Here is a 226,357-nt window from a genome sequence, read left to right on the forward strand (position 1 = left end):
CTCCCACGGTCTGTACTGCGGCTAACAGTCAGAATCGGCTTTGTCGTCCCACCACCCCTTCGAGTATCACCATACAAGCCGGCTTGCCGGCGATAGGGCCAACACCGTCTTACCCTTGAGCCAACGCATCGAAGCGCCCCGCCAACCCCCGCTCGGCAAACTGCTCCACCACAAAATCGATGAACGCCCGGGTCTTGCCCGGCAACAGCTTGTGCCCGGCGTAGTACAGGCTGATATGCCCATCGTCCACATACCAATCCGGCAACACCCGCTGCAGCGCCCCGGCGTCCAGGTAAGGCACGGCAAACGGCAGGCTCACCAAGGCTATCCCCAACCCCTGCACGGCCACCGCGCAAGCGGCATCGGAATCACTCATGGTCATCGCCTGGCGCAGCAGCAAAGGCTGCTGCTCCTGCGCGCGGCTGGTCAGCGGCCAACTGCGCACACGCCCGGTTTGCGGTGAGCGGATCAATATCCCAGCATGCCGCTGCAGCACTTCGGGGTGTTCGATCGGCGCATGCTGTTGCAGGTAGCCAGGTGACGCCACCAACACCCGATGCGCCACCGTCAGCTTGCGCGCCACCACCCCGGGCGGCAGTTCGAAGCCACCGCCAATGGCAGCATCGAAACCCTGGCCGATCAGGTCGACCTGGCGGTTGTCGAAATGCCAGTCCGGGGTGATCGCCGGGTAGCGCCGCAAGAATTCGCCCAGCAGCGGCAACACATAGAGCCGGCCGAACACCGTGCCCATGCTCACCCGCAACAGCCCCGCCGGCTGGCCTTCGGCGCTTGCCAGGTTGGCCACGGCGTACTGGATGGTACGAAAGCTGTCGCTCACCTCACCGAGAAATCGCTGCCCCGCTTCGGTCAGGGTCAGCTTGCGCGTACTACGCTGGAACAGCCGCACGCCAAGGCGCGCTTCCAGCTGGGCGACGTGCTTGCCCACTGCCGCCGGGGTCAGGCTCAGGCGCCTGGCTGCCTCGGCGAAACTGCCGACCTCGGCGCTGCGGATGAAACATTCGAGGGCGCTAAAGGATTCCGTGGCCATGATTGCCAACCAAAGGTTCACTCTGCTGATAGTGATTGCCATCTTATCAGTAGGTAATCCACGGTCGATACTGCGCCCATCCAAGGCATTCGGCCTTGCTTCCAGCAGGAGATCAGCATGTCCAAGCAATTTAACCTCGAAGGCAAAGTGGCCCTGGTCCAGGGCGGTTCGCGCGGCATCGGCGCCGCCATCGTGCGCCGCCTGGCCCGCGAAGGTGCCCAGGTGGCCTTCACCTATGTCAGCTCCGAAGGCCCGGCCCAGGCCCTGGTAGAAGAAGTGCAGGCCGCCGGCGGCCAGGCCCTGGCCCTGCGCGCCGACAGCGCCGACGCCGCTGCCGTGCAACTGGCGGTGGACGACACCGTGAAAGCCTTCGGCCGCCTCGACATCCTGGTCAACAACGCCGGCGTGCTGGCGGTTGCGCCACTGGCCGACTTCGACCTGGCGGACTTCGACCGCACCCTGGCGATCAACGTGCGCAGCGTGTTCGTCGCAAGCCAAGCCGCCGCCCGCTACATGGGCCAGGGCGGGCGCATCATCAACATCGGCAGCACCAACGCCGAGCGCATGCCGTTTGCCGGCGGGGCAGCGTATGCCATGAGCAAGTCGGCGCTGGTGGGCCTGACCAAAGGCATGGCGCGTGACCTGGGGCCGCAGGGCATCACCGTGAACAACGTGCAACCGGGGCCGGTGGACACCGACATGAACCCGGCCAGCGGCGAGTTCGCCGAAAGCCTGATCCCGTTGATGGCGATCGGGCGTTACGGCCAGGCCGACGAGATCGCCAGCTTCGTCGCCTACCTGGCGGGGCCGGAAGCCGGCTACATCACCGGGGCCAGCCTGACCGCCGACGGCGGCTTCGCCGCCTGAGCGAACGGTTGCCGGTGCCCGTGCGCACCGGCAACCGCTTTCAGCCCGGCATCAGATGTTGCTCGAGCATGCCCAGAAACGCCCGCGCTGCAGGCGTGGGGCTGTTCGACCACACCGCATACAAATGCCGCACAGGCGCATCGGCCAGCCGCGCGACCGCCACGCCCGGGATACCTTGGGCACTGCGCTCGGGCACCAGCCCGACCGCCATGCCCCGCTGCACGAATTTCTCCACCAGACGAATATGGCCGATCTCGAACTGCACCCGCCGCACCAGCCCCGCCGCCTGGAAGGCTTCATCGGTCTGGCGCCGCGCGCCGGTACCTTCAGGGAAATCCACCAGCACCTCGCCAGCCAGATCGGCGAGCGTCAGTTGGGGGCGGCCCGCCAGGCGATGGCCCGGTGGCAACAAGGCCACCAGTTCCTCACGCGCCAGCAGACGATGCTGGACACCCTGCACCACTTCGCCCTGCCACAGGCCGATGAACCCTACATCCAGGCGCCGCTCGCACACATCCGCTATCAGCCACTCGCTCTTGGCCGTGAGCCAGCGCACGTCCACATCCGGGTAGCGGCCATGAAATTGCGCCAGCAGTTCAACCAGGTCCAGCGCGGTCAGCGAACTGATCTCGCCAATCGACAGCCGCCCACGCACCTGGCCACAGGCTGCGGCCACGTCATCGGCGATCCGCCCGGCGGCCTCCACGGCCGGGCGGGCGCTGAGCACGAAGGCTTCGCCCGCAGGGGTCAGGCGCACCCGCCGCGAACTACGCTCGAACAGGCTGACGCCCAGTTGCGCCTCCAGGCGCGCCACCTGATGGCTGAGCGCCGACTGCACCACATGGCAGCGCTCGGCGGCGCGGGTGAAGCTGCCGGTGTCGGCCACGGCCAAGGCATATTCAAGCTGCTTGAGGTTCATCGATCTATCTGCTTTCGAGATGGATAAGCTGATAACTATACATTGGCGTCATGCCAGACAACTCCAGATACTAATTGCCACTCACCCCTGCCCGCACCGAGATTGCCATGAACGCCCCCACCTTGAGCCGTGCCCTGATCCTGCTGATGGCCACCGCCACCGGCCTGGCCGTGGCCAGCAACTACTACGCCCAACCGCTGTTGCACAGCATCGCCGAGCAGTTCGGCCTGAGCACCGCCAGCGCCGGCAGCATCGTCATCGCCGCCCAGCTCAGCTATGGCGCCGGGCTGTTGCTGCTGGCGCCGCTGGGTGACCTGTTCGAGCAGCGCCGGCTGATCGTGGTGATGACCGCGATCGCCACCCTGGGCCTGGTCATCAGCGCCTGCGCCCCGAGCCTGCCCTGGTTGCTGCTGGGTACCGTGCTCACGGGCCTGTTCTCGGTGGTGGCGCAAATTCTCGTGCCACTGGGCGCAACCTTGAGCGCACCCGAGCAGCGCGGCCGGGTGGTGGGCACGCTGATGAGCGGCCTGCTGCTGGGCATCCTGCTGGCGCGCACGGCGGCAGGCTTCATGGCCGAACTGGGGGGCTGGCGCAGCATCTATGTGCTGGCCGCCGTGCTCATGGCCATCACCGCCGTCGCCCTGTACCGCAGCCTGCCGCAGCACGACAGCCATGCGGGGCTGAAATACCCGGCCTTGATCGGCTCGGTGTTCCGCCTGTTCGTCGAGGAGCCGGTGCTGCGCCTGCGTTCGCTGCTGGGCCTGCTGGCGTTCAGCCTGTTCGCTTTGTTCTGGACGCCCCTGGCGTTTCTGCTGGCCAACGAGCCCTACCATTATTCCGACGCGGTGATCGGCCTGTTCGGCCTGGCCGGTGCGGCGGGTGCGCTGTCGGCCAACTGGGCCGGGCGCCTGGCAGACCGTGGCAAGGGCTCGCTGGGCACCACTGTGGGCCTGGTCGCTTTGCTGCTGGCATGGGTGCCGTTGGGCTTCGCCCAGCACTCGCTGGCCGCGTTGCTAGCAGGCGTGCTGGTGCTGGACCTGGCCGTGCAGCTGGTGCACGTGAGCAACCAGAATGCGGTGATCGCCCTGCGCCCTGAGGCACGCACACGTCTCAATGCCGGCTACATCACCTGTTATTTCATCGGCGGCGCGCTAGGCTCGTTGCTGGGCACGCAATTGTTCCAGCATCAGGGCTGGATGGGCATCGTGGTCGCCGGGTTGGCCATCGGGACGTTGGCACTGCTGGTCTGGGTTGGCGCCGAACGCAAGCGCCAGCGGGCCATGCAGGCTCCCGCGACATAGCGCCGCTACCCTCTGTCGCCTGATCGTTGACTTGCCTGGCGCCGCGGCGCTCATTAAAGCCCAGGTCAAAAGCCCTTCCACTGACAGGACGACACAATGACAAGACTCACGGTGCAATCCGGCGATTTCTTGCAAGGTGAAGGCGAGTTTCGCAATGGATCGCTCACTCTCAAGACCCCGCGCAGCCCTTCGCCTGGCGAGCGGATTTCCCTGGCACGCATCAGCGACCTGCGCCTTGCCAGCCTCGAATCCAACCGCAGCCTCGGTACCGCCATCGGCTGGGGCGTGGCCGGCGCCCTGGTGGCAGGCCCGGTGGGCTTGCTGGCCGGGCTCTGGCTCGGCGGCAAGGAGCAGGAAGCCACCTTCCTGGCCACCTTCAAGGATGGCCGCAAGCTGATGGCGGTCACCGACGGCAAGACCTGGTCGAAGATCGACGACAGCTGGCGCCAGCACCGGCGGCCCGCCAACGCAGACTGAGGGTCTTCGGGTAACATGGCGGCTTTTTGACCGCACCGCGCCTGCACCCGGGCGCCGTGCGGTCTACGCCAGCTAAGGACTCCGGTAATGCCTCTGCCTCACCCCCGCCTGCCCCTGAGCCTGCTCAGCCTGGGCCTGGCCTTGCACTGCCCGCATGCCACGGCCGAAGACAGCGTCGTACTGGCCCCGGTGCAGGTTTCCGACACCTACGGCGACGACGGCTACCAGGCGCGGGAAGCCTCGGTGGGCGGGTTCCAGGCCGCGCCGTTGCTCGACACCCCGGCGGCGGTCAGCGTGTTCAATCAGCAGCTGATCGAAGACCGCCAGGTGCGCCTGCTCAGCCAGGTGCTGCAGAGCGATGCCTCGGTCGGCGAAAGCTACGCGCCGATCGGCTATTACGAAAACTTCAACGTGCGCGGATTCGAGCTCAACGCGGCCAGCAGCTACCGCATCAATGGCCAGACCATTGCCGGCGAGCAGAACGTGGCGCTGGAGAACAAGCAGCAGGTCGAATTGCTCAAGGGCTTGTCGGGGTTGCAAAGCGGCGTGTCGGAGCCCGGCGGGCTGATCAACTACGTGACCAAGCGCGCCGCGGACGTGCGCAGCGTGACGGTCTCGACCAACGAGCAGGGCGAGCGCTACCTGGCCACTGACCTTGGCGGCTGGTTCGGCAGCGAGCGCCAGTTCGGCCTGCGCGCCAACCTTGCCCACGAGGACATCCGCTCCTACGTCGACCATGCCGACGGCAAGCGCGATTTCGCCTCGCTGGCCTTCGACTGGCAGATCAACCCGGATGCCACGCTGCAACTCGATGCCGAGTACCAGCACCGCGAGCAGCGCTCGGTGCCCGGCTACCAACTGCTTGGCGGCAGCGCCCTGCCCCACGGCATCGACCCGGATGACCGCCTGGCCTACCAGCACTGGGCCAAACCCGTGCAAAACGATGCGCTGAACCTGGGCGGGCGCTTCGAATACCGTTTCAACGAGGCCTGGAGCGGCACCTTGAGCGCCTCGCGCAGCAAGGTGGTGATCGATGACTACAGCGCCTTTGCCTGGGGCAGCGGCGGCGGCATGCAGTCGCATTTCAGCCCCGAAGGCGACTACGACATCTATGACTTTCGCAGCCCCGACGACACCCGCCGCATCGATGAAGCCCAGGCCCTGCTCAACGGCCGCTTCGATGCATTGGGTGTCGGCCACGAGCTGACCCTGGGCAGCAGCGCGCAACGCCGCACCCTCGACCAGCGCCCCTACTACAACGACCTGGTCGGCAGCGGCAACATCTATACCGGCGCGCCTGCGGTGCCGCCGTCGGACAGACCGACAGGCGCCAGCGAGCGGCGCCTGGACAGCCGCCAGTACGGGGTGTTCATCAGTGACCGCATCACCTTCGACCAACACTGGCAGACCGTGCTCGGCGCCCGCGAAGTGCGCCTGGACGAAAAGACCTGGGACGAAAATGGCGCAGCCGGGCGCCATACCCAGCAATACCAGCTGCTGCCCAATGCCGCGCTGATCTACAAGCCGCGCCCCGATACCACGCTGTATGCCAGCTACGCCAAGGGTTTGTCGGCCGGCGGCACGGCGCCCTGGTTTGCCAGCAACGCCGCAGAAATTCTCGCCCCTACCCTCTCCCATCAGCTGGAGCTCGGCATCAAGCGCGATTGGCAGGGCATGAGCTTGAGCGCCGCGCTGTTCCAGATTCGCCAGGCGTACCAGTACGCACGGCCGGAAGGTGATGGCAGCTTCACCTATGTGCAGCAGGGCCAGCAGAAGAACATCGGCCTGGAGCTGGGCGCCAGCGGCTGGGTGACCTCCAACCTGCAGCTGCAGGCCAGCGCCGCGGCGATTCGCGCGCGGGTGAAGAACAGCGACACCGATGCCTACGAAGGCCACCAGGCGATCAACGTGCCGAACCTGCGCGCGGCCTTGCACGCCGAGTACAGCCTGCCGCTGCCGGGCCTGGCGTTGCTCGGCGGGGCGCGCTACAGCGCCAGCAAGTATGCGAGCCAGGCGGGGAATGTGGCGGTTGGCGGGTATACCGTGTTCGATGTCGGGAGCCGGTATCGCACGCGCATCGGGGGGTATGACACGGTGCTGCGGTTGACCGTGGATAACCTGTTCGACAAGCGCTACTGGCGGGACGTGGGCGATTACCTGGGCGACAACTACCTGTTCCAGGGGGCGCCGCGCACGGCGCGCTTGTCGGCTTCGGTCAGCTTCTGACCTTCTACTGTGGGAGTGGGGCAAGCCTCCTCCCACAGAGCACTGCCCCCAGGACAATCTGGGTGACCCAGAATGCAAAAAGCCCCCGAACTTTTCAGCTCGGGGGCTCTTCGCAGAATGTGGCGGTGAAGAAGGGATTTGAACCCTTGATACGATTTCTCGTATACACACTTTCCAGGCGTGCTCCTTCGACCACTCGGACACTTCACCGTTTCTCTTCAAGGCTTTCACCCTGTCGAGGCGCGCTAATTTAGTGGAAGAGCTTTTCTTTGGCAAGTATTTTTTTCAAATTTTTCATGCATTTAAGCCAACCCACCGAAAAACCGAGGGCGCCAGGGCAATGCTGCCAATCTCGCCTGCGCTTTTACGGCCTGGCAACGCTCTACCCCGCCGCACCAAGGCGTGGCGCCCGCCCACTGACTGGCCGGTCAGCCTTGCTGCTTTACCTGGCTCGCGCCGCTGGGTAACGTCGTCGCCACGCCACCTAAAGGACTCTGTCATGAGCGAGCTGATTACCTACCACGCCGAAGACGGCATCGCCACCCTGACCCTGAACAACGGCAAGGTCAACGCGATCTCCCCGGATGTCATCACGGCCTTCAATGCCGCCCTCGACCGCGCCACCCAGGAGCGCGCCGTGGTGATCATCACCGGCCAGCCGGGCATTCTCTCGGGTGGTTATGACCTCAAGGTGATGACCTCCGGCCCGCAGCAGGCGGTCAGCCTGGTCACCGCCGGCTCCACCCTGGCCCGGCGCCTGCTGTCGCACCCCTTCCCGGTGATCGTGGCCTGCCCGGGCCATGCCGTGGCCAAGGGCGCCTTCCTGCTGCTGTCGGGCGACTATCGCATCGGCGTCGAAGGCCCGTACAAGATCGGCCTGAACGAAGTGCAGATCGGCATGACCATGCACCACGCCGGCATCGAACTGGCCCGCGACCGCCTGCGCCGCTCGGCCTTCCACCGCTCGGTGATCAATGCCGAGATGTTCGACCCCAAGGACGCGCTGGATGCAGGCTTCCTGGACAAGGTCGTGCCGGCCGAGCAGTTGCAGGAAACCGCGCTGGCAGCGGCCCGTGAGCTGAAGAAGCTGAACATGCTGGCGCACAAGAACACCAAGCTGAAGGTGCGCAAGGGGCTGCTGGATCTGCTGGATGAAGCGATCCTGCTGGATCAGGGCCATATGGGCTGACCTTCAGGGCCCTGTCGCCGGCAAGCCGGCTCCCACCGGTTGGCGGCGACAGGGCCACACAGGACACACACCAAGGTTTGCCCCAGCCAGTGCACAGCCGTACACTGCGCCGCGACTGTCTGGTGTGAGTCGTACAATGCTCTACTCCCTTCGCATGCTCCTGTTGGCGTTGCACTTTCTGCTGGTGGGTTGCATCGGTCTGCTGATCGGCCTGCTGCGCCCCTTCAACCGCGACAACAGCCGCGTGTTCGCCCGCCTCTACAGCATCCCGGCGACCTGGCTGATGCGCATCCAGGTCAAGGCCGAGGTCGGCCCGTTGTGGGACCAGCCGCCCGGCTGCGTGATCGTGGCCAATCACCAATCGAACTTCGACCTGTTCATCCTCGGCCACGTGGTGCCGCAGCGCACCGTCGCCATCGGCAAGAAGAGCCTGGGCTGGATTCCGCTGTTCGGCCAACTGTTCTGGCTTGGCGGCAACGTGCTGATCGATCGCAGCAACGCCTACCAGGCGCGCAAGGCCATGCAGGTGACCACGCGCATCCTGCGTGACGACACCTCGATCTGGATCTTCCCGGAAGGCACGCGCAACCCCCAAGAGCAGCTGCTGGCATTCAAGAAAGGCGCCTTCCACATGGCCATCGAGGCCGGCGTGCCGATCGTGCCGGTGTGCGTCAGCCGCTACACCCGGCGCCTGAGCCTCAATAGCTGGCGCAAGCGCACGGTGATCGTGCGCTCGCTGCCGCCGATCGCCACCGCCGGGCTCAGCCAGCAGGACCTGCCGGCGCTGATCGCCCAGTGCCGCACGCAGATGCAGCAGTGCATCGACCGCATGGAAGGTGAACTGAGCAACCCCTAGGTTGCTCTTGAGGCCGCTAACGACCAAGCTGTAACCCGTGTGCAACCGAACAAGTGGATCACCATGGGTCGAGTCGTGGCATCGGCGGTGTACGCCGCCGGCAGGAAGGTCACCAACATCAATATCGACGAAGGCAGCGAATGGGCGCGCAAGCCTGGGCATTTCGTCTGGATCGGGCTGGAAGAGCCCAACGCCGAGGAACTGGCCAATCTGCAGCGCCAGTTCAACCTGCACGAGCTGTCCATCGAGGACGCGCTGGAAAAACACAGCCGGCCCAAGCTGGAAACCTTCGGCGATGCGCTGTTCATCGTCACTTATTCGCCCGTGCGCCATGAAGGCAAGCTGGAGTTCATCGAAACCCACATCTTTGCCGGCAATGGCTACATCATCACCTGCCGCAACGGCCACTCCAAATCCTACGCCCTGGTGCGCCAGCGCTGCGAAGCGCGGCCTTTGCTGCTGGAGCATGGCGAAGATTTCGTGCTGTATGCCCTGCTCGACTTCGTCACCGAGAACTACCAGCCGGTCAGCGAGGCGATCCATGGCGAGATCGAGGAGCTGGAGCAAAGCGTGCTCGGTGGCTCGCTGCAGGAAGAAGACATACGCCGCCTGCACAGCCTGCGCCGCGACATCCTCAGGCTGCGCCGCTACGTGGCACCGATGGTGGAGGTGAGCGAGGAGCTGCAGCGGCTGAGCTTCCCGTTCATCGACAAGAACATGCGCCCGTATTTTCGCGACGTGCAGATTCACGTCACGCGGCAGATGGAGGATTTGGCCGGGATCCGCGACATCGCCAGCCAGACCATCGAGATCGGCATGCTGCTGGAGTCGTCACGGCAAAGCATCGTGCAGCGCAAGTTCGCAGCCTGGGCGGCGATCCTGGCCTTCCCGACGGCGATTGCCGGGATCTACGGGATGAACTTCCAGAACATGCCCGAGCTGAACTGGCAATACGGGTATTTTGCGGTGCTGGGGGTGATCGGGTTGGGTTGTGCCGGGCTATATGCCAGCTTCAAGAAATCCGGCTGGCTGTGAGGGCCTCATCGCTGGCAAGCCAGCTCCCACAGGCTGTCGAGTAGCCTGTGAGGGCTGGCTTGTCGATCAGGCAGCGCTATCGCCTGCCTTGCCCGACTGCTGGACGAAACGCATCATCCACTCCCCCACCAGGTCGCCCTGGTGTTCGGTGGCCAGGCTCGCCACCGCCTTGTGGTACACCTCATCGCCCAGGTAATCCTGGCGCGCATCGAGCAGCGCCCGCGAGTAGTCGTGGACGAACTCCGGGTGCCCCTGGAAGCACAGCACCTGGTCGCGGATGTGATACGCCGCATTCGGGCAGAAATCGCTCGAGGCAATCACCGTGGCGCCCTCCGGCAGCTCGGTCACCTGGTCCTGGTGGCTGATCAGCAGGCTCAGCTCGGACACTTGCGGGTCCATCCACGGCGCGTGCGCAGCCAGTGAATAACGGTGCACGCCCACCCCCCAACCCTTGTCGGCGCGCTCGGCCTTGCCACCCAGGGTCAGCGCCAGCAGTTGATGGCCGAAACACACGCCCAGCAACTTCTCGCCACGCTCGTACAGCTTCAACAGGTAGGCCTTGAGCGTCTGGATCCAGGGATCGTTGCCGAACGAGTCAGCCTTGCTGCCGGTCACCAGGTAGGCGTCGAAGCGTTCGCCATCGGGGGGATAGTCGCCGTTCATCACGTTGTACACACAAAACTCGGCTGCGATCGGCTGCCGCGAGAAGAGCTGCTCGAACATCCTTCCGTAGCCCTGGTACTGCGCGGTCAACTCCGGTCGCAGGACATCGGTTTCAAGGATGCAGATGCGTAACGACATAGGGATAGTCCTGAACGACATGGGTGGGAATCTGTTGTAAAGACTGACGCGAAAGGCACGTACAAGCAAGTAGGCTGCACTGACGAACGGTCACATTTTGCCGGACTGGCGATGGCAGATTCGCGGCCGTCTAGTCAGGACATGCCAGCGAAATGGCCTTTGGCCTCATAGCACATCGCGATTTCGAATTGCGCCAATAGAACAAAGGGTTCTGAAACAGGGATGACGCAGCCCCTACTGTTGGTTGTATATCGATTTCAAAGAGGCAAGCAGTACCGGCGTGCTCCACGCCACTGTGATCGACCCGACGCGCGACAAGGAAGCCAACGGGTATTCAGGAATAACAACAAGAAGGCGGTCCGCCATGTTCAGACAATCGAAACTTCGCCAAGCTGGGCTCATTCTGTTCGCCACCACGCTGCTGCTGATCCTGCCGAACCTCACGCGCTTGTTCGGCTGATGGTGGCTGTGGCGTTCACCGGTCATGCACAGGTAACCTGCCGGCCTTGATGGTCGGAGAATGCCCATGCGCCGTTGCTTTGCCCTGCTCGCCCTGCTTTGCAGCCTGCCGCTGTCGGCGGCGCAACTGCACCTGGAACTGGGCGGCACGCCGCGCCAGCTGGACAGCGCCGACCTGCTGAGCCTGCCCCAGGCCCGCGATATCAGCATCGAACAAGACGTTTCCTACAAGCGGCCCATGCGCTATCGCGCGGTGCCGCTGGCCACGCTGTTGCCAGGCATCGCTGCCGATGACCATCTGCAGGCTGTGGCGCTCGATGGTTTCGCCGCCGAAATGCCCGCTGCCCCGCTGTTGCAGGATGGCCCGGCTCGCGCCTGGCTGGCGGTCGAAGACCCGGGCAAGCCCTGGCCTGCCTTGAGCAAAGGCAAGCCGAGTGCCGGGCCGTTCTACCTGGTGTGGACGAACCCACAGGCAAGCGGCATACGCCCGGAGCAATGGCCGTTCCAGATCGCCACGATCCGCCGCCTGGCGCCTGTCGAGCAACGCTTCCCGGCGCTGCTGCCAGACCCGAAACTGCCGGCCGATGATCCGGTGCGCAAGGGCTTTGCCCTGTTTCAGCAGAACTGCCTGGCCTGCCATCGGCTCAACGGCGCCGGTGATGCGCAGTTCGGGCCGGACCTGAACGTGCCGCACAACCCGACCGAGTATTTCCAGCCGGGGTTTTTGCGCCAGTACATTCGCGACCCGCAAAGCTTGCGGCAGTGGCCCCAGGCACGGATGCCGGGGTTTGCCGAAAGTGTGCTGAGTGAACAGGAACTGGATGCCTTGCTGGCTTACCTGGGGCATATGGCCAAGCGCAAGCCTTGAGGGCCCAATCGCCGGCAAGCCGGCTCCCACAGGAATCTCACTGTCTTCGAGTGCTTCGAAATGCCTGTGGGCAGCCCCGGGGTTTCAGGCTATTGGCCGCTCATGCTTGACGCCCCAGCCTTCGACCTCGCCGCCGTAGGGTGAAACGACCTGCTCGAAGCGCTCCTCGAAGTCACCGATGCCGCCATAGGTGGCATACATGACCTTGCTCAGTTCCAGGTGCCACGCGCCGTCGTCACGCTCATGCACCTGGGCATTGAGCGACTCGCCACGAAACTGCCCAGCCGCCCGGCGCGCGTTGGCCTCGTCGGGAAATACCGCGTAGAACTCGATGGGATGGATGCGGGTGAAATCGAAACCGCCAGCTTTCATCTGGCGCAGGACATTGCTGCTGATATCGTCGTTCTGGCTGCTGCTCATGAATCGTCCTCCCGAATAAAGCGATGGATAGACTTTCCGTGCACTACGCACCTGCCGAAACGGCCGGCAGATCGAGCTGATGCAAGACGCGAACTGAATAGGTGTGGCCCCGCAGAAAAGGCCTACACCTCCCACCAGCGTAGTGCCTGGCACGGCACCACGCCAACCTGCGGGTCAGGATGCTGCTTTGATACTGGTGATGATCACGCCGTTCTGCTCCTTGAGCCAGCGTGCCGTGGGGGATGGGGCGCGGTCCTGGAAGTCGTTGAGGTCCAGCTCATCCATGACCGGAAACAGATGCGAACGAATGGCGCGGGCCGCCTCTTCCTCGCTGGGGCACAGTTCCCCGTGCATCACCAACGTGGTCGGCTCGCCTTTCTGGTCGGCAAAGATGACTTCCCACTCTTTCATCGAATAGCCCTCAAGCAGAGAACATCGGAGTTGATGCCTGTAATTGCTTGACCGTGGGCCGAGGGGATTTGTTCAGTCCACTCGGCCCTGGCACAGATGAAATCGCTGTTACTTTGGCGTGCCGTGAACGACACCGGCGGTGTTGTCCAGCAAGCTCTTGGTCGCGGTCTGGATGTACGCTTCGAGCTTCTTGAGCATTTCCGGCTGGTCCGGGCTCTCGATCAGTTCGGCCTTGAACTCGCGGCCCAGCTGGTAGCGGTACATGCGCGGGCTCATGTCCTTGGACTCGATGAGGATGCGGTCACCCTGCACCAGCCCGACGATCTGCTCGCTGCCCGACGGCTTGATCATGCCCACGCCCTGGTCGCCCTCAGGCAGGTTGAGCAGGTCGCGGCCCCAGCACTGGTGGCGCGTCTCGCCACCGAGGCGGCCCATGATGGTCGGCACGATGTCGACCTGGGTACCGACGGTGTGGTTGACCGCGCCGAACTTCTCCTGAATGCCCGGAGCGATCAGCAACAGCGGCACGTTGAAACGGCCCAGGTCCAGCTCGGTGACCTGCTGCTGGTTGCCGAAACCGTGGTCGCCGACGATGACGAACAGGGTGTCCTTGAAGTACGGCTCCTTGCGTGCCTTCTCGAAGAACTGGCCCAGCGCCCAGTCGGAGTAGCGCATGGCGGTCAGGTGCTCGTCCAGGCGGCCCTGGCCGGTCACCGGCTCCACCGGCAGGTCTTTTGGCAGCGCATACGGGGTGTGGTTGGACAGCGTCTGCAGCAGCGCGTAGATCGGCTTTTTACCGTCGTGCTTGGCCAGCTCCTCGTTGCCGCGGTCGAACATGTCCTGGTCGGACACGCCCCAGGTCGGGTCGGAGAACACCGGGTTGACGAAGTCGTTACGGCCGATGAAGGTGGTCATGCCCTGGTTGCCGAAGAAACCGGACTGGTTGTCCCAGGCGAAGTCGCCGTTGTAGACGTACACATCGTCGTAGTCACGGGCGCTGAGCAGGGCTGGCAGGCCAGACAGCTTGTGGCCACCCTCCGGGGTCTGCATCAGGTATTCGAAGCCTGGCAGGTTGGGGAAGCAGGCCATGGTGGCGAACATACCCTGGTGGGTATGGGTGCCGTTGGAGAAGAAGCGGTCGAACAGCAGACCCTCCTTGGCCAGCTTGTCGAAGTACGGGGTGATGTTGTTCGGGCTGCCCAGGGCACCGACCGAATGGCCGGCGAAGCTTTCCATGAGGATCACCACGACGTTCTTGATCGGCAGGGTGCGCTCGGCCGGCGGCACGAAGTCACGGCGCACTGCTGCCTCGTCGGCATCGACCAGGGTGTCGTAAGGGGTCAGCAAGTGCTCGCGCACGGTCTGGGTGGCCAGTTTCTGCTCCAGCACCGGCTTCCAGATGTTGGCGCGGTCTTCGCCGAAGCGGCTCTTGGCGGCGTCGATCAGGGTCAGGGTGCCGTTCAGGCCCAGCTGGTTGACGAAGTTGGAGTCGGTGGTGAAGGCATCACCCCAGCGCATGGGCGGGCCCTGGCGCAGGGTGCCACGGGCGGCGACCACGGCCACCAGCAAAATCACCATGAACACCGCCAGGCGGTTGTACCAGGGCGCCACGCGCTGCTGGCCGTTGCCCCGGGTCAGGCGGTCGATGCCCTTGAACAGCAGGCTCAGCAGCCAGGTGCCGAACAGCCAGGCAAGGATGTAGCGAACCACCGGGAAGCCGTACCAGAGCATGCTCAGCACGGTTTTCGGGTCTTCCTTGATGTACTGGAAGACCAGGCCGTTGAGGCGCTGGTGGAACTCGCGGTAGAAGTCCATCTCCATCAGGCCGAGGAACATCACCACGCTCGAGGAGAGCGTCAGCCAGAAGCGGAACAGGCCACGCTGGGCCATCGCCCAGGGGCTGAGCATCGCCAGCAACAGCGGGATGCTCAGGTACACCACCACGCGCAGGTCGAAGCGCAGGCCGTTGAAGAAGCCTTCGGCGACTGTCGCGTAAGGGGTGTCGCCAATCATGTCGCTGTTGTAGACCAGCAGCGCCAGGCGTACCAGGCTGAGCATCACCATGATTACCAGGCCGCTGAGCAGCGTGTAGGCCAGGTGCGATTTCAAGGTCGGCGTGAATGATCGCGCGCCCTGTTGCTTCAAGGCATCCGTGTTAGCCATGAATGTGGAAGTCCTAGGATTGCGGGTTGCGGAGATGGCGTTGGCTATACCAACGCAGCATTGTGCGGGTGCGGATTCTGTTTAAACCAATGTGAAAATTTTGTCACGGCTCTGTTGCTGTTTTTGTCTGCGGCGGCCCTGCCACGGGCACGCCGCTGTGCTCAGATGCGCACATCGCCCCTGGGCCCGGCAATCGCCCAGATCACCAGCCCGATCACCGGCAGCAGGGCGATCAGCAGAATCCACAGCACCTTGACGCCTATCTCGCGGTTACTCTTGATCACATTGAGAATCGCCCAGATATCCAGGGCCAGGATGATCAGGCCAACCAGGCCATTGAATGTCGAACCCATGTCGGTCACTCCCGTTGAACGTTCACGAGGCTGAGCATAGTCAGCTATCAGGGCGATAGAAGGGAATCCTTGGCCGCCTGCGCCGGTCACTGGATAGACTGCTTGTATCCATCAGTTCGAGGTGCCCATGCCCCCTGCCCACACCCAAAGCGCCGCCCCTGCCTCATTGTTCAGTGCCTGGCGGCAACAGGTGATCAACACCCCCTGGCTCAGCGCTGGCCTGGGCGTGAGCCTGCTGGCGGTGATCGTGCTGCTGGCGGCCAGCTTCTGGAATGCAATCAATGGCGACCATGCCGACAACCTGCACCTGGCGCTGCTGGGGGGCCTTTCCGGGTTCGGCGCCACGGCGCTGGGCGCGGTGCTGGCGGTGGTGCTGCGCGACGTCAGCACCCGCAGCCAGGACGTGATGCTCGGCTTTGCCGCCGGCATGATGCTGGCAGCCAGCTCTTTCTCGTTGATTCTGCCGGGCCTGGATGCTGCCCGCGAAATCACCGGCAACGGCCCGGCGGCTGCCTTTACCGTGGTGCTGGGCATGGGCCTTGGCGTGCTGCTGATGCTCGGCCTCGACCGCTTCACCCCCCATGAACACGAGAGCACCGGCCCCTGCGGCCCCGAGGCGGAGCGCATCAGCCGGGTGTGGCTGTTCGTGCTGGCGATCACCTTGCACAACCTGCCCGAGGGCATGGCGATTGGCGTGAGCTTCGCCAATGGCGACATGAACATCGGCCTGCCGTTGACCAGCGCCATCGCCATCCAGGACATCCCCGAAGGCCTGGCCGTGGCCCTGGCTTTGCGCGCCACGGGGCTGTCGAACTTCAAGGCGGCGCTGGTGGCGATCGGCTCGGGCCTGATGGAGCCGCTGGGGGCGGTGATCGGCCTGGGCATCTCCACCGGCTTTGCCCTGGCCTACCCGATCAGCATGGGGCTGGCGGCGGGGGCGATGATCTTCGTGGTGTCCCACGAGGTGATTCCCGAAACCCATCGCAATGGGCACCAGACCTCGGCGACCCTGGGGTTGATGGGCGGGTTTGCGGTGATGATGTTCCTGGATACCGCGCTGGGTTGAGGTTCTGGGTTGGGCATTGCGGCCCTATCGCCGGCAAGCCGGCTCCCACAGGAAACAGCTGTGCAGTACCTGTGGGAGCCGGCTTGCCGGCGATAGGGCCAGTACAATCACCCCATCCACTCAAACGTGAACGGCAACCTTCAATGCCTCCAAGGCCGGCTCCACCTTGATCCCCACCGCAGCGCCCAACTCCTGCACCCGCGCCAGGTCGTGCTGACCCACCATCACCATCTGCAGCTCGTCGTCGAGCAACTGGCTGAAGTTGAGCAGCACATAGCCGCCCGCTTCCTTGTTCAGCGCCCCCATCTGCACCTGGATGCGGTTGAGCGCGGTCAGCGGCTCGGTACGCGCCAGCTGCTTGGGCTTGAGGGTGAACGGCACGCTCTTGTCGAACGAGTCGCTGATGTGCTGGAACAGCTCCTGGAAGCTGTCGGCCTGGAACACCACGGTATCCGGCAGGCTGCCGAGCACCACCCATTCGCCCAGTGGGATCGGGAAGCTGTCGTCGTAATTGATGTCAGGGTTGGCAGCCAGGAAGGCCGCCGGGTCGGCGTAGGCCTGGGCGGCCTCGTCGGCGATGCGCTCGATGTCTTCATCGCGCATGCAGCCGGCAGCGATGAGTTGGATGAATTCGAGCAACTGGTTTTTCATGAACGGGGGCCTGCGACGGGTGAAAAGTCGCCAAGGATAGCCGCAAACGCCCCCGAACGGTTAGCCGGCCAGCGCTTGCAAGCGCGCCGCAGCCTCCACCGCGCCCATGGTCTGCGCCGCCATCAGCGCGGTGACGCCACGGGCATCCTGGTGCGCCGGGTCGGCGCCCTGGGCCAGCAGGTACTCGAGGATGTCGCCGCGGTTGAACATGGCCGCCAGCATCAGTGCCGTGCGCCCGTCCTGGGCGGCGGCGTCCACCGGCACGCCGTGCTCGAGCAACACGCGGATCATCGCCAGGTCACCCTTGAACGCAGCGCCGGCAATCGGCAGCTGGCCATTGTCGTTGGCGATCAACGGATCGGCGCCATGGGCCAGCAATACCTGCACCGCGTCATGATGGCCGTGGTAGCTGGCCAGCATCAGCAGCGTGTCACCCTTGTGGTTGCGCAGGTTGGCTGGCAGGCCGCTGGCCAACAGCCGCTCGAGCATCGCGGCATCGCCCTGGCGGGCGCGTTCGAACACCTGCTCGGCAAAGGCTGCGGTTTCGTCATCGGTCATGATGGCGGGGGCGAGTTGATCGGACATCTGGAACCTCCTGGCAGAAAAGATTGCCCAAGTGTTTGTCAGGCAAGGCCAAGGGGTCAAAGGTTCAGAATCTATGGGGCCGATAGGGATGGCCGGGCTCGTGCAAAATGCACTGTGCAAAATGCACGACCATGCAGCCTGCACGATGGCACTCTAAAAAAAATTACTTAAGCCACTGAATTTACAGGAATTTTTCAAGGAGACTTTTCTGGCACGGTCACTGCAACAGTCAACTCACGTCTGCCCATCTAACAGTCAGGAGTTGATATGGACCTCATCCAGGAAAAGTTCGTCTCGGTGTTCTCGGCTTACCAGGTCGCCACCCAGCCTCGCCCCGATGGTGGCATCCTGCTGACACTTCGCGCCGCTGACGGCAAAGTGACCCGCCGTGTGCTGACCTACGCGCAAATGCACAGTGCCGAGCAGCTGTCCTGGGCTATCAGCGCCATTCGCCGCGACCTGGCGGAACAGGCCAGCGAACTGCCCGTCATTTCGATGCTGCAGAGTCAGCAGCGGTTTGCCCTGCCGACCTATCGATAAGGTTTGTCTGTACCGGCCTCTCGCGGCTGAACCCGCGCCTACACACGGTTGCTGCATTGCCCATAGGGATGGCGGGGCACCGTTGTTGCAGGCGCGGATTGATCCGCGATGAGGCCCGGTCAGACACTACAGCTCATCGATCCCAAGAAACGCCCGCGCCGTTTCGTCCCCGGTAAACCGCGGCTCCCCACCCTGCTCGCTGGCAAACAGCCGCAGCGCCACGCAGAACGGGTTATCCCCCAGCTCCACCCAGCGCCGGGTCTTGGCCGGCACCACCAGCTGGTCGCCCTTCTCGCACAGCACCGCATACACGTTGTCACCCAGGCGCATGCCGACCTGGGCACGGCCGCTCACCACCGCGAACACCTCCTCGGCGTCATGCACATGTTCATCACGAAGGTCGGCCTGCGCCGGCTGCGCGCCATCGCGATCCAGCACGCGGTAGGCCATGCTGCCGTGCGCGGTCATCAGCTGGTCGAGCAACTCGCGGCACTCGCCCAGCACCGCCTGCTCACCGGCGCCCGGGCGCACGCGCAGCGCCAGTGGCTGGTGGGCAAAACGCACGCCCTGTTCGGCCAGCGTCGCGGCGATATCGTCGTGGTGGGTCAGCACCTTGTTCGGCAAGTCCGGGCTGGAGGGGTGGAATACACAGAGGATGCTCATCAGCGGCGTGTCCTGGTCGAGTTCAAACGAGTGGCAATGATAACGGCTGCCGCCAATGCTGCGGCGCTGGCCATACCAAAGGTGAAGGTCGGCCCCAGCCATTTCCAGCTATAGCCCGAATACAGCGCGCCCAACGCACCGCCGGTGCCCGACAGCGCGGCGTACAGGGCCTGGCCCTGGCCTTGCTGGCGCGGGCCGAAACTGGCCTGCACGAAAGCGATCGAGGCCGCGTGGAAGCAGCCGAAGGTCGCCGCATGCAATACCTGGGCAAAAATCAGCACTGCAGGCTCGGCCGCCAGGTTGCCCAACAGCAGCCAGCGCAGCGCCGCCAGCAGGAAGCTCACCAGCAACACCTGCTGGATGCTGAAGCGCGCGAAAATCCGGCTCATGGCCATGAACATCAGCACTTCGGCCACCACCCCCAGCGCCCACAGCAGGCCGATGGCGCCGCGGCTGTAGCCCAGGTGTTCCAGGTGCAGGGTGAGGAAGGTGTAGTAAGGCCCGTGACTGAGCTGCATCAGCGCCACGCAGGCATAGAAGGCGACCACCCCGGGCGCCATCAGCTGGGCCAGGAAGCCGCCCGCCCCCGGGCGCTCGCCCTGCTCCACTGGCCGGGCGTTGGGCACCCAGAGGCTGGCGGCGACGATGCCGGCCATGATCGTCACCAGGGCGACCGGGTAGATGTCCAGGCTCAGCCATTCGAACAACCGCCCCAGGCCCACCACGGTGAGGATGAAACCGATCGAGCCCCACAGCCGCACCTGGCTGTAGCGCGAGGTCTGGCCATGCAGGTGGGCCAGGGTGATGACTTCGAACTGCGGCAGCACCGCGTGCCAGAAGAACGCATGCAGGGCCATCACCAGCGCCAGCCAGGCGTAGCTCTTGCCGAAGAAGATCAGCGAGAAGGTGGCCAGGGTCGACAACGCGCCCAGGCGCACGATCAGCAGGCGCTGGCCCGTGCGATCGCCCAGCCAGCCCCAGAGGTTGGGGGCGATGCAGCGCATCAGCATGGGGATCGCCACCAGCTCGCCGATGCGTGCCGGGGAGAAGCCTAAGTGGTCGAAGTACAGGGCCAGGAATGGGGCCGTCGAGCCCAGCAGGGCGAAGTAGAAAAGGTAGAAGCTGGACAGGCGCCAGTAGGGGATTGGAGTCATCGGAACTCAGTGTGAAGGGTTGTTGCCTGTACCGGCCCTAGCGCCGGCGAGCCGGCTCCCACAGGGTAGCCCATGGATTTCAGGGGATGCTGTGGGAGCCGGCTTGCCGGCGATAGGGCCGGCAAAAGCGAATCAGAGCTGGCCCAATACCGGAGTAGCGACCTTCACCTCGGCATTCTGCCCGCGGTGACGCAGCAGGTGATCCATCAGCACGATGGCCATCATCGCCTCGGCGATCGGCGTGGCGCGGATGCCCACGCACGGGTCATGGCGGCCTTTGGTGATCACCTCGACCGGGTTGCCGTCGACATCGATGGAGCGCCCCGGCACGGTGATGCTGGAAGTCGGCTTCAGCGCCAGGTGGGCGACGATCGGCTGGCCCGAGCTGATCCCGCCGAGAATGCCGCCGGCGTTGTTGCTGAGAAAGCCCTGCGGGGTCATCTCGTCACGGTGCTCGGTGCCGCGCTGGGCAACGCTGGCGAAGCCGGCGCCGATTTCCACGCCCTTGACCGCGTTGATGCTCATCAGCGCATGGGCAAGCTCGGCGTCGAGGCGATCGAAGATCGGCTCGCCCAGGCCCGGCATCACGCCTTCGGCGACCACGGTGATCTTCGCCCCGACCGAGTCCTGGTCACGGCGCAGCTGGTCCATGTAGGCCTCCAGCTCCGGCACCTTGTCCGGGTCGGGGCAGAAGAAGGCGTTGTTTTCCACCGATTCCCAGCCCTTGAACGGGATTTCGATCGGGCCCAGCTGGCTCATGTAGCCGCGCACCTGGATGCCCTGGGTGGCCAGGTACTTCTTGGCGATGGCGCCGGCAGCCACGCGCATGGCGGTTTCACGCGCCGAACTGCGGCCACCGCCGCGGTAGTCGCGGGTGCCGTACTTGTGGTGGTAGGTGTAGTCGGCGTGGGCCGGGCGGAACAGGTCCTTGATCGCCGAGTAGTCCTTGGACTTCTGGTCGGTGTTGCGAATCAGCAGGCCGATCGAGCAGCCGGTGGTGCGGCCTTCGAAGACCCCGGACAGGATCTCCACTTCGTCGGCTTCCTGGCGCTGGGTGGTGTGCCGGCTGGTGCCGGGCTTGCGCCGGTCGAGGTCGTGTTGCAGGTCGGCGAGAGAAATCTCCAGGCCCGGGGGGCAGCCATCGACAATGGCGACCAACGCCGGGCCATGGCTTTCGCCTGCGGTGGTGACAGTGAACAGCTTGCCGTAGGTATTGCCGGACATGGACGCTCCGCGAATCTGCCTGAAGGTGAACGAGAGCGGCAGTATACAGATGGATGGGCCGTCCGTGGCATCCCGGCGGGCGAACCTTCCCGCAAAGACGGGGTCAAACTGCCATCTCCTCATGTAGTACCCCATGATGTCGCGCCTCGTTGCCCTGTTCTTCGTGTTCTGCGCAAGCCTTGCCCAGGCCGCCTCCCCCACCGTGCTGCAACGGCCGATCGACCTGGACACCGGCCAGGGCGTGCTGCACGGCAGCCTGCTGCTGCCGCAACAGGCCACGCCGCCGCCGGTGGTGCTGATCATCGCCGGCTCCGGCCCCACCGACCGCGATGGCAACAACCCGGCCTCGGGGCGCATCGACAACCTCAAGCGCCTGGCCCTGCTGCTGGCCAACGAGCACATCGCCAGCGTGCGCTTCGACAAGCGCGGCGTGGCCGCCAGCCAGCCGGCCACACCCGACGAGCGCGACCTCAGCGTCGAGCGCTACGTCGCCGATGTGGTCGCCTGGAGCCACAAGCTCAAGGCCGACCCACGCTTCGGCCAGCTGATCCTGCTGGGCCACAGCGAAGGTGCGCTGATTGCGAGCCTGGCCGCCGAACAGGCCGGCGCCAGCGCGGTGATCACCCTGGCCGGCAGCGGCCGGCCGATGGCCGATGTGGTACGCGAGCAGCTGGCCCGGCGCCTGCCGCCGGCGCAACTGGCCCGCAGCAGCGCCCTGCTCGACCGCCTGCAGGCCGGGCAGACCAGCCTGGACGTGCCCGCGCCGCTGCGCCAGGTGTTCCGCCCCAGCGTGCAGCCCTACCTGATCACCCTGTTCCGCCAGGACCCGGCGCAAGCCTTCGCTCGCCTGCCCATGCCCGCCCTGATCGTGCAGGGCCGCAACGATGTGCAGGTGGACGTGCTCGACGCCGAACGCCTCAAGGCGGCCAAGCCGGACGCCCAGCTGGTGCTGATCGACGGCATGAACCACATGCTGCGCATCAGCCCCAAGGAAATGCGCCTGCAGCGCGACAGCTACCTCAACCCGGAGCTGCCCCTGGCGCGCGAGCTCGGTGAGCGCGTGGTGACGTTCATTCATCAGCTGCCATCGGCCTGAGGAGATCGCCGCACAATGGCCTCAGGTCCTGGGCGATACGGCCGATAAGCTCGGTATTGGCCTGTATCCGAGAACACCCTGATGACCGATGCCCCCGCTGCCGTAGAGCCGGCCGAAGAGCCGCAAGCCCCGGAAAGCGCCCCGCTGCCCTGGGCCGACCTTGCCGTCGAACACTTCCAGCTGCTGCGCCTGGCGCCGCTGCCCACCGACCGCAACAGCGGCGCGCGGCCGCTGCGTTTCGTCGAGTTCGGCCACGCCGAGCGCCACGACAAGGCCCACAGCCTGCTGCGCATGGAGATCCGCCTGCCCGGGCAGAAGGTGCGCAAGGAGCAGAACCAGCTGGATGTGCGCGTCGACCATGCCGAGCGGCTGGTGCGCATTGGCAGCGACAGCGGCCTGCAACTGGAGCCGCTGAACCGAGGCCTTGGGCGTTTCATGATGGGCCAGGCCGTGCAGTGGCTGCAGCGCAGGTGGCCGAACTACCACGTCGAAGGGATGGCGCTGCCGAACAAGGATGCGCTGAACGAAGACACGCGCCTGCGCCGCGACCGCTTCCTCGGCGCCACCGGTATCGAGGTGGAGTACGCCGACCCGCAGCACCTCAAGGGCCGCACGCTGGAGGCTACCGTCAGCCAGTTGAAGAATGGCTTCAATACCGAGAAGGTGCAGCGGGTGGACATGCTGGAAGCCGCCGGGATGCTGCAGCAGGCCGAGCAGCAGTTGCTGGAGAAGGAAGCCCAGCTGCGCGAGCGCGATGAGCGGGTGGCCAAGTACCGGCGCGAGGACAGTGGGCTGCGCTTTACCATCACTTGCCTGGTGGCGTTCGCGGTGTTTCAGGCGGGGTTGTTGATCTGGATTGCTACGCGTTAGGACTTGGGGGCCGCTCTGCGGCCCTTTCGCGACACAAGGCCGCTCCTACACATGAACGCCGTCCCTGTAGGAGCGGCCTTGTGTCGCGAAAGGGCTGCAAAGCAGCCCCAACCGCTCAGACCCGAGCCTTGAACAGCTCCTGATGCTGGCGGCACTGCTCGGCAGTCAGCATGAACACCCCATGCCCGCCCCGCTCGAATTCCAGCCAGGCAAAGTCCACTTCGGGGTACAGCGCCTCGACATGCACCTGGCTGTTGCCCACCTCGACGATCAGCAAGCCCTTCTCGCTCAGGTGCTCGGCGGCCTCGGCGAGCATCCGCCGCACCAGGTCCAGGCCGTCGTTGCCGCAGGCCAGGCCCATCTCCGGCTCGTGGTGATACTCCGCCGGCATGTCGCCGAAGTCTTCGGCATCCACGTAGGGCGGGTTCGACAGGATCAGGTCGAAACGCTGCCCCGGCAGGCCGTCGAAGCCATCGCCCTGCACGGTGTACACGCGCGCTTCCAGGCCATGGCGCTCGATGTTCTGGTTGGCCACTTCGAGCGCTTCGAAGGACAGGTCGGCCAGCACCACTTCAGCCTCGGGGAACACTTCTGCAGCGACGATACCGATGCAGCCGGAGCCGGTGCACAGGTCGAGGATGCGCGCAGGCTCGGCGGCCAGCCACGGCTCGAAGCGCTTCTCGATCAGCTCGCCGATCGGCGAACGGGGCACCAGCACGCGCTCGTCGACGATGAACGACATACCGCAGAACCACGCCTCACCCAGCAGGTAGGCAGTGGGCACGCGCTCTTCGATGCGGCGCTTGAGCAGGTGCTGCAGGCGTACCCGCTCATCGTCCTCGAGCTGGCAATCGAGGTAGGCGTCGGCCACCTCCCACGGCAGGTGCACGGCACCGAGCACCAGCAAGCGCGCTTCGTCCCAGGCATTGTCGGCACCGTGGCCGAAAAACAGCTCGTGCTCATGGAAGCGGCTGACCGCCCAGCGGATATGGTCGCGCAACGTGCGCAGACGAGATGTGATCACGGGGTACTCCTATTCAGACCGGACAAAAGTCTAACAGCCCTACCCGCACATTTGTTGCCGCGGATCGCCCCGCAGCTAGCCACAGGCCAGTAACCACGCCGCTTGCGATGTCAACCATTCCCATTGACGCCAAGGCAAGGGAGAATAGGTACACAAAAGCCCTACCCAAGGAGCCCTTGATGTCCGTTCCAACCACGATGTTCCGCCTCACTGGCCGCGACTACCCGCCGGCCAAGCTGAGCCAAGCCAGCCTGATCATCATCGATGCGCAAAAAGAGTACCTCAGTGGCCCTCTCGCGCTGTCGGGCATGGACGAGGCCGTGGCCAACATCGCCAGGTTGCTCGACGCCGCCCGCAAGGCTGGCCGCCCGATCATCCATGTACGCCACCTCGGTACCGTAGGCGGGCGTTTCGACCCGCAAGGCCCGGCCGGCGAATTCATCCCGGGCCTCGAGCCGCGCGAGGGTGAAATCGTCATCGAAAAACGCATGCCCAACGCTTTCAAGAACACCAAGCTGCACGAGACCCTGCAGGCCTTGGGGCACCTGGACCTGATCGTCTGCGGTTTCATGAGCCATTCTAGCGTCAGCACCACCGTACGCCGAGCCAAGGACTATGGTTATCGTTGCACCCTGGTGGAAGACGCCTCGGCCACCCGCGACCTGGCGCTCAAGGACCGCGTGATTCCCGCAGCGCAGATCCACGAATGTGAAATGGCCGTGATGGCCGACAACTTTGCCTGTGTCGCGCCTACCGCCAGCCTGATCTGACCGCCCGGCAGCCAGGCGGAACCCGAACGCAGGCGACCGGTCCAATTCCGGATGTCCACAGAGGAAATCGGAATGAAGCTAAAAGGCAGTTTCGACGCCAAGCGCCTGCGCCCACGGCAACCGCGTAACTGGGGTGCGCGCCTGGCGGCTGGCTTGTCGGCCCTGCTTGCCACGCTCGGCGTGCTGCTGGCCATGGCCGGCTTCGCCGGGCTGCTCGGCAACTACTCGGCGCTGGCCGAACTCAATGCCAACCGGCCGCTGGCCGCGGTGATCACCGTGGCCGGGTTGCTGTTGCTGTATCTCGGCGTGCGGTTCTGGCGGCGCAGCCGTATTCGCTTGCGTCGGGGGCGGGAGTTGAACCTGTCGCCGCACTTGATGAAAAAGCACGACTGAACAGTTTCTCTGGCCCCATCGCCGGCAAGCCGGCTCCCACAGGCTTGGCCACACACCTGTGGGAGCCGGCTTGCCGGCGATAGGGCCGGTACTGACGCCACCAGGCTGATGGCGTAAACTACGCCGCCCACGTGGAGGCAGCATGCAAGACGACGATTTTTCCCTGTTCAGCGCCGAGGTGCGCGGCGTCAAGCCGATCAAGCACGACCGCGCCGATATCGGCAAACCCAAGGCCGACCGCAAGCAGCTGGCTGGCCTGCGCCAGGCCGCGACCGTGCGCAGTGACCAGCCGCTGGTGATCGACGGGCTGTCCGACCAGTTCGTCATCGACGTCGGCGCCGAAGACGAGCTGATGTGGCGCCGCGACGGCGTGCAGGAAACCCAGATCCGCAAGCTCAAGCTGGGCCAGATCGCCTTCGAAGGCAGCCTCGACCTGCACGGCATGAGCGTGGAAAAAGCCCGCGAAACCCTGTGGGACTTCATCGCCGAAGCCACCAAGCTGGAGGTGCGCTGCGTGCGCGTGACCCACGGCAAGGCGGCGCGCCTGGACGGCAAGCGGCCAATGATCAAGAGCCACGTCAACACCTGGCTGCGCCAGCACCCGCAAGTGCTCGGCTTCACCTCCTGCCAGGCCCGCCACGGCGGCACCGGGGCGGTGTATGTAATGCTCAAGCGAACCATGATGGAAGGCCGCGACGAGTAACGCCACGCTTGCAGCGTAGGCTTTGCCGCCGTAACCTTCGTTTTTGCGATTTTTTCCCACAGGTAGATCCATGTCCCTGGAACAGAACTATACCGAGATCCTCAGCCAAATCGGCGAGGACGTCTCCCGTGAGGGCCTGCTCGACACGCCCAAGCGGGCTGCAAAGGCCATGAAGTACCTTTGCCGCGGTTATGAGCAGACGCTGGAAGAAGTCACCAACGGCGCCCTGTTCACCTCCGACAACAGCGAGATGGTGCTGGTCCGGGACATCGAGCTGTACTCGATGTGCGAACACCACATGCTGCCCTTCATCGGCAAGGCCCACGTGGCCTACCTGCCCAAGGGCAAGGTGCTGGGCCTGTCCAAGGTTGCGCGGATCGTCGACATGTACGCCCGCCGCCTGCAGATCCAGGAAAACCTCAGCCGCCAGATCGCCGAGGCGGTGCAGCAGGTCACCGGCGCCGCCGGCGTAGCCGTGGTCATCGAAGCCAAGCACATGTGCATGATGATGCGCGGTGTCGAGAAGCAGAATTCGACCATGCTCACCTCGGTGATGCTCGGCGAGTTCCGCGAAAATGCCGCCACCCGCAGCGAGTTCCTCAGCCTGATCAAGTGATCGGCGCGTGACCCGAGCCGGCCCTGTGGGGTCGGCTTTTTCATTTCAGGAGTTGCTACATGATCGTCAAAGCCTTGCGGGTCGGCCTCGGCCAGCTCATCGTGTTCGGCGACTGGATCAGCCGCCCGGCCAAGCGCAAGCGCGATGCCGCGGCCCAGGCGCAGGTCGAGCAGCAGGCCAAAAGCCTTGCGCTGTACCAGTTCCACGCCTGCCCGTTCTGCGTCAAGACCCGCCGCACGCTGCACCGGCTGAACGTGCCGGTGGCGCTGCGCGATGCGAAGAACGATGAAGTGCACCGCCAGGCGCTGCTCGAAGGCGGCGGCCGGGTGAAAGTGCCGTGCCTGCGCATCGAAGAGGCAGGCCAGGTGACCTGGATGTATGAGTCCAAGGCCATCATTGCCTACCTGGACAAGCGCTTTGCTTGATCGATAAATCGCGCTGGCCCTATCGCCGGCAAGCCGGCTCCCACAGGCAGCCCACAAAGTTCGAGCATTGTGGGCTACCGGTGGGAGCCGGCTTGCCGGCGATAGGGCCAGTAAAGCCTCAGTCGACCATCGGCACATGCCGAGGATGCGCGGCCACCCGCTCCAGCCAGGCCCGCACCGCCGGGTAATCGGCCAGCTCGAAGCCACCCTGGTGGGCCACATGGGTGTACGCATACAGCGCCACGTCGGCAATCGAATACTGGTCACCGACCAGGTACGGCGTCATCTGCAACTGCCGTTCCATCACCCGCAGCGCCTTGTAGCCACCCTTGTGCAGCTTGCGGTATTCCTCCACACGCTCGTCCGGCAGGCCCAGGTAGAACTGGATGAACCGCGCCACGGCAATGTACGGCTCATGGCTGTATTGTTCGAAGAACTGCCACTGCAGCACCTGGGTGCGCAAGCGCGGCTCGCTGGGCAGGAACTCGCTGCCGTCGGCCAGGAAGTTGAGAATCGCGTTGGACTCCCACAGGCACGTGCCATCCTCAAGCTGCAGCACCGGCACCTTGCCGTTGGGGTTCATGGCCAGGAATTCGGGCGTTTCGGTCTCGCCCTTGAGTATATCCACCGGGTGCCACTGATACGGCCGATCGAGCAGGCTGAGCATCAGCTTGACCTTGTAGCAGTTGCCCGACTGGTAGTCGCCATAGACCTTGTACATCGCCCCTCCCCTCCCATGCAGTTGCGCGTCAGGGCCCAATAGTTCGCGACTGTACGGCTAAAAGCAATGCCCGCTGTATGACAAGGGTCAAGCAGGCCCGCGTTAGTCTGAAAAAACTGCTTACACATGGACAAGGACCTCTCCCATGACCGATGCCACCTCCGCACGCCTGCGGCCCCTGGCAGACAGCTCCCCGTCGGCGGTGGTCGCCGGCTTCATCGCCATGCTCACAGGCTACACCAGCTCGCTGGTGCTGATGTTCCAGGCCGGCCAGGCGGCGGGCCTGACCAGCGCGCAAATCTCCTCCTGGATCTGGGCCCTGTCGATCGGCATGGCGGTGTGCAGCATCGGCCTGTCGCTGCGCTACCGCACGCCCATCACCATCGCCTGGTCGACACCGGGCGCGGCGCTGCTGATCACCAGCCTGGGCGGGGTCAGCTACCCCGAAGCGATCGGCGCCTACATCACCTGTGCGGTGCTGGTGCTCATCTGCGGCCTGACCGGCAGCTTCGAGCGCCTGGTCAAACGCATCCCCGCCTCGCTGGCGTCAGCCTTGCTGGCCGGCATCCTGTTCAAGATCGGCAGCGAGATCTTCGTCGCCGCGCAACACCGCACGCTGCTGGTGCTGGGCATGTTCTTCAGCTACCTGCTGGTCAAGCGCCTGTCGCCCCGTTACTGCGTGCTGGCCGCATTGCTGGTCGGCACTGCGTTGTCCGGTGCCCTGGGCCTGCTGGACTTCAGCGGTTTCAAGCTGGAGGTGGCCACCCCGGTGTGGACCACGCCGAGCTTCTCGCTGGCCGCCACCATCAGCATCGGCATCCCGCTGTTCGTGGTGGCCATGACCTCGCAGAACATGCCCGGCGTGGCCGTGCTGCGCGCCGATGGCTACCAGGTGCCGGCCTCGCCACTGATTTCGGCCACCGGCTTTGCCTCGCTGCTGCTGGCACCATTCGGCTCGCACGGGGTCAACCTGGCGGCGATCAGTGCGGCCATCTGCACCGGGCCACATGCCCATGAAGACCCGAGCAAGCGCTACACCGCGGCGGTGTGGTGCGGGATCTTCTACGGCATTGCCGGGGTGTTCGGCGCCACGCTGGCGGCGTTGTTCGCGGCGCTGCCCAAGGAGCTGGTGCTGTCGATCGCGGCGCTGGCGTTGTTCGGCTCGATCATGAACGGGCTGACCGTGGCTATGGGCGAGGCACGCGAGCGTGAGGCGGCGCTGATTACCTTCATGGTGACAGCGTCGGGGTTCACCTTGTTCTCGATCGGCTCGGCGTTCTGGGGGATCGTTGCCGGGGTGCTGACCTTGCTGATCCTGAGCCCGCGCAAGGGTTGAATGTTTGTACCGCCTGTACCGGCCCTATCGCCGGCAAGCCGGCTCCCACATTGAGCATTGCGCGTTACCTGTGGGAGCCGGCTTGCCGGCGATAGGGCCAGGCATTCACAAACGGAAATGCCCCACCATCCCCTTCAAGTCACTGCCCAGCTGCGCCAACTCGACACTGGACTGGGCATTGCCCTGCATCGCCAGCGCCGCCTGATCGGCACTCTCGCGAATCTGCGTGACGCTGCGGCTGATCTCCTCGGCCACCGAACTCTGCTGCTCGGCCGCCGCCGCAATTTGCTGGTTCATCTGCTGGATCAACGACACCGCCCCGGCGATGCTGCCCAACGCACTTTCCGTATGCAGCGCATCGGCCACGGCCAGGCGCACCAGCTCGGTACTGCCGCGGATCTGCGCCACCGACTGCTGGGCGTTGCCGCGCAGGCTGGCGACCAGGCGCTCGATCTCCTCGGTCGATTGCCGGGTACGCCGGGCCAAGGCGCGCACCTCATCGGCCACCACCGCGAAGCCGCGCCCCTGCTCGCCCGCCCGCGCCGCCTCGATCGCTGCATTGAGCGCCAGCAGGTTGGTCTGCTCGGCCACGCTCTTGATCACCGCCAGCACATCGCCAATGGTATGGATCTCGGCGCTCAGGCTGTCGATGCCGGCACTGGCGGTTTCCGCCGCCGCTGCCAGCTGCTCGATGCGCTGCATGCTCTGGCGCACCACCTGCTGCCCGGAATCGACCTTGGCATCGGCAGCCTGGGCGGCCAGCGCCGCCTCCTCGGCATTGCGCGCCACATCGTGCACGGTGGCGGTCATCTGCTGCATGGCGGTGGCCACCTGCTCGGTTTCTTCCTTCTGGCTGCCCACTTCGCGGTTGGTCTGTTCGGTGACGGCCGAAAGCGCCTGGGCGCTGCCGGCCAATTGCTCGATGCCCTGCTGCAAGCCACTGACAATGCCCGACAACCCAGCGGCCATATGCTGCATGGCTTGCAGCAGCTGGCCGACTTCATCGTTGCGCGGCGCTTCAGGCTCCAGGCCCAACTCACCGGCGGCAATGCGCTGGGCGCGGGCGATCACCCGCTTGAGCGGGCCGACCACCGCGCGGGTGATCAACCAGGCGGCCAGCACGCCCACCAGCAGCGCCAGGCCGGTGGCTGCCGCAATGGCCACGGCATTGCGCGCCAGCTCACCCTGCATCGCCTGTTCTTCGCCCACATAGGCCTGCTCGACCCGCCCGGTCACCTGCTCGGCGCTGGCCTGCAACTGCACCTTCAGGCCCTGCTCCTTGCCCAGCAGGTCGGTGTACTCGTTGAGCTTGTCGGAGAAGCTGGCAATGTGGCCGGCCACTTCGCCCAGCACGCCCTGGTAACCGGCATCGGCCACCGCCGCCTTGAGCTGCTCGACCAACGCCGCCGCCTCGAGCGTCTGGGCGATACGCCCTTGGCTGGCGTCCGCATCGCCCTTGCGGCTCTGCTCCAGGCGCACCCGGGCCTGGTCCATGGCCTGCAGCATCAGCCGTGACACCTGCGACACCTGGGCCGATTGCTCGAGGAATTCACTGCCTTGCTGGCCCTGGGACTGCTTGAGGGTGTAGGCGCCATCATCGGCCAACCCCGCCTGCATCACATCGAGGTTGTTGGCCACGCTGGACACCGACCAGCTGGCCATGTCCAGCGCCAGCTCCTTGGCCTGCACCACCTCGACGAAGGCGTCGAACGCCTGGCCATAGGCCGCAAGGTCCGCTTCGGCCGCCGCCAGCGCCGGCAAACCGCGGGCGCGTTCACTCAGGTTGCGCAAGCCGCTGCGCAAGGCCTCGGCCTGCTCGCTGTCGGAGCGCAGGGCAAAGGCCTGCTCGTGCTGGCGCAGGCGCAGCAGGTCGGTGTTGAACTGGCCCAGCTCGCGCAGGCTGTCGAAGCGCTGGCCGACACTGTGCAAGGCCGCGATGCCGATACCCGCCACCGCCAGGGTCAGCAGCAACACCAGGGCAAAGCCCAGGCCCATCTTGCGGGCCATACCCAGGTTGGCCAGAACACCGTGCCTGCTCGCCGCCATCGCCGATCCCCTTCACTTTGTCAGGTTTTCCCGAGGGCCAAGCGTGGCAACCTTGCCAGCCCACGCACAAGCGCTTGAGGTCACAATAGTGTCAAATGGCTATGTGCGTGTCGTTTTCAGCGTGCTGGAGGTCGCCCTGCGTGCTGAAGGAAGGCTTGGGCGCGCGAGTCCTGCCCATAGGCGACATTGATCCGCAGCCAGTCGCTGGGCTGGCCGTGGTAATCGAAGGCGCTGCCGGGGGTGAGCAGCACTGACTGTTCGCCCGCCAGCCGCTCCAGGCTGGCGAAATCGCGCCCAGGCACCCGCGCCCAGACGAACATGCCGCCCAATGGCTCGCAGAACACCTCCCAGCCGTATTGCTCCAGTTGCCCCAGCAGCTTGGCCATGTGCTGCCCCAGGCGCAGGCGCAGGCGCTGCACGCTCTTGCGGTAGCTGCCCGTGGCCAGCATCTGCCCCACCACCTGCTCGGCGAAGCGCGAAGTGCCGATGCCGGTGACCATCTTCAGCTCGGCCAGGCGCGCCAGCAACGGCGGGTCGGCCACCAGGTAGCCGACCCGCAGCGAACTGCTCAGGGTTTTGGAAAAACTGCCCATGTAGATCACCCGCTGTTCACTGTCCAAGGTGGCCAGGCGAGTGGCCGGGCCTTCCTGGAAGTCGGCATAGATATCGTCCTCGACGATGCGCAGGTCGTGCTCGCGCGCCAGCTCCAGCAGCCGGTAGGCCACCTTGGGCGTAAGGCTGGTGCCGGTCGGGTTCTGGTACAGGCTGTTGATGAACAGGCAGCGCGGGCGGTGTTCGGCCAGCAGCCGTTCGAGCACTGCCAGGTCCGGGCCGACCGCCGTGCGCGGCACCGGCAGCATGTGCACCTGGTGCTGGCGCAACAGGTTGTAGAGGTTGTAGTAGCCGGGGTTTTCCACCAGCACCGTGTCGCCGGGGCGCAGCAGGGTGCGCACCAGCAGGTCCAGGGCATGGCTTGCGCCTTGGGTGGTGAGGATGCGTTCTGGCCCTGCGTTGATGTCCACGCGCGCCAGGCGCTTGTGCAGTTGCAGGCGCAGGTTGGCCAGGCCCAGCGGCGGGCAATAGTCGAACAGCTCCTGGGCGTTGCCGCGGCTTACCTGGCGGATCGCCTGGGCCAGCTCGGCGTCCGCGCGCCAGGCGGTGGGCAGCCAGCCGCAGCCGAGCTTGAGCAGTTGCTCGTGGCCCTCACGGAACTGGCGCCAGCTGCCGTCCCCGGCTTCACCCCAGACCGGCAGGTCCTCCAGGGCCTGCCCCAGCTTGCGCTCGGCGACGAAAAAACCCGTGCCGTGGCGCGCCTCCAGCCAGCCGCTGGCGACCAGGCGGTCGTAGGCCTCGATCACGCAGGAGGCGCTCACAGCCTGGGTGCGGGCCAAGGTGCGAATCGACGGCAGGCGGGTGCCGGGGCGCAAGCGCTGCTGCTCGATCCAGGTTTGCAGATGGTCAGTGAGTTGCTGCACTAGGGGGGTTTGGCTTTGGCGGTCGAGGGGCAAGTGCATGGCTTGAGTGTTCGGCTATTTTGAGCGAACAGTTAAGCATAAATGGGGGATGTGTGTGCCTTGCTGAGGGATTGGCCGGATAGCAAGGTGTCAGTACCGGCCCTTTCGCGGGGCAAGCCCGCTCCCACAGGTATTGCACAGCTCTTCAATCCTGTGGTGTACCTGTGGGAGCGGGCTTGCCCCGCGAAAGGGCCGGCAAAGACAACCCAAAACCAGGATCAGCCCCATGCCCTCCAACCCCGCCCTGCTGGCCTTCGCCCTCTGCCTGATCACCCTGGCAGTGAACCTGCAGGCCCCGCTCTACATCACCTACGCCGACCTCTCTGGCCAAGGCGCCGCCGCCACCGCCGTGGCCTTCTCCGGCTATGTGCTGGGCGTGCTGCCCGTGCTGCTGGCCCTGGGTGGCCTGGCCGACCGGGTCGGGCGCCGGCCACTGGTGCTGGCGGCCCTGCTGCTGTCGATGCTCGCCACCCTGCTCATGCTGCTCGCCCCCAGCCTGCAGACCCTGGGCCTGGCGCGCCTGTGCCTGGGGCTCGGTACTGGCCTGGCCTCGGCCACCGCCACCGCCTACATGGGCGAGCTGATGGGTGCCGATAGCAGCGCCCGCGCTGCCAACTGGGTCACCGCCAGCACCTCGCTGGGCTTTGGCCTTGGCGCGGCGCTGACCAGCCTGTTTCTGCTGCGCGGCCCGAGCCTCACGCCCGGCAGCTTCCACCTGCAAATCATGCTCGCGGCCATTGCCCTGGTGCTGGTCTGGCGCCTGCCCGATCCCAGCCCCAAGCAACGCAGCGCCATGCTGCGCCTGCCCCTCTACCCGGCCGGCAGCCTCGTGTATGGCCTGGCCATTCTGCTGGCCTGGGCGTGCGTGGGCCTGGTCATCGCCCTGCTCCCGGGCATCCTGCGCCAGCACGGCCTGAGTGACTGGTCGGGCTTTTCGACCTTCTGCGTGATCAGCTGCGGCCTGCTGTTCCAGCCGCTGGCGCGGCGCCTGGCCAATGCCAAGGCCACCCTGCTGGGCCTGGCCATCCTGCCGTGCAGCTACGCGCTGCTGGCCTGGGGCGCAGACCGTGGGCAATTGAGCGCCGTGCTGTTGGGCGCGGTGGCAGCGAGCAGCGCGTGCTACGGGTTCATCTACCTGGGCGGGCTGGCAGCGGTGAACCAGCTGGCCGGCCGCGAGAAGACCCGGGCCAGTGCCGGCTTCTTCCTGCTGGCCTACCTGGGGTTCAGCTTGCCGGTGATCTTCACCGGGGTGCTGAGTGACCGGCTGGGGTCGCGGGTGGCCCTGCTGGTGTTTGGCGCGGTGCTGGTGCTGGGGTGCGCCGCTGTTGCTGTCGCCTTGCGGTTGGCTGCCCGCGACAGCGCCCGCGCCGAGCCACTCAGATTGCAGTAGCGCCGCCGTCCACGGTCAGGCTATGGCCGGTGGTGAACGCCGCCCCATCGCTGCACAGGTACAGCACCGCGCTGGCAATTTCCTCGACCTTGCCGATGCGCCCGACCGGGTGCATGGCGGCGGCGAACTCGGCCTTGCGCGGGTCGGCCTCGTAGGCGCGGCGGAACATGTCGGTATCGATCACCGCCGGGCACACGGCATTCACCCGGATGCCCTTCTTGGCATACTCGATGGCCGCCGACTTGGTCAGGCCGATCACGGCATGCTTGGAGGCGCTGTAGATGCTCATCTTCGGCGCCGCACCCAGCCCGGCCACCGAGGCGGTGTTGACGATCGCGCCACCGCCTTGGGCCAGCAGCAGCGGCAGCTGGTACTTCATGCACAGCCACACGCCCTTGACGTTGACCCCCATGATGGCGTCGAACTCGGCTTCGCTGCCCTCGGCCAGGCGGCTCTGCTCGATCTCGATGCCGGCGTTGTTGTAGGCGTAGTCCAGGCGGCCGTAGGCCTGAATGGCCTGCTCATGCAAGTGGCGCACTTCGGCGTCCTTGGTCACATCACAGGCCACGAACAACGCCTGGCCGCCGGCCTCGCGAATCTGCGCCACCGTGGCCTCACCGCCCACCGGGTCCAGGTCGGCCACCACCACCTTCAGCCCCTCGCGGGCAAAGGCCAGTGCCGTGGCGCGGCCGATACCTGCCGCGCCGCCGGTGACCAGGGCTACCTGGCCGGAAAAGGTCATGCTCATGGGTTGCTCCTGATCGTGAAATATCGGCCATGAGTCTAGTCAGCCCACCGCCTGGCTGGGCAGCATCATCAGGGCAACAGTTGGGCTACCATGCTTACCAGTGATTTTGCAGACCAACGAGCATCACCCGGTTAAATTGCCTTCTTCTACCCCTGCCCACAAGGACCCCGCCATGAGCCAGAGCAACCGCCGCTTCCTGCTAGCCAAACGCCCGGTCGGCGCCGTGCGTCGCGACGACTTCACCTTCGAGACGGTGCCCGCCCAGGCGCCGGGCGCGGGGCAGATCCAGGTGCGCAACCTGTACCTGTCGCTGGACCCGGCCATGCGCGGCTGGATGAACGAAGGCAAGTCGTACATCCCACCCGTGGCCCTCGGTGAGGTGATGCGCGCCCTCGGCGTGGGAGAAGTGGTGGCCTCCAACCACCCCGACTACAAACCCGGTGACCACGTCAGCGGCGCCCTCGGCGTGCAGGACTACTTCACCGGCCAACCCCAGGGCCTGTACAAGATCGACCCCCGGCTTGCCCCGCTGCCGCGCTACCTCTCGGCCCTGGGCATGACCGGCATGACCGCCTACTTCGCCCTGCTCGAAGTTGGCCAGCCCAAGGCCGGCGATACCATGGTCATCTCCGGTGCAGCCGGCGCGGTGGGCAGCATCGTCGGCCAGATCGCCAAGCTCAAGGGCTGCCACGTGGTCGGCATCGCCGGTGGCGCGCAGAAGTGCCAGTACCTCAAGGATGAGCTGGGCTTCGACGGCGTCATCGACTACAAGGCCGAGGACGTGCTCGCCGGCCTCAAGCGCGAATGCCCCAAGGGCGTGGACGTGTATTTCGACAACGTCGGTGGCGAAATCCTCGATGCAGTGCTCACCCGCATCAACTTCAAGGCCCGCATCGTCATCTGCGGGGCGATCAGCCAGTACAACAACAAGGAAGCGGTCAAAGGCCCGGCCAACTACCTGGCGCTGCTGGTGAACCGCGCGCGCATGGAAGGCTTTGTGGTCACGGACCATGCCAAGGAGTACGGCAAGGCGGCGCAGGAGATGGCCGGGTGGCTGGCCGCGGGCAAGGTCAAGAGCAAGGAAGATGTGGTGGAGGGGCTGGAGACGTTCCCCGAGACGCTGCTCAAGCTGTTCAGCGGGGAGAATTTTGGCAAGCTGGTTCTTAAAGTTTGAATCTGCCCAGGCCAAGGCAAATAGGGTGACGCTGGGATTATGCTTAGGTATAAAGTGGCAAAACCGAAGCACCCTGACCCTGAGCACTCATGACAGCGCAACATAGCAGCCCCAAAAACCTCGATATAGAGGTGCTCCGAGCCTATGCAATATCGATCACGCTTGTCGCTCACTTGGGTGTCTTGCATCCAGACTGGTACAGCTGGACCAGTTATTTCTGGCTGGGTGGTGGAGTAGATCTGTTCTTTGCAATCTCCGGTTTTCTCATAACAGCAACATTGCTGAAGGCATTTTCCACCGGCCAATCCTTCAGGATCATCGCGGGGACTTTTTGGGTACGCCGGCTGTTCAGGTTATGGCCAGCCGCGCTGACCTGGTCAACGTTGACACTGCTTTTGACGCTAGGCTTCGATGTCTCCAGAACCTTCGGCCCTGAACAGGCGATGTTCGAGTCCTGGCTCTATGGAGCACTCAACCTGCAAAACCTCCATATCTGGTCAGTCGGCAACTCCGGGGGAGTTGCTACGCCACTGTGGCACTATTGGAGCCTGTCATTGGAGGAGCAATTCTATTTATTGCTGCCCATGGTGCTCGCACTGGTTACCAATAGAAAAACCCTGATTATTCCAGTGATCATGATTGCCCTGTATCAGTCGATACAGATTCGGCCCTGGGGGACACTTCTGTGGTTCATTCGCAGCGACGCCCTGCTGCTAGGTGTAGCCAGCGCCCTGGCCTGGCACTATTACGCTGACCGCCTCTCGTCCTGGTTCACGGCCTTGGGGAAAAAGACCGTGACGGTCATTTTCGTCCTGAGCCTACCCCTGCCCGTTGTCCTTGCCAACGCGAGCTGGTCCTCGTTCTACATGGGCTTGGTCGCTATCAGCGCCGGTGCAGTCGTGTTCATTGCATCAGCCAATTCGAACCTCAGCGAGCCTGCAGGAAGGGTGCAGGAACTGATGATTTACCTCGGTTCACGCTCCTACTCCATCTATCTCATCCACAACCCCATGTTTGCATTGACCAGAGAGCTGTGCCTGCATTCGGGGCTCACCGACCTGACATCGACGGCAGCCAGGCTGGGCGCTTTGGCATTAGCACTTGCGATGACACTGCTGCTTGCCGAATGCTCATTGCGCATCATCGAGAACCCACTCAGGCAATTCGGGGCAACGCTTTCAAAGCGACTCACTGATAAAGCCGGCGTAGCAGTCACCAGTTGATATCAAGCCCTGAGGGGTTGACCATGCTCTGGCTTATTTACCGAGCAGAAGTGGTGAAACTGTCTCAGTGGCTCGTGCATCGCGATGGTGCGATGGAAAACACCGTCGCATCGGGGGATTCGCCTTGCGGCGCATGCGGGTTGCCCCTGTGCTGCCTGGATCTTGTAAGATTGGCCATCGCCACTGAACCCAGTGACTGGATTTACAGAGATGACCATGATCAAGATCACCCCCACCATCGAGTGCTCCAACACCGCCCCGTTCGTCCTCTTCGGCGGCATCAACGTGCTGGAATCCGAGGACTTGGCCCTGACCGCCTGCGCCGAATACGTTCGGGTTACCGAGAAACTGGGCATCCCTTACGTGTTCAAGGCCAGCTTCGACAAGGCCAACCGGTCCTCGATCCACTCTTTCCGTGGCCCGGGCCTGGAAGAAGGCCTGCGCATCTTTGAGAAGGTCAAAGCTGAGTTCGGCGTCCCGATCATTACTGACGTGCACGAGATCTATCAGTGCGCGCCAGTAGCCGAAGTGGTCGATGTGCTGCAGCTGCCTGCGTTCCTCGCTCGCCAGACTGACCTGGTGGTGGCGCTGGCCAAGACCGGCAAACCGGTCAACATCAAGAAACCGCAGTTCCTCAGCCCGTCGCAGATGCAAAACATCGTGCACAAGTTCAAGGAAGCCGGTAACGACCAGCTGATCCTGTGCGACCGTGGCACCTGCATGGGCTACGACAACCTGGTTGTCGACATGCTGGGCTTTGGCGTGATGAAGCGCACCTGTGACGACTTGCCGATCATCTTCGACGTAACCCACGCCCTGCAAAACCGCGACCCGTCCGGTGCGGCCTCCGGTGGCCGCCGCGAACAGGTCGTCGACCTGGCCCGTGCCGGCATGGCGGTTGGCCTGGCTGGGCTGTTCCTGGAGGCTCATCCGAACCCGGACCAGGCCAAGTGCGACGGCCCGAGCGCCCTGCCACTGGACAAGCTGGAGCCGTTCCTGGCGCAGATCAAGGCGCTGGACGACCTAATCAAAGGCTTCCAGCCGCTGGTTATTGCCTGATTCGAGGGCAATGAAAAGGGCCGACATGCGCACTGCATGTCGGCCCTTTTTTTCAGCCTTGGGCTAAGCCCGTTAGATCAGCTGCGGATCTCAGCGACAACGGCTGCCAGCGCTTGGGCCGGGTCTGCCGCCTGGCTGATCGGGCGGCCGATCACCAGGTAGTCGGAGCCTGCATCCAGCGCCTGGCGCGGGGTCAGGATACGGCGTTGGTCATCCTGGGCGCTGCCCGCAGGGCGAATGCCAGGCGTGACCAGCTGCAGCGCCGGGTGCGCGGCCTTCAGCGCTGGCGCTTCCAGCGCCGAGCACACCAGGCCGTCCATGCCGGCCTTTTCGGCCAGCGCGGCCAGGCGCAGCACTTGTTCCTGCGGGTCCACATCCAGGCCGATACCGGCCAAGTCCTCACGCTCCATGCTGGTCAGAACCGTCACGCCGATCAGTAGCGGCTGCGGGCCGCTGCGCTTGGCCAGCACTTCGCGGCAGGCGGCCATCATGCGCAGGCCACCAGAGCTATGCACGTTGACCATCCACACGCCCATTTCGGCAGCGGCCTTGACCGCCATGGCCGTGGTGTTGGGGATGTCGTGGAACTTGAGGTCGAGGAACACCTCGAAGCCCTTCGCGCACAGGGTTTCGACAATGCCCGAAGCGCTGCTGGTGAACAGCTCCTTGCCAACCTTAACCCGGCACAGGGCGGGGTCGAGCTGGTCAGCCAGCTTCAGGGCGGCGTCACGGGTGGGGAAATCCAGGGCGACGATCAGGGGCGTCTGGCAGGCGGACATGGTCGGGTTCTCTTGGCAAGTCGTAAACGGCGCGCATTGTAAACGAAGTGGCACAGGCTTTGGGGGCCGCGGGTCAACGGAATTGGCCCGCCAGTGCACGATGCCTATAATTGAACCAACAGCACCGGCAATTGTTCAATATTTGTACAAGAACTGCCCAATGACGCTGAAGGAGAACACACAATGCCTTGGTATGCCTGGCTGATACTCATCATAGCCCTTGGCTCGATCGTGGGCGGGTTGATGATGTTACGCGATACCGCGAAGAAACTGCCGCTCACTGATGAACAGCTACGCAAGGTGCATGAACGCAATGCAGAGGCGGATGCCAAGGATGCGCAGGATCGATAGTTTGCAGGCGATGACGCCGGGGCAGACAGTCGCCAGCCCCGGCCGGTTACCCTACTCCACTACCAGTTTGCCCCGATTGCGCTCCAGCAACGCGTTGCCTATTCCTTTGATCTCCAGCAGCTCGTCAACCGAAGCGAACGGCCCATTGGCGTCCCGATAAGCCACGATGGCTTCGGCCTTCGCCTTGCCAATGCCATTGAGCTCCTTTTGCAAGGTCGGCGCATCTGTAGTGTTCAGGTTCAACATGTCAGATGGTGCTTGCACCTGACTTACCATAGGCACCGGCTCCTTCGGCGCGACGGCGGTTTCTGGAGCAGCGCTCAGTGAGAAGGACAAGCCGGCGAACAGCGGCAACAGCAGGTATTTGAGGAAGGTACTACGCATGAAGGTCACTCCTGTGAGTTGAGTTTTGAGGCAGCAAGATCCTAAGCTGCCCCCACCCACGCTAGCGGCTCACAGGCCATTCTCCCAGCATTTGGCGCTAGGGAATGGTTACCAGATTAGACGTCACAGCATGTTGCACGCCCACCTGGCGAAACATCCCATGGCAGGCGAGCTCAGTTCCTACATGTTCAGAAGATCGTATCGCGCAGCACCCGTTGCAGATACTGCCCATAGCCGTTCTTCATCAGCGGCGCGGCCAGCTTTTCCAACTGCTCCGCACCGATCCAGCCCTGGCGGTACGCAACCTCTTCCGGACAGGCAACTTTCAAGCCCTGCCGGCGCTCGATGGTGGCGATATAGCCACTGGCTTCGAGCAGCGAATCATGGGTACCGGTATCCAGCCACGCATAGCCGCGTCCCATCACCTCGACAGACAGTTGTTCACGCTCGAGGTAAAGGCGGTTGAGGTCGGTGATTTCCAGCTCGCCGCGAGGTGAAGGCTTGAGGCTCTTGGCCATCTCGATCACGTCTTGATCGTAGAAGTACAGGCCTGTGACCGCGTAGTTGGACTTGGGTTTTGCGGGTTTCTCTTCCAGGCTGATGGCCTTGCCACGGCTGTCAAACTCGACCACGCCATAACGCTCCGGGTCGGTAACATGGTAGGCGAACACACTCGCTCCCTGGTCACGGCCCATCGCATCGAGCAGCAATGACTGGAAGTCATGGCCGTAGTAGATATTGTCACCCAGCACCAGTGCAGACAGGTCGTTGCCAATGAAGTCCTCACCAATGATGAAAGCCTGCGCGAGGCCATCCGGCGAAGGTTGCACGGCATAGCTGATATAGATGCCCCACTTGTCGCCATTGCCGAGCAGTTGCTCGAACCGGGGCGTGTCCTGCGGCGTGGAGATGATCAGGATGTCACGAATGCCCGCCAGCATGAGCGTGGTCAGCGGATAGTAGATCATCGGTTTGTCGTAGACCGGCAAAAGCTGTTTTGAAATCGCCAGCGTGGCCGGATGCAAGCGGGTACCAGAGCCGCCCGCCAGAATGATGCCTTTACGGTTACTTGTGCTCATATCATGTAATCTCTGTCAGGCGTGCGGTCAGTCAGCTGCATTGTTTTGCCGCTATCGGATAGGCATACGGATGGGCACTGTCATACGGAGCGTTCCGCGTAGTTTTTCTCAACCCACTCGCGATAACTACCCGACAGCACACCCTGGACCCATTGCTGGTTGTCCAGATACCACTGGACGGTTTTACGGATACCGGTTTCAAAAGTTTCCGCAGGCTTCCAGCCCAATTCACGCTCTAGCTTGCGCGCGTCGATGGCGTAGCGGCGATCATGGCCAGGACGATCGGTAACGAAGCTGAGCTGACTGGAATAAGGCTCCCCATCTGAACGAGGGCGAAGCTCGTCGAGCAACGTGCAAACGTGATGGACTATTTGCAGGTTGGGCATCTCGTTCCAGCCTCCGACGTTGTACACCTCGCCTACCCGACCCGCTTCGAGCACGCGGCGGATGGCACTGCAATGATCCTTGACGTAGAGCCAGTCACGGATTTGCTGGCCGTCGCCATAGACTGGCAGCGCCTTGCCGGCAAGCGCATTCACTATCATCAATGGGATCAGCTTCTCGGGAAAATGATAGGGGCCGTAATTGTTCGAGCAGTTGGTGGTCAGCACCGGCAGGCCGTAGGTGTGGTGGTAGGAGCGAACCAGGTGATCGCTGGCCGCCTTACTTGCCGAGTAAGGGCTGTTGGGCTGGTACTGATGTGTTTCGGTGAACGCCGGTTCGCAAGCCTTGAGCGAACCGTAGACCTCGTCTGTGGAGACATGCAGGAAGCGGAAACCCGCATACCTCTCGGCCTCTAGCTCTTGCCAATACGCGCGTACCGCTTCGAGCAACTGGAACGTTCCGACCACGTTTGTCTCGACGAATGCTCGCGGGCCATGAATGGAGCGGTCGACGTGAGATTCGGCAGCGAAGTTGAGCACGGCGCGCGGCTGGTGTTCCGCTAGAAGGCGCTGCAGCAACGGCCCATCGCCGATGTCACCCTGCACGAACACGTGTTGCGGGTTGCCCTCGAGGCTCGCAAGACTTTGCAGGTTGCCGGCGTAGGTCAGCTTGTCGAGGTTGATGATCGTCTCGTCTGATTGGTTTGCCCAATCGAGGACGAAATTCGCTCCGATGAAGCCGGCACCGCCGGTAACCAGGATAGTCATAGGCTCAGATCATTCTCGCTTGTGTTCAATGATGGCACGTCTGCATGCGTGGTCGCTCCAGACGCTATCGGCAAACAATCCTGTAGGAGCATAGCTGGGCATGCAAGATTTGAGAAAGAGCATGCAAAGCCCACAGGGGGCCGCCTGAAGGCTAACGTGGTAAACGGGGGGGAGGTAAAGCCGTGGGACTCGGGAAGCAATGCGGCGCCAGAGAAACGCCGCACTGGCGGAACCGATCAGTTGATTTCTTGCAGTTTCTTTTGGGCAGCTTCGACACCCGCATTTGCAGACTCGACCAGCAGTGCCTTACCCGTAGCAGGGTCACGCTTGGGATTGTCTTCTGCCAGCAGAACTTCTGCCAGGTAGAACTTGGCCACCGACGCCTTCTTCAGTGCAGGGCTGCCGAGAATGCTTGCAGCCTTGTCATAATCCTTGGTCACAAAACGCCCAGTCTTGTATTCAAGACCGGCACGGTTTGCCAAAATCGGATCATTTTTTACAAGGTAACCTTGCTCGGCAATAAACACAGCCAGCTTGTTATCCTGCTTGTCGCGGGTTTTGTAAATGAGCTCATCGGTCAGTTGCTTAATGAACGGAAGGTCCCGCGTATTCACCAAGGCACTGGCCAGCTTGTTCAGTTCGTCTTCGTTGAACGTTTTGGCTTCTTGGTGAAGATAGAGCGCAGCCTCAGTTGCGGTGGACGGTGCCGACTCGGACACCTTGTCCCAGGCGCTTTTGTTATCACACGCAGTCAACAAGGCTGTCGCCCCCACTACCGCACTCATTACCAAAGCGTTGAGGTAGTTACTCTTTTTCACAATCAATTTCCTTATGGGGACGCTGTTGAACCTCTGGACCCTGCCCAGATTCAAGGGACCGCAATATTACCACTGTGCCATCGCCGATGGAGAAAAAAATGCTCTGCTCAGCTAACGATTGGTTGACCAGATGTAAACAAACTGTCACGCACAGTCGTACAGCGGCACTAACGAAAAACAACAAAAGGCACACATCGAAGCAGTGCCCGCTTTCGCAATGTTAAGAAGGACACGATTTAAAAAGGGGCAGTGCTTAGTTCACAGCCCCTGATCATTGAATCGCCAGATCACAACCGACTCTGAACAAACGGTATGTTCGGTTCTTCAACGCCCGCCCACTGTCACTCCGCCTGCTCCAACCGTTGCCGATAGGCCCAGTCCACGATCCCCCCTTCAGGGCGATAACCGCTGACCACTTCACGCAGAATCTGGCGCAGCGCTTTGTGGTCTTTTTCCTCCACTGCCCGGGCAATTTCTGCCAGGCGACCCTTAAGTTCGCTCCAGTTCAGGCAGTCTTCATTAGCCCTCATGATCATTGGGTGCTGGGTAGAAGACACATTGTCACCAATCAGCAGTTCCTCATAAAGCTTTTCACCTGGGCGCAACCCGCTGAACTCGACTGCGATATCACCATGAGGGTTGGTGTCGGAGCGCACACTTAGGCCTGACAGATGAATCATCTTTTCAGCCAGCGCCACGATTTTCACAGGTTCGCCCATATCGAGCACGAATACATCACCGCCTTGCCCCATGGAGCCGGCCTGGATCACCAATTGTGCGGCTTCGGGAATCGTCATGAAATACCGGGTGATGCTTGGATGGGTAACCGTCAGCGGCCCCCCCGCTTTTATCTGCTTGTGGAACAGGGGAATGACGGAGCCCGATGAACCCAGCACATTGCCGAATCGCACCATGGTGAAGCGCGTTTTGCGCACGTGCGCGATGTTGGCCCGCTCGCCATAAAGTACTGGGGCCTGCTCGCCACTCAGGGCCTGAAGCAGCATCTCTGCCAGGCGCTTGGTGCTACCCATGACGTTGGTCGGACGCACAGCCTTGTCAGTCGAGATCAAGACGAAGTTGGGTACATTGGCTTCCAATGCCGCCTGAGCAGTATTCAATGTGCCGAATACATTGTTGAGTACGCCTTCTGCCATGTTGTGCTCGACCATTGGCACATGCTTGTAAGCTGCCGCATGGTAGACCGTGTCCACCCGCCACTGAATGAGCGTATCAACCAGTAACTGGGGGTTGCGGATCGACCCCAGCAGAGGCACCAGCCGAACAGGCAGCGACTCCACTTGGATGCGATGCTCCAGTTCGGCGTGAATACTGTAAAGGTTGAATTCACTGTGTTCGAACAACAATAGCGCCCTGGGCTTGAGCATCAGGATCTGCCGGCAAAGTTCCGAGCCGATGGACCCCCCGGCGCCGGTAACCATCACCACCTTGCCCTCGATGCAGTGCGCCAGCAGGTCTGCCTGGGCGGGCACGGCGTCTCGCCCCAGCAGGTCAGCAATATCGACCTCCTGGATATCTTCGACCTTCACCCGACCGCTCGCCAGATCAAGGAAGCTGGGCACACTGCGAACATGCAGCGGGAACTGTTCGAGCGCACTTAGCACTTCCCGGCGACGAGCCCTGCTGGCAGACGGTATGGCCAACAGCACCTGCTCAGCACCCGTAACATTTATCATGCGCTGGATATCGCTGCCACTGAACACTTGCAAGCCGGAAATCGCCCGGTCGGTGATTGATTCTTCATCATCGATGAATGCCACCGGGTGCATGGTGCGGCTCATGCGCAACCCCGCCAGCAACTGATTGCCTGCTGCGCCGGCGCCATAGATGGCTACCTTCGGCAAACCGTTGTCACGGCTGGCGAACGGCACATGCTGCCGGGCAGCATACCAGTCCCCCAAAAAGTATTGCCGCATGATCAGGCGCATGCCGCCTACCATCAGAAGGCTCAGCCACCAGTAATTGAAAATGATCGACCTCGGCACCACAGCACCGTGGCCACTGCTCCAATATACGACCACCGACAGGATCAGCGCCGACAGGCTGACTGCCTTGAAGATGGTGATCAGCGCATCATTGCCAAAATAACGCATCACCGCCCGATAAAGGCCGAAACGAATGAAAATCGGAATCGCAAGTAGCGGCGCGGTCAAGAACAACCACAGATGCCCCTGCAGCGGATTGTTCAACTCATCCAGGCCCAAGCGGACGACAAACGCCATCCATAATGCCAGCCAGACTAGCCCAATGTCGGTGACCACCTGCAACGCACGCTTGTAGTGACGTGGCAGCGCAAGCATGCGCTTTCTCAATCTGTCCATTTTTCCTCTACGAATTCCATGGTTTCACCCCACTGCCCCGCTACTCAGCAACATTCGGGTAGCAGCCTCGCTGGCCCGGCGCTCAGCGTACTTCGGCCTGACCTGCCTTGAACTTGACCGCCAGCAGGATAAGCGGGGCATAGGCCAGCAACAGGCCCACCCAACCATCCAGCACATCCAAGGCAACGGCACAGGCCAAGGGCAGAAGCCACACCAGGTTGATCAAGAGTACAGCCAGCGTCACCGGCAAATGCCGGCCGTAGTGGCGCGTGGCAAATTGATAAGCGTGACTGCGGTGCGCTTCGTACACTTTCTCACCCCGCAACAGCCTATGGATAAGTGTCACGGTCGCATCGACGATGAATACTCCCAGCAGGATCAACCACCCCGGCAGCAATTTCGGCTCGACCCAAGCGGCTTGAAGGGAAAGAACCCCCAGCGCGATACCGAGGAAACCACTGCCTGCATCGCCCATGAAAATCCGTGCTGGCGGAAAGTTCCAGATCAGGAACCCCAACACCGCACAAGCCAGCATCAAGGGGCCCCACACCGCCCCATACGCGCCCACCAGCCAATAGAGCACGGCCCCACCCACACAGGCGCAAATCGCTTCGACACTGGCCAGCCCGTCGATACCATCCATGAAGTTGTAGAGGTTGAGCAGCCAGACCAGATAGAACAGCGCCAGCACGTTGCCGACCAGCCCCATGTCGAAGATGTAACCGAACACACTCAATGCCGGCAGGCCGCCTAGCCAGAACAACACCCAAGCAGCGCCGGCGAAGTGGCCCAGCAGACGCCATCGCGCTGCGATATGGCCATGATCGTCGAGGAATCCAAGCACGGCGATACCGGCCCCGGCGCCTACCAACGCGCAAGCAGGGCCGCTATCGAGCACGCCACTCCAAGCCATCACCGGAACGGCCAGCAGAAAACCGATGACGATGGCTACCCCACCGCCACGCGGAGTCGGCACGGTATGGGAGCTTCTGGCATTGGGCACATCGATGATGCTGCGCGCCAGTGCGTAGCGCCGCAGTACGCCGGTCATGCACCAGGTCAGCAGCACCAGCACAGGTAGAATGGACCAGTAGATCATGCGCTCAAACTCTTCAGATATTCATGGGCGGTGAGTTGCAAGGCCTGATCGACACTGAGCGGAGGATTCCAGTCGAGCAGGTTGCGGGTCTTGGTAATGTCGACCTGCAACGAACCACACAGCCTCGCTGCCACGCCTGGCCGCCCCAACGCTGCGGCGGCAGCCTTGAGCATGAAGGCCGGGACGGGTAGCAGGAAGGCTTTGGTACCTAGCGCCTTGGCGGTGCGTTTCAACAGATCGGGCGTTGCCAGGTCTTCACCATCACTGACCAGGAACACCTGGTTGGCCGCGCGTGCATGGTGCAGGCACACCACGATGAGGCTGACCAGATTGTCCAGGGCAACCATGCTCCGCCGGTTGCGGATAGCCCCCAGCGGCAGTGGCAGCTTTTTGTGCAGGCATTTCATCATTGACTGGAAATTGGCTTTGACCCCTGGCCCATAGACCAGCACCGGTCGGATGATCACGACCTGCATGCCGGTTTCGGCTGCCAGCGCGAGCAGTGCCTGTTCCGCCTCGAGCTTGGATATGCCGTATGGGTCCGCAGGTGACGGCTGCTCATCAGCCGAATAAGGTTGGCGATCGTCAGTACCTTCTCCGTTCACCTTGATCGAACTGATGAACACGAAGCGCTGCACACCTGCTTCGACGGCGCGCCTTGCAAGGTCCAGCGTCCCTTTGACGTTGGTTTGCCGAAATTCGGCAAGGGGGTCCTGCGCATCATCATTCATGATGTGGACACGCGCCGCGCAGTGGATAACGGCATGGATGCCATCAAGAGACGGCAACTCACGGCGGCCGTCCAGTTCACCGGTCAAGAAGGCCTGAGCTCCTGCTGGAAGTGCCTTGCCGACTACTCGCAAGCCACCGAGCACTTCGATCTCGGGGTTGCGCAGCAGATGCTCCACCACCCGCGAGCCGACGAAGCCTGTTGCACCTGTAACCAGTACTCGCTGTCTCACTCGTTGCTCTCCAGTGTCCGGTAAACCGCCATATGCTGGGCGACAATACTTTCGATGGCAAAGGCACGCTCGGCCAATGCCCGGCCAGCATTACCCATGTGCCGGCGCAGCCCTTCATCCTCAAGCAGACGCTGAATCGCGTCCGCCAATGCGTGTGCATCGCGTACCGGAACCAGCAACCCGGTTACATCAGCCTCGATCGCGTCGCGGCAACCCGGCACATCAGTGGTGACCACCGCTCGCCCGCAGGCAGCCGCCTCAACCAGCACCTTGGGCAACCCCTCCCGGTACGACGGCAATGTCACGATATGCGATTGCCTGAGCACCTCTGCGACATCGGCCCGGTACCCCATACAGTTGACAATACCCTCTGCCGCCCACCGCTCCAGGTCATCGGCGTCGATGCTGCTGGGGTTACCCGGGTCTGGGTCGCCAACCAATTGGAATGATGCCCGAACACCACGCCCGTCGAGAATGCGCGCGGCCTCGACAAACTCGCGAACGCCCTTGTCGCGTAATAGGCGGGCGACCAGGCTGACCACGGGGGTACCGGGTGCTTCAGGGCATGGCTGATACTGCTGCAAGTCCACACCGGAACCACGGATCAGCACGCTCTTGTCATCCGTAATGGCCCCAATGGCAGCCAAGGCTTGTTGATCATCCGGGTTCTGAAACACCGCGCGCAGGTTACGCTTACCCAGCGCAACCCGATAGAGTAGCGTGATGATGCGACGCAGGATTGCCGCCCTCCGACCTCGGGCCATGAACACGAAACCCAGGCCGGAAATTGCCGCTAGTACACCTTTGACCGGTGAAAGACGCGCAACGATGCCACCGTACAGAACCGGCTTGATGGTGACGATGTGGAGCACGTCAGGCCGCAACCGCCAGCACAGCAGCCACAGTGAAAACAGCGCCTTCAACTCGCTGAACGGGTTTTTGCCACTGCGTGTCAGCGAAAGTTCATGGTGCTTGAAACCGCGACGAATGATTTGCTCAACTGCCGCGCCATTTCGAGTGGCGACATGAACCTGATACCCCTGCTCCCTTGCCGACTCTGCGACAGGCAGCCGGTGAGAAAGAAAGAATGCCGGATCATTGATCACCATCAGTAAAACCGCTTTCATGCCACCCCTAACGCCCTTGAATGATTGTCCCGGATCATTCTTGCATCGCACGGATGCCTTGAATGACCCTGACGTATATGGGCCGTGTGGTAACGCTGGCCCTTTGTTCTCATGCACGCTTGTGCACAGGTCTATTCCTTCCGTCAGGCCGGCCTGCGGAACAGCAAACTAAGGGCGGAACGACATGTCATTAAGGCGCCCATGTTGAGCAGGGCGCCCGGCGTTGACCTGTAGTGCACCGTCCATGGCCGCAATTGTCGTGCGTCACCTGCAAGTGTTGAAACAGCGAAGCGCTCCACGACCCGGTCCTTTGCCAGCGCGAGCATATTACCACCAAGTCTGGGGGCGCCTTGTGCAAACTGCTGCGTCAACCCACTGGGCGCCCGCGCCGACAACCCAGTTCCACAGGCTCAGGTGTCGAGCGCCGACCTGACAAATTCGAGTTTCAACAGCAAGGCCTTGATCCCTTCGACATCGAGACGTTCGGTATTGTGAGACGTGTAATCATCACCGCTCGAAATATCCGGCTCGCCTTCGACAAAGTATTTTTTGTAGTTAAGGTCACGGTTGTCTGCAGGAACCCGATAGTAACGCCCCATGTCTTCGGACTTGGCCATTTCTTCGCGGGACAACAGCGATTCGTACAGTTTTTCACCGTGTCGCGTGCCGATCACCTTGACCTCGGTCCGCCGCTTGAACAACTGCTGCAGCGCTTCTGCCAGTTCGCCCACGGTCGAAGCTGGGGCCTTCTGGATGAAGATATCACCCTGCTCGGCATGCTCGAAGGCGTGCAGCACCAAGTCTACAGAGTCTTCAAGCGACATCAGGAAGCGTGTCATTGACGGGTCGGTCACCGTGAGGTGCTCGCCCCGCTTAAGTTGTTCGATGAACAAAGGGATCACCGAACCTCGAGACGCCATAACATTGCCATAGCGGGTCGCGCATACTACCGGCCCACCGACCGGGATTGCCCGGGACTTGGCGACCATTATTTTTTCCGCCATAGCCTTGGAAATGCCCATGGCATTGATGGGATAAACGGCTTTATCGGTGCTGAGCACCACCACGCGTTTCACACCGTTCGCCACCGCCGCGCTCAAAACATTTTCGGTGCCGATGACATTGGTCTTGACCGACTCCATCGGATAGAACTCGCATGAAGGCACCTGCTTCAACGCCGCCGCATGGAAGACGAAATCGACGCCGACCATTGCCTGCGTCAGGCTTTGGTAATCGCGTACGTCACCGATGTGGAACTTGACCTTGTCATTGCCCAAGGCAATGCGCATGTCTTCCTGTTTCTTCTCATCGCGGCTGAAGATGCGAATTTCGCGAACACCTGTGTTCAGAAAACGCTTCAGCACGGTATTACCAAAAGAACCGGTACCGCCGGTGATCATCAAAACCTTGTTATCAAACATGTGCTTCCCATCATGAATAAAGAAAGGAGCCTCGCCACCAAACAGCTCGAGACTCTCTGTCCACCGGTATATCCAACAGCCCTCACTGCGTGCATGCGAGGGCCCCGCAACAGCAACTTCTACCGCCCGAGCTTACGCCGCGCCCAGCCGATCAACAGTTTGGTTTCACGTACTCTGCACGCGTACAACGCTGCGAAGTAACACCCCGCGAACGGTATGCACAGCACCAGCCACAGGCTCGACAGGTAGGCATCCATCACGCGCAACAGGGCAAACGCGAACGCCAGGCATGCGAGGGCGATGCACAAACTTCGGAGGTTCGGGCGCAACAACGCAATGCCTGCCTCGCGCTTTACGAAATAAGCACCCAGCATGAAGCTTAGGACAGTTGCAAACACCACCGCCCATGCCAGCCCCTGCAAACCGAACGTTCGGTAGGCGAGCAGGCTGATCGCCAAGTTCAGGAGCAGCGACGCAAGCGAGATGATGAACGGCCTCGAGGTATTGCCACAGGAAAAGAAGACGCGATTGAGCAGATCCCGGACTAAGGCGAAAGGAACGGCCAACAGGATCACCGACAAAACGGCTGCGACACGGGCAACGTCCGCCTCGGAAAACTTGCCTCGCATGAACAGGAGTTCGACGATCGGGTGGGCATAGAAGATCATGAACAGCACGACGGGCAGCGCACAGAGGAAGATGATGCGCAGGCAGAGATTCAAGTAGTCGTCCAGGCCATCACCGTCATCCCTGGCGACCAGCGCGGCGATTTTTGGAAACAACGTGGCCGTGAGAAACACCAGAAAAATAGACAGGAAGATCAGGTTCAGCTTGCCTGCATACCCCAACACCGAGATGGCCCCGGCCCCGAGTTGAGAGGCGAAATACACGCCCACGTAACTGTTGACTTGCTCGACATAGAAGGACAAGGCTGCCGGCACAAACAGCATCAGCAGGCCTGGCCCCTTCAACGGCTCAGCGAAGGCGGCAAAGTTGAGGGTAAAGTAGCGACGGCTAGTCCAGGCATTTGCCACCATCAGCAGCAACCAAGCCGCCACGCCCAGGTACAGTATGTGCGTCAACCCGGACGACGCACTAAACAGTACCAGCCCCAGGCAGAACATCATATTGTTGACCAGCGGCACAATATAACTGGGTAACGGCCGCTTGTGTACGGTCTGCAGTGCATTGAGAAAAGCCACCACGGTAGACAAGGCAAAGGTCAACGCCACAATTCCCAGATAGTCGCCCGCCAGCGCCTTCACTTCGCGGCTCGCCGCGCCTGCAAATAATTCCACAAGTGGCTGCGCACCCACCGTCACGCCGGCGCCCAACACCACAGAGATGGCCAGGAAAAATGCCAGGACACGCGTCAGGTTGGCATCTGTCTGGGCACGATCATTAGCCGACAGCAAGCGGGAGTACAGCGGCACGACCAAGACTGGAATGGATGAGTACACAGCAATGTACAACAGGGACGCAATTGAGTTAGCCAGGAAATAACCGTCAGTGACAGCCGATACACCGTAGTAATAGGTGAAAAGCATGTCCTTGAAGAACCCGCTCAGTTTACCGAGCAGGATCAGCAGAAAAGCCAACAACGCATAACTGAAGAGCCGCACTTTCATTGCCCTGTCGCCTCACCCTGGCGCAACGGGGTGCGCAAGGCAACTGCCCGATTGCGCGAGAGCAGCCAGCCCAGCAGCAGCACCACCAACACCATCACGCCTGACAGGCTGTGCATGAGCTGATTGTTGGAGTAACTGAAAACCAGCCCCATCGAAAGGTAGATGAACAGTGGCCCGGAAAAAGGATTGGAGGCGGCCACAGCCTGCAGCCATACGCGCGCATAGACATAGGCGAAAACCGGCGTGAGCAACACGACGCCTGGGAATGTAAAGTCCGAGGCCATCCAGGCAAACAACGAGTGCCACTTGTCGAATTCCCAACCATAGACTTCGCCGACACGATAGGGGTAGGTGTGTTCCAGTACCGCACCGCTGGCCCCCGTGAAAATTTCGACGATACGCCCGAGCGAATAGGAGTTACCGACCAGATAAGACCATTCGAAGGGAAGTGTCAGACTCAGGTAGAGCCCATTGAGGCCGTTGGTGAAGTAACCAAGAAAAATACCCAGGGCCAGCGCATAATCTTCGCCGACCACACCAATCACCCAGGACTCGTAGTTCCAATAAACCAGGGGGTGAACCTTTTCGTAGATGTTGTCGATGCTGATGCCAGCCGCCTGATAGCGCTGCCGGAGAATTTCAACGAACAGGAAGAACACCACACAACCAAACACCCCACCCACCACCGCAGACCACAGTTTTACCCGCAGGCGGCGCGCGGCAGCGTTGATGGCAAACAGGAAGAAGCTGAAGATCACCAGATCGCCGAGATACTTTTGTTTGCCTACGCCCAGCACGTTTACCAGCAAATAGGTCATCACGATGAATAAGAAGGTGGTTTTGCCAAGCCGTCCCATCACCGAGTAGTAGTAGAAGCCGAATAGCAACGCCAGGGTAATGAATACCTGGAGGAAGATATTGAGAATATAGGCGGCGTCGACGGTCGCCTGGCCGCGCTCATAACCTTCATAGCCCGCCACATAGCTTTCACCAATGCCATCAAGGGACAAACCACCGCCGGATGAAATGAACCCGTACCACTGCACCACCGAGGCGACTGCGGCAAACAGCAACAACAGCTTGACGAGGCGGTTGACCCGGAACAGCGCGTTGAGCCGCCCGGCCTGGGTATCCACCAGTAGATTGTAATCACCGCGGGCGCCCATCAAGAAACCGACAGCGAATAGCACCAACATGGGCAACAGGAAAGTCATCAACAGCACGCTATCCATACCTTTGTATTCGATCGGCCCCAGGAAGAAACTGGCGAGGACGAAGACCGAATAGCCGATGTATATATTGACGGGCAGATAACGGTAACTGAACCATTTCATGGCTTGTTGAAGATCCTTTTATAGGCGTCTACTTTCGCCTGGCCATGCAAATGACCGATCTTCAGAGACTTGGCTTGCGCGCGCTGCAAGAAATCGTCTGTTTGCCCTACGACCCTCGCCGGGTTGCCCGCAACAATGGTGCCGTCCGCGACTGAGCGGGTAACCACTGCATTGGCGCCGACAATGCAATTATTACCGATGTTGACGTTGGGCAGAATCAGTGCCCCCATGCCGATGAAGACGTTATTACCCACAGTAATTTCACCGGCCAACTCCAGGTCTGGTATTTCAGCCCTGAACGGCAAGGTGGACCCATCATGGCAGACGAAATGCGCGTTGATACTGATGAAGACATTGTCGCCCAAGGTCACCAGATAAGGCTCGGAGCTAAACATGGCGTAGCTCGAACCATAGATGGTGACGCGCCCTTTCATGTTCACCCCTATGCGTCGGGCATAGGCACTAGGATCGTAGGCTGCATAGAACCTCCGAAACGGTACGGTGAATACCTTGGAAAGTCTGCCAAGCCCCATCTCAAGCTCCTACTTCTTGCATAAATTCAGCCACGTGCGGCCGATAGTTGTCATAGTGGAACGTCTTCGATTCAAACGCCTGCTGCTTCATGGTGTCGATCTCGGCGCGCGTCATCGCTAGCAGTGCCTCCACCACCCTGAGCTCGTCACCAGGCTTGGCGAGCACCACGCCGGCGCTGGCGGCAAAAGACTCCAGGCTGGGCATCTGGTTGGAAACGACCGGCGTCCCGGCACTGATCGACTCGGCCAGCTTGGACGGGAACCCGGCAAGCGTGACGCGGGTACGGTCACGGAAAAAGATGCTGAAATCACTGCTGGCTATGCAGTTCAACACCTGCTGGTTGGGTTTTCGCCCGTGAAACGCCACGCACGCCAGCATGTCACTCAACATCTGTTCGTGTTCCGGGAACACCCTTAGGTAGTCGGCTTGGGTAATACCGTACACATCGAACCTGAACGCGCTGCCTTTACGGAACAAGGCATGGAACAGTTGGATGCAGGTATCCAGCCGCTCTTTCAGGTTCGTACGGGAGCGGTTGACCTTGCCTGCATCAAATGGCGAACCCACGTAGATGAAATGCACAGCACGCTCGTCAACCACCAATGGCGGCGCCTTGAAGCGGTCGCCATCGAACAGCGTGGGTAATTCGACGGTCGCCTTGCCCCGACGCTGGTAAAAATCCGTCAGGTAACGACTGGTGGTAATGACCCCTTGGGTACGCGGGTGCACGACATGCATACGCAAGGTGGTGTCGACATACTTGATCAGCCGATAGGAAAGGCTGCCACCCGTCGCGTCGTACCATTCTGTCGCATCAGCCAAGGCTTTGATATCCAGGCGGCGGCACGCCTGCTGGATTCGCAGACTGGCCACTGCCGGATAGTTGTAGCAAATCGCTGCCACCGGTTTTACATCGCGCTCTGCGTTGAGCACATCCAGCACTGCGGGCAAGCCGACTAGATATTTCAACCATGCCAGGGTCCCGCGCGGGTAAGGTACTGCCCAGCATTCGAACCCGGAATGATCGGAGCGCATAGCGGCGGAGCCGACCGGCAATGCGGTGTCGATGCCAATGAAGACCACCTCGTAGCCAAGGTTGCGCAGGATCTTGCCATTGGCCAGTACCCTCAGCGCCGCAGCATTCTTGTCTGGCAGTTCAAACCCGCCGATGTAGAAAACGGTACCCTTGCTCATATCTTCCCAAGCTTCCAATCAGTCCGGCAGTGCCGTTACCCGCACGCCTGCAGCGCTATGCCCTGCAGGCGGCGACTTCACATCAACAAGTTGATGTACCAAGGCATCGCCTTCTGAATCCCTTCCTTGATAGTGAACTCAGGCCGATAGCCCAGGAGGGTGCTGGCCTTGCTGATATCAGCCTGGGAATGGCGCACATCCCCCTCGCGGAACGCTCGGTACAGGGGCGCCTTGGTATAAGGAGCACCGTTCTCGCCCAGTGCCTGCGCCAGATAGGCGAACAGATCGTTGAGCGTCGTCCGGTCTCCCACGGCGACGTTGAACACCTGATTCTGCGCAGCCTGCTGGCTGGTGGCGGCCAGCAGGTTCATCTGCACAACGTTTTCGATGAAACAGAAGTCACGACTGGTTTCACCATCACCATTGATGTGCACATCGGCCTGCTCCAACATTGCGGACGTCCACTTGGGAATTACCGCTGCGTAGGCGCCGTTTGGATCCTGCCGCTTGCCGAAAACGTTGAAGTAGCGCAAGCCAATGGTCTGGAAACCATAGGTACGGGCAAACACTTCAGCGTATAGCTCGTTCACGTATTTGGTCACCGCATAGGGTGACAATGGCTTGCCAATACGGTCTTCGACCTTCGGCAACCCTGGATGGTCACCGTAGGTAGAACTGCTCGCGGCGTAGGTGAAGCTTTTAACCTGCGCATCCCGAGCAGCGACGAGCATGTTCAGAAAGCCGTCGATGTTGGTGGCATTGGTGGTGATAGGGTCATTGATCGATCGCGGCACCGAACCCAGCGCGGCTTGGTGCAACACATAATCGACACCTTCGCAAGCCGCCTGGCAGTCCTGCAAGTTGCGGATATCACCTTCGATGAACTCGAAGGCTGCCCACTGTTCGGCGCTGACGTGCTGCTTCACTTCATCCAGGTTGTGCTGATGACCGGTGGCAAAGTTGTCCAACCCTCGTACCCGCTGCCCCAGAAGGAGCAAGGTTTCCAGCAGATTGGAACCGATGAAGCCGGCGACGCCAGTGATCAGCCAGGTCCGTGGCGACAATGGCAATTCAGAGACGAGCGTCTGGTAAGCACTCATGTAGGCACCTTTAATTGATATCAATCGAGCAACTGGAAACGACGAGCGCGCGCCAACTCACAGACGCAGGTCACTGGCGGCTGCTGGCAGCAGGTATTTGAGGTCGTACAGCACATGCTCTGGTTTGCCCAGGACGCGAATGGCATGCTCGCCCATTTCACTGAACTGCTCATGTGCGACCGCCAGGATCACGGCATCGTAAGTGGAATGGTCTGGCATCTGTACCGGCGTGATGCCGTACTCCTGCTCAGCCTCTTGGGCGCTGACCCATGGATCGAAGACATCCACCTGGACGTTGTACTCCTGCAACTCCCGGTAGATGTCGACCACCTTGGTGTTACGCAAGTCGGGGCAGTTTTCCTTGAACGTCAAGCCCATGATGAGCACGCGAGCGCCATCGACGTGAATCTTGCGTTTGAGCATTGCCTTCACCAACTGCGAAACCACATAGGCGCCCATGTTGTCATTCAGCCGACGCCCGGCCAGAATAATTTCTGGGTGATAGCCGAGGCTTTGAGCCTTGTGGGTCAGGTAGTATGGGTCGACACCAATGCAATGCCCGCCCACCAGGCCCGGACGGAAAGGCAGGAAGTTCCACTTTGTACCTGCCGCCTGCAAAACGGCCTCGGTATCGATCCCCATCTTGTTGAAAATCACCGCAAGCTCATTGATCAGTGCGATGTTCAGGTCGCGCTGGGTGTTCTCGATGACCTTGGCGGCCTCGGCCACTTTGATGCTGCTGGCCTTGTGCGTACCGGCAACGATGATTTCCCGATACAGCTTATCTACCGCTTCAGCAACTTTGGGGGTTGAACCGGATGTTACCTTCTTGATGTTGACCAGACGGTGCTGCTTGTCACCCGGGTTGATGCGCTCTGGGCTGTAACCCGCATAGAAGTCCCGATTGAACACCAGGCCCGATACCCGCTCGAGCACCGGCACGCAATCTTCCTCGGTGGCGCCGGGGTAGACGGTGGATTCGTAAATGACGATATCGCCCGCCTTCAGAACTTTGCCGATGGTTTCGGACGCCTTGATCAGTGGCGTCAAGTCGGGCTGGTTAAATTCGTCGATGGGTGTCGGCACGGTGACAATGAATACATTGCAATCACGCAGCTCATTGATGTCAGCGCTGAAGCTCAGCTTCGTGGCCTCTGCCAGTTCGCGATCGCTGACTTCCAGCGTCGAATCGTGACCTTTGCGCAAGGCGTCGATCCGCGCTTGATTGATATCGAAACCCACTACCTCGCGTGTTTTTCCAAATTCCACGGCCAGGGGCAGGCCAACATAACCAAGGCCAAGAACCGCGAGCCGTACGCTATCCATTGAGTGCATGTTCATTCCAAGATGTTTTACGAATCCAAGCAGGACGGTAGCCAGGCAAGCCAGGTCACGTCCGACAACAACTCCCATCACATCGAATTTGTAACGATGTGTAATTGGAGAGTTGCAACTCCAGTGGTTAATCCACCCGCCACTGCGCAAGCGGAAGCTCGTTTACTAATAGGCAGGCCATTGATGCATCAGATTGCAGCAGGATTTAACGGCAGCCGGCATTAACGGGTAATACCGGCTCCAGGCGCCCTATTTAAGCTTTGGCGGAAGGCAGCGCTTCTGCTGGCAAGATTTGCGCCACGGGCAAAATTTCCCCGCGCAATGCCTCGTTCTCGCGCGTACGCATGCGCATGGTATGGCGAATGAGCACGAAGACCACGCCGATCAGCACGCCGATCGCCAGCCCCATGGCAATGACCAGCGACTTCTTGGGGAACACCGCGCGAAGCGGTTCAACCGCAGCTCTGTCGACGACCACCAGGCGCAGATCACTCATGTCAGTGTCGATGCTCAGCAAGCGGGCACGCTCCGCGCGCAAGCCCTCGATATTCTTGAGGAACAGTTCGTCGTTCTTGCGCTGTTCAAGGGCTTGAATCTTCCGGTTCTGCTCCAGCATCAGCAGCTCCTTGCGGATTTCCGAAACGCGCGGAGAAACGAAGTCATCAGACGAACGATTGCGCAGCGCCTGCTTTTCCGCCTCAAGCGCATCGGTACCCATGAAGTAGAGGGGGATCTGCTGGTTGTTGATTTCGGTACGAATCACGTTCGCACCACTGTCAGCCTCGCTCATTCCCATGGAGGATGGCGTACTCGGCTTTTTCAGACCCAGCGTGCGGGCAATCGATATCGCTTCGTTCAACAACGCAATCCGATCATCACGACGCTGCTTCAGCTGAACCCTGAGGGCGCGCAGCTCATCATTGAGTTGGGCACGCTTGAGCACATCGTCTTCGCGCAGCACGGCAATTCGGCTCTGTTTGTTGGCTTCATAATCGACCCGAACAACGGCCAACTGACCATCCAGTTCCTTGACCCGGTTGTCGATAATGACCTTGAGATCCTGGGAGATCTGCTCGCGCTCCCGCTGTACCGCATACTGCACCAAGCCGTTGAGTACAGCCTTGCCGTCGACACCGGCAGGATAGCGCATGTCCACACCGATGAACTTCGCCAGCAAATTGGTCTTCTTCGGGTCAGGCTGTACGACTTTCAGCGCATTGCGGTTGAAATCCTCAAATGCCTGTTCCTGGGTCCGACCTGATTCGAGGTAGGCTGCCTGCAGCTCCTCGTTGGTGCGGAAATACCCCAGCCGCGTATCGTAGCTGTCGAGCGAAGCTCCCAGCCGGTTGAGCGCTTGCTCCGGCGGCAGCTTGTAGATCTTGGTGCGGTTCAACGCATCCAGATCATTGATGGCGGCTGTGCGCAACAGCGTGCTGACTTCATATTCTGGCGTGACGAGGAATGCGTAAGCCGCAGCCACCAACCCCGAAGCCACGGCAACGGTGGCGATCTGGGCCTTTTTACGCCAGATCACCTGCAAGAGTGCAAGAAGGTCAACTTCGTCACGAACTGAAACGGAGGGAATCGAAGAAATGCTAGTCACGCTTAAGCCTGCCAGTGAGTGAGTCTCCCCACGGGATAAGGCAAGACAACGCCGGCAATAGACAGGCGGAACCCTCCTTGGCCCGAATGGATGGAAGCCGGCATTATGCCATTTCTAGCATTTACTGACCATCGAAACGTGACAGTCAGGTGTCAGTCACGTCGCCATGACACGCCCCCGTCGCCACCGACCTGCTCGAATGTCACGCATGACGGCAACAATCCCGCCCAGCACGACACCCAACAACACAGACATGGTGACTACCAGAACCCTGTTGGGACGCACGGGCCGGTCAGGAGACTCGATCGCCCCATCCTGGCGATATACAGCGATGACTTCAGGGTCGACACGCAACGAGCGATAGAAACTGATGGACTCCTGGCGCTGACGCAAATCGTTGATGAACGGGTCATCCGACTGACGTGCGCGCAGGTTTTCAATTTCTGCCTCCAGCGCCTTGGCACCACGCATATAGACCAATGATCCGTCCATACCAGCGGATACTTCGCTGGAGAGGCTATTGGAAATGATCGGCGGCTTCTCAAGCCCCACCGACTCGGCGACTTTCAATGCCTCGTTGAGCTGAACCAGTTCATCCTCACGCTGCTTGCGTGCGCTCTCTCGGGCGGCAGTGATCTGCTGCTCCAGATTATCCGCCCTGACAAGGGCATCGGCCCGAGCATCCTTGATCACTTCACGCTTTGCCCGTTCACCTGCCATTTCCAGATAACGGACGACCCATTGCGCAGCGCTTTGGGAGTCGGGGTTATTGGCTATCACCACAAAGCGATCGGGCGCTTGCTTGCTGGCCGGCCCGACCGTCAGTGTTTCCTTGAACTTGTTGTACAGCGCATCCTGCGAGTCATGACGTTTCTTTTCGGACAGGCTCGGCAGGTAATACGTGCGGAAAAACTCTCGACGCAAGGACTCTGACTGCAGATGGCGAAGATAGACACCGTAGACATCCTTGACCGAGAACGAACTCAAACCACTCCCCCCTCCCCGGCCATACTTCAGCTGAGCAATATCGTTCTGCGAAGGTGGTTGCACGAATACCTTGGCCTCATAGACCGGAGTTGCCAGCAGAACGTAGGCACAGGCCCCTGCCGTTACCAACGCTGCAATGAGGAAGACCAACAGCTTTTGCCGCCAAATACCTTCCACCAGCTCGAACAGATCGATTTCATCACTCTCGACCAGGCGTGCTTGATCACTCTGCATGTGTTCCGATTTTCCTTACTCTGGACGCTTTACCGCGCAGCAACATCGGGGGAACCGAGCGCCGCCTGCAAGCCCTGGCAACCCACAGGCCGCGTACGGGCATAGGTTGCGCCAGGTGGGTAGTAGAGGAGATCAGTGCAGAGAAGTTCCCCGTCAATTGGCGACGGGGCGTTCAAGCGCCCCATATACAGGGCCACGGCAACTTCGAGGACCACGCTTGTTAGCAGGGGTATCCGCCTTGCGTGCCCACGCCCGAGATCACGGGTCAAGGCGCCGCTGCTGATAGATCCAGTCGACGATCTCACCATCTGGTGAATACCCGCTAACTGTCTCACGCAAAATCTGACGCACCCGGGCGAAGTCTTCGCCAGCCACAGCTGCCAGCAATTCAGCCAAACGCTCCTTGAGCACATCCCAGGGCAGGAAATCCTCACTGGCACTCATGATCATCGGGTGCCGCGTGGCCAGGACATTGTCGCCAATGAGCAACTCCTCATACAGCTTTTCGCCAGGCCGCAACCCGGTGAACTCGATGGCGATATCGCCCGACGGGTTACGCTCGGATCGAATACTAAAACCGGAAAGGTGAATCATCTTTTCCGCCAGCTCGACGATCCTGACCGGCCCTCCCATATCCAGCACGAACACGTCGCCGCCCTGCCCCATGGAGCCCGCCTGGATGACCAACTGAGCCGCTTCGGGAATCGTCATGAAATATCGCGTGATCTTCGGATGGGTAACAGTGAGGGGCCCGCCCGCCTTGATCTGCTTGTGGAACAGCGGGATTACCGAACCGGATGAACCCAGCACATTACCGAAGCGCACCATGGTGAAGCGTGTCTTGTTCACCTGCGAAACATTGCCCCCATCACCGAACAGCACAGGTGCAACTTCACGGCTGAGCGCCTGCAAGGTCATTTCCGCCAGCCGCTTGGTACTCCCCATCACGTTTGTCGGGCGTACGGCCTTGTCGGTGGAGATCAACACGAAGTTCGAGACCCCTGCCTGCACTGCCGCCTGGGCAGTGTGCAGTGTGCCAATGACATTGTTCAGTACGCCTTCGGCGATGTTGTGCTCAACCATCGGCACATGCTTGTAAGCCGCTGCGTGATACACGGTATCGACGTGCCAGGCCTTCATGATGTCGAGCAACTGCCGTTGATTGCGCACCGATCCCAATATTGGAATGAGCTGCGTCGCCAGCGACTCCCGGGCAATACGCTGCTCAAGCTCGGAAAGTATGCTGTACAGATTGAACTCGCTGTGCTCGAACAGCAGCAGCGTGCGAGGTGCCTGCCCAAGAATCTGCCGGCACAATTCCGAGCCGATCGACCCACCCGCCCCCGTCACCAAGACCGTCTGCTCGACGATGCAATGCTCCAGCAGATCATGCTGTGCCGGCACGGCATCGCGACCCAGCAGATCGGCAATATCGACCTCCTGAATATCATCGACCTTTACCCTGCCGCTCGCCAGGTCCATGAAGCCGGGGATACTGCGCACATGCAGCGGAAAACCTTCGAGAAAATTGAGGATTTCACGACGCCGGGTGCGACTGGCCGAGGGGATGGCCAAGAGAATCTCCTCAGCCCCGGTAGCGTCGATCATCTGCTGCAACCGTTCCGGCTGATAGACCTGCAGGCCGGAAATCACCCGATCACTGATGCTATGGTCATCGTCAATGAATGCCACCGGGCGCATCGCCCTGTCCATCCGCAGGGCCGTGGCCAGTTGATTGCCCGCAGCACCCGCACCATAGATGGCCACCTTGGGTAGGCCGTTGTCGCGACTTGCGAAAGGCACATGCTTGGCAGCAGCGGCGAACCAGTCGCCCAGAAAGTATTGACGCATGGCCAGGCGCAGGCCACCGATCATGATGAGGCTAAGCCACCAGTAGTTGAACGTGATCGAGCGCGGCACCACGTTCTGATGATTGCTGGCCCAATAGATGACGAAACCGAGGATCAGCGCCGACAAAGTGACGGCCTTGATAATGGCAATCAATGCATCGTTGCCGAAATAGCGCATCACCGCCCGATACAAGCCGAATCGAATGAATAGCGGAATAGCCACCACAGGCGCGCAGATGAATAACCACGTGTGATCGATAATCGGATTGGCCAGATCATCGATGCCGAGCCGTACGACAAATGCCAACCACAAGGCCGCCCAGATCAATACGGTATCGGCCACCACCTGCAGCAAACGCTTGTGCCGACGAGGTAGCCCCAGTAATTTTGCGCGCACCTTCCATCCTCCCTCGGAACCCGTTCCTGAATGCTCTGAATCACACGACCCTTGTCACTTTAGTGCGATTTTCCACTTACCACTGCAGCACATCACCTCCTCTCATTGATGAGAGAAAGCGCAAAAGCTAATAGATCTCATTAACGTCAACCTTTTATTGTTCGGGTGTGTACAGGCGATAACAATGGGCGTAGCTGGACAATTACCTGTTACCGTTGGATTTTTCTACAGGTATCGATGCTGAGCGAACAATCAATAAGCCCCAGCGGGCCACTATAAAGGCAGAAAGGCCGAAGCACTTCAAGCCACAACGTCAGTACAGGCAAAAAAACGGAGACGCCTCCGGCCTAATGATGGCTCATAGCCATCACCCTCAATCGATCGTGGACACGATCAGCAAAACCAAACAGAATCCGCCAATTCAATCAGGTAGCAACAAGCGTCATGTCGATAGGGAAAGTGAACAACGCGCTGTCATCACCTGTGGCTGCGAGCATCGCTGCAGTATTCGGACGTTTCCTGTTACTAGGTTCAGGCGCCCTGACAGGCATCATCATTCCGATGACCATGCCGCAGACGTCAGTCGGCCTGTTCTTCCTCGCTCAATCCATCATCGCCGCCCTTGCCACGCTAGGCCAACTCGGTTTGAGCATCACCGCGCCTGCCTGCATTTCCATTGCTCAGGGCCAACGTGACAGCGGCAAGGTCAAGCAGGTCATACGGCGCACCCTGCTCATTGCCCTGGTGTCCACAGTCACTCTAGCTATCGGCTTCAACGTCTTCATGCGTGTGCTCTCACGCTATGAGGGCGCCGAATTGCTGCAGTTGCTGCAGCACTTGGCGCCTCTGGTATCGATCAGCATGCTGCTCGCTGCCATGACCACGATCCTTTCGGAACAGCACCGCGCCCTTGGGCATTTTGTCCAGGCCAGCTTCCTGATCACCGGCGCAAGCCTCGCCAGCGCGGCAACTGTCATCCTTGCCTGGCGCGGCGAATTTCATCTCGATCTGGACATTCTCCTGCTTGCGGGGCTCGCCGGCGCTGGCTGCACCACTTTGCTGGGCGCCTACAGCCTGAGGCGCTGGTACCGCGCACAGTCTGGCAACAGCCCCATCACGCCAACCAGCTACCGCACGCTCCTGCACGATACACGTCCCAACGTCACCACCACCGTGGTGCTCTTTGTCATGTCACAAGCGGACTTGTGGATCATCGCATGGTTTGGAGACACCGCAGGCCTGGCCATATATGGCTTGGCATCGCGCCTGGCGGCACTCGTGCTCATACCACTGGCGGTGATCAATACCGTGGTGGCGCCATCGATCGGAAGAATCTGGGTTCGCGGCAAGAAACGCTACCTGCAACGAGTCCTGGGGGTTGGCGCCGGGGCAGCAACGATCCTTGGCCTCGCCGGGTATCTCTTGTTCATGGTCAGCGGCAAGTTTGTGCTATCGCATGTGTGGTCCAGCGAGTATGCCCAGGCCTACTACATATTCGCCATACTCGGGGTATCGCAACTCACACAGACGTATGCAGGCACTGCGGGGTTCGTACTGATGATGCTGCAGAAGCAGCACGTCGCCATGCGAATTTCGGTTGTGAGTGGAATCTGCATGATAGCCGCTGGCCTGGTGGCGATGTGGCTGTATGGAATCATCGGTTTGGCCGTGGTATACAGCCTCGGTGGCGCATGCCAGTCAGTGGCGCAAATTCGTTGCGTCAAGCGGATATTCAATTTGAGCACTACCGCGGATTACATCTCTCTGCGCCGGTTCGTGCGCTTCTATTACCGTAAAAAGGTCTCTCATGGACGTTAGCAGCAGCGCAAAGCCCAAGGTTTCGATCATTATCCCTACCTACAATACCGGGCGTTATGTGCTTGATGCTATCGACAGTGTCCTGCAGCAGACCTATGACGATATCGAACTGATCGTCGTCGACGACGGCTCTACCGATGAAACACCGCAACTGCTTGCACAGCATACGGGCCACTTCACACGCTATCGCCAGACCAACGCGGGCCAGAGCGCGGCGATGAACTTCGGATGGCAACAGAGCAGCGGGCAGTTGCTGGGTTATCTGAGTGCCGACGATCGGCTTCACCCTGAGGCCGTCGAAACCATTGTCGCGGCGATGCAGCAGCACCCCGAAGCCGTACTGGCCTATCCAGATTTCTGTGTGATCGATGAACATTCGACGCTGGTCCGCACCGTTCAGGCGCCCGACTATGAAGAGCGCCTGCTGATAGCCAATTTTCAATGTCTGCCAGGGCCTGGCGCGCTGTTTCGTCGAAAAGTTTGGGAGCAGGTGGGCGGCTGGAACACAACATTGCGCAATATCCCGGACATGGAATTTTTTCTGCGACTTTGCCAGCACGGGCCATTCATACGCGTCGCCAGCGCGCTCGCAGATTTTCGCATCCACTCCGGTTCGACCACTTATAACCCGTGCAGCGCCGAGCGCTCTGATGAACCGGTACGTGTGATAAGTAGCTTTTACGAGGCTCACAACCTCTCGCCCTCCATCCTTGCCTGGAAGCGCAAGGCTGTAGCCAACGCACTGATGTTATCCGGCTTCATGCACGGCTTCTCGGGGCGCTACTCGCTGTTTTGGGCACGCATGGGGAAAGCCGCACTGCTTCATCCGTCGTCACTGCTGTCACGCAAAATGGTCAGCTATGTGTTGGCCATTGTCCGGCCCAAATCCAAGGCTTGAAACAGCAGTATTCAGCTACCTCGAACACGCGAACGCACCCTTTGGGTTCATGCGGTATCCGGAGCACTTCCATGAATCAACACATGCACTCGCACCTGTTAGGCAGCCGCCCCGTGCAGTTCATTGCAATTGTCGTGGTCGTGGTGGCAACGCTTGCCGCTGCAGTCAATTACCCTGGCGCGCTCGGCCCGCTGCTTCTCAACGGCGTACTGACCACACTGCTTGTGCGAACCGTACTGACCAATCGCAGCAGCTTTTTTTCCTTTTTCCTACTGGCGTTCTTGATACTGGGTTGCTGGGCCAAACTGGTCCTGCACTTTATTCTCGGCACCCAATTCATTGAACCGATTGGCGCCTTTGACGACTCGCCGAGTGCCTGGGACACCTGCCTGGCCGCATTGAACATAGCCTTCGCCACGCTCCTGACCTGCCAGTACATTGCGTCCCGAACGTTGCCTGGGGCGAACCATGAGCGCGCTATCAATATAGACTCACCGCTGCTGCGCCCGGCCATGTGGCTCTGCATTGTGGTTACCTGCGCGGCCCTTGCCTTCAATTTCAAATACGCCATTTTGAAGGTGGGCACCGAACCCGGTCTGAGACTGAACAGCTATCTCTATGTGCTGGCGTCATTCATGATTGCCTGGGGCAACCTGATCCTCCTTGCGTCGGTTGGCTACTGGATGGTCAGGGCGCGCAAGCTTGGCTTGGAAAGCCTTTTCTACATCCTCATCCTGGAAGGCGCGGTCACGGCCGTGTCCATGGGCAGCCGGGCACAGATGATCCTCCACGTGGCCGCTCCATTTGTGGTCTACCTTACCCATGGCCGCGAACTGGTGAGCACCCTGCGCCCTCTTCAGTGGCTGCGCATACTGCTGGTGACGGCACTGCTGTTCGTCGCATCCATACTGCTGGTGTCCGCCGATCGGCTTCATTCGTTTGCCCAGGCACGGCCGGTCAACAGTGCAAGCATCGCCCAGAATGTATTGCTTGCCCCTCCTTTGAACCAAGCGGCGCATCTTGACCTATGGGTGGCCGCTACGAGAGACGTAAATCTCGCAACCACAGCCTGGCTCGCGCCGGGCCTTCCCGTGCTGCGCATGGCTACGGTAACAGCACAGGAGCAGCAAAGCGCCGCACCGCAGGCGGCAGAGGTAACGACAGCACGCTGGAAGGCCATGCTCATGGAGCTGAGCAAGCTGATAGTAGACAGATGGGTAGGTGTCGAGGGCGTGATGGCGGTAACCAGCCATGAACATACTGGGTGGCCGTTATTTGTCAGTAGCCTGGGTGAACGGCCGGAGAGCGGTACTCAAGCAATCTACCAGCGGATGTCCGATGCTCAGTATGCTACCTACGAAAACTTTACGTTCATGACCATTCCCGGCCCCATTGCAATCTTGTTATACAGCGCAAACTACACCGTGCTGATAGCAGGCCTTGCATTGCTGTTCCTGGCAGGAATGCTGGCAGAATGCCTGACCAAGAAACTGGTAGGCAATATCTTTACACAGGCGGCCGTTGGCGTGGCCCTCGCCTACCTCGTGGTGCAGATGAACTTCCCGCGGGTTCAGTTCTTCTTCCTGTTGGAGTTGCTCGGTTTCATCGCAGGGCTTTACCTTGCACGCCTTACCCTCAACATACGGGCCCCAAGTGTGGCAATAGCGGGAAAAGCCTGTAACCCATAGGGGTGATAGCAGTTCCACTTGTGTTACTTGCATCACGTATTAGCGATCAGGTCAAAATAATAGTGCACGTTAGCATCAGCCGGCTGTCATAGACGAATTACTCAATTTTCCAAGCCAGCCGCACGTATCGCTATCTGGCAAAACGTGCTCGGCGTGATCAGGCAGATCCACACACAATGAAAATCGCTCTCAGCCATCATCGTTTAAGCGCTCCGCTCGATACGGCCCTCTCGCCGCTGTTCGCATTGTGTGCCTGGATAACGCTAAACCCCTATTTTCTCTGGCACTCATTGCGCCATATGGTAGTTGCCGGCGTACTATCAGGCTGCCTGGCAATCCTTGCCCTGATGCAGGGTGATCGCCCACGCCGAAGCGAGCTGCCCGGTTTCATCTTGATCTGCCTGTTCGTGCTGTACATCAGCATGCTACCCAAAGTCGATGGAAGTACCACACGGTGGTATTTCGTCATGCCAACGATTCTGGCCCTTTCAGTCTTCTCGGACGAGCGTCGAGCCAAGGTTCTGCAGTGGTTTGGATGGATATTCGCGGCCAGCCTGGTGCCCGGCATCCTTGTTTCCATAGCGGCCATCCTTGGCGTTGCACCGCACATGGAACCGATGCCACTGCTCAACCCGGAAATGGCTGCACAAGGCGGGGCGTACCTACATGCGCCCGGAGCTCTGCTGCTCTCGGGCAATAACCTCTCGATGCCTTGGGGGGGTGAGCTATATCGGCTCTGCGCTGTGTATGACGAGCCTGGCATGGTTGGCACGATCGCGGCCTTTCTCCTGGCGGGCAATCGGTTTCGCCTCAAACCTCTGCCATGCCTGGTGATATTCCTCGGGGGCCTGCTCTCCTGCTCCCTGGCGTTCATCATCATGGCATTCATCGGCTTTGCGTTTCGCTTGCTGTATTCCAGGTCGCTCCTGACGTTACTACCGCTGGCACTGCTGGGCCTGTTCGGGCTTCTGATTCTAGGCATCATCAAACCCAGCGCTGCGCCACCTATCAGCGAGGTGCATGTCGAAGTACCCGCCAAGCAGAAACAGGAATCTCCTGCGATTGCAGATGAGCGCACGGTCAGCAGCGCCCCTGTCACTTCCCCCGAACTTGCCTCTGCGCGCAAAGATGAGCAGCACCTGCGCCAGGTTCAGTACATCAATAACCGCTCCCTGCCGGAAATGGACAAGCTGCTCGAACGCTATCGCAACGCAGACATCAAAGGCCTGCTTTTTGGTTTGGGTGCCGACTCCAGCGTTGTCTATGGTGGCGTGTCTCAAGTTGTCACGCGCTTGTTGACCGACTACGGCCTGATCGGCACGTTCTTGTTCGCCGTGAGCATGATCAGCCTGACCTTCGCCATCATCCGCAACGCCAAGCGCAAGTTATGGGTTCTGCTCTTCTTCGCGTTGTTTGCCCTGAGCATCTATCAACGGCCTGTCGTCTGGATGCCCTATGCACTGACGATGTTCATTTGCAGTGCCACCTTGGCGGGAAGGCGCAGGTCCGAACCTGCTGCGGTACATGTAGCAAGCTGACGCAGGTAACGTGTATCGGCCCGAGCAGCGGGCCGATACCAACCTTACACTTCACTTCATCATCGAGCCTGTGCGCAGCAAGCGGGCGAATTGCTGCAGCATCATTTGTACCGTGGCAGTCCAGGTGTAGTTGTGCAGTACATACGCTTTGAGACGTTCACCACGCCGGGGCAGTTCATCAGGCTGAGCCAGCATGCTCTGCAAGCCTGAAGCGATACCTTCGGCACTGGCCGGTACGACCATGCCACCCTGTACCGCTGCGACCTGGTCGAACCCGCACGTATCGGTGAGCAGTACAGGCAACCCAACTACACCGGCCTCAAGTGCCACCAACGACATCGCCTCAGACCGGGACGGAATGACCAGCATCATCGCCTTTCGGTAAGCAGCCGTCCTCTGCGCCTCATCAAGAAAACCGATGAAGAAAATCTGACGCTCTAGCCCAGCCGCGTCGACCAGAGCCTTGAGCTCCTGCTGCATGCCAAAGTCCGGCCCAGCCATGACCAGCGGGTAACGGTGGGCTGCTGGTGTATCGATATATGCCTGAATCAGTAGATCAGGCCCTTTGACGGGTGCCAGCCTGCCCATGAACAGAATGAACGGCTCATCCGGAACTGGGATGCTCACCACCGATGACTGTTCAGGCTCCACGACTGCATTGCACACAACGGGAATGTCGGCTTCATCAACACTTGCCACCTTGGCGATCAACTCACGCTCCAAGGCAGTGATGGCGATGAAACCTGAGGCGGCCTTTATCAGCCACCGCCCCAGGCAAAAATGGAAAGCCTTCTTGATCCGCTGCGGCGAACCGATCGAACTGAACTCACCAGCCGGACACAGGATGAAAGGCCGTCTGCAAGCCAGCGCCATGAACCCCATGGCGACGCTCAGCAGGTTCCAATAGCCCATGATGTGTATCACGTCAGCCTTACGTATCGAACGCCAAGCTCGCACGGGGTTCAACAACGGCAGCGGAAACCTGCGGCCGATGCAACCTGTGATGTAATACATCACGCCTTGCGCCTGGAACTCTTGCTGCCACGAGTTGCCAGACATGGCCCAAACTTCGCAGGCGCTCCCTGCTTTTGCCATGTGCACAGCCAGATGTCGCGTGCGCTCGGCAGTACCGCCACCCAACTTTGCGTCAAGCGAGATATTGACCAGCAAGACTCTCATGCAGATGCCCTCAGCACGGCCACATAACGCTGTAGCTGCAGGTTGAAATCTGCTGCCTCAGGCTGGCCCCATTCGGCCAGCCGAGTTTCACGAAAGCGACGCATGGGGTTGGCATTGCTGATCTTGCGCATACGTAGCAGCACCGCCAGCGCTGCGGGCGGCAAATGCGGCAAGCGGCCTAGCGATGGCCGAGCAAACGCCTGCAGCAATGCATCCTGTAAAAAACCGAAGTTGTTGTCAGTGCACGCATCATCGGTAACCAACACCACTTCGCCCTGACGAATAAGGGGAACCTGCGATACGAACAGCAAGGTTTGCACCACCCGCTCGACACTGACCAGGTGCATCCTTCTTTGCCCGTAAAGCAACCTGCGCAACGCAAGCTTCCAGAGCGGAGCGTGAGCAACCTCATCGACGAACGACGTGATGTTCAGCCCCCCAACTCCAAAAACCGCGCCTAACCGCAACACCAGCGCCTCAAAGCATTGCGCCGGTACATTGCGAACCCGGGCTTCAGCGGCTGCGTGTTCCCGTTCATAGGGCGTGCGCGGATCAATAGGCGTAGAAGCATCAACGACTGCATCCGGTGCCGAGCCGAATACATCAATGCTCGAGACGTGCACGTAACGCTTGATCCTTGCGCCCTTGCAGGCGTCGAGAATATTGGCAATCGCCCCATCGAACCAGCCACTGCCATCGGGCCTGAGTAAATTGATGACGGTACAACCCGGGGACAAAATCGATTCCAAGGAGTGGGTTTCATTGACGTCGAAACGCTCCACCTGGACCGAAGATGCAATCAGCCAGTCCGGCTCACTGCGGTGAACTGCGTAAATCATCTCAACGCCCGCAAGGCTGCCTTTACAGGCAAGCAAGTGGCGCCCGACAAATCCGCTTCCTCCAATTACCACCAGCTTTTTCATGTGCCGTGAGTTCTCCATTCCGGTGGCCTGGGCAAAACCGCGAACATGGCAACCCTGCGCAGTTCAACGTCACCACGTGGGTTATCGACAGGTAATGGCACAGACAGATCGGCATGCGCAAGCAAGCTGCCTGCGCAATTCACCCGCACGTACTTCAACCCAGGCCGCCGCCGTAAACCCTGCGGGCAGCCTTGGCTTGGAGACGCTACTTGGACCAGACAGTCCGGTTGATGTAGTCGGTGTAGCTGTAAACGATACGCACCACTTGCTTGGAAACCGGGCCGCCCAAGTAATCGTCGACTACCGGGATCACGCGTCGATTGCGATCATGCTGGCTGACCACCACGCGCACAGCATCCAGCACACGCTGAGGGGTCAGGCCGCACATGATCAACGTGCCTTCATCCATGCCCTCTGGACGCTCATGGGCGTTGCGGATAGTGACCGCAGGGAGGTTCAGCAGTGATGCCTCCTCGGTGATGGTACCGCTGTCGGAGAGCACGCAACGTGCGCCCATCTGCAGCTTGATGTAATCGAGCAAGCCGAATGGCTTGACGAAGCGGATCAGCGGATGATCAATCGATTCACCCAGGTCCTCGAGACGCTTGCGCGTACGCGGGTGAGTGGACACCACGATCGGGTGGCCATAGGCGTCTGCCAAGGCGCGCAACGACGCCAGCAGATCTCGCAGATTTTGTGGTGTATCGACGTTTTCTTCACGGTGCGTGCTGACGACGAAGTACTGTCCTTCAACAAGACCTTCCCGCTCCAGTACCGTCGACGCATCGATACGCGGACGATAGTAGTTGAGCACTTCGTCCATATGCGAGCCGGTCTTGATGATGGTCTCAGGGCGGATCCCCTCGGCCAACAAGTAACGCCGTGCATGTTCCGTGAGCACCATGTTTATATCGCTAAGATGATCAAGCACCTTGCGATTGAGCTCCTCGGGTACACGCTGATCAAAACAGCGATTACCGGCCTCCATGTGGAACACCGGTATCTTGCGACGCTTGGCTGCAATCACTGCCAAGCACGTGTTGGTGTCGCCGTAAAGCAGCAAAGCATCTGGTTTTTCCAGCTCGAAAATCTCATCGGACTTGGCGATCACTTCGGCAATCGTGCCCGCAGCAGTTGCACCGACCGCCCCCAGGAAGTGGTCAGGTTTGCGAATGCCCAGGTCGTCGAAGAAAACCTGATTGAGTTCGAAGTCGTAGTTTTGACCAGAGTGCACCAGTACGTGATGAGTCTGCTCATCCAGCTCGGCGATGACACGGCTCATCTTGATCAGTTCGGGACGAGTACCGACCAGCGTCATGACCTTAAGCATTGAGTTCTTCCTGAATGTAGTCGAGTTTCAGCAGCAGCGCCTTGATGCCATCGATATCGAGGCGCTCGGTATTGTGGGAGGTATAGTCATCCAGATCGGATATATGTTGCTCGCCCTCAACGAAATACTTCTTGTAGTTAAGGTCACGATTGTCTGCTGGAATCCTGTAGTAACGGCCCATGTCGTCAGCCTTGGCCATCTCCTCGCGGGAGATCAGCGACTCGTATAGCTTTTCACCATGGCGAGTACCGATAACCTTGACCGTGTTGTCACGCCCGAACAGCTGCTTCAGCGCTTCGGCAAGCGCTTCAACAGTGGACGCTGGCGCCTTCTGTACAAAGATATCGCCCTGTTCGGCATGCTCGAAGGCATGCAGAACCAGATCCACGGAATCTTCCAGAGACATGAGGAAACGCGTCATGTTCGGATCGGTAACGGTCAACTCACTACCCGACTTCAACTGCTCCACGAACAACGGAATCACCGAGCCGCGCGAGGCCATCACGTTGCCGTAGCGGGTAGCGCAGATGACCGGACCGCGGGCGGGGATCATGCGCGACTTTGCAACCATCAGCTTTTCAGCCATGGCCTTGGAAATACCCATGGCATTGATCGGGTAGACGGCCTTGTCGGTACTCAACACCACAACCCGTTGCACGCCGCTGGCAATCGCTGCGTTGAGCACATTTTCGGTACCGATGACGTTGGTCTTGACAGCTTCCATCGGGTAGAACTCGCAGGACGGTACCTGCTTCAGTGCAGCCGCATGAAAAATGTAGTCGACGCCAATCATCGCCTCGGCCACGCTTTGGTAATCACGCACATCACCGATGTAAAACTTGACCTTGTCGTTGGACAAGGCAATGCGCATGTCTTCCTGTTTCTTCTCGTCGCGGCTGAAAACGCGAATTTCTTTCACGTTCGTGTTGAGGAAACGTTTGAGCACGGTATTACCGAATGAGCCAGTGCCACCGGTAATCATCAGAATCTTGTTGTCGAACACGGGTCCTCTCCTTGAAATGATTTATTGACGCTGTGCGTGCATGAACTCAATGAGTGCACGCCAGGAGGGCGGCGCGTAACCTGTAGCCGCTCGGAACCGCGAGGAATCGAGCGAACGGTCGATCACCAGTCTGTCATCGGGCACGATCTCGATGGCCTTCCCATAGACGTCTGCGACCGTTTTGAGCAGTTCATATTTGTTGATCGGCTCGGCAGACACATGGTAAAGCCCTTTCAATGAAGCATCAGGGATAACATGCTCCAGAATCACTCTGGCCAGTTCGGCAGTGGGCAGCCCCGAGAAAATAGCCTTGTTGAACCCCTTGACGCTGCCTTGCTGAGCAAGGAACCAGTCGATCAGCGACGCACTGCTCTGCAATTCATGGCCGATGATGGATGTTCGCAGGGTCACCGCGTTATCACAGTCATGCAACTCGCCGATGTACTTCGACTTACCGTACAGGTCAGTGCAGTCTGACTCATCCTCCTCCCGATACATGCCTTTATCCCCAGCAAACACGCAATCGGTGCTGACATGAATCAGGCGGGCACCGGAGACCCGGCACAAAGTTGCCAGGCGATGCGGGAGCATGGCATTCAAGGGCAATGCTGTCAGAGGGTCTTTGGCATCGGCAAGCTGCTTGATCAAGCCTACGCAGTTGATCACAACATCCGGTCGAACCTTGACGAATGCGGCCATCAGAGCATCGGAATCAAGAACATCCACACCTGGCAGCAGAAAGTCGGCCTGCTGCCGGGGAAAGAACTTGCGTCCGGAATCTGAGCGCAAGGTGCCATAAACCTGATGGGTGGAGTTGGCTGAGATATACCGGATTACGGCATTGCCCAGCATGCCCGTTGCGCCCAATACCAATATCTTCATTACTGTGCTTTGTCCTGTTGAATCCGTTGTTCGAACTTCTGTACCAGCGCCTCGCATTGGGCGCGCAGTTCAAAATGTTTCAAAAAGTAGCTTCTTCCGTGGTCACCCATCTGCTCACGCTGGGCGGCAGGCAGGCCTTGAATTGACTCTATGCATGCGGCCAGCCCAGCGCCGTCTTCAGCTGCACAGGTCACGCCAGCGCCTGAATCGTTGATCACCCGAGCACCCTCCCCATCCAGCGAACCGATAATCGGCCGTCCAGCAGCCAGGTATGCCTGTACCTTGCTGGGGATCGTACAACCAAAAATCTCGTCTCGCTTCAGTGTCACCAGCAACGCGGCACTGCGATCGAATAGTTCGGCCATTGCAGAGCGAGGAAAAGCACCTGTGATCACCAGGTTATCCAGGCCCAACCTGTGTTTTTCCTCCGACAACCATTGCGCTCTGCTGCCCGTGCCGACCATTACAATCCTCACAGGCGAACTTGCCGCTTTCAGCAACCGTGCCGCTTCGACGACGGTACCTAAACCCTGGGCATTCCCCAAGTTACCGGCAAACACCACACAAAAATGATCCTGCAACAGGCTCGTGAGCGTACCAGGCAGTGCCCCCACCTCCGGGACATCATCCTGGAGATAGGAGTTGGGGTAGTAGCTGATCTTGTCAGCACGCGCATAACGACTGACAGGTTCGATAAAGGCCCGAGATTGCACGAGAATAGCATCGACAGCCCAGTAGAGGCCACGAACAAGCACACCAACGAGGCGCAGTAGCAGCTTGTTGCGAATGAAACCGGTCGCCTCGAGGCTCTCCGGCCACAGATCCTGCACCCACAGGAAAACCGGCGCACGGTACAGCCGTTTCATGGCCAACGCTGGAATCACGGAAAGGATCGGTGAAGGTGCAAAGACGAAATAGATATCAAATTTGCCACGCCTGGCCTGTTTGCTGAAGTAGCGGGTACCGTTGAAAACAAACGACCAGTAATTGAGAATGAGATTCTTTGCACCTCCCTGCTTACGTGGACGAAGCGGCGCGCGATGAACAGTGACATTGTCACCAAAGCGTTCCTCTACACACCCCTCTGCCTGATAGCCTGAAAAAATCTCGCCACTTGGGTAGTTGGGCTTGCCGGTGAACACCTCAACGTGATGGCCTAACGCCGCCAACTCCTTAACTATATCGTTAATAATGAAGTTTTCTGGAAAGAAATACTGGCTCACAACAGCAACTTTCAAGGAGGTTCGCGTCACGCGGGCATTTCCTTCTGGCTTGGCGTCATCTGCCAGAGTAGGGACACAACCCTCCCTTCAATGGCAGAGGCTCGCCCGGATGCATAGCTCGGCGCACAATGAAAAGCAACATGCCAACCAGAAAGTAAAACAAATATCCGCCAAATCAATAACTTGTAGACAGAAAAGACTAGCTGCATTTGCATCCGGATCCTGCCCCTAACTTGTCGCATACTTTTATAGTTATCCAAAAATCGCCATCCTTTGGCTTCCCCCCAATGCCGGATCGACCTGATTCAGGTCGCCCCCCCTGACTTTGCCCAGCTCATATGACAGTGACCTGTGCACAGACCTTGCTAGGCTGCGCTGAAAACAGCCCCGATTGCTCATTCACTACCCGTAAACTCCGCTTCCTCGGCTGCTTTCGCGTTGCCCGACCTTCGCCTCAAGACGTTTCAAACAGACCCCGAAGGCCTGTTTTAAGTCCCCGGCCGTCATAGGTAGTTCCTTTGTGGCGCGCAAAAAACACGACCACTTATCGGTTTAGCGAAAAATACAGCTGCTTGGCGCCCAGCATATCCATGATTGTGCATCGCAGCCAGATGCCCAAATTAAATTATGCGTGGTCGCTGTACCAAGTACGCAGGACGAGGGCGAACGTATCAAACTTAACCAGTCGATTGACACCAGCGCCTCAGCCTGAAGCCCGGGATGAGGATGGCTAATCAGCTTGTCCGCGATCAATTGTTGAGTAGCGCAGGATTGCGTCACTCCCGCCCCGGATCGACGCCGATACCTAACGTGGAGACATTTTCCAGCACCAACGGAAACCGCCTTCTGAAGGCTCGCTTCACAGAAGAGGCCCACGATAACCAGGAGCCAGCAACATTGGAGTTGGGCCGACGTGATCAAGATGAACGTGAGTGACGACAAGCGCCTGGATACCGGAGACCTGCGCGAACTTCGAACCCGGCTATTCAGGCTGCGGTCGATCGGCAGACGGGTGGCTTGGTGGAAATGAAGCTGATGGCACGAACCTCTTACTTCTCGAGTGCCACCATGATGGGAAAGGGCGGGAATCTCCATACTGCTGCGCGCTCGCCAAAGCCGGAAATGAAGTATCTATTACTCCATTTCGATGGGCGCACGCATAGGTGAGACATTCCTACAAAGACGTAGGAATTTTCATCGGCTGCCGCTCAATGCCGCCTGACGTGCAGATGCGCGAATCTTGCGCTTACTACGCTGCACGCCGTAAGCCCCCAACAGCGGCCCTACCGCCAACCCTACAATCAAGGCAGCGAGCACAGGCACGGCCACGGGCAACGCCGGTGCCGACCAGCCGAACAGCACCAGCGACACTGCCTGCTGGTTCTCCAGCACGAAGAACAACACCACAGCCGCCAACAGCAGCACGAACAACGCCGCCAGGGCGCGCTTGAGGTTACGCATCAGACTGCTCCTTCATGGCTCAGAGGTGTTCGTGTTCTTCTTCATTGACCCGGTCGCGCAGCTCTTTGCCCGGCTTGAAATGTGGCACGAACTTGCCTTCGAGCTCGACCGACTGGCCAGTCTTGGGGTTGCGCCCCACGCGCGGCGCGCGATAGTGCAAGGAAAAACTGCCAAAACCACGGATCTCGATACGATCGCCAGTGGCCAGGCATTGCGACATCTGTTCAAGCATGGTCTTGATGGCCAGCTCCACGTCCTTGGACGAGAGCAGCCCTTGATGGGTGACAATACGTTCGATCAGCTCCGACTTCGTCATATTTTTCCCTTCGTTATCAAGCAGCTAGATCATTGCTTAATCAGTTTGTAGCACGCTCGGAGGGTTTTGAACAGGGTGGATCTTGACTTAATAAAAAAATTCAAGAACGCCACCCGAAGAAATAACAGCGGGACCACAGACGGCAAGCCAGCTCCCGCCAGGAGCGGCGCAGGCGCAAGAGAAAATCGGGCATAAAAAAAGGGTGGCCCCAAGGCCACCCTTTTTTACCGATCAAACAGAACTCAGTTCTGCTTGGCCATTGCTTCGCGCAGCAGCGCAGCCATGGTGGTGTCGGCAGCCGCTTCCGGAGCGTTTTTCAGGCTCTGGATGGCTTCACGCTCTTCAGCGTCGTCTTTCGACTTGATCGACAGGCTGATGACGCGCGATTTGCGGTCAACGCTGATGATCTTGGCTTCGATCTCTTCGCCTTCCTTCAGGACGTTACGCGCGTCTTCAACGCGGTCACGGCTGATTTCGGAAGCTTTCAGAGTGGCTTCGATGTCGTCGGCCAGGGTGACGATGGCGCCTTTGGCGTCAACTTCTTTCACGATGCCCTTGACGATAGCGCCCTTGTCGTTGACAGCAACGAAGTTGGAGAACGGATCGTCTTCCAGCTGCTTGATGCCCAGGGAGATGCGCTCGCGCTCTGGGTCAACCGACAGGATGACGGTTTCCAGCTCGTCGCCCTTCTTGAAGCGACGCACGGCTTCTTCGCCGGTTTCGTTCCAGGAGATGTCGGACAGGTGAACCAGGCCGTCGATGCCGCCGTCCAGGCCGATGAAGATACCGAAGTCGGTGATCGACTTGATGGTACCGGTGATCTTGTCACCCTTGTTGAACTGGCCGGAGAAGTCTTCCCATGGGTTGGACTTGCACTGCTTGATGCCCAGGGAGATACGACGACGCTCTTCGTCGATGTCCAGAACCATGACTTCCACTTCGTCGCCAACCTGAACGACTTTCGACGGGTGGATGTTCTTGTTGGTCCAGTCCATTTCGGAAACGTGTACCAGACCTTCAACGCCTTCTTCCAGCTCAGCGAAGCAGCCGTAGTCGGTCAGGTTGGTAACGCGAGCCTGTACGCGAGTACCTTCTGGGTAACGCGAAGTGATAGCTACCCACGGATCTTCGCCCATCTGCTTCAGACCCAGGGAAACGCGGTTGCGCTCACGGTCGAACTTCAGAACGCGAACGTCGACTTCGTCACCAACGTTGACGATTTCCGACGGGTGCTTGATGCGCTTCCAGGCCATGTCGGTGATGTGCAGCAGGCCGTCGATGCCGCCCAGGTCCACGAAGGCGCCGTAGTCGGTGAGGTTCTTGACGATACCTTTGACCTGTTGGCCTTCCTGCAGGGTTTCCAGCAGGGCTTCGCGCTCGGCGCTGTTCTCGGCTTCCAGCACGCTGCGACGGGAAACGACAACGTTGTTGCGCTTCTGGTCCAGCTTGATGACCTTGAACTCCAGCTCTTTGCCTTCCAGGTGGGTGGTGTCGCGCACAGGGCGGACATCAACCAGGGAGCCCGGCAGGAACGCACGGATGCCGTTAACGTCGACAGTGAAGCCGCCCTTAACCTTACCGTTGATAACGCCCTTGACCACTTCTTCGGCGGCGAAAGCTGCTTCCAGAACAATCCAGCACTCGGCGCGCTTGGCTTTTTCACGGGACAGTTTGGTTTCGCCAAAGCCGTCTTCGACCGCGTCCAGCGCAACGTGAACTTCGTCACCGACCTTGATGGTCAGCTCGCCAGCTTCGTTGTAGAACTGCTCGAGCGGGATGACGCCCTCGGACTTCAGGCCAGCGTGTACGGTAACCCAGTCGCCGTCGATGTCGACAACGATACCGGAGATGATCGCGCCCGGCTGAAGATTGAGGGTTTTCAGGCTTTCTTCAAAGAGTTCTGCAAAGCTTTCGCTCATTTTAATTCCTGTAGATTCGGGCGAAACAGACGCCCATAGCCACATTCCAGACAATGTGGGTTTCGTTAAGTAAAGGAAAGCTGGCAGGACGTTGACTGGTGCCCCTGCCGGCTCTCCTGGCGATCAGATCAAGTCGCGCTGGGCGAGCTCGCTTCTGATACGTTGCAACACCTGCTCGATGGACAACTCGGTTGAGTCCAGCTGAATGGCATCGGCCGCTGGCTTGAGCGGGGCCACTGCACGCTGGGTGTCACGCTCATCGCGCGCACGAATCTCATCTAGCAGACTCGACAGACTAACATCTTCACCCTTGCCCTTCAACTGCAGGTAGCGGCGGCGGGCACGCTCCTCGGCGCTGGCGGTCAGGAAAACCTTCAACGGCGCGTCCGGGAACACCACGGTGCCCATGTCGCGGCCATCGGCGATCAGCCCTGGCGCTTCGCGGAAGGCGCGCTGGCGCTGCAGTAGCGCCTCGCGCACCGCCGGCAAGGAGGCAACCATCGATGCGCCGGCACCGACGGTTTCGGTGCGGATGACGTTGCTGACATCTTCGCCTTCGAGAATGATCTGCTGCAGCTTACCCGGCTCGGCGGCGATGAACTGCACATCCAGATGGGCGGCCAAGGCCTTGAGCAGCTCTTCGTTGGTCAGGTCGACGCCATGGTTGGTGGCGTTGAACGCGAGCAGGCGATAGAGCGCGCCGGAGTCCAGCAGCCGCCAGCCCAGCTCGCGGGCCAGCAGGCCTGCGACCGTGCCCTTGCCCGAGCCGCTTGGGCCGTCGATGGTAATGACCGGTGCTTGCGAATTCACGACTTGCCCTCTTCGGCGACGCGGATGCCGACTTCGGCGCACAGCTTGAGGAAGTTCGGGAACGAGGTGGCGACGTTGGCGCAATCGTGGATGCGGATCGGCGCGCTGGCACGCAGCGAAGCGACGCTGAAGGCCATGGCGATACGGTGGTCACCGTGGCCATGCACTTCGCCGCCGCCCATCGGGCCGCCATCGATGATGATGCCGTCCGGGGTCGGCTCGCACTTCACACCCAGGGTGATCAGGCCGTCGGCCATGACCTGGATGCGGTCGGATTCCTTGACCCGCAGCTCTTCGGCGCCACGCAGCACGGTACGCCCTTCAGCGCAGGCCGCGGCCACGAACAGCACCGGGAACTCGTCGATGGCCAGCGGTACCAGCTCTTCAGGAATGTCGATGCCCTTGAGCTTGGCGCCGCGCACGCGCAGGTCTGCCACCGGCTCGCCACCCACTTCACGCTGATTCTCCAGGGTGATGTCACCGCCCATCAGGCGCAGGATGTCGATCACGCCGGTACGGGTCGGGTTGATGCCGACGTGCTCGAGCACCAGCTCGGAGCCTTCGGCGATCGAGGCCGCCACCAGGAAGAAGGCTGCGGAGGAGATGTCTGCCGGCACTTCAATGCGGGTCGCGGTGAGCTTGCCACCGGACTCCAGCGAAGCGACCGGGCCATCGGTTTGCACCGAGTAGCCAAAGCCACGCAGCATGCGTTCGGTGTGGTCACGGGTCGGCGCAGGTTCGGTGACGGTGGTCTTGCCTTCGGCGTACAGGCCGGCCAGCAGCAGGCAGGATTTGACCTGGGCACTGGCCATCGGCAGCGTGTAGGTCAATGCCTTGAGCTTGTGGCCACCGCGAATGGTCAGCGGCGGGCGGCCCTCAGGGCCGGTTTCGACCACCGCGCCCATTTCGCGCAGCGGGTTGGCCACGCGGTTCATCGGGCGCTTGGACAGCGACGCGTCGCCGGTCATGGTCACGTCGAACGACTGCCCGGCCAGCAGGCCCGAGAGCAGGCGCATCGAGGTACCGGAGTTGCCCACGTAAATCGGCCCGGGTGGCGGCTTGAGGCCGTGCAGGCCAACGCCATGGATGGTCACGCGGCCATGGTTCGGGCCTTCGATGACCACTCCCATGTCACGGAACGCCTGCAGGGTCGCCAGGGCGTCCTCACCCTCGAGGAAGCCTTCGACTTCGGTCGTGCCTTCGGCCAGCGAGCCGAGCATGATCGAACGGTGGGAAATCGACTTGTCGCCCGGTACGCGGATTCGCCCCGACAGGCGGCCACCCGGTTGGGCCAGGAAAATCAGATCGTTGGCGTTCATAGCGTCCACATAGGCCCGGCGGGCCAGGATTTTACTGAAATGCTCGCGGGCAACCCGTGCGCGGGTGAATACACCCAGCAGCTGGTGCCCGTCCCCAGCATCGACCGCGTCGCGCAAGGCGTCGAGGTCGCTGCGAAATGTGTCCAAGGTGCGCAGGACCGCCTCGCGGTTGGCGAGGAAGATGTCGTGCCACATGGTCGGATCGCTACCGGCGATTCTCGTGAAATCGCGGAAACCACCCGCAGCGTACCGGAAGATCTCGAGGTTTTCATTGCGCTTGGCCAGCGAATCGACCAGGCCGAAGGCCAGCAGGTGCGGCAAGTGGCTGGTCGCGGCCAGCACCTCGTCGTGGCGCTCCACCGGCATGTGTTCGACATCGGCGCCCAGCGCGCGCCACAGGCGATCGACCAAAGCCAGGGCGGCCGGGTCGGTTTCGGCCAGCGGCGTGAGAATGACTTTGTGACGACGGAACAGGGTAGCGTTGGAGGCTTCCACCCCGCTCTGCTCGGAACCGGCGATCGGGTGGCCGGGCACGAAGCGTGGCAGGCTCTGGCCGAACACTTCGCGGGCGGCGCGCACCACGTTGCCCTTGGCACTGCCGACGTCGGTGATCACGGCATTGCCAAGCTCGAGCCGAGCCAGGCGGGCCAGGAGCTTTTCCATGGCCAGGATCGGCACCGCCAACTGGATGACATCGGCGCCGACACAGGCGCTGGCGAGGTCTTCCTCGCAGCGATCGACCACGCCCAGGGCCACGGCCTGCTTGCGCGAGGCGGCATCCAGATCGACACCGACCACTTCGCGGCACAGGCCGCTTTCACGCAGCCCCTTGGCGAAGGAGCCGCCGATCAGGCCAAGGCCGACCACGACCAGGCGATTGATGAGCGGTGCGGGTTTGGTTGTTACTGCATTTACCACGAGTGCGAACCCTGTTCAGAAATCAGGACAGTCTGTGTGGCCACTAGGGCTGCGTCGCAACCCATCGCCGGCAAGCCGGCTCCCACAGGTATTGTGTGGGAGCCGGCTTGCCGGCGATGGGCCGCAAAGCGGCCCCTGCAGCCTTGAATCAAAGCACTGCCTTCGGATACGACCCCAGCACCTTCAGCGCCACAGCCTCCTGGCTGATCTGCTCCAGCACCGCCTTGATCAGCGGGTCGCGGTGATGGCCGACGAAGTCGATGAAGAACACGTAGGTCCATTTGCCGCTGCGCGACGGGCGGGTCTCGATGCGGGTCAGGTCGATCCCGTTCTCGTGGAACGGCACCAGCAGCTCATGCAGGGCGCCCGGCTTGTTACTCATCGACACGATGATCGAGGTCTTGTCGTCACCGGTCGGTGGCACTTCCTGGCTACCGATCATCAAGAAGCGCGTGGAGTTGTCCGGGCGGTCTTCGATCTTCTCGGCCAGGCGGGTCAGGCCATACAGGTTGGCCGCCATGTCACCGGCGATCGCCGCCGAATTCCACTCGCCCTTGACGCGCTTGGCCGCCTCGGCATTGCTCGACACCGCCACCCGCTCGACGTTCGGGTAGTGCGCGTCCAGCCACTTGCGGCACTGGGCCAGGGACTGGGCGTGCGAATAGATGCGGGTGATGCTGTCGGTCTTGGTGTTCTCGCCCACCAGCAGGTGATGGTGGATGCGCAGCTCGACTTCGCCGCAGATCACCATGTCGTGCTCGAGGAAGCTGTCCAGGGTGTGGCTGACCGCGCCTTCGGTGGAGTTCTCCACCGGCACCACGCCGAAGTTGACGGCGCCTGCCGCCACTTCGCGGAACACTTCGTCGATGGCCGCCATCGGCCGGCTGACCACGGCATGGCCGAAATGCTTCATCGCCGCGGCCTGGGTGAAGGTACCTTCAGGGCCGAGGTAGGCGATCTTCAGGGGCTCTTCCAGGGCCAGGCAGGACGACATGATTTCGCGGAACAGCCGCGCCATCTCTTCGTTGTCCAACGGGCCTTTGTTGCGCTCCATGACGCGCTTGAGCACAGCGGCTTCACGCTCGGGGCGGTAGAACACCGGCTTTTCGCCTTCAGCCAGCGTAGCGGTCTTGACCTTGGCCACTTCCTGGGCGCAACGGGCGCGCTCGCTGATCAGCTCGAGAATCTTCTCGTCGAGGCTGTCGATGCGCACACGCAGCGCCTTCAACTCCTGATCGGACATCAGCCGTGCTCCTTCTCGAATTCGGCCATGTAGGCCACCAGCGCCTCTACCGCTTCCAGGCCCAGGGCGTTGTAGATCGAGGCGCGCATTCCACCGACCGAGCGGTGGCCCTTGAGGTTGAGCAGGCCGCGGGCGTCGGCACCGGCCAGGAAGGCTTTGTCCAGGCGCTCGTCAGCCAGGCGGAACGGCACGTTCATCCACGAACGGGCGTTGTGGCTGATCGGGTTGGTGTAGAACTCGCTGGCATCGATGAAGCCATACAGGCGGTCTTTCTTGGCGCGGTTGCGCTGCTCCATGGCCTCGACGCCGCCCTGCTCCTTGAGCCACTCGAACACCAGGCCAGAGAGGTACCAGGAATAGGTTGCCGGGGTGTTGTACATGGAGCCGTTGTCGGCCGAGACCTTGTAGTCGAGCATGGTCGGGCAGCTGCTGCGGGCGCGGCCCAGCAGGTCTTCGCGCACGATCACCACCACCAGGCCGCTCGGGCCGATGTTCTTCTGCGCGCCGGCGTAGATCAGGCCGTACTGGGACACATCGATCGGGCGCGAGAGGATGTCGGACGACATGTCGACCACCAGCGGCACGTCACCAGTCTCGGGCACCCAGTCGAACTGCAGGCCGCCGATGGTTTCGTTGGACGCATAATGAACGTAAGCGGCGTTCTGGGTCAGCTTCCACTCGTTCTGGCCAGGGATGGCCAGGTAATCGTAGGGCTTGGCACTGGCGGCGACGTTGACGTTGCCGAAGCGGCGCGCTTCCTCGATGGCTTTTTTCGACCAGATACCGGTTTCGATATAGTCGGCGGTGCCATCTTCGGGCAGCAGGTTCAGCGGGATTTCGGCGAACTGCTGGCTGGCGCCACCCTGCAGGAACAGCACCTTGTAGTTCGAGGGGATGGACAGCAGGTCGCGCAGGTCCTGCTCGGCCTTCTCGGCGATGGCCACGTAATCGTCGCTGCGATGGCTCATCTCCATCACCGACAAGCCCTTGCCGCGCCAGTCCAGCATTTCGGCCTGGGCACGCTGCAGGACAGCTTCAGGAAGCGCGGCAGGGCCTGCGCAGAAGTTAAAGGCTCGTTTGCTCACATCCACTCTCGCTCTGCCAAATAGAACAAAATCGTAATTCGATGCCGACCAGTTGCCACTGTGTCGCTTGCCTGGGGCCTGCCTTGCAGGCCATCGCCGGCAAGCCGGCTCCTACAGGGATCGCGCAAGATTCATGGCCTGCGCTGCACCTGTGGGAGCCGGCTTGCCGGCGATGGGCTGCAAAGCGGCCCCATTGACGTCTCTAATCAGTCAAACGGGGCGACCTTGGTCGCCCCGCTCGGGTTGTTGCGCTTGCTTACTCTTGCGGTGCCTCTTCGGCGCCGGCATTGTCACCGTCCGCCGCATCGGCCTCGACGCCTTCCGCGTCCGCCTCGACCAGTTCGTCGAGCTCGTCCTCCGAAGGCTCCTGGATACGCTCCAGGCCAACCAGCGTTTCGTCAGCCGCCAGCTTGATCAGCGTCACACCCTGGGTGTTGCGGCTCAGGCTGGACACTTCACCGACCCGTGTGCGCACCAACGTGCCCTGGTCGGAGATCAGCATGATCTCTTCGCCTTCCTGCACCTGGATGGCGCCGATCAGCAGCCCGTTGCGCCCCTTGGTGCCCATGGCGATCACGCCCTGGCCACCACGCCCGCGACGCGGGAACTTCGACAGCGGCGTGCGCTTGCCGAAACCGCGCTCGGAGGCGGTGAGGATCTGCGCGCCGGACTCCGGAATCAGCATCGAGATGATCTGCTGCCCCTTGCCCAGCTTCATGCCACGCACGCCGCGGGCGGTACGGCCCATTTCGCGGACCACGCTTTCGGCGAAGCGGATCACCTTGCCGGCGTCGGAGAACATCATGACTTCCTTGGCACCATCGGTGATGGCCGCGGCAATCAGGGTGTCGCCTTCTTTCAGCTTCAGGGCGATCAGGCCGTTGGAGCGCGGACGGGCGAACTGCACCAGCGGGGTCTTCTTGACGGTACCGGAAGCGGTGGCCATGAAGATGTAGGCGCCGGTAGGCTCGGCCACCCACTCAGGGGTGTCGCCGTCTTCTTCGTCGATTTCCTCGACTTCGACCACTTCACCTTCGATCACGCCCTCGTCGCCGTCCTCCAGCTCTTCGTCCGGATCGGCGCTCTGCTGCAAGGCCTCGAGGTCGATCTGCAGCATGGCGGTGATGCGCTCACCCTCTTCCAGCGGCAGCAGGTTGACCAGCGGGCGGCCACGCGCGGCGCGGGAAGCCTCGGGGATTTCGTAGGTCTTCTTCCAGTACACCTTGCCCTTGCTGGAGAACAGCAGCAGGGTGGCGTGGCTGTTGGCGACCAGCAGGTGCTCGATGTAGTCCTCGTCCTTCACCCCGGTCGCCGACTTGCCCTTGCCGCCACGGCGCTGGGCCTGGTAGGCGGACAGCGGCTGGGTCTTGGCATAGCCACCGTGGGAGATGGTCACCACGCGCTCTTCTTCCGGGATCATGTCGCCGTAGTTGAGGTCGTGGCTGGCGTTGAGGATTTCGGTGCGGCGCGCATCGCCGTATTCGGCGCGGATCGCTTCGAGTTCTTCGCGGATCACTTCCATCAAGCGCTCGGCGCTGCTGAGGATGCGGATCAGCTCGCCGATCTGCTCCAGGATCTCCTGGTACTCGGCCAGTAGCTTCTCGTGCTCGAGGCCGGTCAGGCGGTGCAGACGCAGGTCGAGGATCGCCTGGGCCTGTTCCGGCGACAGGTAATACTTGCCATCGCGCAGGCCGAACTGCTCGGGCAGGTCTTCCGGGCGGCAGGAATCGGCGCCGGCGCGCTCGACCATGACCTGCACGGCACTGGATTCCCAGGCAGTGGAAATCAACGCTTCCTTGGCTTCCGACGGCGTCGGCGAAGCCTTGATCAGGGCGATGACCGGGTCGATGTTGGACAGCGCAACCGCCTGGCCTTCAAGGATATGGCCACGTTCGCGGGCCTTGCGCAGCTCGAACACGGTACGGCGGGTCACCACTTCACGGCGGTGACGGACGAACGCTTCGAGCAGATCCTTGAGGTTGAGCAGGCGCGGGCGACCATCGATCAGGGCCACCACGTTGATGCCGAACACGCTCTGCAACTGGGTCTGCTGGTAGAGGTTGTTGAGCACCACCTCCGGCACCTCGCCGCGGCGCAGCTCGATGACGATGCGCATACCGTCCTTGTCGGACTCGTCGCGCAGCTCGGTGATGCCTTCGATCTTCTTCTCTTTGACCAGCTCGGCAATCTTCTCGATCAGGCGCGCCTTGTTCAGCTGGTACGGCAGCTCAGTGACGACGATCTGCTGGCGGCCACCGACCTTGTCGATGTCTTCGACTTCCGAGCGCGCACGCATGTAGATGCGGCCACGGCCGGTGCGGTACGCCTCGATGATGCCCTGGCGGCCGTTGATGATGCCGGCAGTCGGGAAGTCCGGGCCCGGGATGAACTGCATCAGCTCATCGATGGTGACGTCCGGGTTGTCGATCAGCGCCAGGCAGCCGTCGATGACCTCGCCGAGGTTGTGCGGCGGGATGTTGGTCGCCATGCCCACGGCGATACCGCTGGAACCGTTGACCAGCAGGTTGGGAATACGGGTCGGCATGACCGCCGGGATCTGCTCGGTGCCATCGTAGTTGGGCACCCAGTCGACGGTTTCCTTGTGCAGGTCGGCCAGCAGCTCGTGGGCCAGCTTGGCCATGCGCACTTCGGTGTATCGCATGGCCGCGGCGTTGTCGCCGTCGACCGAACCGAAGTTGCCCTGGCCGTCGACCAGCAGGTAGCGCAGCGAGAACGGCTGGGCCATACGCACGATGGTGTCGTAGACCGCAGTGTCGCCGTGCGGGTGGTACTTACCGATCACGTCACCGACCACACGGGCGGATTTCTTGTACGGCTTGTTCCAGTCGTTGCCCAGTTCGCTCATCGCATAGAGAACGCGACGATGCACGGGCTTCAAGCCGTCACGCGCATCGGGCAGCGCTCGCCCGACAATCACGCTCATCGCGTAGTCGAGGTAAGACTGTCTCAGTTCGTCTTCGATATTGACCGGGAGGATTTCTTTGGCCAGTTCGCCCATGAGAAGCCTGATTCCTTTTTCTGGTGAAACTTCGTAGCTCCATCAAGGGCCGAACGAAGCTCGCCGCCGCAGCGCTTAGGGGTGCGACGACTTACGACAAATCAATGAGTTGTGCCATGGATCTGCGCAAAATTGGCCGCCGTGATGGGCGGTCTTGGAAACTGCCGGATGTTATCACAAAGGCAGTGGCGGTGGGGAGATGTGGCAGCCTGCCGCTGGGCAAGAATATGAGGGGTTCGCCGCGGCCCTATCGCCGGCACGCCGGCTCCCACCTGAAGCTTGGGCCTGTGCTGAACCGGTGGGAGCCGGCTTGCCGGCGATAGGGCCCGATGGGCCTAGTGCAAACGCTTGCGGCACACCAGCTGGGCAAGCTTGGCCGCATCCGGCCGCTCGACGATGCCACGCTCGGTCACGATCACATCGATCAAGTCTGCCGGGGTCACGTCGAACACCGGGTTGAACACCTCGACATCCGGCGCCACCCGGGTGCCGGCATAATCGAGCAACTCGTCGGCATCGCGCTCTTCCAGCGGAATGTCCTCGCCGGTCGCCAGGTTCAGGTCGATGCTGGTGCTCGACGCCACCACCATGAAGCGCACCCCGTGGTGCATGGCGCTGACCGCCAGCTGATAGGTGCCGATCTTGCCGGCCATGTCGCCGTTGGCCGCGATGCAATCGGCACCGACCACCACCCAGGTGATGCCTTTGGTCTTCATCAGGTGGGCCAGGGCCGAGTCGGCGCACAGGGTCACCGGGATGCCTTCGTTGGCCAGCTCCCAGGCGGTCAGGCGCGAACCCTGCAGCCAGGGGCGGGTTTCGCCGGCATACACACGCTCGACCATGCCTTCCAGGTAGCCCGCGCGGATCACTCCCAGCGCCGTGCCGAAGCCGCCACTGGCCAGCGCCCCGGCATTGCCGTAGGTCAGCAGGGTCTGCGCGTTGCCCTGGTGCCGGCGGATCAGCTCGATGCCGTACTGGGCCATGGTCAGGTTGGCCTCGCGGTCGCTTTCGTGGATGGCCACCGCCTCCGCCTCCATGATCGCCAGCACGTCCTCGTCGGGGCGCAGCCGCTGCAGGCGCTCGCGCATGCGGTTGAGCGCCCAGAACAGGTTGGCGGCGGTGGGCCGCGACTCGGCCAGGGTGAGGAAGTCCTCTTCCAGGTCCATCTCCCAGTCGCCGCCCTCGGCCAGGCGCTCTTCCAGGGCCAGCACCAGGCCATAGGCCGCGGCGATGCCGATGGCCGCCGCGCCGCGCACGGCCATGTCACGAATGGCTGCGGCCACCTGCGCGACATTGTCGCAGGCCAGCCAGCGCTCCTGCGACGGCAGCAGGCGCTGGTCGAGCAGGTGCAGGACGCGGTGCTGCCAGCGAATCCCGGTCACCTTCTGTGCCGCCAAAAGTCGCTCGCGCATCCCCTCTCCCCGTCGTTCGGATATCAAAAGCCGGCGATTATAGCGACCCTGGGCCTTGGGCGCTCGGGTATACTCCGGCGCAATTCGTAGAAGATTCAGAGGATTGTTCAATGAGCAACGTCGACCACGCCGAAATCGCCAAGTTCGAAGCCTTGGCGCACCGCTGGTGGGACCGCGAAAGCGAGTTCAAGCCGCTGCACGACATCAACCCGCTGCGCGTCAACTGGATCGACGAGCGCGTCAGCCTGGCCGGCAAGAAAGTCCTCGACGTGGGCTGCGGTGGCGGCATTCTCAGCGAGGCCATGGCCCTGCGCGGTGCCAGCGTCACCGGTATCGACATGGGCGAAGCGCCGCTGGCCGTGGCCCAGCTGCACCAGCTGGAATCGGGCGTGCAAGTGGAGTACCGGCAGATCACCGCCGAGGCCCTGGCCGAAGAGATGCCCGAGCAGTTCGATGTGGTCACCTGCCTGGAAATGCTCGAGCACGTGCCCGACCCATCGTCGGTGATCCGCGCTTGCTACCGCATGGTCAAGCCCGGCGGCCAGGTGTTCTTCTCGACCATCAACCGCAACCCCAAGGCCTACCTGCTGGCCATCGTCGGCGCCGAATACATCCTCAAGATGCTGCCGCGCGGCACCCACGACTTCAAGAAATTCATCCGCCCGTCCGAGCTGGGCGCCTGGAGCCGCGTTGCCGGCCTTGAAGTGAAGGACATCATCGGCCTGACCTACAACCCGCTGACCAAGCACTACAAGCTGTGCAGCGACGTCGACGTCAACTACATGATCCAGACCCTGCGCGAGGAATGAGCATGCGTTTGCGAGCAGTACTCTTCGACATGGACGGCACCCTGCTCGACACGGCGCCGGACTTCATCGCCATCTGCCAGGCCATGCTGGCCGAACGCGGCCTGCCGGCCGTCGACGACAAGCTGATCCGTGACGTGATCTCCGGCGGCGCCCGCGCGATGGTCGCCGCGACCTTCGCCATGGCCCCCGAAGACGACGGCTTCGAGGCGCTGCGCCTGGAGTTCCTGGAGCGTTACCAGCGCGACTGCGCGGTGCACAGCAAGCTGTTCGACGGCATGGGCGAACTGCTGGCCGACATCGAGAAAGGCAACCTGCTGTGGGGCGTGGTCACCAACAAGCCGGTGCGCTTCGCCGAACCGATCATGCAGCGCCTGGGCCTGGCCGAGCGCTCGGCCCTGCTGATCTGCCCGGACCACGTCAAGCACAGCAAGCCCGACCCCGAGCCGCTGATCCTGGCCTGCAAGACCTTGAACCTGGACCCGGCCAGCGTCTTGTTCGTCGGCGACGACCTGCGCGACATCGAGTCCGGCCGCGACGCCGGCACCCGCACCGCGGCAGTGCGCTATGGCTATATTCATCCAGAAGACAACCCGAACAACTGGGGTGCCGATGTGGTGGTGGACCACCCGCTGGAGTTGCGCAAGGTGATCGACAGCGCCCTGTGCGGTTGCTGAGCTTGACGATCAACGCGAACTCTATGGGAGCGGGCTTGCCCCGCTCCCACAAGGCCCGTGTCAGCCCATAGAGATAGGGAATATTCAATGTTCGACTACACCGCCCGCCCCGACCTGCTCAAAGGCCGGGTCATCCTGGTCACCGGTGCCGGCCGCGGCATCGGCGCCGCCGCTGCCAAGGCCTACGCCGCCCTGGGCGCCACCGTGCTGCTGCTGGGCAAGACCGAAGCCAACCTCAATGAGGTCTACGACCAGATCGAGGCCGCCGGCCATCCGCAGCCGGTGGTGATCCCGTTCAACCTGGAAACCGCCCTGCCCCACCAGTACGACGAGCTGGCGGTGATGATCGAGGACCAGTTCGGCCGCCTCGACGGCCTGCTCAACAACGCCTCGATCATCGGCCCGCGCACGCCACTGGAGCAGCTCTCGGGCGACAACTTCATGCGCGTGATGCACATCAACGTCGATGCCACCTTCATGCTCACCAGCACCCTGCTGCCGCTGCTCAAGCTGTCGGAGGACGCCTCGGTGGTGTTCACCTCCAGCAGCGTCGGGCGCAAGGGCCGCGCCTACTGGGGCGCCTATGGGGTGTCGAAGTTCGCCACCGAAGGGCTGATGCAGACCCTGGCCGACGAGCTTGAAGGGGTCGCGCCGGTGCGCTCCAACAGCATCAACCCGGGCGCCACGCGCACGGCGATGCGGGCCCAGGCCTACCCGAGCGAGAACCCGCAGAACAACCCGCTGCCTGAAGAGATCATGCCGGTGTACCTGTACCTGATGGGGCCGGACAGCACCGGGGTCAATGGGCAGGCGTTCAACGCCCAGTGAGCCTGTGTCGCCTCCGGCAAGCCAGCTCCCTGTAGGAGCCGGCTTGCCGGCGATAGGGCCGGCACAGTCTCAACCTCAACCCGCAGCCAACGCCGGGCGCATACGCCCCTGCTGCCGCCCTTCCATCTGCATGCACCGTTCCAGGAACAGGTACATGCAGTCGTAACTCTTGCAGATCGCCTTGCGCAGTTCATTGCGCAGCCCCTGGGTGGGGTTCTCGCCGGCCAGGGTGCAGATGATTTCCAGCGCCTCCCACGGGTGCGCGTCATCATACTGGGCATGCATCTTCAGCCACTTCATGGCGCGCTTGCGCTGGTCTTCCGGGAAGCCCATGGCATAGGTGTCCTCGGCGCAGACCACCGCCGACCACTCCCCCGTCGCCCCTTCGATGGCGTAGTTGGTGGCCGCCATGGCAATGGCCAGCGACTCGGTGGTGCACACCCGCCAGCACCAGTCGTTCAGCCCGTTGAGCTCCGCCGGCACCTCCTGGCCCTGCAGTTCGTGCAGGTGGATACCGTGCGCGTGGCACCAGTGCACCCAGTAGTCGGCATGGTTGAGTTCGACGCGGATATTGCGCATCAGCCAGCGCCGCGCCATGTCCTCGCCGGGGTGGCGGGCGTAGCGGGTCTTGGTCAGGTTATGGGCCATGTACAGCGAGAACTGCTCCACCACCGGCCAGCCACCGATCAGGTACTGGCGAATGGTCGCCTGGCGCAGCTGGCCATCGCGCAAGCGCTGGTAGAACGCATGCTCGACCACCCGGCGCTTGCTCTCCCGGCAATCTTCGATCAGCTGCTGAGCCCATTGGGGGTAACTGGCGGGGTCCATCAATGGCCCGATACGAACGAATGCATCAATCACTTTCAGCTCCTTGATCCCTGTGATCTTGCCGGCATGTATTCAGCGAAAGGTTCCAGGCGCCCGATGCAGCAGGGGCCGTGCAGCAATCCGTTGGCGCTGCAGACTGTCGCAGGTGAACACCTGCGGTCGTTCGATCAGATAGCCCTGGGCGTAGTCCACGCCGATCTCCTGCAAGGCCTGCTCGATCAACGGTGTTTCAACGAACTCGGCGATGGTCCGTTTGCCCATGACATGGCCGATGTGATTGATCACCTCGACCATCGCCCGGTTGACCGGATCATCCAGCATATCTTTGACAAAACTTCCGTCGATCTTCAAGAAGTCGACAGGTAAATGTTTCAAATAGGCGAATGACGACATTCCGGCACAGAAGTCATCCAGCGAGAACTTGCAGCCCAGCCCTTTCAATTCGTTGATGAATCGGATGGCGCTGCCCAGGTTGGCAATGGCGCTGGTTTCCGTGATCTCGAAGCAGATCAGCCGGGGCGGGATGGCATATTCGACGAACAGCCGCCGCAGGTACTCGAGAAACTTGTCATCGCCGATGCTCGAACCCGACAGGTTGATCGCGCACATGGCCAGCGGGCCTTCCCGGCCTTCGTCCAGGCTTTGCCGGATGACCTGGAACACATTGCGCACCACCCAGCGGTCGAGCGCCGTCATCAGGCCATAACGCTCGGCCGCCGGGATGAAGCTGTCCGGCAGGATGGTGCGGCCGCTTTCATCGTGCAGGCGCAGGAGGATTTCGATATGGCCAGGCCCGTCGATGGCCGCGAGCGGGGCGATTTCCTGGGCGTAGAGGCAGAAGCGGTTTTCTTCCAGGGCCACGTGCAGGCGCTGGATCCAGGCCATCTCGCCAAAGCGCATGGACAGCTCGCTGTCATCGGCGTGGTACACCTGCACCCGGTTGCGCCCCTTTTCCTTGGCCATGTAGCAGGCCATGTCGGCCGCCCGCAGGGAGGCTTCCAGGGTGGAAGGCGCCTGCGCCATGTTGACCAGGCCGATGCTCACGGTGGTCACGAAGGGCCGCCCCTTCCACACGAAGTGCAAGCTCTGCACGGCCTGGCGCAGGTTTTCGGCGATCTTTTCCGCCTGCTCGGGGGGGCAGTTTTCCAGCAGCACGCCGAATTCGTCGCCGCCCAGGCGGGCCAGGGTGTCACCCTCGCGCAGCCCCGACTGCAGCACGGCGCAGATGTGCCGCAGCAGCTCATCGCCGGCGGCATGGCCGCAGGTATCGTTGACCAGCTTGAACTGGTCGAGGTCGAGGAACATCAGCGCGTGCCGCCCGGCCTGGCGCACCAGGCCATTGAGCGCCTGCTCCAGGCGGTACTCGAACTCGCGGCGGTTGGCCAGGCCGGTCAGGGCGTCGTGGGTCGCCTGCCATGACAGGTTGGCGATGTACTGGCGCTCCTGGGTCATGTCGTGCAGCACCAGCACGATGCCGGCCACCTGCCCGTCATTGATGATCGGCGAGCCGACCAGGTTGATCGACACCGTGGTGCCGTCCAGGCGCTGGATCAGCCGGGCATGCTCGGCACCACCCTTGAGGTTGCCGCTGAGCACCTGCTCGAGCAGCCCCCTGCCATCGCTCTCGGCCTGCTCCTCGACCAGGCTGAACAGCGCCGTCAGCGGCAGGCCCAGGGCCTGCCCGGCCTGCCAGTGGGTGAGCTGCTCGGCGGCGGGGTTCATGTAGCCGATGCAGCCGTCGACATCGGTGGTGATCACCGCATCGCCAATCGCCTGCAAGGTGATCTGCGCCCGTTCCTTTTCTTCCTGCAGGGCGCTGGCGAAGGCCTGGCGCTGGGCCAGCAACTTGCTCGAACGGCGCCAGGCGATGGTGATGAGGAACAGCGCGGTGAGCAGGTTGGTGATCAGCAGCACCCGCAGCAGCATGCGCGACCCCTCGCCCAGGGCATCGCTGAAGGCCTTGGCCGCCGGGGTCACGCCTTCATTGATGAAGACGATGCGGGCACGCCAGTCGCCCACCCGCTCAGGCGTGGCCTGCCCCTTGGCGAAGCCGTCGCGCATTTCGTTGGCCAGCACGTCCAGCTTGTTCAGGTAGTCATCGCCGATGTTCCAGTAGGCGATGGCGGTCTGCATGTAGCTGATCTGGTGGAAGTTGCGGTAGAACCAGATGATCCGGTCGACGTCGTCGGGGTGGTTGCCGCCCTGCAGCACGGCCTGGCGCGCGGCCTCCAGGTCCGGGTCGGGCTGGTCGAGGACCTCGCGCAGCAAGTGGTCGCCCTGGGGCACGGTGATGACCTGGCGGTAGCGCTCGTAGGTGCGCTCGTCGCCGCTGTCGGCATACAGGTTCAGGTAGTAGATGGCATCTTTCTGCGCCTTGGACCACAGGCTTTCACCCGCGACATAGGCCCGCACGGCCGACAGCGCATAAAGGCTGAGGCTGCCGAGCAAGACCTGGAAGACTACAACGGCGATGAAGGGCCAGATGATACCCAGCAACCTTGGCGCCTCTAGCGTGCGATATCCCTTCATGTAGTCCCTGTCACAGAGCAGAAAAGGCTCGATTCAACCCAGACAAGCACAGCGTAGGCCATTTGCCATCTGCATGACGGGGAATTTTGCCAGGGATATCAGGATTCAGGTCTGCTGCAAATGCCCATACAACTTGGCATACAGCCCGCCTTCGGCAATCAGCTGCTGATGGCCTCCGTCCTCGGCCACATGCCCGCCATCGAACACCAGCACCCGGTCAGCCTGCTTCACCGCCGACAGGCGGTGGGCGATGATCAGCGTGGTACGGCCACTGAGAAAACGCGCCAGGGCCTGATGCAGGTTGTACTCGGTGGCAGCGTCCAGCGCCGAGGTGGCCTCGTCGAGGATCACCACCTTGGGCTCGGCCAGGACCATGCGGGCAATCGCCAGGCGCTGGCGCTGCCCGCCCGACAATCGCACCCCGGAACGCCCGACCACACTGTCCAGGCCCTGGGGCAAGGCGGCGATGGTGGCGTCCAGCTGGGCGATGCGCAGAGCCTGCCAGCAGGCTTCATCGGTGCACTCGCGGCCCATGGTCAGGTTGGCGCGCACGCTGTCGTTGAACAGCGACGGGTGCTGCAGCACCACCGCGACATTCTCGCGCAAGGTTTCCAGGCCGATTTCCTGCAGGCTCGCACCGCCGAAACGGATAGTGCCGGCCTGGGCGCTGTACAAGCCCAGCAGCAACTGCACCAGGGTGCTCTTGCCGCCGCCACTGGCACCGACGATGGCCACCTTTTCACCCGGCGCAATGGACAGGTCGAGGTGTTCGAGCACCGGCTCGTCGGCATAGGCAAAACGCAGGTCGCGCACTTCGATGCCCACGGTCTCACGGCCGGCGAACGGGTCGCTGGCCGCCGCGTACTGGGGCTCGTCATCGCGCGCCAGCAGCTCGTTGAGGCGGCTCAGCGCACCACCGGCCGCATAGTAGGCGTATTGCAGATTGAGCAGTTGCTCGACCGGGCCGATCATGAACCACAGGTAGCTGAACACCGCCAGCATCTGGCCGATCGACAGGTCGGAGAACAGCACCGTGAGCATCGCCGCCGCGCGGAAGATATCGATGCCGAACTGGAACAGCAGGCCACTGGCGCGGCCGCTGGCGTCGCTCTTCCATTGCGAATCCACGGCGTAGTCGCGCACCTCCCGGGCGCGCAGGCCAAGGCGGCCGAGGAAGTAGCCCTGGCGGTTGCCGGCGCGAATTTCCTGGATGGCATCGAGGGTTTCCGCCAGCGCCTGGGTAAAGCGCGACGTGCTGTCGTTCTCGAGCTTCTTCAGGTGCTTGACGCGCTTGCCCAGCTGCACGGTGAAGTAGATCACCAGCGGGTTGAACAGCAGGATCAGCAGCGCCAGCTTCCAGTGCATCCACATCAGGATCGCCGCGGTGCCGGTCAGCGTGAGCATGGCCACCAGGAAACGGCTGAGGGTTTCGCCGACGAACTTGTCCAGGGTGTCCAGGTCGGTGACCAGGTGGGTGGTCACGGTGCCGCTGCCCAGGCTTTCGTATTCCTTGAGCGAGATGCGCTTGAGCCGTTCGATCAGGCGGATGCGCAGGCGGTAGACGATGTCCTTGGCCAGGCCCGCGAACAGCTTGGCCTGCACCACGTTGAACGCCAGCGCAGCCAGGCGCAGGCACAGCGTCACCACCAGCATCAGGCCGATGTAGCCGGCCGCCACCTGCCAGCCGCTGGGCAGCAGGTGGTTCATGAACTTCAGGGCGGCGTCGCCATGGCCCAGCAGCACTTCGTCGACCAGCAACGGCAGCAGCAACGGGATCGGCACGCTGCAGCAGGCAGCCAACACCGCCACCAGGTTGGCAGTCCACAGGTTTTTCTTGTGATGCAGGGCCAGGCGGCGGATTTCTGCCCAGCTCAGGCGGTCGGGCACAGCGGCGGGCTTCCCTGGCACAGGGTCGGGCGACCCTGGCAAATCAAGCACAGACGGCCTGCTGCAGCCAGCGGCCGAGCAACGGTTGCAGGCTCTCCAGCGCCTGGTAGCCGTTGGTCAGCAGCGCCAGCTGGCCATTGCGTTCGGCCAGCAGCGTCGGGAAGCCGGCGATGCCCAAGTCCTGCACCCAGCTGAAATCAGCGGCCGTAGCGGCGCGCAGATCGGCGCGGGCGAAGGCCTCGGCGAACAGCGCGCGGTCAAAACCGGCCCGCTCGGCCAGCTCGACCAGGTGCGGGGCGGTGGTGACGTCCACGCCCTGCTCGTAGAACGACGCCTGGATCAGCGCCAGCAGCGGCCATACGCGCTCGGCGTCCAGCTCGCGGGCGGTGACCAGGGCCCGGCAAGCCGGCTCGGTGTCGTAGACGAAGCCGTCGGGCATGGCGCCGTCAAAACGAAACGGCTGCCCGGTGGCCTCGCTCACCGCCTGCCAATGTTCGAGGATGTAGCGCCGGGTGGAGGCATCCAGGGCGCTGCCGCCACTGCGCAAGCCACCCAGCACCAGCCGCGTCGGCACGCCCGCCTCAGCCGCCTGGGCGATCAGGGCCGCGGCCACTGGCGCGAACCCCCAGCACCAGGAGCACATCGGGTCCATCACATAGAGCAGGCGTGCGGTCATGCATCAGGCCTCGGCTTTGTAGTTGTAACCGATCGGGTGCGGCAGGTTGCGGGCCTTGGCCAGCTCGATCTGCTTCTGCCGGTCGATGGCGCTGCGCCGAGTCTTCTCGCTCAGGCTGTCCCAGCAGTGCGGGCAGCTCACGCCTGGCGAATAGTGCTCGGACGCGCGGTCTTCCACGTTGACCGGGTGGCGGCAGGCATGGCACTGGTCGTACTCGCCTTCGCTCAGGTCATGGCGCACCGTGACGCGGTTGTCGAAGACGAAGCAGTCGCCGTCCCACAGGCTCTCTTCCTGAGGCACTTCCTCGAAGTATTTGAGGATGCCGCCCTTAAGATGATAGACCGCCTCATAGCCTTCACCGAGCATGTAGCTGGAGGCTTTTTCGCAGCGGATGCCGCCGGTGCAGAACATCGCCACCTTCTTGTGCTTGCTCGGGTCGAAGTTGGCCTTGATGTACTCGGGGAACTCGCGGAAGGTCTCGGTCTTCGGGTCGATGGCGCCCTTGAAGGTGCCGATGGCCACTTCGTAGTCGTTGCGGGTGTCGATCAGCAGCACTTGCGGGTCGCTGATCAGCGCGTTCCAGTCCTTGGGCTCGACATAGGTGCCAACGGCCTGGTTCGGGTCGACGCCCGGCACGCCCAGGGTGACGATCTCTTTCTTGAGCTTGACCTTGGTGCGGTAGAACGGCTGCTCGTCGCAGTACGACTCCTTGTGGTCGACATCCACCAGGCGCGCATCGCTGCGCAGCCAGGCGAGCAGGCCGTCGATGCCTTCGCGGGTGGCCGAGACGGTGCCATTGATGCCTTCATGGGCAATCAGCAAGGTGCCTTTGACGCCGTTGTCGAGCATGGCCTTGAGCAGCGGCTCGCGCAGTTCGACGTAGTCTTCCAGGGTGACGAACTTGTACAGCGCCGCCACGACGATCGGTTGGGACATGTAAGTGAATCTCCAGGTGGTTGCCCTCGTAAGGGGCGGACCGGGTTTGACATGAAACAGGGGGCTGCTGTGCAGCCCATCGCCGGCAAGCCGGCTCCCACAGGTGCGGCGTGCGCTGTACCTGTGGAAGCCGGCTTGCCGGCGATGGGCCGCTCAGCGGCCCCCTTGGGATGTTGCAGATTGTACCAGAACGACGGAACGGATTCAGTGCCCGCCGCCAGCACACACCGGCGAGGCCGGCGCAGCACCGACCTTGGCCCACTCCTCGGCGGTGTAGGTGTGGATCGCCAGGGCGTGAATCTCGCCCATCAGCTCACCCATGGTGGCGTACACCTTCTGGTGGCGCTTGACGCTATTGAGCCCGGCGAACTGCTCGCTGACGATCACCGCCTTGTAGTGGGTTTCCTGGCCACGGCTGTGCATGTGGCTTTCGTTGAGCACTTCAAGGTGTTGCGGGGCCAGCGCGGCCAACTGCTGCTCGATGCGTTGCTGCATGCTCATCGCTCGCTACTCACTTCTTCGCCGGGGCGGCGGCCTTGCCAGCGTTGGGGTCCAGTTCCTTGGTCATGTCTTCGAGCAGCTTGTTGACCACAGGTACCGCAGGTTCCAGGCTCTGCTGGGTCAGCTGGGCCGACTGCTGGGTGACCTTGGGCATTTCACGCAGCACTTTCTTGCCCAGTGGCGACTCGTAGAACTTGACCAGGTCCTTGAGCTCCTGCTCGGTGAAGGTCTGGGTGTACAGGTCGACCATCTTCGGCTTCAGCTTGTTCCAGCCGATGGCGTTGTCCAGGGCGGCGTTGGCCTTGGCCTGGTAGCTTTCCAGCACCGGTTGCTTGGAAGACGGCGCCTTGGTCTGGGCGAAACGCTGGGCGAACATCTGCTGCACCTGCATGTACACCGGAGTGCCCAGCTTGTCGGCGTTGGCCAGGGTCAGGAATTTCTCGGCAGCAGCGTTGTGGCTGGCGGTGGCAGCGAGTACCTGGCCGCTGGCACAGGCCAGGGCGACGGCGGCACAGAGGACACGAAGACGGGTCATTGCTTTTCCTTCAGGAGGGGGAGGCGGTACCTCAGAGTAGAGCATTCTGCTCCCGCAGGGGCGCAGCGCTCAAGTGGCACGACGAGCGATTGAACCGCACGTTCGCATGAGGGCCTAAACTGCTGATTCTGACTGACAAAGGAGTGAACGCAGCATGAGCCGTATCGAGACAGACAGCCTGGGCCCAGTCGAAGTTCCGGAGAACGCCTACTGGGGCGCGCAGACCCAGCGCTCGCTGATCAACTTTGCCATCGGCAAGGAACGCATGCCGCTCGCGGTGCTGCACGCCCTGGCCCTGATCAAGAAAGCCGCGGCGCGGGTCAACGACCGCAATGGCGACCTGCCGGCCGATATCGCCCGGCTGATCGAGCAGGCCGCCGACGAAGTGCTCGATGGCGAGCACGACGATCAGTTCCCGCTGGTGGTGTGGCAGACCGGCAGCGGCACCCAGAGCAACATGAACGTCAACGAGGTGATCGCCGGGCGCGCCAACGAGCTGGCCGGCAAGGGCCGCGGCGGCAAGGCGCCGGTGCACCCGAACGACCACGTCAACCGCTCGCAGAGCTCCAACGACTGCTTCCCCACCGCCATGCACATCGCTGCGGCGCAAGCGGTGCACGAGCAACTGCTGCCGGCGGTGGCCGAGCTGTCCTCGGGCCTGGCCGAGCTGTCGGCGCGCCACCACCAGCTGGTCAAGACCGGCCGCACGCACATGATGGACGCCACGCCGATCACCTTCGGCCAGGAGGTGTCGGCCTTCGTCGCCCAGCTCGACTATGCCCAGCGCGCCATCCGCGCCACCTTGCCGGCGGTGTGCGAGCTGGCCCAGGGCGGCACGGCGGTAGGCACCGGGCTGAATGCCCCGCACGGTTTTGCCGAAGCCATCGCCGCCGAGCTTGCCGCCCTCTCCGGCCTGCCCTTCGTCACCGCGCCGAACAAGTTCGCCGCGCTTGCCGGCCACGAGCCACTGACCAGCCTGGCCGGCGCCCTGAAGACCCTGGCGGTGGCCTTGATGAAAATCGCCAACGACCTGCGCCTGCTCGGTTCCGGCCCGCGCGCGGGGCTGGCCGAAGTGCGCCTGCCGGCCAACGAGCCGGGCAGCTCGATCATGCCCGGCAAGGTCAACCCGACCCAGTGCGAGGCGCTGTCGATGCTGGCCTGCCAGGTGCTGGGCAACGACACGGCGATCGGCTTTGCCGCCAGCCAAGGGCACCTGCAGCTGAACGTGTTCAAGCCGGTGATCATCCATAACCTGCTGCAGTCGATCGAGCTGCTGGCCGATGGCTGTCGCAACTTCCAGCTGCACTGCGTGGCCGGGATCGAGCCGGATGCCGAGCAGATGGCTGCGCACCTGGAGCGCGGGCTGATGCTGGTGACGGCGCTGAACCCGCATATCGGCTATGACAAGGCGGCGGAAATTGCCAAGAAGGCCTACAGCGAAGGCAAGACCTTGCGCGAGGCGGCGCTGGAGTTGAAGTACCTCACCAACGAGCAGTTCGACCAGTGGGTGCGGCCGGAGAACATGCTGGCACCCGGTGGCAAAGGCTGATCTGTACCGGCCCTATCGCCGGCAAGCCGGCTCCCACAGGCACCCCACACTGTTCAAGGTTGTGGTGACCCTGTGGGAGCCGGCTTGCCGGCGATAGGGCCACTAGCCTCAACCCGCCACCCTGGCCGTGCGCGCCCGCCAGCCCGCTACCAGCGAAGGCCCCACCGCCACCAGCGTCGACCCCAGCACCACCGTCACCGCCCCCACATACCCCAGGGCATTGATGTCCTCGGCCTGCACATAGTCAGGCCACACCCAGGCTGCCACCGCCACCGCCACGAACGTCACCAGCGGCGTCATCGCCAGCGTGGCACTCACCCGCGAGGCTTCCCAGTGCGCCAGCGCCTCGGCAAAGGCGCCATAAGCCACCAGGGTATTCAGGCAACAGGCCAGCAACAGCCAGCCCTGCAGCGGCGACAGCTGCAGCGCCTGCAGCGGGTGCACCCAGGGCGTCAGCAGCGCGGCGCAGCCCAGGTAGATCACCATCATCACCTGCTGCGAATGCCACACCGTCAGCAGCTGTTTCTGGCTCAGCGCATAGAACACCCAGATGCTGGTGGCCAGCAGCACCGTGAGCACCCCGGTGGTGTAAATGCCCAGCGAAGTCAGCAGCTCTTCCAGGCGTTGATTGAAGAACAGGCCAAAGCCCCCCAGCAGGATCAACAGGCCGACGCCCTGCCCCAGGCTGAAGCGCTCCTTGAACACCAGCACGCTGGCCACCAGCAACAACACCGGGCCCATCTGCACCACCAGCTGCGTGGTGCCAGCGCTGAGCTGCTTCAGGCCGAACAGGTACAGCACGTAGTTGCCGAGCAGGCCGAACACCGCGACCACCAGCAGGCCCTTGCCCCTGGCCGGCAACTTGCCCACGGCCGGCAAACGCCGCTGCATCGCCAGCCAGGCGAACAGCAAACCACCGGACACCATCAGGCGGTACCAGGTGACGGTCACCGGGTCCATCACCTGCAGCACTTGCTTGAGCTTGATGGGCAGGATGCCCCAGAGCAGCGCGGTAAGCAGTGCCAGGAACAGGCCATAGCCCCAGCGGCCGGATGTTGTGTGCATAAAGTCCTCGATCGAGCCCGTGGTGGGGGTAGGCTGGATTCTAAGGGCTTGAGGGAAAACTGCCGGGAAAAGAATTCATCAGTTCATTCCCCGGCGGCATGCAGGCTTACTTCTTGTGCTTGGCGAACGCCGCTTCCAGCGCCTCGTTGATGGTGCGCAGCACCTTCACCCGGGCCCAGCGCTTGTCATTGGCTTCAATCAATGTCCATGGCGCGATCTCGCTGCTGGTGCGGTCGACCATGTCGCCCACCGCATCGACGTACAGGTCCCACTTGTCGCGGTTGCGCCAGTCGTCCTCGGTGATCTTGTAGCGCTTGAACGGGATCTGCTCACGCTCCTCGAAGCGCTCCAGCTGGGTCTGCTGGTCGATCGCCAGCCAGAACTTGACCACCACCACGCCGGCGTTCACCAACTGCTCCTCGAAGTCGTTGATTTCACTGTAGGCGCGCATCCAGTCATTGGGCGTGCAGAAGCCCTCGACCCGCTCGACCAGCACCCGCCCGTACCACGAGCGGTCGAAGATGGTGAACTTGCCGCGTGCCGGGATGTGCCGCCAGAAGCGCCACAGGTAGGGCTGCGCACGCTCCTCCTCGGTGGGCGCGGCAATCGGCACGATGCGGTACTGGCGCGGGTCCAGCGCGGCCGCCACGCGGCGGATGGCGCCGCCCTTGCCAGCGGCATCGTTGCCTTCGAAGGCCGCCACCAGGGCATGCCGGCGCATGTGCTTGTGGCGCAGCAAGCCGGCCAGGCGCGCCTGTTCGGTCACCAGTTGCTCCTGGTAGTCCTGCTTGTCCAGGCGCAGGGTCATGTCCAGCGCGCCAAGCAGGTTGCGCTGGTCGATGCTGCGGCCCAGCGGGGCGATGTTGCCCTGGTGCTTGCCCTTGGGGTTGACCGCCAGCGCCGCCTGCAGGCTGTCCAGCAGGATGCGCCCGACCGCCAGGCTGCGGTAGTGCGGGTCGGCGCCTTCGACGATGTGCCAGGGCGCGTAGTCGCGGCTGGTGCGGCGCAGCACGCGCTCGCCGAAGCGCACGAAACGGTCGTAGGTTTCCGATTGCTGCCAGTCCAGCGGGCTGATCCGCCAGCTGTGCAGCGGGTCGTCCTTGAGCGCCTTGAGGCGCGCCTTCATCTGTTTCTTGGACAGGTGGAACCAGAACTTGATGATCAGCGCGCCTTCATCGCAGAGCATCTGCTCCAGGCGCTCGGCACCGGCGATGGCCTGGTCGAGCACGGCATCCTTGAACACCCCGTGCACCCGCCCCTGGAGCATCTGGCTGTACCAGTTGCCGAAGAACACGCCCATCCGCCCTTTCGGCGGCAGGGCGCGCCAGTAGCGCCAGGCCGGGGGCCGGGCCAGTTCTTCGTCGGTCTGCTGGTCGAAGGTGAGCACATCGATCATGCGCGGGTCCATCCACTCGTTCAGCAGCTTGACCGTCTCGCCCTTGCCGGCGCCTTCGATGCCGTTGATCAGCACGATCACCGGGAACCGCGCCTGCTGCTTGAGTTCGTACTGGGCTTCGAGCAGCGCCTCGCGCAGGGCGGGCACTTCGGCCTCGTAGGTTTCCTTGTCGATGCTGTGACCGATTTCCGCGGATTCGAACATGCTGGGCTCCTTCATTGGATTAGCAAGACTAGCGGATTTTCCTCGGGGGCTGTAAAGGCCCAATCGCCGGCAAGCCGGCTCCCACAAGGTTCGGCAGGTTCCTGGTGGGAGCCGGCTTGCCGGCGATTGGGCCATTACTGGCACAGCGCAAATCCGGCAGATGGCATAAAATCCGCACATCCGCTGCAACCGAGCCAACCATGTCCACCCTTCTGCAACACGCCCAGATCGACTGGGACGACCAGGGCCGCCCCCATTCGCGGCAATACGACGACGTCTATTTCGCGGTCAACGAAGGCATCGAGGAAACCCAGCACGTGTTCCTCGGCCAGACCCGCCTGGCCGAGCGCTTTGCCAACCTGGCGCCGCACACCTGCGTGGTGATCGGCGAAACCGGTTTTGGCACCGGCATGAATTTCTTCTGCGCCTGGCAGCTGTTCGAGCAGCACGCGCACAGCGATGCGCGCCTGCACTTCGTCAGCGTCGAAAAATACCCCCTCGGCCACGCCGACATGGCCCGCGCCGTTCGCCTGTGGCCAGAGCTTGCCGCCTACACCGAGCCGCTGCTGGCGCAGTACGTGGCGGTGCACCCGGGCTTCCAGCAATTCGCCTTCGCCGAAGGCCGGGTCACCCTCACCCTGTTGATCGGCGATGTGCTGGAACAGCTGCCGCAACTCGATGCGCAGATCGACGTGTGGTTCCTCGACGGCTTCGCCCCCGCCAAGAACCCCGACATGTGGACACCGGAGCTGTTCGCGCAGCTGGCGCGGCTGTCGCACCCGGGCACTGTGCTGGGCACCTTCACCACCACCGGCTGGGTACGCCGCAGCCTGGTCGAGGCGGGCTTTGCCATGAAGAAGGTGCCGGGCATCGGCAAGAAGTGGGAGGTGATGAGCGGCGCCTACGTCGGCCCCCTCCCCGGCCCCGGCGCCCCCTGGTACGCGCGCCCTGCCCCATTGCCAGGCCCGCGCCAGGCACTGGTGATCGGCGCCGGGCTCGCCGGCAGCGCCACGGCCGCCAGCCTGGCCCGCCGTGGCTGGCAGGTCACCGTGCTGGAGCGCCACGCCGCCCCTGCCCAGGAAGCCTCGGGCAACCCGCAAGGGGTGCTGTACCTGAAGCTGTCGGCCCATGGCACGGCGCTGTCGCAGATGATCCTGTCCGGCTTCGGCTACACCCGCCGCCAGCTCGAACGCTTGCCCAAAGGCCAGGACTGGGACGCCTGCGGTGTGCTGCAACTGGCCTTCGACAGCAAGGAAGCCGAGCGCCAGGCCAAGCTCGCCGAGGCTTTCGACAGCGGCCTGCTGCGCACGCTGGAGCAGGCTGAAGCCGAGGCGATTGCCGGTGTGGCGCTGCCTGCAGGCGGGCTGTTCTATCCGCAGGGCGGCTGGGTGCATCCGCCGGCCTTGTGCCAGGCACAACTGCAGCACCCGAACATTCAGGTACGCCTCCATCAAGACGTGCTCGAGCTGCGCAAGGTCGACGGCCTCTGGCAAGCCTGGGAGGGCGAACAGCTGCTGGCCAGCGCGCCACTGGTGGTGCTCGCCGGTGCCGCCGATGTGCGGCGCTTCGAGCCGTGCGCGGCATTGCCGCTCAAGCGCATCCGCGGGCAGATCACCCGCTTGCCGGCCACTGCGGCAAGCCGCGCACTGCGCACCGTGGTCTGCGCCGAGGGCTATGTGGCGCCGCCACGGGGCGACGAACACACCCTGGGCGCCAGCTTCGACTTCCACAGCGACGACCTGACGCCGACCGTGGCCGAGCACCAGGGCAACCTGGCGATGCTCGACGAAATCTCCCTCGACCTGGCCGAGCGGCTGGGCACGGCGTCACTAGCACCCGAACAGCTCCAGGGGCGCGCGGCGTTTCGCTGCACCAGCCCGGACTACCTGCCGATCGTCGGCCCGCTCGCCGACGCCGGCGCCTTTGCCGAGGCCTATGCCGCGCTGGCCAAGGATGCACGGCAGGTGCCCGAGGTGCCGTGCCCGTGGCTGGAGGGTTTGTATGTGAACAGCGGGCATGGCTCGCGGGGGCTGATCACGGCGCCGTTGGCCGGCGAGCTGATCGCGGCGTGGGCCAGTGCCGAGCCGTTGCCGCTGCCCCGCGCGGTGGCCGAGGCGTGCCACCCGAACCGCTTTGCGCTGCGCAAGTTGATTCGCGGTAAGTGAACGGGGCTGCTTGGCAGCCCAATCGCCGGCAAGCCGGCTCCCACAGCGGTTCCATATGCCTGTGGAGACCCCTGTGGGAGCCGGCTTGCCGGCGATTGGGCGGCAGCGCGGCCCCTTCCATATAACAGATCGATCTAAAACTCTCGCAATTCACCCAGGTCAGTTCCTTACACGTGCCCTAATCCGGGGCACTGATTCCCCAACGGAAAAACCGGTAAGGACCTATGTGCGGATTAGCAGGAGAGTTGCGTTTCACCCCCATCGACCAAGCCCCTCGCCCGGCGGACCTCGCCGCGGTAGAGCGCATCACCCATCACCTGGCCCCTCGCGGCCCGGATGCCTGGGGCTTCCATAGCCAGGGCCCGATCGCGCTCGGCCATCGACGGCTGAAGATCATGGATTTGTCCGACGGCTCGGCGCAGCCGATGGTCGACAACCCCCTGGGCCTGGCCCTGGCCTTCAACGGCGCCATCTACAACTTCCCAGAGCTGCGCCAGGAGCTGCAGGAGCTGGGCTACAGCTTCTGCTCCGACGGTGACACCGAGGTGCTGCTCAAGGGCTACCACGCCTGGGGCGCGGCCTTGCTGCCCAAGCTCAACGGCATGTTCGCCCTGGCCATCTGGGAGCGCGACAACCAGCGCCTGTTCCTGGCCCGCGACCGCCTGGGCGTCAAACCCCTGTACCTGTCGCGCAACGGCGAGCGGCTGCGCTTTGCCTCGACCCTGCCGGCGTTGCTCAAGGGTGGCGACATCGACCCGATGATCGACCCGGTGGCGCTCAACCACTACCTCAACTTCCACGCCGTGGTGCCCGCGCCGCGCACCTTGCTGGCCAATGTGCAAAAGCTCGAGCCCGGTACCTGGATGCGCATCGACCGCCATGGTGAAGTCGAGCGCCAGACCTGGTGGCAGCTGCACTACGGCCCCCACCCGGACGAACGCGACCTCGACCTGGAAGGCTGGACCACCCGCGTGCTCGACGCCACCCGCGACGCCGTGGCGATCCGCCAGCGCGCCGCCGTGGACGTTGGCGTGCTGCTCTCCGGCGGTGTCGACTCGAGCCTGTTGGTCGGCCTGCTGCGCGAAGTCGGCGTGGATGACCTGTCGACGTTCTCGATCGGCTTCGAGGATGCCGGCGGCGAACGCGGCGACGAGTTCCAGTACTCCGACCTGATCGCCCGCCACTACGGCACCCGCCACCACAAGCTGCGCATCGCCGAAAGTGAAATCATCGACCAGCTGCCGGCTGCCTTCCGCGCCATGAGCGAACCGATGGTCAGCCACGACTGCATCGCCTTCTACCTGCTCTCGCGGGAAGTGGCCAAGCACTGCAAGGGCGTGCAAAGCGGCCAGGGCGCCGACGAGCTGTTCGCCGGCTACCACTGGTACCCGCAGGTGGACGGCGCCGAAGACGCCTTTGGCGCCTACCGCGCGGCCTTCTTCGACCGCAGCCACGACGAATACCGCGACACCGTGCAAGCGCCGTGGCTGCTGGAAACCGACGCCGCCGGCGATTTCGTCCGCGAGCATTTCGCCCGCCCCGGTGCGCCGGATGCCGTGGACAAGGCGCTGCGCCTGGACAGCACGGTGATGCTGGTCGACGACCCGGTCAAACGGGTCGACAACATGACCATGGCCTGGGGCCTGGAGGCGCGCACGCCGTTCCTCGACTATCGCCTGGTGGAGCTGTCGGCGCGCATTCCAGCCCGCTTCAAGCTGCCCGATGGCGGCAAGCAGGTGCTCAAGCAGGCCGCACGGCGGGTGATCCCCCACGAGGTGATCGACCGCAAGAAAGGCTACTTCCCGGTCCCCGGCCTCAAGCACTTGCAAGGCGCCACGCTGGACTGGGTGCGCGAGCTGCTGACCGACCCAAGCCAAGATCGCGGGCTGTTCAACCCGGCCATGCTCGACCGCCTGCTGAGCAACCCGCACGGCCAGCTCACCCCACTGCGCGGCTCCAAGCTGTGGCAGCTGGCGGCGCTGAACCTGTGGCTCAGCGAACAAGGAATCTGACCGATGAAAGCCCATGAAATCGCTTACGGCCAGCGCCTGCTGCGTGGCCAGGCGCCGTCCTACGAGCGCCTGCAGGCGCGCCTGGCCGGCGACGGCAGCGAGCCCCACGACCAGCCGCGTGCCCTGCACTGCGGCTGGGGCCGCCTGCTGATCGGGCACACCTACCCGGACCCGGCGAGCCTGGCCGAGGCGCTGCAGCAAGAGCAACCCGGCGAGCGCGACATTGCCCTGTACGTGGCGGCCCCCCAGCAACTGCTGGCCCAGGCGCCGCACCAGCTGTTTCTCGACCCCTCCGATACCCTGCGCCTGTGGTTCACCGACTACCGCCAGGCGCAGCGGGTGTTCCGCGGCTTTCGCATCCGCCGCGCGCAGGCCGAGGCCGACTGGCAGGCCATCAACGGCCTGTACCAGGCCCGCGGCATGCTGCCGGTGCAGCCCGAGCTGCTCACCCCACGCCACCTAGGCGGGCCGGTGTACTGGCTGGCCGAGGATGAAGACAGCGGTGCGGTGATCGGCAGCGTGATGGGCCTGAACCACAGCAAGGCATTCGACGACCCGGAACACGGCAGCAGCCTGTGGTGCCTGGCCGTGGACCCGCAGTGCACCCGCCCGGGCGTCGGCGAAGTGCTGGTGCGCCATTTGATCGAACACTTCATGAGCCGTGGCCTGGCCTACCTCGACCTGTCGGTGCTGCACGACAACCGCCAGGCCAAGCGCCTGTACAAGAAGCTCGGCTTTCGCGACCTGCCGACCTTCGCCGTCAAGCGCAAGAACGGCATCAACCAGCAACTGTTTCTCGGCCCGGGCCCTGAGGCCACGCTCAACCCCTATGCCCGCATCATCGTCGACGAAGCCTACCGGCGCGGCATCGAGGTGCAGGTCGACGACGCCGCCGGCGGCTTGTTCACCCTGAGCCTGGGCGGGCGCCGGGTGCGTTGCCGCGAATCGCTCAGCGACCTGACCAGCGCGGTCAGCATGACCCTCTGCCAGGACAAGCGCCTGACCCAGCAAACCCTGCATGCGGCCGGCCTGCAGGTGCCGATGCAGCAACTGGCCGGCAATGCCGACGACAACCTGGCCTTTCTCGACGAGCATGGCGCGGTGGTGGTCAAGCCGGTGGATGGCGAACAGGGCCAGGGCGTGGCGGTGAACCTCACGAGCTATGACGAAGTCAGCCAGGCCATCGACCAGGCCCGGCGCTTCGACAGCCGGGTGCTGCTGGAGAGCTTCCACCCAGGCCATGACCTGCGCATCGTGGTAATCGGCTACGAGGTGGTGGCCGCCGCCATCCGCCACCCGGCCCAGGTGGTGGGCGACGGCAAGCACAGCGTCAAGGCGCTGATCGACGCCCAGAGCCGCCGCCGCCAGGCCGCCACCGGCGGCGAAAGCCGCATCCCGCTGGACGACGAGACCGAGCGCACGCTGCGTGATGCTGGCTTCGACTACGCCAGCGTGCTCCCCGCCGGCCAGCGCCTGGCCGTGCGCCGCACCGCCAACCTGCATACCGGCGGCACCTTGGAAGACGTGACCGAACGCCTGCACCCGGTGCTGGCCGACGCCGCCGTGCGGGCGGCCCGGGCGCTGGAGATTCCGGTGGTGGGGCTGGACCTGATGGTGCGCGATGCCGAAAGCCCGGACTACGTGATCATCGAAGCCAATGAGCGGGCCGGGCTGGCCAACCACGAACCGCAACCTACCGCCGAACGCTTCGTCGACCTGCTGTTCCCCCATAGCCGGCCGTTGGCGTGATCTTCACTGGCCCTATCGCCGCCACAAAGGCCCCGCCCAACCCTGTGGGAGCCGGCTTGCCGGCGATAGGGCCAACGCTGAACCAAGGAGTACCCATGCCTGAACACCTCCCCGAACCCGACCTCGACTACCTCAAGCGCGTGCTCCTGGAGATGCTCGCGATCCCCAGCCCCACCGGCTTCACCGACACCATCGTGCGCTACGTGGCCGAACGCCTGGACGAACTCGGCATCCCCTTCGAGCTGACCCGGCGCGGCACCATCCGCGCCACCCTCAAGGGCCGGCAGAGCTCGCCCGACCGCGCCGTCTCGGCCCACCTCGACACCATCGGCGCCAGCGTGCGCCAGGTGCAGGACAACGGCCGGCTGGCCCTGGCGGCGGTGGGCTGCTGGTCGAGCCGCTTCGCCGAAGGCAGCCGGGTCAGCGTGTTCACCGACACCGGCGTGTACCGCGGCAGCGTGCTGCCGCTGATGGCCAGCGGGCACGCCTTCAACACCGCCATCGACCAGATGCCGATCAGCTGGGAACACGTGGAAGTGCGCCTGGATGCCTACTGCACCACCCGCGCCGACTGCGAGGCGCTGGGCATCGCCGTCGGCGATTTCGTCGCCTTCGACCCGTTGCCGGAGTTCACCGAAAGCGGCCATATCAGCGCCCGCCACCTGGACGACAAGGCCGGCGTGGCGGCCTTGCTGGCAGCGCTCAAGGCGGTGGTGGAAAGTGGCCGCCAGCCGCTGATCGACTGCCACCCGCTGTTCACCATCACCGAGGAAACCGGCTCTGGCGCTGCCGCCGCCCTGCCCTGGGACGTCAGCGAATTCGTCGGCATCGACATCGCCCCGGTGGCGCCCGGCCAGGCCTCCAGCGAACACGCGGTGAGCGTGGCGATGCAGGACTCCTCCGGCCCCTATGACTACCACCTGTCGCGCCACCTGCTGAAGCTCGCGGGCGACCAGGACCTGCCGGTACGCCGCGACGTGTTCCGCTACTACTTCAGCGACGCCCATTCGGCCGTGACCGCCGGCCACGACATCCGCACCGCGCTGGTGGCGTTCGGCTGCGACGCCACCCACGGCTACGAGCGCACCCACATCGACAGCCTGGCCGCGCTCAGCCGCCTGCTGTCGGGCTACCTGCTGAGCCCGCCGGTGTTCGCCAGCGATTCGAACCCGGCCAATGCCTCGCTCGAGCGCTTCAGCCACCAGCTCGAACACGATGCGCAGATGGAGAGCGACACCCGGGTGCCGGCCGTCGACAGCCTGGTGGGGAACAAGGGATGAGCAAGGGGTACCGGGTTTGGCGTAGCATTGGCCGATTCTTCCACGAAGCCGAACGCTGCCATGCTGATCCCTTATGACCAACTGCAAGCCGAAACCCTGACCCGCCTGATCGAGGATTTCGTCACCCGCGACGGCACCGACAATGGCGACGACACGCCGCTGGAAACCCGCGTGCTGCGGGTGCGCCAGGCGTTGGCCAAGGGCCAGGCGTTCATCCTCTTCGACCTGGAGAGCCAGCAGTGCCAGCTGCTGGCCAAGCATGATGTGCCGCGCGAGTTGCTCGACTGATCAGTGCCGGCCCTTTCGCTCCCACAGGCACCCCACTGCCCTCAAATGCAGCGGTGAACCTGTGGGAGCCGGCTTGCCGGCGATGGCGCCATCACTGACACACCTAGCCCGGCTTGCGCCCCTCCCCCGCCTTGATCCGCTTGTACACCTCGGCCCGATGCACCGACACGTCGCGCGGCGCACTGACGCCGAAGCGCACCATGCCATCGCGGGTTTCCACCACCTTGATCTGGATGTCGTCACCGATGGTGATGACCTCCCCCACTTCGCGCCCTATGACCAACATGCTGCACCCTCCGGCAACAGGAAAAACCGGAGATTGCATGGGTAAATTCCGCAACTCAACGCCTCCAGGGAAATCCAGAAGCGCCCTACGCGCGCGGGTAAAATTCCCTACAGACGCTTCCTGCAATCAGCGTGTTTGCGCCTTGGCGCGCATCTTCACGGCCATGTCCGCCATCTCGTCGTACAGCTTCTCCGGCGCCTGCCGCTTGAGCTGCCACGCCTGGCGCCCGGCCTCGTGGGGCAGGATCAGGAACTCGCCCGCCGCCACCTGCTGGTGAATGTAATCGGCGATATCCGCCGCGCTGATGGGCGAGCCTTCGAGCAGTTTGCCAACCTGGGCCTTCATCGCCGGGTTCGGGCCGCGGAACGAGTCGAGCAGGTTGGTCTGGAAGAACGACGGGCACACCACATGCACCGCCACTTCCACCTGGCGCAGCTCCACCAGCAGGCTTTCCGACAGCGCCAGCACGCCGGCCTTGGCCACGTTGTAGTTGCTCATGCCCGGCCCCTGCATCAACGCGGCCATGGACGCCACGTTGACGATGCGCCCTTTGCTGCGCTCGAGCAGCGCCAGGAAGGCCTTGCAGCCCTTGACCACGCCCATCAGGTTGACCGCGATCTGCCAGTCCCAGTCCTCCAGCGACAGCTCGGCGAAGAACCCGCCCGAGGCAACGCCGGCGTTGTTGACGATCACATCGATGCCGCCGAACTTCTCCTCGCAGGCCTGGGCCAGGGCCGTGAGCTGGCTGTAGTCGCGCACATCGCAGCGCTGCACGAAGCCCTCGCCGCCTGCTTGGCGCACAAGCTCCAGGGTGTCGCGCAGGCCAGGCTCGTTGACGTCGGCCAGCGCCAGGCGCCAGCCCTCGCGCGCCCAGCGCAGGGCGATCTCGCGGCCAAGGCCGGACCCGGCGCCGGTGATCATGATGCGGTTGTGCATGGTGGCAAGCCTTGTGCTGATGGGTTGTCAGGCCAGTCTAATCAAGGCGTTGGCGCGTGGCAGGGTCCATCAGGGTAGTGAATGGGCGAGCATGACCTGGCGGTCAGTGCCTTGCCGATGGAATCTTTCGCAAGCGGCACCGGTCCGAATTACAAGAGGCCAGTTGTACGAGGCCCTGCCCCCCCACCACGCAAGGACTTCGCCCATGACCACGATCCTCATCATCATCCTGATCCTGCTGCTGATCGGCGGCTTGCCGGTCTTCCCCCACTCGCGCAGCTGGGGCTACGGCCCATCCGGCATCGTCGGCGTGGTGCTGGTGGTGCTGTTGGTCCTGTTGTTGCTCGGCCGCATATGACCGAGGGCAGGCCTGGGCTGGCTCACCGCTGGCCAGCCCAGGTCAGCCCATCGGCTTGGCCGGCTTTTGCCGCAAGTTGGTCTGATAGCGCCGCACGCGTACCTCAAGGCAGATGACCGCATTGATCAACTCGCGCAACTTGCAGGCCACTTCGGCGTTCACCTGCGACACCTCTTGGCAAACGGCTTCGAGCCCCTCGCAGGCATCCATCACCTCCTGCGCACGAATCATCCTGACCGCCCCCTTGATCCGGTGCGCCATGGCCGCCAGGCCCACCAGGTCACGCCGGGCCAGGTACTGACGCAAGCGGCGCAGGTCATCGCGGTTGACCCGCAACAGTTCCTGCAGCAGCGTGCCCAGCACGCGCCGGTCCCCTCCTGTCAGCCGCCTCAACTCATCAAGGTCGAAACCCAGGCCCTCGGCCCGTGCCGCCACGTTGCGCTGCGGCGGGCGCCTCAGCTTGGCCAAAGGCGGTGGCTTGAAGCAGCACACGTCCATGCCTGCCCCCAGACAGCATTGTTCACTCAAATCACGCCGTTGCGGCGCGCGAAGTCGGCCAGGTCGATCAGCGAGGCCACCTTGAGCTTCTCGATCAGGCGGGCCTTGTAGGTGCTGATGGTCTTGTTGCTCAGCAGCATGGCCTCGCCGATCGCCTTGTTGCTCATGCCCTTGGCCAATTGCTGCAGGATCACCAGTTCGCGGTCGCTCAAGCGGGCGATGCTTTGCGCCTCGTCGTCCTCGAGCTCGCGGCGGTTGACCGTGCTCAGCGCCACCGCCGGGAAGAAGGTGTAGCCCGAAAGCACCGCCACCACGGCCTTGCTCAGGGCAACCAGGTCGTCGGTCTTGGAGACGAAGCCCGAGGCGCCGGCCTTCATGCAGCGCAGCGAATAGTTCTCGGCCGGCTGCGAGGTCAGCACCAGCAGCTTGCAAGGCCGCTCCAGCCCCTTGATCCGGCTGATCACCTCCAGGCCGTCCAGGCCTGGGATGAGCAGGTCGAGAATGACGATGTCGGGGCTGCATTCGCGGGCCAGGCGCACGGCATCGACGCCATTGTCAGCCTGGCCGACCACCTCATGCTGGTCCTGGCGCAGTTGCATGCACACGCTGGCGCGTATGAAGGGGTGATCATCGACGACCAGGACCTTGGACATGGGCACCCCTCAGCCGCCGATCGCCAGTTCACGCCGGCGATCGCCCTCGATCAGCTCGAACTGGTAGGCCCAGCCGGCCTGGCGCGGGAACACCCGGTCGCGGCCCGGCAGCAGGTGGTGCTTGGTGGTGGTGTCGCAGCGCTGGCCATCGTTGCTGCAATGGCGAACGTGGTCGAGGATCACCGTGCTGTTGCCGCTGTTGCGCACGGAGAACTGCGCCGGCTGCTCGTCGATCGGGGTGTCGAAACGCATCTGGTTGGGCCGCACGAACAACAGCGTGCCATAGCCGGCCAGCAGGTTGACGCCGGCCTTGAGCCCTTCGCGGTACTCCTCGGCCTGCGCCTCGGAGAGGTTGAAGCCGTCCTGGGTTTCCGGGAGCACGGGCACGAAGCGCAGGCGGAAGTAGCGCTCGGCCTGCCGGTCGCCGCGGTACAGCAGGCGTACCGCCTGCATACCCTTGGCCGGCACGATCAGCCGTGCCGGGCTCGCCACCACGCCACGCTCGGCCAGGGGCAGGCTCTCCTGGTCGATTTCCCGCGGGTTGCCCTCGCGGTCGTAGACCAGCTCGGCAACGCTGACCTTGACGAAGGCAGTGGTATCGCCACCATTGCGCACGCGCTTGAGCAGGGTGCTCTTGCCTGCGCCGAGGTAGTCATACAGCGCACCCACATTGATTTCGGGCGCGGCCAGGGTAATCGAGGGCAACCACAGCAGAACAGCGATCATGCAACGGGCATTCATTTCAAGCCTCCAGCGAGAACGAGTGATGTCATATTGATATTATCGAGTGAATTCGCCCGAGTGTCCCTTGCGCACCAGTAGGAAAAGTCGCCCACGCGAGTAGGACGGATCCCAAACTGCCCCTCACATCTCGGCATCGAACACCACCGTCACATCACCGCGGTACGTACTGCCCGGGTGCTCGAGCATCTCTTGCACATGCTCGCGCTCCACCTCGAAGTTCAGCTGCCCGGCACGGTTGAACACGGTCGCCACCGCCTCGAACGACAGCGCCGAGCCACGTCCGGTGGGCAGGTCGAGCTTGCGTACGTCATTGCCGGCGTGGCGCACGCCATTGGGCATGCTCACCCCCACCTTGACCGGCACCTCGTGGTTGGCCGCATTGCGGATCCCGCAGCGCTCGCCCACCGGGTACTGGCACATCTTGTAGGCGGTGAACGGCCCGCTCGACCAGATCTGGAACAACAGATCGCGCGACAAGCGCTGCGGCGGCTGCCCACGCGACAGCCAGCCTGACCAGCCGCCAGGCGGCTCGAGCACCGCACGTTCCGAGCCAGGGGGGAAGTCGATGACGAAGGCATGCTGCACGTCCAGCTCGAAGTTCAGGGTCATGCTGTTGGTGTTGAGGCTTTCGACGTTGTTGCCGAAATCGAAGTCCATGCCCGCACCGACCGTATAGGTTTCGCTGCCCAGGTACAGGCCAGGCTTCATGGCCAGGGGCGAAGGCATGCTCAGGCGGTAGGCCACTGCCAGATCGCTCACGTAGGTGCGCACGGTTTCGCCGTAAGCAGCATCGGTGGCGTGCGAGGTACAGGGCTGGGGTTGTTGCGGGGTGCGCACATCCCACAGGTACATGGTCCAACCCACATTGGTCCAGTAGGTGACCTTGTAGGTACAGCCACCTTGGGGGTAGCGCGTGAATACCGGGTTCTTCTCGCTCGCCTCGTACACCCTCTGGCTGACGGACAGGATCTCGAAGGTCATCGGATACGAGTCGCCTGTCTGCGGGTTGGTCACCAGGATCGTGCGCCGGCCCGGCAACTTGACGTAGTACTGGTCACGCAGGTCCGGCGCATGGGCGATCGAAGTTTTCATATAGGAGACCGGCAGGCCGACCGTCTGCACACCCATGCAGTGGGTTGGCCACTGGCCACAAAAGCCTGCCTGGCGCGTGGTGTTCTCGAACCGGCCACTGGCTTCGCCGCGGTACTTGGCGGTGAAGGTGACCTGCGCCGCGTCGGCTGGCAGCAGCGCCGACAGGCCGAGCAAGGCCAGGAGCCAGCGCGCCAGGCGCGGGCGTGGTACAGGTACAGCGGGCATCGGCAGGTTCCTTGTGTGTGCGATGGCGTGCGGGGCCTGGCCCGGCACTGGCCGGGCGCCAACGGTAAGCAGCCTCATCAGCTCTCCCCTCCCTCGCCGTTGGCCGCCGTGCTGGCCCAACCTTTGGGCACGCAGCGCAAGTCGCCGGCCAGCAGTACGTCGTCTTCGCGCTGCAGGCCCGCCGGGTCGAGTTTGAGCAGGCAGGCAGCGGCGCCGGCGCTGCGGATCTCCAGGGTCGGGGTGGATTCGCTCATTTCCACGGTGAAGTGCCCGTCCACCTCGCTGACCCCGCGGCTGGCGTGGTTCATCACCAGCGCACCGCGCATGGGTTGCCCCTGGGCATCGAGCAGGCGCCCCAGCACGGTGACCGTGCGCATCACGTGCAGTTGGCGATACTCCACGCCGCCGCGGTTGAGGTGGTAGTCGACGCTCGAGGGCTGGATCACCGCCGCCGTGCTCTCGCCTTCTTCGAAGTCGAACTGCACATGGCCCGATTTGAACGCGGTGACCGGGATGATGTTGCGCCCTGGATGCAGTCGTGCGCTGCTTCCCAAGTGGTCATCGGCACGCAGGCGCAGGTCGGGCAAGTCGGTGTCGACGTCGACGATCAGGCCGGCTTCGTGGGGCAGGTACTGGCCGCTCATGGCCACCTTGCCAGCGCCGACCGCCACCATGCTTTCCAGGTTCAGCCCGCCACTGACCTCGCCGTTGTAGGACGACTGCTGGACATAGGCATCCCCATGCAGCAACGGGTTCTCGAAGTTGGCATGGCCCGCCAGGCCTGCGCCGTAGCGGTCCAGCGTGGTGGTGGCGGTGAGCGTTCGCAGCGCGCCGAGCTCGACGTCCTGCTGGTACGACACCGAGGCATTCTGGTCGCGGCCACCATCGCGCGAGGTGCGGCTGCCGACGCTCGCCGAAATGCGCTTGCCCGGCTCGCCCAGGCTCATGCTCAGGCTCAGGTTGACGCCGCGGCTGCGTTGCTCGTCGGTGGCACGGGTACCCGGCCGGTCGAACAGCGACAAGCGCCAGGTGGCATCGGAGCCGCCGAGCTTGCCGAAGTACGACCAGCCCACGTCATAGCTCATGCCGCTGGACTCGCCACTGCTGCGCGCCACCCGCACGGTCGCGGTGTGGCGTGAGTCCAGGCGCTGGTTCAGCGACAGCGAGGTCTGGCTGTTCTGCTGGCGGATCGGGCCGCCATCGAGGTCGCGCGCCGCTTCGATCCACGAGCGGTTGTGGCTGAGCACCAGCGACCCCAGGTCGTGGCTGAAGATGCCCTGCAGGTCGTATCCGGTGCCGTAGCCCTGGGTCTCGAAGACGTTGGCGTACAGCGTGGTGCGGTCGCGCGGGGTCCAGTCCAGCGAGGTGCCGTATTGCAGGCGATCGTCGATGCGCTGGGCCGAAAGCCCCAGCACGGCGCGCGGGTGCAGCAGGTAGTTGGCCATGAGGCCGGCGCTGAGGCTGTCCTGGTAATCGTCCTGCCAATTGTTCAGCAGGCTGTCCTGGCGCCCGAGGTAGGCGTTGTAGCGCCAGCGTGAATCGGTGGCGCTCCAGTTGGACGGTTTGTAGATGAATTCCTGGGTGCGTGAACTGACCTGGCCATCTTCGACCAGGCGCACCTCGACCTCGTAGATGCCGCCGGGCAGCACCCGCGTGTCCAGGGTCTGCAGGCCGGGTTGTACCGGCTGGCTGTTGATCAGCACGCCATTGCGGTAGATCTCCACCACGCCCGGGCGGTCCGGGGTGACGTAGATGGGGGTGGCGCTGGGGCTGGCGATGTCGATGGCAAGGCTGTCGCTGCTGCCGAACATCACGCCCAAGGTGGTATCCGGGCTGCTGCCGAATGAACGCGGCTGGCGCGCCAGGCCTTGAGCGGCCGGGGTGAAGTAGCCCAGGCGGTAGAAGTGGTCCTCGTGCAGCCGTTCGCTGTACAGCTGGTCGAGGCGGTAGCGGGTGCCCTGTTCGCTGTCGCTGCCGCGGTCGAGCTGGCCATCGGCGACGCCGGTCCAGTTGCCGAGGCTGGTCTGGCCTTGCAAGGCATAGCGGCCGCTGGTCTCGCGGCCATCGCCAACCAGGTTGAGCTGGTTGCGCAGCAGCAGGCCATGGCTGCCCTGTTCAGGCAGGCGGTGATAGCGGGCGGCAACGTCCTTGGCTTCGGCCTGGTCGGTGAGCACCGACAACTGCGAGTTGACCAGGCTGTAGTGCAAGGCACGCAAGCCATCGACGCAGTCGCTTTGGCAATCGCCCAACGGCCGGCCGTCAGCCAGCCGCTCCTGCCAGCGACGGCGCAGGCTTTCAGGCTCGGTGCTGTCCAGGGTTTCGGTGAATTCGAGCAGTTGCACGCGCTGGTCGCGCGACAGCACCACCATCGCGTCGCCCAGGTAGCGGCCATCGAGGTCGACCCGGACCGCCAGCGGCACCTCGAAAAAGTGCCCTTCGAATTCGCGCGGCAGGCCCTCGGCCTGAACCAGGCCGGGGACCACCGAGCGGGGTGCATCTGCCCACGCAGGCAAGGCAGCGGACAACGCGCCTACGCCAAACAAACCGCGCAGCGCAGCGATGAATGAGTTCTTGGTCATTTTCTTATTTGGCAGGCAGGCCCCACCTTCACCGCCGAGGCAAACCCCGGGGTGAAGGACGGGTAACACAACGAATGAAAGGTTGAGCCGTCGCAGGCCTTACGGCGCGGCGGTTTCGAACATCATGCTGACAAGGCCTTGGTAGCTGCCCGGTACATAGCCGGTGGAAGGTGCCGCTTGAGCGGCGATCTCGAAGCCAACCAGCGCGCCCGGTGCAGCCTGGGCTTGCGAGATCACTTCGGTGGGGGTAGTGGACAGGGTGGTGTCGGCCACTTTCACATCCAGGCCGATGCTGTTGACGCCACTGGTGATGGCTGCAGGCGACAGCAGGTAGGCCGAGATCGGGCCGATGGTGCTCTTGACCTGCAGCTGCTTGCTGACCGGTTGCAGTTCGCTGCGGAACGAGTTCCAGGCGAGTTCCTGCGGGTCGTTCATCCAGTTGCCGCCCACCGGCTCAACGTAGAAGCTGTCGGTCGGTACCTGGGCAGTGACTTGAACCTGCTTTTCGATGGGGTCAGCGGCATGGGCGGCGGCGGCGGTGAACAATGCCAGGGGAAGGGCCATGAAAAGACGTTTCACGAATAGATCTCCTTGAAAGGGGGTGTTGGTGCAACTGCGTTATTGCAGTTGGCAAGGCGAATTATTCGTGGTTGCCCAGGTGCGTTGAGTAAGACCGTTCCCAGCGAATGTAAGAAATTTCCCAAGCGATGCAAAATGCCACCACCCAGAAACGACAACGCCCCGGCAAGCCGGGGCGTGGTTCAGGTGCAGCCAGGTATCAGTGCGAAACCGCGCCACTGGCCCCAAGGCCGGTTTGCGAGCGGACGAACTGCGGGTAGAACAGCGCACGCTCGTCGTCGGCCGCCTTGGACTTGTCGGTGACCGAGAAGAACCAGATGCTGACGAAGGCGATGGCCATCGAGAACAGCGCCGGGTACTCGTAGGGGTAGATGGGCTTCTCGTGGCCGAGGATCTGCACCCAGATGGTCGGGCCGAGGATCATCAGCGTCACTGCACTGATCAGGCCCAGCCAGCCGCCGATCATGGCGCCGCGGGTGGTCAGTTTCTTCCAGTACATCGAAAGCAGCAGCACCGGGAAGTTGCAGCTGGCGGCGATGGAGAACGCCAGGCCCACCATGAAGGCGATGTTCTGCTTCTCGAACAGGATGCCCAGGCCGATCGCCAGCACGCCCAGGGCGACGGTGGTGATCTTCGACACGCGGATCTCGTCCTTGTCGTTGGCCTTGCCCTTGCGCCATACGCTGGCGTACAGGTCATGGGACACCGCCGAGGCACCGGCCAGGGTCAGGCCGGCCACCACCGCCAGGATGGTGGCGAAGGCCACCGCCGAGATGAAGCCGAGGAAGATGCTGCCACCCACGGCATCGGCCAGGTGCACCGCCGCCATGTTGTTGCCGCCCAGCAGGGCGCCGGCGGCGTCCTTGAAGTCCGGGTTGGTGCTGACCAGCAGGATCGCGCCGAAGCCGATGATGAAGGTCAGGATGTAGAAGTAGCCGATGAAGCCGGTGGCGTAGAGCACGCTCTTGCGCGCTTCCTTGGCGTCACTGACGGTGAAGAAGCGCATCAGGATGTGCGGTAGGCCAGCGGTACCGAACATCAGCGCCAGGCCCAGGGAGAAGGCCGAGATCGGGTCCTTGACCAGGCCGCCCGGGCTCATGATCGCCTCGCCCTTGGCGTGCACCTTGATTGCCTCGGAGAACAGCGTGTTGAAGTCGAAGCCCACGTGCTTCATCACCATCAGCGCCATGAAGCTGGCACCGGAGAGCAGCAGCACCGCCTTGATGATCTGCACCCAGGTGGTGGCCAGCATGCCGCCGAACAGTACGTACAGGCACATCAGGATGCCCACCAGGATCACCGCCACGTGGTAGTCCAGGCCGAACAGCAGCTCGATCAGCTTGCCGGCGCCGACCATCTGCGCGATCAGGTAGAAGGCCACCACCACCAGCGAGCCGGAGGCCGACAGGGTGCGGATTTCCTTTTGCCCGAGGCGGTACGAGGCCACGTCGGCAAAGGTGTACTTGCCCAGGTTGCGCAGGCGTTCGGCGATCAGGAAGAGGATGATCGGCCAGCCGACCAGAAAGCCGATCGAGTAGATCAGGCCGTCGTAGCCGGAGGTGAACACCAGCGCGGAAATACCCAGGAACGAGGCCGCCGACATGTAGTCGCCGGCAATTGCCAGGCCGTTCTGGAAACCGGTGATCTTGCCGCCGGCGGCGTAGTAGTCGGCGGCCGACTTGTTGCGCTTGGAGGCCCAGTAGGTGATGCCCAGGGTGAAGGCGACGAAGGCCACGAACATGGCGATCGCGGAGATGTTCAGCGGCTGTTTCTGCACCTCGCCGCTGATGGCATCGGCGGCCCACACGGCGGGTGCGAAAGCGCCGCAGGCCAGGACGGCCAGGGCTTTGGCGTGGCGAATCATTGTTGCGCCTCCTTCAGGATGGCCTTGTTCAGCTCATCGAATTCACCGTTGGCGCGGCGCACGTAGATGGCGGTCAGGACGAATGCCGAAACGATCAGGCCGACGCCCAGGGGAATGCCCCAGGTAATCGACGACTCGGGGCTGAGCTTGGCGCCCAGCAGATGAGGACCGTAGGCGATCAGGAGGATGAAGGCGCAGTAGAGGCCGAGCATGATCGCCGAGAGGACCCAGGCGAACCGTTCGCGTTTGCTGACCAGCTCCTTGAAACGGGGGCTGTTTTGTATCGAGAGGTAAATGCTGTCGTTCATTGTTTTTGTCCTAGCAGCACAGGTAGGGGATGGAACCCACACCGTCACTTTATGCTGCCGTTGAACGCCAACCAGACGACCTTAGTCTTAGATGCAACACTGTTTTACAGGATCAGTAACAAAGTAGCGGACAGTTTGGCCTTATCGCCGGCAAGCCGGCGCCCCCAATGTGGGAGCCGGCTTGCCGGCAATAAGGCCACACTGGCCCTCGAATCAATTACTTGCCCGTCCACTCCTTGACCCGGTCCGGGTGCTTGGCCACCCAGTCCTTGGCCGCCTGCTCAGGCTTGGCGCCATCCTGGATCGCCAGCATCACTTCGCCGATCTCATCCTTGGACTGCCACTGGAACTTCTTCAGGAACGCGGCAACTTCCGGCGCATCCTTGTCCAACTTTTTGCTGCCGATGTTGTTGACGGTTTCCGCCGCGCCATAAACCCCTTTAGGGTCATCCAGGAACTTCAACTTCCACTTGGCGAACATCCAGTGCGGCACCCAGCCGGTCACGGCAATCGACTGCTGCTTGGGGTAAGCGCGCCCAAGTTCGGCGGTCATGCCGGCGCCGGAGCTGGCCTGCAGTTTGTAGCCGGTGAGGTCGTAGTCCTTGATCGCCTGCTCGGTCTTGATCATCACGCCGGAGCCTGCGTCGATGCCGACGATCTTCTGCTTGAAGCTGTCGTCGGTCTTGAGGTCGGCGATGCTGGTGGCCTTGACGTACTCGGGGACGATCAGGCCGATCTTGGCGTCCTTGAAGTTGGGGCCGTAGTCGACCACCTTGTCCTTGTTCTTGGCCCAGTACTCGCCGTGGGTGACCGGCAACCACGCCGACAGCATGGCATCGAGCTTGCCGGTGGCCACGCCCTGCCACATGATCCCTGCGGCCACCGCCTGCAGCTTCACGTCATAGCCGAGCTTCTGCTTGATCACTTCGGCAGCCACGTTGGTGGTCGCCACGCTGTCGGCCCAACCATCCACGTAACCGATGCTTACCTCTTTGGCCATTGCCTGCGCAGTGCTCATGGCCAATACCAGGGCAGTACCCACCCCCAGGAAACGTCGCACTTTCTTCGTAGTCATCAAACCATCCCCTCGTCAGGTCTTGGAGATTGCATCATGTGCCTGCAACTTCGCTCGACCTGCTCCAGCTGCGACCTGTACCCAACCCATTGCGACAGCACTGTGCCATTAGCGGCACCCCGCCATTGGGTTCTGCGCGATCCTTGCATGCCAAAGGTTTGGCGCCGGGCTACTATCTACCGTTTTGCGCCTGACGATGGACCGCCCGATGCCAAACCCTGCCCGCCTGCTGTTGCCGCTCTACCTGCTCGCCTGCCTGCTCGCCCTGCTCGGGCTCGGGGCGCTCTGGTACGGGCTGGGCAAGCCCGTGCAGCTGCCCGACGCCGCCAGCCCAACGCACAAGCTGCAGTGCGCCTCGTACACCCCGTTCGACAAGGACCAGTCGCCCTACGACCAGCCCTTCCGCCTGCGCCCGGCACGCATGGACGCCGACCTTGCGCTGCTGGCCGAGCGATTCCAGTGCATCCGCACCTATTCGATGACCGGCCTTGAGGCAATCCCGGCGCTGGCGCGCAAGCACGGCCTGAAGGTGATGCTCGGCGCCTGGGTGAATGCCAACCCGGTCGATACCGACAAGGAAGTGCAGTTGCTGATCGACGCGGCCAATGCCAACCCGGACGTGGTCAGCGCGGTGATCGTCGGCAACGAGGCGCTGCTGCGCAAGGAAGTTACCGGCGAGCGCCTGGCCGCGCTGATCGGCCAGGTCAAGCGCCAGGTCCAGGTGCCGGTGACCTATGCCGATGTCTGGGAGTTCTGGCTGCAGCACCCACAGGTGGCGCCGGCGGTGGACTTCCTGACCATCCACCTGCTGCCCTACTGGGAAGACGACCCGCGCGGCATCGATGACGCCCTGGCGCATGTGGCCGAAGTGCACCAGGTGTTCGCCAACCGCTTCGCGCCCAAGGACATCTTCATCGGTGAAACCGGCTGGCCCAGCGAAGGCCGCCAGCGCGAAACCGCCATCCCCAGCCGGGCCAACGAAGCGCGTTTCGTGCGCGGCTTCGTCGCCATGGCCGAGGCCAACGGCTGGCACTACAACCTGATCGAAGCCTTCGACCAGCCCTGGAAGCGCGCCAATGAAGGGGCCGTGGGCGGCTACTGGGGGCTGTTCGATGCCGACCGGCAAGACAAGGGCGTGCTCGAAGGGCCGGTGAGCAACCTGCACTACTGGCCGCAGTGGTTGCTGGCCAGCGCGGCGCTGATGGCGGCCATGCTGGTGTTCGCCGGGCGCCCCGCCACGGCTGCAGGTGCCCTGCTGCTACCGCTGCTGGCGGCGTTTGGCGCAGCTTGCCTGGGGTTGTGGGGCGAGCTGATGCGCACCCATGCCCGCTTTGCCGGGGAATGGCTGTGGGCGGTGTCGCTGGCCGGGCTCAACCTGCTGGTGCTGGCCCACGCGGTGCTGGCCCTGGCGCGCCGTGCCGGCTGGCGCGAGCGGCTGTTCGCCGGCTTGCAGGCGCGTGCCGGGTGGCTGTTGCTGGCGGCAGGTTTTGCCGCGGCGGTGAGCATGCTGGCGATGGTGTTCGACCCGCGCTATCGCAGCTTCCCCAGCGCGGCGCTGGCCTTGCCGGCCGTGGTGTACCTGCTGCGGCCGGTGCCGGCGGCGCGCGCCGAGGTGGCATTGCTGGCGTTTATCGTGGGGGCTGGGGTGATGCCGCAGCTTTATCGGGAAGGCTTGGAGAATCAGCAGGCCTGGGGCTGGGCGCTGGTCAGTGTGCTGATGACTGCCGCCTTGTGGCGCAGCCTGCGATTGCGCAAGGCCTAGGCACCGCAGGCGAGGACTGCGTCCTCGATCGCCGGCAAGCCGGCTCCTACCCCTCTCAATGTGGGAGCCGGCTTGCCGGCGAATGGGCTGCAAAGCAGCCCCTCTCAGCCACGCCGCGGTTGCCGAACCAGGCGCAACCCCGCCAGCACCACCGCAAATACCGCAATGCTCGCGGTATACAAGACCAATGCCGGCACGCCGAACACCAGCCCCAGCACCGCCAACCACCAGCCGGCCCGGCCCGCCACCAGCTGCGCCAGCAAGGCCAGGCCCAACCCGGCCCAGGCCAGCACCTGGAAATGAATCCCCAGCCCCAGCAGCGCGCGCACCTGGCACTGCCAGTACTCCCCAGGCGCGCTACACAGCCCGACCCACTGGCCATCTTCCATCAAGCCATAGCGCACGCCATAACTGGCAGCGAGCCAAAGCGCCAGAAACAGCAGCAGCACAGCGGCCGGCAGCGAACGAGACATCCAGTTCTCCCAATGCGGTGAGCAAAAACAAACATGATCGCCCAAGCCCTGCACTAAGGCAAAATCATGGCCTTGCAGCTATGTTGCAGATAACCCGCACACCAAAGGCCAGCGCACTTGGCAACTTTGATGGCACACCGGTGGTCCTAGCCTGCGTATTGCACGACCTTGTTCCTTCTGGGGGATTACATGCTTCGATCTTGGCGCCTTGCCGCCCTTCTTGGCGGCCTGCTCATGGCTGCAGCCGCATCGGCGCGTGATATCGACGCCGCAAGCTACGGTTTCCCCTTGACCAACCCGTTCGAGGCGACCATCGCCACCACGCCGCCCGACCAGCGGCCGACGCTGCCCAGCGACGATGAAATCGACCAGTCCGACTACAGCCTCAACCTGCGCCCGGAGCGCGAATTCACCCTGCCCGACAACTTCTGGTCGGTGAAGAAGCTCAAGTACCGCCTGGCCCGCCAGGACCACGAGGCGCCGCTGATCTTCCTCATCGCCGGCACCGGCGCACCCTACTCCAGCAGCATCAACGAATACCTCAAGAAGCTGTTCTACCAGGCCGGTTTCCACGTGGTGCAGCTGTCGTCACCGACCAGCTGGGACTTCATGAGCGCCGCCTCGCGCTTCGCCACCCCCGGCATCAGCCAGGACGACGCCGAAGACATGTACCGGGTGATGCAGGCCGTGCGCGCCCAGCACCCGCGCCTGCCGATCAGCGAGTTCTACCTCACCGGCTACAGCCTCGGGGCGCTGGATGCGGCGTTCGTCAGCCGCCTGGACGAAACCCGGCGCAGCTTCAACTTCAAGCGCGTGCTGCTGCTCAACCCGCCGGTCAACCTGTACACCTCGATCAACAACCTCGACAAGCTGGTGCAGACCCAGGTCAAGGGCATCGACCGCAGCACCACCTTCTACGAGCTGATGCTCAACAAGCTCACCCGCTACTTCCAGGACAAGGGCTACATCGACCTCAACGACGCCCTGCTGTACGACTTCCAGCAGTCGCGCCAGCACCTGTCCAACGAGCAGATGGCGATGCTCATCGGCACCTCGTTCCGCTTCTCGGCGGCCGATATCGCCTTCACCTCCGACCTGATCAACCGCCGTGGCCTGATCATTCCGCCGAAGTTTCCGATCACCGAAGGCAGCAGCCTGACGCCGTTCTTCAAACGCGCCCTGCAGTGCGACTTCGACTGCTACCTGACCGAGCAGGTGATCCCGATGTGGCGCGCGCGCACCGACGGCAACAGCATCCTGCAGCTGGTCAACCAGGTGAGCCTGTACGCGCTGGAGGACTACCTGCGCGACAGCCCGAAGATCGCCGTGATGCACAACGCCGACGACGTCATCCTCGGCCCCGGCGATATCGGTTTCCTGCGCAAGGTGTTCGGCGATCGCCTGACCCTCTACCCCCATGGCGGCCATTGCGGCAACCTCAACTATCGCGTCAACAGCGACGCCATGCTGGAGTTCTTCCGTGGTTAACAAATGCCTCCTCGCCGCTGCCCTGCTGGTTGCCGGCAACGCCCTGGCCGCCGAAACCGCACCCCGCGCCAGCGTGATCGAAGCCGACCCGCAAGTGACCGCGCAGCCCCTGGCACCGGAGCCCGACGGCTTCATCGACCCACTGCGCGAACTGAAATTCAACCCAGGGCTGGACCAGCGCGAATTCGAGCGCTCGACCCTGGAAGCGCTGAACGTGTACGACCCGCTGGAGTCGATGAACCGGCGCATCTACCACTTCAACTACCGCCTCGACCAATGGGTGCTGCTGCCGCTGGTAAGCGGCTACCAGTACGTGACGCCAAGCTTCGTGCGCACTGGGGTGAGCAACTTCTTCAACAACCTGGGCGATGTGCCCAACCTGTTCAACAGCGTGCTGCAGCTCAAGGCCAAGCGCTCGGCGGAAATCACCGCGCGGTTGATGTTCAACACCATCATCGGCGTGGGCGGTTTGTGGGACCCGGCGACCAAGATGGGCCTGCCGCGCCAGAGCGAAGACTTCGGCCAGACCCTGGGCTTCTATGGTGTGCCGGAAGGGCCGTACATCATGCTGCCGGTGCTGGGGCCTTCGAACCTGCGCGACACCACCGGGGTGATGGTGGACTATGCCGGGGAACAGGCGATCAACTACCTGGGCGTGGCCGAAGCCAGTACCGACCACCCGGAGATCTTCCTGCTGCGGGCGGTGGACAAGCGCTATACCACCAAATTCCGCTATGGCCAGCTCAACTCACCGTTCGAGTACGAGAAGGTGCGGTATGTGTATACCCAGGCGCGCAAGTTGCAGATAGCCGAGTGATGTGCCGGCTTCGCCTGTAGGAGCGGCCTTGTGTCGCGAAAGGGTCGCGAAGCGGCCCCAGTTTCAATGCTGCTGCAAGGATTGCTGGGGCCGCTTCGCGCCCCTTTCGCGACACAAGGCCGCTCCTACAGCAGGCATCACAGCGCGGCTCAAATCCCCAGAAACTGCTCCAGCTCCCGGCGCTTGGCCAACGCATCGCGCCGCCCCAGCTCGATCAGCTCGCTGCAGTAGCTGGCCTCGAACAGCAGGTAGCTCAACACCCCCGCCCCACTGGTGCGCGTCGCCCCCGGCCCACGCAGGAACAGGCGCAACGCCGCCGGCAACTCACGCCGGTGGCGCGCCGCGATCTCGTCCAGCGGCTGGCTGGGCGCCACCACCAGCACCTCGATCGGCGCCAGGCCCAGGCGCCGGGCATCCAGGTGCGCGGGCAACAAGTGGCTGAGGTGATTGAGCCGCTGCAGCAGCTCGATGTCGTCTTCCAGGCTGTCGATGAAGGTGCTGTTGAGCATATGCCCGCCAATCTGCGCCAGGCTCGGTTGCTGGCCGCTGAACACGCGCTGGGATGGCGAGGGCGGCGCCGGCCGCTGCGGGTTGCCGCTGACCCCGACCACCAGCACGCGGCTGGCCCCCAGGTGCAGCGCCGGGCTGATCGGCGCCGACTGGCGCACCGCGCCGTCCCCGTAGTACTCATCGCCCAGGCGCACCGGCGCGAACAGCAGCGGAATCGCCGCGCTGGCCAGCAGGTGGTCGATGCTCAGCGGCGTGGGCACGCCGATACGCCGATGGCGCAACCAGGGGTCGATGGTGCCGCGGCCCTGGTAGAAGGTCACCGCCTGCCCGGATTCGTAGCCGAACGCGGTCACCGCCACCGCGCGCAGGTGCTCGGCGGCCAGGGCATGGCCGATGCCATCCAGGTCCAGGCGTGATTCCAGCAGCTGGCGCAGCGGGCTGCTGTCGAGCAAGGCGACCGGTGCGTGGCCGCCCAGGCCCAGCAGGCTGTGGCCGACGAAGCGGCTGGCCTGGCGGATCACCCCTGGCCAGTCGCTGCGCAGCACCAGGTGGCTGCGAAAGGCCTGCCAGAACTGGGTGAGCGCCTGCACCGACTCGCTGAAACGCGTGGCCCCGCTGGCCAGGGCCACGGCGTTGATGGCGCCGGCCGAGGTGCCGACGATGACCGGGAACGGGTTGGCCGCGCCAGGAGGCAGCAGGTCGGCGATGCCGGCCAGTACGCCGACCTGATAGGCGGCTCGGGCGCCGCCGCCGGAGAGGATCAGGCCGGTGGTTGGGGTCATCGATTCCTTCCTGGATTCAAGTGGTCAGCACCGGCCCTATCGCCGGCCCTGCAAACGCGCCCTCAGCGCTTTTTCTTGTCATACAGCCGCGGCGCACCCTCGGGCCGCGACTTGAAGCGCCGGTGCGCCCACAGATACTGCTCGGGGCACGCGCGCAGCACACCTTCGATCCACTGGTTGATGCGCAGGCAATCGGCCTCTTCGCTTTCACCGGGGAAGTCCTCGAGCGGCGGGTGGATCACCAGACGATAGCCGCTGCCATCCTCCAGGCGCTTCTGGGTGAAGGGGATGACCTGCGCCTTGCCCAGGCGGGCGAACTTGGTGGTGGCGGTGACCGTGGCTGCCGGGATGCCGAACAGCGGCACGAACAGGCTCTGCTTGGCGCCGTAGTCCTGGTCCGGTGCGTACCAGATGGCGCGGCCGGCGCGCAGCAGCTTGAGCATGCCGCGCACGTCCTCGCGCTCCACCGCCAGCGAATCGAGGTTGTGCCGCTCGCGGCCGCTGCGCTGGATGAAGTCGAACAGCGGGTTGCCGTGCTCGCGGTACATGCCGTCGATGGTGTGGGCCTGGCCCAGCAGCGCGGCGCCGATCTCCAGGGTGGTGAAGTGCACCGCCATGAGGATCGCGCCCTGCCCGGCCTGTTGCGCCGCCTGCAGGTGCTCGATGCCCTCGATGTGCGCCAGGCGTGCCAGCCTGGCCTTGGGCCACCACCAGCTCATGGCCATTTCGAAGAAGGCGATGCCGGTGGAGGCGAAGTTCGCCTTCAACAACCGGCGCCGTTCGTCGACGGACAGTTCCGGGAAGCACAGCTCCAGGTTGCGCGCAGCGATGCGCCGACGCTCGCCGGCCACGCGGTACATCAGCGCGCCCAGGGCACTGCCGAGCCACAGCAGGGCCCGGTACGGCAGCTGCACCACCAGCCACAGCAGGCCCAGGCCAAGCCACAGGCCCCAGAACCGTGGGTGCAGGAAATAGGGACGAAAACGCGGGCGTTCCATTGAAGCTTCCGGTAGGACAAAGGCCGAGCATTCTACATCGGATCTGCGCCGGTTGCGGCCAACCGGTCTTATCGTTATAAGTCAGGGCACTTTTTTCGCAACTTGCCGTCTATGCAGACCATGAGCCCAAACCACACACCCGACACCGCCTCCGTGTTCCAGCTCAAGGGCAGCATGCTCGCCATCACTGTGCTGGAACTGGGGCGCAACGACCTGCAAGCCCTCGACCGCCAACTGGCGGCGAAAGTGGCCCAGGCGCCGAACTTCTTCAGCAACACGCCGCTGGTGCTGGCCCTGGACAAGTTGCCGGCCGACGAAGGTGCCATCGACCTGCCCGGGCTGATGCGCATCTGCCGCCACCACGGCCTGCGCACCCTGGCCATCCGCGCCAACCGCATCGAGGACATCGCCGCGGCGATCGCCATCGACCTGCCCGTGCTGCCGCCCTCCGGCGCCCGCGAGCGGCCGCTGGAGCCGGAACCTGAAGTGAAGAAACCCGAACCTGCACCGGCCCCGGCGCCGGTAGGGGAGCCGGAAATCCGCCCGACCCGGATCATCACCGCGCCGGTGCGCGGTGGCCAGCAGATCTACGCCCAGGGTGGCGACCTGGTGGTCACAGCCTCGGTCAGCCCGGGTGCGGAACTTCTCGCCGATGGCAACATCCATGTGTACGGCCCCATGCGCGGCCGCGCCCTGGCCGGCATCAAGGGCAATACCAAGGCCCGTATCTTCTGCCAGCAGATGACGGCCGAAATGGTCTCCATCGCTGGGCAGTACAAGGTCTGCGAGGACCTGCGCCGCGACCCGCTGTGGGGTGCCGGCGTGCAAGTCAGCCTGTCCGGTGATGTGTTGAACATCACCCGTCTTTAACGGATACTTGCCGTCATTTTTAGAGCAACTTTTTTATCTGTTGCCGTTTTTTGCATTTTGCTGGGACACGTGTCCCGACTTATTTAGGGGTGAAACACCTTGGCCAAGATTCTCGTCGTTACTTCCGGCAAGGGGGGTGTGGGCAAGACCACCACCAGCGCCGCCATCGGCACCGGCCTCGCACTGCGCGGCCACAAGACCGTCATCGTCGACTTCGACGTCGGCCTGCGTAACCTCGACCTGATCATGGGCTGCGAACGCCGCGTGGTGTACGACTTCGTCAACGTGGTCAACGGCGAAGCCAACCTGCAACAGGCCCTGATCAAGGACAAGCGCCTCGAGAACCTGTTCGTGCTGGCCGCCAGCCAGACCCGCGACAAGGACGCGCTGACCAAGGAAGGCGTCGAGAAAGTGCTGATGGAGCTCAAGGAGCAGTTCGACTTCGTCGTCTGCGACTCCCCGGCCGGTATCGAAAAAGGTGCTCACCTGGCGATGTACTTCGCCGATGAAGCCATCGTCGTGACCAACCCGGAAGTGTCCTCGGTACGTGACTCCGACCGCATGATCGGCCTGCTGTCGAGCAAGTCGCGTCGCGCAGAGCAAGGCGATGATCCGATCAAGGAACATCTGCTGATCACCCGTTACCACCCGGAGCGGGTCGAGAAAGGCGAAATGCTGGGCGTCGAAGACGTCAAGGAAATCCTCTCGGTCGAGCTGCTGGGTGTCATCCCCGAATCTCAAGCGGTTCTCAAGGCATCCAACCAAGGTATTCCGGTCATCCTCGACGACCAGAGCGATGCTGGCCAGGCGTACAGCGACACTGTCGACCGCCTCCTGGGCAAAGAGAAACCCCTGCGTTTCATCGAAGTGCCGAAGCAAGGATTCTTCGCGCGCCTGTTTGGAGGCAAGTAAACCATGAACCTTTTTGACTTCTTTCGTGGCAGACAGAAACAGACCAGCGCGTCGGTAGCGAAAGAGCGTCTACAGATCATCGTGGCGCATGAGCGCGGCCAGCGCAGCGAGCCGGACTACCTGCCGGCGCTGCAAAAAGAACTGCTCGAAGTGATCCGCAAGTATGTGAACATCGGCAGCGATGATGTGCATATCGAACTGGAAAACCAGGGTAGCTGCTCGATTCTGGAACTGAACATCACCTTGCCGGATCGCTGATCTGGCTGAAGCTGGGGCTGCTTTGCAGCCCTTTCGCGACACAAGGCCGCTCCTACAGGGGACTGCGAATACCTGTAGGAGCGGCCTTGTGTCGCGAAAGGGCCGTACAGCGGCCCCAGTCCGTATTTACAGAGAACCCGCAATGCCGCTGTCGAACGTGCAGATCCTCCATGAAGACGCCGCCATCCTGGTGGTCAACAAGCCGACTCTGCTGCTGTCGGTGCCAGGCCGTGCCGACGACAACAAGGACTGCCTGATCACCCGCCTGCAGGAAAACGGCTACCCGGACGCCCTGATCGTGCACCGCCTGGACTGGGAAACCTCCGGCATCATCCTGCTGGCGCGTGACGCCGACAGCCACCGCGAGCTGTCGCGCCAGTTCCATGACCGCGAAACCGAGAAGGCCTATACCGCCCTGTGCTGGGGCCAGCCGGCGCTGGACAGCGGCAGCATCGATTTGCCGCTGCGCTACGACCCGCCAACCAAGCCGCGCCACGTGGTGGACCATGAACAGGGCAAGCATGCCCTGACCTTCTGGCGCATCGTCGAGCGTTGCGGCGATTACTGCCGGGTCGAGCTGACGCCGATTACCGGGCGTTCGCACCAGTTGCGCGTGCACATGCTGTCGATCGGCCATCCGCTGCTGGGCGACCGCCTGTATGCCAACCCCGAAGCGCTGGCGGCCCACGAGCGGCTGTGCCTGCATGCATCGATGCTGAGCTTTACCCACCCGGTTTCCGGGGAGCGGCTCAAGTTCGAGTGCCCGGCACCGTTCTGAGCCCGCGAAGGGCCCGACACAATTTGTATTCCATCTGCGCTAAACTCGCGCCACTGCTGTCTGGAGTGAGTTATGCGCGAAGCACTGAATACCGGCCTGATCGATTTCCTCAAGGCCTCCCCCACGCCCTTCCATGCCACCGCCAGCCTGGCCCAGCGCCTCGAGGCCGCCGGCTACCAGCGCCTGGACGAGCGTGACAGCTGGGCCACGGTGCCTGGCGGGCGCTACTACGTCACCCGCAACGATTCCTCGATCATCGCCATCAAGCTGGGCAAGCAAGCGCCCCTGCTGAGCGGCATCCGCATGGTCGGCGCACACACCGACAGCCCGTGCCTGCGGGTCAAGCCGCAGCCTGAGCTGCAGCGCCAGGGCTTCCTGCAACTGGGTGTGGAAGTGTACGGCGGTGCCCTGCTGGCGCCGTGGTTCGACCGCGACCTGTCGCTGGCCGGGCGCGTCACCTTCCGCCGTGACGGCAAGGTCGAGAGCCAGCTGATCGACTTCAAGCTGCCGATCGCGATCATCCCCAACCTGGCCATCCACCTGAACCGCACCGCCAACGAAGGCTGGCAGATCAACCCGCAGAACGAACTGCCGCCGATCCTCGCCCAGGTGGCCGGCGACGAGCGCATCGACTTTCGCGCCCTGCTCACCGAGCAGCTGGCCCGCGAGCACGGGCTCAACGCCGACGTGGTGCTGGACTACGAGCTGAGCTTCTACGACACCCAGGACGCCGCCCTGATCGGCCTGAACGGCGACTTCATCGCCGGCGCCCGCCTGGACAACCTGCTGTCGTGCTATGCAGGCCTGCAGGCGCTGCTGGCGGCCGACAGCGACGAAACCTGCGTGCTGGTGTGCAACGACCACGAAGAAGTCGGCAGCTGCTCGGCCTGTGGCGCCGACGGCCCGATGCTGGAGCAGACCCTGCAGCGCCTGCTGCCGGAGGGCGACGCTTACGTGCGCACGATCCAGCGCTCGCTGATGGTGTCGGCCGACAACGCCCACGGCGTGCACCCCAACTACGCCGACAAGCATGACGGCAACCACGGGCCCAAGCTCAACGCAGGCCCAGTGATCAAGGTCAACAACAACCAGCGCTACGCCACCAACAGCGAAACGGCCGGTTTCTTCCGCCACCTGTGCATGGCCGAGGAAGTGCCAGTGCAGAGCTTCGTGGTGCGCAGCGACATGGGTTGCGGCTCGACCATCGGCCCGATCACCGCCAGCCACCTGGGCGTGCGCACCGTCGACATCGGCCTGCCGACCTTTGCCATGCACTCGATTCGCGAACTGTGCGGCAGCCATGACCTGGCGCACCTGGTGAAGGTGTTGACCGCGTTCTACCGCAGCCGCGAATTGCCTTGATCCGGTAGCGCCCAAATCGCCGGCAAGCCGGCTCCCACAGGTACAGCATGCATCGCGCCTGTGGGAGCCGGCTTGCCGGCGATTGGGCCAATGAGCTGCCACGGATCAATCCCGCTTCGCTTCCACCCGCTATGCTTAAGGCATGCCCCCACGCAAAAGGATTGCTGTCCATGTCCCCGTTCCTGTCCCTGTTCGTACCGGTGTTCCTGTTCCTGCTGCTGCTGACCATCGGCTTCAGCATGCGCGAGCGCAACATCGGCGTGCTGATGATGTGGATCGGCACCCTGGGTATCTTCGGCCTCACCTGCTGGAAGATCCTTGAGAAACTCCCCACATAAACCTCTACACTCGGTCAATCGTTTGACCTGAGGTAGATTTCCCGGTGCCTGCACTCCTGCGTTGCCTTGCCCTGCTGCTGTTCATCGCCCTTTCCCCGGCCCAGGCGGCGGGGCTGCCGAGCCTGCTCGGCTCCAGTACCCCCGCCCAGCCCGAGGCCACCGAGCCCCTGGGCAAGTCGCTGGACGAGGTGATCAAGAACCTGGAAAACGACCAGCAACGGGCCAAGCTGCTGGCCGACCTGAAAAAGCTGCGCGATGCCACCAAGCAATCGCAACCGGCCGCCGAGCAAGGCGTGCTGGGCCTGATCGGCGGGGCGTTGCATGACCTGGAGAAGCAGTTCAGCGGCGACGCCAGCCCGTTCAACCGCTGGTCGCAGGAAATCGACCAGGCCCAGGCCGAACTCAGCGAACTGATCGTGCCCGTGCACCAGTGGCCGGCGATTCTCTTCGGCTTTGCCGCCATCATCGCCGTCTGGAGCCTGCTGGCCTACGCCTTCAACTGGATCGGCCACCGCGTGCGGGTGCGCTTCGGCCTGACCGAAGAACTGCCCCAGCACCCGCGCACCTGGGACCTGGTGCGCTTCGCCCTGCGCAAGCTCGGGCCGTGGCTGGTGGCGCTGGTGTTCACCGTGTACCTGAGCTTTGCCCTGCCCTCCTCGCTGGGCAAGTCGATGGCCATGGTGCTGGCCTATGCGCTGGTGGTGGGCACCTGCTTCTCGGCCATCTGCGTGATCGCCTTCTCCCTGCTCGATGGCCCGCACCGCCACCGCGCCTTGTACATCCTGCGCCACCAGGCGTTCCGCCCGCTGTGGCTGATCGGCAGTTTCGCCGCCTTTGGCGAGGCGATGAGCGACCCGCGCATGACCGTGGCCCTGGGCACGCACCTGGCGCATGCCCTGGCGACCCTGGCCAACGTCATCGCCGCGGTGTGCACGGGGCTGTTCATCCTGCGTTTTCGCCGCCCGATCGCCCACCTGATCCGCAACCAGCCCCTGGACCGGCGCCTGACCCGGCGCACCCTGAGCGACACCATCGAACTGCTCGGCAGCTTCTGGTTCGTGCCGCCGCTGATCCTGGTGGCGATTTCGCTGATCGCCACCTTCATTTCCGCCGGCGACACCAGCACCGCCCTGCGCCAGTCGCTGATGTGCACGGTGCTGGTGGTGGTGTGCATGGTGCTCAACGGCCTGGTGCGCCGCCACGCCGCCAACCCCAAGCGCGCCAACAAGCGCCAGGCGGTGTACACCGAACGCCTGCGCAACTTCGCCTATGCCCTGCTGCACCTGGGCATCTGGCTGCTGTTCATCGAACTGGGGCTGCGGGTGTGGGGCCTGTCGATGGTCGGCTTCGCCGAAGGCGACGGGCATGAGGTGAGCATGCGCCTGGCGGGGCTGGCTGGCACGCTGATCGCCGCGTGGCTGGTGTGGATCCTCGCCGACACGGCGGTGCACCACGCCCTGGTGCGCTCGCGCCGCGGCCTGGCCAACGCCCGCGCGCAAACCATGATGCCGCTGATCCGCAACGTGATGTTCGTGGCCATCTTCATCATCGCGGTGATCGTCGCCCTGGCCAACATGGGCATGAACGTCACGCCGCTGCTGGCCGGTGCCGGTGTGATCGGCCTGGCCATCGGCTTTGGCGCACAGTCGCTGGTAGCCGACCTGATCACCGGCCTGTTCATCATCATCGAGGACTCGCTGGCCATCGACGACTACGTCGATGTCGGCGGCCACCTGGGCACGGTCGAGGGCCTGACCATCCGCACCGTGCGCCTGCGCGACATCGACGGCATCGTGCACACCATCCCGTTCAGCGAAATCAAGAGCATCAAGAACTACTCGCGCGAGTTCGGCTATGCGATCTTCCGCGTGGCGATCCCGCACAGCATGAACATCGACCAGGCCATCACGCTGATCCGCGAGGTGGGGCAGAAGCTGCGTACCGACCCGCTGATGCGCCGCAACATCTGGTCGCCGCTGGAGCTGCAGGGGGTGGAAAGCTTCGAGTCGGGCTCGGCGATCCTGCGGGCGCGGTTCAAGACGGCGCCGATCAAGCAGTGGGAAGTGTCGAGGGCGTTCAACCTGGCGTTGAAGCGCCAGCTCGATGAGGCGGGGCTGGACCTGGCGACGCCGCGGCTGTCGGTGCAGGTGGTGACCGCCGGGGGTGGCGGGATGACAGAAGCCGGTTCGTCCAGTTAGGTCCCAATCGCCGGCAAGCCGGCTGCCACAAGCTGTGGGAGCCGGCTTGCCGGCGATTGGGCTGCAAAGCAGCCCTACCCCGCCTGGGCACGAATGCAGATCGCATCATGGCGCCAATACTCCAGGTCGCAGTCGATCAGGTGGCCATGCTGGTCACTGTTGACCCGGGTGATGTGCAGCCCCGGGCTGCCCGCCGACACCTTCAAGGCCGCCGCCGCGTCCACCGGCAAGGCGGTGGGCAGGATCTCGAAGCGCACCTGCCCATATTCGATGCCATACACCCGCCCATAAATCTCGGTCAGTGACTGCGCCAGGTCCTGGTCGAGAATCCCCGGGAAGTAGCGCGGGTTGAGGTAGTGCTCGGCATACAGCACCGCCCGCCCATCGATCCGCCGCAACCGGCAGATTCGCACCACGCTGGACAACGCCGGCAGGCACAGGCGCGCGCAGATGGCCGCCGGGGCCGGCTGCAGGCGTGCCGACAGCAGTTCGGTGGTGGGTTGGCGGCCCTGGTCGCGCACCATCGCATGGAAATGGCTGCGTTCGATCAGGTCGTAGGTCAGCCGCTGCGGGGCGACGAACCAGCCGCGCCGTTCCTCACGATAGATCAGCCCCTGGGCCTCCAACTGCACCAATGCCTCGCGCAGGGTGATGCGGGTGGTGTCGAACACCTCGCTGAGCTTGCGCTCGGCCGGCAATTTGCCGCCCGGCGCCAGCAGGCCATGCTCGATCTGCTCCTGCAGGGCATGGCAGATGGCTGTTACCGCACGCGGTGGCATCGACTGCATCAAAGGTTACCTATCTGGACTAGTCCAGCCCCAAAACAGGGCATCTGGAGAATAGTGCAAGCCTAGGCACGGCTGATGAACATCCTGTGACAAGGCCTTGGCCAAGGCCCTGCCAGAAGCGCGCCAAGCCCGCAAATTCAAGGGTGTGAACTGGTCTACGCTGTACCTTCAGGCAACCGTGGCCGGCCGCGGCAAGGGCCTCTTACATCAAACTGTCACGCAAGCGGCCTACCTTGGCGCAAGGTTTGCTGACCTAGACCAACGGTTTCCAGCAACGGTTACATGCACGACCACGATCGCTTAAGGCACCCACCCAAGGAGCTTCGGATGAAAAAGTTCTTCATGGCGTCACTGCTCGGTTCTGCTATTGCCCTGTGTACCTCGGCCATGGCCGCAGGCCCTGACCTCACCACCCTGGAAGCCGCCGCCAAGAAAGAAGGCCAAGTCAACAGCGTGGGCATGCCCGATGCCTGGGCCAACTGGAAAGGCACCTGGGAAGATCTGGCCAGCAAATACGGCCTCAAGCACACCGACACCGACATGAGCTCGGCCCAGGAAATCGCCAAGTTCGACGCCGAGAAAGACAACGCCAGCGCCGATATCGGTGACGTCGGCGCAGCCTTCGGGCCGATCGCCGTGACCAAGGGCGTGAGCCAGCCGTACAAGCCGAGCACCTGGGACCAGGTGCCGGAGTGGGCCAAGGACAAGGACGGCCACTGGGCGCTGGCCTATACCGGCACCATCGCCTTCATCATCAACAAGGACCTGGTCAAGGAAGATCAACGGCCCAAGTCCTGGCACGACCTGGAAAAAGGCAAGTACAAGGTCGCCATCGGCGACGTCAGCACTGCCGCCCAGGCGGCCAACGGCGTGCTCGCCGCCGCGATTGCCTACAAAGGCGACGAAACCAATATCGCACCGGGCCTGCAGCTGTTCACCAAGCTGGCCCAGCAGAAGCGCCTGTCGCTGGCCAACCCGACCATCCAGACCCTGGAAAAGGGCGAAGTGGAGGTCGGCGTGGTGTGGGACTTCAACGGCCTGAGCTACCGTGAACAGATCGACCCCAAGCGCTTCGAAGTGCTGATCCCATCCGATGGCACGGTGATGTCCGGCTATACCACCATCATCAACAAGTACGCCAAGCACCCCAATGCGGCCAAGCTTGCCCGCGAATACATCTTCAGCGATGCCGGGCAGATCAACCTGGCCAAGGGCCACGCCCGGCCGATTCGCGCCGAGCACCTGAAGCTGCCGGAGGATGTGCAGGCCAAGCTGCTGCCTAACGAGCAGTACAGCGCTGCGCAGCCGATCAAGAATGCCGAGGCGTGGGAAAAGACCTCCAAGGAACTGCCGCAGAAGTGGCAGGAGCAAGTGATCATCGAGATGGAGTGAGGGCCTGGTTTTTCTAGTGCCTGAAGCGGCCTCATCGCCGGCAAGCCGGCGATGAGGGCAACACAGTTATTGACTGGAGCCAACATGCAACACAACGTCATCCTGGTCCTGCTCGACGGCCTCAACCACCAGGTAGCCCACCACGCCATGGGCCACCTGCATGCCTATGTCGAAGCCGACCGCGCCGCGCTGTACCGCGTGGAATGCGAGCTGCCTTCGCTGTCGCGCCCCCTGTACGAATGCATCCTCACCGGCGTGCCGCCGATCGACAGCGGCATCGTGCACAACAACGTCAACCGCCTGTCCACCCAGCGCAGCGTGTTCCACTACGCCCGCGAAGCGGGCCTGGGCACTGCGGCGGCGGCCTATCACTGGATGAGCGAGCTGTACAACCGCTCGCCCTTCGACCCGCTGCGCGACCGCCACACCCACGCGCCGAAGCTGCCGATCCAGCATGGCCTGTTCTACTGGGCCGACCACTACCCCGATTCGCACCTGCTGGCCGACGCCGAATACCTGCGCCGGCGCCATGCGCCGAACTTCCTGCTGGTGCACCCGATGAACATCGACGACGCCGGCCACCGCCACGGCCTGGACAGCAGCCAGTACCGCAACGCCGCGCGCAGCGCCGACATCCTCCTGGCCGACTACCTGCCGCGCTGGCTCGAAGAGGGCTACCAGGTGCTGGTGACCGCCGACCATGGCATGAACAACGACCGCTCGCACAACGGCCTGCTGGCCGAGGAACGCGAAGTGCCGCTGTTCGTGTTCGGCGATGCGTTCAGCCTGGACCCGGCCGCCAAGCCGCTGCAGACCGAGTTGTGCGGCACCATCTGCGAACTGCTCGGCGCCGCCCACGACAAGACCGTGTGCCGGGAGCTGCTCAAGTGACTGCCGCCAAACGCAGCCGCGCCAGTGGCCGCTACCTGGCCCTGCTGTGCCTGCTGCCCTTCGCCGTGTTTTTCATCGTCTTCCAGATCGCCCCGCTGGCCTGGGTGGCGATCAACAGCGTGCAGTCAGAGGCGGGCTGGGGCCTGGACAACTTCAGCAAGATCTTCGCCTCCAAGTTCTACCTGCAGGCGCTGCAACGCAGCCTGGAGATCAGCTTCTGGTCGAGCCTGTTCGGCATCGTCATCGCCACCCTCGGCGCCTATTCGCTGCGCCAGGTGGACTCGCGCCTGCGCGACTTCGTCAGCGCCTTCGCCAACATGACCAGCAACTTCGCCGGCGTGCCGCTGGCCTTCGCCTTCATCATCCTGCTCGGCTTCAACGGCGCGCTGACCCTGCTGCTCAAGCAGATGGGGCTGCTCGAAGACTTCAGCATCTACTCCAAGAGCGGCCTGATCCTGGTGTACACCTACTTCCAGATCCCGCTCGGCGTGCTGCTGCTCTACCCGGCCTTCGACGCGCTGCGCGAAGACTGGCGCGAGTCGGCCGCGCTGCTCGGCGCCAACCACTGGCAGTACTGGCGGCATATCGGCCTGCCGGTGCTGACCCCAGCGCTGCTCGGCACCTTCGTCATCCTCCTGGCCAATGCCCTGGGCGCCTACGCCACGGTGTATGCACTGACCACCGGCAACTTCAACGTGCTGCCCATCCGCATCGCAGGCCTGGTGGCCGGTGACATCAGCCTCGACCCGAACCTTGCCAGCGCCCTGGCCATGGTGCTGGTGGGCTTGATGACACTGGTCACGGTGGTGCACCAGTGGCTGCTCAAGAGGAGCTACCATGCGCGCTGAAAAAAACGCCGCCGGGCTGTACCACCGGCTGATGGTGTACCTGCTGTTTCTGATTTTGCTGCTGCCACTTGCCGGCACTCTGCTCTACTCGCTGGCCACCAGCTGGTCGGCGAGCCTCTTGCCCAGCGGCCTGACCTTCAAGTGGTACCTGGCGCTGTGGAGCGAGCCGCGCTTTCTCGCCGCCTTCGGCCAGTCGCTGCTGGTGTGCGTCGGCGCCCTGCTGCTGTCGGTGGTGCTGATCCTGCCGCTGCTGTTCGTGGTGCACTACCACTTCCCGCGCCTCGACGCGCTGATGAACATCCTCATCCTGCTGCCCTTCGCGGTGCCGCCGGTGGTGTCGTCGGTGGGCCTGCTGCAGCTCTATGGCAGCGGGCCGATGGCCATGGTCGGCACGCCGTGGATCCTCATCGGCTGCTACTTCACCATCGCCCTGCCGTTCATGTACCGGGCGATCACCAACAACCTGCAGGCGATCAACCTGCGCGACCTGATGGACGCCGCCCAACTGCTGGGCGCCAGCACCTGGCAGGCGGCGTTTCTGGTGGTGCTGCCGAACCTGCGCAAGGGGCTGATGGTCGCCCTGCTGCTGTCGTTCTCGTTCCTGTTCGGCGAATTCGTGTTCGCCAACCTGCTGGTCGGCACCCGCTACGAGACCCTGCAGGTGTACCTGAACAACATGCGCAACAGCAGCGGCCACTTCAACAGCGCCCTGGTGATCTCGTACTTCGCCTTCGTGCTGGTGCTGACCTGGGTCGCCAACCGCTTGAACAAGGACAAGACCTGACATGAGCTTCGTCAGCGTACAGAAACTGCACAAAAGCTATGGCGGCACCCCGGTGTTCGAGCACATCGACTGCCAGATCGAACGCGGCGAATTCGTCACCCTGCTCGGCCCGTCCGGCTGCGGCAAGTCGACCCTGCTGCGCTGCATCGCCGGGCTGACCCCGGTGGACGGCGGGCAGATCCTGCTCGATGGCCAGGACATCGTGCCGCTGAGCCCGCAAAAGCGCGGCATCGGCATGGTGTTCCAGAGCTATGCGCTGTTCCCCAACATGACCGTGGAGCAGAACGTCGCGTTCGGCCTGCGCATGCAGAAGGTCAAGGCCGACGAGAGCCACAGCCGCGTGCGCGAGGCCCTGGCGCTGGTGGAGCTGGGCAGTTTCGCCGGGCGCTACCCGCACCAGCTGTCGGGCGGCCAGTGCCAGCGTGTGGCCCTGGCCCGCTCGCTGGTCACCCGGCCCCGCCTGCTGCTGCTCGACGAGCCGCTGTCGGCGCTCGATGCGCGCATCCGCAAGCACCTGCGCGAGCAGATTCGCGCCATCCAGCGCGAACTGGGGCTGACCACCATCTTCGTCACCCACGACCAGGAAGAAGCGCTGACCCTGTCCGACCGCATCTTCCTGATGAACCAGGGCCGCATCGTCCAGAGCGGCGATGCCGAAACCCTCTACACTGCCCCCGTCGACCTGTTCGCCGCGGGCTTCATCGGCAACTACAACCTGCTCGACCCGGACAGCGCCAGCCGCCTGTTGCAGCGCCCGGTGGCCAGCCGCCTGGCGATCCGGCCAGAGTCGATCACCCTTGGCCTGGATGGCGAGCGCGACGGCGAAGTGCGCAGCCACAGCCTGCTTGGCAACGTGATCCGCTACCGGGTGCGGGTGCGCGAGGTGGAGCTGGTGGTCGATGTGCTCAATCGCTCGCCTGCGGACCTGCACCCGGACGGGCAGCGGGTATCCTTGTCGATCGACCCCACCGCGCTACGGGAAGTGGCCTAAGGAGAATCACACATGGCACTGGCAATTTTCGATCTGGACGAAACCCTGATCCACGGTGACTGCGCGTCGCTGTGGAGCGAGCAGATGGCGCGGCTGGGCTGGGTCGACGGCAAGGACTTCCTGCGCCGCGACCATGAGCTGATGGAGGCCTACGGCAAGGGTCACCTGCGCATGGAGGACTACATGGCCTTCAGCCTGGAGCCGATTGCCGGGCGTACGCTGGAGGAAGTCGAGCACCTGGTGGAACCCTGGGTCGAGGATGTGATCGAGCCGATCATCTATGGCGACGCCTGCCGCTGCATTGCCGAGCACCGCAAGCGTGGCGACCGGATCCTGATCATTTCCGCTTCGGGCACGCACCTGGTGGGGCCGATTGCGGCGCGCCTGGGGGTGGACGAGTACCTGGCGATCGAGCTGGAGGCGGTGAACGGGGTGTACACCGGCAAGACCCATGGGGTGCTGACCTACCGCGAAGGCAAGATCACCCGCTTGCTGGAGTGGCTGGATCAGGAGCAGGAGAATCTGGAGGGGGCAAGCTTCTATTCGGATTCGCGCAATGACTTGCCGTTGCTGCTGAAGGTGGACTACCCGCATGTGGTCAATCCTGACCCTGTACTGAGGGAGCATGCAGAGGTCAATGGTTGGCCTATCTTGAGCTGGGCTTGAGGGCCATGGGGGCGCTTTGCGCCCCTTTCGCGACACAAGGCCGCTCCTACAGGTGAATTCATATCCCCTGTAGGAGCGGCCTTGTGTCGCGAAAGGGCTGCAAAGCAGCCCCCAGCAATCTCACCCCAAGCTAGGGTCGATGACCATCACCAGCTTGCCCGACACCTGGTTGCTCTCAAGCTCGGCATACGCCGCCTGGGCAAACTCCACCGGGTAGGTGTCCACCAGCTGCGGCGACAGGCGCCCTTCGCTGAACAGCGGCCACACCTGCTGCTGCAGCTCGCGCAGCAGCTCGGCCTTGAACCCGTCGTCGCGGTTGCGCAGCGTCGAGCCGGTGATTTCCAGGCGCTTGCCCAGCACCTGCGCCAGGTCCAGCTCGAACTTGCGCCCGCCCATCAGGCCAATGATGACCCAACGCCCATCACGGGCCAGCAGCTTGAGGTTGAGCGGGCCATAGCTGGCGCCCACCGGGTCGAGGATCACGTCGAACGGGCCGAACCCTTCGAGCGCCTCGAGGTTCTCGTTGCGCACCACACCGCCGGCCGCCCCCAGGTCCTGGCAGTAGGCCAGGCGGTCCTGCGAGCCGACGCTGACATACACCGGGTTGCCAAAGGCCTTGCACAGCTGGATCGCCGCCGAGCCGACGCCGCTGGCGCCCGCGTGCACCAGCACCTTCTCGCCCGCCTTCAGCGCGCCCAGCTGGAAGATGTTCAACCACGCCGTGGCATACACCTCGGGCAGCGCCGCCGCTTCCTGCAGGCTCAGGCCCTCGGGCACCGGCAGCACATGGCGTGCATCCACCACCACTTCCTCGGCCATGGCGCCACTGGCCAGCAGTGCGCACACGCGGTCGCCCACGCGCCAGTCGGCACCGGCGCCGACTTCCGCGATCACCCCGGCGCACTCCAGGCCCATGTACGGGCTGGCGCCTGGAGGTGGCGGATAGAGGCCCTTCATCTGCAGCAGATCAGCGCGGTTCAACCCCGCTGCAGCCACCCGAATGCGTACCTGGCCGGCGTCACAGGCCGGGCGTTCGGCCTCGACCCAGGCCACATGTCCGTCTTCGCCTTGCAATGCTTTCACAGTGCCTCCATAGTTGAATCATGACTGAGCCTGGGGAACGCTTGCCCCAGGCTTTTTGCAGTATTTGTCCGGCTCCATGGAACCGGCAACGGAAAAGACGGCCTACTATGCGTGATCAATTGCCTCCACGTCGAATCAGCATGAAGCATTTCCTCCCAAGCACCGCCCTGGCCATGATGATCGGCCTGGGCAGCCTCACGCTCGGCGGCAATGCGGCGGCCGCCAACAAGTGGGACAGCCTGCAGCCCGACCGTGACGAAATCGTCGCCAGCCTCAACGTGGTGGAGCTGCTCAAGCGCCACCATTACAGCAAGCCACCGCTCGATGACGCCCGCTCGGTGATCATCTACGACAGCTACATCAAGCTGCTCGACCCAGCGCGCAGCTACTTCACCGCGGCCGACATCGCCGAGTTCGACAAGTGGAAGACGCAGTTCGACGACTTCCTCAAGAGCGGCAACCTCGACCCCGGCTTCACCATCTACAAGCGCTACCTCGACCGGGTCAAGCAGCGCCTGGACTTCGCCCTGGCCGAGCTGGACAAGGGCGTCGACAAGATGGACTTCACCACCCACGAGACCTTGCTGATCGACCGCAAGGACGCGCCATGGATGAAGGACCAGGCCGAGCTCGACGACCTGTGGCGCAAACGCGTCAAGGACGAAGTGCTGCGCCAGAAGCTCGCCGGCAAAGAGCCCAAGCAGATCCAGGAAACCCTGACCAAGCGCTACAAGAACCAACTGGCGCGCCTGGACCAGACCCGTGCCGAGGACATCTTCCAGGCCTACATCAACACCTTCGCCCAGTCCTACGACCCGCACACCAACTACCTGTCGCCGGATAACGCCGAGAACTTCGACATCAACATGAGCCTGTCGCTCGAAGGCATCGGCGCGGTGCTGCAGAGCGACAACGACCAGGTCAAGATCGTGCGCCTGGTGCCGGCCGGCCCTGCCGCCAAGACCAAGCAGGTGGCCACCGCCGACAAGATCATCGGCGTCGCCCAGGGCAACAAGGAAATGGTCGACGTGGTTGGCTGGCGCCTGGACGAAGTGGTCAAGCTGATCCGCGGCCCGAAAGGCTCGGTGGTGCGCCTGGAGATCATTCCGGCGAGCAATGCGCCGAGCGACCAGACCACCAAGATCGTTTCCATCACCCGTGAAGCGGTCAAGCTCGAAGAGCAGGCGGCGAAGAAGTCGGTGCTCAAGCTCAAGCAGGATGGCCGCGACTACAAGCTGGGCATCATCGAGATCCCGGCCTTCTACCTGGACTTCAAGGCCTACCGTGCCGGCGATCCCGAGTACAAGAGCACCACGCGCGACGTGAAGAAACTGCTCACCGAGCTGCAGAAGGAAAAAGTCGACGGCGTGGTCATCGACCTGCGCAACAACGGCGGCGGTTCCCTGCAGGAAGCCACCGAGCTGACCAGCCTGTTCATCGAGAAAGGCCCGACCGTGCTGGTGCGCAACAGCGATGGCCGCGTCGACGTGCTCGAAGACGAAAACCCTGGCGCCTTCTACAAAGGCCCGCTGGCGCTGCTGGTCAACCGCCTCTCGGCCTCGGCCTCGGAGATCTTCGCCGGCGCCATGCAGGACTACCACCGTGCGCTGATCATCGGTGGCCAGACCTTCGGCAAAGGCACCGTGCAGACCATCCAGCCGCTCAACCATGGCGAGCTGAAACTGACCCTGGCCAAGTTCTACCGGGTTTCCGGGCAGAGCACCCAGCACCAGGGCGTGCTGCCGGACATCGATTACCCGTCGATCATCGACACCAAGGAAATCGGCGAAAGCGCCCTGCCCGAAGCCATGCCATGGGACACCATCCGCCCGGTGGTCAAGCCTGCGGCCGACCCGTTCAAGCCGTTCCTGGCCCAGCTCAAGGCGCAGCATGAAGCGCGCAGCGACAAGGATGCAGAGTTCACCTACATCCGCGACCGCCTGGCGCTGACCCAGAAGCTGATGAACGAGAAGACCGTCAGCCTCAACGAGCAGGATCGCCGCGCACGCCACGACGAGATCGAGGCCAAGCAGCTGGCGCTGGAAAACACCCGCCGCAAGGCCAAGGGTGAAGAGCCGCTCAAGGAGCTGAAGAAAGAGGACGAAGACGCCCTGCCGGCCGAAGATGAGAACACCAAACCGGAGGACGACGCGTACCTGTCGGAGACCGGGCGTATCCTCATCGACTACCTGAGTGCCAGCACCAAGGTGGCCAAGAAGTAAGGGTTGAGTCATGAAAAAGGGGCCAGGCATGTAAATGCCTGGCCCCTTTTTTTATGCCCGGCGAGCTCGCGCTCAGGCAATTTCCGGATAGCAGTATTCGAACACCCTGACCACCTCGGAGGCATGCCAGGACGCCGCCTCCATGCCATCCACCGGCCCGGAGAAGCGCCCCAGGCGCTCGACGCATTCGAAGAAGCCGGTGCGCGGCAGGCGGCTGGCGCCCTGGCTGATCACCAGCGAGCTGCGCAGCGGCTGCTCGGCGCGGGCATCGAGCACGGCCAGGTACTCCAGCGCCGCGGTCAGCGTCTGCATAGCGGGGCTTGGCAGTTGCAGGCGCTCGATCAGCGCCCGGTAGGTCAGCAAATGGCGTTGTCGTCGGGCCAGGTCAAGCTCATCCAGCAGGCTTTGCCAGTGCTGGCGGCTGATCCTGACCTGGCTCATGACGGCTCGCTCCAGCCGGCGACGCCCAAGTGCCAGGCCAGGGCCCGGCGAATCGCCGCATCCGGCTGGCGTTCGCCGGATTCGATCATGGCCAGGTAGGCCGGGCTGACACCCACATTGCGCGCCAGCTGCTCGGCGGCAATGCCTTTGCCCTGGCGGATCTGCCCGACCTCACTGAATGCAGGCAGGCTGACACTCGCCGCCGGTTGCTCTTGTACGGCTGACACCGCTTCGGCAGGTGCCTGGCCGGCTGCCTTGAGCAGCGCCTGGTACTGCTCCCAGGGAACGACGGCGTACTCGGGCTGACCGTCCCGGCTAATGACCTGAATACCCATTACAACCCCCTTACGTAGGACTACCGCATGTAATCCGTAGGCATAACCCTTATGCCAATTATATTACCAAGTGCGGCAGTCTGTGGGGATCGGTGCGCTTTCAGTGGCTTTTGCGCTCCAGGCGCAGGGCTTCGGGGCTGTCCGGCAGGCGCTCGACCACGCGCAGACGCTCTGGCGCCTGGCTGTCGCGCCAGGCCTTGAAGCGTGCCAGCTCATCGGCCACGGTCTTGAGCACCCAACCGAGCACGGCGATGTCATCGAGGAACCCTACCCCCAGCAACCAGTCGGGAATGGCATCGATGGGGCTGACGAAGTACAAAAGGCCAGCGACGATGGTCACCAGCGCCTTGGGGCTGATTGCCCGGTACTCACCGCGCCACCACGCCAGGCACAGCGCCTGCAGCAATTTGACGTCATCACGCAGCTGGCCCAGGCGCGGCCCTTTGCGGGCCACGGCGAACAGCAAGGCCGGCAACCGGCCACGGCTGAGCAGGCGCTCGGCCAAGGGCAGGAAGCGGGCGAAATTCCAGGGTGCGCTCATGGAGCCTCCAGCAGGGGTTAGGTTATCCACATTTATTGTGGATAACCTTGTGAACAGGGCGAAGTTTCTGACGCCAGGTGCCCATAAGGCAAGGGCCCCGGTCAGATCGGGCGTTTTTTACACAGCGGTTAAAGCCGCGCAAACGATTTGCGCCGCCAGCCCGCCGCAGCTTCACACCGTCCTTGATCGGACAGCCGCACCGCCCCGGGGTTCGTTACAGGCCGCTGGCACAAACAAAAACGCCCCGTCGAAACGGGGCGTCTTGCCGACCTGCCGTGCTTACTTGGCAGGTGCTTCAGCGGCGGCGTCACCTTCCGGCGCGTCACCTTGCAGCTGGCTCGGGTCCTTGATGGCGATCAGTTCCAGATCGAACACCAGCACCGAGTTGGCCGGGATCAGCGGGCTCGGGCTTTGTGCGCCGTAGGCCAGCTCAGCCGGGATGAACAGCTTGTACTTCTCGCCAACGTGCATCAGCTGCAGGCCTTCGACCCAGCCCGGAATCACGCCGCTGACCGGCAGGTCGATCGGGCTGCCGCGCTCGACGGAGCTGTCGAACACCTTGCCATCGATCAGCTTGCCTTCGTAGTGGACAGTGACCACGTCGGTCGGCTTGGGCTGCGGGCCGTCGGCCTTCTTGACCACTTCGTACTGCAGGCCCGAGGCGGTGGTGACCACGCCTGGCTTCTTGGCGTTTTCTTCGAGGAATTTCTTGCCGGCGCTGGCCGCTTCTTCGCTGGCCTTGGCCAGACGCTCTTCGGCGCGCTTCTGCAGCGAGGTGAAGGCTTCTACCAGCTCTTCATCCTTGATGCGCTGCTCTTTCTTGCCAACGGCGTCTTCGATACCGAGGGCCACGGCTTTGGAATCAAGGTCTTCCATGCCTTCCTGGGCCAGGCTCTTGCCCATGTTCAGGCCGATACCGTAGGAGGCTTTCTGTGCCGGAGTCTTCAGCTCGGGGGTGCTGGCTTGTTGGTCACAGCCGGCCAGTACCAAGCCTACCAGGGCAACCGCAGCCGCCAAACGATGCTGTTTCATGCTATTTCCTTGTTCATGCGCCATGTGGGCAATCAGGGTAAAGCCGCGAGCTTATCAGGCGGCCATTACCAATGGCTACCGGCATAAGAGCGGGTTCTGGTAAGGAAGTTCAGTACTTAAAAGCTTATTCATCCATAGGCCGCAGCCATTGGCCAGTATTGACCCTTCATCGCGGTTTTGCCTGAAATTTGTGGCTATTCATGTCAGGCAGTTCTGAGCCCCGCTGGATCAGGGATACAGCCCATCACGGTACTGCGCTGCCACCTCACGCAACACTTCGCACATCCATTGCCCCGGCGCGCTCTGCGGCAACGCTGCATTGCGGCAGATGCCCACCGAACCGCCGGGCTCGCGCACGCCCAGGTCCAGCTCGGCCAGCTCGCCCCGGCGCAAGTCGAGCAACACCGCATCGCGCGGCGCCACCCACACCCCATCGCTACCCAGCAGGTAGCGACGGCTCAAGGCCAGCGACAAGGTCTCCAGGCGCTGCGCCGGCATCTGGATGCCGCACTGCACGAACAGGCTGTCGGCGTGCTGGCGGATGGTGGTGCCCGAAGGTGGCAGCACCAAGGGGTAGCGGCTGACCTGTGCGCGCTCCACCGGCAGCTTGGCCAGCAATGGATGGCCGGGGCGCACCACCAGGGCCATCGATTCGCTGTACAGGTGCTCGAACGACAAGCCCTGGATCTGCGGGCTGTCGGTCATGCGCCCGACCACCAGCTCCAACTCCCCCAGGTGCAGCTGGCCAAGCAGCTGTGCGCTGACCCCGGTGACCACGCTGATCACCAGCGCCTCGTGGCGCTGATGCAGGCGGCACAGCACCTCGGGCATCAACAGGCCTTCGACCGTCGACAGCACGCCGATGCGCACCTGGGACGGCGCCCGCGCCTCGCCCCTCAGGCTGCTCACGCCATCGCGCAGGGCCTGCACGCTGGGCCCGGCATAGCGCATGAAGCGGCTGCCGGCGGGGGTCAGCACCACACCCTGGCGGCCACGTTCGAACAGGCGCGCCTCGAGCAGGTCCTCGAGCTCCTTGAGGGTCTTGGAAATCGCGGGCTGGCTGATCGCCAGAATATCGGCGGCCCTGGCCAGGCTGCCCTGCCGGGCAATCTCCAGGAAGCACAACAGGTGGCGGTACTTGATGCGGGTATCGAGGTTCATGCCGGCAAGCTTAACGCATGCACCCGCTGTGGATCAGCTGCGGTGGCAGGCCGCCGGCCTATGGCGCTATGCTGGAGCCATTTCCAGCTAGAGCTACTGCCCCCATTCCATGTCCCAGGTGATCCTCAAGACCCCCGCCCAACTCGACCTGATGCGCAATGCCGGCCACCTGCTGGCCCAGGTTTTCGCCGACCTCGACAGTTTCATCCGCCCCGGCGTGACCACCATGCAGATCAACGACCGCGCCGAGGCGTTCATCGTCCAGACCCTCAAGGCACGCCCGGCCAGCAAGGGCCAGTACGGCTTCCCCTACTCGCTCAACACCTCGGTGGACCATGTGGTGTGCCACGGCATGCCCAAGGTGGATGAAGTGCTGCAGGAAGGCTCGATCATCAACGTCGATATCACCCTGGAACAGGGTGGCTACATATCCGATTCGTCGAAAATGTACAGCATCGGGCAGATCGGCGATGAAGCCCGGCGCCTGGTCGACACCACCTATGACGCATTATGGAAAGGCATCGCCCAGGTGCGCCCCGGCGCGACGCTGGGCGACATCGGCCATGCCATCCAGGCTCATGCCGAGGCGGCGGGCTACAGCGTGGTACGCGAGTATTGCGGGCATGGCATCGGCCAGCAGATGCACGAAGGCCCCGAAGTGCTGCATTTCGGCCAGCGTGGCATGGGCATGAAGTTGAAACCGGGCATGGTGTTCACCATCGAGCCGATGATCAACCAGGGTGGCCGCGGGACACGGACGCTGAAGGATGGCTGGACCGTGGTTACCCGCGACCACAGCCTGTCGGCGCAGTGGGAGCACACGGTGGCGGTGACCGAGGATGGGGTCGAGGTGCTGACGTTGCGCAAGGAAGAGCGCCGAGGCTGAGATTGCCGGCGATGAGGCCAGCGCAGAAACAAAAAAAGCGACCCTAGGGTCGCTTTCTTTGTGGCTTCCGGGTGTTCAGTGGGCCCTGGAAGCGGAATATGGCGCAGCGGACGGGACTCGAACCCGCGACCCCCGGCGTGACAGGCCGGTATTCTAACCGACTGAACTACCGCTGCGCTATTCAACGAGTGGTGGGTGATGACGGGATCGAACCGCCGACCCTCTGCTTGTAAGGCAGATGCTCTCCCGGCTGAGCTAATCACCCTTCGTCTCGGTGAGGCGCGCATTCTACGTAAGGTTTGGCATTCCCGCAAGCCGTCAGCGCATCTTTTTTTACGCTCGACAACATACGAAATGCACAAACAAAAAAAGCGACCCTAAGGTCGCTTTCTCTGTTACTTCCGGGTGTTCAGTGGGCCCTGGAAGTGGAATATGGCGCAGCGGACGGGACTCGAACCCGCGACCCCCGGCGTGACAGGCCGGTATTCTAACCGACTGAACTACCGCTGCGCTATACATCGAGTGGTGGGTGATGACGGGATCGAACCGCCGACCCTCTGCTTGTAAGGCAGATGCTCTCCCGGCTGAGCTAATCACCCTTCGTCTCGGTGTGGCGCGCATTCTACGGAGGGGTTGCTACCCTGGCAAGCACTTTTTTCAACTTTTTCAAAAAAAATCTCAGCCCTTTCAATAACCTAGCTTCGTCGCCCCTTTCATTCCCTCCATAAGCGCTGCTGGCCCTATGACAGGGCTGGCCTGGAACGGCTGCTCGGAGAATAATGCCCGGCTTATGCCTTAAGGAGAGATTGCCCCCCATGTGGTTCAAGAACCTGCTGTCCTACCGCCTGACCCAGGATGTCCCCTTCGAGGCTGAAACGCTGGAAGCTGCCCTGGCCAGCAAGCCGGCTCGCCCCTGCGCCAGCCAGGAGCTGACCACCTATGGTTTCGTCGCCCCCTTCGGCAAGGGCGAAGACGCCCCGCTGGTGCACGTCAGCGGCGAGTTTCTGTTGATTGCCGCACGCAAGGAAGAACGCATCCTGCCCAGCAGCGTGGTCAACGATGCGGTGAAGGAAAAGGTCGAAGAGATCGAGACCGAGCAGATGCGCAAGGTCTACAAGAAAGAGCGCGACCAGATCAAGGACGAGATCATCCAGGCCTTCCTGCCGCGTGCGTTCATCCGCCGCTCGATGATCTTCGCCGCGATCGCCCCACGCCTGGGGATGATCCTGGTCAACTCGGCCAGCGCCAAGCGCGCCGAAGACCTGCTGTCGACCCTGCGTGAAGTGATGGGCTCGCTGCCAGTGCGCCCGGCCACGGTGAAAATCGCCCCGAGCGCGACCATGACCGACTGGGTCAAGTCGCAGCAGGCCGCCGAAGGCTTCTATGTACTGGACGAATGCGAACTGCGCGACACCGCTGAAGACGGCGGCATCGTGCGCTGCAAGCGCCAGGACCTGACCGGCGAGGAAATCCAGCTGCACCTGAGCACCGGCAAGGTGGTCACCCAGCTGGCGCTGGCCTGGCAGGACAAGCTGTCGTTCGTGCTCGACGACAAGATGGTGATCAAGCGCCTGAAGTTCGAAGAGCTGCTGCAGGAGCAGGCCGAACAGGATGGCGGCGATGAGGCCGCGCAGCAGTTCGATGCCAGCTTCCTGCTGATGATGATGACCTTCAGCGAGTTCCTGCCGGTGCTGTTCGAGGCACTGGGTGGCGAAGAGATTCCGCAAGGGGTCTGAGCCAACTGATCTGCCCAATCGCCGGCAAGCCGGCTCCCACAGGCTGTGCTGTACCTGTGGGAGCCGGCTTGCCGGCGATTGGGCACCTGAAAATCACCAAGAACAATAGAAAAGGACTTGCCCATGCGCGCCCTCGCCGCCCTCAGCCGCTTCGTCGGCAACACCTTTGCCCTTTGGGTGCTGGTGTTCGCTTGCCTGGCCTTCGTGCAACCGCAATGGTTCATCGCCCTCAAGGTGGCGATCGTGCCGCTGCTGGGGCTGGTGATGTTCGGCATGGGCCTGACCCTCAAGCTCGACGACTTCGCCGCCCTCGCCCGCCAGCCCTGGCGCGTGGCGCTCGGGGTGGTCGCGCATTTCGTGATCATGCCGGGCATGGCCTGGCTGCTGTGCCAGCTGTTCCAGCTGCCAGCGGAAATTGCCGTGGGCGTGATCCTGGTCGGCTGCTGCCCGAGCGGCACGGCGTCGAACGTGATGGTCTGGCTGTCCAAGGGCGACCTGGCACTGGCCGTGGCGATCGCCGCGGTGACCACCCTGCTGGCACCGCTGCTGACGCCGGCGCTGATCTGGTTCCTGGCCTCGGCCTGGCTGCCGGTATCGTTCATGGACATGTTCTGGTCGATCCTGCAGTTGGTGATGCTGCCGATCGTGCTCGGCGTAGTGGCGCAACGCGTGCTGGGCGCGCGCGTGCAGCTGGCGGTGCAGGTGCTGCCGCTGGTGTCGGTGGTGAGCATCGTCATGATCGTGTGCGCGGTGGTGGCGGCCAGCCAGGCGAAAATCGCCGAATCGGGGCTGCTGATCATGGCGGTGGTGATCTTGCACAACAGCTTTGGCTACCTGCTGGGTTACCTCACCGGCAAGTGCTGCAAGCTGCCACTGGCCCAGCGCAAGTCGCTGGCGCTGGAGGTGGGCATGCAGAATTCGGGGTTGGGGGCGGCCTTGGCGGCGGCGCATTTCTCGCCGCTGGCGGCGGTGCCCAGTGCGCTGTTCAGCGTCTGGCACAATATTTCCGGGGCGCTGCTGTCGACCTGGTTTCGGCGGATGGACGCGCCTGAGGATGCGTTGGAAGGCAGGGAACCCGCTCGGGATTGATGCTGGCTGTTCAGGCCCTATCGCCGGCAAGCCGGCTCAGGCTTGCCCGGCAATCGCCAAATGTGCACCATAGTGCCCACTGTGAGGACGGCCTCACGACGCAGCGCGTGACCACTCCGGGGACGGCCCCATCATTGAAACGATGGAGACTCACACATGTCCTGGATCATCCTGTTCTTCGCCGGCCTGTTCGAGGTTGGCTGGGCGGTCGGCCTCAAGTACACCGACGGCTTCACCCGCCCCCTGCCGACCATCCTCACCGTGGGCGCCATGGTCATCAGCCTGGGCCTGCTGGGCCTGGCCATGAAAGAGCTGCCGCTGGGCACCGCCTACGCCATCTGGACCGGTGTCGGTGCAGTGGGCACGGTGATCGCCGGCATCATCCTGTTCGGTGAATCCATGGCCCTGATTCGGCTGGCCAGCGTGGCGCTGATCGTCACCGGCCTGATCGGCCTGAAAGTCAGCGCCAGCTGACGGCTCCCGCCTAACGCAGGTCGCCGCGCAGGCGGCTGACCTGCTCGCGCAACAACTCCGGTTGCGCCGCCTCCACCGGGATGGCGGCGCCCGCGACGATGGTCACCCGCGACCACAGCCGCTTGAAAAAGCCCTTGCCGGGGTCGCGACTGAAGAAGCTGCCCCACAAGCCCTGCAACGCCAGCGGAATCACTGGCACCGGGGTTTCTTCGAGAATGCGGCTGACGCCCCCCTTGAACACATCGATCTCGCCATCACCGGTCAGCTTGCCTTCCGGGAAGATGCACACCACCTCCCCCGCCGCCAGGTACTCGGCGATGCGGGCGAAGGCGCGCTCGTAGGTGGCCGGGTCTTCACTGCGCCCGGCAATCGGGATGGCGCCGGCCGTGCGGAACACGAAGTTGAGCACTGGCAGGTTGTAGATCTTGTAGTACATGACGAACCGGATAGGCCGGCGGATCGCCCCGCCAAGCAGCAACGCATCGACGAACGACACATGGTTGCACACCAGCAGCGCCGCGCCCTCGTCGGGGATGCGCTCAAGGTCGCGATGCTGCACGCGGTACATCGAGTGGCTGAGCAGCCAGATCAGGAAGCGCATGGTGAACTCGGGCACGATCCTGAAGATGTAGGCGTTGACCAGCACGTTGAGCAGCGACACCACCAGGAACAGCTGCGGGATGCTCAGGTCGGCCAGCCCCAGCAGGACCATGGTCAGGATCGCCGAAACCACCATGAACAAGGCATTGAGAATGTTGTTGGCGGCAATCACCCGGGCACGCTGGTCTTCGGCGGTGCGTGCCTGGATCAGGGCGTACAGCGGCACGATATAGAAGCCGCCGAACACGCCCAGGCCCACGATCGACAGCAGGATCCACCAGGCCTGGCTCATGCCCAGCAGCGCCAGCCAGTCGTGCGGGGTTGCAGCCGCCGGCACATCGCCGGAATGCCACCACCAGAGCAGCCCGAACAAGGTCAGGCCGAACGAGCCGAACGGCACCAGGCCGATCTCCACCTTGCGCCCGCTCAAGCGCTCGCACAGCAGCGAGCCCAGCGCGATGCCCACCGAGAACAGGGTCAGCACCAGGGTCACGACCGTGCTGTCACCGTGCAGCCAGTCCTTGGCGTAGGCCGGTATCTGGGTCAGGTAGATGGCGCCGACGAACCAGAACCACGAGTTGCCGACGATCGAACGCGACACCGCCGGGGTCTGCCCCAGGCCCATGTGCAGGATCACCCACGACTGCTTGAAGATGTTCCAGTCCAGCCGCATCTGCGGCGATGCCGCCGCCGCGCGGGGGATCCAGCGGCTGGCGAGGTAACCGAGCACCGCCGTGCCGACCACGCCGCCTGCCACCACCGTGGCGTAGCTGCTGCTGGCCATCATCACCCCGGCACCGATGGTACCGGCGAGGATGGCCAGGAAGGTGCCCATTTCCACCAGGCCGTTGCCGCCGACCAGCTCCTCTTCGCGCAAGGCCTGGGGCAGGATCGAGTACTTCACCGGGCCGAACAGCGCCGAGTGGGTGCCCATGCCGAACAGCGCCACCAGCATCAACGCCAGGTGGTCGCTGACGAAGCCCAGCGCGCCCACGGCCATGATGGCGATTTCGGCCAGCTTGATCGCGCGGATCAGTGCGTCCTTGGCGTACTTCTCGCCAAACTGCCCACCCAACGCCGAGAACAGGAAGAACGGCAGGATGAACAGCAGCGCACAGAGGTTGACCCAGATCGAGCGGTCGCCGTCACCGAGGCTGAGCTTGAACAGGATCGCCAGGATCAGCGACTGCTTGAACAGGTTGTCATTGAACGCGCCCAGCAGCTGGGTGATGAAGAACGGCAAGAAGCGCCGCTTGCCGAGCAAGGTGAATTGCGAGGGGTGACTCATCGTCCTTGTTCCTGAGTGACTTTTGTAGTTGGAGGCACGCAGGCCGCCGCAAGCCACAAATCTGCACGGGAAAGGCCAACCCTGGCAAGCCGCAAAGCCCTGCCGTGTCAGTCGGACCAATCGCCGGCAAGCCGGCTCCCACAAGTACAACAGCGCCCCTGTGGGAGCCGGCTTGCCGGCGATTGGTCCAGCAAGGGCACCACATCAACCAAAGCCGAACAACCCCCGCGCCGTGTCCACCAGCAACGCCCGGCGCAGTTCAGCCGAACAGCCCAGCGCCTCGAACTGCTCGACCACCGCAGCAAAGCTCACCGCCGCCTCATGCTGGGTATGCGGCCAGTCGCTGCCCCACATCAGCCGCTCGGCGCCGTAATGCGCCTCCAGCGCACCCAGTGCCTGGCGGGCAAAAGCCAGGTTCTGCAGCACCGTGCCCTCCAGCCGATAGATGCCGGACACCTTCACCCAGACCTTGCCCTTGCCGCCGAGGGTGAGCAACTCGGCAAACCCTGGCTGCCCCAGGCCAAGGCGAGCATCGGGCCGGCCGAAATGGTCGATCACAAGGTCCAGGCCATAGGGCTCCAACGCCCGCACCAGGGTTGGAATGTCCGCCACCTGGCGGTGCAGCTCCAGGTGCCAGCCCTGCTCGCCAATGCGCTCCAGCAACGGCCGCCACTGGGCAGCGGTGAGGTCAGGCAGGGCCTGGCCCATGAGGTTCAGGCGCACACCCTTGACCCCCAGGCGGGCCATGTCGTCCAGGGCCTCACGGCCGACGCCCTGCTCGAGCATCACCACCCCGCGCAGCTGCCCCGGCGCGGTCTGCAGGGCGCTGAGCAGGTAGCGGTTGTCGGTGCCCAGGAAACTCGGCTGCACCAGCACGCCATGGCTGAACCCGTGGCCCTGCAGCTGGGCCAGGTAGTCGCCCAGCGGGGCGTCGTAGTTCGGCGCGTAGCGGCGCCCGCTGGCCAGGTTCAAGCCGCGGCTGAACACGTGGGCATGGCTGTCGATGGCGGTGATCGGTGAAGCGGTGGCGTTGGGCATGATGTTCAATCGAAACAAGGTCCAGGTTACTTGGCTGCAGCGCAGGCCACGGTCGGCGCCGGCGTGGCTTCGAGGGTGCGGCCGCGGGTTTCCGGCAGGCACAGTGCGGCGAGCATGGCAACGCCGTAGGCGATGCCGGCGTCGATGCCGATCGCGCTGCCCAGCGACATGGATTCGCTCATGTGCCCGACCAGGAACGGGAACACCGCCGACAGTACGCGGCCGAAGTTGTAGCAGAAGCCGACCCCTGCCCCGCGCACGTCGGCCGGGTACAGCTCGTTGAAGAACGAACCGAGGCTGGCCGGGATGCCGGCGGCAAAAAAGCCCAGCGGGAAGCCGAGGAACAGCATCTGCGTGTTGGTCAGCGGGAAGAACACATAAGCCTGCACGGTCAGCACGCAGCACAGGGCGAACAGCAGGATGTTCTTGCGCCGGCCGATGCGGTCGATCAGCAGGCCGCTGATCACACAGCCGCACCAGAAGGCGAAGATGATCACCGCAAGGTAGCCACCGGAGTTCAGCACCGAGAGGTTGCGCTCGGTCTTGAGGAAGGTCGGCAGCCAGGTCATCACCGCGTGGTAGCCGCCGTGGGCACCCAGGCCCAGCAGGCCGCCGAGCAGGGTCACGCGCAACAGTTCGGGGCGGAAAATGCCGGCCATGGACTTGAAGAAGCTGCCGGGGATGGCCTTTTCCTGCTGCCGCCGCTGGAAGCTGTCGGGCTCCGGCACGTTGCGCCGCACCCAGATGATCAAAAGCGACGGCAGCAGGCCGACGAAGAACATCACCCGCCAGGCGTAGTCCGCCGGCACCAGCGAATAGATCAGCGTGAACAGCCCGACCGCCAGGCCCCAACCCACGGCCCAGGCGCTCTGCACCGTGCCCATGACCTTGCCGCGGTATTTCGGGTTGATGGTCTCGGCCATCAGCACCGCGCCGGCGGCCCATTCACCACCGATGCCGAAGCCTTGCATGGCCTTGACGAACAGCAGCGGGTAGAAGCCGGTGACGAACGCCGAGAGGAAGGTGAAGAAGGAGAACCAGAGGATCATCCACTGCAAGGTACGCACACGCCCGTATCGGTCCGACAGGGCGCCGCCGAGCCAGCCGCCGATGGCCGACGTGACCAGGGTCAGGCCGCTGATCAGGCCGGCATCGGCCTTGGTCAGCGAGAACGCGGCAATCAGCGCCGGGATGGCCAGGCCGAACATCTGCACTTCCAGCGCATCGAGCGACCAGCCGCCGAAACAGGCCCAGAACGTCTTGCGTTCCCGTGAAGTGATCTGGCGATACCAGCTGAACATGATTGTTATCCTTCTAATTGTGGGTATTACGGTCGGGCGCGCCGAAGCTCTGGGCACGCTGGCGACCGGGCAGGCGAAGCCACCGCGCCGTGGCAGGACGGCGCAGATGGGTAAACAGGGCGAAGCCGGCGGTTCAGCGAATGTCGATGCGGTAGCGGAAGTGCTGCGCATGGCCGCGCGAGCGGCGCCATTCCAGTGGTTTGCCGGCGTAGTCGCGGGCCAGGCGCTCGATCACCACCACCGGGCTGTCGGCCGGCAGTTGCAACAGGCGGCCATGCACCGCGTCGACCGCTTCGGCGGTCAGGGTCTCTTCGGCGTAGGCGACCACCTGGCCGCACAGCTCCTCGTAGATCGGATACAGCAGCGGGCCCTTGCTCTGCAGCTCTACCTCCAGCAGCGGCTGGAAGGTCTGGCGCGGCAGCCAGATCTCCTCGGCCAGCACCGGTTGTGCGCCGAGCAGACGGGTACGGACGATGCGGATGACTTCGGCCTCGGCGGCCAGCCCCAGGGCCTGGGCTACCGCAGAGGGCGCCGGTACGGGGTCGATGGAGAGGATGCGGCTTTGCGGCATCACCCGTTCGCCATTGGCGGACTCGAAGCGGAAGAAACGGAACAGCGAAGACTGGAACTGTGGGCGGCGTATGAAGGTGCCACGGCCCTGCTGGCGCTCCAGCACGCCTTCGGCGACCAGCACGTCGACCGCCTTGCGCACGGTGCCGACCGACATGTCGAATTCGCTGGCCAGCGCGGCCTCGGTCGGGATCGCCTCGCCTGGGCGCCAGCGGTTGTTGGCAATCTGCTCGACTAGGTGGTCGCGCAGTTGTTGGTAGCGGGGCAGTCGAGCATCACCGGACAATGGGTGCATGGGTCTCGCTCTCGTCTTGTTATCTAAACATATATATGAATTTTCCGAGAGTATTCCCCGTGGGTGGCGGGGTGTCAATCCTCCGCTGGTCGCCGATTTCGTGGCGCGCCCATCGCCGGCAAGCCGGCTCCCACAGCCAGGCCACAGCCTTTGAAGTGCTGGAGCACCTGTGGGAGCCGGCTTGCCGGCGATGGGCTGCGCAGCAGCCGCCCATGTCTTATGCTCAGCATCGGCAACCTCCCACAACAAGGATGTGGCAATGCTCGCCGCCCTCAAGCACTACCCCGCAGCGGTACGCCTGCTGTTGGCCACCACCTTCATCCTGACCCTGGCCCGCGCGCTCACCCTGCCCTACCTGGTGGTCTACCTGGCCGACACCTTCCAGCTCTCGGTCGGCCACATCGGCCTGCTGATCGGCGGCGCCCTGATCGTTGCCTCGCTGCTGAGCCTGTATGGCGGGCACCTGGTCGACACCCTGCACAACCACAGCCTGATCAGCGCCAGCACGCTGCTGTTCGCCCTGGCCTTCGCCGCCGCCATCGCCAGCCGCTCGGCGCTGCTGTTCTTCCTCTGCCTGGTGCTGATCAACCTGACCCTGGCCGTGGTCGACATCGCCGCCAAGGCTGGCTTCTGCGCGTTGCTGCCGGTGGAGCGGCGCGCCGAGGTGTTCGCCATCAAGTACACCCTGAGCAACGTCGGCTATGCCGTCGGCCCGCTGCTGGGGGTTGCCATGCTGGAGATGGACGAACACCTGCCTTTTATCGCCTCCGCGCTGATCGGCCTGGGCATGTGCCTGGCCTACTGGCGCCTGGGTGATCGCGGGCTGCAGGCCCCGCCCGCACAGGCCGGAGCCGGCTTCGCCCAGGTGGCGCTGGGCCTGGCAGGCGATCGGCGGCTGGTGTGCTTCACCCTCGGCGGCGTGCTCAGTGCGGTGGTGTTCGGGCAGTTCACCGCCTACCTGTCGCAGTACCTGGTGGTGACCACCAGCGCCAGCGAGGCGGCGCGCCTGGTGGGTTACCTGGTAACCACCAATGCCGTGACGGTGATCGCCCTGCAGTACCTGATCGGCAGGCGCATCAGCCGCCAGCGCCTGATGCCTTGGCTGATGGCCGGCATGGCCTTGTTCATCGCCGGCCTGCTGGGTTTTGCGCTGGCGGGGTCGGTGCTGGCCTGGTGCCTGGCGATGCTGGTGTTCACCCTGGGCGAGATCATCGTGATTCCTGCCGAGTACATGTTCATCGACCTGATTGCCCCGGAGCATCTGCGCGGGGTGTATTACGGGGCGCAGAACTTGTCCAACCTGGGGGCGGCGCTGGGGCCGGTGATGGTCGGGTTTGCCTTGGGGCTGTGGTGGCCGGGGGTGATCTTCTATCTATTGGTGATGTCGGTGCTGCTGGCGGGGGTGTTCTATTGGCTGGGTACGCGACGCAATTGATGTAGCCTGCGCTGGCTGAAGCCGCGCCTACAACCATCGTCGGCGCTGACGAACCGGCGCCCGCGTGCCAGACTGACTGATCGGGACCGCGTTACCTTTTTTTGCTCCGGAGTTTTCATGTCGTTGTCCAGCGGGCTGATCGCCGTGGTCGCCCTGGCCTATATGGCCATCATGTTCGCCATCGCCTTCTACGGCGACCGCCGCAGCACGCCGTTGCCGCCGCGCCTGCGTGCGTGGGTGTACAGCCTGTCGCTGGCGGTGTACTGCACCAGCTGGACCTTCTTCGGCGCGGTCGGCCAGGCCGCCGAACAGCTGTGGGCGTTTTTGCCGATCTACCTGGGGCCCATCCTGCTGCTGATCTTCGCGCCCTGGGTGCTGCAGAAGATGGTGCTGATCAGCAAGCAGCAGAACATCACCTCGATCGCCGACTTCATTGCCGCGCGCTACGGCAAGTCGCAGACCCTGGCGGTGGTGGTGGCGCTGATCTGCCTGGTTGGCGTGCTGCCCTACATCGCCTTGCAGCTCAAAGGCATCGTGCTCGGCGTCAACCTGCTGATCGGCGCCAATGCCGACGCCACCGGCACCCGCGTGCAGGACACCGCGCTGGTGGTGTCGCTGGTGCTGGCACTGTTCGCCATCGTCTTCGGCACGCGCAGCCTGGACGTCACCGAGCACCACCGCGGCATGGTCCTGGCGATCGCCTTCGAATCGATGATCAAGCTGCTGGCCTTCCTCGCCGTCGGCGTGTTCGTGGTGTTCAACCTGTACGACGGCTTTGACGACCTGTTCACCCAGGCACGCCAGTCGATACACCTGGAGAGCTACTGGCAGGAAACCATCAACTGGCCGTCGATGGTGGTGCAGACCGCCGTGGCGATGATGGCGATCATCTGCCTGCCGCGCCAATTCCACGTGACCGTGGTGGAGAACATCGAGCCGCAGGACATGCGCCTGGCGCGCTGGGTGTTCCCGATGTACCTGGCGCTGGCCGCGCTGTTCGTGGTGCCGATTGCCCTGGCCGGGCAGATGCTGCTGCCGGGCACGGTGATTTCCGACTCGTTCGTGATCAGCCTGCCACTGGCCGAGGCGCACCCGAGCCTGGCGCTGCTGGCCTTCATCGGCGGCGCCTCGGCCGCCACCGGCATGGTCATCGTCGAGGCCGTGGCGCTGTCGACCATGGTCTCCAACGACATGCTGCTGCCCTGGCTGCTGCGCCGCAACAACGCCGAGCGGCCGTTCGAGGCATTCCGCCACTGGATGCTGTCGGTACGCCGGGTGACCATCGTGGTCATCCTGCTGCTGGCCTATGTCAGCTATCGCCTGCTCGGCTCCACCGCAAGCCTTGCGACCATCGGCCAGATCGCCTTCGCCGCGGTCACCCAGCTGACCCCGGCCATGCTCGGCGCGCTGTACTGGAAGCAGGCCAACCGCCGCGGCGTGTTCGCGGGCCTGGCGGCGGGCATCTTCCTCTGGTTCTACACCCTGGTGTTGCCCATTACCGCCCACAGCCTGGGCTGGCCGCTGGAGCTGTTCCCGGGCCTTTCGTGGCTGCACGGCAACCCGCTGAACCTGCCGATCACCCCGCTGACCCAAGGCGTGGTGCTGTCGCTGGCCGGCAACTTCACCCTGTTCGCCTGGGTGTCGATGCTCTCGCGCACCCGCGTCTCCGAGCACTGGCAGGCCGGGCGCTTCATCGGCCAGCAGACCAGCGCCCGCCTCAGCAGCAAGCCGCTGCTGGCGGTGCAGATCGACGACCTGCTGACCCTGGCTTCGCGCTTCGTCGGCGAAGAACGTGCGCGGCAGAGCTTCATCCGCTTCGCCTACCGCCAGGGCAAGGGCTTCAACCCCAACCAGAACGCCGACGGCGACTGGATCGAGCACACCGAGCGGCTGCTGGCCGGTGTGCTCGGCACCTCCTCGACCCGCGCCGTGGTCAAGGCCGCCATCGAGGGCCGCGACATGCAGCTCGAAGACGTGGTGCGCATCGCCGATGAAGCCAGCGAGGTGCTGCAGTTCAACCGCGCGCTGCTGCAAGGGGCCATCGAGAACATCAACCAGGGCATCAGCGTGGTCGACCAGAACCTGCACCTGGTGGCCTGGAACCGCCGCTACCTGGAGCTGTTCAACTACCCCGACGGGCTGATCAGCGTCGGCCGGCCGATCGCCGACATCATCCGCTACAACGCCGAACGCGGCCTGTGCGGCCCGGGCGAGGCCCAGGTGCACGTGGCGCGCCGGCTGCACTGGATGCGCCAGGGCCGCGCCCATTCCTCCGAGCGGCTGTTCCCCAATGGCCGGGTGATCGAGCTGATCGGCAACCCGATGCCCGGCGGCGGCTTCGTCATGAGCTTCACCGACATCACCCCGTTCCGCGAGGCGGAGCAGGCCCTGCGCGACTCCAACGAAGGGCTGGAGCAGCGCGTGGCCGAGCGTACCCACGAACTGTCGCAACTGAACCAGGCGCTGTCGGAGGCCAAGAGCCAGGCCGAGGCGGTCAGCAAGTCCAAGACCCGCTTCCTGGCCGCCGTCAGCCACGACCTGATGCAACCGCTCAATGCCGCACGGCTGTTCTCCGCCGCCCTGTCGCAGCAGGCCGAAGGCATGAACGAGGAGGCCCAGCAGCTGGTCCAGCACATGGACAGCTCGCTGCGCTCGGCCGAAGAACTGATCAGCGACCTGCTGGACATCTCGCGCCTGGAAAACGGCAAGATCACCCCGGACGCCAAGCCGTTCGCGCTCAATGAGCTGTTCGACACCCTGGGCGCCGAATTCAAGGTGCTGGCAGCGGAAAAGGGCCTGGAATTCCGCCTGCGCGGCAGCCACCTGCGCATCGACAGCGACATGAAACTGCTGCGCCGGGTGCTGCAGAACTTCCTCACCAACGCCCTGCGCTACGGCAAGAGCCCGATCCTGCTGGGCGTTCGTCGCCAGGGCGAGCACCTGTGGCTGGAGGTGTGGGACCGTGGCCCGGGCATCGCCGACGACAAGCTGCAGGTGATCTTCCAGGAGTTCAAGCGCCTGGACAGCCACCAGACCCGCGCCGAAAAAGGCCTGGGCCTGGGCCTGGCGATTGCCGACGGCCTGTGCCGGGTGCTCGGCCACCGCCTCGAAGTGCGTTCATGGCCGGGCAAGGGCACGGTGTTCCGCGTCAATGTGCCGATCGCCCGCCAGGCCGCGGCTGCGCCTGCGGCGCCCGTGGAGCAGGCCAGCCAGCCGCTGGCCGGCCTGCAGGTGCTGTGCGTGGACAACGAAGACAGCATCCTGATTGGCATGAACAGCCTGCTCAGCCGCTGGGGTTGCCAGGTGTGGACCGCGCGCAACCGCGCCGAATGCGAGGCGCTGCTGGCCAAGGGCATGCGCCCGCACCTGGCGCTGGTGGACTACCACCTGGATGACGGCGAGACCGGCACCGGGCTGATGGGCTGGCTACGCACGCGCCTGGGCGAGCCGGTGCCGGGGGTGGTGATCAGTGCCGATGGCAGCAAGGAAACCCTGGCCACGGTGCATGCCGCGGGCCTGGACTACCTGGCCAAGCCGGTCAAGCCGGCGGCCCTGCGCGCCCTGCTCAATCGCCATCTGAGCCTGGTGCAGTAAGGGCGGCATCGGCCGGGGCATCGTCGGACAAGGCCCGCTCCAGCAGGTCGGCCGGCAGGCTCTTGCTGGCCCGGGCGCCAAGCAGCTTGAGCTGCTCGCTGCGGCTGACCAGGTTGCCGCGCCCTTCGCACAGCTTGTTGCGCGCCGCGGCATAGGCCTTGTCGACCTGCTGCAGGCGCGCGCCCAGCTCGTCCAGATCCTGGATGAACAGCACGAACTTGTCGTACAGCCAACCGGCGCGCTCGGCGATCTCGCGGGCGTTCTGGCCCTGGCGTTCCTGCTTCCACAGGCTGTCGATCACCCGCAAGGTGGCCAGCAAGGTGGTCGGGCTGACGATCACGATCTGCCGGTCGAAGGCCTCCTGGAACAGGTTCGGCTCGGCCTGCAAGGCGGCTGAAAAGGCCGCTTCGATGGGCACGAACAACAGCACGAAGTCCAGGCTGTGCAGGCCTTCGAGGCGGTTGTAGTCCTTGCTCGACAGGCCTTTGACGTGGCTGCGCAGCGACTGCACGTGCTGCTTCAGGGCGCTTTCATCGTTGCCGCTGACGTACTGCTGATAGGCGGTGAGGCTGACCTTGGCATCGACCACCACCTGCCTGTCGCCGGGCAGCATGATCAGCACGTCGGGCTGGAAGCGCTCGCCGTCGGCGCTCTTGAGGCTGACCTGGGTCTGGTACTCGCGGCCCTTTTCGAGGCCGGCATGCTCCAGCACCCGCTCAAGGATCAGCTCGCCCCAGTTGCCTTGGGTCTTCTGGCCCTTGAGCGCCTGGGTAAGGTTGGTGGCTTCGTCGGACAGGCGCAGGTTCAGTTGCTGCAGGCGTTCGAGCTCCTTGCCCAGGGAGAAACGCTCGCGGGCCTCTTGCTGGTAGCTCTCCTCGACGCGCTTTTCGAAGGCCTGGATGCGTTCCTTGAGCGGGTCGAGCAACTGGCCCAGGTGCTGCTGGCTGGTCTGGGCGAAGCGCTGCTCGCGCTCGTCGAAGATTTTCGTGGCCAGGTCGGCGAATTGCGCACGCAGGGTGTCGCGGGCTTCCTGCAGGTCTTCCAGGCGCTGCTGGTGGCTGTCCTGTTGCTCGCGCAGTTCGGCTTCCAGGCGCGCGCATTGGGCCTCCAGGCGGCGCAATTCGGCTTCGCGGCTGGCGCGCTCCAGGTGCCAGGCGTGGGCGGCGTCACGGGCGTTGTCGCGGTCGACCTGCAGCAGCTCCAGCTCACGGCCCTGGGCGGCGAGCTGGGTCTGCTTGACGGTGTTGGCCTCGCTCAGGTCGCTGACTTCGTCACGGCTGGCCTCCAGCTGCGCCTGCAGGCCCGCCTGGGCCAGCAGGGCGCCATTGAGACGCTCTTGGAGCAGGGCCTGCTCGCCCTGCCGGGCGCCCTGGCGACGCTGCACGTGCATGAGCCACCCCAGGCACGGCAAGGCGCCTGCCACCAAGCCCAGCAGAATGCTGGTCAGATCCACTGCCATGCTTACCCCGACGGTCTGTTGCAAATTGCCTGCAGCTTATCAGCCTGCCTGGTCCGACGCCTGCTCCGGCTCGCTGGCCTGGCACAGGCGAGCGTATTCCAGCTGCGCCCGCCGGTCCCCGGCCCGCGCCGCCTGGCGCAGCAGGTCATGGCCGATGCGCCGGTCACGGGCATTGCCGCACTCGCGGCAGAGCATCTGCCCCAGGCGGCTCTGGGCCTCGACCACGCCTTGGCGCGCCGGCTGCTTGAGCAGGCGCCCGGCCAGGTGCTTGACCTGGCGCTTGTCGGCCAGGCGCGGGCTGTCGAGCAGCCACAAGGCCACTTTCAATGAAAAGCGTTTGGGCGTGGGGGCAGACGTCGAAACGGCGGGGCTGGCGAGGTGTTTACCGCGAAACTTCATGAGCAACAGACAGGGCAACTCGAAAGGCGCGCCACTCTACCCTTTTTTGCACGGCATGGCCTGTCGATTTCTGGAGGATTGAAAAAAAATTTCACTGATCTTTTCTTGACGTTTTCAAACAGGTGACTGGGCAGTCGGCAGGTGCCTGTCGATTGTCGGACAGTTCTCCGCTTTGCTGGCACGCCCGTCCTAGAGCAAGCGCTCGGGACAATCCACAGTTCCTGTGGATAACTCGGTGGACAACCTCCCTAAGGACCCTGCAAACCCCTATGAAATGGGGCTTGCAGTCAAACTGACGATTTTTTCACCAGTAAAAATTAGTGTTTTTTTTCATTGACTTAAGGTGCCAGTCAAGTCATTGGCGAGCGTATCGGGCGCTGTTGCCGGGCTGTTACAAGTCGCGCCTCGAATGTGCACAAGTGCACCAAAAACCTGCATTCGGATGCACGAAATCGGTACATCGGGCCATTTGGAGGCCACTTGCCCCTCTTCCCACGTGGGCAAAGACACGCCATACTGCGCGGCTCGCCTGAAGAAACGTGCAAAGGCTTGCAAAGCCCCACGCGTTCCGGTAAGGTGCGCCTCGTTAGTACCAAGCTGAAAGTCAATTCTGGCCAGAAGCGTCCTTGCAGACCTGCTCCCCCCAAGAGCAACTGCTGAAACCAGGACCGGCCCTTTCGATGATTCACTCGCCAGCCAGCGCGCTGTTCAAGCACGAATCACGTGACAGATTGATCAGGATTCCATACCGACCGGCCTAGAACCTTGGCCCCGGAATGCTGCCTGCCCTCTGAAGTACCTACCAGTCAGCCCAAGCGCCCACATTTGATTGCGCTCTCTCTGGCTGCTTTGTTCCAGTCAGGTTCGTTCGTCCCTTAATAAAGGCGTCACTGGAACGTTTCTATCATGCACGGATCATAACCCCCGTGTTTAAAGCAGGAACCTCCAACAATATGCATACCCATCATCAGATTCAGGCTGCCATTGGCACCCTCTCCCAGGCCTTCTCGCCGTTGAAGTGCCTTATCACTGCCCCACGCAAGGGCAACTTCAGCTTCACCCTGGTGGACGAACACGGCGTCGCCTGCCACACCGAACGCCTGTATCCCGAGCAGTACACCCGCTCGGAACCGCTGCAGGCGGTGATCGCCCGGACGCGCCAGTCGCTCACCGCGTGAGCGGTGAATGCCAGGGCATTCAGCCTTTGAATGCCGGCCTCGGCGAGCTGCCTGATGGTTCTTGGCCTAATTGCCGCAAGGCATATGGCTTCCGACCTCAGGCAGCAATCGATTTAAAAACAGCTCTTTACATCACGCTTATCACACTACACTTCAACTCGAGCGGTCCGATCCGCTTCCGGCGGGCCTGATCATTCACCAGCTGCCAAGCTCCAGCGCCCGTCGGCCCCTTACTGCTCGAGGGCATCATGGGTATCGCGGCGAATGAATTGTGTCAGTATGTGATCCGACCGACCCTGGTCTACCTGAATCGTCATTGCGCCAGTGCCGAAGCCCTGCTATTGGGGATTGCGGCCAGCCAGTCGGCGCTCGGCTCGGCGCTGCACGACCGCCGGGGGCACGGCCTCTATCGCATTGGCGAAAGCCGGCATCAGGCGGTGTGGGACGACTTCCTCGCGCGTGACCCGGAACTTGCCAGCCTGGTCCGCGGCCTGGCGAGCCAGCACGCCTTCCTGGGCGGCCCGCACCTGGAACTCGCGGTCAATTTGCGCTACGCCACCGCCATTGCCTGGATGCTCATCGAAGCCCAGGCGACCGCGTTGCCTGACGCCGACGACCTGTTGGGCCAGGCGCGCATCTGGCGTCAGATTTTTCACCCTCAGGGTCGCCTGCGCGACTTCACCCAAGCCTGGCAACTGTGCATTGCTCAGAAATTGCCAGAGGTATCTTGAGAACTGTCCTACAGTATTACCGGAAAAAAAGGAATTTTGGTCGGATTGTCCTACAAAACCGCTCTATCTCCTGTGATACAGGCTATAGCGCAGAGCGTGATTTGTTGGTAGCTTTTCGCCCCGGAGATCCCAAGGAGTTTCTAATAATGAAAAAAGTAATGCTCAAAACCTCCCTCGGCGTTGCCGTTGCTCTCGCTTCCAGCCAACTGTTCGCTGCCGGCTTTGCCCTCAACGAACAGAGCATCAGCGGCATGGGGACAGGTTTCGCGGGTCGTTCTTCCGCTGCCGATGATGCCAGCACGGTGTATGGCAACCCTGCCGGCATGTCTCGCCTGAAGCGCCAGGAAGTGACCGTGGGGGGCGCAGCCATTATCGCCAAGACCGATATTTCGGGCCCGGGCAGCAGCCCACTGCCGGGTGAAACCGACGGTGACATGGTGCCAACGGTGGGGGTACCGATGGGCTACTACGTCAAGCCGATCGATGAGCACTGGAGCGTCGGTTTCGGCGTCTACGTGCCCTTCGGCCTGGTCACTGACTACGGCAGCGGCGACGCCGCACGCTACTGGGGCAAGAAGAGCCACGTCGAGGTCATCACCTTCCAGCCAACCGTCAGCTACGCCTTCAACGACAAGGTGTCGATCGGTTTCGGCCCGACCATCAACAAGATCAAGGGCGAGCTGGGGTCGAACACCATCAACCCGCGTTCTCCTGGCTTCAATGATGGCGAAGTGAAGATCAAGGGCGACGACACTGCCGTGGGCTACAACATCGGCATCCTGGTTCAGGCCACCGACCGTACCCGCGTCGGCATGACCTACCACTCGATGGTCGACTACAAGCTCGAAGGCAACACCAAGGTCAACAACGCCCTGATCGGGCCGTTCAGCGGCAGCAAGTTCGACGCCACGCTGAAGATCAAGACCCCGGAGTCGGTGGACTTCTCGGTTACCCACGAGCTGGATGACCAGTGGACCCTGTACGCAGGCAGCACCTGGACGCGTTGGAGCCGCCTGAAGGACATCACCGTCAACAACGATGTACCCGCTCCGCTGGTGGGCCAGTTCGGCACCATCACCGAAGAGCAGAACTGGCATGACACCTGGGCACACGCCATTGGCGCGTCCTACAAGGTCAACAAGGAGTGGGTACTGCGTACCGGCTTCTCCGTCGACCAGTCGCCGACCAACAACCACGACCGTTCGCCGCGCATCCCTACGGGTGATCGCAAGGCAATCAGCTTCGGTGCCGGCTACAGCCCAACCGACGACATGACCATCGACGTGGCCTACTCCTACCTGTGGGAAGAGGACACCAAGGTCAACCTGGCCAGCCCGACCAAGGGTCGTTACCAGGCCAAGTACGAGAACAGCGCTCACGGTATCGGTGCTTCCCTCACCTACCGTTTCTGATTCGTACCTGCTGTATGAAAAACCGCCCTCGTGGCGGTTTTTTCATGCCTGCACCTGCCAGGTTTCACCCAACGCTTCGTGCAGGTAATCCATGAAGGCGCGCGTCTTGGGCGTCAGGGCAAAACGGTCTGCCAGGCACAGGTAGATATCCATCGGCTCGGTCTGGGCGTAGGCCTGCCCCTGCTCGCTGTACTCGAACAGCGGCACCAGTGCGCCGGTGGCCAAGTGCGGCCGGACCACGAATTCGGCGAGCCGAGTGATGCCACCATCGTTGAGCGCCATCTGGGTCAGGGCGTCGATGTCGTCGCTGATCAGCACCGTGCCGAACTGCGCATCGAAGCGCAGGCCATCGCGCACGAAGCCCCAGCGCAGGAAGCGGCCGTCCACCGGGTAGCGGAACACCAGGCAGCGGTGCTCACGCAGCGCCTCCGGCGTGGCTGGCAGGCCCGCCTGCGCCAGGTAGCCTGGGGATGCACAGCAGATGAACGGGACGCGGGCGATGTGCCGTGCGAGCAGATGGTCTTCCAGCTGTGGGGTGATGCGCAGGCTGATGTCGACGTCTTCGCGGGCGTGGTTGACGCGTCGGTCAGTCGTTACCAACTCTATCGAAAGCAAGGGGTAGCGGGCGCTGAAGGCTGGGATCAACGGAGCGAGCACATGGCGGCCGAACGCGGAGGTGGAGGCAATGCACAGGCGCCCCTGGGGTTCGCTGTCGGGCGTGGTGATGGCTTGCTCGGCCTGCAGCAGGTCGCGTTCGATATGCCGGACACGTTCGTAATACTGCGCGCCCGCCGGCGTGAGGGCCATGCTGCGGGTGGTGCGGCTGAGCAGCCGCACCTGGAGGTGGCTTTCGAGCCGTGCGAGGTTCTGGCTGACCGCGGCCGGGCTGAGGCCGAGAGTGCGGGCGCCGGCGGCAATGCTGCCGGCTTCGACGACCTTGATGAAGCTGCGGATGGTGTTGAGCAGGTCCATGGCGAGCCTTGGGATTCGTAAGAATCTCTTTATAAAGAACTCACCGTTACCGGTCTACAGGTGTCGACTGCTGGCTTGATAACCTGCGCTTCCAGCCATTTTCCAGGAGTTTGCATGAGCGACCTGTCCCAGCCGCGCAGCCGGCGCAAATTGCGCCCTAGCGCCACGCCCTACGTGTTTGCGTTGTATATGTCGTCGATCATGGCGTTGTTGATGTGCTTCGTGATTACCGCTGCCAATGCGGGCGTGGATGCGCAGTATTTGAACAACGTGCTCAAGGCTTACCAACTTGCTATGCCGGTGGCATTCATCTGCGTACTGATGGTCCGGCCGGTGGTGATTCGATTGGTGGCACTTACAGTCCATCCTCACTAACCCATCCCCCTCCCCTGCTCTTGCCGTTGCTTTCGCTTTTGCCTTTGCTTTTGCTTTTCATGCGCGCAAGTCCAGGCGCCACAGATTGCGACTTCAGGAGGCCGAGCGGAGGACTTGCGGAGGGAGGCGACGGGCATGGATGCCCGTCGAGCGCTGAGGCCCCATGGATGGGGCCTGCAGCGCGTACTCCCGGGAGCAAGGCCGGAGCGAGGGAACCCCGGAGCGTAGCGCAGGGGCCGGATGATGGGAGCGGGCGGTTTTTGGTTACTTTTTGCCAAGACAAAAAGTGACCCGCCGTAAGGGCGGAAAGGTGAGTAAGCGTCGCTATTGATTTCGGATATGCATGAGCACTTCAGCACCACCACCTGAGCTTTTGGCTTTTGGCTTTTGGCTTTTGGCTTTTGGCTTTTGGCTTTTGGCTTTTGAAACGAGTGAATATCCATTTGCCAAGGCGGCGCATAATCACCCTTCCGCCCTTACGGCGGGTTACTTTTTGTCTTGGCAAAAAGTAACCAAAAACCGCCCGCTCCCATCATCCGGCCCCTCCGCTACGCTCCGGGGTTCCCTCTCTGCGGTCATGCTCCCGGGAGTACGCGCTGCAGGCCCCATCCATGGGGCCTCAGCGCTCGACGGGCATCCATGCCCGTCGCCTCCCTCCGCATGACCTCCGTTCGGCCTCCTGAAGTCGCAATCTGTGTCGCCTGAACTTGCGCGCATGAAGAGCAAAAGCAACGGCAAGAGCAAGAGCAAGAGCAAGAGCAAGAGCAAGAGCAAGAGCAAGAGCAAGAGCAAGAGCAAGAGCGACTTGGATGCTCAAGGGTGGGAGGCGATTGCCTTCTCGATAGCTGAGCGGAACGCTGGATCATCCGGCTTGGTCAGGCTTGAGAAGTTGCCGATGACCTTGCCCTTGCGATCGACCACGTACTTGTAGAAATTCCACTTCGGCGCACTACTCTGATGCGCCAGCTCCACGAACAATGGAATCGCATCCTTGCCCCGCACCGCCTGCGCCTTGGTCATGGTGAAAGTCACACCATAATTGGCATAGCAAACCTTGGCCGTCTTCTGCGCGTCGGCATCTTCCTGCTTGAAGTCATTCGAAGGCACACCCAGCATCTCCAGCCCCTGCCCGTGGTACTCCTTGTAGGTCGCCTCAAGCCCCTCGAACTGCGGCGCAAACCCGCAATAGCTCGCCGTATTGATCACCACCAGCGGCTTGCCCGCAAAGCGCTGGCACAGGTCGACCTGCTCCTTGCCCCGCAGCTCGGGCAAGCTGCTCTGCAACAGCGCCGGGCACTCGGCCGCCCAGCTCGAAGTGGCCGCCAGCAACGCCAGCAACGGCATCGTCAACCAATGTGCACGCATCGTCAGGTTCTCCCGCTAGACAATTGCTTGAACTTGCAGGGTAGCGCTTAACAAACAGCCATGCCCAGTTGCATCAACGCCAAGCCGCCACGGTGCCAACCCCACCACACCAATGCCACCACCAGCGCCGCGGCCACCAGCAGCAGCCCGCGGGCCAGGTGCCGGTTCATGCGGCTTGCGCCTGCAGGCGCGCCACCGGGCGCTCGCGCACCGGCCAGTTGAGCGCAGCCGCCAGCAGGCTGAGCAGGATCGAGATCTGCCAGACCAGGTCATAGTTGCCAGTCTGGTCATACACCACACCCCCCAACCAGCCGCCCAGGAAGGCGCCCAACTGGTGGAACAGGAACACGATGCCACCGAGCATGGACAGGTTGCGCACACCGAACAGCGTGGCCACGGTGCCGTTGGTCAACGGCACGGTAGACAGCCACAGCAGCCCCATGGCGATGCCGAACAGATAGGCGCTGACCGCACTCACCGGCACCCACAGGAACAAGCCGATCACCACCGCCCGCAGCAGGTACAACGCCGTCAGCAGGCGTGGCTTGGACATCCGCCCACCGAGCCAGCCAGCGGTATAGGTGCCAACGATATTGAACAGCCCCACCAGCGCCAGCACCGTGGTGCCGGTAGTTGCCGGCAGATGCTGGTCGACCAGGTAGGCCGGCAGGTGCACACCGATGAATACCACCTGGAAGCCACACACGAAAAAGCCCAGGGCCAGCAGCCAGAAGCCGGAATGCGAGCACGCCTCGCGCAGGGCCTGGCCCAGCGTCTGCTCGACGCCATGGCTGGGCAGCGGGCGATCCTTGAGCATGCTGACCAAGGGTACGATCAAGGCGACCAGCAAGCCCAGCACCAGCAAGGCGGCCGACCACCCCAGCCATTCGATCAAGCCCAGGGTGCCGGGGAGCATGGCGAACTGGCCGAAGGAGCCCGCGGCACTGGCGATGCCCATGCCCATGCTGCGTTTTTCCGCCGGCACGGCGCGGCCCACCACGCCCAGGATCACCGAGAACGAGGTACCGGACAGGCCGATGCCAATCAGCAGGCCCGCACTGAGCGACAGTGACCAGGCCGAATCGGCGGTACTCATCAGCAACAGGCCAGCGGCGTAGAGAATGCCGCCGATGATCACCACCCGCGCCGCGCCAAGGCGGTCAGCCAGCGCACCGGCAAAGGGCTGGGCCAGGCCCCAGATCAGGTTCTGCAGGGCAATGGCGAAGGCGAACACCTCGCGGCCCCAGCCGAAATCGGCGCTCATCGGCGCCAGGAACAGGCCGAAGCCATGCCGGACACCCAGTGACAGGGCGAGGATCAATGCTGCCCCTACCAGAACCCACCCGCTGGTTCGCCACACCGAAGTCATTATCGTTATCTCCAGCACATCGCAAGGTTTATGCGGGTATATACCCGCGTTTAATCGTGGTCGATCAGGCCAGCCGCTCCAGCAGCCGCACCAGTTCATCGCGCGGCCCTTCGCCCAGGTGCTCGACCAATGCCTGCTGCGCCAGCTCCCAAGCGGGGTACGCCACCTGCAGGCGCGCAGCGCCCGCCTCGGTCAGCAGCACCACGCGGTTGCGCTGGTCGTCACCGTCGGCCAATGCCACCAGGCCCTCGGCCTCCAGCACCCGCAGGTTGCGGCCCAGGGTGCTGCGCTCCAGGCCCATGGCCTCGGCCAGGGTGGTGATACTGGGGCGGTCGAGCCGCTGCAGGTGGCGCAGCAGGGAAAACTGGGCGACATTGATGCCGAAGCCGGCAAGGGCCTCGTCGTAATGCCGGCTCACCCCACGGGCGGCGCGACGCAAATGGGTGCAGATGCATTCACTGGTCAACATGGATACGTGTATATACCCGCAACTTGGCTGTTGCAAGAAATTTCAGGGTGCCAGCCGCTGCCGGATCGGCTCGAACTCGGCCGTTGCGCGACGGGGCAAGGGGTCCGGGGTGCCTTGCTCGATGGCCTGCCAATAGCGCCATGGCACCTTGGCCGAGCCGAGTTCGTAATCCATGCCATCCCAACTGTCTTCACGAAAGCTGTAGAAGGCCCAATGCAGCCGCTCGCGCTCCAGCACCGTGAGCACGTCCTCCAGGTACTGCCGACACCCCGCCAAACGCCGCATGCAGCCGAATTCGCCGACAACCAGCCGTGAACGCGGCACCTTCATCGCATCCACCCACGCCACAGGCTTGGCAAGGTACTCGGCGACGCGCTGGCCATCCCAGTGCTGGCGCTGCCCGGCGAAGGGCACCGGGCCAGGATAGGCAAGCGGCGGCTGGCGCGTCATGTTCGGCGCGCTGGTGGCAGCATAGGGCTCGTACATGTGCACGCTGTAGAGCACGCGCTCGTCCGCCAGCGCCTCGGGCCAGTAGCTGAACGCATCGGCGCCGGCGTACCAGCCGGCGTCGACCATGACCGGGGTGTGTGGGTCCACTTCGCGAATGGCTGCCAGCAGCTGGCGGTACAGCGCCGGCAAGTCGCGCGCACTGCCCCGGGCTTGCTCGTACCACGCCCGCATCTGCTGCGCCGGCGCATGCTCGGCCAGGCCGCCGTGCTTCTCCGGGGCCGGTTCGTTGATCAGGTTGTAGGCGGCGATGGCCGGATGATCCTTCAGCTCGCCGGCCAGGTCGCGCCAGAACGCGGCGGCCTGTGACCAGTAGCGTTTGTCCTGCCACAAACGGTCGTCGAACTGGCCCTGGTTGTTCTGCGACCAGCGCATGCCCGGCAGTGACAGCGGCGCAATGACCACCTTGAGCCCTGCCTGATGGGCACGGTCGAGGGCCTCGCGCAGGCGTTGCAGGTCCGCCTTGGCCAGGCCCTGGTAATGGTCGGCATCGCCCAGCAGAACATCGCGCTGCGCCGGCTGCCATTTATCGTAGGACAACCGCACCCAAGTGGCGCCGTACCCACGCAGGGCTTCGAAATAGGCCTGATCAGGCGGCAGGCGGTTGAAGCTGTTGCCACCGTGGCGGGGGGTGTTCCAGAAGTCGATGAGGTCTGCGGCGCTGGCCAGCGGCGAAGACATCATCAACAAGGCGACAAGCATCAAGCGGTGCATGGCATGGCCTCCTTGGCCGATTGGGAAGGAGGCCGAGGATACCCGCGCAAGGCCGCGGCAAGGGGGACTGATGCGTTGCTGAAAATGACCAGCCGCTGCGGGCTCAAGGCATCAGCGCCAGCCCCAGCAGCACCGTGAGTTCAAGCAGCTCCAGCAACGCCCCGGCCGTATCCCCGGTGCTCCCGCCCAGGCGCTGGCACATCAGCCGCCGCAGCCAGCAGAACACCCCAAACGCGCCAAGCAGCACCCAGGCCACGCTCCATCCGCCCAGCACCAGGCACACCAACAGGCTGGCCAGCAGCACCCAAATGGCGGCACGCCGCGGCAAGTGTTCGGCCAACGCTTGGCCCAGGCCGCCCTTGCGCACGTAGGGGGTGGCGAGGAACAAGCCGAGCATCGCCGCCCGCCCCACCACCGGCGCCAGTACCAGCAGCGCGCCCGCGCCACGCTCGACCAGCACCCACAGCGCGCAGAACTTCAGCAGCAGCACCAGCACCAGGGTCACCACCGCAATCGGTCCGCTGCGTGGGTCCTTCATGATCTGCAGCGTGCGCTCGCGATCGCCGAAGCCGCCCAGCCAGGCATCGGCGCTGTCCGCCAGGCCGTCCAGGTGCAAGGCGCCGCTGAGCAGCACCCACAGCGTCAGCAGCAGGGCCGCGTGCAGTGGTGCCGGCGTGCCCTGCAGCAGATGGCTGGCAAGCCACAGCAGCAGGCCAAACAGCAGGCCGACCAAGGGATAGAACAGCAACGAGCGGCCGACCTGCCGGGGCTCGGGCATGCCTGGCAAACGCACCGGCAAGCTGCTGAGAAACTGCAAGGCGATCCACAAAGGCAGCATCTCAAACCACCTCTCGCAGGCGCTCGCCGACTAGCTCCAGCTGCACCAGGGCGCCATGGCCGACCTCGACCTGCAACAGCTGCTCCCGTGGCAAACCTCGGGCACGCGCCAGCAGCAGGCGCATGACGCCGCCATGGGTGACCAGCAGCACGCGCTTGCCCGCATGCAGCGAGCGCAGCCGCTCGATACCCGCCAGCACACGTTGTTCGAAGGCGCTCACCGGCTCGCCACCAGGCGGCGTATAGGCATAGGGGTCGGCCCAGAAGCGCCCAAGCTCGTCTGCCTGGGTCTGCATGATCTGCAGCGCGCTGCGCCCCTCCCACTCGCCGAAATGCAGCTCTTGCAGGTCGGCTTCGCGCTGCACCGGCAGCCCAAGGCGCACGCCCAGTTCATCGGCGAACCGCGCACAGCGCTGCAAGGGCGAGCTGACCAGCACCTGCCAAGGCCCGCCTTCGCCCACGGCCTCGCGCATCTGCGCCCAGCCTTTGTCGGTCAGGGCGTCGTCGAGGCTGCCGCGCAGGCCGCCGCCCTGCTCGGTTTCACCGTGGCGCAGCAAATCGAGGATCATGCCGGGCGGTCCGCCACCGCCGCTTCGGCGAAGGTCGCCATCTGCCCGTGCAGGGCACAGGCCAGGCGCAGCAATGGCACCGCCAGCGCCGCACCGCTGCCCTCGCCCAGGCGCAGGCCCAGGGCCAGCAGCGGCTCGGCGTCCAGCGCCGCGAGCAAGGCCTTGTGGCCCGGCTCAGCGCCTTGGTGGGCGAACAGCAGCCAGGCCCGGCATTGCGGGTTGAGGCGCACGGCAACCAGTGCCGCGACGCTGCAGATGAAGCCGTCCACCAGCACTGCGATGCCCTGCTGCGCACACGCCAGGTAGGCGCCGGCCAGCGCGGCGATCTCGAAGCCGCCGACGCAGGCCAGGGCCTGCTCGGGCTGGTCGGCGCGCAGGCCGTGCAGCACCAGGGCACGCTCGATCACTTCGGCCTTGTGCCGCACCCCAGCGGTGTCCAGGCCGGTGCCGGGGCCGCTGAGGTCGCGCGCCGGGCAACCCAGCAAGGTGCTGGCCAGCGCCGCGGCGGCCGTGGTGTTGCCAATGCCCATCTCGCCGCCGATGAACAGCTGTGCGCCGTTTTGCCCGGCGCGCAATGCGCTGTCACGGCCCGCTTGCAGCGCGGCCTGCAGCTGCGCATCGGTCATCGCCGGCTGGCGTGCGAAGTTGGCGGTGCCGGCGCCCAGGCGCAGGTGGCGCACCCCGGCCAGCTCCAGCTGCGGGTCGATGGTGCCGAGGTCGACCACTTCGAGGCTGGCCTGCAGCTGGCGCGCCAGCACGCTGATCGCCGCACCACCGCCGACGAAATTGCGCAGCATCTGCCCGGTCACCGCCTGCGGGTACGCCGAGATGCCCTCCTCGACCACGCCGTGGTCGCCGGCAAAAATAGTGATGGCGACCTGATCCAGGTTCGGCCGCTCACAGCCCTGCAGCCCGGCCAGCGTCACCGCCAGGCCCTCTAGCTGGCCAAGCGAACCTGCGGGTTTGGTCAGCTGCTGCTGACGGGCACGGGCCTGGTCCATGGCGGCGTTGTCGAGGGGTTGGCAGGCGTCACGCCACCAGGGTTGGTTCATAGTGCAGGTCCTTTGAGCATCAGAGGCAGGCCAGCGACGGTCAGTACCACGCGCTGGCAACGTTCGGCCACGGCCTGGTGCAGCTCGCCGGCCAGGTCGACGTAACGCCGGGTCAGTTCGCCCATGGGCACCACGCCCAGGCCGGTTTCGTTGCTGACCAGTATCACGGTGCCGGGCAACTGCGCCAGGCACGCCAGCAGCGCGTCACGCTCCTGGGCCAGGCGCTGCGGGTCTTCGAGCATCAGCAGGTTGGTCAGCCACAGGGTCAGGCAATCCACCAGCAGGCAGCGGCCTTCGGCGGCTTCGGTGCGCAGCACGCTGGCCAGCGCCAAGGGTTCTTCGACCAGCCCCCAGTGGGCGGGCCGGCGCTGGCGGTGCAGGCGCACCCGTTCGTTCATTTCACCGTCCAGGGGTTGGCTGGTGGCGATGTAGGTCACTGGCAGGCCGCTGTCGCTGGCCAGCTGTTCGGCCAGGCGGCTCTTGCCCGAGCGGGCGCCGCCGAGGATCAGGTTGAGCATGTCAGGCGGCTCCGCACAGTTGGCGCAGGTATTCGGTATCCAGGTGCTGCTCGACCAGGTCGGCCAGGCGTTCGATGTCGCGTTCGCGCAAGGCTTGGTAATCGATGGGCTGCACATCGGCCAGGCCCGCCCAGCGCAGCAGTGCGGCGCACGACTGGCGGCCTTCGAACAGGCCATGCAGGTAAGTGGCAAGGATCTGGCCATCGGCGCTGATCGCACCATCTGCGCGGCCATTGGCAAGCTGCACGGCGGGCTGCTCAAGCGCCGTGCCCGTGGTCACGCCGGCATGGATTTCGTAGCCGGCCACTGGCGAATCTTCCAGGCTCAAGGTGCCGGCGACATTGCGCAGTTGCTTGTCGGCTTCGAGCACCGTGGCGTAGTCGAGCAGCCCAAGCCCCGGGCTTGAGCCGGCCGGCCCTTCCAGGCCGAGCGGGTCGTGCACTTGCTGGCCGAGCATCTGCAGGCCGCCGCAGATGCCGATGAGCTTGCCGCCATAGCGCAGGTGCCGAGCGATGGCCGCGTCCCAACCGCGCGCGCGCAGTTGCACCAGGTCGCCGCGCACGCTCTTGGAGCCCGGCAGGATGATCAGGTCGGCCGGCGGGATCGGCTGGCCAGGGCCGATGAACTGCAAATCCACCTGGGGGTGCAGGCGCAGGGGGTCGAAATCGGTGTGGTTGCTGATGCGCGGCAGCACCGGGACGATGACCTTGAGCACGCGCTCGTGCTTGCTGCCCTGGCGCACGTCGATGCCGTCTTCGGCTTCCAGGTGCAGGTCGGTGACGTAGGGCAGCACGCCCAGCACCGGTTTGCCGGTACGCGCTTCCAGCCAATCCAGGCCGGGCTGCAGCAAGGCGATGTCGCCGCGAAAGCGATTGATGACGAAGCCCTTGACCCGCGCCTGCTCGCTCGGCGACAGCAGCTCCAGGGTCCCGACCAGGTGGGCGAACACGCCGCCACGGTTGATGTCGGCGACCAGGATCACCGGGCAGTCGACCGCTTCGGCAAAGCCCATGTTGGCGATATCGCCCGCACGCAGGTTGATCTCCGCCGGCGAGCCGGCCCCTTCGACCATCACCACCGGGTAGGCCGTGCTCAGGCGCTGGTGCGAAGCCAGCACGGCTTGCATGGCGATGGCCTTGTAGTCGTGGTAGGCCACCGCATTCATGCTGGTGACCGCACGGCCGTGGATGATCACCTGGGCGCCGGTGTCGCTGTTGGGCTTGAGCAGCACCGGGTTCATGTCGGTGTGCGGCGCCAGCCGGCAAGCCTGGGCCTGCACCGCCTGGGCGCGGCCGATCTCGCCGCCGTCGGCGGTCACCGCGCTGTTGAGCGCCATGTTCTGCGGTTTGAACGGCACCACGTTGATGCCCTGGCGCAGCAGCCAGCGGCACAGGGCGGTGACCAGCGTGCTCTTGCCGGCATCGGAGGTGGTGCCTTGCACCATGAGGGTGGTCATGCCGTTTCCTTCTGATAGGCGGCCAGGGCCTGGGCCAGGCGCTGTTCGTCCGCGGCGCAGGCGGGCAGGCCCAGGCGCACGGCAGCGGGCTGCTCGAACAGGCGCACGAGGATGCCGCGGCGGGCGAGAAAATCATGCAGGTGCGCGGCCCGCTCGCTGCGCACGTACTGGAACAGGTCGCAGCCGCCGCTGGGTGCCAGGCCATGGGCCTGCAGCAAGGTGGCCAGGCGCTGGCTGGCCTCGGAGCAGCGGGCGATCTGCAGCTGATGGGTAGCTTGGTCGGCGAAGCAGGCCTGGGCCACGACCCGCGCCGGGCCACTGACGGTCCACGGCCCAAGCCTGTCGGCCAGGCGCTGCAGCAAAGGCTGTTCAGCCATCACGCAGCCCAGGCGTACCCCGGCCAGGCCGAAGAACTTGCCGAACGAACGCAGCACGATCAGGCCAGGGCGCTCGGCGCAATCCACCACGCTGTATTGCGGTGTGTTGTCCATGAACGCTTCGTCGACCAGCAGCCAGCCGCCGCGCGCGGCCAGGCGGGCATGCCAGTGCAGCAGGCGCTCGCGGGGCACGCGCAGGCCGGTGGGGTTGTTGGGGTTGACCAGCACCAGCACGTCGAGGCTGTCGAGGGCCGCCTCGACCTCGGCTTCCTGCAGCTCGACCAGGCTATGCCCGGCGCGCTGCCAGGCCTGCGGGTGCTCGGCATAGCACGGCGACAACACCCCGACCCGGCCGCTCGGGCGCAGGTGCGGCAATGCCTGGATCGCCGCCTGGGAACCGGCCACCGCCAACACCTGATGGGCCCGATAATAGCGGCAGGCCGCAGCTTCCAGGCCGTCGTCCGTTTCCGGCAGGCGCGCCCAGGCCTCCACGGGGATGGCCGGAATCGGGTAAGGCCAGGGCGCGATGCCGCTGGACAGGTCCAGCCAGTCTTCACGGGCAATTGCGTAGTGCCGTATCGCCCGCAGCAGGCGGCCGCCATGTTCAAGCATCGAGGTACGCTCCCAGGCAAATCAGCAGCAGCCACAGCCACACGCCGCGCTGCACCAGGCTCCAGCCGCGCTCGATGGCGTCGGCATCGGCCATCGGCCCCTCGCCCAGGCGCGGGCGCTCGTGCAGCTCGCCGTGGTACACCGCCGGGCCGCCGAGCTCGACGGCCAGCGCACCCGCACCTGCGGCCATCACCGGCCCGGCATTGGGGCTGTCCCACAACGGCGCCTGCTTGCGCCAGCAGGCCAGCGCCAGGCGGGTCTTGCCGAGCACTGCGTAGGTCAGCGCCACCAGCCTGGCGGGAATATAGTTGAGCACGTCGTCGATGCGTGCCGCGCACCAGCCAAAGCGCTCGAAGCGCTCGTTGCGGTAGCCCCACATGGCATCCAGCGTATTGCTCAGGCGGTACAGCACCACCCCGGGCGCGCCGGCGACGATGAACCAGAACAGCGCGGCAAATACCGCATCGCTGCCGTTCTCCAGCACCGATTCGGTGGCCGCCCTGGCCACGGCGGGCTCATCCAGCTCGCGGGTTTCGCGGCTGACCAGGTAGCCCACCCGCCGCCGTGCCTCTTCCAGGTCGCCCTGGCGCAAGGCATTGGCCACCGGCAGCACGTGCTCGCCAAGGCTGCGCAGGCCCAGCGCGCAATACAGCGCCAGCACGTCCACCAGCCAGCCGATGTAAGGCAGCCAGGACAGGATCAAGGCCACCAGGGTCAAGGGCACCACGGCCAAAAACCAGGCGCTCACGCCATGGCTGCGCCAGCCACGGCCACCGGCGTTCAGGCGCCGCTCCAGGCTCGCGGCAAAGTTACCAAAGGCCACCAGCGGGTGGCGCCGCTGCGGCTCGCCCAGCAAGGCATCCAGGGCCACGCCGGCCACGGTCAGCAAGGCCACGCTCATGGGCGCTCTCCCCATTGGTTTTCGAACAGCATGTCACCCAAGGGCCGTTCTTCGGCCCAGTGTTCCAGCGCCAGCATCGGCGCCGGGTAGAACGCCGCCACCGGCCCCAGGCACAGCACCGCCACCGGCTTGGCGCCCGCCGGCATGCCGAGCAGCTCGGCCAGCGCCAGCGGGTCGAACAGCGATACCCAGCCCATACCCAACCCTTCGGCCCGGGCTGCCAGCCACAGGTTCTGGATGGCGCAGGCCAGCGAGGCCAGGTCCATTTCAGGCAAGGTGCGGCGGCCGAAAATATGCGGTTCGCGGTTGTCCATCAAGGCCGCCACCAGCACTTCGGCGCAGTCGTTGATGCCTTCGACCTTGAGCTTCATGAAATCGTCCGAGCGCTCGCCAAGGGCCTCGGCAGTGCGTGTGCGCTCCTGCTCGACCAGCGCCTGGATGCGCTGGCGCAGGTCACGCTGGCTGATGCGGATGAAGCGCCAGGGCTGCATCAGGCCGACGCTGGGCGCCTGGTGCGCGGCGGCCAGCAGGCGGCCGAGCAGTTCGGGGGCGACCGTGCCGCCGGCGAAGTGGCGCATGTCGCGGCGCTCGCCGATCGCCCGGTAGATCGCGGCGCGCTCGGCAGCGCTGAAAGCGTGTTCGCTCATGGTTGCAGCAGCGCCGCCGTCGCATCGGGGTTGGAGGGGAAGTAGAAGTGCACGTAGGAGGCGGTCAAGCGCCCCAGGCGGTAGACCGCCTCGTTGCCGCGCCCGCCATTGGGGCTCAGGCCGCGGGCGATCGGCGCAAGTTCGGTGCTGGTCAGCGAATGATGGTAGGTGTGCCCGCGCAGGGTGCCTTCCGGCAGTTCCACCGCCTGCAGGGCCAGGGCGGCCAGGCGCTTCTGCATGGTCGCTTCGCCCGCCAGCAGGCCGAGCAGTTCGGCGCGCTCGCCAGCCACATCGGTCAAGGCATCGAGCAGGTAGAGCATGCCGCCGCATTCGGCCAGCAGCGGCTTGCCGGCCTCATGGTGGGCGCGGATCGCCTGGCACATCGGCGTGTTGGCGGCCAGCGCGTGGTGGTGCAGCTCGGGGTAGCCACCGGGCAGGTACAGGCTGTCCACCACCGGCAGTTCGCGGTCGTGCAGTGGCGAGAAGAACTCGAGCTGGGCGCCGAGCTGGCGCAACAGGTCGAGGTTGGCGCCATAGATGAAGGCAAAGGCTTCGTCCCGCGCCACGCCGATGCGCACCCCGGCAAGCGATGCGCGCCAGGCCTGCGGCTCGGCTTCGGCGAAGCTCACCGGCGGCGGCAAGGCCGCATCGCAACTGGCGCCCAGGGCCTCGGCGGCAGCGTCCAGGCGGGCATCCAGGTCATTCAGTTCGCTGGCCTGCACCAAGCCCAGGTGGCGGCTGGGCAGCTCGATGCCGCGTTCGCGCGAGAGGCCGCCATACCAGCGCAAGCCCTCGGTCAGGCTGCCTTCGAGCAGTTGCGCATGGCGCAGCGTGCCAACCCGGTTGGCCAGCACGCCGGCGAACGGCAGGTCGGCCTGGTAACGCGCCAGGCCCAAGGCCAGGGCGCCGAAGGTCTGGGCCATGGCGGTGCCATCGATCACCGCCAGCACCGGCACGCCGAAGTGGCGAGCCAGGTCGGCGCTGGACGGCGTGCCGTCGAACAGGCCCATCACCCCTTCGATGAGGATCAGGTCGGCCTCGCCGGCTGCTTCCCACAACAGGCGGCGGCTTTCCTGGGCGCCGATCATCCACAGGTCGAGCTGGTACACCGGCGCACCACTGGCGCGCTCGAGGATCATCGGGTCGAGAAAGTCCGGCCCGCACTTGAAGACCCGTACCTTGCGCCCGAGGTTGCGGTGCAGGCGTGCCAGGGCGGCGGTGACGGTGGTCTTGCCCTGGCCGGAGGCGGGTGCGGCAATCAATACGGCCGGGCAATGGCGGGGTTGGCTCACAGTTCCACGCCCTTCTGTGCGCGGATACCGGCCTGGAAAGCGTGCTTGAGCATGCCCATCTCGGTGACGGTATCGGCCAGCTCGATCATCTCGGGCTTGGCCGCGCGGCCGGTGACGATCACATGCTGCATCGGCGGCCGGGCCTGGATGTCGCCGAGTACCTGGTCGAGGTCGAGGTAGCCGTGCTTGAGGGCGATGTTCAGCTCATCGAGCACCACGAACTGCACCGAGGGGTCCTGCAGCAGCTGGCGCGAGACGGCCCAGGCGGCTTCGGCGGCGGCGATGTCGCGCTGGCGGTCCTGGGTTTCCCAGGTGAAGCCCTCGCCCATCACGTGGTAGCGCACCTGTTCGGGGAAGCGGCGGAAGAATAGCTCTTCGCCGGTGCTGTTGCGGCCTTTGATGAACTGCACCACGCCACACTGCATGCCATGGCCCAGGGCGCGGGTGAGCATGCCGAAGGCCGAGCTGCTCTTGCCCTTGCCATTGCCGGTCAGCACCAGCAGCAGGCCGCATTCGTTAGGGGAATTGGCGATGCGCTCGTCGATGATCGCCTTCTTGCGCTGCATGCGCGCCAGGTGGCGTTCGTCGCGGTCGGTGGTTTCGCTCATGGGGTTCTCCGCAGGCTGGCGCCACGCAAGCGGCGGCGACAGGTCGATAGGCGGGCAGACGGAGAACGCGCAGGGCCGCGGCGGCTGGCCACGGTGCACCGCGCATCACCCTCCGTGATGCCGTTGGCAGTATCAGGCCGGTCTCCGGGCTCGTGAGCGGGCCTTGGCCCCAGCCTGCGCGCCTTCCCGGATGCTGGCATCCAGTGGCCCTGCGCGGCCTTTGTACTCACCTACCGTTGCGGGGGCAGCGCCGGAATCGCACCTTTGCGGCGCCCACCGGCTTCCCAGTTTCACCCTGCCCAGACGGGGCTGGCGGGGCACCTGAAACACGCGCGAAGGTTAGAGGGTTGAATGGGGAGCGTCAATCGAACCGGGGCGATTTCACCCAGCCCAGCGCCGGCTGGCCGACGATGGGCTGTGCGCTTCAGCGGCGCGGTGCCTTGGACGCCTGCACCGTTACTGCGGGAAGAAACGTTGCGCCAGCGCCGGCGTGCGAATACGTGCACGGTAGGCGGCCAAGTCGAACGCCAGACCGGTGCGCAGGTCGTACACGGCGCCTTCGGCAGGCTTGCTCACCTGGCCGAGCGTCACCAGGATGAAACGGTAGTCGACGCCGTGCACCTGCTCGATCTTGTCGATGCGAAAGTAATGCCCAGGCAGGAACAGCGTCTCGGCTTCGTCCCAGTACAGCGAGAAGGCACTGACCGGCGTGCCGTCATGGTAGTGGCCGGCCGGCAGCCCGAAAATCACCGAACTGTCGTCGAAGGTGCGCGCCGTCGCGCTGCCCTGGCCCGTGACTTGCGACGCGAAGTCGGTGGCTTTGTACGGGTTTTCGGTAAACGAAGTCAGGTCGCTATTGACCAGCACATCGCCGACCTTCAAATGACCGCTGCGGTATAACCGGCCGCCCGTGCCGCGCGACACATGCCCGCCGCGGTACAGATTGACGGCGTTGCTCTTGGGCAGGCGGTCGAGCGAGTCGGCCAGGTTGCCCAGGTAGCTGTCTTCGTCACCGTAGTGATAGACACCATGGCGCAACACCTCGTTAACCCTCGATTCATCGCTGGTGTAGTACTCGATCAGCGAGTTGTAGTACTCGCGCTGATAGCGATAGGAGTATTCGGGCAAGCCGTGGACCATGACGCAATCCAGGCCGTTGCCATCCAGGTCCGGGCGCTTGTCGGCCGCAAGCGTCGGAATCATCCAGGTTTCGAGCAGTTTTTTCTGCCGCCGCAAGGCGCCGGCGGACAGCCTGCTGCTCTGGGTGCCGTCAGCCGTGGCGTAGACATCCCAGAACGGCGAGCCGATGTCAGCCACGTCAGCGATCGGCGATGAGCCGCCGCCCCGCAGGCCCGGTGCAACCAGTAGCTCCCATTGCCCATTGGCATTCAGGCGCACCGGCAACAGTGGCCCGAAGGCATAGGGGTTGTTGTTGGGCACGATCAGCCAGCAGGACAGTTCGTGGCTGTAGCGCACATGAAAGGACAACCCGTTCAGGGTGATCCAGCAAATGCCGTCATCGCTGACACCGACGCCTCTGAGCCGGCCCGCCTGCCCCACCTCGCCGGTCAGCAGCACGTTGCTCTCCTGCCCCTCGAGCGGCAGTTGCGCCGGCTGCGCTACCTGCCAGTGCTCCAGCGAAACGCCGGACTCGTGTGGCGCAGCGGGCCGCGCCAGGGAGGCGAAGCTCGATTGAAAGCCGAAGTCGACCATGTTGAAGGCCGCGAGCACGCTGTCGAGGATGGCCGTGCGCAGCGCTTCCCTGCGGCTTTGATCGTCGCCGGCACGTGCGGCGGCCTGCACATCCAGGCCGACCTTGGCCACGCTGGCACCGAGCAAGGCCAGCGACATCGGCCAGCCCAGCGGCGCGAAACCACCGAACACCTTGAGAAAGGCGGCGAGGTAGCCACGCCAGATCGCGTTGCGCAAATCCGCATTGTTGGTCATCAAGCTGGCGGTTTCGCGCAGCTCGCGGGCAACCAGGCCAATCAGGTAGGTGAACATGTCTTGCGTGATCGGGCGCTTCAGGTAATTGAGCAACGCCAAAGCGGCCTGCTCCGAGGCGCTGCTGGCAATGCCCTGCAGATGCGTTGCCACCGCGTGGGTGCGCGCAGGGTCACGTGCATCGCCATAGGCTGCCGCCTTGAAGGCGTCGAGCTTTTGGCTGTCCTGCAGGTGTTCACGCAACCAGCAGGCCATGGCCAGGGCCGAGCCGAACGCCCTGAGCGCTTCCCCGGCCCAGGGCAGATACAGCACCACCCGCCCATCGGCGGCTTCCAGGCTGTACATGCAGCCGCCATCCGCGGGGTCGAGCACATAGCGACTGAGCGTCAAGGTACTGGTGGTGCTGTCGCGCTCAAGCGTGGCCAAGGTGGGTAGTTGATCGGCCGGCAAGCCATCGGCGATCAACGCTCGCAGGCGCTCGCCGTCATCGCGGGTAATGCGCGCGGCAGCCAGAGCCTCGGCGATATGGCCAAGCAGGCAGATCTTGGCCAGGACGCGAAAATGCTGGCGCTGGGTGGTCAGAAAGTGCTCGACCTTGGCGCGATAGGCCACGGCGAAATCCAGTGCCCACAGGTCACTTTGCACATCGCTGCCCAGCATGCCCACTTCGTTGTGGGTATCGAACTGCAGGGCCTGCGGCCCCTGCCGGTAGAAGCCGCCATAGACCGCCAACTGGTCCGGCGCCTGCTGAAAGGCCGCGTCGAAACGATGCACCACCAGCTCGGTGAGATGCATGGACTTGCTGGGCGGCCCTCTGTGTTGCCAGCCCGTGAAGCTGGTCGAACTGCTGGCACTGGTGCCTTCGAACTGGTGCCACCAGACGAACCGCGGGTCTATCCGCTTGCCGGTATGGGTAAGCAGGATGCGCCTCGCCTGCTCGGTTGCCAGCACGCTGGGGTCTGGGTATTCACGGACGATTTCCTCGATCAGGTCGGTGAGAGGCCGCAGGGCCTGCGAGGCATCGAGCTGGCGTTCGATTGTTTCATTGACGGTGTTCATCACCCACTCCAAAGCCATCTGCATAGGGATGGCCATGCTGGACAGGGCAACGAACGGCTGGCAGTAGATGTGTAGGGCGCCCATGCAACGCGGTGTCGATTGAACCTGGCAGCGCTGGCGCCCCTCACAATCAATACAGACCTGCTCGCGAGGGTGGCACACATGAACGGATCCGCAATCACGAAGGTGTTGTTGCTGGTCGCCAGCCTCGCAGGCTGCGCTGAAACCGCGCAGCTGCAGGTCGCCGACGGCAGTGGCCCGACACCTCGCCTGCCAGCACCGAACAACACCCTAATACCGACCGTGAACATCGCGCCGGCGGTGGGCTGGCCCCAAGGCGCCAAGCCCAAGGCCGCGCCTGGCACGCAAGTGACGGCGTTCGCCAGCGGCCTGGACCACCCCCGCTGGCTGTACGTGCTGCCCAATGGCGATGTGCTGGTGGCCGAAACCAATGCCCCGGCTAGGCCCGACGAGGGCAAAGGCATACGGGGCTGGGTAATGGGCAAGGTGATGCAGCGTGCAGGGGCCGGCGTGCCCAGTGCCAACCGCATCACCCTGCTGCGCGACGCCGATCATGACGGCGTGGCCGAAACCCGCAGCACTTTCATCGAAGGGCTCCACTCACCGTTTGGCATGGCGTTGGTGGGCAACGACTTCTATGTCGCCGACACCGACAAACTGCTGCGTTTTCGCTACGTGCCAGGGGCCACGCAGATCCGCGAGGCCGGCACCCAGGTCACCGACTTGCCCGGCGGCCCGCTCAACCACCACTGGACCAAGAACGTGATCGCCAGCGCCGATGGCAAGAAGCTGTACGTGACGGTGGGCTCGAACAGCAATGTCGGCGAGAACGGGCTGGACCAGGAGCAAGGCCGCGCGGCGATCTGGGAAGTGGATGCGGCCAGCGGCGCCCATCGGGTTTTCGCTTCAGGCTTGCGCAACCCCAATGGCCTGGCCTGGGAACCACGCAGCGGCGCGTTGTGGACTGCGGTCAACGAGCGTGACGAGATTGGCAGCGACCTGGTGCCGGACTACATCACCTCGGTCAAGGATGGCGGTTTCTATGGCTGGCCCTACAGCTACTACGGGCAGCATGTCGATCAACGCGTGCAGCCGCAAAACCCGCAGAAGGTCGCCCAAGCCCTGGTGCCGGACTACGCCGTCGGCCCGCATACCGCCTCATTGGGCCTGGCGTTCGCCGAACCGGGTGCACTGCCGGCGCCCTTCGACCACGGGGCATTCGTCGGCCAGCACGGTTCGTGGAACCGCAAGCCGCACAGTGGCTACAAGGTTATTTTCGTGCCGTTCGACAGCAGCGGCAAACCCAGCGGGCAGCCGGTGGACCTGCTCACCGGCTTTCTCGACAGTGATGCCAAGGCCATGGGGCGGCCCGTTGGGGTTGCCAATGACAGGCGCGGTGGCGTGCTGGTGGCAGACGATGTCGGCAACGTGGTGTGGCGGGTCAGCAAGGCGCCGTAGCGCCTGGCGTGATCAGGGGTTCTGGGCCAGATGGCCCTGGGGGATGACCCGCTTTGCCTGCAGGTAGGCCTTGGCCCAATAGCTGTTGGACAGGTAGTCCAGGCGGACCGTACCGCCGGTCGAAGGTGCATGCACGAAGCGGCCCTCGCCCACGTAGATACCGGCGTGGCTGACCTGCGAACCACCGCCGGTGGCGAAGAATACCAGGTCACCCGATTGCAGCGATTTCGCGTCCACGGTCGGCGCGCGCATGACGATCATCTCGCGCGTGGAGCGTGGCAGGCTGATACCCGCCGCATCGCGGTAGACGTAGCCGATCAGGCCGCTGCAATCGAACCCGGAATCCGGCGTGTTGCCGCCCCATCGGTAAGGCGTGCCCACCAGGCCGATCGCGCGGATCAGCACGTCGTCGGCAATGGGCGAGCCATCGGGTTGGCTGTAGGTGACCTTGGGCTGCACCACTGGAGCGGGTGCAGGCGCACGGCTGGAACAGGCAGCCAGCAATGCCACCAAGGAAAAGAATGCGAAACGCGCCATTATCGCCATGGCCAGAACATCCTGTCTGAGACCGCACGGCCGCAGCCGAAAAGAGTTGAGAATTTAGATTAGACGCTTTCTGTAAATGCGCACGGCGGCGAGCTTTTTAAGCTCGCCGCCGTGGGAGAATATAGCATTTTGCTATCAGTTGCGCGCGATATCGCTGGTCGGCGCCATGGCCAAGGCACGCTTGGCTTCGATGAAGGTCTTGCTCCAGTAGCGGTCACCGAGGTTGTCGATGCGCACGCCACCGCTGCGGCGGCTGCTGGAATGGATGAACTGGTTGTCACCCAGGTAGATGCCGGCATGGCTGACGCGGCCACGGCCGTTGGTGCTGAAGAACAGCAGGTCGCCTGGCTTGAGCTTGTTGCGGGCTACCTTGGGCGCGTCGACGTTGATCATTTCGCGGGTCGAGCGCGGCAGGTTCATGCCAGCTTCCTCGCGGAACAGGTAGCCGATGAAACCGCTGCAGTCGAAGCCCGCCTCGGTGGTACCGCCAAAGCGGTAGCGGGTGCCGATCAACGACATGCCGCGCTCGAGGATACTGTCGGCCAGAACCGGCAGTTGGTACGGCTTGCTGCTGGAGAAGGCCTCCAGGTCATCTTCGGTTGCCTGCTCTTCTTCACCGAATACCGACGAAGCAGAAGCCTTGGCTTTGATGGCCGCCTGGCTGGCGACCGGGGTGTGATCCTGGGGCTGGGAAACCGGGCCTTGGGCCGCGCAGCCGATCAGCAGGGTCACGAGTGCGAGTGGCACGAGGGGTGCGAAGCGCTTGAGCATGGGCACGACCGTGTCTGTAATCCTTTAGAAGGGGGAAACTATGCCTTCTATCGGGACCATTTGCAAATTTTATCGAAAAAGATGTGACTTTTTCGTTTTGCCGCTCAAAGCCCTGTAATCACGGGGTTTACCAGCCGAGCGTTTCCTTCAGGAACGGGATCGTGAGCTTGCGTTGTGCCTGCAAGGACGCCTGATCGAGGCGCTCGAGCAGGTCGAACAGTGCGCTCATGCTGCGGGTACCGCGGGTGAGGATGAAATGGCCGACTTCGTCGGTCAGGTGCAGGCCACGGCGCGAGGCACGCAGCTGCAGTGCGCGCAGCTTGTCTTCATCGGACAGGCCACGCATCTGGAACACCAGCGCCAGGGTCAGGCGCGACTTGAGGTCGGGCAGCTTGATCGGCAGCTCGCGCGGCGAAGCCGAGGCCGCCAGCAGCAGGCGCCGGCCGCTGTCGCGCAGGCGGTTGAACAGGTGGAACATGGCCTCTTCCCAGTCCGCCTTGCCGGCGATCACGTGCAGGTCATCGATGCACACCAGCTCGTACTGCGCCAGGTAGTCGAGCAGCTCCACGCCACGCTCGAGCAACTGCGCCAGCGGCAGGTACACGGCAGGCTCGCCGCGCTGCTGGAAGCGGTGGGTGGCAGCCTGCAGCAGGTGACTGCGGCCGACACCCTGCTTGCCCCACAGGTAGATGAGGCTCTCGGTCCAGCCGGCGTCGGCTTCGCAAAGCCGCTCGACATAGCCCAATGCCGCGGCATTGGCGCCCGGGTAGTAGTTGATGAAGGTGGCGTCGTCGCGCAGACGCACACCCAAGGGCAACTGGATCGGTGGTTTCATGCTGGCGGGCGGTCGGGAGGACCACAGGGGGCCTTAAATGAACGGTGTGCAAAGTCTATACCCGCAACGCGGGTGGGCACAATCGCGCAGGCACATAGCACAAGCAAAATCAACGAGTTGCAGTGGACGGGGCGGCGCTGCAGCCCTTTCGCCGGCAAGCCGGCTCCCACAGTGGGAGCACCGTCGTGCCGGCGAAAGAGCCGCAACGCGGCCCCGCTGTCACAACTCAGGGTCGATATCCCCGGCATACATGTCCGACTCCTTGTACAGGTCATGCACATGGCGCAGCAGCACCATGATCACCGCCGCCACCGGCAGCGCCAGCAACACGCCGGTAAAGCCGAACAGCTCGCCACCGGCAAGGATGGCGAAGATCACCGCCACCGGATGCAGGCCGATCCGGTCGCCGACCAGCAGCGGCGTCAGCACCATGCCTTCCAGCGCCTGCCCGACCATGAACACGGCAACGATGCCCAGCATCGGGTAGAGATCCCCGCCAAACTGGAACAGCCCGGCCACCAGCGCCGCGCCGATGCCGATGATGAAGCCCATGTACGGCACGATGGCCGCAAGGCCCGCCAGCATGCCGATCAGCAGGCCCAGCTCCAGCCCCACCAGCATCAGGCCGGCGGAGTAGATGACGCCCAATGCCAGCATCACCATCAACTGGCCACGCACGAACGCCCCCAGCACTTCATGGCACTCACCGGCCAGGCCCACCACCTGCGCCTCTCGCTGGCGCGGCAGCAGGCTGCGCAGCTTGGCCATCATCACGTCCCAGTCGCGCAGCAGGTAGAAGCCCACCACCGGGATCAGCACCAGGTTGGCCAGCCAGGCCATCAGCGCCAGGCTCGAGGCAGTGGCCTGGGACAGCACGATGCCGACGATGTCGGTGGTCTGGCCCATGTGCTCGCCAATCGCGGCCTTGATCTTGTCGAACTTCCAGAAGCCATCGGCCAGGCCCAGGCGGTGCTGTACCCAGGGCAGCGCCACATGCTGCAGCCAGTCGAGCATCTGCGGCGCCAGTTCGTACAGGCGCAGCAACTGCTTGGCCAGCATCGGCACCAGCACCAGCAGCAAGGCCAGCAGGATGAGGGTGAACAGGCCGAACACCACGACCACGCCCCAGGTACGTGAAAGCCCCAGGCGCTCGAGGCGATCGACCAGCGGATCGGCCAGGTAGGCGAGCAGGATGCCGATCAGAAACGGTGAAAGAATGTTGTGCAAGCTATAAAGAAGCACGGCAATCAGCAGGGCTGCGCCCAGCCAGATCCAGCGACGGGTATCGAGCATGTGCATCACTCCTTACCAGCGAAAGCGCAAGCCGTCGAACGGCTTGGCTGCAGGCTGGGCGGCGGCGGGCTGGCCCGGCGCCGGCGGGGTGCCCGTTGCGGGCGGTGCAGCCAGGGCGGGGGCCTGTTCGGCCGGCACTTCCTGCAACTTGGCCAGGCCAAGCTGGGCGCGCAATTGCTCGCGGTCGGCGGTCACGGCGTAGGTCAGGGTATTGCCGTCGGCGAGCTGCAGGCGCGGCCCGTAGGGTTCGAGCACACGGCCCAGTTCGGCATAACGCTGCAGGTTCATGCCCTGCACCTGTAGCTGCAACTGGCTGCTGGCGCCCGGCCGGGTCACGTAGCGTGGCGCCAGGCGGTTGCTCACGGCGAGCATGACCGCGTCGGCCAGCGCGGCCTGGTCGGCCCCTTCGGCATTGCCTTGTTCGTGCTGCTTGCCCAGCCACAGCTGCCACTTGCCTTGCCACTTGCCGTCGGCCTCCTGGGCGTGCACCGCCAGCAGCGCATCGGCGCCGTAACGCTCGGCGGCCTGGCGCAGCGGCGCGGGGTCGCTGCCTTCCAGTTGCTTGGCATTGGCCACCAGCTGCTCCTGCAGGTCGGCCAGCGGCAGGCGCAGTGGCAGGCCACGGTGCTGGGCGGCGCGGCGCAGGGGTTGGGCGCTGGCCTGGCCATCGCCAACCAGGTTGCTGCCTTCGGCGTTGTCGTTGAGCCACCAGCCGAGGATCGAGGGCCGGTTGCTGCCCCACAGGGCCAGCCCGGCCTTGCGCAAGGCGCGCTCGGTGCTGCCGGGGTCGAACTCGACCATCACCGATTCGGGCGGGCCCGCGTCGGTGCCGACCTGGTTGATGATTTGTTGCGGGTCCTTGCGCAGCTCGGCCAGCGCCGGGCTCTGCGCCGCCTTGGGGTCGCCGGTCAGGCGCAGCACCAGGGTATCCAGGGCCTTGGCGGTGGCGGCGGTACGGGCTTCGGCGCCCTGCCCTTCGACGGCCTCGCGCACCTGGTAGAGGCCGGAGACGTTTTCCGCCTGGGCGGCGAGGCTGGCAAGGGCGAGACAACCCGCTGCCAGGTAATTGAGAAGTCGCATGCAGGATTCCTGTCCAGATAACACGGAACAACGTGAGCGTAGCGCAGGGTGGGACCGTTGCTGAGGGCAAAGTGCTCCCACTACCTTATAGAGGGTTGGCCGTGGCAACCAGTGAGCGTGGGTGAAATGGCTGTCACCCAGCCTGTGGCGCCGCCATCGCCGCCAGGCTGGCTCCCAAAGGTTTGCATTGCCGCTCGATTGGCCATGATTTTCAGCATTTCCTGCCCTGCCCGTCGGCCTGAGGATGGCCGCTGCCCGGCAACCCTGATAAAATCGCGCGCCTTCACAGACCTCTGACGTTTCAGGCAGCCGCCGCCTCCCAGCCGGCCTTGGCCGTCACGGTCGTTTTTACGAATCCCTCCCTCTTAAAGGCCTGGATCAATGAGCAAGCAACCCTCCCTGAGCTACAAGGACGCCGGTGTAGACATCGACGCCGGCGAAGCACTGGTCGAACGCATCAAGGGCGTGGCAAAACGCACCGCACGCCCTGAAGTCATGGGTGGCCTGGGTGGCTTCGGCGCCCTCTGCGAGATCCCGGCCGGCTACAAGCAGCCTGTGCTGGTCTCCGGCACCGACGGCGTCGGCACCAAGCTGCGCCTGGCGCTGAACCTGAACAAGCACGACAGCATCGGCCAGGACCTGGTCGCCATGTGCGTCAACGACCTGGTGGTCTGTGGCGCCGAGCCGCTGTTCTTCCTCGACTACTACGCCACCGGCAAGCTCAACGTCGACGTGGCCGCCACCGTGGTCACCGGCATCGGCGCCGGCTGTGAACTGGCTGGCTGCTCCCTGGTTGGCGGCGAAACTGCCGAGATGCCGGGCATGTACGAAGGCGAAGACTACGACCTGGCCGGCTTCTGCGTCGGCGTGGTGGAAAAGGCCGAAATCATCGACGGCTCCAAGGTCGCTACCGGTGACGCGCTGATCGCCCTGCCGTCCTCCGGCCCGCACTCCAACGGCTACTCGCTGATCCGCAAGATCCTCGAAGTGTCGGCCACCGACATCGAGAACACCCAGCTCGACGGCAAGCCGCTGACCGACCTGCTGATGGCGCCGACCCGCATCTACGTCAAGCCGCTGCTGCAACTGATCAAGAACACCGGTGCCGTCAAGGCCATGGCCCACATCACCGGTGGCGGCCTGCTGGACAACATCCCGCGCGTCCTGCCGGCCAACGCCCAGGCCGTGATCGACGTGGCCAGCTGGCAGCGCCCGGTGGTGTTCGACTTCCTGCAGGAAAAAGGCAACGTCGATGAGCACGAAATGCACCGCGTGCTGAACTGCGGCGTGGGCATGGTCATCTGCGTGGCCCAGGACCAGGTCGAAGCGGCCCTGAACGAACTGCGCGCCGCCGGCGAGCAGCCATGGGTCATCGGCCGCATCGAACAGGCCGCCGAAGGCGCAGCCCAGGTCGAGCTGCAGAACCTCAAGGCACACTGATGCCGAGTTCGCCCTGCAATGTCGTGGTACTGCTGTCGGGTTCCGGCAGCAACCTGCAAGCCCTGATCGACAGCTGCCGCGGTGAAGCCAGCGCAGTACGCATCGTCGCGGTGATTTCCAACCGCGCCGATGCCTATGGCCTGCAACGGGCCGCGGCGGCGGGCATCGCCACCGCGGTGCTGGATCACACCGGCTTTGACGGGCGCGAGGCCTTCGATGCGGCGCTGATGGCGCGCATCGACGGTTTCAACCCCGACCTGGTGGTGCTGGCCGGTTTCATGCGTATCCTCAGCGGCGGCTTCGTGCGCCACTACCAGGGCCGCCTGCTCAACATCCACCCGTCGCTGCTGCCCAAGTACAAGGGCCTGCATACCCACCGCCGGGCCCTGGAAGCAGGCGACGCCGAGCACGGCTGCAGCGTACACTTCGTCACCGAGGAACTCGATGGCGGGCCTCTGGTCGTACAGGCTGTGGTACCGGTAGTGCCAGGCGATAGCGCTGAAAGCCTCGCGCAGCGGGTACACCACCAGGAACACCAGATCTACCCGCTGGCGATGCACTGGTTTGCCGAGGGGCGCTTGCGCCTGGGCGAACAGGGTGCGTTACTGGATGGCCAGCCGTTGCCGGCCAGTGGTCATTTGATCCGACCCTAGGAGAATTTATGCGTCGCGCCCTGCTCTTGGCTCTTGCCGTGCTTGCCCTGCCGCTCCAGGCAGCTGACCTGAAGCCTTTCTCGGCCAGCTACACCGCCGACTGGAAACAACTGCCCATGAGTGGCACTGCCGAACGCAGCCTGGTGAAAAACGCCAACGGTACATGGGACCTTAACTTCAAGGCGTCCATGATGATCGCCAGCCTGACCGAGCAAAGCACCCTGCGCCTGGACAACGACACCCTGCAGCCGCAGAAGTACCACTTCGAACGCGGTGGCCTGGGCAAGGCCAAGAAGGTCGACCTGACCTTCGACTGGAACGCCAAGAAAGTGACCGGCAGCGACCGCGGCGACGCAGTCAGCCTGCCGCTCAACCGTGGCGTGCTGGACAAGTCGTCCTACCAGCTGGCCCTGCAGCACGATGTGGCCGCCGGCAAGAAAAGCATGACCTACCAGGTGGTCGACGGTGACGAAATCGACACCTACGACTTCCGCGTGCTGGGCACCGAGAAAGTCACCACCAAGACCGGCCAGGTCGATGCGGTGAAGGTCGAGCGCGTGCGTGACCCTAGCCAGAGCAAGCGCATCACCGAGCTGTGGTTTGCCAAGGATTGGGACTACCTGCTGGTGCAACTGCGCCAGGTCGAGACCGACGGCAAGGAGTACGTGATCGTGCTGCAGGATGGCACGGTCGATGGCCGCACGGTGAAGGGTAACTGAAGCGCTGCAGCCTGCTTGCCTGAAACCCCGCCTGGTGCGGGGTTTCTTTTTGTCGGCGCGCCAACATGAAACTTGTTTCATCGCCGTTTTATTTACTTAGCCTGCTAACAAACTCTATAAAAGGGGTGTGCGACACAGTGTCGCAACCAACCCAAGAAGTGGAGTTTACCGATGACTGTCCAAGTAACCGAACGCGACGAATCGAGAATGTCCCACGAAGGCCTGGCCGCTGGCGTGCGGATCTGGGATGTGCACCAGCAAGGCCAGCTGGTGGGCATGTTCCACAATGAACACGAAGCTCACCAGTACCGCGTAGAGCTCGAAGACCTGGAAAACCAGCGCACCACGCAATGACCCCGTCTTCCATGAAAAAGCCCCGCCTAGGCGGGGCTTTTTGCATTTACCACATCAGATCGTCAGGGATCTTGTAGGCCGCGTAGGGGTCATCCTCGTCCGCTTCCTCGACATGGGTGTTGAGCAGCAGGATGCGGTTAGGGTCGCGCTCCTGGATCTTCACCGCCGCCTCACGCGGAATCACTTCGTAGCCACCGCCATGGGCAACGATTGCCAGTGCGCCATTGCTCAGCTTGCTGCGCATCAGGGCGTTGACGGCGATGCGCTTGACCTTCTTGTCATCGACGAAGTTGTAGTAATCCTCGGTGTTCAGCTTGGGCAGGCGGGTCGCCTCGATCAGCTGCTTGACCTGTGCGGCGCGGGCCTTTTGCTCGGCCTTTTCCTGCTGCTGGCGGTTCAGCTCCTGGTCGCGCTTGGCCTTCTCGGCCATGGCTTCCTTGGCCAGGCGCTGCTGGCTGTCGTCGACTTCGACCTGGCCTTTGTGCTCCAGGCGTTTTTGTTTCTTCTCGGCCTTGTTGGCCTGGGAGACCTGTTTCTGGTTGACCAGACCGGCCTTGAGCAATTGATCGCGAAGGGAAAGACTCATGGATGTTCACTCACTTATGCAGCTACTCAGCCGCAGCTGGGCAGGTTCTTTTCCTGACGTTTGGCTTCCCCCCAGAGGGCGTCCAGTTCGTCAAGGTTACATGCTTCAATCGCCCGACCACTGTCGCGCAATGCCTGTTCGATGAAGCGGAAACGCCGCTCGAACTTGCGGTTGGCGCGGCGCAGGGCGTTTTCCGGGTCTTGCTTAAGGTGGCGGGCCAGGTTGACCGCGGCGAACAGCAGGTCGCCGACTTCATCTTCCAGCGCGTCGGCATCGCCGTCGGCCATGGCCTGCAGCACTTCGTCGAGTTCCTCGCGGACCTTGTCGAGCACCGGCAGGGCCTCGGGCCAGTCGAAACCGACGGTGGCCGCGCGCTTTTGCAGTTTGGCTGCCCGCGACAGGGCCGGCAAGGTTGCAGGCACGTCATCGAGCAGCGAAAGCTGCTGCGGGTCGCTGTTTTCGGCACGCTCTTCGGCCTTGATCTCTTCCCAGCGCGACTTGACCTGGGCCTCGCTCAGGCTGGGGGTGTCCAGCGGCGCATACAGCTCGCCCGTGGGGAATACGTGGGGGTGGCGGCGGATGAGCTTGCGGGTGATGCCGTCGACCACGCCGTCGAACTCGAAACGCCCCTCCTCCCTGGCCAGCTGGCTGTAGTAGACCACCTGGAACAGCAGATCGCCGAGTTCGCCCTGCAGGTGCTCGAAGTCGCCGCGCTCGATGGTGTCGGCGACTTCGTAGGCTTCCTCGATGGTGTGCGGGACGATGCTCGCGTAGTTCTGCTTGAGGTCCCATGGGCAGCCATATTGCGGGTCGCGCAGGCGGGCCATGAGGTGCAGCAGGTCTTCGAGGGTGTAGGTCATTTAGGCAGGTCCTTCGGTGGTGCCTGTATCGCGGATGAATCCGCTCCTACCGGGTAGGAGCGGATTCATCCGCGAAGAAGGCACCGCAGTCTCAAGGGGTTCGATTACGCCGCGTCTCGATGATGTTCGGCAACTGCGAGATCCTGCCCAGCAGGCGCCCCAGCGCATCCAGGCCGGGAATCTCGATGGTCAGCGACATCAGCGCGGTGTTGTCTTCCTTGTTCGAGCGGGTGTTCACCGCCAGCACGTTGATCTTCTCGTTGAGCAGCACCTGCGACACGTCGCGCAGCAGGCCCGGGCGGTCGTAGGCACGGATGACGATATCGACCGGGTAGGTCTGCACCGGGATCGGGCCCCAGCTCACCTGGATCATCCGCTCCGGCTCGCGCCCGGCCAGCTGCAGCACCGAGGCGCAGTCCTGGCGGTGAATGCTCACGCCGCGGCCCTGGGTGATGTAGCCGACGATGGCGTCGCCCGGCAGTGGCTGGCAGCAGCCGGCCATCTGCGTCAGCAGGTTGCCCACGCCCTGGATCTGGATATCGCCACGCTTGCCGGTGCGCGGGCCGGTAGGCTTGCGCGGCACCAGTTCGATCTGCTCGATGCGCTCGGGCTCGAGCAGCTGCTGGGCGGCATTGACCAGGTGCGCCAGGCGCAGGTCGCCAGCACCGAGCGAGGCGAACATGTCCTCGGCGGTCTTGACGTTGGTCTTCTCGGCCAGGCGCTCGAAGTCCACCTGGGGCAGGCCCAGGCGGCTCAGTTCGCGCTCAAGCAAGGTCTTGCCGGCGGCGACGTTCTGGTCGCGTGCCTGCAGCTTGAACCAGTGGACGATCTTCGCCCGCGCCCGCGAGGTGGTGACGTAGCCGAGGTTGGAGTTCAGCCAGTCGCGGCTCGGGTTGCCGTGCTTGCTGGTGATGATCTCCACCTGCTCGCCGGTCTGCAGGCTGTAGTTGAGCGGCACGATGCGCCCGTTGATCTTGGCGCCACGGCAGTTGTGGCCGATCTCGGTGTGCACGCGGTAGGCGAAGTCCAGCGGCGTGGCGCCCTTGGGCAAGTCGATGGCATGGCCGTCGGGGGTGAACACATAGACCCGGTCCGGCTCGATATCGACGCGCAGCTGCTCGGCCAGGCCACCGATGTCGCCCAGCTCTTCGTGCCATTCGAGGACCTGGCGCAGCCAGGAGATCTTCTCTTCGTAGTGGTTGGAGCTGGGCTTGACGTCGGTGCCCTTGTAGCGCCAGTGGGCGCAGACACCGAGCTCGGCCTCTTCGTGCATGCCGTGGGTACGGATCTGCACTTCCAGCACCTTGCCCTCGGGGCCGATCACCGCGGTGTGCAGCGAGCGGTAGCCGTTCTCCTTGGGGTTGGCGATGTAGTCGTCGAATTCCTTGGGGATGTGCCGCCAGAGGGTGTGGACGATGCCCAGCGCGGTGTAGCAGTCGCGCACCTCCGGCACCAGCACGCGCACCGCGCGCACATCGTAGATCTGGCTGAATTCCAGGCCTTTGCGCTGCATCTTGCGCCAGATCGAATAGATGTGTTTGGCCCGGCCACTGATGTCGGCGTTGACGCCGGTGGCCAGCAGCTCGTTCTGCAGCTGGTTCATCACGTCGCTGATGAAGCGCTCGCGATCCAGCCGGCGCTCGTGCAGGAGCTTGGCGATCTGCTTGTACTGATCGGGTTCGAGGTAGCGGAAGGACAGGTCTTCCAGCTCCCACTTGATATGGCCGATGCCCAGGCGGTGCGCCAGTGGTGCGTAGATGTCGAACACCTCGCGGGCCACGCGCAGGCGCTTTTCGTCATCGGCGGACTTCACCGCACGGATCGCGCAGGTACGCTCGGCCAGCTTGATCAAGGCCACGCGCACGTCGTCGACCATGGCCACGAGCATCTTGCGCAGGTTCTCGACCTGCGCCTGGGAGCCGAGCACCAGCGACTGGCGCGGGCTGAGGCTGGCGCTGATGGCGGCCATGCGCAGCACGCCGTCGATCAGCTTGGACACCACCGGGCCAAAACGCTGGCCGACTTCGGCCAGGGTCACCTTGCCTTCGCGCACCGAACGATAGATGACCGCCGCCACCAGGGAGTCCTGGTCGAGCTTGAGGTCGGCGAGGATTTCGGCGATTTCCAGGCCCGCCTGGAAGCTGGAAGTACCGTCGGCCCATGAATGCTTGGCTGGGTTGCCCTTCTTCTCGATTTCCTGGGCGAACTCGCAGGCCTCCTTGAGTGCCACGCGATCCAATGCCGAATCGACGCTCACCACATGATCCAGCCATGCTTCGAGATTGATACTGCCGTCGGTGTTGACCGGCTGGTGCACTCTCACCTGTACCATCTTTGTTTTACCTTTCCATACAGCGCACTACACGGGTGCGCTGGCTATCACCGTGTGGCTTCCAGTCCGTGGAAACCGCACCAAGGGGCGCCCAATTGGCTAGCCCGCTTCGAATAACGCCATGGCCTCGACATGTGCCGTCTGAGGAAACATGTCGAGAATCCCGGCCCTTTTTAACCGGTACCCCTGGCCGACCAGCACCTGGGCGTCTCGCGCCAGCGTGGCCGGGTTGCACGATACGTAGACCAGACGTTTGGCCTTGAGGCGGGCGATGCCTTGCACCACCTCGAACGCACCGTCGCGCGGTGGATCCAAGAGTACCGCAGAAAAGCCCTCGGCGGCCCATCCGGCGCCCGCCAAAGGCTGCGATAAATCGGCCTGAAAAAACGCTGCGTTATGCACATCGTTGTTTCGGGCATTGGCCGCGGCCCGATCGACCATGGCCTGCACACCTTCCACCGCCACCACTTCGCGCGCCTGGCGGGCCAGCGGCAGGGCGAAGTTGCCCAGGCCGCAGAACATGTCCAGCACGCGCTCGTCGGCTTGCGGTGCGAGCCAGGCCAGGGCCTGCTCGATCATTGCCGTGTTGACCTGGGCGTTGACCTGGACGAAATCGCCCGGGCGCCAGGCCAGCTCCAGTTGCCAGGGCGCCAGGGCAAAGCCGAGTTTCGCCTCGGCCTCCACCGGCGCAGGCTCGCCCTCGCCTTGCAGCCAGAGCTGCGCCTTGGCTTCATGGCAGAACGCCTCGAGGCGCGCCAGGTCTTCTGCCGGCAACGGCATCACGTGGCGCACCAGCACCGCCTCGGCGGTGCCGCTGAACAGCTCCACATGGCCGATCGCCTGCGGCTTGCCGAGCGAGCGCAGCACGGTCGGCAAGTGGCGAAGAATAGATTGCAAAGGCTGTACCAGCACCGCGCAGTCATCGATGGAAACAATGTCCTGGCTGGCCTCGGCACGAAAGCCCACTTCCAACTGGCGTGCCTTCACATCCCAGCGCACCGCAACCCTCGCCCGGCGCCGGTAGCCGAACTCAGGTCCGCTCAACGGCGCGGCCCACTCCTCGGGCTGCACGCCGGCAACCCGCTGCAGTTGCTCGGCCAGGGTGCGCTGCTTGAGCGCCAGCTGAGCCTCGTGGGGCAGGTGCTGCAAGTTGCAGCCACCGCAGCGGTCATAGTGACGGCACGGCGCCTCGCGGCGCTCGGGGCTGGCCTGCAGCACCCGCTCCAGGCGCGCCTCGACCACCTTGCCGCGGGCATTGAGCACCCGCGCCTCGACCGCCTCGCCGGCCAGTGCGCCACTGACGAACCAGGTGCGCCCTTCGAGGAAGGCGATGCCGCGGCCGTCACCGGCCAGGCGCTCGATTTCCAGGCGCTGTTTCTTGCCCACGGGGACCTGTGGGGTGCGGTTACCGCCGGCCGGCTGGAAGCGCAGGCCGCTGTTGCTTTTCTTTCTGGACATTTAGCTCGGGTCGAACAGGCCGGTGGACAGGTAACGGTCGCCGCGGTCACAGATGATCGCGACCATCACCGCGTTTTCCACTTCGCGGGACAGGCGCAGCATGGCTGCCACCGCACCACCGGAAGACACGCCGCAGAAAATGCCCTCTTCGCGGGCAAGACGGCGGGTGGTGTCTTCGGCTTCCTGCTGGGACATGTCGACCACGCGGTCGACACGGGTGGCGTCGAAGATTTTCGGCAGGTACTCCTCGGGCCAGCGGCGAATGCCCGGGATCGCCGAGCCTTCCATCGGCTGCAGGCCGATGATCTGCACCGCCGGGTTCTGCTCCTTGAGGTACTGCGAGCAGCCCATGATGGTACCGGTGGTGCCCATGGAGCTGACGAAATGGGTGATGCTGCCCTGGGTCTGCTGCCAGATCTCGGGGCCGGTGCTGTTGTAGTGGGCGATCGGGTTGTCGCCATTGGCGAACTGGTCGAGGACCAGGCCACGGCCTTCGGCCTGCAGCTTCTCGGCCAGGTCGCGGGCGCCTTCCATGCCCTCCTCCTTGGTCACCAGGATCAGCTCGGCGCCATAAGCGGTCATGGCGGCCTTGCGCTCGGCGGTGGAGTTGTCGGGCATGATCAGGATCATCTTGTAGCCCTTGATCGCCGCCGCCATGGCCAGGGCGATGCCGGTGTTGCCGGAGGTGGCTTCGATCAGGGTGTCGCCGGGCTTGATCTGGCCACGCAGTTCGGCGCGGGTGATCATCGACAGGGCCGGGCGGTCCTTCACCGAGCCGGCGGGATTGTTACCTTCGAGCTTGAGCAGGAGGGTATTGCTGGTTTCTCCAGCGATGCGCTGCAGGCGAACCAGGGGCGTATTGCCGACGCAATCGGCGATGGTTGGGTACTGCAAGGTCATGGTGTATTTCACAATCCGGACGGCAGGGGCGACTATCATACCGGCAAACCCCTCGCCGCCATATCACGCAATCTGTAGTCGCTATAGCTACAAGCTATATGCAGCAGGAGATGGGGCCGCGACGGGTTGCACATGCACCGGCAAGCGCATGCACAGGCGCAGCCCGCGCTTGCCATTCTCGGCCCACAAGGTGCCGCCCTGGCGCTGGATTGCACTGCGGGCGATGCTCAACCCCAGGCCGAAACCGCCGTCCCCGGGGCGCGAGCCGTCGAGGCGGGAAAACGGCGCGAAGATGCGCTCAAGATCAGCCTCGGCCACGCCGCCGCCCTCGTCCTCCAACCACAACCGCCAGTAGCCGCCCTCTCGCTGGCCGCCCAGGCGCACCAGGGCGTTTTCCGGCGAATGGCGGATGGCATTGCGCAGCATGTTCTCCAGGGCCTGGGCCAAGTGGTTGAGGTTGCCGTGCACCCAGCAGTGGGCCGGCAGCTCGCAGCGCAGGCGTTCGGGCGACCAGCCGCTTTCATAGCAGGCATCTTCGACCAGCAGTTCCCACAAGGCCTGCAGCTGGATCGGCTCAAGGTTCATCGGCGCCCGCTCGGCATCCTGCCAGGCCAGTTGCAAGGTGTCTTCGACCAGTTGCTGCATGCAGTCCACTTCGCGGCCCAGCCGTTCGCGCAGGCGGGCCAGGTCGGTTTCACCGTCACAGGCCACGCGCAGGCGGCTCAAGGGCGTGCGCATTTCGTGGGACAGGTCGCGCAGCAGTTGCTGCTGCATGGCCACCGTGCCCTGCAGGCGCTCGGCCATCTGGTCGAAGGCGCGGGCCAGCTCGCCCAGCTCGTCATGCCGGGCGATGGTGCGCGAGTCCAGGCGTGCCGAAAGCTGGTCGGCGCGCCAGGCGTTGGCCTGTTCGCGCAGCTGGTTGAGCGGCACGATCAGCATGCGGTACAGGCCGATGCACAGCAGCAAGGTGAACAGGCCAGGGATGATGCCGTTGGTGACGATGCGCCAGGCCAGCAGGTACTGGCCTGGGGTGAAGCGGGTCGGCAGCTCGATCACCAGCATGCCCTGCTCCGGCGCCCCGGGAAACGGAATGCGCAGCCAGGGCTGGTCGACGCTGCGCCGGCTCATGGGCCAGTCGACGCCGCGCAGGCGGGTCAGGCGCTGCATGATCTGCGGGCTCAGGGTGGCACTGTTCAAGGGCCGCAGGTTGCTGTCGAGCACCCCCACCCAGCCCTGCTCGCGCCCGTGCATGCCTTCCAGCCAGCGGTCCAGCCCGGCTTGCCCGCCGCGGCGCCAGGCCTGCTCGGCCTCGCTGGCATAGCCACGCAGCACTTGGCGGGCGGGCTCATCGAGAAAGGCGTTCTGGGTATCCATGTGGCGGCCCCAGGTGTAGCTGAGGCCGATCATCAACAAGCAGAAGCCGACCAGCAGGATGGCCAGTTTCCAGAACAGCGAATGGCGGTCGAGCATCGCTCACTCCGCCTCGCCGACGCTGAGCACGTAGCCTTTGCCCCAGACGGTACGGATCTGCCGCTCGTGGTAGCCGATGGCCTTGAGCTTGCGGCGGATCTGGCTGACGTGCATGTCCAGGCTGCGGTCATGCCGCGAATAGCCGCGCTGCAGCACCTGCTGATAAAGGAAGGGTTTGCTCATCACTTCGTCGAAGTTGCGGTTGAGGATGTCGAACAGGCGGTATTCGCTTGGCGTCAGCCCGGCGTGCTGGCCGCCCAGGCTGACATCGCAGAGGTTCTCGTCGAAGCGCAGTTCGCCACTGGCCAGGTCCTGCGCAGGCTGGTGGCGGCGCTCGAGGGCGACGCGGCGCAGGATGGCTTCGATGCGCACCTGCAATTCGGCCATGCTGAAGGGCTTGGGCAGGTAGTCGTCGGCGCCGCGCTGGAAGCCGCAGATGCGGTCGGCCTCAGCCCCCAGCGCCGACATCAGGATCACCGGCGTGGCACTGCGCCTGCGCAGCTGGGCCAGGGCGTCCAGGCCGTTGAGACCAGGCAGGAGGATGTCCATCAGCACCACGTCGAACATCTGCCGGCCGGCCGTTTCCAGGCCTTCGAGGCCGTTGCGGCACCAGGTCACCTGGAAGCCGCCACGCTGCAATTCTTCGTGCAGATAGGCGCCCAGCACCGGGTCGTCCTCGATGGCCAGGATACTGGAAGTGTGATTCGCTACGGGATTCATTGGCAACTGCCATGCATTCTCAATTACGTGGGATTATTGGGCATGCTTCCGATCTAGGCAACCGCCCCGCGACCGGCGCCGCGGCGCCTTGGCAAAATCACCGGCAAAAGGGTGCATTCATGCCGCAGGCGGAGTAACTTTCCGCTTTGGTTCGTGGCGCAGGCCACGGCGTACAGGCACATGACAGGAGGCTGGTGTGCTCGATCGTTTGGGAATCCGCAGCCGGGTTCTGCTGCTGGCATTGCTGCCCGCCATCCTGATGGCCCTGGTGCTGGGCTGCTATTTCACCTGGTTGCAGCAAAATGAATTGCGCACCCAGTTGCTCCAGCGCGGCAAGATGATTGCCGAGCAGCTGGCCCCGCTGGCCGCCCCGGCCCTGGCCAGGCAGGCGCCTGCGCAGCTCGAGCGGATTGCCGCGCAAACCCTGGAGCAGGCCGATGTGCGCGCCGTAGCGTTCCTGGCCCCGGACCGCAGCCGCCTGGCCCATGCCGGCCCGAGCATGATCAACCAGCCGCCCAGCGGCGGCACCGGCACCCAGTTGCTGCAGCGCAGCGGCAACGATGCCACCCGCTACCTGATGCCGGTGTTCGGCCATCACCGCGACCTGGCCACCGATGCCGTGCCAGCGGAAGCCGAGCGCCTGCTGGGCTGGGTCGAAATCGAGCTGTCCCACGACGGCACCCTGCTGCGCGGCTACCGCAACCTGTTCACCAGCGTGCTGCTGATCCTCGTCTGCCTGGGCCTCAGCGCCCTGCTGGCGATACGCATGAGCCGCACCATCAACGACCCGATCGCGCGCATCAAGCACGCGGTCAACCAGCTCAAGGACGGCCACCTCGAAGAACGCCTCCCGGCAATGAGCAGCCACGAGCTGGACGAACTGGCGCGGGGCATCAACCGCATGGCCGAAACCCTGCACAGTGCCCACGAAGAGCTGCAGCACAGCATCGACCAGGCCACCGAGGACGTGCGTCAGAACCTGGAAACCATCGAGATCCAGAACATCGAGCTGGACATGGCGCGCAAGGAGGCCCTGGAGGCCAGCCGCATCAAGTCCGAGTTCCTGGCCAACATGAGCCACGAGATCCGCACGCCGCTCAACGGCATCCTCGGCTTCACCCATCTGCTGCAGAAAAGCGAGCTCACGCCGCGCCAGCTCGACTACCTGAACACCATCGAAAAGTCCGCCGACAACCTCTTGGGGATCATCAACGAGATCCTCGACTTCTCCAAGATCGAGGCCGGCAAGCTGGTGCTCGACAGCATCCCGTTCAACCTGCGCGACCTGGTCCAGGACACCCTCACCATCCTCGCCCCCGCCGCCCACGCCAAGCAGCTCGAGCTGCTCAGCCTGATCTACCGCGACACGCCGACCTCGCTGATCGGTGACCCGCTGCGGCTCAAGCAGATCCTCACCAACCTGGTGAGCAACGCCATCAAGTTCACCCGCGAAGGCACCATCGTCGTGCGCGCCATGCTCGAGGACGAACAGGAAGACAGCGCGCAACTGCGCATCAGCGTGCAGGACACCGGCATCGGCCTGTCGCCGCAGGATGTGCGCACGCTGTTCCAGGCCTTCAGCCAGGCCGACAACTCGCTGGCCCGGCAACCCGGCGGCACCGGCCTGGGGCTGGTGATTTCCAAACGCCTGATCGAGCAGATGGGCGGCGAGATCGGGGTCGACAGCACGCCGGGCGAAGGCTCGCAGTTCTGGATCAGCCTGAGCCTGCCCAAGGCACACGACGATATCGAGGAGCACCCGCTGCAACCGCTGCTGGGCCGACGCGCCGCGGTGGTCGATGGCCACGAGCTGGCGCGCCAGGCCCTGGAGCACCAGCTGGAGGATTGCGGCCTGAGCGTGAGCCTGTTCGCCTCCTACGAGCAGCTGCTGCAAGGCGTGCAGGCGGGCTTCCAGGGCGGCATGCCGTTCGAGTTCGCGGTGTTTGGCGCAAGCCTTGGCAACCTCACGCCGGAGCAGCTGGGTGACTATCACCAGCAGCTGGAGCGCTATCACTGCCAGTGCGTGGTGCTGTGCCCGACCACCGAGCAGGCGCTGTACCACCCCTACCTGCCCAATGGCCACGGCCAGCTGCTGTCCAAGCCGACCTGCACGCGCAAGCTGCGCCGCCTGTTGCTGGAGCTGGTGCAGCCGCGCCGCCCGCTGGGCGAAGCAGGCCCCGGGCACAAGGGCGAGCGCCAGGCGAAGATCCTCTGCGTCGACGACAATGCCGCCAACCTGCTGCTGGTGCAGACCTTGCTCGAGGACCTGGGCGCCGACGTGCTGGCGGTCGACAACGGCCATGCCGCGCTGCAGGCGGTGCAGAGCGAAAGCTTCGACCTGGTGCTGATGGACGTGCAGATGCCGGGCATGGATGGCCGCGCCTGCACCGAGCAGATCCGCCTGTGGGAAAACACCCAGAGCGGCAACCCGCTGCCGATCGTCGCCCTCACCGCCCACGCCATGGCCAACGAGAAACGCGCCTTGCTGCACAGCGGCATGGACGACTACCTGACCAAACCGATCAGCGAGCGCCAGCTGGCCCAGGTGGTGATGAAGTGGACCGGCCTGAGCCTGGGCGCCGCGCCCCTGGAGCGTGCCGACGAGCAGCAGGCCGAAGGCCACGAACTGCAGGTGCTCGACCCTGACGAAGGGCTGCGCCTGGCCGCCGGCAAGCCGGACCTTGCGGCCGACATGCTGGCCATGCTGCTGGCCTCGCTGGACAGCGACCGCGAGGCGATCCGTGCGGCGCGCGAAGCCGAGGACCGCACGGCGCTGATCGAGCAGGTGCACCGGCTCAACGGCGCCTCTCGCTATTGCGGCGTGCCGCAGCTGCGCGCAGCCTGCCAGCGCAGCGAAACCTTGCTCAAGCAGGACCATCCGCAGGCGCAGCAGGCCCTGGATGACCTGGACGGGGCGATCTGCCGGCTGGCGGCCCAGGCGCGGCTCAGCGCCTGAGTTCAAGGGCCCTGTCGCCGGCAAGCCGGCTCCCACAGGTACCTCACGGTTCTTCATGTGGGAGCCGGCTTGCCGGCGATAGGGCCGGCACAGGTCAACATCCATCCCTGGCAGCCGGCTACACTCCCCACTCTCGAAATAGGAAGCCCCACCATGCGCGCCCTGTTGTTCAGCAGCCAGCACTACGACCAGGAAAGTTTCACCCAGGCCGGCCGCGACCTGGCCGTGGAGCTGCACTTCCAGCCCGCCCGGCTGACCCTCGACACGGCCGCCCTGGCCCAGGGCTTCGAGGTGGTGTGCCCGTTCATCAACGACGAGCTCGACGCCCAGGTGCTGCAGCGCCTGGCGGCCGGCGGCACGCGCCTGATCGCCCTGCGTTCGGCCGGCTACAACCACGTCGACCTGGCCGCCGCGCAGCGCCTGGGCCTGGCGGTGGTGCGGGTGCCGGCCTATTCGCCGCATGCCGTGGCCGAACATGCCGTGGCGCTGATCCTGGCCCTGAACCGCCGCCTGCACCGCGCCTACAACCGCACCCGCGAAGGCGATTTCACCCTGCATGGCCTGACCGGCTTCGACCTGCACGGCAAGACGGTGGGCGTGGTCGGCACCGGGCAGATTGGCGCTGCCTTCGCCCGCATCATGGCCGGTTTCGGCTGCCAGCTGCTGGCCTACGACCCCTACCCCAACCCGGAGCTGCTGGCGCTGGGCGCGCGCTACCTGGAGCTGCCCGAACTGCTGCGCGAGGCGCGCATCATCAGCCTGCACTGCCCGCTGACCGAGCACACCAAGCACCTGATCAACGCCCGCAGCCTGGCCGAGCTGCAACCCGGCGCCATGCTGATCAACACCGGCCGCGGCGCGCTGGTGGACACCCCGGCGCTGATCGATGCGCTGAAAAGCGGGCAGCTGGGTTACCTGGGCCTGGACGTCTATGAAGAGGAAGCGCAGCTGTTCTTCGAGGACCGCTCCGACCTGCCGCTGCAGGACGATGTGCTGGCGCGCCTGCTGACCTTCCCCAACGTGATCATCACCGCGCACCAGGCGTTCCTCACCCGCGAAGCGCTGGACGCCATCGCCGCCACCACCCTGGACAACATCATCCGCTGGGCGGCGGGCAAACCGCAGAATCAGGTCTCGGGTTAATGCTAGGATACGCGGCATTTCTGGAGGACCCATGGTCGAGCACGATTTCCGCTACACCCTTTTCAACCCGCAACACACCCTGATCGAGTGCCGCGCGCTGCTGCCGGGCCGTTACCAGGTGACCGGCAACGGCGGATCGATGCACAAGGGCGACACCCTGCTGGTGACCCTCAAGGGCAGCAAGGACCTGGCCATGCGCCTGACCGTGGAAAGCGTGCGCCACCTGATCAACCCGCGTGGCCAGTGGGTAGCCGTGGCCAGCGGCCCGGTATTCAACGAGCTGGAAATCCTCACCTGGCAGGTCGAATGCGACAGCTGCGACGCCGTGCTGGACTTCGAGTTCGCCGTGGACGCCAAGCTGGGCAAGAAAGCCCGCCAGCCGGCCGCCACCGCACGCATCACCGAGCTGGGCTGGGCCAGCCGTGGCGACAAGCACCTGTGCCCGCAATGCCAGGAGAGCGCCGCGTGAAGAATGTGTTGTCCGGGGTGCTGATCGCCAGCGCCCTGCTGGGTTGCGCCGCCGAACCTTCCAAGCTGCAGCAGGAACGCAGCTATGTGCTGGAGTGGATCGGCGAACGCCCGCTGATCGACTACAGCCACCTGACCCTGACCTTGGCCAGCGACGGCCGCGCCTACGGCAATGCGGGCTGCAACCATTGGTTTGCGCCATATACGCTCGATGGCGAGCACCTGAGCTTCGGCAAGGTCGGCAAGACCCGCAAGCTGTGCGCGCCGGCGCTGATGGAGCAGGAGAAGCACTTCCTGCAGGCGCTGGAGACCGTGCAGCGCTGGGATGTGTCGCCCATCGAGCAGATGCGCTTCTGGCCGGCTGAAGGCAAGCCTTTGCGCTTCTGGCCTGAGGAAGGCTGAGGAAATTTGGGGCCGCTTTGCGGCCCTTTCGCGACACAAGGCCGCTCCTACAGCGGGCATGCAATCTCGGGTAGGAGCGGCCTTGTGTCGCGAATGGGCTGCAAGGCAGCCCCCAAAGCATCAAGCGCCTTTCAGGGCCTTGATCTTGGCGTTCAGCCCTTCCAGGGTCTGCTCGCCCAGCAGTTGCTCGCGCACCTTGCCCTTATCATCGATGATGTAGGTCACCGGCAGCGCCTCGCTGCGCGGCAGGTCGTAGCGTTCAGCCGGATCCTGCGCCAGCACGGTGAAGCCGATGCCCAGCGTCTCGGTCGCCTGCTTCAGGTCCTGCCCCTGCAAGCCGTCGAAGTTCACCCCGACCACCTTGATGCCCTCGGCCGCCCATTGCTTGGCCGCGGTGTTCAATTCCGGTATTTCGGTACGGCACGGGCCACACCATTCGGCCCAGTAGTTGAGCACCAGCCAGTGCCCGTCGAGCTGCTCGGCTTTCACCGTATTACCGTGTTGGTCCACGCCGTAGTCGGCACCGCAACCACCGAGCAACAGGCTCGCGGTGATGGCCAGTACTGCTGCCAAACGCCTTGCCATGGGTCAATCCTTCTCAAGTTTTCAAGCAAATGGTTCAGTCGCTGCGGTTAGAATAGCCGCCACACCCAGCTGGATGCGACCCGACATGACTGACCTGACGCTCTATCATAACCCGCGCTGCTCGAAATCCCGCGGCGCGCTGGAACTGCTCGAACAGCGGGGCCTGGCACCAACCATCGTGCGTTACCTGGAAACCCCGCCCGACGCCGCCACCCTCAAGGCGCTGCTCGGCAAGCTGGGCATCGCCCCACGCCAGCTGCTGCGCACCGGCGAAGACGAATACAAGGCACTGGACCTGGCCAACCCGGCGCTCAACGATGCGCAACTCATCGACGCCATGGCCGCGCACCCGAAACTGATCGAACGGCCGATCCTTGTCGCCGGTGACAAGGCGGTGATCGGCCGCCCGCCAGAGAAGGTGCTGGAGATCCTGCCGTGAGCGCGCCCTACATCCTGGTGCTGTACTACAGCCGTCATGGCTCGACCAGCGAGATGGCCCGGCACATTGCCCGTGGCATCGAGCTCGCGGGCATGGAAGCGCGCCTGCGCACGGTGCCGGCGATTTCCACCGAATGCGAAGCCGTGGCCCCGGACATCCCGGCCAGCGGCGCGCTGTACGCCACCCTCGACGACCTGCGCCACTGCGCGGGCCTGGTGCTGGGCAGCCCGACCCGCTTCGGCAACATGGCCGCGCCGTTGAAGTACTTCCTCGACGGCACCAGCAGCCTGTGGCTGGGCGGCGAACTGGTGGGCAAGCCCGCCGCGGTGTTCACCTCCACCGCCAGCCTGCACGGCGGCCAGGAAACCACCCTGCTGTCGATGATGCTGCCGCTGATGCACCACGGCATGCTGGTGATGGGCCTGCCCTACAGCGAGTCGGCGCTGCTCGAGACCCGCGGTGGCGGCACGCCTTATGGCGCCAGCCATCACGCCGGTGCCGATGGCAAGCGTGAACTGGATCAACACGAAATTGCCCTGTGCCGCGCCCTTGGCCAACGCCTGGCGACCACGGCCAAGGCTCTGGAGGCCTGAGGTGGCGAGAAAGCCCAAGGTGTTGCCGGCGCTGGCCTGGCTGGAGCCGCGCGTGCGCCTGACGCGGGCGCTGAGCCTGGCCTGCTTCTTCGGCCTGATCGCGTTGCTGGTGGTGAACAACCTGTGGTTCGCCAACCTGCACGGGGCGCGGGTCGAGGTGATTCTGGCGATCGAGCTGGTGCCTTTGCTGTTGCTGCTGCCGGGCATGCTGATGGGCAGCGCCCGGGCGCATGCCTGGACCTGCTTCGTGGTGAACATCTATTTCATCAAGGGCGTGCTGGCGGCGTTCGACCCGGCCCGGGCGGTGTTTGGCTGGGTAGAGGTGCTGGTCAGCCTGGGGTTGTTCGTCAGTGGGCTGCTGTTCGTGCGCTGGAAGTTTCAGCAGGAGCGGCGGATGGCGGGCGAAGGGAGCTGAAGTCTGGGGCTGCTTTGCAGCCCTTTCGCGACACAAGGCCGCTCCTACAGAGGAATGCGTATCCCTGTAGGAGCGGCCTTGTGTCGCGAAAGGGCCGCAAAGCGGCCCCCGACGGCCTCAATGATTGACGGTATGCGCCAGCATCACCGACAACTGGCACAGCGGCCGCCCGCTCTGTTCGTGCCACTGGTTGAACGCCTGCTGCACCAGTGCCAGGTCGCGCCGGCTGGTCGGCGGCTTGTCGATGACCTTCTGCGCAATCAACGCAGCCGCCATGTCGTCGGTGGGGATGAAGGTGTCCTTGCCGACCATGCGCAGGAAGCGCGGCGCCGACAACCCACCCATCTGGTTGCCCTGCTTGGCCAGGTACTTCCACAGCCCGACGATATCGTTCACCGGCCAGTCGGCGATGAACGCGCCGAAACTGCCCTTCTCCTTCGCCACGTCGAGAATCATCTGCGCATTGCGCGGCACGCTCTTGAGCTTGCCCAGGTGGCGGATGATGCGCTCGTCGTGCATCAACCGCTCCAGGTGCTCGGCGCCCATCAGCACCACCTTTTGCGGGTCGAAACCGAAGAACACCTGCTCGAACGCCGGCCACTTGGCATCCACCAGGCTGTGCTTGAGGCCTGCGCGGAACACGCGCAGGGCCAGGGTCGACAGGTAGCGGTCGTCGGCGATGTCGCGCAACTGCGCCGGCGTGCGCGGCTGCGGCAGGAAGGCTTCCAGCGCCTGGGCCGAGCCGAAGCGGTTCAGGCAGTACTCATGCAGCCACTGGTAATCGCGCATGGGCTCAGAGGTTCACCACGTCGAGAAAGCGCGGGGTGGCGTTCTCGTCGATCTTCAGGCTGGTGAAGTCGAACAGGTTGCGGTCGGCCAACTGCGACGGGGCCACGTTCTGCATGGCGCGGAAGATGCTCTCGGTACGGCCCGGGTGCTTGCGCTCCCACTCCACCAGCATGTCCTTGACCACCTGGCGCTGCAGGTTTTCCTGCGAACCGCACAGGTTGCACGGGATGATCGGGAATTCCTTCATGTCCGAGTAGGCCTGGATGTCCTTCTCGCTGCAGTAGGCCAGCGGGCGGATTACCACGTTGCGCCCGTCATCGGCCCGCAGCTTCGGCGGCATGCCCTTGAGCGCGCCGTTGAAGAACATGTTGAGGAAGAAGGTTTCGACGATGTCGTCGCGGTGGTGCCCCAGGGCCATCTTGGTCGCGCCGATTTCGTCGGCGAAGGTGTACAGGGTGCCACGGCGCAGGCGCGAGCACAGCGAGCAGGTGGTCTTGCCCTCCGGCACCAGCTCCTTGACCACCGAGTAGGTGTCCTTCTCGACGATGTGGTACTCGACGCCCAGTTCCTTGAGGTAGGCCGGCAGCACATGCTCGGGGAAGCCCGGCTGCTTCTGGTCCATGTTCACCGCGACGATCTCGAACTTGATCGGTGCCACCTTCTGCAGGTGCAACAGAACGTCGAGCATGGTGTAGCTGTCCTTGCCGCCGGACAGGCAGACCATGACCTTGTCGCCATCCTCGATCATGTTGTAGTCGGTGATGGCTTCGCCAGCGAGGCGACGCAGGCGTTTTTGCAGTTTGTTCTGGTTGACCGAGAGGGTGCCCATAGCGCTTGAATCCGCGAGGTGTGACAAAAGGCGGCTATTTTACGCACAAACCAGGCGCGGCTGTAGGGCTAACCGATAAAGACTTCAATGTAATCAGCAGTGCCACTGACAGCGCAATTTGCTCTAAAAAGCCGGTTTTATGCTGGGAACGGCTTCCTATACTGCGACATAAGGCCACATTACCGCTCGCTTCGGTGCCCTGGCCTCGGGCCGCTTGCGCTCCATCTGGGGGGCGACTGGCAACACAGAGAGGAGTGACAGGCATGATTCATCACGTTGTGGGGCTTTTTACTCATCCTGACCAGGAATGGCGGGAAATTCGCGGGGAAGAAGAAAGCATCAGCCACATGTACCTGACACACACGCTGATCCTGGCGGCGATCCCCGCCATTTCGGCATTCATCGGCACCACCCAGGTGGGCTGGGTGATCGGTGGCCGGCCGGCGGTCATGCTGACCCTGGAAAGCGCCTTGTGGATGAGCGTCATGTCCTACCTGGCGATGCTCGCCGGGGTGGCGGTAATGGGCGCATTCATCCACTGGATGGCCCGCACCTACGACGCCAACCCATCCCTGGCCCAGTGCATCGCCTTCGCCACCTACACCGCCACCCCACTGTTCCTCGGCGGCCTGGTGGCGCTCTACCCGCACTTGTGGCTGGGCATGCTGGTGGGCACTGCCGCCATCTGCTACACCGTTTACCTGCTGTATGTCGGCCTGCCGACCTTCATGAACATCCCATCGGATGAAGGCTTCCTGTTCTCCAGCTCGGTGCTGGCGGTGGGCCTTGTGGTACTGGTGGCGATCATGGCGGCGACCGTGATCATCTGGGGCTTGGGCGTGGGGCCTGTGTATACCAACTAGATCCAACCAACACTGGGGCATCAAGCCAGGGGCCGCCGCAAGGCGGCCTTTGACTGCCTGCTGACCAGTGGCCTCGGCAGCGCCGCCGAGGTTGCGGCATAATGCCTGGTCAGGAGAATTGCCCCGCCATGCCCGAGCTGCTCAAACAACGCGTCGAAACCTGTTACCAGCAAGCCGAAGCCTTTTTCAAACGCCCCTTCCCGCGCCCGCAGGTGAGCTTCAAGCTGCGCGGCCAGAAAGCCGGCGTCGCCCACCTGCACGAGAACCTGCTGCGCTTCAACCTGCAGCTGTACCGCGAAAACCACGACGATTTTTTGCGCCAGACCGTTGCCCACGAGGTGGCGCACCTGGTGGCCCACCAAGTGTTTGGCGAGCGCATCCAGGCCCATGGCGAGGAGTGGCAGCTGATCATGCGCGGGGTGTACGAACTGCCGCCCAATCGCTGCCACAACTACGAAGTGCAGCGCCGCGTGACGACCCGCTACATCTACCGCTGCCCGTGCCCGGAAAGTGACTTTGCGTTCACCCCGCAGCGGCACAAGCTGGTGCACCAGGGGCGGCGCTACCTGTGCCGGCGGTGCCGGGCGATATTGGTGTACAGCGGCGAGACGCGGGTTGAATGAACCGGCCCTATCGCCGGCGAGCCGGCTCCCACTAGGTTCAACGCTGCCCTAGGCCGCAGCAGGCACAAAAAAAGGCGACCCTAGGGTCGCCTTTCTCATCACTGCATCACACTCAGCGAGCCGGGCCTTCGGCAACGCCCAGGTCGTCGGTCGGGCGGGTGTCGATCAGCGGCGCACCACCGGAAGCCAGCTCCGAGGCGAGCTTGTCGTTGTCCATTTCCTTGACCCACTTGGCCACTACCACGGTGGCAACGGCGTTGCCGATCAGGTTGGTCAGGGCGCGGGCTTCGGACATGAAGCGGTCGATACCCAGGATCAGCGCCAGGCCGGCAACCGGCAGGTGGCCGACGGCGGAGAGGGTGGCGGCGAGCACGATGAAGCCCGAACCGGTCACGCCCGCAGCACCTTTGGAAGCTACCAGCAGCACCAGCAGCAGGGTGATCTGGTGGGTGATGTCCATGGTGGTGTCGGTGGCCTGGGCGATGAACACCGCAGCCATGGTCAGGTAGATCGAGGTGCCGTCCAGGTTGAACGAGTAGCCGGTCGGGATCACCAGGCCCACCACCGATTTCTTCGCGCCCAGGCGCTCCATCTTGGCCAGCATGCGTGGCAGGGCCGACTCCGAGGACGAAGTACCCAGCACGATCAGCAGCTCTTCACGGATGTAGCGGATCAGCTTGATCACGCTGAAGCCGTGGGCGCGGCAGATGCCGCCCAGCACCACCAGGACGAACAGCAGGCAGGTGATGTAGAAGCAGGCCATCAGGTAGCCCAGCTGCACCAGCGAACCCACGCCGTATTGGCCGATGGTGAAGGCCATGGCACCGAAGGCACCGATCGGCGCGAGCTTCATGATCATGTTGATGATGTTGAACATGACATGGGCGAAGCGGTCGATCAGGTCCAGCACCGGCTTGCCGTAGCTGCCCAGGCGGTGCAGGGCGAAACCGAACAGCACCGAGAACATCAGCACTTGCAGGATGTCGCCGTTGGCGAAGGCGCCGACGATGGTGTTGGGGATGATGTTGAGCAGGAAGCCGACGGTGGTCTGCTGCGCGCCGGCGGCGGCGTAGGCAGCCACGCTGCTGGCGTTCAGGGTGCTGACGTCGACGTGCATGCCGGCACCCGGCTTGACCACGTTGACCACCACCAGGCCGATGATCAGGGCCACGGTGGAGACGATTTCGAAGTACAACAGCGCGTAGCCGCCGGTCTTGCCGACCGACTTCATGCTCTGCATGCCAGCGATGCCGCTGACCACGGTACAGAAGATGATCGGGGCGATGACCATCTTGATCAGTTTGACGAAGCCATCACCCAAAGGTTTGAGGGCAACGCCGGTTTCCGGGTAGAAGTGGCCGAGCAGGATACCGATGGTGATCGCGACGATCACCTGGACATACAGGGATTTGTACAGCGGCTGACGTGTCGTCATGGCTCATTTTTCCTCGAGTGTGCCGGTTCACCCTTCCCAGGGTGGTTGGGCACCTGAATCGCTAACCCTCCTGCACCTGGAGGGATTTGTCGTTGTGTTCGAGCTGCCTGGGCAGGCCTCTGCCAACGGAGATAGCAAGGGCGATGCCAAAATGCCCATGAAGGGTGCAGAGGCCGTATTTGCTAGAGGAAAATGCCCAATGAGGGGGCGAATGCGCGGGAGTTGATGGCGGATTTCCGCCCGGTGGCGGAATTTGAACAGGGGTGATGGCGGGAATCCGCCCGTCACCCTCAGTTGAGCGCGAAGGTGATGCAGAACGCCGCGCCACCCAGCGGCGAGTCGCCGAGGCTGAGCTGGGCGTCATAGCTGTCGACGATGTCCTTGACCACCGCCAGGCCGATGCCCTGCCCCGGGTGCTGGCGGTCCAGCCGCTCGCCACGCTCGAGAATGCGTTCTCGCTGGTCGGCCGGCACCCCAGGGCCATCGTCCTCGACACACAGCGTGAGCTGCCCCGGCGCTTGCTGCAGGCTTACCCGCACCTGGCCCAGGCTCAGCCGGTAGGCGTTCTCCAAAAGGTTGCCCAGCAGCTCCAGCAAGGCGCCCTGCTCCATCGGCACCTGGGCCTGTACCGGGATATCCAGGGTGGCTTCGACGCGCTTGTCGCGGTAGACCTTGGCCAGGGTGCTGCACAGGCTTTCCAGCACCGGGCGCAGTTGCACGCGATGGCGCACCAGGCCGCTCTTGCGCAGGCTGGCACGCTGCAGCTGGTAGTCGATCTGCTGGCTCATGCGCTCGATCTGGCTCTGCAGCACCCGCGCCTGCTCGCGCTCGCCCGGGCGCTGCTGCAGGCTTTCGCCCACCCCCTGCAGCACCGCCAGCGGGGTTTTCAGGCTGTGCGCCAGGTCGTCCAGCGAATCGCGGTAGCGCTGGCGCTGTTCGCGCTCGCTGCGCAGCAGGCGGTTCAGCGAGCCGGTCAGGCGCAGCAGTTCACGGGGGTGCTCACCGCTCAGGCCATCGCGCGCCCCCGACTCCACGTCGTCCAGCTCGCGGCTCAGCCGGCGCAGCGAGCGCAGGCCCCAGGTCAGGCCGGCCCAGAGCAGCACCAGCAAGGCCAGCAGGGCCGCGCCAAAGCCGAGGTAGAGCTTTTCGCGCAGGCCCGAGAGGGTTTGCTTGTACTCGCGCACCGGCTGCAGGGCAACGATGCTGTAGGCCGCGCTCTGGCCACCGAGCAGCTTGATCTCGACGTCATAGACGAAGAACTCTTCGCCATCGTCCTGGTGAATACGGGCAAATTCGTTGCCGCGCCCGTCGTAGCGCGGCTGGTAGTTGATGTGCTGGTCGGCGGTGGCCCGCGAGCGCCAGACCAGCCGGCCTTCGCGGTCGAAGATGTAGCCGATCAGCCCGGTATACGGCAGGTTGAAGCGCTCGTCTGGCAGCAGGTCCGGCATCTGCAACTGGCCATGCTCGATACGGGCCGCCGAGATCAGTGTGGTGACATCGGAGGCCAGGCGCTGCTCGATCGACTCCTGCAGGGCCAGGCTGAAGGCCTTCTGCAAGGCGGGCAGCAGCGCCAGCATGAACAGCAGCGCCAGCACTGCCGCGGCGAGCATCAGGCGCACCCGCAGCGAGCGAATCATCGGCAGCGCTCGGTGAACAGGTAGCCCAGGCCGCGCACGGTGTCGATCGGCTTGAAGCCGTTTTCGCCTTCAAGCTTGCGCCGCAGCCGCCCGACCAGCACTTCTATCACGTTGGGGTCGCGCTCCTCGTCACCGGGGTAGAGCTGCTCCATCAGCCGCTCCTTGGCCACCACCTGCTGGTGATGGCGCATCAGGTATTCGAGGATGCGGTATTCGTAGGCGGTCAATGCCAGCGGCTGCTCGTCCAGGGTCGCCTGCTTGCGGTTGAGGTCGAGCACCAGCGGGCCGGCGGCGATGGTCGACTGGGTGAAGCCGCTGGAGCGGCGCAGCAGGGCGTTGAGCCGGGCTTCGAGCTCTTCGAACTGGAAGGGTTTGACCAGGTAGTCGTCAGCGCCGGCGGCCAGGCCTTCGACCTTGTCCTGCCAGTTGCCCCGGGCGGTGAGGATGAGAATGGGGAAGGCCTTGGCCTGGCTGCGCAGGCGGGCGATCAGCTCAAGGCCGCTCATGCCCGGCAGGCCCAGGTCGATGATGGCCAGGTCGAAGTGGAACTGTTCGGCCTGGTACAGCGCTTCTTCGGCATCGGCCACGGCTTCGACCACATGGCCGCTTTCGCCCAGGCGGGTATGGAGGTGGTGCCTTAACAGGGCTTCGTCCTCGACCACCAGCAATTTCATTCGGTTCTCCTTTTTTGTGTTGCCAATACCAACCTCATCGCCGGCAAGCCGGCTCCCACAGGGGAATTCCACAGTCTTCAAAGCAGTGGAATACCTGTGGGAGCCGGCTTGCCGGCGATGAGGCCAGCGAAGGATAACGCTACTCGCTCATCAGAACTTGTAGTTCGCCGACAGGTAAGTCTGTGCACTGCTGGTCAGGCGCAGGGTACCGGCCTTCGGCCCGCCGCTGGGTGCCACTTCGGTCGACGCATTGCTCTGCAGGTAACGGTAGCCCAGCTCCACCGAAGCCTTGTCGGTCAGCTCCTGGATCACCCCAGCCTGCAGGCCCACCGCGTAGCCGTAGTCGGTGTCACGCCGGGCTCCTGGCGAATCCTGGGTCAGCTTGGTCATGCCCAGGCTGCCGCCGCCGAACAGCTTGGTGGTATCGCCCACGGGCAGGAACAGATCATAGCTGCCCAGCAGGTTCTCCTGGCGCAGCTTGAGGCCGCTGTGGTCGCCCGAGACGTTGTCGTAGGTCACGTAGTAGCGGCCCTGGTCGTTGATCCGCCCCAGGCGCGCGCCCCAGGTGCCGTCCTTGCCGATGATGCCGTCGGCGTTGAGGTTGTCGGTGTTGCTCTGCAGCAGGCCGGACTTGCGTACTTTGTCGCTGGTCTGGCCGTAGGTCAGGCTGGCGAAGTTCTCGTCGGCGGCCTGGGCGGAGGTCATGCCAGCGGCGCAGACGGCCATGGCGGCGAGCAGGGTGTTGAAGGTTTTCATCGCTTCTAGCTCCAGTTGAATGCGCTGTTTCGGTCTGGAAGCTAGAGTAAGCAGGGTGCCCTGAACCGCGGCTGAACCCTGGCTGAACCCCGGCTGAACGAACCGTTTGCAAAACAAGGAGTAGTGAACATGCGTGCCCTGCTGGCCTTGACACTGATGTGCAGTGCCGCGCTTGCCCAAGCGGCAGTAGTGACCCGTGAAATCCCCTACCAGGATGCCGACGGCAAGCGCCTGATCGGCTATTACGCCTATGACGATGCCATCGATGGCAAACGCCCGGGCATCGTCGTGGTCCACGAGTGGTGGGGGCTGAACGACTATGCCAAGCGCCGCGCGCGTGATCTCGCCGCCCTTGGCTACAGCGCGCTGGCCATCGACATGTATGGCGATGGCAAGCACACCGAACATCCGCAGGATGCCCAGGCGTTCATGGCCCAAGCCATGAAAGACCCGGATACAGCGGCCAAGCGTTTTGAGGCAGGCTTCGACTTGCTGCAAGAACAACCCTACACCGACAAGAGCAGCCTGGGCGCCGTCGGCTACTGCTTCGGCGGCAAGGTGGTGCTCGATGCGGCACGGCGCGGGGAGAGAAAGCTCGACGCCGTGGTGAGCTTCCATGGCGCACTGGCAACGCAGACACCGGCTCAACCCGGCAAGGTCAGGGCCTACATACTGGTCGAACATGGCGCCGCAGACAGCATGGTCACGCCAGAACAGGTCAGTGCGTTCAAGGCGGAGATGGATGCCGCCAAGGCCAACTACCAGTTCGTCAGCATTGCGGGGGCCAAGCACGGCTTCACCAACCCCGATGCCGATCGCTTGAGCCACGGCGAACACGGCGGCCCGGACATCGGCTACAACAAGGCAGCGGATGAAAGCTCGTGGGCGGATATGCAGGCGTTCTTCGCTAAAGTGTTCGAGCCGAAGAAGTCAAACACCGACAAAGCGGCGCCCGCTGGCACCCAGTAGCCCTTGAAGCGGATCAGTAGTTATGGGAGAGCTGCACAGCAGCCCCCTCTCCCACACCGCCGCAGCGGCTGGCACAATACCCGCCATGAACAGATTGCCCTCCTGTTGCGCCCCGCTCCGGCACCACTGGCCCCTGCCCCGCCCGCTCCCCGGCGCGGTGCTGGTCAGCTGCGCCTTCGACCCGGCCCTTTTGGCCTGCGATGACTTCGAGCGCGCCGGCATCACGCCCAGCGCCAGCCTGCAACGCTCGGTAGCCAAGCGCCAGGCCGAGTACCTGGCCGGCCGCGTTTGCGCGCGCGCCGCACTGCAGCGCCTGGATGGCCGCGATTATGTGCCCGCCAGCCACGAAGACCGCTCGCCGATCTGGCCGCCAGGCATCCATGGCTCGATCACCCACGGCAAGGGCTGGGCCGCTGCCGTGGTCGCTGCCGATGGCGCTTGCCAAGGCATCGGCCTGGATCAGGAAACGCTGCTCGACGACGACCGCGCAGAGCGCTTGATGGGCGAAATCCTCACCCCGGCGGAGCTCGAACGCCTGGACCGCAGCCAACTGGGCCTGGCAGTCACCTTGACCTTCTCGCTCAAGGAGAGCCTGTTCAAGACCCTGTATCCGCTGACCCGGCAACGCTTCTATTTCGAGCACGCCGAAGTGCTGGAGTGGTCCGCCGACGGCCTGGCGCGCCTGCGCCTGCTCACCGACCTTTCAGCCCAATGGCAGCACGGCGTCGAGCTCGAAGGCCAGTTCTGCCTCGAGGGCGGCCAGTTGCTGAGCCTGGTCAGCGTCTGACCCTCAGCCAGGCGCCTGCTCGCGTGGCCAGCTCAGGCTGAAGCAGGCGCCACCCAGCGCCTCACTGCGCCCCACGGTAGCCCGGCCGGCGTGCCAGTAGATGATCCTCCGTACGATCGACAGGCCCAGGCCATGCCCGCCCGAGGCACGGGTGCGGCTGTCGTCGAGGCGGGTGAAGGGGGTGAAGATGCGGTCCCAGAAGCCTTCGGGGATACCCGGCCCATCGTCTTCGACATCGATGCGACAGCGCTGCTGGCCCAGCTGGTAGCTCAGGCGCACCTCGCTACCGGCATGGCGCAGGGCATTGCCGACCAGGTTCTGCAAGGCCCGATGCAGGTAGCGCGGCTCGGCCTCGACCCAGGCGCCTTCGCTGTCATGCACCTGGCACTGGCCACGCACCAGCCGCACCTGGGCGTTGAGTGGCGCCAGCTCCTCGATCACCCGGTCGAGCAGGGCATCCAGGTCGACCCGCTGGAACTTCAGCGCTGGCGCGCCCTGCTCCAGGCGCGCGTAGGTCAGCATCTCGTCGACCAGCTTGTCGAGGTCCTGGATGTCGCCATCCATGCCGGCCAGGTGCTTGGCCCGCGCCTGCTCGGTGGGCGCGCTCTCGATCATTTCCAGGCCGAAGCGCAGGCGGGCGACCGGCGTGCGCAGCTCATGGGACACTGCGCGCACCAGCTCGCGCTGCATGTTCAACGAGCGCTGCAGGTGTTCGGCCATGCCATTGAAGGCCGCCGCCAGGCGCCCCACCGAGTCGGCATCGCCCGCAGGTACCCGGGTTTCCAGGCTGCCCTGGGCGATGCGCGTGGCGGCCATTTCCAGGCCCGACACCCGCCGCTCCAGCTGGCGCACCAGCAAATAGACCACCAGGCCGATCAGGCACAGGCCGAGAAAGGTAATCAGCACCAGCAACTGCGGCGGATAAGGGTTGAGCTGGTACAGCGGGCCGATTTCCAGCACCCAGGGCGAGCCGGGCAGGCCGGCGAACACGCGGACCGAATCGCCATCCTTGCCCAGCGCCATGACCGTATCGCCCTCCTCCACCCGCCGCCGCTGGTCATCGTCCAGGCCAACCCGCTCCAGGCGTTGCAGGGCAACGCCGAAACCGAAGCCCTTGCTGTGCTTGAGGTCCTCCAGGCGCTGCTGCTGCTCGGTCACCGGGAAGCGCACCAGCTCGTCGGCCAGCAGGTACAGGGTGGCGCGCGCCAACTGCTCGCTGACCTGCTTGATCTCGGCCACCAGCAGCAGGTCTTCGCGGCCAACCTTGCGCAGCACCCAGGCGGCATGTGGGCCAGTCTTTTCCACCACCACCAGGCCGCGGTACAGGCGTGCGCGCTGGCTGCCATCGAGCGTGCGCGCCGCCATCGGCTGCAGGTCCAGTGGCACGCCCAGCAGGCGCTCCCATATCAGCAGCGAGCGCTTGCGTTCGGTTTCGTTCTGCTGCGCCAGGTTGTCGGCCATCAGGCTGAACGTGCCCTGGGCCAGGCGCTCGCGGTGCTGGGCGGCGCGCACTTCATTGAGCAGGTGCAGGCTGAGCACGCCGAGCAAGGCCACCAGCACCAGCACGGCAAGCATGCCGCCGTAGATGCGCAGGAAGATCGAATTGTTCATGGCGCGTCGCCGACGAACAGGTAGCCCTTGCTACGCAGGGTCTTGATCAGCCGCGGCTGGATCGGGTCGTCGCCGATCTTGGGGCGGATCTTGGAAATCCGCACATCGATGGAGCGGTCCTGGCCGTCATAACCCACACCGCGCAGCGCCGTGAAGATCTGCTCGCGGGTCAGCACCCGCCCGGCATTGCTGGCCAGCAGCCAGAGCAGGTCGAACTCGGCGCCGGTCAGCTCGATCAGGTGCTCGCCAAGGCGGGCTTCGCGCAGCCGCTGGTCGATGCGCAGCTCGCCGAAGGCCAGCGCCTGGCTCCTGCCCTGGGGCGGCTCGCTGCGCCGCAGCAGCGCCTGGATGCGCGCCAGCAGCAGGCGCGGGCGCACGGGCTTGCAGACGTAGTCGTCGGCGCCCAGGTCCAGGCCCTGCACCTGGTCGAGCTCGTCGCTGCGCGCAGTGAGCATGAGGATCGGCCCGGGGTACTGGCTGCGCACCCGGCGGCAGATGCTCAGGCCGTCCTCGCCGGGCAGCATCAGGTCGAGGATCACCAAATCCGGCTGGCTGTCGACGATGCGCCGCGCGGCGCGGGCGCCGTCGCCTTCCACCGCGACTTCGAAGCCATTGGCCTGCAGGTATTCGGCGGTGAGCTCGGCGAGGCGCTGGTCGTCCTCGACGATCAGGATGCGCGGGGCGGGATGATCCATGGCTTTGCCTTCGTTTGTTGTTCTTTTTCAGCCTGTGGGGCGGCACAATTGACACACTTGCAACGGATACTACGTTCCGTACCGGGCACTGCCAACCTCAGCCGGAACGGCCCTCGACTGAACCGTTTCTTGTGCCAGGGCCAGCCCCTGAAAATTTCTGCCTGGGGGCTGCGTGGCGCAGAAAAATAGTGCAAACCTCTTGGCACAAGGCCTACAGCGAATACCCACTCTTCACCCACAAAGTACGCACACGTTATCCACAGGCGCTCGCCTTGCAAAGACCCCAAGACCGCATTATCTTGTATCCCCAATGCAGCAAACCACTAGATATTGGGTTTGAGCGAAAATCTCAAACACAACTCAGCACGGAAATTCAAGCGCTTTTTCCTACTGAACTAACGGTGGTTTCACCAGCCAAACCGCTCCAGCGGAAGATTGGAGAACAACAGCTTTCGGGCCTGCTCGCCAGCAGCGCCCTTAGCCTTTGACTTCGGCCAGGGAGCGGCAAGCTTATTGCCCCAATTTCCTGAGTCTGTCCCGAAGTCGGTACGCCCGAGCGGTCGGATGCGCGCGCATGCCGCATCCCCACCCGGGTCATCGAGCAAGTGGACGGAACGGTGGGCGCCCAAAAGGCGCCTGAACAATATAGAAACTGTGGAGACACCCACCCATGCAAACCGACACAACTCGCGAGAACCCGCAGGTAAAAGCCCCGCAGGCCGCCGATTCCAACCAGGATCTGGCCGCCACTGCTCCGGGCCAACTGCGCGTGATCAAGCGCAACGGCACTGTCGTCCCCTACACCGACGACAAGATCACCGTGGCCATCACCAAGGCGTTCCTCGCAGTTGAAGGCGGCACCGCCGCTGCCTCGTCGCGCATCCACGACACCGTCGCGCGCCTGACCGAGCAGGTCACCGCCACGTTCAAGCGTCGCATGCCATCGGGTGGCACCATCCACATCGAAGAAATCCAGGACCAGGTCGAACTGGCCCTGATGCGTGCCGGCGAGCAGAAAGTTGCCCGCGACTACGTGATCTACCGCGACCAGCGTGCCAAGGAGCGTGCCACCCGCGCCAACACCGACGCTGTGGTCGAGCCGCACCCAAGCATCCGCATCACCCTGGCCGACGGCAGCCTGGCGCCGCTGGACATGGCGCGCCTGAACACCATCATCAGCGAAGCCTGCGAAGGCCTGGCCGAAGTCGATGGCGACCTGATCCAGCGCGAAACCCTGAAGAACCTGTACGACGGCGTGGCCATCAAGGACGTCAACACCGCCCTGGTGATGACCGCCCGTACCCTGGTCGAGCGTGAGCCGAACTACTCGTTCGTCACCGCCCGCCTGCTGATGGACACCCTGCGCGCTGAAGGCCTGGGCTTCCTCAACGTCGCCGACAGCGCCACCCACCACGAGATGGCCGACCTGTACGCCAAGGCCCTGCCGGCCTATGTCGCCAAAGGTATCGAGTTCGAACTGCTCAACCCTGCCCTGGCCGACTTCGACCTGGACAAGCTGGGCAAGGCGATCGACCACGAGCGCGACCAGCAATTCACCTACCTGGGCCTGCAGACCCTGTACGACCGCTACTTCATCCACAAGGATGGCGTGCGCTTCGAGCTGCCGCAGGTGTTCTTCATGCGTGTGGCCATGGGCCTGGCGCTGGAAGAGAAGGACAAGGAAGCCCGCGCGATCGAGTTCTACAACCTGTTGTCGTCCTTCGACTACATGGCCTCGACCCCGACCCTGTTCAACGCCGGCACCCTGCGCCCGCAGCTGTCGAGCTGCTACCTGACCACCGTGCCGGACGACCTGTCGGGCATCTACCACGCGATCCACGACAACGCCATGCTGTCGAAATTCGCCGGTGGCCTGGGCAACGACTGGACCCCTGTGCGTGCACTGGGCTCCTACATCAAGGGCACCAACGGCAAGTCCCAGGGCGTCGTGCCGTTCCTCAAGGTGGTCAACGACACCGCCGTTGCCGTGAACCAGGGTGGCAAGCGCAAAGGCGCCGTGTGTGCCTACCTGGAAACCTGGCACCTGGACATCGAAGAGTTCATCGAGCTGCGCAAGAACACCGGTGACGACCGCCGTCGTACCCACGACATGAACACCGCCAACTGGATCCTGACCTGTTCATGAAGCGCGTCTTCGATGACGGCAAGTGGACCCTGTTCTCGCCATCGGAAGTGCCAGACCTGCACGACCTGACCGGCAAGGCCTTCGAAGAGCGCTACGAGTACTACGAAGCCCTGACCGAGTACAACAAGATCAAGGTGTTCAAGACCATCCAGGCCAAAGACCTGTGGCGCAAGATGCTGTCGATGCTGTTCGAGACCGGCCACCCATGGCTGACCTTCAAGGACCCGTGCAACCTGCGCTCGCCGCAGCAGCACGTGGGCGTGGTGCACAGCTCGAACCTGTGCACCGAGATCACCTTGAACACCAACAAGGACGAGATCGCCGTCTGCAACCTGGGCTCGATCAACCTGCCGAACCACATTGTCGACGGCAAGCTGGACACCGCCAAGCTGCAACGCACCGTGAACACCGCCGTGCGCATGCTCGACAACGTGATCGACATCAACTACTACTCGGTGCCGCAAGCGCGTAACTCGAACTTCAAGCACCGCCCAGTGGGCCTGGGCATCATGGGCTTCCAGGACGCGCTGTACCTGCAGCACATTCCTTACGGCTCCGATGCTGCCGTGGAGTTCGCCGACAAGTCGATGGAAGCGGTCAGCTACTACGCGATCCAGGCTTCCTGCGACCTGGCCGACGAGCGCGGCGCCTACGAGACCTTCCAGGGTTCGCTGTGGTCCAAAGGCATCCTGCCGCTGGATTCGCAACAGATCCTGATCGAGGCCCGTGGCCAGAAGTACATCGACGTCAACCTGGAAGAAACCCTGGACTGGGCGCCGGTACGTGCCCGCGTACAGAAAGGTATTCGTAACTCGAACATCATGGCCATCGCGCCGACCGCGACCATCGCCAACATCACCGGCGTGTCGCAGTCGATCGAGCCGACCTACCAGAACCTGTACGTGAAATCGAACCTGTCGGGCGAATTCACCGTGATCAACCCGTACCTGGTTCGCGACCTGAAGGCTCGCGGCCTGTGGGACTCGGTCATGATCAACGACCTGAAGTACTACGACGGTTCGGTGCAGCAGATCGAGCGCATTCCGCAAGAGCTCAAGGACCTGTACGCCACCGCGTTCGAAGTCGAGACCAAGTGGATCGTCGATGCGGCCTCGCGTCGCCAGAAGTGGATCGACCAGGCCCAGTCGCTGAACCTGTACATTGCCGGCGCTTCGGGCAAGAAGCTGGACGTGACCTACCGCATGGCCTGGTACCGTGGTCTGAAGACCACCTACTACCTCCGTGCCCTGGCCGCGACCAGCACCGAGAAGTCGACCATCAACACCGGCAAGCTCAACGCCGTGTCCAGCGGTGGCGACAGCGCCCCGGCCCAGGCTGCCGGCCCGGCGCCGGTACCGAAGGCTTGCGCGATCGACGAGCCAGACTGCGAAGCCTGCCAGTAAGGCCTGATGCCGCAACAAGGGGTGCCCTCGGGTGCCCCTTGTCGCGGCATTTTTGTATCCGCGTCATGGAGAAGCCCTTCCCTTTGCCCACCGTTCGCGCGGCTGGTTACAAAGGCAGGACCTCTCAACCGGGAACGCCCCCATGGCACGGAAAAAAGTGATCACTCGCAAGATAGGCCGCAACGCGGAAACGGGCCGCTTCACATCAGTGGAAGAAGCCCGCAAGCATCCCAAGACCCATGTGGTCGAGACACTGCGCCAGCGCTGCAATTAGCGGCTGCCTGAACGGGCCTGCTCACCGGTTTACCGGCGAGTTGGCCCGCACAGGCGGCACTGCTGTTCGCTGCTCACTCCCGCCTAAAAACACCATATGATGTGCCTTTGAATTTAAACTGGCACAACATATAGCTTAGCGCTACACTCCCCTCCTGTAGAAAACGGCACTCGCCTGCTGAACGGAAAAGCGCCAGACCGGTCGAAAAATTACCCTCGACCGTAGGGCAGCCTCCCCCGATCGAAAGCGAATTCCGGTATACTTCGCCCCCTCTGAAAAGGGCACCCTTCAAGTCCCTGGCCCCTCCCCGAGGCCTGGCCAGGTACGAACCCAGATGTAACGAGAGTCAGCCTCTCGAGCTGTCCATTCGCCGTAACGGCCTTGCGTCAGGCATCACATTCTTAAAATCCAACCGGTTGCCCCAGGGCAACCCTCAAGCAGGAGCCAATGACCATGCTGAGCTGGGACGAATTCGATAAGGAAGACGGCGAAGTCGCCGCCAAAGGCGCCACCCCTGCGCAGGCCAACGCCGCCGCCACCCTCGACAAGCTCGACAGCGCCGGCGGTGCCGCCGCCCTGGAAGCGCGTGCCGCCACCGCTGCCGACTCCGATGCGGTGAAGCGCGCCAAGGCTGCCCTGGACGCCCTGGACATCGCCGAAGGCCTGGCCGAGCTGGAAGGCTCCTCGGCCCGCGTCGCCGTTGACGAAAAGCGCATGATCAACTGCCGCGCCGACCTCAACCAGCTGGTACCGTTCAAGTACGACTGGGCCTGGCAGAAGTACCTCGACGGCTGCGCCAACCACTGGATGCCGCAAGAGGTCAACATGACCGCCGACATCGCCCTGTGGAAGAGCCAGGACGGCCTCACCGAAGACGAGCGCCGCATCGTGATGCGCAACCTCGGCTTCTTCTCCACCGCCGACTCGCTGGTTGCCAACAACCTGGCCCTGGCCGTGTACCGCCTGATCACCAACCCGGAGTGCCGCCAGTACATCCTGCGCCAGGCCTTCGAAGAGGCGATCCACACCCACGCCTACCAGTACTGCATCGAGTCGCTGGGCATGGATGAAGGCGAGATCTTCAACATGTACCACGAGATCCCGTCGGTGGCGAAGAAAGCCGCCTGGGGCCTGAAGTACACCCGCGCCATCTCCGACCCGGAATTCAACACCGGCACCGTCGAAACCGACAAAGAGCTGCTGCGCAACCTGATCGCCTACTACTGCGTACTGGAAGGCATCTTCTTCTACTGCGGCTTCACCCAGATCCTGTCCATGGGCCGCCGCAACAAGATGACCGGCGTTGCCGAGCAGTTCCAGTACATCCTGCGTGACGAG

Annotated in this window: 206 protein-coding genes, 5 tRNA genes, 4 pseudogenes and 1 riboswitch (1 of these 216 cut by a window edge); of the genes and pseudogenes, 83 read left to right on the forward strand and 132 right to left on the reverse strand. The window is 63.7% G+C overall.

The annotated features are described in order from the left end of the window. Nucleotides 1–109 precede the first annotated feature (109 nt). Nucleotides 110–1,048 (reverse strand): LysR substrate-binding domain-containing protein, encoded by a 939-nt coding sequence (locus ACIPG5_RS14650; protein WP_401375941.1) that lies wholly within the window; start codon nt 1,046–1,048, stop codon nt 110–112. A gap of 117 nt (nt 1,049–1,165) precedes the next feature. On the opposite strand from ACIPG5_RS14650, the gene ACIPG5_RS14655 reads away from it, so the two are divergent. Next, nucleotides 1,166–1,915 carry a 3-oxoacyl-ACP reductase family protein gene (locus ACIPG5_RS14655; RefSeq protein ID WP_401375944.1) on the forward strand — a complete coding sequence of 250 codons (750 nt, stop codon included), beginning with the start codon at nt 1,166–1,168 and terminating at the stop codon, nt 1,913–1,915. A gap of 40 nt (nt 1,916–1,955) precedes the next feature. Here the strand turns inward: ACIPG5_RS14655 and ACIPG5_RS14660 are convergent, their stop codons facing one another. Next, nucleotides 1,956–2,834, reverse strand: coding sequence for a LysR family transcriptional regulator (locus ACIPG5_RS14660; RefSeq protein ID WP_401375947.1), 879 nt, complete (start codon nt 2,832–2,834; stop codon nt 1,956–1,958). A gap of 107 nt (nt 2,835–2,941) precedes the next feature. Here ACIPG5_RS14660 and ACIPG5_RS14665 point away from each other — a divergent pair, with 107 nt between their 5' ends. The 3 genes from ACIPG5_RS14665 (at nt 2,942) to ACIPG5_RS14675 (ending at nt 6,838) form a co-directional block, all read left to right on the forward strand. Beyond that, complete coding sequence (locus ACIPG5_RS14665; protein WP_401375950.1) at nt 2,942–4,135, forward strand: MFS transporter; 1,194 nt, start codon at nt 2,942–2,944, stop codon at nt 4,133–4,135. Between the two features lie 96 nt (nt 4,136–4,231). Further along, nucleotides 4,232–4,612, forward strand: coding sequence for a hypothetical protein (locus ACIPG5_RS14670; RefSeq protein WP_176512042.1), 381 nt, complete (start codon nt 4,232–4,234; stop codon nt 4,610–4,612). A gap of 87 nt (nt 4,613–4,699) precedes the next feature. Further along, a complete protein-coding gene (locus tag ACIPG5_RS14675; RefSeq protein ID WP_401375953.1) occupies nt 4,700–6,838 on the forward strand; it encodes a TonB-dependent siderophore receptor in 2,139 nt (712 codons plus the stop codon). A 120-nt stretch (nt 6,839–6,958) separates the two neighbouring features. Here the strand turns inward: ACIPG5_RS14675 and ACIPG5_RS14680 are convergent. Next, nucleotides 6,959–7,048, reverse strand: a tRNA-Ser gene (locus tag ACIPG5_RS14680). 289 nt (nt 7,049–7,337) lie between these two features. Here ACIPG5_RS14680 and ACIPG5_RS14685 point away from each other — a divergent pair. The 3 genes from ACIPG5_RS14685 to ACIPG5_RS14695 all read left to right on the forward strand — a co-directional run bounded on the left by ACIPG5_RS14685 (nt 7,338) and on the right by ACIPG5_RS14695 (nt 9,918). Further along, complete coding sequence (locus ACIPG5_RS14685) at nt 7,338–8,027, forward strand: crotonase/enoyl-CoA hydratase family protein (RefSeq protein ID WP_286913037.1); 690 nt, start codon at nt 7,338–7,340, stop codon at nt 8,025–8,027. Between the two features lie 136 nt (nt 8,028–8,163). Continuing rightward, complete coding sequence (locus ACIPG5_RS14690; protein ID WP_176512033.1) at nt 8,164–8,883, forward strand: 1-acyl-sn-glycerol-3-phosphate acyltransferase; 720 nt, start codon at nt 8,164–8,166, stop codon at nt 8,881–8,883. Between the two features lie 63 nt (nt 8,884–8,946). After that, nucleotides 8,947–9,918: a magnesium and cobalt transport protein CorA gene (locus tag ACIPG5_RS14695; RefSeq protein ID WP_176512032.1), complete on the forward strand. Its 972-nt coding sequence runs from the start codon at nt 8,947–8,949 to the stop codon at nt 9,916–9,918. Between the two features lie 66 nt (nt 9,919–9,984). On the opposite strand, the gene ACIPG5_RS14700 is transcribed toward ACIPG5_RS14695, so the two are convergent. Then, nucleotides 9,985–10,719: an amidotransferase gene (locus ACIPG5_RS14700; RefSeq protein ID WP_176512031.1), complete on the reverse strand. Its 735-nt coding sequence runs from the start codon at nt 10,717–10,719 to the stop codon at nt 9,985–9,987. A 526-nt stretch (nt 10,720–11,245) separates the two neighbouring features. Here ACIPG5_RS14700 and ACIPG5_RS14705 point away from each other — a divergent pair. After that, a complete protein-coding gene (locus tag ACIPG5_RS14705; RefSeq protein ID WP_176512030.1) occupies nt 11,246–12,046 on the forward strand; it encodes a cytochrome c in 801 nt (266 codons plus the stop codon). A gap of 84 nt (nt 12,047–12,130) precedes the next feature. Here ACIPG5_RS14705 and ACIPG5_RS14710 read toward each other — a convergent pair whose 3' ends face one another. The 4 genes from ACIPG5_RS14710 to ACIPG5_RS14725 all read right to left on the reverse strand — a co-directional run bounded on the left by ACIPG5_RS14710 (nt 12,131) and on the right by ACIPG5_RS14725 (nt 15,393). Further along, on the reverse strand, nt 12,131–12,466 hold the full coding sequence (locus ACIPG5_RS14710) for a ribonuclease E inhibitor RraB (RefSeq protein WP_176512029.1): 336 nt from the start codon (nt 12,464–12,466) through the stop codon (nt 12,131–12,133). Nucleotides 12,467–12,640: 174 nt separating this feature from the next. After that, nucleotides 12,641–12,877, reverse strand: a complete 237-nt coding sequence (locus ACIPG5_RS14715; RefSeq protein WP_176512028.1) for a hypothetical protein — start codon at nt 12,875–12,877, stop codon at nt 12,641–12,643. 108 nt (nt 12,878–12,985) lie between these two features. Then, nucleotides 12,986–15,040, reverse strand: coding sequence for an LTA synthase family protein (locus ACIPG5_RS14720; RefSeq protein ID WP_401375960.1), 2,055 nt, complete (start codon nt 15,038–15,040; stop codon nt 12,986–12,988). 161 nt (nt 15,041–15,201) lie between these two features. Further along, nucleotides 15,202–15,393, reverse strand: a complete 192-nt coding sequence (locus tag ACIPG5_RS14725; protein WP_176512026.1) for a PLDc N-terminal domain-containing protein — start codon at nt 15,391–15,393, stop codon at nt 15,202–15,204. Between the two features lie 127 nt (nt 15,394–15,520). Here ACIPG5_RS14725 and ACIPG5_RS14730 point away from each other — a divergent pair, with 127 nt between their 5' ends. After that, nucleotides 15,521–16,459: a ZIP family metal transporter gene (locus ACIPG5_RS14730; protein ID WP_286913033.1), complete on the forward strand. Its 939-nt coding sequence runs from the start codon at nt 15,521–15,523 to the stop codon at nt 16,457–16,459. 120 nt (nt 16,460–16,579) lie between these two features. Here ACIPG5_RS14730 and ACIPG5_RS14735 read toward each other — a convergent pair whose 3' ends face one another. Next, nucleotides 16,580–17,110 (reverse strand): hypothetical protein, encoded by a 531-nt coding sequence (locus ACIPG5_RS14735; RefSeq protein ID WP_401375964.1) that lies wholly within the window; start codon nt 17,108–17,110, stop codon nt 16,580–16,582. A 60-nt stretch (nt 17,111–17,170) separates the two neighbouring features. Then, the gene (locus ACIPG5_RS14740; RefSeq protein WP_401375967.1) at nt 17,171–17,695 is read right to left on the reverse strand and encodes an ankyrin repeat domain-containing protein; all 525 of its coding nucleotides are present in this window, start codon (nt 17,693–17,695) and stop codon (nt 17,171–17,173) included. Between the two features lie 267 nt (nt 17,696–17,962). On the opposite strand from ACIPG5_RS14740, the gene ACIPG5_RS14745 reads away from it, so the two are divergent. After that, nucleotides 17,963–18,235 carry a DUF3509 domain-containing protein gene (locus tag ACIPG5_RS14745; RefSeq protein ID WP_176512022.1) on the forward strand — a complete coding sequence of 91 codons (273 nt, stop codon included), beginning with the start codon at nt 17,963–17,965 and terminating at the stop codon, nt 18,233–18,235. 126 nt (nt 18,236–18,361) lie between these two features. Here the strand turns inward: ACIPG5_RS14745 and ACIPG5_RS14750 are convergent, their stop codons facing one another. The 3 genes from ACIPG5_RS14750 to aroC all read right to left on the reverse strand — a co-directional run bounded on the left by ACIPG5_RS14750 (nt 18,362) and on the right by aroC (nt 21,276). Continuing rightward, nucleotides 18,362–18,898 (reverse strand): oxidase, encoded by a 537-nt coding sequence (locus ACIPG5_RS14750; protein WP_286913029.1) that lies wholly within the window; start codon nt 18,896–18,898, stop codon nt 18,362–18,364. Further along, entirely contained in the window at nt 18,898–20,052 is a 1,155-nt protein-coding gene (locus ACIPG5_RS14755; protein WP_236236148.1) for an MFS transporter, read from the reverse strand. The genes ACIPG5_RS14750 and ACIPG5_RS14755 overlap by 1 nt, the downstream gene beginning before the upstream one ends. Before the next feature lie 132 nt (nt 20,053–20,184). Then, nucleotides 20,185–21,276 (reverse strand): chorismate synthase, encoded by a 1,092-nt coding sequence (gene aroC, locus ACIPG5_RS14760; RefSeq protein ID WP_176512019.1) that lies wholly within the window; start codon nt 21,274–21,276, stop codon nt 20,185–20,187. Between the two features lie 133 nt (nt 21,277–21,409). On the opposite strand from aroC, the gene ACIPG5_RS14765 reads away from it, so the two are divergent. Together ACIPG5_RS14765 and ACIPG5_RS14770 are read left to right on the forward strand one after the other, a co-directional pair. After that, nucleotides 21,410–22,372: an alpha/beta hydrolase gene (locus ACIPG5_RS14765; RefSeq protein ID WP_286913026.1), complete on the forward strand. Its 963-nt coding sequence runs from the start codon at nt 21,410–21,412 to the stop codon at nt 22,370–22,372. Between the two features lie 81 nt (nt 22,373–22,453). Next, nucleotides 22,454–23,242: a hypothetical protein gene (locus tag ACIPG5_RS14770; protein WP_401375972.1), complete on the forward strand. Its 789-nt coding sequence runs from the start codon at nt 22,454–22,456 to the stop codon at nt 23,240–23,242. Nucleotides 23,243–23,357: 115 nt separating this feature from the next. Here ACIPG5_RS14770 and prmB read toward each other — a convergent pair whose 3' ends face one another. Next, nucleotides 23,358–24,266, reverse strand: coding sequence for a 50S ribosomal protein L3 N(5)-glutamine methyltransferase (prmB, locus tag ACIPG5_RS14775; protein WP_176512016.1), 909 nt, complete (start codon nt 24,264–24,266; stop codon nt 23,358–23,360). Nucleotides 24,267–24,445: 179 nt separating this feature from the next. On the opposite strand from prmB, the gene ACIPG5_RS14780 reads away from it, so the two are divergent. From ACIPG5_RS14780 to ACIPG5_RS14800, 5 genes are all read left to right on the forward strand, one after another. Further along, nucleotides 24,446–25,036 (forward strand): cysteine hydrolase family protein, encoded by a 591-nt coding sequence (locus ACIPG5_RS14780; protein WP_176512015.1) that lies wholly within the window; start codon nt 24,446–24,448, stop codon nt 25,034–25,036. Nucleotides 25,037–25,108: 72 nt separating this feature from the next. Then, complete coding sequence (locus tag ACIPG5_RS14785) at nt 25,109–25,429, forward strand: hypothetical protein (RefSeq protein WP_176512014.1); 321 nt, start codon at nt 25,109–25,111, stop codon at nt 25,427–25,429. 142 nt (nt 25,430–25,571) lie between these two features. Then, nucleotides 25,572–26,132 carry a Smr/MutS family protein gene (locus ACIPG5_RS14790; protein WP_176512013.1) on the forward strand — a complete coding sequence of 187 codons (561 nt, stop codon included), beginning with the start codon at nt 25,572–25,574 and terminating at the stop codon, nt 26,130–26,132. Nucleotides 26,133–26,202: 70 nt separating this feature from the next. Then, a complete protein-coding gene (folE, locus tag ACIPG5_RS14795; protein WP_008093613.1) occupies nt 26,203–26,748 on the forward strand; it encodes a GTP cyclohydrolase I FolE in 546 nt (181 codons plus the stop codon). A gap of 59 nt (nt 26,749–26,807) precedes the next feature. Beyond that, complete coding sequence (locus ACIPG5_RS14800) at nt 26,808–27,173, forward strand: glutaredoxin (protein WP_176512012.1); 366 nt, start codon at nt 26,808–26,810, stop codon at nt 27,171–27,173. Between the two features lie 118 nt (nt 27,174–27,291). On the opposite strand, the gene ACIPG5_RS14805 is transcribed toward ACIPG5_RS14800, so the two are convergent. Beyond that, on the reverse strand, nt 27,292–27,894 hold the full coding sequence (locus ACIPG5_RS14805; protein ID WP_236236141.1) for a glutathione S-transferase family protein: 603 nt from the start codon (nt 27,892–27,894) through the stop codon (nt 27,292–27,294). A gap of 145 nt (nt 27,895–28,039) precedes the next feature. Between ACIPG5_RS14805 and ACIPG5_RS14810 the strand changes: the two genes are divergently transcribed. Further along, the gene (locus ACIPG5_RS14810; protein ID WP_176518171.1) at nt 28,040–29,230 is read left to right on the forward strand and encodes a benzoate/H(+) symporter BenE family transporter; all 1,191 of its coding nucleotides are present in this window, start codon (nt 28,040–28,042) and stop codon (nt 29,228–29,230) included. Nucleotides 29,231–29,335: 105 nt separating this feature from the next. On the opposite strand, the gene ACIPG5_RS14815 is transcribed toward ACIPG5_RS14810, so the two are convergent. From ACIPG5_RS14815 to ACIPG5_RS14825, 3 genes and pseudogenes are all read right to left on the reverse strand, one after another. Further along, on the reverse strand, nt 29,336–30,208 hold the full coding sequence (locus ACIPG5_RS14815; protein WP_401376178.1) for a methyl-accepting chemotaxis protein: 873 nt from the start codon (nt 30,206–30,208) through the stop codon (nt 29,336–29,338). Between the two features lie 36 nt (nt 30,209–30,244). Continuing rightward, nucleotides 30,245–31,276 (reverse strand): annotated as a pseudogene (locus tag ACIPG5_RS14820) (methyl-accepting chemotaxis protein); the annotation flags it as partial. A 116-nt stretch (nt 31,277–31,392) separates the two neighbouring features. After that, complete coding sequence (locus tag ACIPG5_RS14825) at nt 31,393–32,790, reverse strand: PLP-dependent aminotransferase family protein (protein ID WP_401375978.1); 1,398 nt, start codon at nt 32,788–32,790, stop codon at nt 31,393–31,395. A gap of 226 nt (nt 32,791–33,016) precedes the next feature. Between ACIPG5_RS14825 and ACIPG5_RS14830 the strand changes: the two genes are divergently transcribed. Continuing rightward, nucleotides 33,017–34,180: an MFS transporter gene (locus tag ACIPG5_RS14830; protein WP_401375980.1), complete on the forward strand. Its 1,164-nt coding sequence runs from the start codon at nt 33,017–33,019 to the stop codon at nt 34,178–34,180. Here the strand turns inward: ACIPG5_RS14830 and ACIPG5_RS14835 are convergent. Continuing rightward, on the reverse strand, nt 34,167–34,928 hold the full coding sequence (locus ACIPG5_RS14835) for an SDR family oxidoreductase (protein WP_176514147.1): 762 nt from the start codon (nt 34,926–34,928) through the stop codon (nt 34,167–34,169). The genes ACIPG5_RS14830 and ACIPG5_RS14835 overlap by 14 nt on opposite strands. Nucleotides 34,929–35,100: 172 nt before the next feature. Between ACIPG5_RS14835 and ACIPG5_RS14840 the strand changes: the two genes are divergently transcribed. From ACIPG5_RS14840 to kdsA, 3 genes are all read left to right on the forward strand, one after another. Further along, complete coding sequence (locus tag ACIPG5_RS14840; RefSeq protein ID WP_401375983.1) at nt 35,101–36,102, forward strand: NADP-dependent oxidoreductase; 1,002 nt, start codon at nt 35,101–35,103, stop codon at nt 36,100–36,102. 89 nt (nt 36,103–36,191) lie between these two features. Continuing rightward, nucleotides 36,192–37,325, forward strand: coding sequence for an acyltransferase (locus ACIPG5_RS14845; RefSeq protein ID WP_176514151.1), 1,134 nt, complete (start codon nt 36,192–36,194; stop codon nt 37,323–37,325). 216 nt (nt 37,326–37,541) lie between these two features. Beyond that, complete coding sequence (gene kdsA, locus ACIPG5_RS14850) at nt 37,542–38,384, forward strand: 3-deoxy-8-phosphooctulonate synthase (protein ID WP_176514234.1); 843 nt, start codon at nt 37,542–37,544, stop codon at nt 38,382–38,384. A gap of 77 nt (nt 38,385–38,461) precedes the next feature. On the opposite strand, the gene pyrF is transcribed toward kdsA, so the two are convergent. Further along, nucleotides 38,462–39,163, reverse strand: a complete 702-nt coding sequence (gene pyrF, locus ACIPG5_RS14855; RefSeq protein ID WP_176514154.1) for an orotidine-5'-phosphate decarboxylase — start codon at nt 39,161–39,163, stop codon at nt 38,462–38,464. Between the two features lie 183 nt (nt 39,164–39,346). Here pyrF and ACIPG5_RS14860 point away from each other — a divergent pair, with 183 nt between their 5' ends. Continuing rightward, entirely contained in the window at nt 39,347–39,514 is a 168-nt protein-coding gene (locus tag ACIPG5_RS14860; RefSeq protein WP_016500979.1) for a DUF2897 family protein, read from the forward strand. Between the two features lie 51 nt (nt 39,515–39,565). On the opposite strand, the gene ACIPG5_RS14865 is transcribed toward ACIPG5_RS14860, so the two are convergent. The 18 genes from ACIPG5_RS14865 to ACIPG5_RS14950 all read right to left on the reverse strand — a co-directional run bounded on the left by ACIPG5_RS14865 (nt 39,566) and on the right by ACIPG5_RS14950 (nt 62,090). Further along, a complete protein-coding gene (locus tag ACIPG5_RS14865) occupies nt 39,566–39,898 on the reverse strand; it encodes a ComEA family DNA-binding protein (protein WP_176514156.1) in 333 nt (110 codons plus the stop codon). Between the two features lie 188 nt (nt 39,899–40,086). Then, entirely contained in the window at nt 40,087–40,977 is an 891-nt protein-coding gene (rfbA, locus tag ACIPG5_RS14870; protein WP_176514158.1) for a glucose-1-phosphate thymidylyltransferase RfbA, read from the reverse strand. A gap of 80 nt (nt 40,978–41,057) precedes the next feature. Further along, a complete protein-coding gene (rfbB, locus tag ACIPG5_RS14875) occupies nt 41,058–42,128 on the reverse strand; it encodes a dTDP-glucose 4,6-dehydratase (RefSeq protein WP_401375988.1) in 1,071 nt (356 codons plus the stop codon). 236 nt (nt 42,129–42,364) lie between these two features. Further along, complete coding sequence (locus ACIPG5_RS14880; protein ID WP_176514162.1) at nt 42,365–42,946, reverse strand: hypothetical protein; 582 nt, start codon at nt 42,944–42,946, stop codon at nt 42,365–42,367. 341 nt (nt 42,947–43,287) lie between these two features. Then, on the reverse strand, nt 43,288–45,285 hold the full coding sequence (locus ACIPG5_RS14885; RefSeq protein ID WP_176514164.1) for a nucleoside-diphosphate sugar epimerase/dehydratase: 1,998 nt from the start codon (nt 45,283–45,285) through the stop codon (nt 43,288–43,290). Between the two features lie 82 nt (nt 45,286–45,367). After that, on the reverse strand, nt 45,368–46,384 hold the full coding sequence (locus ACIPG5_RS14890) for a glycosyltransferase family 4 protein (RefSeq protein WP_401375992.1): 1,017 nt from the start codon (nt 46,382–46,384) through the stop codon (nt 45,368–45,370). Next, nucleotides 46,381–47,346, reverse strand: a complete 966-nt coding sequence (locus ACIPG5_RS14895) for an NAD-dependent epimerase/dehydratase family protein (RefSeq protein WP_401375995.1) — start codon at nt 47,344–47,346, stop codon at nt 46,381–46,383. The genes ACIPG5_RS14890 and ACIPG5_RS14895 overlap by 4 nt, the downstream gene beginning before the upstream one ends. Further along, nucleotides 47,343–48,473, reverse strand: a complete 1,131-nt coding sequence (locus tag ACIPG5_RS14900; protein WP_401375997.1) for a glycosyltransferase family 4 protein — start codon at nt 48,471–48,473, stop codon at nt 47,343–47,345. The genes ACIPG5_RS14895 and ACIPG5_RS14900 overlap by 4 nt, the downstream gene beginning before the upstream one ends. A 410-nt stretch (nt 48,474–48,883) precedes the next feature. Beyond that, a complete protein-coding gene (locus tag ACIPG5_RS14905) occupies nt 48,884–49,894 on the reverse strand; it encodes a polysaccharide biosynthesis protein (RefSeq protein ID WP_401376000.1) in 1,011 nt (336 codons plus the stop codon). Nucleotides 49,895–50,013: 119 nt separating this feature from the next. After that, a complete protein-coding gene (gene murJ / locus ACIPG5_RS14910; protein WP_401376002.1) occupies nt 50,014–51,522 on the reverse strand; it encodes a murein biosynthesis integral membrane protein MurJ in 1,509 nt (502 codons plus the stop codon). Further along, on the reverse strand, nt 51,519–52,856 hold the full coding sequence (locus ACIPG5_RS14915; RefSeq protein WP_176514177.1) for a hypothetical protein: 1,338 nt from the start codon (nt 52,854–52,856) through the stop codon (nt 51,519–51,521). The genes murJ and ACIPG5_RS14915 overlap by 4 nt, the downstream gene beginning before the upstream one ends. Further along, entirely contained in the window at nt 52,853–53,290 is a 438-nt protein-coding gene (locus tag ACIPG5_RS14920) for an acyltransferase (RefSeq protein WP_401376005.1), read from the reverse strand. The genes ACIPG5_RS14915 and ACIPG5_RS14920 overlap by 4 nt, the downstream gene beginning before the upstream one ends. A gap of 100 nt (nt 53,291–53,390) precedes the next feature. Beyond that, nucleotides 53,391–54,584 (reverse strand): hypothetical protein, encoded by a 1,194-nt coding sequence (locus ACIPG5_RS14925; protein WP_401376008.1) that lies wholly within the window; start codon nt 54,582–54,584, stop codon nt 53,391–53,393. A gap of 77 nt (nt 54,585–54,661) precedes the next feature. Next, nucleotides 54,662–55,684: an NAD-dependent epimerase/dehydratase family protein gene (locus ACIPG5_RS14930; protein ID WP_176514183.1), complete on the reverse strand. Its 1,023-nt coding sequence runs from the start codon at nt 55,682–55,684 to the stop codon at nt 54,662–54,664. Nucleotides 55,685–55,741: 57 nt separating this feature from the next. After that, nucleotides 55,742–57,019 (reverse strand): Vi polysaccharide biosynthesis UDP-N-acetylglucosamine C-6 dehydrogenase TviB, encoded by a 1,278-nt coding sequence (gene tviB / locus ACIPG5_RS14935; protein WP_176514184.1) that lies wholly within the window; start codon nt 57,017–57,019, stop codon nt 55,742–55,744. Nucleotides 57,020–57,272: 253 nt separating this feature from the next. Continuing rightward, on the reverse strand, nt 57,273–58,622 hold the full coding sequence (locus tag ACIPG5_RS14940; RefSeq protein ID WP_401376011.1) for a Wzz/FepE/Etk N-terminal domain-containing protein: 1,350 nt from the start codon (nt 58,620–58,622) through the stop codon (nt 57,273–57,275). A 156-nt stretch (nt 58,623–58,778) separates the two neighbouring features. Next, nucleotides 58,779–59,843, reverse strand: a complete 1,065-nt coding sequence (locus tag ACIPG5_RS14945) for an LPS O-antigen chain length determinant protein WzzB (RefSeq protein WP_401376014.1) — start codon at nt 59,841–59,843, stop codon at nt 58,779–58,781. A gap of 258 nt (nt 59,844–60,101) precedes the next feature. Continuing rightward, nucleotides 60,102–62,090: a nucleoside-diphosphate sugar epimerase/dehydratase gene (locus ACIPG5_RS14950; RefSeq protein WP_176514190.1), complete on the reverse strand. Its 1,989-nt coding sequence runs from the start codon at nt 62,088–62,090 to the stop codon at nt 60,102–60,104. Nucleotides 62,091–62,549: 459 nt separating this feature from the next. Between ACIPG5_RS14950 and ACIPG5_RS14955 the strand changes: the two genes are divergently transcribed. The 4 genes from ACIPG5_RS14955 to ACIPG5_RS14970 all read left to right on the forward strand — a co-directional run bounded on the left by ACIPG5_RS14955 (nt 62,550) and on the right by ACIPG5_RS14970 (nt 68,032). After that, nucleotides 62,550–63,908 carry a lipopolysaccharide biosynthesis protein gene (locus ACIPG5_RS14955; RefSeq protein ID WP_176514193.1) on the forward strand — a complete coding sequence of 453 codons (1,359 nt, stop codon included), beginning with the start codon at nt 62,550–62,552 and terminating at the stop codon, nt 63,906–63,908. Further along, nucleotides 63,898–64,806, forward strand: a complete 909-nt coding sequence (locus ACIPG5_RS14960) for a glycosyltransferase (protein WP_176514195.1) — start codon at nt 63,898–63,900, stop codon at nt 64,804–64,806. Before ACIPG5_RS14955 ends, ACIPG5_RS14960 begins: the two co-directional genes overlap by 11 nt. A gap of 71 nt (nt 64,807–64,877) precedes the next feature. Further along, nucleotides 64,878–66,494: a hypothetical protein gene (locus ACIPG5_RS14965; RefSeq protein ID WP_176514197.1), complete on the forward strand. Its 1,617-nt coding sequence runs from the start codon at nt 64,878–64,880 to the stop codon at nt 66,492–66,494. A gap of 176 nt (nt 66,495–66,670) precedes the next feature. Beyond that, nucleotides 66,671–68,032, forward strand: coding sequence for a hypothetical protein (locus ACIPG5_RS14970; protein ID WP_176514199.1), 1,362 nt, complete (start codon nt 66,671–66,673; stop codon nt 68,030–68,032). 51 nt (nt 68,033–68,083) lie between these two features. Here ACIPG5_RS14970 and ACIPG5_RS14975 read toward each other — a convergent pair whose 3' ends face one another. The 16 genes and pseudogenes from ACIPG5_RS14975 to mtnA form a co-directional block, all read right to left on the reverse strand. Continuing rightward, complete coding sequence (locus ACIPG5_RS14975) at nt 68,084–69,211, reverse strand: glycosyltransferase (RefSeq protein WP_401376018.1); 1,128 nt, start codon at nt 69,209–69,211, stop codon at nt 68,084–68,086. Further along, a complete protein-coding gene (locus ACIPG5_RS14980) occupies nt 69,208–70,134 on the reverse strand; it encodes an NAD-dependent epimerase/dehydratase family protein (protein ID WP_401376021.1) in 927 nt (308 codons plus the stop codon). The genes ACIPG5_RS14975 and ACIPG5_RS14980 overlap by 4 nt, the downstream gene beginning before the upstream one ends. A gap of 205 nt (nt 70,135–70,339) precedes the next feature. Further along, the gene (gene wecB / locus ACIPG5_RS14985) at nt 70,340–71,464 is read right to left on the reverse strand and encodes a non-hydrolyzing UDP-N-acetylglucosamine 2-epimerase (protein ID WP_176514205.1); all 1,125 of its coding nucleotides are present in this window, start codon (nt 71,462–71,464) and stop codon (nt 70,340–70,342) included. Next, on the reverse strand, nt 71,457–72,467 hold the full coding sequence (locus ACIPG5_RS14990) for a polysaccharide biosynthesis protein (protein WP_176514207.1): 1,011 nt from the start codon (nt 72,465–72,467) through the stop codon (nt 71,457–71,459). Before ACIPG5_RS14990 ends, wecB begins: the two co-directional genes overlap by 8 nt. Nucleotides 72,468–72,488: 21 nt before the next feature. After that, nucleotides 72,489–73,349 carry a dTDP-4-dehydrorhamnose reductase family protein gene (locus tag ACIPG5_RS14995; RefSeq protein WP_401376024.1) on the reverse strand — a complete coding sequence of 287 codons (861 nt, stop codon included), beginning with the start codon at nt 73,347–73,349 and terminating at the stop codon, nt 72,489–72,491. Further along, nucleotides 73,349–74,602 carry a glycosyltransferase family 4 protein gene (locus ACIPG5_RS15000; RefSeq protein WP_236193680.1) on the reverse strand — a complete coding sequence of 418 codons (1,254 nt, stop codon included), beginning with the start codon at nt 74,600–74,602 and terminating at the stop codon, nt 73,349–73,351. The genes ACIPG5_RS14995 and ACIPG5_RS15000 overlap by 1 nt, the downstream gene beginning before the upstream one ends. Before the next feature lie 752 nt (nt 74,603–75,354). Continuing rightward, nucleotides 75,355–75,667: pseudogene (locus ACIPG5_RS15005) on the reverse strand (MBL fold metallo-hydrolase); the annotation flags it as partial. Between the two features lie 99 nt (nt 75,668–75,766). Further along, nucleotides 75,767–76,033: a LapA family protein gene (locus ACIPG5_RS15010; protein ID WP_176514211.1), complete on the reverse strand. Its 267-nt coding sequence runs from the start codon at nt 76,031–76,033 to the stop codon at nt 75,767–75,769. A 19-nt stretch (nt 76,034–76,052) separates the two neighbouring features. After that, nucleotides 76,053–76,349: an integration host factor subunit beta gene (ihfB, locus tag ACIPG5_RS15015; protein WP_167058638.1), complete on the reverse strand. Its 297-nt coding sequence runs from the start codon at nt 76,347–76,349 to the stop codon at nt 76,053–76,055. Nucleotides 76,350–76,591: 242 nt separating this feature from the next. After that, nucleotides 76,592–78,268 carry a 30S ribosomal protein S1 gene (gene rpsA / locus ACIPG5_RS15020; protein WP_008095150.1) on the reverse strand — a complete coding sequence of 559 codons (1,677 nt, stop codon included), beginning with the start codon at nt 78,266–78,268 and terminating at the stop codon, nt 76,592–76,594. Nucleotides 78,269–78,391: 123 nt separating this feature from the next. Next, the gene (gene cmk, locus ACIPG5_RS15025; protein ID WP_176514213.1) at nt 78,392–79,078 is read right to left on the reverse strand and encodes a (d)CMP kinase; all 687 of its coding nucleotides are present in this window, start codon (nt 79,076–79,078) and stop codon (nt 78,392–78,394) included. Further along, on the reverse strand, nt 79,075–81,315 hold the full coding sequence (locus tag ACIPG5_RS15030; protein ID WP_314614818.1) for a bifunctional prephenate dehydrogenase/3-phosphoshikimate 1-carboxyvinyltransferase: 2,241 nt from the start codon (nt 81,313–81,315) through the stop codon (nt 79,075–79,077). Before ACIPG5_RS15030 ends, cmk begins: the two co-directional genes overlap by 4 nt. 148 nt (nt 81,316–81,463) lie before the next feature. Next, on the reverse strand, nt 81,464–82,558 hold the full coding sequence (pheA, locus tag ACIPG5_RS15035; protein ID WP_011532773.1) for a prephenate dehydratase: 1,095 nt from the start codon (nt 82,556–82,558) through the stop codon (nt 81,464–81,466). Continuing rightward, nucleotides 82,558–83,643 carry a 3-phosphoserine/phosphohydroxythreonine transaminase gene (gene serC / locus ACIPG5_RS15040; RefSeq protein WP_176514218.1) on the reverse strand — a complete coding sequence of 362 codons (1,086 nt, stop codon included), beginning with the start codon at nt 83,641–83,643 and terminating at the stop codon, nt 82,558–82,560. Before serC ends, pheA begins: the two co-directional genes overlap by 1 nt. A 256-nt stretch (nt 83,644–83,899) precedes the next feature. After that, the gene (gyrA, locus tag ACIPG5_RS15045) at nt 83,900–86,662 is read right to left on the reverse strand and encodes a DNA gyrase subunit A (RefSeq protein ID WP_176514220.1); all 2,763 of its coding nucleotides are present in this window, start codon (nt 86,660–86,662) and stop codon (nt 83,900–83,902) included. A gap of 335 nt (nt 86,663–86,997) precedes the next feature. Beyond that, nucleotides 86,998–88,074: an S-methyl-5-thioribose-1-phosphate isomerase gene (gene mtnA, locus ACIPG5_RS15050; protein WP_401376031.1), complete on the reverse strand. Its 1,077-nt coding sequence runs from the start codon at nt 88,072–88,074 to the stop codon at nt 86,998–87,000. Between the two features lie 110 nt (nt 88,075–88,184). Between mtnA and ubiG the strand changes: the two genes are divergently transcribed. The 3 genes from ubiG to ACIPG5_RS15065 all read left to right on the forward strand — a co-directional run bounded on the left by ubiG (nt 88,185) and on the right by ACIPG5_RS15065 (nt 90,385). After that, the gene (ubiG, locus tag ACIPG5_RS15055; protein ID WP_176514224.1) at nt 88,185–88,883 is read left to right on the forward strand and encodes a bifunctional 2-polyprenyl-6-hydroxyphenol methylase/3-demethylubiquinol 3-O-methyltransferase UbiG; all 699 of its coding nucleotides are present in this window, start codon (nt 88,185–88,187) and stop codon (nt 88,881–88,883) included. A gap of 2 nt (nt 88,884–88,885) precedes the next feature. Then, nucleotides 88,886–89,557 (forward strand): N-acetylmuramic acid 6-phosphate phosphatase MupP, encoded by a 672-nt coding sequence (gene mupP / locus ACIPG5_RS15060; RefSeq protein WP_176514226.1) that lies wholly within the window; start codon nt 88,886–88,888, stop codon nt 89,555–89,557. An 87-nt stretch (nt 89,558–89,644) separates the two neighbouring features. Further along, nucleotides 89,645–90,385: a YciK family oxidoreductase gene (locus tag ACIPG5_RS15065; protein WP_176514228.1), complete on the forward strand. Its 741-nt coding sequence runs from the start codon at nt 89,645–89,647 to the stop codon at nt 90,383–90,385. A gap of 75 nt (nt 90,386–90,460) precedes the next feature. Here ACIPG5_RS15065 and ACIPG5_RS15070 read toward each other — a convergent pair whose 3' ends face one another. The 7 genes from ACIPG5_RS15070 to ACIPG5_RS15100 all read right to left on the reverse strand — a co-directional run bounded on the left by ACIPG5_RS15070 (nt 90,461) and on the right by ACIPG5_RS15100 (nt 98,277). After that, entirely contained in the window at nt 90,461–91,246 is a 786-nt protein-coding gene (locus ACIPG5_RS15070; RefSeq protein WP_176514230.1) for a TenA family transcriptional regulator, read from the reverse strand. 39 nt (nt 91,247–91,285) lie between these two features. Then, nucleotides 91,286–93,742 (reverse strand): EAL domain-containing protein, encoded by a 2,457-nt coding sequence (locus tag ACIPG5_RS15075; RefSeq protein WP_401376034.1) that lies wholly within the window; start codon nt 93,740–93,742, stop codon nt 91,286–91,288. Between the two features lie 105 nt (nt 93,743–93,847). Continuing rightward, the gene (locus ACIPG5_RS15080; RefSeq protein ID WP_176517092.1) at nt 93,848–95,680 is read right to left on the reverse strand and encodes an ABC transporter ATP-binding protein; all 1,833 of its coding nucleotides are present in this window, start codon (nt 95,678–95,680) and stop codon (nt 93,848–93,850) included. Continuing rightward, nucleotides 95,673–96,305: a DsbA family protein gene (locus tag ACIPG5_RS15085; RefSeq protein ID WP_401376036.1), complete on the reverse strand. Its 633-nt coding sequence runs from the start codon at nt 96,303–96,305 to the stop codon at nt 95,673–95,675. Before ACIPG5_RS15085 ends, ACIPG5_RS15080 begins: the two co-directional genes overlap by 8 nt. A 3-nt stretch (nt 96,306–96,308) precedes the next feature. After that, nucleotides 96,309–97,241 carry a rhodanese-related sulfurtransferase gene (locus ACIPG5_RS15090; protein WP_176517090.1) on the reverse strand — a complete coding sequence of 311 codons (933 nt, stop codon included), beginning with the start codon at nt 97,239–97,241 and terminating at the stop codon, nt 96,309–96,311. A gap of 204 nt (nt 97,242–97,445) precedes the next feature. After that, entirely contained in the window at nt 97,446–97,742 is a 297-nt protein-coding gene (locus ACIPG5_RS15095) for a BolA family transcriptional regulator (RefSeq protein WP_110639591.1), read from the reverse strand. Between the two features lie 10 nt (nt 97,743–97,752). Then, nucleotides 97,753–98,277 (reverse strand): DUF2059 domain-containing protein, encoded by a 525-nt coding sequence (locus ACIPG5_RS15100; protein WP_176517088.1) that lies wholly within the window; start codon nt 98,275–98,277, stop codon nt 97,753–97,755. Between the two features lie 154 nt (nt 98,278–98,431). Between ACIPG5_RS15100 and ACIPG5_RS15105 the strand changes: the two genes are divergently transcribed. Continuing rightward, the gene (locus ACIPG5_RS15105; protein WP_176517087.1) at nt 98,432–99,826 is read left to right on the forward strand and encodes a class II fumarate hydratase; all 1,395 of its coding nucleotides are present in this window, start codon (nt 98,432–98,434) and stop codon (nt 99,824–99,826) included. A gap of 108 nt (nt 99,827–99,934) precedes the next feature. Here ACIPG5_RS15105 and ACIPG5_RS15110 read toward each other — a convergent pair whose 3' ends face one another. Together ACIPG5_RS15110 and pap are read right to left on the reverse strand one after the other, a co-directional pair. Then, the gene (locus tag ACIPG5_RS15110) at nt 99,935–100,891 is read right to left on the reverse strand and encodes a DMT family transporter (RefSeq protein ID WP_176517085.1); all 957 of its coding nucleotides are present in this window, start codon (nt 100,889–100,891) and stop codon (nt 99,935–99,937) included. Between the two features lie 106 nt (nt 100,892–100,997). Further along, complete coding sequence (pap, locus tag ACIPG5_RS15115; RefSeq protein WP_236237451.1) at nt 100,998–102,491, reverse strand: polyphosphate:AMP phosphotransferase; 1,494 nt, start codon at nt 102,489–102,491, stop codon at nt 100,998–101,000. A gap of 200 nt (nt 102,492–102,691) precedes the next feature. Between pap and mnmC the strand changes: the two genes are divergently transcribed. The 5 genes from mnmC to ACIPG5_RS15140 all read left to right on the forward strand — a co-directional run bounded on the left by mnmC (nt 102,692) and on the right by ACIPG5_RS15140 (nt 109,985). After that, the gene (gene mnmC, locus ACIPG5_RS15120) at nt 102,692–104,656 is read left to right on the forward strand and encodes a bifunctional tRNA (5-methylaminomethyl-2-thiouridine)(34)-methyltransferase MnmD/FAD-dependent 5-carboxymethylaminomethyl-2-thiouridine(34) oxidoreductase MnmC (RefSeq protein WP_401376040.1); all 1,965 of its coding nucleotides are present in this window, start codon (nt 102,692–102,694) and stop codon (nt 104,654–104,656) included. Between the two features lie 224 nt (nt 104,657–104,880). Then, the gene (locus ACIPG5_RS15125) at nt 104,881–106,668 is read left to right on the forward strand and encodes an N-acetylglutaminylglutamine amidotransferase (protein ID WP_176517233.1); all 1,788 of its coding nucleotides are present in this window, start codon (nt 104,881–104,883) and stop codon (nt 106,666–106,668) included. A gap of 3 nt (nt 106,669–106,671) precedes the next feature. After that, nucleotides 106,672–108,417, forward strand: a complete 1,746-nt coding sequence (gene ngg / locus ACIPG5_RS15130; RefSeq protein ID WP_401376042.1) for an N-acetylglutaminylglutamine synthetase — start codon at nt 106,672–106,674, stop codon at nt 108,415–108,417. A 95-nt stretch (nt 108,418–108,512) separates the two neighbouring features. After that, nucleotides 108,513–109,697 carry an osmoprotectant NAGGN system M42 family peptidase gene (locus ACIPG5_RS15135; protein ID WP_176517231.1) on the forward strand — a complete coding sequence of 395 codons (1,185 nt, stop codon included), beginning with the start codon at nt 108,513–108,515 and terminating at the stop codon, nt 109,695–109,697. A 60-nt stretch (nt 109,698–109,757) separates the two neighbouring features. Next, the gene (locus tag ACIPG5_RS15140; protein WP_003252629.1) at nt 109,758–109,985 is read left to right on the forward strand and encodes a YheU family protein; all 228 of its coding nucleotides are present in this window, start codon (nt 109,758–109,760) and stop codon (nt 109,983–109,985) included. Nucleotides 109,986–110,088: 103 nt separating this feature from the next. Here ACIPG5_RS15140 and csrA read toward each other — a convergent pair whose 3' ends face one another. Next, nucleotides 110,089–110,271: a carbon storage regulator CsrA gene (csrA, locus tag ACIPG5_RS15145; protein ID WP_236237447.1), complete on the reverse strand. Its 183-nt coding sequence runs from the start codon at nt 110,269–110,271 to the stop codon at nt 110,089–110,091. A gap of 126 nt (nt 110,272–110,397) precedes the next feature. After that, nucleotides 110,398–111,207 (reverse strand): SDR family oxidoreductase, encoded by an 810-nt coding sequence (locus ACIPG5_RS15150; RefSeq protein ID WP_286914252.1) that lies wholly within the window; start codon nt 111,205–111,207, stop codon nt 110,398–110,400. A gap of 205 nt (nt 111,208–111,412) precedes the next feature. Here ACIPG5_RS15150 and ACIPG5_RS15155 point away from each other — a divergent pair, with 205 nt between their 5' ends. Continuing rightward, nucleotides 111,413–111,565, forward strand: coding sequence for a DUF3309 family protein (locus tag ACIPG5_RS15155; RefSeq protein WP_009682861.1), 153 nt, complete (start codon nt 111,413–111,415; stop codon nt 111,563–111,565). A 42-nt stretch (nt 111,566–111,607) separates the two neighbouring features. On the opposite strand, the gene ACIPG5_RS15160 is transcribed toward ACIPG5_RS15155, so the two are convergent. From ACIPG5_RS15160 to ACIPG5_RS15200, 9 genes are all read right to left on the reverse strand, one after another. Further along, entirely contained in the window at nt 111,608–112,063 is a 456-nt protein-coding gene (locus tag ACIPG5_RS15160; RefSeq protein WP_401376048.1) for an Hpt domain-containing protein, read from the reverse strand. A 26-nt stretch (nt 112,064–112,089) separates the two neighbouring features. Continuing rightward, a complete protein-coding gene (locus tag ACIPG5_RS15165) occupies nt 112,090–112,716 on the reverse strand; it encodes a response regulator transcription factor (RefSeq protein WP_176517227.1) in 627 nt (208 codons plus the stop codon). 9 nt (nt 112,717–112,725) lie between these two features. After that, complete coding sequence (locus tag ACIPG5_RS15170; RefSeq protein ID WP_176517226.1) at nt 112,726–113,457, reverse strand: molecular chaperone; 732 nt, start codon at nt 113,455–113,457, stop codon at nt 112,726–112,728. Between the two features lie 123 nt (nt 113,458–113,580). After that, a complete protein-coding gene (locus tag ACIPG5_RS15175) occupies nt 113,581–114,777 on the reverse strand; it encodes a hypothetical protein (RefSeq protein WP_401376051.1) in 1,197 nt (398 codons plus the stop codon). A gap of 77 nt (nt 114,778–114,854) precedes the next feature. Then, nucleotides 114,855–117,356, reverse strand: a complete 2,502-nt coding sequence (locus ACIPG5_RS15180; protein ID WP_176517224.1) for a TcfC E-set like domain-containing protein — start codon at nt 117,354–117,356, stop codon at nt 114,855–114,857. Nucleotides 117,357–117,455: 99 nt separating this feature from the next. Further along, the gene (locus ACIPG5_RS15185; RefSeq protein WP_176517223.1) at nt 117,456–117,935 is read right to left on the reverse strand and encodes a CS1 type fimbrial major subunit; all 480 of its coding nucleotides are present in this window, start codon (nt 117,933–117,935) and stop codon (nt 117,456–117,458) included. 199 nt (nt 117,936–118,134) lie between these two features. Continuing rightward, on the reverse strand, nt 118,135–119,799 hold the full coding sequence (locus ACIPG5_RS15190) for a cation acetate symporter (RefSeq protein ID WP_176517222.1): 1,665 nt from the start codon (nt 119,797–119,799) through the stop codon (nt 118,135–118,137). Next, nucleotides 119,796–120,107 carry a DUF485 domain-containing protein gene (locus ACIPG5_RS15195; protein ID WP_176517221.1) on the reverse strand — a complete coding sequence of 104 codons (312 nt, stop codon included), beginning with the start codon at nt 120,105–120,107 and terminating at the stop codon, nt 119,796–119,798. Before ACIPG5_RS15195 ends, ACIPG5_RS15190 begins: the two co-directional genes overlap by 4 nt. A 217-nt stretch (nt 120,108–120,324) precedes the next feature. Beyond that, the gene (locus tag ACIPG5_RS15200) at nt 120,325–121,185 is read right to left on the reverse strand and encodes a glycine betaine ABC transporter substrate-binding protein (RefSeq protein WP_401376056.1); all 861 of its coding nucleotides are present in this window, start codon (nt 121,183–121,185) and stop codon (nt 120,325–120,327) included. Nucleotides 121,186–121,378: 193 nt separating this feature from the next. On the opposite strand from ACIPG5_RS15200, the gene ACIPG5_RS15205 reads away from it, so the two are divergent. Next, nucleotides 121,379–122,944 carry a glycosyl hydrolase family 17 protein gene (locus tag ACIPG5_RS15205; RefSeq protein ID WP_401376059.1) on the forward strand — a complete coding sequence of 522 codons (1,566 nt, stop codon included), beginning with the start codon at nt 121,379–121,381 and terminating at the stop codon, nt 122,942–122,944. A 104-nt stretch (nt 122,945–123,048) separates the two neighbouring features. Here the strand turns inward: ACIPG5_RS15205 and ACIPG5_RS15210 are convergent, their stop codons facing one another. Then, the gene (locus ACIPG5_RS15210; RefSeq protein ID WP_176517218.1) at nt 123,049–123,417 is read right to left on the reverse strand and encodes a hypothetical protein; all 369 of its coding nucleotides are present in this window, start codon (nt 123,415–123,417) and stop codon (nt 123,049–123,051) included. Between the two features lie 189 nt (nt 123,418–123,606). On the opposite strand from ACIPG5_RS15210, the gene ACIPG5_RS15215 reads away from it, so the two are divergent. Further along, nucleotides 123,607–124,905 carry a serine/threonine protein kinase gene (locus ACIPG5_RS15215; RefSeq protein ID WP_176517217.1) on the forward strand — a complete coding sequence of 433 codons (1,299 nt, stop codon included), beginning with the start codon at nt 123,607–123,609 and terminating at the stop codon, nt 124,903–124,905. Then, nucleotides 124,898–125,722 carry a VacJ family lipoprotein gene (locus ACIPG5_RS15220; protein ID WP_401376062.1) on the forward strand — a complete coding sequence of 275 codons (825 nt, stop codon included), beginning with the start codon at nt 124,898–124,900 and terminating at the stop codon, nt 125,720–125,722. Before ACIPG5_RS15215 ends, ACIPG5_RS15220 begins: the two co-directional genes overlap by 8 nt. A gap of 149 nt (nt 125,723–125,871) precedes the next feature. Here ACIPG5_RS15220 and ACIPG5_RS15225 read toward each other — a convergent pair whose 3' ends face one another. Both ACIPG5_RS15225 and ACIPG5_RS15230 read right to left on the reverse strand, forming a co-directional pair. Next, nucleotides 125,872–127,014, reverse strand: a complete 1,143-nt coding sequence (locus ACIPG5_RS15225) for a patatin-like phospholipase family protein (protein WP_401376064.1) — start codon at nt 127,012–127,014, stop codon at nt 125,872–125,874. A 62-nt stretch (nt 127,015–127,076) separates the two neighbouring features. Further along, entirely contained in the window at nt 127,077–128,012 is a 936-nt protein-coding gene (locus ACIPG5_RS15230; RefSeq protein WP_176517214.1) for a lipid A biosynthesis lauroyl acyltransferase, read from the reverse strand. 111 nt (nt 128,013–128,123) lie between these two features. Between ACIPG5_RS15230 and minC the strand changes: the two genes are divergently transcribed. The 7 genes from minC (at nt 128,124) to ACIPG5_RS15265 (ending at nt 134,728) form a co-directional block, all read left to right on the forward strand. Beyond that, complete coding sequence (gene minC, locus ACIPG5_RS15235) at nt 128,124–128,882, forward strand: septum site-determining protein MinC (protein ID WP_401376067.1); 759 nt, start codon at nt 128,124–128,126, stop codon at nt 128,880–128,882. A 99-nt stretch (nt 128,883–128,981) separates the two neighbouring features. After that, the gene (minD, locus tag ACIPG5_RS15240) at nt 128,982–129,794 is read left to right on the forward strand and encodes a septum site-determining protein MinD (protein WP_176517212.1); all 813 of its coding nucleotides are present in this window, start codon (nt 128,982–128,984) and stop codon (nt 129,792–129,794) included. Between the two features lie 3 nt (nt 129,795–129,797). Further along, on the forward strand, nt 129,798–130,052 hold the full coding sequence (gene minE / locus ACIPG5_RS15245; RefSeq protein ID WP_012313197.1) for a cell division topological specificity factor MinE: 255 nt from the start codon (nt 129,798–129,800) through the stop codon (nt 130,050–130,052). 142 nt (nt 130,053–130,194) lie between these two features. Beyond that, a complete protein-coding gene (locus ACIPG5_RS15250) occupies nt 130,195–130,830 on the forward strand; it encodes an RluA family pseudouridine synthase (protein ID WP_176517910.1) in 636 nt (211 codons plus the stop codon). 72 nt (nt 130,831–130,902) lie between these two features. Next, complete coding sequence (locus tag ACIPG5_RS15255) at nt 130,903–132,192, forward strand: M18 family aminopeptidase (protein WP_176517911.1); 1,290 nt, start codon at nt 130,903–130,905, stop codon at nt 132,190–132,192. A gap of 170 nt (nt 132,193–132,362) precedes the next feature. After that, complete coding sequence (locus ACIPG5_RS15260; protein ID WP_012271002.1) at nt 132,363–132,530, forward strand: hypothetical protein; 168 nt, start codon at nt 132,363–132,365, stop codon at nt 132,528–132,530. Nucleotides 132,531–132,574: 44 nt separating this feature from the next. Next, nucleotides 132,575–134,728 (forward strand): mechanosensitive ion channel family protein, encoded by a 2,154-nt coding sequence (locus ACIPG5_RS15265; RefSeq protein WP_176517912.1) that lies wholly within the window; start codon nt 132,575–132,577, stop codon nt 134,726–134,728. Between the two features lie 74 nt (nt 134,729–134,802). On the opposite strand, the gene ACIPG5_RS15270 is transcribed toward ACIPG5_RS15265, so the two are convergent. Then, nucleotides 134,803–135,516 carry a UTRA domain-containing protein gene (locus tag ACIPG5_RS15270; protein WP_176517913.1) on the reverse strand — a complete coding sequence of 238 codons (714 nt, stop codon included), beginning with the start codon at nt 135,514–135,516 and terminating at the stop codon, nt 134,803–134,805. A 327-nt stretch (nt 135,517–135,843) separates the two neighbouring features. Between ACIPG5_RS15270 and ACIPG5_RS15275 the strand changes: the two genes are divergently transcribed. From ACIPG5_RS15275 to ACIPG5_RS15300, 6 genes are all read left to right on the forward strand, one after another. Next, complete coding sequence (locus ACIPG5_RS15275; protein WP_401376072.1) at nt 135,844–136,908, forward strand: ABC transporter substrate-binding protein; 1,065 nt, start codon at nt 135,844–135,846, stop codon at nt 136,906–136,908. Nucleotides 136,909–136,992: 84 nt separating this feature from the next. Then, on the forward strand, nt 136,993–137,799 hold the full coding sequence (locus ACIPG5_RS15280) for an alkaline phosphatase family protein (protein ID WP_176517915.1): 807 nt from the start codon (nt 136,993–136,995) through the stop codon (nt 137,797–137,799). Continuing rightward, entirely contained in the window at nt 137,796–138,647 is an 852-nt protein-coding gene (locus ACIPG5_RS15285; protein ID WP_286914235.1) for an ABC transporter permease subunit, read from the forward strand. Before ACIPG5_RS15280 ends, ACIPG5_RS15285 begins: the two co-directional genes overlap by 4 nt. Then, on the forward strand, nt 138,637–139,431 hold the full coding sequence (locus ACIPG5_RS15290; RefSeq protein ID WP_176517917.1) for an ABC transporter permease: 795 nt from the start codon (nt 138,637–138,639) through the stop codon (nt 139,429–139,431). Before ACIPG5_RS15285 ends, ACIPG5_RS15290 begins: the two co-directional genes overlap by 11 nt. A gap of 1 nt (nt 139,432) precedes the next feature. Beyond that, on the forward strand, nt 139,433–140,422 hold the full coding sequence (locus tag ACIPG5_RS15295) for an ABC transporter ATP-binding protein (RefSeq protein WP_176517918.1): 990 nt from the start codon (nt 139,433–139,435) through the stop codon (nt 140,420–140,422). Nucleotides 140,423–140,434: 12 nt separating this feature from the next. Further along, complete coding sequence (locus tag ACIPG5_RS15300) at nt 140,435–141,088, forward strand: HAD family phosphatase (protein ID WP_176517919.1); 654 nt, start codon at nt 140,435–140,437, stop codon at nt 141,086–141,088. 120 nt (nt 141,089–141,208) lie between these two features. Here the strand turns inward: ACIPG5_RS15300 and ACIPG5_RS15305 are convergent, their stop codons facing one another. Continuing rightward, nucleotides 141,209–142,171 carry an NAD(P)H-quinone oxidoreductase gene (locus tag ACIPG5_RS15305; RefSeq protein WP_176517920.1) on the reverse strand — a complete coding sequence of 321 codons (963 nt, stop codon included), beginning with the start codon at nt 142,169–142,171 and terminating at the stop codon, nt 141,209–141,211. 140 nt (nt 142,172–142,311) lie between these two features. Between ACIPG5_RS15305 and ACIPG5_RS15310 the strand changes: the two genes are divergently transcribed. Then, the gene (locus tag ACIPG5_RS15310; RefSeq protein ID WP_176517921.1) at nt 142,312–144,393 is read left to right on the forward strand and encodes a carboxy terminal-processing peptidase; all 2,082 of its coding nucleotides are present in this window, start codon (nt 142,312–142,314) and stop codon (nt 144,391–144,393) included. A gap of 72 nt (nt 144,394–144,465) precedes the next feature. Here the strand turns inward: ACIPG5_RS15310 and ACIPG5_RS15315 are convergent, their stop codons facing one another. The 5 genes from ACIPG5_RS15315 to pcaQ all read right to left on the reverse strand — a co-directional run bounded on the left by ACIPG5_RS15315 (nt 144,466) and on the right by pcaQ (nt 147,903). Beyond that, entirely contained in the window at nt 144,466–144,834 is a 369-nt protein-coding gene (locus ACIPG5_RS15315) for a hypothetical protein (protein ID WP_176517922.1), read from the reverse strand. Then, nucleotides 144,831–145,169, reverse strand: a complete 339-nt coding sequence (locus ACIPG5_RS15320) for a helix-turn-helix transcriptional regulator (RefSeq protein WP_176517923.1) — start codon at nt 145,167–145,169, stop codon at nt 144,831–144,833. The genes ACIPG5_RS15315 and ACIPG5_RS15320 overlap by 4 nt, the downstream gene beginning before the upstream one ends. 100 nt (nt 145,170–145,269) lie before the next feature. After that, complete coding sequence (locus tag ACIPG5_RS15325) at nt 145,270–145,710, reverse strand: YkvA family protein (RefSeq protein WP_176517924.1); 441 nt, start codon at nt 145,708–145,710, stop codon at nt 145,270–145,272. 279 nt (nt 145,711–145,989) lie between these two features. Further along, nucleotides 145,990–146,742 carry an FKBP-type peptidyl-prolyl cis-trans isomerase gene (locus tag ACIPG5_RS15330; protein ID WP_176517925.1) on the reverse strand — a complete coding sequence of 251 codons (753 nt, stop codon included), beginning with the start codon at nt 146,740–146,742 and terminating at the stop codon, nt 145,990–145,992. Between the two features lie 228 nt (nt 146,743–146,970). Beyond that, nucleotides 146,971–147,903, reverse strand: a complete 933-nt coding sequence (pcaQ, locus tag ACIPG5_RS15335) for a pca operon transcription factor PcaQ (protein WP_401376080.1) — start codon at nt 147,901–147,903, stop codon at nt 146,971–146,973. 109 nt (nt 147,904–148,012) lie between these two features. Here pcaQ and map point away from each other — a divergent pair, with 109 nt between their 5' ends. Continuing rightward, nucleotides 148,013–148,789: a type I methionyl aminopeptidase gene (gene map / locus ACIPG5_RS15340; RefSeq protein ID WP_401376083.1), complete on the forward strand. Its 777-nt coding sequence runs from the start codon at nt 148,013–148,015 to the stop codon at nt 148,787–148,789. Nucleotides 148,790–148,888: 99 nt separating this feature from the next. Here the strand turns inward: map and ACIPG5_RS15345 are convergent. From ACIPG5_RS15345 to ACIPG5_RS15360, 4 genes are all read right to left on the reverse strand, one after another. Continuing rightward, nucleotides 148,889–148,965: transfer RNA gene (locus ACIPG5_RS15345), tRNA-Asp, on the reverse strand. Nucleotides 148,966–148,978: 13 nt separating this feature from the next. Further along, nucleotides 148,979–149,054, reverse strand: a tRNA-Val gene (locus ACIPG5_RS15350). A 168-nt stretch (nt 149,055–149,222) separates the two neighbouring features. Next, nucleotides 149,223–149,299: transfer RNA gene (locus ACIPG5_RS15355), tRNA-Asp, on the reverse strand. Nucleotides 149,300–149,312: 13 nt separating this feature from the next. Next, nucleotides 149,313–149,388, reverse strand: a tRNA-Val gene (locus ACIPG5_RS15360). A 216-nt stretch (nt 149,389–149,604) separates the two neighbouring features. On the opposite strand from ACIPG5_RS15360, the gene rdgC reads away from it, so the two are divergent. The 3 genes from rdgC (at nt 149,605) to sugE (ending at nt 152,088) form a co-directional block, all read left to right on the forward strand. Then, complete coding sequence (gene rdgC, locus ACIPG5_RS15365; protein ID WP_176517928.1) at nt 149,605–150,525, forward strand: recombination-associated protein RdgC; 921 nt, start codon at nt 149,605–149,607, stop codon at nt 150,523–150,525. Nucleotides 150,526–150,648: 123 nt separating this feature from the next. Beyond that, nucleotides 150,649–151,614: a bile acid:sodium symporter family protein gene (locus ACIPG5_RS15370; protein WP_401376086.1), complete on the forward strand. Its 966-nt coding sequence runs from the start codon at nt 150,649–150,651 to the stop codon at nt 151,612–151,614. A gap of 156 nt (nt 151,615–151,770) precedes the next feature. Further along, on the forward strand, nt 151,771–152,088 hold the full coding sequence (sugE, locus tag ACIPG5_RS15375; RefSeq protein ID WP_176517930.1) for a quaternary ammonium compound efflux SMR transporter SugE: 318 nt from the start codon (nt 151,771–151,773) through the stop codon (nt 152,086–152,088). A gap of 10 nt (nt 152,089–152,098) precedes the next feature. Here the strand turns inward: sugE and ACIPG5_RS15380 are convergent, their stop codons facing one another. The 4 genes from ACIPG5_RS15380 to ACIPG5_RS15395 all read right to left on the reverse strand — a co-directional run bounded on the left by ACIPG5_RS15380 (nt 152,099) and on the right by ACIPG5_RS15395 (nt 157,180). After that, on the reverse strand, nt 152,099–153,976 hold the full coding sequence (locus tag ACIPG5_RS15380) for a 1-acyl-sn-glycerol-3-phosphate acyltransferase (protein ID WP_401376089.1): 1,878 nt from the start codon (nt 153,974–153,976) through the stop codon (nt 152,099–152,101). 204 nt (nt 153,977–154,180) lie between these two features. Beyond that, on the reverse strand, nt 154,181–155,014 hold the full coding sequence (locus ACIPG5_RS15385; RefSeq protein WP_401376092.1) for an amidohydrolase family protein: 834 nt from the start codon (nt 155,012–155,014) through the stop codon (nt 154,181–154,183). A gap of 26 nt (nt 155,015–155,040) precedes the next feature. Beyond that, the gene (locus ACIPG5_RS15390) at nt 155,041–156,315 is read right to left on the reverse strand and encodes an MFS transporter (protein ID WP_176518258.1); all 1,275 of its coding nucleotides are present in this window, start codon (nt 156,313–156,315) and stop codon (nt 155,041–155,043) included. A gap of 133 nt (nt 156,316–156,448) precedes the next feature. Next, entirely contained in the window at nt 156,449–157,180 is a 732-nt protein-coding gene (locus ACIPG5_RS15395; RefSeq protein ID WP_176518259.1) for a GntR family transcriptional regulator, read from the reverse strand. Between the two features lie 259 nt (nt 157,181–157,439). Here ACIPG5_RS15395 and ACIPG5_RS15400 point away from each other — a divergent pair, with 259 nt between their 5' ends. Further along, the gene (locus tag ACIPG5_RS15400) at nt 157,440–158,615 is read left to right on the forward strand and encodes an MFS transporter (protein ID WP_286915250.1); all 1,176 of its coding nucleotides are present in this window, start codon (nt 157,440–157,442) and stop codon (nt 158,613–158,615) included. A 117-nt stretch (nt 158,616–158,732) separates the two neighbouring features. Then, nucleotides 158,733–162,209: a NahK/ErcS family hybrid sensor histidine kinase/response regulator gene (locus ACIPG5_RS15405; protein ID WP_401376097.1), complete on the forward strand. Its 3,477-nt coding sequence runs from the start codon at nt 158,733–158,735 to the stop codon at nt 162,207–162,209. On the opposite strand, the gene rmuC is transcribed toward ACIPG5_RS15405, so the two are convergent. Next, the gene (rmuC, locus tag ACIPG5_RS15410; protein ID WP_176518268.1) at nt 162,181–163,554 is read right to left on the reverse strand and encodes a DNA recombination protein RmuC; all 1,374 of its coding nucleotides are present in this window, start codon (nt 163,552–163,554) and stop codon (nt 162,181–162,183) included. The genes ACIPG5_RS15405 and rmuC overlap by 29 nt on opposite strands. Before the next feature lie 171 nt (nt 163,555–163,725). Continuing rightward, nucleotides 163,726–164,067, reverse strand: a pseudogene (locus tag ACIPG5_RS15415) (sel1 repeat family protein); the annotation flags it as partial. Between the two features lie 953 nt (nt 164,068–165,020). On the opposite strand from ACIPG5_RS15415, the gene ACIPG5_RS15420 reads away from it, so the two are divergent. From ACIPG5_RS15420 to ACIPG5_RS15430, 3 genes are all read left to right on the forward strand, one after another. Continuing rightward, nucleotides 165,021–165,245 (forward strand): hypothetical protein, encoded by a 225-nt coding sequence (locus ACIPG5_RS15420; RefSeq protein ID WP_176518263.1) that lies wholly within the window; start codon nt 165,021–165,023, stop codon nt 165,243–165,245. A 248-nt stretch (nt 165,246–165,493) separates the two neighbouring features. Further along, nucleotides 165,494–165,976: a hypothetical protein gene (locus tag ACIPG5_RS15425; RefSeq protein ID WP_176518264.1), complete on the forward strand. Its 483-nt coding sequence runs from the start codon at nt 165,494–165,496 to the stop codon at nt 165,974–165,976. A gap of 146 nt (nt 165,977–166,122) precedes the next feature. Then, nucleotides 166,123–167,388: an OmpP1/FadL family transporter gene (locus ACIPG5_RS15430; RefSeq protein ID WP_401376100.1), complete on the forward strand. Its 1,266-nt coding sequence runs from the start codon at nt 166,123–166,125 to the stop codon at nt 167,386–167,388. Between the two features lie 42 nt (nt 167,389–167,430). Here the strand turns inward: ACIPG5_RS15430 and ACIPG5_RS15435 are convergent, their stop codons facing one another. Then, on the reverse strand, nt 167,431–168,360 hold the full coding sequence (locus tag ACIPG5_RS15435) for a LysR family transcriptional regulator (RefSeq protein ID WP_401376103.1): 930 nt from the start codon (nt 168,358–168,360) through the stop codon (nt 167,431–167,433). Nucleotides 168,361–168,474: 114 nt separating this feature from the next. Here ACIPG5_RS15435 and ACIPG5_RS15440 point away from each other — a divergent pair, with 114 nt between their 5' ends. Further along, nucleotides 168,475–168,735: a DUF2798 domain-containing protein gene (locus ACIPG5_RS15440; protein WP_176518267.1), complete on the forward strand. Its 261-nt coding sequence runs from the start codon at nt 168,475–168,477 to the stop codon at nt 168,733–168,735. Between the two features lie 813 nt (nt 168,736–169,548). On the opposite strand, the gene ACIPG5_RS15445 is transcribed toward ACIPG5_RS15440, so the two are convergent. The 16 genes from ACIPG5_RS15445 to ACIPG5_RS15520 all read right to left on the reverse strand — a co-directional run bounded on the left by ACIPG5_RS15445 (nt 169,549) and on the right by ACIPG5_RS15520 (nt 185,115). Continuing rightward, on the reverse strand, nt 169,549–170,100 hold the full coding sequence (locus ACIPG5_RS15445) for a glutathione peroxidase (protein WP_176515661.1): 552 nt from the start codon (nt 170,098–170,100) through the stop codon (nt 169,549–169,551). 47 nt (nt 170,101–170,147) lie between these two features. Further along, a complete protein-coding gene (locus tag ACIPG5_RS15450; RefSeq protein ID WP_401376106.1) occupies nt 170,148–170,270 on the reverse strand; it encodes a hypothetical protein in 123 nt (40 codons plus the stop codon). Beyond that, nucleotides 170,267–171,469: an MFS transporter gene (locus ACIPG5_RS15455; protein WP_373874221.1), complete on the reverse strand. Its 1,203-nt coding sequence runs from the start codon at nt 171,467–171,469 to the stop codon at nt 170,267–170,269. Before ACIPG5_RS15455 ends, ACIPG5_RS15450 begins: the two co-directional genes overlap by 4 nt. A gap of 64 nt (nt 171,470–171,533) precedes the next feature. Next, nucleotides 171,534–171,938, reverse strand: a complete 405-nt coding sequence (locus tag ACIPG5_RS15460) for a MarR family winged helix-turn-helix transcriptional regulator (protein ID WP_176515663.1) — start codon at nt 171,936–171,938, stop codon at nt 171,534–171,536. Nucleotides 171,939–171,980: 42 nt separating this feature from the next. After that, nucleotides 171,981–173,147, reverse strand: coding sequence for a glycoside hydrolase family 5 protein (locus tag ACIPG5_RS15465; RefSeq protein ID WP_401376181.1), 1,167 nt, complete (start codon nt 173,145–173,147; stop codon nt 171,981–171,983). A 115-nt stretch (nt 173,148–173,262) separates the two neighbouring features. Continuing rightward, nucleotides 173,263–173,997 carry an adenosylcobinamide-GDP ribazoletransferase gene (locus ACIPG5_RS15470; protein WP_401376110.1) on the reverse strand — a complete coding sequence of 245 codons (735 nt, stop codon included), beginning with the start codon at nt 173,995–173,997 and terminating at the stop codon, nt 173,263–173,265. A gap of 1 nt (nt 173,998) precedes the next feature. Further along, entirely contained in the window at nt 173,999–174,565 is a 567-nt protein-coding gene (gene cobC, locus ACIPG5_RS15475) for an alpha-ribazole phosphatase family protein (RefSeq protein WP_401376113.1), read from the reverse strand. After that, nucleotides 174,562–175,617, reverse strand: a complete 1,056-nt coding sequence (gene cobT, locus ACIPG5_RS15480) for a nicotinate-nucleotide--dimethylbenzimidazole phosphoribosyltransferase (RefSeq protein ID WP_286915318.1) — start codon at nt 175,615–175,617, stop codon at nt 174,562–174,564. Before cobT ends, cobC begins: the two co-directional genes overlap by 4 nt. Beyond that, nucleotides 175,614–176,135 (reverse strand): bifunctional adenosylcobinamide kinase/adenosylcobinamide-phosphate guanylyltransferase, encoded by a 522-nt coding sequence (cobU, locus tag ACIPG5_RS15485; protein WP_176515670.1) that lies wholly within the window; start codon nt 176,133–176,135, stop codon nt 175,614–175,616. Before cobU ends, cobT begins: the two co-directional genes overlap by 4 nt. A gap of 1 nt (nt 176,136) precedes the next feature. Beyond that, a complete protein-coding gene (locus ACIPG5_RS15490) occupies nt 176,137–177,591 on the reverse strand; it encodes a cobyric acid synthase (protein ID WP_401376117.1) in 1,455 nt (484 codons plus the stop codon). Beyond that, entirely contained in the window at nt 177,588–178,580 is a 993-nt protein-coding gene (gene cobD, locus ACIPG5_RS15495; RefSeq protein ID WP_401376119.1) for a threonine-phosphate decarboxylase CobD, read from the reverse strand. The genes ACIPG5_RS15490 and cobD overlap by 4 nt, the downstream gene beginning before the upstream one ends. Then, nucleotides 178,573–179,481: an adenosylcobinamide-phosphate synthase CbiB gene (gene cbiB / locus ACIPG5_RS15500; RefSeq protein WP_176515673.1), complete on the reverse strand. Its 909-nt coding sequence runs from the start codon at nt 179,479–179,481 to the stop codon at nt 178,573–178,575. Before cbiB ends, cobD begins: the two co-directional genes overlap by 8 nt. Next, nucleotides 179,478–180,128: a 5,6-dimethylbenzimidazole synthase gene (bluB, locus tag ACIPG5_RS15505; RefSeq protein WP_176515675.1), complete on the reverse strand. Its 651-nt coding sequence runs from the start codon at nt 180,126–180,128 to the stop codon at nt 179,478–179,480. The genes cbiB and bluB overlap by 4 nt, the downstream gene beginning before the upstream one ends. Further along, nucleotides 180,125–181,420 carry a cobyrinate a,c-diamide synthase gene (locus ACIPG5_RS15510; protein ID WP_401376123.1) on the reverse strand — a complete coding sequence of 432 codons (1,296 nt, stop codon included), beginning with the start codon at nt 181,418–181,420 and terminating at the stop codon, nt 180,125–180,127. Before ACIPG5_RS15510 ends, bluB begins: the two co-directional genes overlap by 4 nt. Continuing rightward, nucleotides 181,417–182,028, reverse strand: a complete 612-nt coding sequence (gene cobO / locus ACIPG5_RS15515) for a cob(I)yrinic acid a,c-diamide adenosyltransferase (RefSeq protein ID WP_401376126.1) — start codon at nt 182,026–182,028, stop codon at nt 181,417–181,419. Before cobO ends, ACIPG5_RS15510 begins: the two co-directional genes overlap by 4 nt. Nucleotides 182,029–182,145: 117 nt before the next feature. Continuing rightward, nucleotides 182,146–182,368: riboswitch (cobalamin riboswitch) on the reverse strand. A gap of 116 nt (nt 182,369–182,484) precedes the next feature. Then, a complete protein-coding gene (locus ACIPG5_RS15520; protein ID WP_401376129.1) occupies nt 182,485–185,115 on the reverse strand; it encodes a dermonecrotic toxin domain-containing protein in 2,631 nt (876 codons plus the stop codon). 78 nt (nt 185,116–185,193) lie between these two features. Between ACIPG5_RS15520 and ACIPG5_RS15525 the strand changes: the two genes are divergently transcribed. Further along, a complete protein-coding gene (locus ACIPG5_RS15525) occupies nt 185,194–186,510 on the forward strand; it encodes a PQQ-dependent sugar dehydrogenase (protein WP_401376131.1) in 1,317 nt (438 codons plus the stop codon). 12 nt (nt 186,511–186,522) lie between these two features. On the opposite strand, the gene ACIPG5_RS15530 is transcribed toward ACIPG5_RS15525, so the two are convergent. The 5 genes from ACIPG5_RS15530 to ACIPG5_RS15550 all read right to left on the reverse strand — a co-directional run bounded on the left by ACIPG5_RS15530 (nt 186,523) and on the right by ACIPG5_RS15550 (nt 191,035). Further along, nucleotides 186,523–187,056: a C40 family peptidase gene (locus ACIPG5_RS15530; RefSeq protein ID WP_176515683.1), complete on the reverse strand. Its 534-nt coding sequence runs from the start codon at nt 187,054–187,056 to the stop codon at nt 186,523–186,525. Nucleotides 187,057–187,191: 135 nt separating this feature from the next. Continuing rightward, entirely contained in the window at nt 187,192–187,827 is a 636-nt protein-coding gene (locus tag ACIPG5_RS15535; protein ID WP_176515685.1) for a C40 family peptidase, read from the reverse strand. A 127-nt stretch (nt 187,828–187,954) separates the two neighbouring features. Beyond that, nucleotides 187,955–188,662: a DnaA regulatory inactivator Hda gene (gene hda, locus ACIPG5_RS15540; protein ID WP_145193312.1), complete on the reverse strand. Its 708-nt coding sequence runs from the start codon at nt 188,660–188,662 to the stop codon at nt 187,955–187,957. Between the two features lie 219 nt (nt 188,663–188,881). Next, complete coding sequence (locus ACIPG5_RS15545) at nt 188,882–189,955, reverse strand: AI-2E family transporter (RefSeq protein ID WP_176515687.1); 1,074 nt, start codon at nt 189,953–189,955, stop codon at nt 188,882–188,884. A gap of 12 nt (nt 189,956–189,967) precedes the next feature. Continuing rightward, entirely contained in the window at nt 189,968–191,035 is a 1,068-nt protein-coding gene (locus tag ACIPG5_RS15550) for a DUF2066 domain-containing protein (protein WP_176515689.1), read from the reverse strand. A 381-nt stretch (nt 191,036–191,416) separates the two neighbouring features. Between ACIPG5_RS15550 and purM the strand changes: the two genes are divergently transcribed. From purM to ACIPG5_RS15570, 4 genes are all read left to right on the forward strand, one after another. Beyond that, a complete protein-coding gene (gene purM, locus ACIPG5_RS15555) occupies nt 191,417–192,475 on the forward strand; it encodes a phosphoribosylformylglycinamidine cyclo-ligase (RefSeq protein ID WP_176515691.1) in 1,059 nt (352 codons plus the stop codon). Beyond that, nucleotides 192,475–193,128: a phosphoribosylglycinamide formyltransferase gene (gene purN / locus ACIPG5_RS15560; RefSeq protein ID WP_401376136.1), complete on the forward strand. Its 654-nt coding sequence runs from the start codon at nt 192,475–192,477 to the stop codon at nt 193,126–193,128. Before purM ends, purN begins: the two co-directional genes overlap by 1 nt. Nucleotides 193,129–193,136: 8 nt before the next feature. Then, on the forward strand, nt 193,137–193,847 hold the full coding sequence (locus ACIPG5_RS15565; protein ID WP_401376139.1) for a DUF3108 domain-containing protein: 711 nt from the start codon (nt 193,137–193,139) through the stop codon (nt 193,845–193,847). Between the two features lie 171 nt (nt 193,848–194,018). Continuing rightward, nucleotides 194,019–194,201, forward strand: coding sequence for a hypothetical protein (locus ACIPG5_RS15570; protein WP_176515697.1), 183 nt, complete (start codon nt 194,019–194,021; stop codon nt 194,199–194,201). A 46-nt stretch (nt 194,202–194,247) separates the two neighbouring features. Here the strand turns inward: ACIPG5_RS15570 and ACIPG5_RS15575 are convergent, their stop codons facing one another. The 7 genes from ACIPG5_RS15575 to ACIPG5_RS15605 form a co-directional block, all read right to left on the reverse strand. Then, nucleotides 194,248–194,787 (reverse strand): DUF2058 domain-containing protein, encoded by a 540-nt coding sequence (locus tag ACIPG5_RS15575; protein WP_176515699.1) that lies wholly within the window; start codon nt 194,785–194,787, stop codon nt 194,248–194,250. A 26-nt stretch (nt 194,788–194,813) separates the two neighbouring features. Further along, the gene (mazG, locus tag ACIPG5_RS15580) at nt 194,814–195,647 is read right to left on the reverse strand and encodes a nucleoside triphosphate pyrophosphohydrolase (RefSeq protein ID WP_176515701.1); all 834 of its coding nucleotides are present in this window, start codon (nt 195,645–195,647) and stop codon (nt 194,814–194,816) included. 91 nt (nt 195,648–195,738) lie between these two features. Continuing rightward, on the reverse strand, nt 195,739–197,979 hold the full coding sequence (relA, locus tag ACIPG5_RS15585) for a GTP diphosphokinase (protein WP_176515703.1): 2,241 nt from the start codon (nt 197,977–197,979) through the stop codon (nt 195,739–195,741). A gap of 99 nt (nt 197,980–198,078) precedes the next feature. Next, the gene (rlmD, locus tag ACIPG5_RS15590; RefSeq protein WP_401376143.1) at nt 198,079–199,437 is read right to left on the reverse strand and encodes a 23S rRNA (uracil(1939)-C(5))-methyltransferase RlmD; all 1,359 of its coding nucleotides are present in this window, start codon (nt 199,435–199,437) and stop codon (nt 198,079–198,081) included. Further along, a complete protein-coding gene (gene cysM, locus ACIPG5_RS15595; RefSeq protein WP_024717686.1) occupies nt 199,438–200,337 on the reverse strand; it encodes a cysteine synthase CysM in 900 nt (299 codons plus the stop codon). An 87-nt stretch (nt 200,338–200,424) separates the two neighbouring features. After that, nucleotides 200,425–201,807 carry a sensor histidine kinase gene (locus ACIPG5_RS15600; protein ID WP_176515709.1) on the reverse strand — a complete coding sequence of 461 codons (1,383 nt, stop codon included), beginning with the start codon at nt 201,805–201,807 and terminating at the stop codon, nt 200,425–200,427. A 3-nt stretch (nt 201,808–201,810) separates the two neighbouring features. Then, a complete protein-coding gene (locus ACIPG5_RS15605) occupies nt 201,811–202,527 on the reverse strand; it encodes a response regulator transcription factor (protein ID WP_176515711.1) in 717 nt (238 codons plus the stop codon). A 196-nt stretch (nt 202,528–202,723) separates the two neighbouring features. On the opposite strand from ACIPG5_RS15605, the gene ACIPG5_RS15610 reads away from it, so the two are divergent. The 4 genes from ACIPG5_RS15610 to ACIPG5_RS15625 all read left to right on the forward strand — a co-directional run bounded on the left by ACIPG5_RS15610 (nt 202,724) and on the right by ACIPG5_RS15625 (nt 207,496). Continuing rightward, entirely contained in the window at nt 202,724–205,483 is a 2,760-nt protein-coding gene (locus ACIPG5_RS15610) for a response regulator (protein WP_401376147.1), read from the forward strand. Nucleotides 205,484–205,636: 153 nt separating this feature from the next. Continuing rightward, on the forward strand, nt 205,637–206,626 hold the full coding sequence (locus ACIPG5_RS15615) for a 2-hydroxyacid dehydrogenase (protein ID WP_236238126.1): 990 nt from the start codon (nt 205,637–205,639) through the stop codon (nt 206,624–206,626). A 31-nt stretch (nt 206,627–206,657) separates the two neighbouring features. Continuing rightward, nucleotides 206,658–207,095 (forward strand): hypothetical protein, encoded by a 438-nt coding sequence (locus tag ACIPG5_RS15620; protein WP_176518345.1) that lies wholly within the window; start codon nt 206,658–206,660, stop codon nt 207,093–207,095. Continuing rightward, nucleotides 207,092–207,496, forward strand: coding sequence for an META domain-containing protein (locus ACIPG5_RS15625; RefSeq protein WP_236193741.1), 405 nt, complete (start codon nt 207,092–207,094; stop codon nt 207,494–207,496). Before ACIPG5_RS15620 ends, ACIPG5_RS15625 begins: the two co-directional genes overlap by 4 nt. Nucleotides 207,497–207,616: 120 nt before the next feature. Here ACIPG5_RS15625 and ACIPG5_RS15630 read toward each other — a convergent pair whose 3' ends face one another. Further along, entirely contained in the window at nt 207,617–208,081 is a 465-nt protein-coding gene (locus ACIPG5_RS15630; RefSeq protein ID WP_176518367.1) for a TlpA disulfide reductase family protein, read from the reverse strand. 85 nt (nt 208,082–208,166) lie between these two features. Here ACIPG5_RS15630 and arsC point away from each other — a divergent pair, with 85 nt between their 5' ends. From arsC to ACIPG5_RS15645, 3 genes are read left to right on the forward strand one after another with little or no spacing between them, the layout of a single operon-like run. Continuing rightward, complete coding sequence (gene arsC, locus ACIPG5_RS15635) at nt 208,167–208,520, forward strand: arsenate reductase (glutaredoxin) (protein WP_401376152.1); 354 nt, start codon at nt 208,167–208,169, stop codon at nt 208,518–208,520. Next, the gene (wrbA, locus tag ACIPG5_RS15640; protein WP_176518365.1) at nt 208,517–209,113 is read left to right on the forward strand and encodes an NAD(P)H:quinone oxidoreductase; all 597 of its coding nucleotides are present in this window, start codon (nt 208,517–208,519) and stop codon (nt 209,111–209,113) included. Before arsC ends, wrbA begins: the two co-directional genes overlap by 4 nt. 1 nt (nt 209,114) lies before the next feature. After that, the gene (locus ACIPG5_RS15645) at nt 209,115–209,528 is read left to right on the forward strand and encodes a DUF2069 domain-containing protein (protein ID WP_176518364.1); all 414 of its coding nucleotides are present in this window, start codon (nt 209,115–209,117) and stop codon (nt 209,526–209,528) included. Nucleotides 209,529–209,645: 117 nt separating this feature from the next. Here ACIPG5_RS15645 and ACIPG5_RS15650 read toward each other — a convergent pair whose 3' ends face one another. Further along, nucleotides 209,646–210,317: a DNA-3-methyladenine glycosylase I gene (locus ACIPG5_RS15650; RefSeq protein ID WP_401376155.1), complete on the reverse strand. Its 672-nt coding sequence runs from the start codon at nt 210,315–210,317 to the stop codon at nt 209,646–209,648. 4 nt (nt 210,318–210,321) lie between these two features. Next, nucleotides 210,322–211,146 (reverse strand): tRNA 2-thiocytidine(32) synthetase TtcA, encoded by an 825-nt coding sequence (gene ttcA, locus ACIPG5_RS15655; RefSeq protein WP_176511459.1) that lies wholly within the window; start codon nt 211,144–211,146, stop codon nt 210,322–210,324. Between the two features lie 263 nt (nt 211,147–211,409). Between ttcA and ACIPG5_RS15660 the strand changes: the two genes are divergently transcribed. After that, nucleotides 211,410–212,009: a Yip1 family protein gene (locus tag ACIPG5_RS15660; protein ID WP_176511458.1), complete on the forward strand. Its 600-nt coding sequence runs from the start codon at nt 211,410–211,412 to the stop codon at nt 212,007–212,009. Nucleotides 212,010–212,137: 128 nt separating this feature from the next. Further along, nucleotides 212,138–212,632, forward strand: coding sequence for a SprT family zinc-dependent metalloprotease (locus ACIPG5_RS15665; RefSeq protein ID WP_176511457.1), 495 nt, complete (start codon nt 212,138–212,140; stop codon nt 212,630–212,632). Between the two features lie 112 nt (nt 212,633–212,744). Here ACIPG5_RS15665 and ACIPG5_RS15670 read toward each other — a convergent pair whose 3' ends face one another. From ACIPG5_RS15670 to ACIPG5_RS15685, 4 genes are all read right to left on the reverse strand, one after another. Beyond that, a complete protein-coding gene (locus ACIPG5_RS15670) occupies nt 212,745–214,067 on the reverse strand; it encodes a dicarboxylate/amino acid:cation symporter (protein WP_176511456.1) in 1,323 nt (440 codons plus the stop codon). Nucleotides 214,068–214,357: 290 nt separating this feature from the next. Then, entirely contained in the window at nt 214,358–215,704 is a 1,347-nt protein-coding gene (locus ACIPG5_RS15675) for an ATP-binding protein (protein WP_176511455.1), read from the reverse strand. Beyond that, entirely contained in the window at nt 215,701–216,378 is a 678-nt protein-coding gene (locus tag ACIPG5_RS15680) for a response regulator (protein WP_176511454.1), read from the reverse strand. The genes ACIPG5_RS15675 and ACIPG5_RS15680 overlap by 4 nt, the downstream gene beginning before the upstream one ends. A gap of 150 nt (nt 216,379–216,528) precedes the next feature. Further along, nucleotides 216,529–217,134 (reverse strand): outer membrane beta-barrel protein, encoded by a 606-nt coding sequence (locus tag ACIPG5_RS15685; protein WP_176511453.1) that lies wholly within the window; start codon nt 217,132–217,134, stop codon nt 216,529–216,531. A gap of 129 nt (nt 217,135–217,263) precedes the next feature. Between ACIPG5_RS15685 and ACIPG5_RS15690 the strand changes: the two genes are divergently transcribed. Beyond that, complete coding sequence (locus ACIPG5_RS15690; RefSeq protein WP_176511452.1) at nt 217,264–218,103, forward strand: dienelactone hydrolase family protein; 840 nt, start codon at nt 217,264–217,266, stop codon at nt 218,101–218,103. Between the two features lie 85 nt (nt 218,104–218,188). Continuing rightward, nucleotides 218,189–218,890, forward strand: coding sequence for a 4'-phosphopantetheinyl transferase (locus tag ACIPG5_RS15695; protein WP_176511451.1), 702 nt, complete (start codon nt 218,189–218,191; stop codon nt 218,888–218,890). A 3-nt stretch (nt 218,891–218,893) separates the two neighbouring features. Here the strand turns inward: ACIPG5_RS15695 and ACIPG5_RS15700 are convergent, their stop codons facing one another. Next, complete coding sequence (locus tag ACIPG5_RS15700; RefSeq protein ID WP_176511450.1) at nt 218,894–220,501, reverse strand: ATP-binding protein; 1,608 nt, start codon at nt 220,499–220,501, stop codon at nt 218,894–218,896. After that, the gene (locus tag ACIPG5_RS15705) at nt 220,498–221,196 is read right to left on the reverse strand and encodes a response regulator transcription factor (protein WP_176511449.1); all 699 of its coding nucleotides are present in this window, start codon (nt 221,194–221,196) and stop codon (nt 220,498–220,500) included. The genes ACIPG5_RS15700 and ACIPG5_RS15705 overlap by 4 nt, the downstream gene beginning before the upstream one ends. Nucleotides 221,197–221,866: 670 nt before the next feature. Here ACIPG5_RS15705 and ACIPG5_RS15710 point away from each other — a divergent pair. The 3 genes and pseudogenes from ACIPG5_RS15710 to ACIPG5_RS15720 all read left to right on the forward strand — a co-directional run. Then, nucleotides 221,867–224,745: pseudogene (locus ACIPG5_RS15710) on the forward strand (ribonucleoside-diphosphate reductase subunit alpha). 142 nt (nt 224,746–224,887) lie between these two features. Beyond that, nucleotides 224,888–225,019: a hypothetical protein gene (locus ACIPG5_RS15715; protein WP_276574741.1), complete on the forward strand. Its 132-nt coding sequence runs from the start codon at nt 224,888–224,890 to the stop codon at nt 225,017–225,019. 453 nt (nt 225,020–225,472) lie between these two features. Beyond that, a protein-coding gene (locus tag ACIPG5_RS15720) for a ribonucleotide-diphosphate reductase subunit beta (RefSeq protein WP_176511447.1) crosses the window boundary here: on the forward strand, nt 225,473–226,357 show its 5' portion. 366 nt of this gene lie beyond the right edge of the window; the window shows 885 of its 1,251 coding nt (coding positions 1–885); it begins with the start codon at nt 225,473–225,475; its stop codon lies off the right edge, out of view.

Origin of the sequence: Pseudomonas sp. NPDC087029 (assembly GCF_044745345.1) — a bacterium.
Classification (GTDB): Bacteria; Pseudomonadota; Gammaproteobacteria; order Pseudomonadales; family Pseudomonadaceae; genus Aquipseudomonas; species Aquipseudomonas faucium.

Excerpts from the sequence above, each read along its gene's own strand:
- ACIPG5_RS15295 (WP_176517918.1), top strand. The coding sequence starts at position 139,433 with ATGAGCTTCGTCAGCGTACAGAAACTGCACAAAAGCTATGGCGGCACC.
- minC (WP_401376067.1), top strand. The coding sequence starts at position 128,124 with ATGCAGACCATGAGCCCAAACCACACACCCGACACCGCCTCCGTGTTC.
- ACIPG5_RS14980 (WP_401376021.1), bottom strand. The coding sequence starts at position 70,134 with ATGAAAAAGCTGGTGGTAATTGGAGGAAGCGGATTTGTCGGGCGCCAC.
- ACIPG5_RS14650 (WP_401375941.1), bottom strand. The coding sequence starts at position 1,048 with ATGGCCACGGAATCCTTTAGCGCCCTCGAATGTTTCATCCGCAGCGCC.
- ACIPG5_RS15520 (WP_401376129.1), bottom strand. The coding sequence starts at position 185,115 with ATGGGCGCCCTACACATCTACTGCCAGCCGTTCGTTGCCCTGTCCAGC.
- ACIPG5_RS14865 (WP_176514156.1), bottom strand. The coding sequence starts at position 39,898 with ATGCGTAGTACCTTCCTCAAATACCTGCTGTTGCCGCTGTTCGCCGGC.
- ACIPG5_RS15320 (WP_176517923.1), bottom strand. The coding sequence starts at position 145,169 with ATGGGTATTCAGGTCATTAGCCGGGACGGTCAGCCCGAGTACGCCGTC.
- rdgC (WP_176517928.1), top strand. The coding sequence starts at position 149,605 with ATGTGGTTCAAGAACCTGCTGTCCTACCGCCTGACCCAGGATGTCCCC.
- csrA (WP_236237447.1), bottom strand. The coding sequence starts at position 110,271 with ATGTTGGTCATAGGGCGCGAAGTGGGGGAGGTCATCACCATCGGTGAC.
- ACIPG5_RS14655 (WP_401375944.1), top strand. The coding sequence starts at position 1,166 with ATGTCCAAGCAATTTAACCTCGAAGGCAAAGTGGCCCTGGTCCAGGGC.
- ACIPG5_RS15280 (WP_176517915.1), top strand. The coding sequence starts at position 136,993 with ATGCAACACAACGTCATCCTGGTCCTGCTCGACGGCCTCAACCACCAG.
- ACIPG5_RS15620 (WP_176518345.1), top strand. The coding sequence starts at position 206,658 with ATGGTCGAGCACGATTTCCGCTACACCCTTTTCAACCCGCAACACACC.
- ACIPG5_RS15125 (WP_176517233.1), top strand. The coding sequence starts at position 104,881 with ATGTGCGGATTAGCAGGAGAGTTGCGTTTCACCCCCATCGACCAAGCC.
- ACIPG5_RS15420 (WP_176518263.1), top strand. The coding sequence starts at position 165,021 with ATGCATACCCATCATCAGATTCAGGCTGCCATTGGCACCCTCTCCCAG.
- bluB (WP_176515675.1), bottom strand. The coding sequence starts at position 180,128 with ATGAGCGAACACGCTTTCAGCGCTGCCGAGCGCGCCGCGATCTACCGG.
- pheA (WP_011532773.1), bottom strand. The coding sequence starts at position 82,558 with ATGTCCGATCAGGAGTTGAAGGCGCTGCGTGTGCGCATCGACAGCCTC.
- ACIPG5_RS15170 (WP_176517226.1), bottom strand. The coding sequence starts at position 113,457 with ATGAATGCCCGTTGCATGATCGCTGTTCTGCTGTGGTTGCCCTCGATT.
- ACIPG5_RS14790 (WP_176512013.1), top strand. The coding sequence starts at position 25,572 with ATGCAAGACGACGATTTTTCCCTGTTCAGCGCCGAGGTGCGCGGCGTC.
- ACIPG5_RS15010 (WP_176514211.1), bottom strand. The coding sequence starts at position 76,033 with ATGCGTAACCTCAAGCGCGCCCTGGCGGCGTTGTTCGTGCTGCTGTTG.
- cbiB (WP_176515673.1), bottom strand. The coding sequence starts at position 179,481 with ATGAGCGTGGCCTTGCTGACCGTGGCCGGCGTGGCCCTGGATGCCTTG.
- ACIPG5_RS14755 (WP_236236148.1), bottom strand. The coding sequence starts at position 20,052 with ATGACTCCAATCCCCTACTGGCGCCTGTCCAGCTTCTACCTTTTCTAC.
- cobT (WP_286915318.1), bottom strand. The coding sequence starts at position 175,617 with ATGAACCAACCCTGGTGGCGTGACGCCTGCCAACCCCTCGACAACGCC.
- ACIPG5_RS15370 (WP_401376086.1), top strand. The coding sequence starts at position 150,649 with ATGCGCGCCCTCGCCGCCCTCAGCCGCTTCGTCGGCAACACCTTTGCC.
- ACIPG5_RS14710 (WP_176512029.1), bottom strand. The coding sequence starts at position 12,466 with ATGAGCAGCAGCCAGAACGACGATATCAGCAGCAATGTCCTGCGCCAG.
- mnmC (WP_401376040.1), top strand. The coding sequence starts at position 102,692 with ATGTCCACCCTTCTGCAACACGCCCAGATCGACTGGGACGACCAGGGC.
- ACIPG5_RS14720 (WP_401375960.1), bottom strand. The coding sequence starts at position 15,040 with ATGGCTAACACGGATGCCTTGAAGCAACAGGGCGCGCGATCATTCACG.
- ACIPG5_RS15715 (WP_276574741.1), top strand. The coding sequence starts at position 224,888 with ATGGCACGGAAAAAAGTGATCACTCGCAAGATAGGCCGCAACGCGGAA.
- wecB (WP_176514205.1), bottom strand. The coding sequence starts at position 71,464 with ATGCTTAAGGTCATGACGCTGGTCGGTACTCGTCCCGAACTGATCAAG.
- ACIPG5_RS15380 (WP_401376089.1), bottom strand. The coding sequence starts at position 153,976 with ATGAGTCACCCCTCGCAATTCACCTTGCTCGGCAAGCGGCGCTTCTTG.
- ACIPG5_RS15215 (WP_176517217.1), top strand. The coding sequence starts at position 123,607 with ATGCTTCGATCTTGGCGCCTTGCCGCCCTTCTTGGCGGCCTGCTCATG.
- ACIPG5_RS14685 (WP_286913037.1), top strand. The coding sequence starts at position 7,338 with ATGAGCGAGCTGATTACCTACCACGCCGAAGACGGCATCGCCACCCTG.
- ACIPG5_RS14695 (WP_176512032.1), top strand. The coding sequence starts at position 8,947 with ATGGGTCGAGTCGTGGCATCGGCGGTGTACGCCGCCGGCAGGAAGGTC.
- ACIPG5_RS15210 (WP_176517218.1), bottom strand. The coding sequence starts at position 123,417 with ATGTCTCGTTCGCTGCCGGCCGCTGTGCTGCTGCTGTTTCTGGCGCTT.
- ACIPG5_RS14975 (WP_401376018.1), bottom strand. The coding sequence starts at position 69,211 with ATGAGAGTCTTGCTGGTCAATATCTCGCTTGACGCAAAGTTGGGTGGC.
- gyrA (WP_176514220.1), bottom strand. The coding sequence starts at position 86,662 with ATGGGCGAACTGGCCAAAGAAATCCTCCCGGTCAATATCGAAGACGAA.
- ACIPG5_RS15160 (WP_401376048.1), bottom strand. The coding sequence starts at position 112,063 with ATGGACGTGTGCTGCTTCAAGCCACCGCCTTTGGCCAAGCTGAGGCGC.
- cobC (WP_401376113.1), bottom strand. The coding sequence starts at position 174,565 with ATGATCCTCGATTTGCTGCGCCACGGTGAAACCGAGCAGGGCGGCGGC.
- ACIPG5_RS15175 (WP_401376051.1), bottom strand. The coding sequence starts at position 114,777 with ATGCCCGCTGTACCTGTACCACGCCCGCGCCTGGCGCGCTGGCTCCTG.
- ACIPG5_RS15530 (WP_176515683.1), bottom strand. The coding sequence starts at position 187,056 with ATGGCGATAATGGCGCGTTTCGCATTCTTTTCCTTGGTGGCATTGCTG.
- ACIPG5_RS15430 (WP_401376100.1), top strand. The coding sequence starts at position 166,123 with ATGAAAAAAGTAATGCTCAAAACCTCCCTCGGCGTTGCCGTTGCTCTC.
- ACIPG5_RS15680 (WP_176511454.1), bottom strand. The coding sequence starts at position 216,378 with ATGAAATTGCTGGTGGTCGAGGACGAAGCCCTGTTAAGGCACCACCTC.
- ACIPG5_RS15405 (WP_401376097.1), top strand. The coding sequence starts at position 158,733 with ATGTCGTTGTCCAGCGGGCTGATCGCCGTGGTCGCCCTGGCCTATATG.
- ACIPG5_RS15105 (WP_176517087.1), top strand. The coding sequence starts at position 98,432 with ATGAGCCGTATCGAGACAGACAGCCTGGGCCCAGTCGAAGTTCCGGAG.
- ACIPG5_RS14705 (WP_176512030.1), top strand. The coding sequence starts at position 11,246 with ATGCGCCGTTGCTTTGCCCTGCTCGCCCTGCTTTGCAGCCTGCCGCTG.
- folE (WP_008093613.1), top strand. The coding sequence starts at position 26,203 with ATGTCCCTGGAACAGAACTATACCGAGATCCTCAGCCAAATCGGCGAG.
- ACIPG5_RS14715 (WP_176512028.1), bottom strand. The coding sequence starts at position 12,877 with ATGAAAGAGTGGGAAGTCATCTTTGCCGACCAGAAAGGCGAGCCGACC.
- ACIPG5_RS15330 (WP_176517925.1), bottom strand. The coding sequence starts at position 146,742 with ATGAAACAGCATCGTTTGGCGGCTGCGGTTGCCCTGGTAGGCTTGGTA.
- ACIPG5_RS15600 (WP_176515709.1), bottom strand. The coding sequence starts at position 201,807 with ATGCTCGACCGCCATTCGCTGTTCTGGAAACTGGCCATCCTGCTGGTC.
- aroC (WP_176512019.1), bottom strand. The coding sequence starts at position 21,276 with ATGTCCGGCAATACCTACGGCAAGCTGTTCACTGTCACCACCGCAGGC.
- ACIPG5_RS14840 (WP_401375983.1), top strand. The coding sequence starts at position 35,101 with ATGAGCCAGAGCAACCGCCGCTTCCTGCTAGCCAAACGCCCGGTCGGC.
- ACIPG5_RS14830 (WP_401375980.1), top strand. The coding sequence starts at position 33,017 with ATGCCCTCCAACCCCGCCCTGCTGGCCTTCGCCCTCTGCCTGATCACC.
- mtnA (WP_401376031.1), bottom strand. The coding sequence starts at position 88,074 with ATGCGCGAGCGACTTTTGGCGGCACAGAAGGTGACCGGGATTCGCTGG.
- ACIPG5_RS14810 (WP_176518171.1), top strand. The coding sequence starts at position 28,040 with ATGACCGATGCCACCTCCGCACGCCTGCGGCCCCTGGCAGACAGCTCC.
- ACIPG5_RS15650 (WP_401376155.1), bottom strand. The coding sequence starts at position 210,317 with ATGCGCGATTACCAGTGGCTGCATGAGTACTGCCTGAACCGCTTCGGC.
- ttcA (WP_176511459.1), bottom strand. The coding sequence starts at position 211,146 with ATGGGCACCCTCTCGGTCAACCAGAACAAACTGCAAAAACGCCTGCGT.
- ACIPG5_RS15395 (WP_176518259.1), bottom strand. The coding sequence starts at position 157,180 with ATGCACCCATTGTCCGGTGATGCTCGACTGCCCCGCTACCAACAACTG.
- ACIPG5_RS15660 (WP_176511458.1), top strand. The coding sequence starts at position 211,410 with ATGATTCATCACGTTGTGGGGCTTTTTACTCATCCTGACCAGGAATGG.
- cobU (WP_176515670.1), bottom strand. The coding sequence starts at position 176,135 with ATGCTCAACCTGATCCTCGGCGGCGCCCGCTCGGGCAAGAGCCGCCTG.
- ACIPG5_RS14900 (WP_401375997.1), bottom strand. The coding sequence starts at position 48,473 with ATGAAAGCGGTTTTACTGATGGTGATCAATGATCCGGCATTCTTTCTT.
- ACIPG5_RS14835 (WP_176514147.1), bottom strand. The coding sequence starts at position 34,928 with ATGAGCATGACCTTTTCCGGCCAGGTAGCCCTGGTCACCGGCGGCGCG.
- ACIPG5_RS15230 (WP_176517214.1), bottom strand. The coding sequence starts at position 128,012 with ATGGAACGCCCGCGTTTTCGTCCCTATTTCCTGCACCCACGGTTCTGG.
- ACIPG5_RS15465 (WP_401376181.1), bottom strand. The coding sequence starts at position 173,147 with ATGCTTGTCGCCTTGTTGATGATGTCTTCGCCGCTGGCCAGCGCCGCA.
- ACIPG5_RS15460 (WP_176515663.1), bottom strand. The coding sequence starts at position 171,938 with ATGTTGACCAGTGAATGCATCTGCACCCATTTGCGTCGCGCCGCCCGT.
- ACIPG5_RS15705 (WP_176511449.1), bottom strand. The coding sequence starts at position 221,196 with ATGGATCATCCCGCCCCGCGCATCCTGATCGTCGAGGACGACCAGCGC.
- ACIPG5_RS15205 (WP_401376059.1), top strand. The coding sequence starts at position 121,379 with ATGGACCGCCCGATGCCAAACCCTGCCCGCCTGCTGTTGCCGCTCTAC.
- ACIPG5_RS15675 (WP_176511455.1), bottom strand. The coding sequence starts at position 215,704 with ATGATTCGCTCGCTGCGGGTGCGCCTGATGCTCGCCGCGGCAGTGCTG.
- ACIPG5_RS15310 (WP_176517921.1), top strand. The coding sequence starts at position 142,312 with ATGAAGCATTTCCTCCCAAGCACCGCCCTGGCCATGATGATCGGCCTG.
- ACIPG5_RS15110 (WP_176517085.1), bottom strand. The coding sequence starts at position 100,891 with ATGCACACAACATCCGGCCGCTGGGGCTATGGCCTGTTCCTGGCACTG.
- ACIPG5_RS14665 (WP_401375950.1), top strand. The coding sequence starts at position 2,942 with ATGAACGCCCCCACCTTGAGCCGTGCCCTGATCCTGCTGATGGCCACC.
- ACIPG5_RS15690 (WP_176511452.1), top strand. The coding sequence starts at position 217,264 with ATGCGTGCCCTGCTGGCCTTGACACTGATGTGCAGTGCCGCGCTTGCC.
- ACIPG5_RS15685 (WP_176511453.1), bottom strand. The coding sequence starts at position 217,134 with ATGAAAACCTTCAACACCCTGCTCGCCGCCATGGCCGTCTGCGCCGCT.
- ACIPG5_RS15695 (WP_176511451.1), top strand. The coding sequence starts at position 218,189 with ATGAACAGATTGCCCTCCTGTTGCGCCCCGCTCCGGCACCACTGGCCC.
- ACIPG5_RS15665 (WP_176511457.1), top strand. The coding sequence starts at position 212,138 with ATGCCCGAGCTGCTCAAACAACGCGTCGAAACCTGTTACCAGCAAGCC.
- ACIPG5_RS14785 (WP_176512014.1), top strand. The coding sequence starts at position 25,109 with ATGAAGCTAAAAGGCAGTTTCGACGCCAAGCGCCTGCGCCCACGGCAA.
- ACIPG5_RS15275 (WP_401376072.1), top strand. The coding sequence starts at position 135,844 with ATGAAAAAGTTCTTCATGGCGTCACTGCTCGGTTCTGCTATTGCCCTG.
- rfbA (WP_176514158.1), bottom strand. The coding sequence starts at position 40,977 with ATGAGCACAAGTAACCGTAAAGGCATCATTCTGGCGGGCGGCTCTGGT.
- ACIPG5_RS14670 (WP_176512042.1), top strand. The coding sequence starts at position 4,232 with ATGACAAGACTCACGGTGCAATCCGGCGATTTCTTGCAAGGTGAAGGC.
- ubiG (WP_176514224.1), top strand. The coding sequence starts at position 88,185 with ATGAGCAACGTCGACCACGCCGAAATCGCCAAGTTCGAAGCCTTGGCG.
- ACIPG5_RS14730 (WP_286913033.1), top strand. The coding sequence starts at position 15,521 with ATGCCCCCTGCCCACACCCAAAGCGCCGCCCCTGCCTCATTGTTCAGT.
- ACIPG5_RS14735 (WP_401375964.1), bottom strand. The coding sequence starts at position 17,110 with ATGAAAAACCAGTTGCTCGAATTCATCCAACTCATCGCTGCCGGCTGC.
- ACIPG5_RS14690 (WP_176512033.1), top strand. The coding sequence starts at position 8,164 with ATGCTCTACTCCCTTCGCATGCTCCTGTTGGCGTTGCACTTTCTGCTG.
- ACIPG5_RS14750 (WP_286913029.1), bottom strand. The coding sequence starts at position 18,898 with ATGAGCATCCTCTGTGTATTCCACCCCTCCAGCCCGGACTTGCCGAAC.
- rpsA (WP_008095150.1), bottom strand. The coding sequence starts at position 78,268 with ATGAGCGAAAGCTTTGCAGAACTCTTTGAAGAAAGCCTGAAAACCCTC.
- ACIPG5_RS15260 (WP_012271002.1), top strand. The coding sequence starts at position 132,363 with ATGTCCCCGTTCCTGTCCCTGTTCGTACCGGTGTTCCTGTTCCTGCTG.
- ACIPG5_RS14925 (WP_401376008.1), bottom strand. The coding sequence starts at position 54,584 with ATGAGCAAGGGTACCGTTTTCTACATCGGCGGGTTTGAACTGCCAGAC.
- cysM (WP_024717686.1), bottom strand. The coding sequence starts at position 200,337 with ATGACCTTGCAGTACCCAACCATCGCCGATTGCGTCGGCAATACGCCC.
- ACIPG5_RS15470 (WP_401376110.1), bottom strand. The coding sequence starts at position 173,997 with ATGCTGCCTTTGTGGATCGCCTTGCAGTTTCTCAGCAGCTTGCCGGTG.
- kdsA (WP_176514234.1), top strand. The coding sequence starts at position 37,542 with ATGATCAAGATCACCCCCACCATCGAGTGCTCCAACACCGCCCCGTTC.
- ACIPG5_RS15490 (WP_401376117.1), bottom strand. The coding sequence starts at position 177,591 with ATGACCACCCTCATGGTGCAAGGCACCACCTCCGATGCCGGCAAGAGC.
- ACIPG5_RS15190 (WP_176517222.1), bottom strand. The coding sequence starts at position 119,799 with ATGATTCGCCACGCCAAAGCCCTGGCCGTCCTGGCCTGCGGCGCTTTC.
- murJ (WP_401376002.1), bottom strand. The coding sequence starts at position 51,522 with ATGAAAGTGCGGCTCTTCAGTTATGCGTTGTTGGCTTTTCTGCTGATC.
- ACIPG5_RS14805 (WP_236236141.1), bottom strand. The coding sequence starts at position 27,894 with ATGTACAAGGTCTATGGCGACTACCAGTCGGGCAACTGCTACAAGGTC.
- ACIPG5_RS15325 (WP_176517924.1), bottom strand. The coding sequence starts at position 145,710 with ATGAGCGCACCCTGGAATTTCGCCCGCTTCCTGCCCTTGGCCGAGCGC.
- ACIPG5_RS14845 (WP_176514151.1), top strand. The coding sequence starts at position 36,192 with ATGACAGCGCAACATAGCAGCCCCAAAAACCTCGATATAGAGGTGCTC.
- ihfB (WP_167058638.1), bottom strand. The coding sequence starts at position 76,349 with ATGACGAAGTCGGAGCTGATCGAACGTATTGTCACCCATCAAGGGCTG.
- ACIPG5_RS14860 (WP_016500979.1), top strand. The coding sequence starts at position 39,347 with ATGCCTTGGTATGCCTGGCTGATACTCATCATAGCCCTTGGCTCGATC.
- minE (WP_012313197.1), top strand. The coding sequence starts at position 129,798 with ATGAACCTTTTTGACTTCTTTCGTGGCAGACAGAAACAGACCAGCGCG.
- ACIPG5_RS15075 (WP_401376034.1), bottom strand. The coding sequence starts at position 93,742 with ATGAAGGGATATCGCACGCTAGAGGCGCCAAGGTTGCTGGGTATCATC.
- ACIPG5_RS14915 (WP_176514177.1), bottom strand. The coding sequence starts at position 52,856 with ATGAAATGGTTCAGTTACCGTTATCTGCCCGTCAATATATACATCGGC.
- mupP (WP_176514226.1), top strand. The coding sequence starts at position 88,886 with ATGCGTTTGCGAGCAGTACTCTTCGACATGGACGGCACCCTGCTCGAC.
- ACIPG5_RS14660 (WP_401375947.1), bottom strand. The coding sequence starts at position 2,834 with ATGAACCTCAAGCAGCTTGAATATGCCTTGGCCGTGGCCGACACCGGC.
- ACIPG5_RS15450 (WP_401376106.1), bottom strand. The coding sequence starts at position 170,270 with ATGAACCGGCACCTGGCCCGCGGGCTGCTGCTGGTGGCCGCGGCGCTG.
- ACIPG5_RS14780 (WP_176512015.1), top strand. The coding sequence starts at position 24,446 with ATGTCCGTTCCAACCACGATGTTCCGCCTCACTGGCCGCGACTACCCG.
- rfbB (WP_401375988.1), bottom strand. The coding sequence starts at position 42,128 with ATGACTATCCTGGTTACCGGCGGTGCCGGCTTCATCGGAGCGAATTTC.
- ACIPG5_RS15455 (WP_373874221.1), bottom strand. The coding sequence starts at position 171,469 with ATGACTTCGGTGTGGCGAACCAGCGGGTGGGTTCTGGTAGGGGCAGCA.
- relA (WP_176515703.1), bottom strand. The coding sequence starts at position 197,979 with ATGGTACAGGTGAGAGTGCACCAGCCGGTCAACACCGACGGCAGTATC.
- ACIPG5_RS15225 (WP_401376064.1), bottom strand. The coding sequence starts at position 127,014 with ATGACCCCAACCACCGGCCTGATCCTCTCCGGCGGCGGCGCCCGAGCC.
- ACIPG5_RS15385 (WP_401376092.1), bottom strand. The coding sequence starts at position 155,014 with ATGCCCAACGCCACCGCTTCACCGATCACCGCCATCGACAGCCATGCC.
- ACIPG5_RS15315 (WP_176517922.1), bottom strand. The coding sequence starts at position 144,834 with ATGAGCCAGGTCAGGATCAGCCGCCAGCACTGGCAAAGCCTGCTGGAT.
- ACIPG5_RS15630 (WP_176518367.1), bottom strand. The coding sequence starts at position 208,081 with ATGGCAAGGCGTTTGGCAGCAGTACTGGCCATCACCGCGAGCCTGTTG.
- ACIPG5_RS15550 (WP_176515689.1), bottom strand. The coding sequence starts at position 191,035 with ATGCGACTTCTCAATTACCTGGCAGCGGGTTGTCTCGCCCTTGCCAGC.
- ACIPG5_RS15140 (WP_003252629.1), top strand. The coding sequence starts at position 109,758 with ATGCTGATCCCTTATGACCAACTGCAAGCCGAAACCCTGACCCGCCTG.
- ACIPG5_RS14890 (WP_401375992.1), bottom strand. The coding sequence starts at position 46,384 with ATGATCTACTGGTCCATTCTACCTGTGCTGGTGCTGCTGACCTGGTGC.
- ACIPG5_RS14965 (WP_176514197.1), top strand. The coding sequence starts at position 64,878 with ATGAATCAACACATGCACTCGCACCTGTTAGGCAGCCGCCCCGTGCAG.
- ACIPG5_RS15545 (WP_176515687.1), bottom strand. The coding sequence starts at position 189,955 with ATGCTCGATACCCGTCGCTGGATCTGGCTGGGCGCAGCCCTGCTGATT.
- ACIPG5_RS15440 (WP_176518267.1), top strand. The coding sequence starts at position 168,475 with ATGAGCGACCTGTCCCAGCCGCGCAGCCGGCGCAAATTGCGCCCTAGC.
- pyrF (WP_176514154.1), bottom strand. The coding sequence starts at position 39,163 with ATGTCCGCCTGCCAGACGCCCCTGATCGTCGCCCTGGATTTCCCCACC.
- ACIPG5_RS14740 (WP_401375967.1), bottom strand. The coding sequence starts at position 17,695 with ATGTCCGATCAACTCGCCCCCGCCATCATGACCGATGACGAAACCGCA.
- ACIPG5_RS14825 (WP_401375978.1), bottom strand. The coding sequence starts at position 32,790 with ATGCACTTGCCCCTCGACCGCCAAAGCCAAACCCCCCTAGTGCAGCAA.
- cobD (WP_401376119.1), bottom strand. The coding sequence starts at position 178,580 with ATGCTTGAACATGGCGGCCGCCTGCTGCGGGCGATACGGCACTACGCA.
- ACIPG5_RS14675 (WP_401375953.1), top strand. The coding sequence starts at position 4,700 with ATGCCTCTGCCTCACCCCCGCCTGCCCCTGAGCCTGCTCAGCCTGGGC.
- rlmD (WP_401376143.1), bottom strand. The coding sequence starts at position 199,437 with ATGTCCAGAAAGAAAAGCAACAGCGGCCTGCGCTTCCAGCCGGCCGGC.
- ACIPG5_RS15575 (WP_176515699.1), bottom strand. The coding sequence starts at position 194,787 with ATGAGTCTTTCCCTTCGCGATCAATTGCTCAAGGCCGGTCTGGTCAAC.
- ACIPG5_RS15570 (WP_176515697.1), top strand. The coding sequence starts at position 194,019 with ATGACTGTCCAAGTAACCGAACGCGACGAATCGAGAATGTCCCACGAA.
- ACIPG5_RS14920 (WP_401376005.1), bottom strand. The coding sequence starts at position 53,290 with ATGAAAGGGCGCGTCACCATCTATGGTTCGAGCTACGCCATGTTTAGC.
- cobO (WP_401376126.1), bottom strand. The coding sequence starts at position 182,028 with ATGAGCGAAACCACCGACCGCGACGAACGCCACCTGGCGCGCATGCAG.
- tviB (WP_176514184.1), bottom strand. The coding sequence starts at position 57,019 with ATGCACTCAATGGATAGCGTACGGCTCGCGGTTCTTGGCCTTGGTTAT.
- ACIPG5_RS15090 (WP_176517090.1), bottom strand. The coding sequence starts at position 97,241 with ATGTCCCAACCGATCGTCGTGGCGGCGCTGTACAAGTTCGTCACCCTG.
- ACIPG5_RS15180 (WP_176517224.1), bottom strand. The coding sequence starts at position 117,356 with ATGACCAAGAACTCATTCATCGCTGCGCTGCGCGGTTTGTTTGGCGTA.
- pcaQ (WP_401376080.1), bottom strand. The coding sequence starts at position 147,903 with ATGAACCTCGATACCCGCATCAAGTACCGCCACCTGTTGTGCTTCCTG.
- ACIPG5_RS15565 (WP_401376139.1), top strand. The coding sequence starts at position 193,137 with ATGCGTCGCGCCCTGCTCTTGGCTCTTGCCGTGCTTGCCCTGCCGCTC.
- ACIPG5_RS14815 (WP_401376178.1), bottom strand. The coding sequence starts at position 30,208 with ATGCAGCATATGGCCGCTGGGTTGTCGGGCATTGTCAGTGGCTTGCAG.
- arsC (WP_401376152.1), top strand. The coding sequence starts at position 208,167 with ATGACTGACCTGACGCTCTATCATAACCCGCGCTGCTCGAAATCCCGC.
- ACIPG5_RS15390 (WP_176518258.1), bottom strand. The coding sequence starts at position 156,315 with ATGTTCAGCTGGTATCGCCAGATCACTTCACGGGAACGCAAGACGTTC.
- ACIPG5_RS15445 (WP_176515661.1), bottom strand. The coding sequence starts at position 170,100 with ATGCGTGCACATTGGTTGACGATGCCGTTGCTGGCGTTGCTGGCGGCC.
- ACIPG5_RS14700 (WP_176512031.1), bottom strand. The coding sequence starts at position 10,719 with ATGTCGTTACGCATCTGCATCCTTGAAACCGATGTCCTGCGACCGGAG.
- ACIPG5_RS15670 (WP_176511456.1), bottom strand. The coding sequence starts at position 214,067 with ATGACGACACGTCAGCCGCTGTACAAATCCCTGTATGTCCAGGTGATC.
- ACIPG5_RS15525 (WP_401376131.1), top strand. The coding sequence starts at position 185,194 with ATGAACGGATCCGCAATCACGAAGGTGTTGTTGCTGGTCGCCAGCCTC.
- ACIPG5_RS15065 (WP_176514228.1), top strand. The coding sequence starts at position 89,645 with ATGTTCGACTACACCGCCCGCCCCGACCTGCTCAAAGGCCGGGTCATC.
- ACIPG5_RS14960 (WP_176514195.1), top strand. The coding sequence starts at position 63,898 with ATGGACGTTAGCAGCAGCGCAAAGCCCAAGGTTTCGATCATTATCCCT.
- ACIPG5_RS14725 (WP_176512026.1), bottom strand. The coding sequence starts at position 15,393 with ATGGGTTCGACATTCAATGGCCTGGTTGGCCTGATCATCCTGGCCCTG.
- ACIPG5_RS15100 (WP_176517088.1), bottom strand. The coding sequence starts at position 98,277 with ATGACCCGTCTTCGTGTCCTCTGTGCCGCCGTCGCCCTGGCCTGTGCC.
- pap (WP_236237451.1), bottom strand. The coding sequence starts at position 102,491 with ATGTTCGAATCCGCGGAAATCGGTCACAGCATCGACAAGGAAACCTAC.
- ACIPG5_RS15095 (WP_110639591.1), bottom strand. The coding sequence starts at position 97,742 with ATGAGCATGCAGCAACGCATCGAGCAGCAGTTGGCCGCGCTGGCCCCG.
- ngg (WP_401376042.1), top strand. The coding sequence starts at position 106,672 with ATGAAAGCCCATGAAATCGCTTACGGCCAGCGCCTGCTGCGTGGCCAG.
- ACIPG5_RS15290 (WP_176517917.1), top strand. The coding sequence starts at position 138,637 with ATGCGCGCTGAAAAAAACGCCGCCGGGCTGTACCACCGGCTGATGGTG.
- ACIPG5_RS15535 (WP_176515685.1), bottom strand. The coding sequence starts at position 187,827 with ATGCTCAAGCGCTTCGCACCCCTCGTGCCACTCGCACTCGTGACCCTG.
- ACIPG5_RS14765 (WP_286913026.1), top strand. The coding sequence starts at position 21,410 with ATGATGTCGCGCCTCGTTGCCCTGTTCTTCGTGTTCTGCGCAAGCCTT.
- ACIPG5_RS15615 (WP_236238126.1), top strand. The coding sequence starts at position 205,637 with ATGCGCGCCCTGTTGTTCAGCAGCCAGCACTACGACCAGGAAAGTTTC.
- ACIPG5_RS15250 (WP_176517910.1), top strand. The coding sequence starts at position 130,195 with ATGCCGCTGTCGAACGTGCAGATCCTCCATGAAGACGCCGCCATCCTG.
- ACIPG5_RS15425 (WP_176518264.1), top strand. The coding sequence starts at position 165,494 with ATGGGTATCGCGGCGAATGAATTGTGTCAGTATGTGATCCGACCGACC.
- ACIPG5_RS15155 (WP_009682861.1), top strand. The coding sequence starts at position 111,413 with ATGACCACGATCCTCATCATCATCCTGATCCTGCTGCTGATCGGCGGC.
- ACIPG5_RS15270 (WP_176517913.1), bottom strand. The coding sequence starts at position 135,516 with ATGCAGTCGATGCCACCGCGTGCGGTAACAGCCATCTGCCATGCCCTG.
- ACIPG5_RS15700 (WP_176511450.1), bottom strand. The coding sequence starts at position 220,501 with ATGAACAATTCGATCTTCCTGCGCATCTACGGCGGCATGCTTGCCGTG.
- ACIPG5_RS14745 (WP_176512022.1), top strand. The coding sequence starts at position 17,963 with ATGGACCTCATCCAGGAAAAGTTCGTCTCGGTGTTCTCGGCTTACCAG.
- ACIPG5_RS15165 (WP_176517227.1), bottom strand. The coding sequence starts at position 112,716 with ATGTCCAAGGTCCTGGTCGTCGATGATCACCCCTTCATACGCGCCAGC.
- mazG (WP_176515701.1), bottom strand. The coding sequence starts at position 195,647 with ATGACCTACACCCTCGAAGACCTGCTGCACCTCATGGCCCGCCTGCGC.
- hda (WP_145193312.1), bottom strand. The coding sequence starts at position 188,662 with ATGAAACCACCGATCCAGTTGCCCTTGGGTGTGCGTCTGCGCGACGAC.
- ACIPG5_RS15195 (WP_176517221.1), bottom strand. The coding sequence starts at position 120,107 with ATGAACGACAGCATTTACCTCTCGATACAAAACAGCCCCCGTTTCAAG.
- ACIPG5_RS14770 (WP_401375972.1), top strand. The coding sequence starts at position 22,454 with ATGACCGATGCCCCCGCTGCCGTAGAGCCGGCCGAAGAGCCGCAAGCC.
- ACIPG5_RS15605 (WP_176515711.1), bottom strand. The coding sequence starts at position 202,527 with ATGAATCCCGTAGCGAATCACACTTCCAGTATCCTGGCCATCGAGGAC.
- sugE (WP_176517930.1), top strand. The coding sequence starts at position 151,771 with ATGTCCTGGATCATCCTGTTCTTCGCCGGCCTGTTCGAGGTTGGCTGG.
- ACIPG5_RS15400 (WP_286915250.1), top strand. The coding sequence starts at position 157,440 with ATGCTCGCCGCCCTCAAGCACTACCCCGCAGCGGTACGCCTGCTGTTG.
- purM (WP_176515691.1), top strand. The coding sequence starts at position 191,417 with ATGAGCAAGCAACCCTCCCTGAGCTACAAGGACGCCGGTGTAGACATC.
- ACIPG5_RS14970 (WP_176514199.1), top strand. The coding sequence starts at position 66,671 with ATGAAAATCGCTCTCAGCCATCATCGTTTAAGCGCTCCGCTCGATACG.
- ACIPG5_RS14995 (WP_401376024.1), bottom strand. The coding sequence starts at position 73,349 with ATGAAGATATTGGTATTGGGCGCAACGGGCATGCTGGGCAATGCCGTA.
- ACIPG5_RS15085 (WP_401376036.1), bottom strand. The coding sequence starts at position 96,305 with ATGACCGCACGCCTGCTCTATGTGATGGACCCGATGTGCTCCTGGTGC.
- ACIPG5_RS15150 (WP_286914252.1), bottom strand. The coding sequence starts at position 111,207 with ATGCACAACCGCATCATGATCACCGGCGCCGGGTCCGGCCTTGGCCGC.
- map (WP_401376083.1), top strand. The coding sequence starts at position 148,013 with ATGTCCCAGGTGATCCTCAAGACCCCCGCCCAACTCGACCTGATGCGC.
- ACIPG5_RS15255 (WP_176517911.1), top strand. The coding sequence starts at position 130,903 with ATGCGCGAAGCACTGAATACCGGCCTGATCGATTTCCTCAAGGCCTCC.
- ACIPG5_RS14930 (WP_176514183.1), bottom strand. The coding sequence starts at position 55,684 with ATGAGTGCTTACCAGACGCTCGTCTCTGAATTGCCATTGTCGCCACGG.
- ACIPG5_RS15435 (WP_401376103.1), bottom strand. The coding sequence starts at position 168,360 with ATGGACCTGCTCAACACCATCCGCAGCTTCATCAAGGTCGTCGAAGCC.
- ACIPG5_RS15135 (WP_176517231.1), top strand. The coding sequence starts at position 108,513 with ATGCCTGAACACCTCCCCGAACCCGACCTCGACTACCTCAAGCGCGTG.
- ACIPG5_RS14885 (WP_176514164.1), bottom strand. The coding sequence starts at position 45,285 with ATGGACAGATTGAGAAAGCGCATGCTTGCGCTGCCACGTCACTACAAG.
- ACIPG5_RS14800 (WP_176512012.1), top strand. The coding sequence starts at position 26,808 with ATGATCGTCAAAGCCTTGCGGGTCGGCCTCGGCCAGCTCATCGTGTTC.
- ACIPG5_RS14945 (WP_401376014.1), bottom strand. The coding sequence starts at position 59,843 with ATGCAGAGTGATCAAGCACGCCTGGTCGAGAGTGATGAAATCGATCTG.
- ACIPG5_RS15300 (WP_176517919.1), top strand. The coding sequence starts at position 140,435 with ATGGCACTGGCAATTTTCGATCTGGACGAAACCCTGATCCACGGTGAC.
- ACIPG5_RS14905 (WP_401376000.1), bottom strand. The coding sequence starts at position 49,894 with ATGTTTGATAACAAGGTTTTGATGATCACCGGCGGTACCGGTTCTTTT.
- purN (WP_401376136.1), top strand. The coding sequence starts at position 192,475 with ATGCCGAGTTCGCCCTGCAATGTCGTGGTACTGCTGTCGGGTTCCGGC.